A 222,927-nucleotide genomic window follows, 5' to 3' on the forward strand; every position below is an offset into this window, starting at 1 on the left:
GTCCGCTTCCTGGCAGGTTGATTCGAACGGGCAGAGTCCACTTCTGGCCGACCAGCGCCCGATGAATGAACGCGGGGGTTTCCTCCTGCGCAGCTCTCATGCAAAAGGCAAATCCCGACCCGGAGCGGACAATCGGATGTCTCGAAAGCAGACATCCGCCTCACTCGAACGCACGCTGTATCTGGTTGATCAGGGCTGCGAGTTCTGGTTTATCGCCCCACATGTCAAATTCCCGAGTCGCAATCAGTCCCATCGTAAGCGGTCCCTGTTTAGGCTCCGACTGCTCACCGGAAATTTGAGCGCGGCACTACGTCAGTTGGCGATGAATGCTCTGTACGTTCGGCCACGTCGCAGTCAGCATGGGTTCGATGGCCGACAATGCTTTGTCGATCTCAGGTAGCAGTTCGGTGCCCGTCATCACGATCCAAAAGCGAGCCTTACTTTTAGGGTTTTTCGCCTTTGACAGGGGCGGCCGGGCTGATGCCAGCAAAGGCGATGAACCGAATTGTCGACGATTCATGCGTCGATGTCGAACGGCCGGTTGTGGCCCGGTCACTGCCTCGCGCAAACGGCAACGAAGCCGAGCCGCCCGGCGGGCTGCGACTGGCAGAGCGCGACCCGTTCAATCACACACATGAGAAGCGCCTCAATGACCGGTGCCATGCAAACAACTGTCCGTCGCCTGCGGACCATTTGCGGCTTATCCGTCGATCGCCGGCACATGGTTTCGTGAGTACGAAGCGCCCGACGCGGAAACCGTCCCACGGTGCAATGCGAAGCGGGCACTGCGTTCGATCACGTCTGGTCGGGCGAGGTCATCCGGAGCTGAGCCGCGTCGGGCGTTGGCAAGAACTGCTGCGTCCAAAAGACACCCGAAGATCGGCGGGCTTTGGGCTCCTATGATTCGGCGGCGCTATTGTCTCTGTCGGCCGCGCGAAATTCGATGCTTTAGCGCAGCGCCTTGGGTGCTGACGCGGAGGCCGGGTGCTCCTGCGCAGGCGTGCTGCTTTCGGTCGGCTTTGACGCGCGATGCTCATTGGCGGGCGGATGCTCAACATGGCTCTGAATTAACGCTCGGTCTTCCGCATCACCCTGTTCGGCGAGCACGGGTACAGAGACCAGAAAGGCCGCCACTGAAGCCGTCAGTAGTCGCATGATTTCCTCCTATTCAACGGAAAACGTACGGCTCGGAGATCCCCGAGGAACACGCACTTCTCTATTGCGAGGTCCGAAAGCTAGCCGGCCTCCGGGCGGAAGCCAGGACCGCGGGCACCGGGACGTTGAACACGCCGTCGTACAGATACGGTGCCGCGCTTTCAGCAACCGACTGTTCGATCGACGCGAGCGCTTCGGGACGTTGCGACCTCAGAAGGGCAGCCACGCGTACGCCGCCGCGTAGCAGCGCATGAAAAGGCGTCTCAGGCGCGTGCAAGTGCCAGGTCTGGTCGAGCTCGATTACGCCGGGCGATTCAAAGCCGGCTGCCCGAAGTGCGCGCGCAAACTCGTCGTGCTCGCTGAAGCGGAAGAATGGCGGCGCCTCTGGCAAGTCGACATTCAGATCGCCGTGCTTCCGGATCGCGTCCAGCACCATGCCCAGCGCAATCGCTCGTTCGGGACACGCCCACACGGTGAGCCCTATTCGCCCACCGGGTCTCAGGACGCGGTAGGCCTCCGCCAGCGCCTGCTCCGGTCGAAGCAAATGATGCCATCCGAAGTTGCAGCCGACCGCATCAAAGGACTCGTCGGGGAACGCCAGGGCGTCGGCGTCATCGACCTTGAACTGCAACTTCGGGTGAAGCTCCTTCGCCAGCTCAACCATGCCCGGCGCAAAATCGACTCCCACGACGTCTGCGCCGAGCCTCGCTGCGGACGCGGCGAGGTAACCGGGCCCGCATGCGACGTCGAGCAGTCTGGTTCCAGCACGCACGTCAAGGGCGCTCAGTAGCGGCGGAAGCGACTGGCACGTGAGGTCCATATAGTAGGCGTGGTAAGACCGCGCAACGTCCTGCCAGCCCTTTCGCTCAAAGTTCTCAAAGGTTTCGAATTGACCGATGGCTCCGCTACGCATCATTTGCTCCCCAGACGGATCAGGCGCGTGGCGTCTAACACTCAAGAAATCACCCGCCAGCGGCTCGTCGGCAGGGACGGCATAACGCCTGGCGGTTAGCCGGTCAGTACTTGAACAATCCGCTGCGAGGCTTGTGAGAATCGGGCGTGGCAGCCAGACCGGATCCGCATTTGGAAGGCGGTCCACGCCGACAGCAGCCACGGGACGCAATACCAAAACGAAAAGACGGCCGCGCCAATCGCGGTGTCCGCCGACAACATTGCAATCGCGCGGCCGAGCGAGCCCAGAACAACCAGCACCGTGCGGCTGGGTATGAGGAACGCCTTCGGCGGGAACTTGGGTACTGGCGAATGGGTCGCTGACATCCTATGCTCCTTCAATCGACGGGATGGCAGGAGTCAGCGTAGCCGGGGAGGCGTCGCGTCACACGATGATTGGCCGAATGAAACGCGAAGATTTCGCGAAAACTGTCGCGAGGCCAGCGGGTGCCGCAAGCGCTGGGGCGGAGGTCTTGCACTATCCCGGTTTCGACATCGATATCGCGCGCGGCGAATTACGTGTCGCCGGTAGGCCTGCGCCCCTCAGACCCAAGACGTTCGCGCTGCTGCTGCATCTCGCCAGGAATCCCGGTCGGCTGCTCAGCAGAGGTGAACTGATCGAGGCCGTCTGGCGGGAGGTCATCGTTACAGACGATTCGCTTGTCCAGTGCGTCAGTGAGCTGCGCGCGGCGTTGGGCGGTGAGCACCATCACGTCGTGCGCACCGTCCCGCGCCGGGGCTATATGTTCGACGTCGCGGCGGTCGGAACGCCCAACGACGAGCGGCTGCCGTCGACCGATGCTCCGCGACAACTCGGCCTGACAGAGCTTGGCGCCCTCTCGCCCAGCAATTTGTCCGCAGATCTGCCACCACTGTTCGGGCGCGCGGAAGATGTCGCCGCGCTGGTACGCCTGCTCGAGGTCTCGCGAATGGTGAGCGTGGTCGGCTCGGCAGGCGTTGGCAAAACGACAGTCGCGCGGGCGGTCGCGCACCGCCTGCGCGACCAACCGTACGATGGCGTGTGGGTCGTCGAACTGGCATCGCTTGCCGACGGTCGGCTGCTCGTGCCGACGGTCGCGCGCACACTAGGCCACCAGGTGGCAAGAGATGGTGGCCCCGCGTCGCTGGTTCGGCTGATCAGCACGCAGCGACTGCTGCTCGTGCTTGACAACTGCGAACACCTGCTCGATCACGTGGCTGCGCTAGTGAAGCAGATCATGGCCGGCGCGCCGGGCGTGCACGTTCTGGTGACGAGCCAGGAACCGTTGCACACGGAGCACGAACAGGTGTTCCGACTGGACCCTCTGGGCGTTCCCACGAGTGACGACGCAGTGGCTGCGCTCGGCTTTGGCGCCGTTCAGATGTTCGTCGCGCGCGCGAAAGCCGCCGATCCAAAGTTCGACTTCGACGCTCACAACGCGAGAGACGTCATCGACACCTGCCGCCGACTCGACGGAATCCCTCTGGCAATCGAGTTTGCGGCGGCCCGCGTGTCGCTTCTCGGCGCGTTCGCGCTGCGGCAGCGACTTGATGAGCGCATGAAATTGCTGGCGGGCGGCATCCGAACGGCGCTGCCTCGACATCAGACGCTTCGGGCAGCCTTGCAGTGGAGCTATGGCTTGCTAACGCCGCCGGAGAAGTCGGTGTTCGACCGGCTCGGTGTTTTCATGGGAAGTTTCTCGCTTGAGGCCGCACAGCGCGTGGCGAGCGACGCAACCTTGGACGAGTGGGCCGTGTTCGAGCAGCTCGCTTCACTGGTGGACAAGTCTCTTGTCGTCGTCCAAGGAATGCGCATGCCACGCTATCACCTGCTGGAAAGCAATCGCTCCTTTGCATTGGAGCGATTGGCCGCCATCGAGTCGCTCGAGGCAACGCGCCGGCGCCACGCCGAAGCGATGACTGAGTGCCTGACCGGAAAAGACTATTTCGAAGAGCCCTTGGCCCGGACGCGCCGTATCGCGCCGGAGCTGGACAATGTACGCGCTGCCGCCGCGTGGGCAATTAGCCCGACTGGCGATCGCATGGTCGCAATCGATCTTGCCGCGGCGACGGACATGCTGTGGGATGCGCGCGGCTTTAATGACGAAGGCGCGCGGCTGTACCGCAACATCGAGCCATGGGTGGACCAGTTGGTGCCTCCAGTATCGGCGGCGCGTTTCTGGTTTGCAGTGGCTGACTTGCGCATGCGTACCGAGGCGAAGCGCCAGGCCGAAGCCGCATTGAAGGCGGCTGCTCTCTTTCGAAGCCTCAGCGACCGCTTCGGCACCTTCAGGTCGTTGACGGTCGCCGCGCATCAGTTCACCTTGCTGGCCAATCGCGAGGGCGCGAGACAAGCGCTGGACGAGGCAGCAACGTTGTTGGATGGGGCTTGGCCTGAATGGCTGGAAACGTCCCTCGCTTTTTGCAGAGTACTCTTCTCATACCTGGTCGAAGGAGACCATGCCACGGCGAAGAAGCTGGCCGATGCGGCCATTGTGGGCCACCGGCTTGGCGATTCCTTCTTTGGTGATCGTTGCGCGCTGATGCTTCCATCCTTCGATTTGGCCGCCGGCGACTTCACTTCTGCTTTACGTCGATGCGACGAGATCCTTGCCAGTTCGAGCGTCGCGGAGAGTGTCCAATTGCGGTCTCAGACCCTCGTCATACGCGGTGCGGCGCTCGTTAATCTTGGCGACCTCCGGGAGGCGGACGCGACCTTGCGCACCGCTTGTACGTTGTTGATGCATGCGATCGGTCCGAGCATCTATCCTTACTGCTATGCGGCGCATCTGCTCGCATTGCAGGGACGCCTCGCTGATGCGGCAAGGACCATCGGCTGGATCGAGGCGCGCATGCGCCAGGCGAACCGGGATGGCATCCCGCCGATCGCCCTGTCAAGTTACAAGGCGGCGCGCGACATTGTCGATTCAGCCCTCAGCAGCGACGAACGGGACGGGTACGCGGGCGAAGGGGCGCTGCTTAGTCTCCAACAGGTGACGCGCATTGCGTTTCCTGGCGAGTAGGGACGGGTTAAGCGGCGGCCTACGTAGACCCCGCCACTCCTCAGGCCGGTAGATCAACGATGCTTTCGTTCGACGCATCGTGTGCGTGCCATAGGCGGTGTCGTCGAGCCCGATCGATTTAATCCAACGATGAACGATCCTTGCGTACTGACGGGTTGAAAGATGGGGCGACGCATGAATCCGGCCCGAGAACAGGAAATCTGAAGCGGACAGCCGCGCTGCCTCGATCCAGCGTTCCACACTATCCCGCGTTTGCTCGGTGATCTCGAATTGCACCGGTCGCTGCGTTTTCTGTTGCATCACAGTCGCGCGAGGCGCTACGCGGGTGCCCAGGCAGACATCGCGCACCCGCAGTTTCGTCAGGTCGCACGCTCGCAGCTTGCTGTCGCTCGCCAGATTGAACATCGCAAGATCACGGGTTTTCGCCCCCAGTTGCAGGCGGATTCGGATGGCCCAGATTTCCTTAAGCTTCAGCGGCGACTTCTGTCCGGTTAGCTTGTCTTTGTTCCACGGCACGCGCGGCGCGCCGCTGTTGATAGTTGCATCCATGACGATTCTCCTTTCAAATGAAGGGAGAGTCAGTCTGCGCCAATCGCCGATGGGCGCTACGCGACCCCAAGCCGCCGTTCGCTGGCTTGGAGAACGGAGGACCCTTTTTGGCGTGGAAGTGTCGTTCGCGTAACCATCGCCAGCAGTCCCCCTTTGAGTTGTGGAACAGTGTCGTTGATGCTAGCGGCGATTGCTCTTGACCAGAATTTATGGGGTAGGTCGCACCTGAGCCTCGTGTTACATCTGGTAATTTCGCGAGTTATCTGATTGACCCTGCAATCACGCCTGAACTGTATGATCCAAGGTTGAAATCCTGAGCGAAGACATTCCCATGATGCACCGACGAGCAGGAATGTCGCCCGCTTGGCGTTTAACGCCGCCGTGCAAACTTCACCACTCTTAGGGACAATCTTTGAATCGTCTCAGCATTGTGCTCGTCGCGGGTCTGCTACGCACACTTTCCGCACTTCCTTACAAATTTGTCGCAAGGCTCGGGATGATTATCGGTACTGCGCTGTATGCACTTCCGAGCCGCCGAAAGCATATCGTCCAGATAAACTTGCGTCTTTGTTTCCCCGAGAAGACTGACCGCGAACATCGGAAGCTCGCAAGAGCACACTTCCGTCATGTTGTTCGCAGCTATCTCGAGCGAGGTATTCAGTGGTTTGGCAGTGCGCAGTCGATCCGGGATATCGTCCAGATCGAAAGCAAAATTGATCTCGATGACAATACAGCTCCACCTACCATCTTCATGGGTTTTCACTTTGTGGGCATTGAGGTCGGTTGCATGCTCTACTCGACGCACCTTCCCGTCGCCTCACTGTACACACGCATGTCAAGCACAGCCTTATGCGACCTGGCCAGGAAGCAACGCAGCAGGTTCGGCGCTGAGATGATCGAGCGCGCGTCAAGTGCCAGAAAGATTGTGGAATTGTTGCGTTCCGGCAAACCAGTCATGCTCGCCGCGGATATGGACCAGGGCGTTGATAGCTCTGTCTTTGTGCCTTTCTTCGGCGTTCCCGCCTGCACACTCACAGCAGTTTCGCGGCTCGCGAGATTGGGGCGTGCGCGGGTTGTTCCCTTCGTGACTGAAGTGCTCCCGAATTATCAAGGCTATAAGCTGACGATTTTCGAGCCGCTCGCGGACTTCCCGTCGGGGAGTGATGTGGTCGATGCGCGCCGGATGAATGCGTTCCTTGAGGAACAGGTCGTTAAATTTCCGGAGCAGTATTACTGGGTGCACCGACGTTTCAAGCATCGACCACCGGGTATGGAATCGGTATATTGAATGGTTCGCCCGCAGTGAGCGTTTGCCGATATCAACACGTTGCTTGTTTTCAAAGTTTGCGTAGCCAGGCCTTTTCCTGCTCGCAACGGCGGCTTTTGCGGTGGATCGGACACATGAACGTCTCAGCGAGGAAAGTGCCGAACGACGCCTGTTGGCCGGCCTCTGCCTCATGCGATGTGCAAACCCAGCCTACGCCTCGCAGGGCTGCGATCGGCGGCACGCCACCCGTTGCGGGCGTTCCGCGCACGACCGGCTCAGCGTCTCTTGCTGAACGTATACCGCTCGCCCCGAGGGTATCGGCGCTCTTTACGGTTTAACCCGATGATCCGTGAATTCATAGTCGGCCATGCAATCGGCCGAAGGGTCTCGCTCAATAGCCGAAACATGAACGGTATCGTTGTCTGTAAAAGTGTAGCTGTAGACGTCGGGTGTAGGAACGCCCTCAGTGATGAGTGAAATCTTGTCGCCCTTTGTTTCCCACTGGCCCCGCTCCTCATTCAAGAGCTGAGTCTTTTCAGGATTTTTATAGAACGCAATTTCGAACTTTCCGTCCGATGATCTTTTCATAGTCCACGCCATGTAGGAGCATTTTCCATGCTTGTCCCTCTGGCCCTGCCAGTTACCAACCAAGCGGTCATCGAGAGCCGAAGCGAGGTTGGATACAGAGAGAAGAACTGCGACGAGCAAGAAATTTCGAGCTATGAGCTTCATGGCGATTTTCAGTAATGGATAAGAGCTACAGCGCCTGAATTGAGCTGCGCTGCAAGCGGGTCGAATGACTGTCCCCGCCGATTCCGTTTTGCTCAGGATGCCGGGATTCTCGTGAAAGCCGACCGATTCGCGACCCCATCCGGAAACGCCAAGCGATTGCGACCTCGTCGCCCCGGATTTTCGCTTCTAACATTGCAGTTCTTCCCGGATACGTTAGACGCCCCAACCGTACCCGAACATAGGGCGATCACACCGGCTCTACGGCAACTGAGCGTGAAACTTGAGAGGGCGACTGACCGAGCGCTTTCGGAGTGTCTCCGCCGTGTGAATGTCCGGCCGACGCTTCTGGCGAACGACGCTTCCTGGCCGGTCACTGCATCGTGCACCCAGCAAACGCGCCAGGGATGCGCGACGCAGCCTCCCGCGCTACTCAGCCATCCGTCGAGACCGTGACAGTCTCCCACCCCCGGATCTCGTCTTCGAGCGCCGACAACTTGCCGCGCACCAGCTCGAGTGCGTCGCTGCCGAGCAAAAGGTGAACGGGCGGGCGGTCTGCCGCGATCGCCGCAAGCATCGCTCGTGCTGCTTTGCGCGGATCTCCCAGTTGCTTGCCGCTTTTCTCCTCGCGAGCTTCGCGAACGGGGTCGAAGACGTCGTCATAATCCGGGACCGACCGAGGCGTTCGCGTCATCGAGCGGCCGGCCCAATCGGTTCGGAAAGAGCCGGGCGCCACGGCTGTCACGGCGATACCCAAAGGCTTGACCTCCTTGGACAGCGCTTCGGAAATACCCTCAAGCGCGAACTTGCTTCCGCAGTAATAGGCGATTCCGGGCATCGTGATGAAGCCGCCCATCGACGTGATGTTCAGAATGTGCCCGCGTCGACGCGTACGCATAAAAGGCAATACCGCCTTCATCATCGCGACGGCGCCAAAAACATTCACATCGAACTGGCGACGCAGCTCCGACAGAGGCGATTCTTCCATGATGCCTTCGTGCCCGTAGCCAGCATTGTTGACCAGGACATCGATGGGACCCACGCTCGTCTCGATTTCCGACACGACGCCGTCGATGGCGTCAAAATCCGTCACGTCAAGAACCCGTGCGAACGCGCCGCGCGCGGAGAGCGACTCGAAATCGTGCTTGGCCTGCGAACTTCTCACCGTACCGACAACTTTGTGGCCGATCGCGAGCGCCTCTTGAGCGAGCGCTCGGCCGAACCCACTACTAACGCCAGTGATAAGCAGAGTTTTGCTGGATTGCATTGAAGCGCTCCGTCATGTTGACTAAAAGCTGCATGCTAATCTTGCGGCCAACGCACGAGAAGGCTGATTCCGCTAATTTTCTTGCACAAAACTATGAACGCAAAATCTGCCTCCACGCAGCGGCCCGGGCGCTCCCGTCAAAGCCAGGACCGCATAGTTGCCCTTTTGCGCGGGTTGGCGCCGGACGAAGGCTACAACTTGACGGCGCTGCCGAGCGTGCGCATCCTGCGTTCGAACCGGGCGTTGTCGCGCACGCCGGTTCTGTATGACCCCGGCATTGTGATCGTGTGTCAGGGTCGCAAGCGAGGTTACTTCGGTGATCGGCTCTATCTCTACGACGAGCATCACTACCTCGCTGTGTCCGTGCCGGTGCCATTCACGATGGAAACCGACGCAACGCCGGATCGCCCGTTGCTTGCGTTGTACCTGCATCTCGATTTCACCATGGCCGCCGAACTCGCGGCGCAGATCGATCGCGAGGGCGTGACGGAACGAATTCAGGCGCCTCAGAGCATGATGTCGACGCCGATGGACGACGCGATGCAGGCGTCTGTGCTGCGCTTGCTCGAAGCGATGCACCGGCCGCTTGAAGCCGCGGTATTGGGCCAAGGCCTGCTGCGCGAACTGTACTTCCGCGTGCTGACCGGAGCACAGGGACGTTCGATGAGAGAGGCGCTTGCGATGCGCGGGCAGTTCGGCCGAATCACTCGATCCCTCCGCCTCATTCACGCGGGCTATGCGCAGTCGCTCGACGTAACGCGGCTTGCTGACGAAGCAGGCATGAGCGTCCCGAGTTTCCACAGCCACTTCAAGGCGATCACGCAGCTGTCGCCCATGCAGTATCTCAAGTCGACGCGTCTGCATCAGGCTCGCCTGTTGATGGTGCGCCAAGGCCTGAGCGCGGAGGCCGCGAGTCACGCCGTGGGCTACTCGAGTCCTTCCCAGTTCAGCCGGGAGTTCAAACGCCTGTTCGGCTCGACGCCGGCGGCGGAGACTAAGCGCATGCGCGAAAACTTCGCCGTGCCGGCGTTCGCCGATGCAACGTATGTTTCGTCACACTGAGCTTCCCATAGGAACCGCGACGCGGCCGGCAGCCGTGCAGCGGATGTCGTCAACGCCTGGGTCGGGAAAATACGTTGACCAGATTCCCATCGGGATCGCGCAGCAAAAGCGAACGATTGCCCCACGGCATCAATGTCGTCGCCATCACGATGTTGGTCCCGGACGCATTCATCCGTTCGAACACCGCGTCGACGTCCTCCACTTCGAACTCCAGGATCGCCGATCGATTTGCAGCCGCCGTGGCAGCGCCGACATTGAACAGCTCGATAAGACGCTCAGACGAAATCGCAAGCGTCGCTCCTTCGAATCGCAATTCGGCAAATCCGTCGGCCGGACGTGCGGCCTCGATGCCGGAAAGCCTTTGATAGAACTCGATGAGCCCATCGAGATCCCGGGTAACGATACGAACCGATGCAAACTTCATTTGAACTCCTCGCCAGGAAAGGGAGCTCAGTCTAACGATCGATACTGTCAGTTTCTGGCAGTACGGTGCGGCTGGCGACGCCATTGAGCCTACGCCACTCACGAAGCAGTGTTGACCGCCTTTTGGGGTAGCGCTGTTCTAACGGGTCGACGTTCGAGATCCGATCCGAACGGAAATTTCGAAAAGCAGCGCGGAGCTCGCACCAACACATCAGCACCCGCGCCTGGTCGAAATAAACGAGGGCAAAGGGCCAAACTACACGCTGCGAGTGAATACCGCTGCCGTCCACGTAAGTGATATTCAGCTTTCGCTCTGCTCGGACTGCGGCACGTAGAAGGTCAGGCGAGACTGTGTGGGCAGGCCTCTTCAACGGCGCGCCAACCAGCAGCGAAGATTCCTCCAGCTCGCGACGCAGTTCCGCGGGCAGTACGGCGGCGATCTTCGCAAGCGTGCTCAGCGCTCCGGTCGATAGCGTCTCGTCGCAGCGATCAGCGACCCAGCGCATGCCAAGAACAAGGGCGTCGAGTTCCTCCGAGCGGAACATCATTGGCGGCAGCATGAAGCCCGGTTTCATCACGTAACCCATGCCCGGCGCCCCCTCGATCATGGCTCCTTGCGCCTGCAAACTGGCGATGTCCCGATACAGCGTGCGCAGGCTCACGCCGAGTTCCTCGGCCAGGGCTTGACCGCGCACGGGACGTCGATAACGACGCAGCACTTGCAGGAGATGAAGGAGACGCTCGGAGCGGGACATACGTGAATCCTGATATCGACACTGAAATGAATCGACGATTATCTTGCGCGCGCGCCTGCATAGGCGGCCAGATAGCCGGCAGGGCCGATATCCGCGACGAACGGCAACACGGATCGGCTCTATTTGAATCAGCTCTGCGGCGTTCGTGGCCGGTACGCCGCAGATCCCGTCGTCGTCATCCGTGCGCGCGTGAACCGCCTGCCATCGCAGGCGTTTGAGCGAAACGGCCGTCAACGCCCTCTGCGCGCCGTCCCGATGTCGAAGACCCGCTCGCGCCAACGCGCGAGCCACCGTCGCAGCATGCGATGACGCTCGACGTGCGGACTCGTGATCGACACTTCCGCGCACGCTTGGTCCTCGACGCTCAACCAGACACGCTCGCCGCGTTCCAGGCTGATCGATTCGCCGGGCTGCAGCCAGTAGTCGTAGGGAGAGCAGTGGCGCGTCAGCCATAGCCGCGCCTGGCCGTGCACACGCAATTCAGAGTCGGCGGCGATACGCCACGTCACGGTCGTCGCCGACTCCACCGCGAAGTGGACTACTACACGCGGCAGCGAAATCGCAGCGCGCGCGCCGCCTCGAGTCGAACAGGGATACAGGAACTGCTGGCTGGCTTCTTCCATCTTCTTCTCCGTCAGTGAAGCCGGCAGACGGAGGCGCCATCCAGGCAAGAAAAAAGCCCCATCCGTTTCCGGCGGGGCCTCGTGACTTTTGCGTTGCTGCTGGTCGCTAATGTCCACACGCCCCCGACGCTGCATGATTCCACGCATGCGTCGGGGGGTAAATCGCGGTGGCGAAAGAAAAGGGCGTTTGCATGCGGATGAGTATGTATTGGGCTCGCAGAGACCGTCAATAAGAAATTGAGATTTTTCGCAAACACTCGATTAAGGATTTCGCACCGAGCCGGCCATGCGGCCGTCGGCGCGCGGAGAGTTCCTCGCCTTGTCTGACTGCCGCGACAGCGGCTTTGTCCCAGTTCGCGTCGCTGCTCGAGCGAACAATTCTCACCGACTCGAGGTTGCCCGAAGACGAGCAACGCACTTCGACGGTCGTTTCACCGTGAACAGGGTCCATCCCAGACGATGTGTGGACGCACGCGTCGTCGGACCGCTTCTGCATAGTCGAACACTGTCGACACAACGGCCTGTTGCCCGGAAGTCCGCGGGGTCCTGAAGCTGTTCATCGCTCTCCGTCTCCAGTGACAGATAACGTGACATGATTGCCTGGAGATTGCTTTCGGATCGCAGCGGCTTTTTCCCCTCACGCCACAACCGATACCGAACGCAAAATCTACCGTGATAATGTGCAAAGACATCGCGGACCGAACAGGAATAGATCAAGATGATTTCGCACGTTTTTATTGGCGTTAATGACTTTGATCGAGCCTTTAAATTCTATTCGGTCATCATGAGCGAACTGGGACATCAGCTGAAGTTTTGCGACCCGGATCGACCGTGGGCGGGTTGGATGGCTGACGGTATGCCGCGTCCGCTCTTTCTTATTGGCAGGCCCTATGACGGCAACTCAGCGGAACGCGGAAACGGGCAAATGGTGGCGTTGCTTGCGCCGGATCGTCGTTCGGTCGACCAAGCATACGCGAGCGCGCTGGCACATTCCGGTTCTTGCGAAGGTCCTCCCGGCTTACGACGGCACTACCACCCGGACTATTACGGGGCGTACTTCCGGGACCCGGAGGGAAACAAGATTTGCGTTTGTTGTCATCTTCCCGTCACGCAGTAGTTTTTTTTCCCGCTCACCACAATATTCGCGCTCCTGAAACGTCTTCAGACGCATGGAACCGCCACCCACCTCGCAGCCGATGACCGACCGAGACAGCGACATCACCGCGACCGTGGTGCGTGAGCGCACGAGGCTCGTCAATTTTATCCGGCGTCGAATACGGGACCCGGACGACGCCGAGGACATCCTGCAGGATGTATTTCACGAATTTGTGCAGGCTTACCGGCTTCCCGCTCCGATCGAACAGGCGAGCGCGTGGCTTTTCCGGGCTGCGCGCAACCGCATCATCGATCGTTTTCGCAAGAAGAAAGAGCAACCGCTGACCGATGTGTTCGAGGCGGAAGACGACGCTAGCGATGACTATCGCCTCGATCTCGCGCTGCCGGCGCACGATGCAGGTCCCGAAGCTCTCTACGCGCGCGCTCTATTGCTCAAGGCCTTGCAGGATGCGCTCGATGAGTTGCCGCCGAATCAACGTGAGGTATTTATCGCGCACGAGCTGGAGGGGCGGCCCTTCAAAGACTTGGCGGCGCAAAGCGGTGTCACGCTCAATACGCTGCTTGCGCGCAAACGCTACGCGGTCTTGCATCTGCGCGCCCGACTGCAGACCATTTATGACGAACTGGATATTTAGAGGAGTCGACGGATGAATTTTCGAATCAGATGTGCGGGCAAAGCGCTGCTTGTCGTGGTCGCCATAGGCGTGCTCGGATGGGTGGTCATGACTCTATGGAATTGGGTGATTCCGGCGCTATTCGTTGGCGCCCGTGCGATCGACTTCGCCCACGCGTTAGGCCTGCTGGTTTTGAGCCGCATCCTGTTTGGCGGATTCCGCGGATTCCGCGGACATGGCGGCTGGCGCGAACGGCGTCACTGGCGCAAATGGGAAGCGATGACGCCCGAAGAACGGGAGCATTTCAAGACCGCATGGCAATCGGGCCGCGCACCACGCGCGGGAGACTGACCATGCGCGAGAAATCAATGGGCGACTGCAAACAGAAGCCGGGCGTGATTGTGCCAGTCGTCGACCTGAGACGTTGCGAAGGCAAGGGCGATTGCCTAGCGGTTTGCCCTGAGAATGTGTTTGAGATCCGGCGCATCGATGAAGTCGATTATCGCAGCCTCGATTTGATGCACCGCCTCAAGCTGCGCGTGCATGGAATGAAGGTCGCCTATACACCGAACGCGCACGCCTGCCGCTCATGCGGTCTTTGCGTGACGGCATGCCCTGAACACGCGATCAAGCTCGCCAGAACGGCATAGCGCTACACATTTTGGCTGATGGTTGAAGGGCAGCGTAGGCCGCTTAACGTTGCGGTCAGTCGTTGCATACGTCATCGGCATTCTCGATCTCGTCAAGGAGCGCACATGACATCAGCAACCACAGCTCTACTGCGGCGGCTTCATGAACAGAGCCAGACAGAAGTGATAGCCCGCGCACAGGCGCAATTCCGAGGATCGAGCGAGGAGTTTCTGATTCTCGCGGAGGAATACGAAACGGTCGCACCTCGACTGCGTGGACGGTTTCTCGAAACGCTCGGGCTATCGAGCGAAGACTTCCAATCCTCGCAAGATACTTCTCTATCGTTAGCCGTGTCAGCGGAAACGGGACGGTTTTTACGCAACATGGTGCTTTCGCACAAGCCGGCTCGAATCCTCGAGCTCGGCAGTTCCTGCGGTGTGTCCACGCTGTATTTCGCCGAGGCCCTTCGCACGTTAGGCAGTGGTGTGGTCGTAGCGACTGAATTCGATGCTGTTAAGTGCGCACAACTTCGGGCACACGTCGGAACGGCGGGTGTAGACGCTTATGTCGACCTGCGGGAGGGCGATGTCTTCCAGACCGTTTCCGAACTGGACGGCACGTTCGACATCGTGTTTATCGACGTATGGGCCAACCTCTATTTGGATCTGTTCAAGCAGATTGAACGCCTGCTACGCCCGGGATCTATCGTTCTCGCCGACAACATGTACACAGCCGAGGACGCCGTTCGGCCTTACAAGCACTATCTCGACGACGATCCGCGCTTTTCGACCACGACGCTGGACTTTGAATCGGGGATCGAATTTACGGTCGTCGTTTCTTAAGCTGATGAAGGGCTTTTCGCGCGCGTCGGCGCGGATGACGTTCGTCACCGCTATTGCGACGCGGCCCGTGCTGACGGTGAACGGAGGCTCGTGGATGAGCGCGGTCACCTTACATCATCGTTGCTTGGCGACCAGTTCGTTTGAGTTAGACTGCAATCTCTCTCTCTCGCCTGCTCGGCACTGTCTTCATTTCGCAGGCGAAGCTCCGCACGTAACAGACCATTCAGCATGGAAGATCACTATGGACGTCCCAGGTGCGCGACAGGGTCATCCCGGGTCACTCTATCGTGCGACGCTTCTGATGATCGTCGCGACATCACTTTGGGGGGTATCGTTCGTTGCACCTTTGATCCTAAGCGCATATTCGCCGATGCAGATCACGTTTGGGCGATTTTTCTTTTACGGAATCGTTTCGATCGCAGTTCTGCTTTCGACTTACAGCGCCAGGCCTCTCCGCATGCGTGCCTGGGTCCGCGCAGGGGCGTATGGCTTAGCCGGCAATATCCTTTTTTCGATTCTGGTCAGCTTCGGAATACAGGACACGGGTGCCGAGGTGTGCATTCCAATGATCGGCCTCTTGCCTATCTGCGTTTCGATTGCGGGTAACCGTCATCTACCGACTGCGACATGGCGCCGTCTTGTTGTGCCGTTTGCAATGATCACGGTAGGTCTCGGTGTTGTCGTGGTCGTCCAGAGCGGCCTTCTGGCGCATTCGTTGCGTTTTTCCTGGCCGGGCGTCGCTGCCATTGCGGTGACGGTGATCGTATGGACCTGGTACGCAATCTCGAACTCGCGGTTCCTGCGCGAGAATCCCGCCATTTCAAGTGGACACTGGTCCAGCGCGATCGGTGTCGCAACATTCATTCTGGCGGCTGCCATAGCCGGTTTCGAAGCGATCAAAACAGGAAATCTTATGCCCGCGGCGTCGGCGTCTCACCGACATGAACTTGTCCTGTTCGTTGCGGTCACGCTGGTTCTCGGTGTGGGCTCGTCCTGGCTTGCAACGATTCTCTTCAACAGGGCGTCGCATGCACTTCCTATGACGCTCGTCGGCCAGTTGATCGTGCTCGAGACAATTTTCGGTATCGCTTACGTGTGCCTTTATCAGCGTTCGCTGCCCCCATTGAGCCAAGCTTTTGGTATGGCGCTCTCGATTGCGGGGATCTGGCTTTCAGCGCGCGAGCTGCTCAAACGCTGATGGCCCAAACCCACCGCTCACACCAACAACCCCTTCTTCTCAATAAACTTCACCACGTCGTCAAGGCCCTCGAGCACCTTCAGATTACACATCACAAACGGCCGGTCGCCGCGCATCTTCTTCGCATCCGACGCCATCACATCGAGGTTCGCGCCCACCATCGGCGCAAGATCCGTCTTATTGATCACCAGCAGGTCCGACTTCGTGATCCCCGGCCCGCCCTTGCGCGGAATCTTCTCGCCCCCCGCGACGTCGATCACGTAGATCGTCAGGTCCGACAGCTCCGGACTGAATGTCGCCGCGAGGTTGTCGCCGCCCGATTCGATGAAGACGATGTCCGCGTTCGGAAAGCGCGTGAGCATGCGGTCGACCGCTTCGAGGTTGATCGACGCGTCCTCGCGGATCGCCGTGTGCGGGCACCCGCCCGTTTCGACGCCCATGATGCGCTCGGCCGGTAGTGCGCCCGCGACCGTCAGCAGCCGCTGATCCTCTTTCGTGTAGATGTCGTTCGTGATCGCGACGAGGTCGTACCGGTCGCGCATCGCCTTGCACAGCATTTCGAGCAGCGTGGTCTTGCCCGAGCCAACCGGGCCGCCGACGCCCACGCGCAGCGGCGGCAGCTTCTTGGTGCGGGCCGGGGTGGCGGAAGCGGAATGATGAAGTGCGTTCATGATGGATCGTGGAATCGTGCTACGAGCGGAAGAGCCGCGAATACTGCGACTCGTGGCGCGCCGACAGAATGCCGAGCTGCGGCGCGAACGTGTTGAGGTCATCACGCGAGGTCGCGAGCGCGCGCGTGACGGCCGCGTCGATCGGCTCGCGCAGCGCGACGATGATGCGCTGTCCCGCGAGCTGGCCGAGCGGCACCGCCTTTAACGCGGCGGCCGCCTGGTTCTCGACCCAGCTGAACGCGTAGGCGGCGAGCGCCGCATCGACTGCGGCATCGTGCGCATAGGCGGCGAAGGCGAACGCGCTCGGCTGCGCGAGCGGCGTGAGCGACGCGAGCGTCGCGCGTCTTGCCGCATCGCCCCATTCGAGCGACACACACAGCTGTCGCAGCGACCAGCCCATCTGCTCGGTTTCGCGGCGCAGTTCAGCGGACTCGCGACTGGCGAGAAATTCGGCGTTGGCGTTAGCGAGTTCCACGGCGTCATGCCTGCGCCAGCGTTCCATCTGCTGCGCGAGGAACGGCAATTCGCCGCGCGCGAGCACGTCGGTCAGGCCGCGGTCGATCCATCTGCGCGCGGACTCGGCGTCAGTGATCAAGCCCGCTTCGATCGCCGCTTCGAGACCCTGTGAATAGCTGAACGCGCCGATCGGCAGCGCCGGCGACGCGAGATGCAGCAGCGCGGTGAGTTCAGCGATGCGCATGACGATGCGGTGGATGTCCATGTCCGCACGATTCGTCGTGCACGTGGTCATGGTCGTGAGGATGCTCATGCCCATGATGCTCGCCAAACACCTGCTGCGCGATCGCATAGTCCTCGGCGAACGTCTCGTCGTGCCCATGCTTATGTCCGCCGCCGTACGCACCGGCTTCGGGCTGAAACGGCAGCGACACCTGCTCGACCGTCGCACCGATGCGCGCCAGCATGTCGGCCAGCACCGGATCGTATTCGAGCTTCAGATAATCGGCGCCCACTTCGACTGGCGTATGGCGATTGCCGAGGTGATACGCGGCGCGCGTCAACGTCAACGCATTCGGCGCTCGTACGTAAAGCACGGTTTCATGCGCCGCCACCACACGCACGAGCCCGCCATCGTCGGCAACGAGCACGTCGCCGTCGCGCAGCACGGTGCCGCGCGGCAGCAGCAATGCGACTTCCTCGCCGTTATCGAGCGTCGCGGCAAGACGGCTCTTGCGACGTTCATCGAACGCGAGTGTCAGGCTCGGCGCACGCTTGACGAGCACCGGCGCGATCTTCAGATGCGGCGCGAGAAGTTTGTTCAGTGTACGCATGATCAGAACAGGAAATAGCGTTGCGCCATCGGCAGCACGGTGGCTGGATCGCAGGTCAGCAACTGACCGTCGGCGATCACCTGATAGGTTTCCGGATCGACGCTGATGTTCGGGCGCCACGCGTTGTGAATCATGTCGGCCTTTGTCACGTTGCGGCAGTTCTTCACCGCGACGATGCGTTTATGCAAACCATAGCGTTCGGCGATGTTCGCATCGGCGGCGAGTTGCGAGACGAAGGTCAGCGACGTGCGGCTCAGCGCGCCGCCGCGCGTCGCGAACATCTCGCGATAGTGCACGGGCTGCGGCGTCGGAATCGATGCATTCGGGTCGCCCATCTGCGCCATCGCGATCATGCCGCCCTTCAGGATCAGCGACGGCTTGATGCCGAAGAACGCCGGTTCCCAGAACACGAGGTCGGCCCACTTGCCAGGCTCGATCGAACCGACTTCATGCGCGATGCCATGCGTGATCGCCGGATTGATCGTGTACTTCGCGACATAGCGTTTCGCGCGGAAATTGTCGTGCCGTGCGTTGTCCTCGGGCAGCGCGCCGCGTTGCACCTTCATCTTATGCGCGGTCTGCCACGTGCGGATGATCACTTCGCCGACGCGGCCCATCGCCTGCGAATCCGAAGAGAGCATCGACAGCGCGCCCAGGTCGTGCAGGATGTCCTCCGCGGCGATGGTCTCGCGGCGAATCCGCGATTCGGCGAACGCGATGTCTTCGGCAATCGACGGATCGAGGTGATGGCACACCATCAGCATGTCGAGATGCTCATCGAGCGTGTTGACCGTATAGGGCCGCGTCGGATTCGTCGACGACGGCAGCACGTTCGCCTCGCCGCACACCTTGATGATGTCCGGGGCGTGGCCGCCGCCCGCGCCCTCGGTGTGATACGTGTGGATCGTGCGGCCCTTGAACGCGGCGACGGTCGTTTCCACGAAGCCCGCTTCGTTCAGCGTATCCGTGTGGATCGCGACCTGCGTGTCGGTATCGTCGGCGACCGACAGGCAGTTGTCGATCGCCGCGGGCGTCGTGCCCCAGTCCTCGTGCAGCTTCAGGCCGATCGCGCCCGCGGCGATCTGTTCGGTGAGCGGTGCCGGCTGGCTCACGTTGCCCTTGCCGAGAAAGCCGAGGTTCATCGGATAACCGTCGGCCGCTTGCAGCATGCGTTCGAGATGCCACGGCCCCGGCGTGCAGGTGGTCGCATTCGTGCCGGTCGCGGGGCCGGTGCCGCCGCCGAGCATCGTCGTCACGCCGCTCGCGAGCGCTTCTTCGATCTGCTGCGGGCTGATGAAATGGATGTGCGTATCGATGCCGCCCGCGGTCACGATCAGCCCTTCGCCCGCGATCACTTCGGTGGCGGCGCCAATCGCGATCGTCACGTTCGGCTGGATGTCGGGATTGCCAGCCTTGCCGATCGCGGCGATGCGGCCATCCTTGATGCCGATGTCGGCCTTGACGATGCCCCAGTGATCGAGGATCACCGCGTTCGTCACGACGGTATCGACGACATCGGCATGCACGCGCTGCGACTGGCCCATGCCGTCGCGAATCACCTTGCCGCCACCGAACTTGACCTCTTCGCCGTAGGTCGTGAAGTCGCGCTCGATCTCGATCAGCAGTTCGGTGTCGGCGAGGCGCACGCGGTCGCCGGTGGTGGGGCCGAACATCTCCGCGTACGCGCGGCGGCCAATGCGTAATGTCATGGTGTGGGTCCGGAATGAGCGAGAGGCATGGCAAGGCAAAGCAGGGCGGTCGAAACGCCAGGGTGCAGGCAGCGCATCACAGTTTGCCCATCACCTTGCCGTTGAAGCCGTAGACGATGCGCTCGCCGGCCAGTGCGACGAGTTCGACCGTGCGCTCCTGACCGGGCTCGAAGCGTACCGCCGTGCCCGCCGCGATGTTCAGGCGAAAGCCGCGCGCCGCTTCGCGATCGAACGACAGCGCATCGTTCACTTCGTAGAAATGATAGTGCGAGCCGATCTGCACCGGACGGTCGCCGGTATTGGACACGACCACCGTGAGCGTCGCGCGGCCAGCGTTCAGTTCGTGCTCGCCGTCGTCGATGAGGAGTTCGCCGGGAATCATGAGGCCTGCCTTGACGGTGGGGAGTTCAGGGAATCGGATGATGGACGGTCACGAGCTTGGTGCCGTCCGGGAACGTCGCTTCGACCTGGATGTCGGGGATCATCTCGGGCACGCCTTCCATCACGTCGGCGCGCGTGAGCAGCGTGGTGCCGTAGTGCATCACCTCGGCCACGCTTTTGCCGTCGCGCGCGGCTTCCATCAGCGCGGCGGTGATGAAGGCGACCGCCTCCGGATAGTTTAGCTTGAGGCCGCGCGCGCGGCGCCGTTCGGCGAGCAGCGCGGCGGTGAAGATCAGCAGCTTGTCCTTCTCGCGAGGTGTCAGCTTCATCGGGTGGGGGTCTCGGCGTTGATGTGTCGTGGCGGCGCGCTCGTCGCGTCGCGCCATCAGCCGGTTACGGTATCAAGCCCGGCTAACGGCGCGCTTACAACTCCGTCTGCAACCGCGCTCGCGGCATTACAGATCGGCGGGCAGCGGTGCGCCGAACCACTTCTTCGACATCGCGGCGAGCGTGCCGTCGTGTTTGGCCTGCGCGATCGCGGCATCGACCTTCTGCTGCAGGCGCGGCTCGTTCTTGTTCATGCCGACGAAGCACGGCGAGTTCTTGATCACGAACTTCGGCTCCGGACGGCGCGGCGGATTCTTCGCAAGGATCGCGGCAGCGACGATATTGCCGGCCGCGATCAGCTGCACCTGGCCGGACAGGAACGCGGCGATCGTCGCGTTGTTGTCCTCGAAGCGTTTGATCGTCGCGTTCGGCGCCATTTGCGTGAGACCGATTTCCTCGAGCGCACCGCGCGTCGCGCCGACGGTCTTGCCGGTGAGATCGGCGGGACCGCTGACCTTGAGATCGGCAGGGCCGAACACACCCTGATAGTACGGCGCGTAGGCGCTCGAGAAGTCGATCACCTTCTCGCGCTCAGGCGTTTTGCCGAGCGACGAGATCACGAGGTCGACCTTGCCCGTTTGCAGATACGGAATGCGGTTCGCGCTGTTGACGGGGACGAGTTCGAGCTTCACGTTCATCGCTCGGGCGAGCAGCGCGGCCGTGTCGATATCGTAGCCCTGCGGTTTCATGTCGGCGCCGACCGAGCCGAACGGCGGATAGTCCTCGGGCACGGCGACCTTCAGCACGCCGGCCTTCGCGATGTTGTCGAGCGTGTCGGCGTGCGCGTCGCGCGCATGAAACGCGAGGTTGGCGACGATGGGCAGGGCGAGCAATGCGGTCAGCAAGGCGCGGCGCGCGGAGCGGGGGAGCGTGCGGATCATGGGGCGGGAGCGTGGGTGGTGGTCGTGTCGTTGGTGTCGGGTTGTCGCTGGCTTCATCGAGGCCGGCCGCGAGGTGGCGAATGCAATGCAAGCTGTGTGCCATCGCGCTGCGCTATGGCCGGCGGCGCGCTGAGCCCGGCTCGCGCACAGCGTTGGTGCGTGGGCCCGCGCCGGCTTGGTGCGCGAAGAGTGGATGAAGATAAAGAGGACGCGTTCTCAGGTCGACCAGATCCGCAACGGCACCGCCGCAACACCATGCACGACCGGCCGCAATTGCAGCCAGCAGCGCGTGAGCGCGTGCTGCAGCGATTCCATCGAGCGCGACACGGCGCGCACGAGCAGCACGCCGTTCGTCACGCACGAGGCGGCCGCTCGCAACGTATCGTCGAACGGCAGTTGCGCGCTCAGCGATTCGGCGAGCGCGTCGTCGCACGCGGCGCCTACCGCCCACAACGTGCCGTAGGCCGGAAAGCCGGCGAGACCTTGCGGCGCGTCGCGCAGCGGATCGTCGGCGGTGAGGCTCGCGCGTTCGAACCACAGCAGCTCGCCATTCGCGCCGACGATTCGCGACAGCGTGCGCAAGCTACCCGCCGACCAGCGTTCGCCGGCCGCCTGCCGTCCGAGCTGCGTCGCGTCCCAGCCGATCGCGCTCGCGCCGTCGGCGAGCGTCAGCGAAAAATCGAGTTGCGCGTTGGCGTGATCGAACACGATGTTGTTCTGCGGCAGCCAGTCGAGCTTCGCGTGCTCGCCGACCTGCAGCGCGATGCGCTGCCGCGCCGCGCGGCCGTTCGACTTGTACCACTTGGTTGCGCCCGGCGTGGTCAGCACCGCATGGCTGTGCGCGGCGAGCGTGATGTCGATGTCGAGCTGATCGCCACCCGCGACACCGCCGGGCGGATGCACGATCACCGCGTGGCAGATCGCCGGGCCTTCCGGGTAGAGCGGCCGCTGCACGCGCAGCGGCCCATCGTGCAGCCGGTGCGCGAGCGTCGTGCGAGCGTCGCCGCCGACGAAGCCGAGTTCGAGACGCGCGCGCCACGGCGTGGGCGCGTCGGCGAGCGTGGCGTGGTTTTCGTGAAGCGACATGCGGATGGGTGGGGGAATCGGCGTGCGGCGAGAATAGCACGCGTGTCGAAGCGCGGAACCCGCGGTAGGACTACGACGCGGTGCCTTCAGGCGAGGCCTCGGTCACCGCCAGCACCTTGATGCCCTCCCACTGCGGATGCAGCAGCCGTAGCAGCGCAAGAATCGCGCGGGGCGTGTTTTCCTCGACGGTCAACGAGTCGCTGCCTGTCTGGACTGCTTTCTTGCCATGCTGGCAGTACTGGTATTCGACGTGAACCGTCACCGACATGTTTTTTCTCCGTTGTGGAACGATGTTGTGCCGCTAACCCGGACCGTATCACGGCCGTGGCTAGCGCACGAGTGTCGGCGCGGCGTGATCGTCCGCACCCCGTTCCGCGCGATCGATGAATCCGCAATCAAGCAATAGCTGACAGAAGGCTTGCGGCGAACACGACGGCCCGGTCATGTCGGCCATTCTCGCGAGAACGTCGGGGAACGATGCGAGCACGCGCCAGCTGTCGTAGTACGCGTGCAGCTGCGGCGCGAGTTCGTTGCCGAGCTTCTCCCAGCGCACCGACAGCATGCCGACGGTACCGCCGCTATCGACCTCGAATAGCCCAAAAGTGACTGCCGACACGACGTTCATCACCCTGCAATACGAAGCGGGGTTGTTGTAGAACTCGCGTCTGAGCTGTTTTTCGTCGTCCATGGTGTCCACCTCATCCGACCGTTGCGGCGCTGCCTAGCCTGTGTAACGGTCGCGCGGCGGATAACTTGAGCGCGCTTACACGGCAATCAAGCCCCTTACCCCATCCGCGTCCATGTTCGCCCCGTCGCCGCCCGCGATGATTTCGCCCCGACTCATCACCCAGTAGCGGTCGGCGACCGCTTTGGCGAAGTCGTAGTACTGCTCGACAAGCAGCACCGTCATGCCCATGTCCTCGACGAGCTGCCGGAGCGTGCGACCGATGTCCTGAATGATCGATGGCTGGATGCCCTCGGTCGGCTCGTCGAGGATCAGCAGTTGGGGCTCGCTCATCAGCGCGCGGCCAATCGCGAGCTGTTGCTGCTGACCGCCGGACAGATCGCCGCCGCGCCGGTTGCGCATGTCCTTGAGCACCGGGAACAGCGCGTAGATGCGCTCGGGGACTTGCTTCGGCGCCTTTCTGCTGGCGGCGCCCACCAGCAGATTCTCTTCCACGCTCAGGCGCGGGAAAATATCGCGGCCCTGCGGCACATAGGCGAGCCCCTGAGCGACGCGCGCATGGGTCGACAGTTTCATCAGTTGCTCGCCGCGCCACGCGATGGCGCCGCTTTTGGCGGGCACGACGCCCATCAGGCAGCGCAGCAGCGTGGTCTTGCCGACGCCGTTGCGCCCGAGCAGCACCGTCAGCTTGCCGTCGGGCACGGTCAGCTTCACGTCGCGCAGAATATGGCTGCCGCCGTAGTACTGGTTCAGTCGGTCTACTTCCAGCATGGTTTGGTGGTCCTGTCGAGTTGACGCTGCGGTGCCGTCTTTAACTGCAATCAGCGGCCAAGATAAGACTCGATCACGGTCTCATCGCGCTTCACCTGGTCGAGCGTGCCGTGCGCGAGCACGCGTCCTTCGGCCATCACCGTCACCTTGCCCGTGTCGCCCGCGAGCGCCGCGACGAACTCCATGTCGTGCTCGACGACCATCATCGAGCAGGTGCCGCGCAGGTGATTGAGCAACTCGGCGAGCTGCATCGTTTCGTCGTCGGTCATGCCGGCCGCCGGTTCGTCGAGCAGCAGCAGCGCCGGTTGCTGCATCAGCAGCATGCCGATTTCGAGGCGCTGCTTCTGGCCGTGCGACAGCTCGCCGGCGAGCCGCCGCGCCTCGCTCTCCAGTCCGATCAGCACGAGCGTTTCCTCGATGCGCGCCTGTGCGTCGCGATCGAGCCGCGCCCGCAGCGACGCCCACCAGCGCTTATCGGTCTTCATCGCGAGTTCGAGGTTTTCCCACACCGGATGCTGCTCGAACACGGTCGGCTTCTGGAACTTGCGGCCGATCCCGGCGCGCGCGATCGCCGGTTCGTTCATGCGCGTGAGATCGATCGACTGGCCGAGAAACACCTTGCCGTGATCGGGTGCGGTCTTGCCGGTGATCACGTCCATCATCGTGGTCTTGCCCGCGCCGTTCGGGCCGATGATGCAGCGCAATTCGCCCGCGTCGATCGCGAGCGTCAGCGCGTTCAGTGCGCGAAAGCCGTCGAAGCTGACCGTCACGTCTTCGAGGTAGAGAATCGTGCCGTGCGACACGTCGATTTCGCCGGGCACGACCGCGTGCCCCATGCTCGCGACGCCGCTCAACGAGCGTTGCGCCGGTGCTTCGGGCAAATCCAGATCGGGAACCATCGGGTTTTCGTTCATCAGCGGTCCCTTTTGCGCGTCAGCAGATCGGCGAGACCCATGATGCCGTTCGGCAACAGCAGCGGCACCAGCACGAAGATCAGGCCGAGAAAGAACAGCCAGTATTCCGGAAAGTTCGCCGTGAAAAAGCTCTTCGCGCCGTTCACCGCGAACGCGCCGATGATCGGTCCGATCAGCGTGCCGCGTCCGCCGACCGCGACCCAGATCGCCATTTCGATCGAGTTGCCCGGCGACATCTCGCCCGGATTGATGATGCCGACCTGCGGCACGTACAACGCGCCCGCGATGCCGCACAGCATCGCCGACGCGGTCCAGACGAACAGCTTGTACGCGAGCGGGCTGTAGCCGACGAACATCAGCCGCGTTTCGCCGTCGCGCACGGCGGTCACGACGCGGCCGAGCTTCGACGTGACGATCGCGCGCGCGCCGATGAACGCGGCGATCAGCACCGCGAACGTGATCAGCAGCAAGGCGGCGCGCGTGCCCGGATGCGTGATCGGAAAGCCGGCGATGCGCTTGAAATCGGTGAAGCCGTTATTACCGCCGAAACCCGTTTCGTTGCGATAGAACAGCAACATCGCGGCGAAGGTCATCGCTTGCGTGATGATCGACAGATAGACGCCCTTCACGCGCGAGCGGAACGTGAAGAAGCCGAACACCCATGCGACCACGGCGGGCGCCAGCACGACCAGCAGCAGCGCGTAGCCGAGATGTTGCGTGCCATGCCAGTACCACGGCAACTGGTGCCAGTCGAGAAACACCATGAAGTCGGGCAGATCGCTGCCGTACTTGCCCTCGTGACCGATCGCGCGCATCAGGTACATGCCGATCGCGTAGCCGCCGAGTGCGAAGAACAGGGCATGACCCAGGCTCAGGATGCCGCAGTAGCCCCACACGAGATCGAGTGCGAGCGCCGCGATCGCGTAGCACATGAATTTGCCGGTCAGCGTCATCGCGTATGCGGACAGATGCAGTGCGCTCGTCTCCGGAATCACGAGCGCGGCGAACGGCACGCCGAGACCGAACGCGATGATCAATGCGATTAGCGCGAGCCACGCGCGACGCGACAGCAGCGCGGGCCGCGCTGGCAGGCCGAGCGCGAAGCCGGTGTGGGTGCTGGACTCGCGCGCGCCGCCCGCACCCGCGCCAGCGGCACCGGCGCGCGACGACGAAGCGGACGTTGGGTTTGCCGATGAAGTAGCCGATGCCATCTCACGCCTCCGCGCTACGGCCCTTCAAGGCGAACATGCCCTGCGGACGCTTCTGGATGAACAGCACGATCAGCACGAGCACCGCGATCTTCGCGAGCACCGCGCCCCAGAACGGCTCGATCGCCTTACTGACGAGGCCGAGGCCGAAGCCGCCGAGCACCGTGCCCGCAAGCTGGCCGACGCCGCCGAGCACGACCGCCATGAACGAATCGATGATGTAGCTCTGGCCGAGGTCGGGCCCGACATTGCCGATCTGCGACAGCGCGCAGCCGCCCAGTCCCGCGATGCCCGCGCCGAACGCGAATGCATACGAATCGACACGCGCGGTTTTCACGCCGACACACGCGGCCATGCGACGGTTCTGCGTGACCGCGCGCACGAACAGACCGAGGCGCGTGCGCGTGAGCACCGCCCACGCGATCGCGACGACGATCAGCGAGAACGCGAGAATCGCGAGCCGGTTGTACGGCAGGATCAGGTTCGGCAGCACGGTCACGCCGCCGCTCATCCACGACGGATTGACGACCTGGACGTTCTGCGCGCCGAACAGCATGCGGGTCGCCTGAATCAGGATCAGGCTCACGCCGAAGGTGGTCAGCAGCGTTTCGAGCGGGCGACCATACAGGTGCTTCAACACCAGCCGTTCGAGCACGATGCCGACCAGCGCGGCCGCGACGAACGCGGCGGGTATCGCGAGCAGCGGATACCAGTCGAACGCACTGGGCGCGAAGCGCTGAAAGAGGTTCTGCACGACATAGGTCGCGTACGCGCCGATCATCAGAAATTCGCCGTGCGCCATATTGATCACGCCGATCAGCCCGTACGTGATCGCGAGGCCGAGCGCGGCGAGCAGCAGCACGCTACCGAGCGACAGCCCCGCGAACAGCGTGCCCGCGATCTGGCTGCGGCGCTGGATCGCATCGAGCGTATCGATGCCGCTTTGCGCCGCCGCGCGCACGCGTTCGTCGGTTTCGGCAAACGTGCCGTCCGTTTTCTTCGCGACTAGCGGGCGCAGCAGCTCGTTCATGTCGAGGTCGTGGCGCGCGGCGACCAGTTGCACCGCTTCGAGACGCTTCGCCGCATCCGGGTCGTGCAAGGCGCTCATCGCCCACAGCGTGTCGAGACGTTTCTTCAGTGCGGGATCGGTTTCTTTCGCGCGCGCCGCGTCGACGAGCGGTTTGAGCGACGCATCCGGGTTTTGCAGCAGTGCATCGACGGCGGCTGCGCGGGTCGCCTGGTCGGGCGACGCGAGTTGCAGGCCCGACAACGCGCCCGCTACCTTCGAGCGCAACAGGTTGTTCAGCGTGAGCGGCTGTGCGTCGCTCGCGGCGACGGGCTGGCCGGTCACGGCATCGCGTGTGGTGTCGCCGTCCTGCAGCAGCACTTCGCCGGAGTCGGTGGCGAGCGCGCTGTCGTCGGCGAGTGCCTTGAGCACCGCAACCGACGCGGTATCGTGCGTGGCGATCAGCTTGTCGATCGCGGCGGACTTCGCGTCGAAGTCGTCGCCGGCGAGCGGCGCGACGTCGGTCTGGGTCAGCGCGAATGCCGAGCGCGGCGCGGCGGCGAGAAGGACCGCGAGCGGCAGCAGCAGCGCCGCGCCGAGTCGCCGTACGGAGGTCGGAAATGACAACGCCATGATGGCCTTTTGCACTGGGTTGAGTCGATGAGCCGGTTAAGCGCGCGACGGCGCCGCGTGAGCCGCCGCCGCGGCTTCAGCGAGAGGTCGACGCGCATTGGCGTGCGCCGGCCCACGCCGACACGTCATGCGACGCGCGAGCGCCGCAGGAACGCCGGAATCGAGCTGACCACATCGGGCTTGCCCGCATTGCCGGCGATGAACGGGCTCCACGGTTGCGCGCGAACCGGTCCCTTGGTGCGCCAGACGACGTTGAACTGGCCGTCCGCGCGCACCTCGCCGATCATCACCGGCTTGTGCAGATGGTGGTTGCCATCCATCTCCAGCGTGAAGCCCGACGGCGCGGCGAAGGTCTGCCCGACCATCGCGACGCGTACCTTGTCGACGTTGGTGCTTTTCGCTTTCTCGACTGCCTGCTTCCACATATGAATGCCGACGAAGGTCGCTTCCATCGGATCGTTGGTCACGCGTTTCGTGCCGCCCGGCAGGTTGTTGTCCTTGACCCACGCGGCCCATTGCTTCTTGAACTTCTCGTTGGCCGGGTTGCGCAGCGACATGAAGTAGTTCCAGGCGGCGAGATTGCCGACGAGCGGCTTCGTATCGATCCCGCGCAGTTCTTCCTCACCGACCGAGAACGCGACGACCGGCACATCCGACGCCTTCAGCCCCTGGTTGCCGAGCTCCTTGTAGAACGGCACGTTCGAATCGCCGTTCACGGTCGAGATCACCGCGGTCTTGCCGGCCTGCGAAAAGGTCTTGATATTCGCGACGATGGTCTGATAGTCGCTGTGGCCGAACGGCGTATAGACCTCCTGAATATCGGCTTCCTGCACGCCTTTCGACGTGAGGAACGCGCGCAGGATCTTGTTGGTCGTGCGCGGATACACGTAGTCCGTACCGAGCAGGAAGAAGCGCTTTGCACCGCCACCTTCGGCGCTCATCAGATATTCGGTCGCGGGAATCGCCTGCTGGTTCGGTGCGGCGCCCGTATAGAACACGTTGCGCGACATCTCCTCGCCTTCGTACTGCACCGGATAGAACAGCAGGCCGTTCAGCTCCTCGAACACCGGCAGCACCGACTTGCGCGACACCGAGGTCCAGCAGCCGAACACGACCGCGCACTTGTCCTGAGTCAGAAGCTGGCGCGCCTTCTCGGCGAAGAGCGGCCAGTTCGACGCGGGGTCGACGACGACCGGCTGGATCTGACGGCCCATCACGCCGCCGTTCTTGTTGATGTCGGCGATCGTCATCAACGCGGTGTCTTTCAGCGATGTTTCGGAGATCGCCATCGTGCCGGACAGCGAATGCAGGATCCCCACCTTGATCGGGCCGCTATCGGACTGCGCGTGCGCGAACGGCACGCGGCCCGCGAGCGCGAGCGCGCCGGACATGGAGCCGAACTTCAACAGACTGCGACGTTTCATGTGCTTTCCCCTTGCCATTGATGGTCACTGTTTATGAGCGTCGAATTCAGCCAGACGTGCTGTGCGCGCACGACTTGCCGCTCGTCTACTGCAAGGCACATGCCATGCGAACCCATCCGGCGCGATGCAGGTGCGATGCACGCTGCGGCGCGGCGGTCGGCGCAGGGGCGATGCGCTGTCCGATCGCCGCCGCGGCGCGAAACTGGTGCAGTCGCGCACGCCGCGCCTCGTTCGGGTGCGCGTCGCGCCGCGACGAAGCGTAGTTCGCCGCCAGCGAAGCGCTGTGAGCCGACGCGGTACAACGGCGGTGCATGGGCGGCCTCAGTGCGCCGCGTCTTTGTGCATGACGCGCGCTCTGCCTACACTGAAAGACCATCGATGCAGAACAAGGAGACCCCACATGAGCGAACGTGCCGCCGTCAACCCACCCGATATGTCCGCCTTCTGGATGCCCTTCACCGCGAACCGTCAGTTCAAAAGCGCGCCGCGGCTGCTGGCGAGCGCGAAGGGGATGTACTACACGACGCACGATGGCCGCCGCATACTCGACGGCACGGCGGGCCTGTGGTGCGTGAACGCCGGCCATTGCCGCGACGAGATCGTCGCGGCGGTGCAGGCGCAGGCCGCGGAAATGGATTTCGCGCCGACCTTCCAGATGGGACATCCGAAGGCCTTCGAGGCGGCGACGAAAATCGCGCGTCACACGCCGGGCGATCTGAAGCACATCTTCTTTGCGAACTCGGGTTCCGAAGCGGTCGATACCGCGTTGAAGATCGCGCTGGCCTATCACAGGGCGAAAGGCGAAGGCCAGCGCACACGGATGATCGGACGCGAGCGCGGTTATCACGGTGTCGGCTTCGGCGGGATCTCGGTCGGCGGTATCGCGCCGAATCGCAAGGCGTTTTCAGGCGGGCTGCTGCCCGCGGTCGATCATCTGCCGCATACGCTGAATCTGAAGGAGGCGGCGTTTTCGAAGGGGCAGCCCGCGTGGGGCGCGCATCTGGCCGACGAACTCGAGCGGCTCGTGACGCTGCACGATGCGTCGACGATTGCCGCGGTGATCGTCGAACCGGTGGCGGGCTCCACCGGCGTATTGATTGCGCCGCAAGGCTACCTGCAGCGTTTGCGGGAGCTTTGCGACAAGCACGGCATCCTGCTGATTTTCGACGAAGTGATTACCGGCTGGGGGCGGCTCGGCGCGCCGTTCGCCGCGCAGTACTTCGGCGTGACCCCCGATCTGCTGACGATGGCCAAGGGCACCAACAACGCCGCGGCGCCGATGGGCGCGGTCGCCGCGAGCGCGAAGATTCACGACACGATCGTGGGCGGCGCGCCGGGCGGCATCGAACTATTCCACGGCTATACGTATTCGGGGCATCCGATCGCGGCGGCCGCGGCGTGCGCAACCATCGATCTGTACGAACGCGAGCAGCTATTCGAACGGGCCGCGCGAATGGCGCCTATCTTTGAACGCGCGATTCACAAGCTGCGCGGCGAGCCGCATGTGATCGATGTGCGCAATCTGGGGCTTGTCGGCGGCGTGGAGTTGGCGTCGCGCGACGGCGCGCCGGGCGCGCGGGCCTACGATGTGTTCGTGCGTTGCTTCGAGAAGGGCGTGCTCACGCGCTATACCGGCGATATTCTCGCGTTCTCCCCGCCGTTGATCGTCGATGAGGCGCAGATCGACGAGATCTTTGGGACGGTGGCGGAGGTGTTGAGGGAGACGGCGTAGCGCGGAGGTGGGGGCGTGGGCACAAAAAAGCCGACTTGGGAGGGTCGGCTTTCCGTATGCCAGTGTCTTGAACCGTGCTCGCATCTGATGCTGAAGTTTGATCATGGCGCATAGTCGCGAATACTGTCCATCGCCGCTGTCATCACGCGAATGTCGTTAAGTGCGCTTGGTGCGCCGCCACCTGGCGTGCGCCGACTAGTCGTGTTGCCGTAGCCATGCCGACTCACACAGGACGGCTACTTCTGCACCGCATGAGGGATCAAGCGCGAATAGTGTCGCCTTTCCTGCGAGTATGTCCTGAGCGATCTTTTCTGCCTGCTCCTGAGATACAAGCGCCGGTTTGGAGTCGGTCCAGCTACGGATCCATCCGATAATGGTCCTCACGTCGCTGACAGAAAATGAATGCTTCGGCGACAGCAATACGCGTGAGACAACGTTTTGCTCTGCGAAGTCCAGCATCCGCAGGGAGATCACCCGCTTGAAAAGCAGAACCTCAATTTCACCGTTGACGCGCTTAAAGCCAAGCTCGAACTCGCGCTCATCGCGACGATGCTCAATCCGAAAGAGCTCTGCATCGTGGAAGCTGGGGAAATTCTGAATATCCCGCACGTTTGCGTAATTTGATTTTTCCATTTCATCTCCGTCGATTAGGGGAGCAACGAAAACGGTAGACCGGGACCGCGCCCGAGTTTGCCGCTGAGCGGATTGATCGCCCAGTTGTGGGCATGGGGTACGCCCTGACCGTGATCATGATCAAAGTCGAAGTCAACGACACGTTGTCCGTCATCTCCAAACATGCGCATTTGCCCGCTGCCAGGGTTCGTGTACCACGTACCGGGTTCGCCTGTATTGGGCGTTTTAGCGATATCAAAGGAGTCCCCACTGACGGCATCCCGCGTGTATTCGAACGGCTGTGCATTGCCAAGCAGCGTTGAGACCTCTCTATCGGCGGCCCGCGCACGGACCGCGGCGACAGGCGCATCGAGAACGCCTGCGCCGTCGCTGTCGCCGCCAGACGTGGCTGCGCGCGCGGCTATCAACCGGGTTTGCCGCGTGCCCGGATCATACTGCCCGGACAGCATGGGTCCGTCGTTCGTGAACTGGACTGCCCTCGCCGTGAACGTCCCTATTGGCGCGGTGTGCGATGACGGAAAGAAGTCAGCACGACGCCCTTTAATCGCAAGCAGCGTGCCCCTACGCACCTCGTCGAGAAGCGCACTGATAACCCACCAGCCATCTATCTCGGGGTTCCGGTCCCGCACATTATGAAACCACAGCCAGCCATGCTTGATGATGCGCTCGACCAGCTTCCGGTCCTTCCCCCAGTCGCGACAGTTCAGTCCGGCAATACCGAGAAATTCCCCCGTTTCTGCTTGGGCCTGCTCGAGGTCGGCGGCCTTGCGCAGGCACGCCTTGTAGTGCCACTCGTCGCAGATTACATAACAAGCACCCGGAGGCCTTTGGCAAAACATCTCCACGGAGTGCATCTCGAATACGGACAAGGACATAGGCGTGCCGACGATCTATTTGAAGTCGCTGCCCGGATCGGCAGCGACCAGATGATCACCGCGCGACAGGTTGTCCGTATATGGGCGACGGCCCAAAAAATTTCGGGCCGCTTTCGCTAGCGCGCGCAACGGTCGTGATGGGCTGAATGATCGCTCACAAAAACAAAACACCCCGCAAGCCGTCGATCTTGCGGGGTGTTCGTCACCACTTCTGGCGCAGCGCCAACGAAAAGCGGCGCAAGGACCGTCAGCCCTTGCGCCGCTTCAATGCGCTGCCTTTGCGGTGAATCTCAGTAAGTCGGAACCGACGGATCGACCTGACGCGACCAGGCGTCGATGCCGCCTTGCAGATTGAACACGTTGGCGTGTCCGCGCGATTCGAGGAACATCGCGACCTGCGCACTACGCGCGCCGTGATGGCAGATGCAGACGATCTGCGCGTCGTCATCGAGCTCTTCGCTGCGTGCCGGAATCTCGCGCATCGGAATCGACACGACGCCGGGCATCGACGCCGTTTGCAGTTCCCACGGCTCGCGCACGTCGAGCAGCACGGGCGCGGGACGCGAGGTATCGGCGAGCCATTCGGCGAGTGCGGGAGCGGTCAGGTTTTGCATCAGCGGGACATCCAGTTCAAAGGACGGCGGCTTACTCGGCCCGTCCGGATCAACAATACACCTCGAAGCGAGCGAAAACGCCGCTTAGAACCTGAACCGCGCCGGCTGCACGGCATTGGCGAGCGGCTCGACGTAGGTTTCGAACACGTCGGAGATGCGGTATTGCTTCTCGTCGATGCGCGTGATGATTTGCGCCTTCATTACCGGCGCGCTGCCGACGAACGCCGAGAGACGGCCGCCGACCTTCAGCTGTTCGAGCATTTCCTGCGGCAGCACCGGCAAACCGCCCGACACGCAGATTACGTCGTACGGCGCCGCGCCGCTCCAGCCGCGCGCGGCGTCACCGGTCGCGACTTCGACGTTCAGCACGCCGTTGGCGATCAGGTTGGCCTTCGCGAGTTCGGCCAGTTCCGGTTCGATGTCGACCGTCAGCACATGTTGCGCGCGATGCGCGAGCAGCGCCGCCATGTAACCCGAGCCCGCGCCGATTTCGAGCACGCTTTCGTGCTTCTTCAACGCCAGCTCCTGCAGCACGCGCGCCTCGACGCGCGGCGCCAGCATGTGCTGGCCGGCCGGCAGCGGCACTTCGAAGTCGACGAAAGCGAGGTCGTGGTAAGCGGCGGGGACGAAATTCTCACGTTTGACGATCGACAGCAGATTCAGCACGTCCTGGTCGAGCACTTCCCAGGGGCGGATCTGCTGTTCGATCATGTTGAAACGCGCTTGCTCGATGTTCATGGTGGATTCGGCGGTTTGGTTTGGCGAGCGGGCGACGGCTGCCGCTGACGTTTGTCCTGACCCGGCCCCGGCGGATTGCCGCGGCCGCGGCTTTGGAGCAAGGCGTTCACTTGCAAGCCGCGTCAGGGGAACTGCGGGATTGTACCAAATGGCTGACACGCCCCGGACGCTCGCGGGCAGGCGCGAGGCCGACGGCCCCCGTGTTAATCCCTAGCGATCCGTCCTTGCGATTCGCCTCGCCGTCGCCCAAAAATGTAATCGATTACATTCCCGCTGCGAGGCCGTGTGTCCCGAACGCCATCCCGCCCGTCGCCGGCCGTGTTGTCCCGCGCGGGCAGTCAACCTCGACGCCAATCGCAGACGCGGCCGCCGCGCGCGTCCGACGGGCCGTCGATCGCCGGCGTGGCCGAGCAGGCGGGCGTGTCGGTCGCGACGGTGTCGCGCGTGATGAACGGCCATGAGAATGTGCGGCCCGCCACGCGCGATAAAGTACTCGCCGCGATCGACGCGAGCGGCTACCGCGTGAACGAACTCGCGCGCAATCTGCGCACCGCCGAAAGCCGTCTGCTGTTGACGATGGTGCCGGACTTCGGCAATCCGTTTTACGCGGAGATCGTGCGCGGCATCGACAGCGTCGCGCGGCAGCACGGCTATTTCATGCTGCTATGCGACACCGGCGCGGACCCCGGGCGCGAGCGCAGCTACTTCGACATGCTGCGGCGCCGCCGCGCGGACGGCGCGATCTGCCTCGATCCGGCGACGATCCAGCAGGCGCTCGGCGAGGCGTCGCAGGCGCTGCCGTGGGTCGCGTGCTGCGAGTTCGATCCGCAGATGGGCGTGCCGTACGTCGGCATCGACAACTACCGCGCAGCGGGCGACGCCGTGCGCCATCTGCTCGCGCGCGGCCACCGGCGCATCGGTCTCATCAATTCCGACGTCGACTATCTGTATGCGCGCCAGCGTCAGCAAGGTTACGTCGACGCATTGAGCGACGCGGGCATCGCACCCGAACCGCGCTGGCGCATGAATCTGAACAGCCTCGATTACGAAGCGGGCGCGTCGGCCGCGGCCGGGTTGATGCGGCAGTCCGATGCGCCGAGCGCGATCTTCGCGGTGTCGGACACGCTCGCGATCGGCGTGATCCACGGCTTGCGCAGCGTCGGCAAGCGCGTGCCCGACGACGTCGCCGTGGCCGGCTTCGACGACATCTCGCTCGCCGCGCAGATCGATCCGCCGCTCACGACGATCGCGCAGCCGATGCGCGAGCTCGGCGAGACCGCCGCGCGTCTGCTGCTGCAGCGCCTCGCGAATCCGCAGGCCAACGTGCCGGGCGTGCTGCTGCCGCATCGTCTGGTGATCCGTGGGAGTGCGTGAGCCATGAGTCTCGCGATCCGCTTCGACGACATTCGCAAAGACTTCGGCCCGGTGCGCGTGTTGCATGGTGTCAGCTTCGAGCTGGCGCCCGGCCGCATCTACGGTCTGCTCGGCGAGAACGGCGCGGGCAAGTCGACGCTGATGAAAATCCTCGCCGGCTACGAAACCGCAACGTCGGGCAGCGTGCTGGTCGACGGCCACGTGCAGCGCTTCGCCGGTTCGCGCGATGCCGAGGCGCAGGGCATCGTGCTGATCCACCAGGAGTTCAACCTCGCCGAGCATCTGACGATCGCGCAGAACATGTACCTCGGTCACGAGAAGCGCCGCGGCTGGTTCGTCGACGATGCCGCGATGCGCAGCGATGCCGCGCGCTATCTCGCGCAGGTCGGGCTCGAACGCGCGCCGGACACGAGGGTGCGTGAGCTGATCGTCGCGGAAAAGCAGATGGTCGAGATCGCGAAGGCGCTGTCGCGCCGCGCCCGCCTGCTGATCATGGACGAGCCGACCGCGACGCTGACGCCCGCCGAAACCGACCGGCTGTTCGCGCTGATGCTCAAGCTCAAGGCCGATGGCGTGACGATCGTCTACATCTCGCACAAGCTCGACGAAGTGGAGCGCATCACGGACGAAGTGATCGTGATGCGCGACGGCCGTTTCGTCGCGCGCGGTGAAACCGCGGGCCTTGCGCGTCAGCAGATGGCCAATCTGATGGTGGGGCGCGACGTATCCGATATGTTCCCCGACAAGCAGACGGTGCCCGCCGACACGCCGATCGCGTTGCGCGTGCGTGGCCTCACGGTGCCCGACTGGGTCGACGATCTCAGCTTCGAGGTGCGCACGGGCGAAGTACTCGGCTTCGCGGGGCTCGTCGGCGCGGGCCGTACCGAGGCGTTCGAGGCGATCATCGGCTTGCGCAAACGCACCGGCGGCAGCATCGAAATCGCGGGCCGGCCGGTCGATCTGAAGAACCCGCGCGACGCGATGCGCCACGGCCTCACGTATCTGAGCGAGGACCGCAAGGGCAAAGGGCTGCACGTCGACCTGAGCCTGCAGGACAACGTCACGCTGATGACGCTCGCACGCTACGCGCATCCGCTGCTCGACATGAAAGCCGGTCGCGCGGCTTTGCAGAAGGCCGTGGGCGAATTCGGCATTCGCACCGGCGACCTGTCGAGCCGCGCGCGCATGCTGTCGGGCGGCAATCAGCAGAAGCTCGCGCTCGCGAAGTTTCTGCAGCCCGACCCGAACGTGATCGTGCTCGACGAGCCGACGCGCGGCGTCGACGTCGGCGCGAAACGCGACATCTACTTCCTGATTCATCGTCTCGCCGCGCAAGGCCGCGCGGTGATCGTCGTTTCATCCGAACTGGTCGAGCTGATCGGCTTGTGCCATCGCGTCGCCGTGATGCGCGCGGGACGCCTGCAAGCGACGCTGACGCTCGAGCATCTGACCGAAGAGGAGTTGATCGCTCATGCGACCGGCACCCACTGAAGCCGTCCAATCAGGCCGCGCGCTGCGCGTCGCGCAGCGGCTCTACACGCTCGGGCCGCTGGCCGGGCTGGTCGTGCTGTGCATCGTCGGCACGCTGCTCAATCGCGACTTCGCGACGCTCGGCAACCTGATGAACGTGCTCACCCGTACCTCGTTCATCGGCATCATCGCGGTCGGCATGACCTTCGTGATCATCTCGGGGGGCATCGATCTATCGGTCGGCTCGATGGCCGCGTTGATCGCGGGCATCATGATCTGGCTGATGAACGGGCTCGCCGCGGGTGCGGCCGGTCATGCGTTGCCGCCGCTCGTGATCGTGACGATCGGCATCGTCGCGGCGCTCGTGCTCGGCGCGCTGTTCGGCTGCGCGCACGGGCTGCTGATCACGAAAGGGCGCATCGAGCCGTTCATCGTCACGCTCGGCACGCTTGGGATTTTTCGCGCGGTGCTGACGTGGCTCGCCGATGGCGGCGCGCTGACGCTCAATGATTCGCTATCCGATCTCTACGGTCCCGTCTATTACGCGAGCCTGTTCGGCGTGCCGGTGCCGATCTGGGTGTTTCTGGTGGTCGCGGCGGGCGGCGCGCTGATCCTCAATCGCACCGCGTTCGGCCGGCACGTGCAGGCGATCGGCTCGAACGAACAGGTCGCGCGTTATGCGGCGATTCGCGTCGATACGGTGAAAATCGTCACGTATGTGCTGCTCGGGATTTGCGTGGGCGTGGCCACGGTGCTCTACGTGCCGCGCCTCGGCTCCGCCACGCCGACCACGGGCCTGTTGTGGGAGCTCGAAGCGATCGCGTCGGTGGTGGTCGGCGGTACCGCGCTCAAGGGCGGCGAGGGACGCTTGATCGGCACCGTGATCGGCGCGATCCTGCTGTCGGTGATCGCGAACATCCTGAACCTGACCAGCATCATCAGCGTGTACCTGAACGCGGCGGTGCAGGGCGTCGTGATTATTTTCGTCGCGTTCGTGCAGCGTGGGCGGCGCTAGCCGTGCGCCTCGAAGCGGCGCGGCCGCAGTGAAAAAAACGCGGGAACGAAACGCAGCAAAGCAGGCGTAGCAAAGCAGGCGCGGTAAACCAACGGCAGGTCCGAAAAATCGGGGCGAGCGAACGCCTCATGATTGGAGACACACACCATGAAGCAAGTCATTCGAGCGATCGGCGCCGGCGTGCTGGCGTTGGGGATCCTGGGCACGAGCGGCGCGGCGCGCGCCGACGACAAGGTCACGCTGGGCGTCGCGATTCCGACGGCCGATCACGGCTTCACCGGCGGCATCGTCTGGTGGGCCAACAAGGCGAAGGAGGATCTCGAGAAGGCGCATCCCGATCTGAAGGTGATCGTGAAGACCGCGGCCAACGCGCCCGAGCAGGCGAACCAGTTGCAGGATCTCGTGACGGTCAACAAGATCAACGCGCTCGTGATCTTCCCGTACGAATCGGCGACGCTGACACAGCCGGTCGAGCAGGTGAAGCGCAAGGGCGTGTACGTGACGGTGGTCGATCGTGGCCTGACGAACACGAGCGCGCAGGATGCCTACGTGGCCGGCGACAACACCGCGTTCGGCAAGATTCCGGCCGAGTATCTGGCGAAAGCGCTCGACGGCAAGGGCAACATCGTCGCGCTGCGCGGCATTCCGACCACGCTCGACAACGAGCGCTGGACCGCCTTCACCGGCGTGTTGAAAAACTATCCGGACATCAAGATTCTCGACGCGAAGTACGCGAACTGGAATCGCGACGACGCGTTCAAGGTGATGCAGGACTACCTGACGCGCTTCAAGCACATCGACGCCGTGTGGGCCGCCGACGATGACATGGCGGTCGGCGTACTGAAGGCGATCGATCAGGCCAAGCGCAACGACATCAAGATCGTGTTCGGCGGCGCGGGCTCGAAGGGCATGGTGAAGAACGTGATGGACGGCGCGCCGATGATCAAGGCCGACGTGTCGTACTCGCCGAAATTCATCTACGACGCGATCAAGCTGACGGCCGAAGCGCGACTGAAGGGCGACAAGCTGCCGGCCACGACGATCATTCCGTCGGTGCTGATCACGAAGGAAAACGCCCAGCAGTTCTACTTCCCCGACTCGCCGTTCTGAGCGGCGCTCCGGGCATCGTCTAGCGCGCGCGGGCGTGGTCCGCGTGCAACGTTCGAGGAACCGTACGATGAAAACCATCCAGGGGCCGGCGATTTTTCTCGCGCAGTTCATGGGCGACGACGTGCCGTTCGACAACCTCGCGCATCTCGCGGGCTGGGCCGCGGGTCTCGGCTTCAAGGGTATCCAGGTGCCGTGCGACCCGCGCCTGATCGATCTCGAGAAGGCGGCCGCGAGCGACGCGTATTGCGACGAACTGCGCGAGAGCGCCGACAACGCGGGCGTCGCGATCACCGAACTATCGACGCATCTGCAAGGGCAGCTGGTCGCCGTGCATCCGGCTTACGACGCGCTGTTCGACGGCTTCGCCGCGCCGCAGGTGCGCGGCAATCCGGCGGCGCGCACCGAATGGGCGATCGCGCAGATGAAGCTCGCGGCGCAGGCGTCGCGTCGCTTGGGCTTGAGCACGCACGTGTCGTTTTCGGGCGCGCTCGCGTGGCCGTATCTGTACCCGTGGCCGCAGCGGCCGGCCGGTCTCGTCGAACTCGCGTTCGATGAACTCGCGCGCCGCTGGAGGCCGATTCTCGATGCGTTCGACGCGGCCGGCGTGGACGTCTGCTACGAACTGCACCCGGGCGAAGACCTGCACGACGGCGTGACGTTCGAGCGTTTTCTCGCCGCGGTCGAACAGCATCCGCGCGCGAACATTTTGTACGACCCGAGCCACTTCGTGCTGCAACAGCTCGACTATCTGGCGTTCATCGATATCTATCACGAGCGCATCAAGGCGTTCCATGTGAAGGACGCGGAGTTTCGTCCGACCGGCAAGCAGGGCGTGTACGGCGGCTATAGCGGCTGGGTCGAACGCGCGGGGCGCTTTCGCTCGCTCGGCGATGGGCAGATCGACTTCGGCGCGATCTTCTCGAAGATGGCGCAGTTCGATTTTCCGGGCTGGGCCGTGCTCGAATGGGAATGCGCGTTGAAGCATCCGCACGACGGGGCCCGCGAAGGCGCCGAGTTCATTCGCCGGCACATCATCCGCGTGGCCGAGCATGCATTCGATGACTTCGCGGGCAGCGGCGTCGATAACGCGCAGCTAAAGAGCGTGCTGGGCATTTGACCGACGGCCGACGCAAAACAGGGAGCGCAAGCGATGCAGCGCAGAAGGCTCAGGCTGGGCATGGTCGGCGGCGGGCAGGGCGCGTTCATCGGCGCGGTGCATCGGATCGCGGCGCGGCTCGACGATCGGTTCGAACTGGTGGCGGGCGCGTTGTCGTCCGATCCCGGGCGCGCGCGGGCGAGCGCCGTCGAAGCGGGCATCGCGCGCAGCTACGCGGACTGGCGCGAGATGGCGCGCGCCGAGGCCGCGCGCGACGACGGCATCGACGCGGTCGCGATCGTCACGCCAAATCATCTGCATGCGCCGGTCGCGACGGCGTTTCTCGAAGCGGGCATCCACGTGATCTGCGACAAGCCGCTCGCGGTTTCGCTCTCTGAAGGCGAGGCGCTCGCGCAGCTCGCGCATTCAAAAAAGCGGCTGTTTGCGCTGACGCATACCTATTCGGGCTACCCGCTCGTGCGGCACGCGCGCGAGCTGGTCGAACATGGCGAGTTGGGCGAGATACGCGTCGTGCAGGTCGAGTACGCGCAGGACTGGCTCGCCGAGCCGGTCGAAACCGGCGGCGCGAACAGGCAGGCGGGCTGGCGTACCGATCCGGCGCTGGCTGGGCCGGCCGGGTGCCTAGGCGATATCGGCACGCACGCGTATCAGCTGGCCGCTTTTGTGACGGGGATGATGCCGCGGGCGCTGTGCGCGGAGTTGCACACGTTCGTGCCGGGACGTCGTATCGACGATCACGTGCAGGCGATGCTGCGTTATGCGAGCGGCGCGCGCGGCATGTTGTGGGCGAGCCAGGTGGCGAGCGGCGCGGAGAACGCGCTGCGCTTGCGGGTGTATGGCACGAAGGCGGGGCTCGCGTTCGATCAGGAGGAGCCGAACGCGTTGTGGTTCACGCCGTTGGGCGGTGCTGCCGAGCGCTTGACACGCGCTCGTGTGACAAGTCCGGTTGCCGCGCATGCGACGCGCGTGCCGGCCGGGCATCCGGAAGGCTATCTGGAAGCGTTCGCGCAGTTGTACAAGGATGCGGCATTGCAGATCGATGCGTTAAACGATGGTCGCGCGCCGCCACCGGAAAGCTTGTTGTTGACGACGGTCGATGATGGCGTCGACGGTTTGCGGTTTATCGACGCGGTGCTGAAAAGCAGTGCGGCCGATGGACGGTGGGTGGAGATCGCAAGGGCGTGAAGCGTTGAACTGAAGCGCAAGGCCGGCGAAGCTGCCCAAGCGTCAACCGCCCTTGCTTTTCTTGATCTGCGCCTCGAATGCGATATCGAACTTGCTGGCCTTGCGCGGCTTCTGCGGGCCATAGGCATCGACGAACTTGACGAAGTCGTCGAGTGTGAGCGGGTCGGACACTTTCTTGTCGACCCCGCCCGATTTGTCGACCAGATAGAACAGGCCGCCGGACAGGCTGATCGCGGCGAAGCGCGGGTTGCCGGTACGCGTTTTCAGGCGCTCGACGGCGTGAATGGCTCGGGTAGTGCGCATGATGAGACTGCGGGTGCTGATTGGGTAGAGCGCTACTTTAGCAGTTCAACTCCCGATGCAACGCCCGATACTCGTGCGCCAGCTTATGCCCCGGATCGAGATGAATGACAGGCGTTGCCAGCTGATGCGATTCGCGGATCTTCACCGACGATGACAAGCGCGACCCCAGCACCGGCAACCCCTCGCTAATGAGTTCGTCGACGAGCTTCTGCGGCAGGCTCGCGCGAGGCTGGAACTGGTTGATGACGATGCCTTCCACCGCCAGCGCGGCGTTGTGATCCTGCTGGATCTCCTTCACGTTTTCGAGCAGCGTATAGAGCGCGCGACGCGAAAAGTCATCGCAGTCGAACGGGATCAGACAACGCTCGACGGCGATCAGCGCCGAGCGCGTGTAGAAGTTCAAAGCGGGCGGCGTGTCGATGTAGATCGCGTCGTACATGTCGAGCTCGTTCAGCGCGTCGCGCAGCTTGTAGATCTTGTAGCGTGATTCGAGCTTGCCGTGCAGCGTGTCGAGGTCGGGATGGGCGGGCATCACGTCGAGATTCTCGAAGCGCGTCGGATGGATGAACGAGGTGGCTTCCACAGGCTTGAAGCTGAAGCCGAGCGCGGTTTCGAAGAAGCCGGCGACGGTGGGGTTGACTTCGCTCGCCTGCGGGCCGAGCAGGTATTGGGTCGAATTCGCCTGGGCGTCGAGGTCGATCACCAGCGTGCGCAACCCTTCGCTCGCGCTGATGGCCGCCAGGTTGCAGACGATGGTCGATTTGCCAACGCCGCCCTTCTGATTGAATACAACGCGCCGCATGGTCTCCCCTTGAACGGAAGCGGTGACGAAGCGCCCAGCATACCCGAGTCGGATGACGGCGCTGATTTCGACGGGGCGCGACGCCCCGATGCCAGCATTACTGGCTCAGATAAACGAACTTGCCATTCTTGACGGTGCCCATCACGCTCGCCCGCTGATCGAGGCCGACGTGGTCCTTCGGGCTCGTATCGACGACTCCGTTCGGCACCACCAGTTCATGCGCATGCTCGAGCTCGTCGCGCAACGCGACGCGAAACGCCGGGGTGCCCGGCTGCGCGGTCTTCAACGCACGCGCGACGGCGTCCTGCAGCCGCGGATACACGCCGGCCGCGTCGCCCGCGAACTGCGTGACGCTGCCGGGGCCGTACTTCGCCTCGTATGCGTCGACGAACGCGAGCGCCGCCTTCTTCGACGGATGATCGGCCGGCAGCGTGCGCGCGACGACGACCGGCTGCGTCGGAAACAGCGTGCCTTCCACGTCTTTACCGCCGAGCTTGATGAACTCCGGCGTCGCGATACCGTGCGTCTGATAGATCGGCCCCTTGTAGCCGCGCTCGATCAGCGTGCGCTGCGGCAGCACCGTCGGCGTGCCCGCGCCGGCGATCAGGATCGCGTCAGGCTTTGCAGCCATCAGCTTCAGGATCTGGCCGGTCACGCTCGCGTCGGTGCGGTTGTAACGCTCGGTCGCGACCAGCTGGATATGGCGCAGCGCCGCGAACTTGCTGAACTCGTGGAGCCAGCTTTCGCCGTAGCCATCCGCGAAACCGATGAAGCCGACCGTCTTCACGTTGTGGTTCGACATATAGCGCGTCATCACATCGGCCATCGCGCTATCGGTCTGCGCCATCTTGTAGGCCCAGATCTTCTTGCCTTCCTGTGGCTCGACCACGCTTGCCGAGCCGATCAGCGTGATCATCGGCGTCTGGCTGTCGGCGACCGGGTCGAGCGCGGCCATCGCGGCCGGCGTGATGTTCGGGCCCACGATCACGTCGACGTGATCCTCGTTGATCAGCTTGCGGATGTTGCGCACGGCGTTGCCGGGGTCGGACGCGTCGTCGACGAAGATGTAGTCGGCTTTCTGGCCGGCGATCGTCTGCGGCCACATCAGCATCGCGTTTTTGCTCGTGATGCCGATCACGGCGGCCGGTCCGGTGCTCGACAGATCGATGCCGACTTTCAGGTCGGCGTGCGCGGCGCCGGCGACGAGCAGCGCCGCGGCTGCGAGGCCGTGCAGGGTGTTGCGTACTTTATTGTTGTGCAACTTCATCGGAAGGTCTCCGTAGCGAGAGAGCGGTATGGAAGCGGTTCAAAGCTCATAGGTTTCGTGTTCGCCCTTGAGCGCCTGCTCGATCAGCTTGCGGTTCAGGCTCGGCGACAGCAGTTCGACGAGCGTGTACACGTAGCTGCGCAGATACGCGCCCTGTTTCAGCGCGACGCGCGTCACGTTGCTGCCGAACAGATGGCCGACCGGCATCGCGCGCAAATGGCGGTCGCGCTCGGCGTTGAACGCGATGTCGGCCATGATGCCGACGCCGAGGCCCAGCTCGACATAGGTCTTGATCACGTCGGCGTCGATCGCCTCGAGCACGATGTCGGGATGCAGACCGCGCAGGCGGAACGCCTCGTTGATCTTGGTGCGGCCGGCGAACGCGTTGTCGTAGGTGATCAGCGGGTACTGGGTCAGGTCGTCGATCGACAGCAGCTTGCGCTCGAGCAGCGGATGGTCCGGCTGCATCACCGCGACGTGGTGCCACTGGAAGCAGGGCAGCGACACCAGATCTTTGTAATTGGAAATCGCCTCGGTCGCGATCGCGAGGTCGGCCTGATCGTGCAGCACCATTTCGGCGACCTGAGTGGGGCTGCCTTGCAGAATCGAAAGGTGCACCTTCGGGAAGCGCTTCTTGAACTCGGCGATCGCCGCGGGCAGCGAGTAGCGCGCCTGCGTGTGGGTCGCGGCGATCGTCAGGTTGCCTTGGTCCTGCGCCGCGTAGTCCTTGCCGACCCGCCTCAGGCTTTCCACTTCCTGGAGGATTTTTTCGACCGATTGCAATATGATGCGGCCCGGCTCGGTCAGCGAGCGCACGCGCTTGCCGTGGCGGGTAAAGATTTCGACGCCGAGTTCATCCTCGAGCTCGATGATCGCCTTGGAGACCCCCGGCTGACTCGTAAACAGTGCCTTGGCAGCTTCGGTGAGGTTGAAGTTCTGCCGCACAGCCTCGCGGACGAAGCGGAATTGGTGCAGATTCATATATAACCTCGCCGCATATAGAAAGAATTTTTTAGTCGTTTGCAATATAAGGCGAGTTTATTACGATCTGTCCATCTTTTTCAATATGGATATCTGTATTTGTTATAAGCAAATGAGCGATGGGTCTAAACGCTCGCTTGCGACAGCTGACAAAGCAGGTATTCAAGCCGCGGCCGAGCCGGACGGTCGCGTGTCACGCAAGTTTCGAAAAAAATTGGGGCCCCCTAATGTACCAATACGATCAGTACGACCAGACCATCGTCGATGAACGGGTCGCGCAGTACGCCGATCAGGTTCGCCGCCGCTTGTCGGGCGAATTGAGCGAAGAGGAATTCCGTCCGCTGCGTCTGCAGAACGGCCTGTACTATCAGCGCCACGCGTACATGCACCGCATCGCGATCCCGTACGGCAATCTGCGCAGCGACCAGATGCGCGTGCTCGCGCAGATCGCGCGTGAACACGACCGCGGCTACGGCCATTTCTCGACGCGTTCGAACATCCAGTACAACTGGATCAAGCTCGAAGAAACGCCGGAGATTCTGCGCAAGCTCGCGTCGGTGCAGATGCACGGCATTCAGACCTCGGGCAACTGCATCCGCAACATCACCGCGGATCAATTCGCCGGCGTCGCGCCCGACGAAGTGGTCGACCCGCGTCCGTGGGCCGAAATCCTGCGTCAATGGTCGACGTTCCACCCGGAATTCGCGTGGTTGCCGCGCAAGTTCAAGATCGCCGTGTCGGGTTCGAAGGAAGACCGCGCGGCCGTGCAGATCCACGACATGGGCGTGTATCTGCGCAACAACGAACAGGGCGAACTGGTGGCCGATATCCTCGCCGGTGGCGGCCTGGGCCGTACGCCGATCGTCGGCGCGGTGATCCGCCGCGATCTGCCGTGGCAGCACCTGCTGACCTACAGCGAAGCCGTATTGCGTGTGTACAACCGCTACGGCCGTCGCGACAACATGTACAAGGCGCGTATCAAGATTCTGGTGAAGGCGCTGTCGCCAGAGAAGTTCGCCGCGCAGGTCGAAGAAGAGTGGCAGCACCTGAAGGACGGTCCGTCGACGCTCACGCAGGCCGAAGTCGATCGCGTGACGCAATACTTCGCGCCGCCCGCTTACGACAAGCTGCCGGACACCGACACGTCGTTCGAAAAGCATCTGCTCGAAAACCGCGCGTTCGCGCGCTGGGTCGAGCGTAACGTGCGTCCGCACAAGGTGGCGGGCTACGCGTCGGTCACGCTGTCGCTGAAGCCGACCACGGTCGCGCCGGGCGACGCCACCGACGTGCAGATGGAAGCGGTCGCCGACTGGGCCGACGAGTACTCGTTCGGCAAGATTCGCGTGTCGCACGAACAGAACCTGATTCTCGCCGACGTGAAGAAGCGCGACCTGTTCGCGCTGTGGGAAAAAGCCAAGGCGCAAGGTTTCGCGACGCCGAACATCGGCTTGTTGACCGACATCATCGCGTGCCCGGGCGGGGACTTCTGCTCGCTCGCGAATGCCAAGTCGATTCCGATCGCGCTCGCGATCCAGGAACGCTTCAGCGATCTCGACTACGTGTACGACCTCGGCGACGTGTCGCTGAACATCTCGGGCTGCATCAACGCGTGCGGTCACCATCACGTCGGCAACATCGGCATTCTGGGCGTCGACAAGGACGGCTCGGAGTGGTACCAGGTGACGCTCGGCGGCGAGCAGGGCACGGGTGCGACAGGCGCTCACCTTGGCCGCGTGATCGGCCCGTCGTTCTCGGCCGAGGAAATGCCCGACGTGATGACGAAGGTGATCGATACGTTCGTGGAAAACCGCCAGGAAGGCGAACGTTTCATCGATACCTACACCCGCATCGGCATCGCGCCGTTCAAGGAGCGCGTGTACGCCGCGCGTCAACCGGCCCACGCGTAACCGCGAAAGGATACTGAACAGATGGCTTCTATCATCAAGAACCGCGCGATCGTCAACGACGACTGGAGTGTCGTGCGTCCCGCGGAAGATGGCGCTTTGCCCGCGGTAAGCGAACTGCCGGCCGGCAAGGTCATCGTGCCGCTGGCACTGTGGCAGGCCGAGCGCGATGCGCTCGTCGCCGCGCGTCGAGCCGCCGACATCGGCGTGTGGCTCGCGCCCGATAACGAACCGGCGGATATCGTCAGCGACTTCGACAAGCTCGCGCTGATCGCCGTGGACTTCCCGGTGTTCCGCGACGGCCGCGGCTACAGCATCGGCCGTCTGCTGCGCGAGCGCTATGGCTACACGGGCGAACTGCGGGCGATCGGCGACGTGCTGCGCGACCAGATCACGTTCATGTTCCGCTGCGGCTTCGACGCGTATGCATTGCGCGCCGACAAGGACATCAACGACGCGTTGAAAGCGTTCGACGACTTCAGCGTGCAATACCAGGGCGCCGTGGACACGTCGCCGCTGTTTCGCCGCCGCGCCGCGCAGGCTGGCGCCGCCAAGGTCCCAGCATGAGCACCGCACAATCATTGAGCCCGGAGCTCGCAGCGAAGGTCGAGCGCCTCGACGCGCTGCTCGACTCGATTGCAACGCGTCACGCGAATGTGAAGCTCGCGAGCAGCCTCGCGGCCGAAGACATGCTGCTCACGCACGCGATCCTGTCGCGCGGCGTGAAGATCGGCATCTTCTCGCTGAATACGGGGCGTCTGCATGCGGAAACGCTCGGCATGCTCGATCGCGTGAAAGAGCGCTACGGCTACGACATCGAGCAGTTTCATCCGCAGGCGGCCGCGGTCGGGCAGTATGTGAGCGAGCATGGCCTGAACGCGTTCTACGAAAGCATCGAGCTGCGTAAGCGCTGCTGCGAGATCCGCAAGGTCGAGCCGCTCAATCGCGCGCTCGCCGACGTCAGCGCCTGGGTGACCGGGCAGCGTCGCGACCAGTCGGTTACGCGTGCCGAGCTGCACGAGGAAGAGCACGACGGCGCGCGCAACATCGCCAAGTTCAACCCGCTCGCGGACTGGAGCGAAGCCGAAGTCTGGGATTACCTCAAGACCTTCGACGTGCCGGTCAATCCGCTGCATGCGCGCGGTTATCCGAGCATCGGCTGCGAGCCGTGTACGCGCGCGATCCGCCCCGGCGAAGACAGCCGGGCGGGGCGCTGGTGGTGGGAGTCGCGCGATACCAAGGAATGCGGCTTGCATATCACGGCGATTACCCCGATCGCGGTCGAGCGCAACGAAAACGCGTCGGCCTGAGCGCCACGCACCGAGCTTGCGGTCGACCGCCGCCGCTACCGATCTGAATACTTCCGTCCGTGCGAGAAGCGCTTGCCGGGCGAATCAACGAAGGACCCGCTATGAGCACCACGCTCGATTCCACTGTCAACGCTCCGCTTGCCAATACGGTCAACCGGATCGATCACCTCGATTGGCTCGAAGCCGAGTCGATTCACATCCTGCGCGAACTGGTCGCCGAATGCAGCAAGCCGGCGCTGCTGTTTTCCGGCGGCAAGGATTCGGTCGTGGTGCTCGCGCTCGCGCTGAAGGCGTTCGGCCTCGGCGCAAACCGCAAGACGCAGCTGCCGTTCCCGCTCGTGCATATCGACACGGGCCATAACTACGGCGAAGTGATCGACTTCCGCGATCGTCGTGCGCAAGAGATCGGCGCCGAACTGGTGGTCGGCCACGTTGAAGATTCGATCAAGCGCGGCACCGTGCGTCTGCGTCGCGAAACGGATTCGCGCAACGCCGCGCAAGCGGTCACGCTGCTCGAGACGATCGAGCAATACGGCTATACCGCGATGATCGGCGGCGCGCGCCGCGACGAAGAAAAGGCCCGCGCGAAAGAACGCATCTTCTCGTTTCGCGACGAATTCGGCCAGTGGGACCCGAAGGCCCAGCGCCCGGAACTGTGGAGCCTCTACAACGCGCGTCTGCACAACGGCGAACACATGCGCGTGTTCCCGATCTCGAACTGGACCGAGCTCGACGTGTGGCAGTACATCGCGCGCGAGCAACTCGAACTGCCGTCGATCTACTACGCGCACCAGCGCGAGATCGTGCGCCGCAACGGCCTGCTCGTGCCGGTCACGCCGCTCACGCCGATGCGCGAAGGCGAGACGAGCGAACAGGCGCTCGTGCGTTTCCGCACGGTCGGCGACATCAGCTGCACCTGCCCGGTCGAAAGCGACGCGGACGACCTCGAGAAGATCATCGCCGAAACGGCCGTCACCGAAATCACGGAACGCGGCGCGACCCGGATGGACGATCAGGTGTCGGAAGCGGCGATGGAGCAGCGCAAGAAGCAGGGTTATTTCTAAGCACACGACGAAGGTAAAGCAACCATGAGCAGTGTTCATCAACCAGAAGACCTCGGCGTGCTGCGTTTCATCACCGCGGGCAGCGTCGACGACGGCAAGAGCACGCTGATCGGCCGCCTGCTGTACGACAGCAAGGCCGTATTGAGCGACCAGCTCTCGGCGCTGTCGCGCGCGAAGAACAAGCGCACCGTCGGCGACGAAATCGATCTGTCGCTGCTGACCGACGGCCTCGAAGCAGAGCGCGAGCAGGGCATCACGATCGACGTCGCGTACCGGTACTTCGCGACTGCCAAGCGTAAGTTCATCATCGCCGATACGCCTGGCCATGAGCAGTACACGCGCAACATGGTGACGGGTGCGTCGACCGCGCACGCCGCGATCATCCTCGTCGACGCGACGCGCGTGACGTTCGAACACGGCGTCGCGCAACTGCTGCCGCAAACCAAGCGTCATAGCGCGATCGTCAAGCTGCTCGGTCTGCAACACGTGATCGTCGCGATCAACAAGATGGACCTCGTCGACTACAGCGAAGCGCGCTTCAACGAGATCCGCGACGCGTACGTCGAGCTCGCGCGTCACCTCGGTCTGCAGGACGTGCGCTTCGTGCCGGTGTCGGCCCTGAAGGGCGACAACATCGTCACCGCGAGCGAGCGCATGCCGTGGTACGCGGGCGAGCCGCTGCTCGACCTGCTCGAAGCGCTGCCGGTCGAAACCGCGAGCGGCGAGGCGCTGCGCTTCCCGGTGCAGTGGGTCGCGCGTCAGGACGGCAGCCAGGCGGATGATTTCCGCGGCTACATGGGCCGAGTCGAATCGGGCGAAGTGAAGCTCGGCGACACGATCGTCGTGCTGCCGGCCAATCGCGAAGCGACCGTGGCCGAGATCATCGCGCCGGTGGTCGGCGGCACCGCGCAGGTGGACCGCGCGTTCGCCGGTCAGACGGTAACGATCCGTCTCGCGCAAGACGTCGACGTGTCGCGCGGCGACACCTTCGTGCTGCGCGAAACGGCGCCGGAGCCGGCGAAGAAGCTCGAGGCGGACCTGTGCTGGTTCGACGACACGCCGCTGTCGACGCAGCGCAAGTATCTGCTCAAGCAGACCACCAGCACGGTGTTCGCCAAGATCGGCGCGATCAGGGAAGTGCTCGACGTGCATACGCTGTCGCAGGCGACCGATCGCAAGGAACTGGCGATGAACGACATCGGCCGTGTCGCACTCACTCTGCAGAAGCCCCTCGTATGCGACGCGTATGACTCGCATCAGGGCACCGGTGCGTTCGTGCTGATCGACGAGGCGACGAACCACACGGTCGCGGCTGGCATGATCCGCGCGTTTTCCGCCTGAGCACGGCGTAAGCGTCGCTCCAACGAACAGGTTGATGCTCATGGGTAAGGTTTATCTGATCGGCGCGGGACCCGGTGCCGCGGACCTGATTACGGTGCGCGGCGCGCGGCTGCTCGGTGCCGCCGACGTCGTGCTGCACGACGCGCTGGTCGAGCCGGCAATGCTCGACTACGCGCCCGCGCGCGCGAAGCGCATTGCGGTCGGCAAGCGCTGCGGCCAGCTATCGACGGCCCAGCAGTTCATCAACAAGCAGATCGTCGATGCGGCTTTGGAGCACGACGTGGTCGTGCGTTTGAAGGGCGGCGATCCGATGTTGTTCGGCCGCGCCGACGAAGAGATGCGCGCGCTCGAAGCCGCGGGCATCGAGTATGAGGTCGTGCCGGGCATCACCGCCGCGCTGGCGAGCGCCGCAACGCTGAAGCGTTCGCTGACGCTGCGCGGCGTGTCGCGCAGCGTCGCGCTCGCGACGTTCAGCCGTGCGGCCGGTTCCGATGAGATCCGCGAGCAGGTCAACGCCGATTCGCTAGTGTTCTACATGGGGCGCGACAGCGGCGTCGAAATCGCGCAGCAACTGATCGATGCCGGCAAGCCCGCGACGACGCCCGTCGCGATCGTCGAGGCGTGCAGCACGCCGCGCGAACGCATGCTGACGCTGACACTGGAAGATCTTGCGGCCGGCGAAGCGCAGCGCTGGGTCGATGCGTCGCAGCCGAGTCTGTTGATGATCGGCGACGCATTCGCGCAGCGGCAGAGCGACGCGAAGTGCTCGTCGAATGGGATGCGGGTCGCGGCGTGACGTTTCCCGGCAGGGCCGGCTTGCCAGCGGCCAATGAGCCAACCGGAACGAAAACAATCAGATCTGCCGCAAGCAATACTGCGCGAGCGCATCCAGCACCGAATCATCTTCACCGACCGCCACCGCGCAGCGAATCTCGATACCGGGATTCGCGGCGCGGCATTGATCGACGATCGTGGGCAAGTCCTCGCGGACATGTCCGCCTTGCCCGAAGAACACCGGCACCACGGTAATCGCATCGCAACCTTGCGTGACGAGTTGGGCGACGGCCGCCGGCAGATTGGGATCCATCAGTTCGAGAAAGGCGAGCGTCACCGCCTGAGCTTCGCCCGTCGCCGCGCGTGCGGCGCGCAGCTTGTTAGCGAGCCGCTCGAACGGCTCGCGCCAGCGCGCATCGCGCGCGCCGTGACCAAACAGAATCAGTCCATGCATAGCCATCGCGTCAGCTCCTGACGATGCCTTTCAACGCACTGGCGTTAGTGCCGGTCGACCCACTTCAACCCGACGAGTCCCAGCACCAGGTAGACGAGCCCCGGCGTCGCGGCGGTCAACGGCGCGGGCCACGTGTTGAGTGTGCCGATATGCGAGAACAGCGTATTGAACAGTTGGAAGCTCATGCCGAGCATGATGCCGCCGAACACCTTCATGCCGACCACACCCGCGCGCGTATGCAGATACGCGAACGGCAGCGACAGCACCAGCATCACGAACACCGCGAACGGATACAGCAGCTTGCGCCACAGCGCGATTTCATAGCGCTGCGTGTCCTGATGGTTTTCGGTCAGATGCTGGATATAGCGGAACAGATTGAACATCGACATCCGGTCCGGCGACACCAGCAGCACCGAGAGGATTTGCGGTGTCAGTTCGGAGCGCAGCGAATACTCGGGCAGCGTGACCTGCTTCGCGCGATAGACCGGATTGAGCGCATCGGCCGGCGTGCCGGGAGCCGGGGCGACGTCGAGCAGTTGCGTGTCGGTCACGCCGGTCAGCAGCCAGTGGCCCGGCGGCTGATAATGGCCGCTTTGCGCGATGCGCACGTTCGACAGGCGGAACTTCGAATCGAACTCGTAGATGCGCACGTTGCTGATCGTCGCGTCGGGCTTCAGCTCGCCGACGTTGACGAAGCGCGTGACCTGCTCGCCGTCGGCGCGCTCGGTCAGCGTGTCCTTGACCCATACGCCCGACTGGAAGTTGCTCGACACCGACGAGCCGAGCGCCTCGAGCCGCACGCGCTCGGACAGCTGATCCGTGTACGGGCCCACCACTTCGCCGATCAGATAGGTGAGGATGACGAGCGGAATACCGATCTTCAGCAGCGAGCGCAGCGCCCGGTTGGTGGCGAGGCCCGACACGCGAAAGATCGTGTATTCGGAGTTCGCCGCCATCTGCGCGAACACGTAAATCGCGCTGATCAGCGCCGCGACCGGAATGATTTCATAGAAACGCGACGGCGTTTGCAGCGCGACACGCAGCACCGCGTACTGAAACTTGTAGTTGCCGTGGCCGACCGAGTTCAGTTCATTGATCAGGTCGAAGAAAAAGAACAGACCTGAAAATGCAAACAGGATGAATACGAACGTGAGATAGATCTGACGCGCGAAATACCTTTCATATATGCGCATCGGTCAGGCTCCCTGCGAACGGCTGAACATGGCGCGCGTGAACAGCGGCCGGTTGCGCACGCGCAGCCAGAAGATGAACGCGACGATCCCAAGCACGATCACGTGCAGGATCACGAGTCCGACGCCGAACGACATCTTGCCCTGCTCGATCCATGCCTGCACGACGTTCAGCAGATTCGAATACGTGAGGTAGATCAACACGGCCATCACGAGGTTGATGGTGCGGCTGCGCCGCGGGTTCTGGTGCGCGAGCGGAATCGCCAGCAGCATCAGGTTGATCGCGATCAACGGAAGACCCGCGCGCCATGCGAACTCGGCGAGGTTCTCTTTAGTGGGATTGCGCAGCAGCGTGAGCGTCGGCAAGCCTGTGGTGGTCGGCGTATTGACCACCGGCTGGCTCTGGATCTTCACGCCGTAGCGCTCGAACTCCATGATGCGGAAATCGGGGTGGCCCGGCTCGCCGTCGTAGCGGCGGCCGTTTTCCAGCACGACGAAACGGTCGCCGTTCTTGTGCGTCTCGATGTGGCCGTTCTTCGACACCACCACGTTGACCTTGCCGCCCTCGGTGCTCGTCACGAACACGTTCTCGACATGCCCCTGGTCGGGCGACATCTTCTCGATAAAGAATACGCGATGCGTGGTCGGCGATTCGCGGAACTGCCCCGGCGCGAGCAGCGAGACTTCGTCGCGCTGCTGGAAGCGCGCGCGGATCAGCTTGCTCTGCTGGTTCGACCACGGCCAGCCGACGAATACGAAGAACATGATCAGAATGATGATCGGCGTGGCGAAAATACCGATCGGCTTGATGAATCGCGTGAGACTCACGCCCGAGGACAGCCACACGACCATCTCGGAGTCTTTATACCAGCGTGTGAGCACGAACAGGATCGACACGAACAGCGTCGCGACGAGCATGATGGCCAGATAGCCGATCACGGTGAGACCGATCAGGACCAGCACGTCGCGCGGGTCGATTTCACCCGAGGCCGCGAAGCCGACGATGCGGATCATCATCGTCGTCAGCACGAGCGTGAGGAGAACCATGAACACGGCGCCAGCCGTGTACGCGAGTTCGCGCTGGAGGGAGCGTTCAAAGATCATTATTGATGACGAGAGGGGGCGCTCACGGCGACGCGCGGGTTCGTTCCCGTCACGCCTCCGGTGCAGCCGCCGCGGGAAAAATAGCGGATAATTGCGGCTTTCATCCTAAGCCCAGACTTTATCCGAGGACAAGCGCGATGGACTTTAGCATAAAAGCCTGTGATTGGACCAAAGGCTCGACGAACGGTTTCCTGACCGGGAAATCCGATTGCATCGTGATTGGCGTGTTCGAGTCGCAGACGCTGTCGGGCGCCGCGCTGGAGATCGACGCGGCCACCAAGGGCCTGCTCACGCGCATCATCAAGGCGGGCGACATGGACGGCAAGGCCGGTACCACGCTGTTTCTGCACGAAGTCCAAGGCATCGGCGCGTCGCGCGTGCTGCTCGTCGGCCTCGGCAAGCAGGACGCTTTCAGCCAGAAAGCCTACGGCGAGGCGCTCCGCGCCGCGTGGCGGGCGCTGCTCGGCACGAAGATCGTGCAGGTCACCTTCACGCTCGCGCAACTGCCGGTGCTCGAGCGCGGCTCCGACTGGTGCGTGCGCGCCGCCATCCTCGCGCTGCGCGAGCTGACCTACCGCTTCACGCAGATGAAGGGCAAGGCGGACAACACGCCACGTGCGTTGAAGCGCGTCGTGTTCAGCATCAACACCGGCGACGAGAAGGCCGCCAAGCTCGCCGCGAAGCAGGGCGCGGCGCTCGCGAACGGCATGGACCTGACGCGCGACCTCGGCAACCTGCCGAGCAACGTCTGCACGCCGACCTATCTCGCGAACACCGCGAAGAAGCTCGCGAAAGACTGGAAGCTGAAAGTCGAAGTGCTCGGCGAAAAGCAGTGTGAAGCGCTGAAGATGGGCTCGTTCCTGTCGGTCACCGCGGGCGCGGTCGAGCCGGCGCAGTTCATCGTGCTGCAGTATCAGGGCGGCGCCGCGAAGGCCGCGCCGGTCGTGCTGGTCGGCAAGGGCGTCACGTTCGACACGGGCGGCATCTCGCTGAAGCCGGGCGAGGGCATGGACGAGATGAAGTACGACATGTGCGGCGCGGGCTCGGTGCTCGGCACGCTGCGCGCGGTCGCCGAGATGGGCCTGAAGATCAACGTGGTCGGCATCATCCCGGCCGTCGAGAACATGCCGTCGGGCACGGCCACCAAGCCGGGCGACATCGTCACGAGCATGAAGGGCATCACGATCGAGGTGCTGAACACCGACGCCGAGGGCCGCCTGATTCTGTGCGACGCGCTCACCTACGCGGAGCGCTTCAAGCCGGCCGCGGTCATCGACATCGCGACGCTGACGGGCGCCTGCATCATCGCGCTCGGCCATCACAACAGCGGCCTGTTCTCGAAGAACGACGCGCTCGCGGGCGAGCTGCTCGACGCGTCGCGTGAAGCGGCCGACCCGGCATGGCGTCTGCCGCTCGACGACGAGTACCAGGATCAGCTGAAGTCGAACTTCGCGGACGTCGCGAACATCGGCGGCCGGCCGGCGGGCAGCGTGACGGCCGCATGCTTCCTGTCGCGTTTCACGGATTCGTACCCGTGGGCGCACCTCGACATCGCGGGTACCGCGTGGAAGAGCGGCGCGGCCAAGGGTGCGACGGGCCGTCCCGTGCCGTTGCTCGCGCAGTTCCTGATCGACCGTGCCGGGCAATGACGCGATGCGGTAAGCGCGCGCACGGCGCGCGGCAAGTGGGGCGGCAAGCAGGGCGGCAAGCGGGGCGGAGCGGCCAATGACGAGAATCGACTTTCACTCGAACGTCGGCGATTCGCTGCTGTACGCGTGCCGCCTCGCGCGCAAAGCATATCTGGCCGGCCAGCCGCTGGTCGTGCTGGCCGAGCCCGCGCGCCTGCGCGCCTTCGACGAAATGCTCTGGACCTTCTCACCCCTCGACTTCGTGCCGCACTGCATGGCAGGCACGCCGCTTGCCGCCGACACGCCCGTCGTGCTGGCCACGAATCTCGACGACGTGCCGCATCATCAGGTGCTGCTCAATCTGGGCGCAACGGTGCCGGCGCAGTTCGCGCGCTTCGAAAGATTGCTCGAAGTGGTCGGTAACGCACACGAGGAACTCGCCGCGGGCCGCGAGCGCTATCGCTTCTATCGCGATCGCGGCTATGCTTTGAACAACTACAAGCAGGGCGGCTAGTTCTGGCGCGTCATCGCCGCACAGAACTCCGCACGCGGACCGCCTGCTTTCGCTTCGACTCAAACACGGAGAGCGCACGTGTCCGATCCCCACGACAATCCGATTCCGGTCCTGAACGAGATCCTCGTGCCGGGCCGCACGCGCGAGACGCGCGAAACGTCGGCCGATGCCGCCGCGCCTGCACCGCAGCCCGGCGCCGAGCCCGCAACCCCATCCGCCGCGCAACCGGCGGCGCGCGAGCCTGGTTCGCGCACGGAGCCCGCGTTCGCGCCGCCGCCCGCGCATCAAGCCGAACCCATGCTGGCGCCCGAACCCGTACTCGCGCCCCAGCCGGTGCCCACACCCGAGCAGCTGAGTTCGCCGGAGCCCGTGTTCGCGCCGCAGCCGCTGCCGAGTGGAGAAGCCGCGCATGCGGCTGAGCATGTGCCGCTCGCGCAGACCGAGCTTCATGAGCCGCACGTGGCCGATCACACGCACCCGAGAAAACACGCACGGCCGCATCACGGCATTCATGGGCGACATGCGCATGATGATTTGCATGAGGGCGTGGTGGAGCTGTCGCCCGGCGCGTTCGATCGTACGGAGCCCTTCATACCGCTCGAAGCCGGCGCGACGGTGCCGCCGGATATCGGCCGGGAAGGCGCGCACGAGGTCGCGCCCGTTCGACCCGCACTCGACGCCGACGCGATCGCCGCCCGTCTGCACGCACGCTTCCAAGGTTTTCTGACGGGCGACGGGCGCGGCATCATCGAGGCGCGCTGCCGCGATGCGGTGCAGCAGCACGCGAGTCTGCTCGCGGGTCAGATTACGCGCGAAGTCGCGCAGACGCTCGAAGCCGAAATGACCGCCTGGGTCCGCGAAGCGGTGGAAGAAGAAATTGCGCGGCGCTCGCATTGACGCCGCGGTGACACGAGCGGTTCTTATTTGAGCGTCAGTACCCAGGCCGCCAGCGTGGCCGCCTGGTCAGGCGTCAGTTGCGTATTCGCGGGCATCGGCACGGTTCCCCATACGCCGGCGCCGCCATCGAGAATCTTGCGCTTCAGATAGGTCGCGGCGCCGTCGCGTCCCGCATAGCGGGCCGCGACGTCGTGCAGCGCTGGGCCCATGACTGGGCGCGTGACCGAGTGGCAGCTCATGCAGTTCTTCTGCTGGGCGAGCGCGAGGCCGGCGGCTTCGGCACAGGCTGCGGGACTGGCGGCGCTCAATGCGGCGGCAAGCGCAACAGCGGCTGCGACGGCTGCGTACGACATCGATTTCATTATGGTCTCCGCCAGTGCAGATGCCCGGCTCGTGGTGCACGCATTATAGGAGCAAAGGGGCGCCCGGCTTTTCGCGCGCCCCTCGCGTTTTTGCGCCGCGTGTCGGCGGGTTCGTCGTTGTTGGCGCGGGCTACGGCGGCTACCTACGGTGATCAGCCCGTCACCGCCCCCCGGTTCGCCGGCTGCGCCAGCGCGAAATACTTCGCCATCACTCCGCGCGTGTAGCGCGGCTTCGGCGCGTGCCATGCGGCGCGACGGCGCTGCAGCTCGGCGTCGTCGACGTTCAGTTGCAGCAGCAGCTGGTGCGCGTCGATCGTGATCGAATCGCCTTCCTGCACGAGAGCGATCGTACCGCCGACGAACGCTTCCGGTGCGACGTGCCCGACCACCATTCCCCAGGTGCCGCCCGAGAAGCGGCCGTCGGTGATGAGACCGACCGATTCGCCGAGCCCCTTGCCGATGATCGCCGAGGTCGGCGCCAGCATTTCCGGCATACCGGGGCCGCCCTTCGGGCCAAGATAGCGCAGCACGATGACGTCGCCGGCGACGACCCGATCGGCGAGGATCGCCTCCAGCGCGCTTTGCTCGTCGTCGAATACGCGCGCGGGACCCGTGATGACCGGGTTCTTCAATCCCGTAATCTTGGCGACCGCGCCGTCGGGGGCGAGATTGCCTTTCAGGATCGCGAGGTGGCCTTCGGCGTACAGTGCCTTCTCGATCGGGAAGATCACCTGCTGATCGCTGCGCGGTTTGCCGGGCACGTCCTTCAGTTCCTCGGCTATCGTTTTGCCGGTGATGGTCATGCAGTCGCCGTGCAGAAGCCCGGCGTCGAGCAGGATTTTCAGCACCTGCGGGATGCCGCCCGCCTTGTGCAGATCGGTGGCGACGTACTGGCCCGACGGTTTCAGGTTGCAGATCACCGGCACTTTCTTGCGCATGCGCTCGAAGTCCTCGATGGTCCACTCGACTTCGGCCGCGTGCGCGATCGCCAGATAGTGCAGCACCGCGTTGGTCGAGCCACCGGTCGCCATGATCAACGCGACCGCGTTTTCGATGGACTGCTTCGTGATGATGTCGCGCGGCTTCAAATCCCGCTTGACCGCTTCGACGAGCACGCGTGCCGATTCGGCGGCCGAGTCGACCTTCTCCTGATCGGGGTTCGCCATCGTCGACGAATACAGCAGCGACATGCCGAGCGCCTCGAACGACGAGCTCATCGTGTTGGCCGTGTACATGCCGCCGCACGAACCGGTCGACGGACATGCGTTCTTTTCGATGCCCTCGAAATCCTCCTGCGACATGCGGCCTGCCGTGAATTCGCCGACCGCCTCGAACGACGACACGATCGTCAGATCGGTGCCTTTCCAGTTACCCGGACGGATCGTGCCGCCGTACACGTAGATCCCCGGCACGTTCATGCGCGCGAGGCCGATCATGCCGCCCGGCATGTTCTTGTCGCAGCCGCCGATCACGACCACGCCGTCCATCCATTGCCCCTGCACGCAGGTCTCGATGCAGTCGGCGATCACCTCGCGCGATACGAGCGAGTACTTCATGCCCTCGGTCCCCATCGACATGCCGTCCGAGATCGTCGGCGTGCCGAAGGTCTGCGGGTTCGCGTCGGCGCGCCTGATCGCGGTGACGGCCGCGTCGGCCAGACGCTGCAGGCCGGCGTTGCACGGCGTGATCGTCGAGTGGCCGTTGGCGACGCCGATCATCGGTTTGTCGAAATCCTCCTTCTGGTAGCCGAGCGCGTAGTACATCGAGCGATTCGGCGAACGCGCGATGCCTTGCGTGATGTTCTTCGAACGACGGTTATAGGCCATGGGAAGCTCCAGGTCTGGCTGTTCCGATGAATGCGCGGGGTGGTGTTCGCGCGCGCGTCCGTTCAGTGTAGTTCCGCCGGACCATACAAACCGGCGGTTTTGCGTGAGTCGCGCGGCGTGTATTATTCGCGGCTATCTAGGTCGTAAAATGAATTAATCATGCTGCCGACGATTCCCGACCTGCGCCAGTTGCGCTATTTCGTCACCGTCGCCGAGGAAAAGCACTTCGGGCGCGCCGCCGCGCGGCTGTCGATGACGCAGCCGCCGCTGTCGCAGGCGATCCGCGCGCTCGAGGAGACGCTCGGCGTCGAGCTGTTCGCGCGCACCAAGCGCTCGGTCGAGTTGACGGCGGTCGGTGCCGATCTGCTGCCCGAGGTGCAGCGGCTGCTCGCGGGCGCGGAAGGGCTCAGGCCGCTCGCGCAGAGCCTCGCACGTGGCGAGGCGGGCGTGCTGTCGCTCGCGTTCGTGTCGACCGCCGATTACGGCCTGCTGCCGCTGCTGCTGCGCGATTTCGGCGCGCGGCATCCGCGCGTGCGGCTCGAGCTGACCGAGGCAACCAGCGACGTGCAGGTCGAGGAACTGGTCGCCGGGCGTATCGACGCCGGTTTGGTGATCGCGCCGCTGCCGTCGCGGCATGCGGCGCGGCTATCGTGGCTGCCGATCGCGCGCGAGCCGCTCGTGATCGCGATGTCGACGGAGATGGCGCAGCGGGTGCAGGGCGGCATGAACGCCAACGGCAATGAAGACGCCGCCGCCGAATGGCTCGACACGCCCGTCAGCCTGCGCGATCTCGCCGACGCGCCGCTCGTGATCTTCCCAAGGCGTCTCGCGCCAGGCTTTTATGACATCATTATGGATTGCTACGGCGTCGCGGGGCTTGCACCGCGGATCGGCCAGGAGGCGATCCAGATGCAGACCATCGTGAGTCTCGTGTCGGCCGGCATGGGCGTCGCACTGGTGCCGCAATCGTTGCGTAACCTGCGCCGCACTGGCGTCGTATACCGGCCGCTGTCCGAGTCGGTGCCCGCGATCGAGACGGGCCTCGTCTGGCGCACCGACGAGGTCAGTCCGGTGCTGGCGGGCTTCATCGATATCGTGCGCGCGCATGCGGCGAGCGTGGCGCCTCGCGCGTAATCCGCTGTAAGAACTGCTTCCGAACCTGACCTGCCCATAACTACACGATGCTCATTCACCCCAATTTCGACCCCGTCGCCATTCATCTGGGGCCGCTCGCCGTGCGCTGGTACGGCTTGATGTACCTCGTCGCGTTCGTCGCGGCGATCGTCGTCGCCCGGCTGCGTCTGCGTCTGCCGTACGTCGCCGCGCAAGGCTGGACCGCCAAGGATATCGACGACATGCTGTTCTACGGCGTGTTGGGCACGATCCTCGGCGGCCGGCTCGGCTATGTGCTGTTCTACAAGGCGAGCTTTTATTTCGCGCATCCACTCGACATCTTCAAGGTGTGGGAAGGCGGCATGTCGTTTCACGGCGGCTTTCTCGGCGTGACGATCGCGATGATGCTGTTCGCGTATCAGCGCAAGCGCTCGTGGCTGCAAGTCACCGACTTCGTCGCGCCGATGGTGCCCACGGGCCTCGCGGCGGGGCGCCTCGGCAACTTCATCAACGGCGAGCTGTGGGGCCGCGTGACCGAGCCGTCCGCGCCGTGGGCAATGCTGTTTCCCGGCGCCGCGCCCGACGACGCCGCGTGGCTCGCCGCGCATCCGCAACTGGCCGCGCAGTGGCATCTGAACGAAGTGTTCGCGCAATATCACCTGCTGCCGCGGCATCCGTCGGAACTGTACGAGATCGCGCTCGAAGGGGTGGCGCTGTTCTTCGTGCTGATCTTCTTCTCGCGCAAGCCCAAGCCGCTCGGCGCCATCTCCGCGATGTTCCTGATCGGCTACGGCCTCGCCCGCTTCACGGTCGAATTCGCGCGCGAGCCGGACGATTTCCTCGGCTTGCTCGCAATGGGGCTGTCGATGGGTCAATGGCTGTCGCTGCCGATGATCCTCGCGGGCATTGGCCTGATGGTGTGGGCGTATCGCCGCGGGCGGCGCGAACCGGCCCAGGCGGTTGGCGCGAACTGAGCCGCGCTCAACTAGCGTAGCAAGCGCTGCATGAAAAAACGCCACGGCATCGACAGATGCCGTGGCGTTTGCATTTGAGCTTGCGTTCGCGCTTGCGCGTCACTTCATCTGCACCGACCCCGAGACGTTGACGCTTACAGTCGAGGTGCCGCCTTCGAGCGACAGCGGCGAGGTCTTCGCGTCGGCGCCCATTGCGCGCGCGCTCATCATCATCATCGGACGCGGCATCACGCCGCTGTGGTTCACGTTGACCTCGCGGATCGAATAGCCGCTAAAGCCGAACGCTTGCGAGGACGACGCGGCCTGCTCGCGAAACGATTTGATCGCCTCGCCGGTGAGCCGCTGCTCGGCCGCGCGCTGCGCTTCTGGCGACAGCGAGAAACGCACGTTGCCCACCTGCATGATCGATGCCATCTGCCCCGCGAGCTTCGATGCCGCGGCGAAGTCGCGCGATTCGAGCACGACTTCGGTACGGCCGCGCCACGTCGAGATGCGTCCGTCGCGGTCCGTCGACGGAAAGATCGAAAACGCGCCCGAGCGCGCGGTCACGCCGCTCACGCCGCGCGCTTTTTGCAATGCCGCGTCGGCGCGTTGGTTCAGCGTCGATGTCAACGACGAGGGCTCGCTCGCTTCCTGCTCGTAGAACAGCGTGATTTCGACTTCGTCCTGCGGGATTTCCGCGCTCGCCTGCGCATTCAGCGACAGCACACCCGACGGCTGCTGCATCATGCTCTGCGCGCGCGCGGGCGCCGGGTTCAGTGCCAGTGCCACAGGCGCGCCAACGGCGAGCGCGAGTGCGAGGGCGCGTGCGGTTTTTTTCGTCATAGCCGGACTCCTGATTTGAACTGGTTGTGCACGTTCGACGCGAGTACCGCGTGGCGGCGCGACGGTGGCGCGCGGTTTGACGGATGCGCTGGCGATGGGCGTTCGGGGGCCGTCGAGCGGTCGGGCTGAGCCCGCGCTTTCGTCGAGCGATTAGGCACGCTTTAGCGGGGCTTGGTTCCCCAATTAGTGTTTCGCCGCCGGACTGTCATGATGACCCGCGCGACATCGCGAGCGTTGGCGCGCTGCGAGCTCGCCTTTAAACGAGCTGTTTAGTGATGAAGCGCCATTCGGCATCGGTGACCGGCGTGATGGACAGACGGTTGCCTTTGGCGAGCACGCGCATGTCTTGCAATTCGGCATGTTCACGCAGCGCGGCAAGTGGAATCAGCGCGATCTTCTTCTTGAACACGACGTCGACGAGCATCCAGCGCGGCGTTTCCGGCGACGATTTGGCGTCGTAGTACGGACTCTTCTTATCGAACTGGGTCGGGTCCGGATACGCGGTCGACGAAACTTCCGCGATGCCCGCGATGCCGGGCTCCGCACAGCTCGAATGATAGAAAAGCACGCCGTCGCCGACCTGCATCACGTCGCGCATGAAGTTGCGCGCCTGATAGTTGCGCACGCCGGTCCACGGCAAGGTGCGACGCGGTGCGTTGGCGAGGTCGTCGATGCTTGCTTCGTCCGGTTCGGACTTCATTAGCCAATAGCGCATGAATCGGAGTCAACGTGTCAGATTGAACGACGCGCATCAACAGCAGGCGCGTGCGAAAAAGCCCCTGAAAAAGGCGCTCAAACGAAAAAACGACGACCAAAGAAAAACGGCATCGAACCGAAGTCCGACGCCGTTCCAGATAAGGTCCCCGCCTTAGCCGCTAGGCCGGCATCCTGAACCGAGGGTTCAGAATTGGTCGCAGTTAGCAACACTTCGGGTACATCAGACAGAGTGACGCGCACGCCCGTGCTACAAATTTCCGCAACCGTGCACATGGCATTGGTTCAAGGAATGTATGACCTTGGCGAACCAGGCAGGGAAGCTAAACCGATGAAGCTACAACACATACTTTTGAACTCGCGACCGGTTCCAAACCGGCCCGCTACTCAACCCGCTACTGCTTACTGCAAGCTGTACTGCTCGATCACAGTACCTAGCTGTTCGTTCATTTGCTTCATTGTACGCCGGATTTCTTCAGCAGGAAATGCTTCTCCGTGCCGCACGCTGCTTTGCAGCTTAAGCAGTTCCGATGCCAGCGACAGCGCAGCCATCACGGCGATCCGATCGGTGCCGCGCACGTTGCTGCTACCGCGGATTTTCTTCATCTCCGCGTCGACGCGCGCGACCGCCTCGAGCAGCGCGCCCTCCGTTTCCGGCGAACAGGCGAGACGATAGGGTACTTCGAGAATCGATACCTCGATCTGCTTGGTGGTCATGCGCTTTCTCCGTGTCGGCTCACGTCGCTTTCCGCTTCCTCATGTTCGGGCTGAGCGGGCTCGAGCAGATCGAGCTGGTTATCGGGTTCGCTGCTCGCGCGGGCGCGCGGCAATTTTTCGAGGATCGCATTAAGGCGCACCTGAGCGTCGTCGATCTTGGCGGACAGCGCGTCGCGTTCGGCCTGGAGTGCGTCGCGCTCCTCGCGCAAATGCGCGAGCTCAGCATGCGTGGCTTGTACCTCGGCACGGGTTTGCGCGAGCTGTTCTTCGAGCGCGAGCCGCGCTTCGTTGTGGCGCTGGCTGATCGCAATCAGCTTGCCGATGTTTTGGGAGAGTGATTCGAGTTCGGTGAGCATGTGCTGCGTCCTCTAAAGACATCGCATTTTAGCGCGGAATATTACAGGCTCCGACAATTGTCTCGTTTCGAGACGTAACAGCATCGCTTCGTGCACGTTCGTTACGTGTCGTGTCGTCGAACATAAGATAAACAACCGGCAATCCATCGGACAATAACCTGCATTGAACAGAACCGATTGCGCGCCGATTGACCTTTCTTGACGCCCTGCGAGGCCGCTCCTAAACTTCCGCACTCTGGTGCCCGCGCGCGCTTTTCGGCGCGCGCAGTTAAACGGGAAGCAGGGCGCGCGCGGTGCCAAACCGGATGCGCGAACCTGCGCTGCCCCCGCAACGGTAAGCGACCGCATGTGAATGCTCATGCAGGTCGGTCCTGATCGCAAGCTTGGAAGTTCAACGTGCGAGTGTGCCACTGCGCGTCACGCGTGGGAAGGCGGGATCGATGTGTCGTAGCCCGGATACCGGCCAGAAAAGAGAGACGTCCCCGCCAAAACGCTAAACAGGGGACGCCTCGTGACGCGTCGGCCCGCGGGGAAGCAGGCCACGCACGCTAGCCACAGGAACGTCATCCCATGCTGTCCCCCATCGCCCGCGCGACGCTCTTCGCGTTCGCGAGCCTGCCGCTCGTCGTGCATGCACAAGGCACCGAGTCTGCGTCTTCATCGTCCGCTACGGACGCAACCGCTGCGAACGCCGCAAACGTTGCCAACGCCGCCAATGTCCCTTCAGTCGATGCCTCGGACACCGCGCTCTCGCCGATCGTCGTGACTGCGCAACGCGGAGCGCAAGCGCTGACCGATGCGATCCCGCAGACCACGCAGTTCGATCAGCAGGACATTGCCGACACGAGCGCGACCGATCTGCCCGGCCTGCTGCAACTCGCGCCCGGCGCGCAAATCTCGCGTACGGGTGGCCCCGGTTCGACCACGAGCCTCTTTCTGCGCGGTGCGTCATCGACGCAATCGCTGCTGCTGATCGACGGCGTGCGCGTCGACTCGGTGAGCCTCGGCTCCGCCCAGCTCGCGCAGATTCCGCTCGATCAGGTCGATCACGTCGAAGTGGTGAACGGCAACGTGTCGGCGTTGTACGGCTCGGGCGCGATCGGCGGCGTCGTGCAGGTGTTCACGAAAGACGGCGGCGATCATCCGCCGCGATTCCATTTCTCGGTCGGCTACGGCAGCTATCACACGCAAACGCAAACGGCCGGCGTGAACGGCGCGCTCGATCAGGACGGCCGCACGACCTTCAGCATCTCGCTGGCGCGCACGAAGGACGACGGATTTTCGTCGCTCGATCCGCTCGAGGCGCCGAACGCGAATCCGAACGCGAACGGCAACCTGAACGAGAGCATCACCGCGTCGCTGCGTCACAAGTTCAACGACAAGTGGGATGCGGGCGTCAGATACTTCCAGTCGAACAACAACAACAGTTACGACAATGCGTACGGCGAGCCTACCGATCTGAACAACCTCTACAGCAAGGTGCGTCAGGTGTCGGTGTTCGCGAACGGCAAGCTGACCAGCTGGTGGACTACCCACGTCACGCTCGCCGAGGGCGACGACCGCAGCGTATCGAACAGCAATGGCATCTACAACGGCCGCTTCGATACTGATAATCGCCAGTACACGTGGCAGAACGATTTCGCGCTCGCCGCGAATCAGAAGCTGCAAGTCGGCTACGAGCATCTCGACCAGACGCTCGACTCCGACACGTTCGCCGCGCCCGAGCGTCACGTCGATTCGGTCTTCGCGGGCTACAGCGCGCGCTTCGGCCGCAACCAGGTTCAGGCCAACGTGCGGCGCGACCAGTACTCCGATTTCGGCGGGGCGAACAGTTACTATCTCGGCTACGGTTTCGACATCACGTCGCACTGGAAGGCAACCGCAAGCTATTCGGATGCGTTCCGCGCGCCCAGCTTCGACGATCTGTACTATCCGATCAGCGGTAATCCGTCGATCCAGCCCGAGCGCAGTCATTCGGTGGAAGCCGGTTTGCAGTACGCGACCGATGCGCTGGGCGTGATGCGCTTGAACGCCTTCCAGACGCGTTACACGAATCTGATCGACTACGTGCAGACGATCCCCGGCATCTATCTCGCCGAGAACGTCGGGCATGCGAAGGTGCAGGGACTCGAAGGATCGTGGAGCGGTCATGTCGGCAGGACCGACGTGCGTGCATCGGTGACGCTGCAGAATCCGGTCGATCTCGACAACCGCACCGACCTCGTGCGGCGCGCGCGACGGTTCGGGTCGTTCGCGGTGAATCGCAGCATCGGTGGATGGCGCGTTGGCGGCGAGTGGATCGTCAGCGGTCCGCGCACGGACAGCACCGGCAACCTCGGCGGTTATGGCATCGTGAATCTGTCGGCGCGCTACAACATCACGAAAGCGTGGTACGTCAGCGCGCAAATCGACAATCTGTTGAACAAGGACTATGAAACGGCCTACTCGTACAACTCGCCGCGACGCGGTGCGTATCTCACGCTCGGCTGGCAGCAGCATTGACGCGCGCGCCGGATCGGCCGCATGCGTGAGCGCACGCGCATGAGTCGCGGGTCCGGTTCGCTGTCCGCCGCGATGGCGACGCCGCGCCCGATGAACGCGAAGCGCGCCGCCGCGATCTGGTTCGGGCTCGCGCTCGCCGCCCTCGTGGTGCTCGGCGCGTCGCTCGTGCTCGGCAGCGTGCCGCTCGCGCCGGCGCGCGTGCTGGCGGCGCTCGCGCCTGCACACACGTTCGGCGCGGGCAGCGACGAGCTCGCCGGCGAAATCGTGCGCACGTTGCGTTTGCCGCGCGCGCTCGCGGGTTTCGCGTGCGGCGGGTTGCTCGCGCTCGCCGGCGCACTGCTGCAGGTGCTGCTGCGCAATCCGCTGGCCGAGCCATACGTGCTCGGCGTGTCGGGCGGCGCGGCGACGTTCGCGCTCGTCGCGATGATCGCGGGCGGCGCATGGTGGATCGTCGACGCGAGCGCGTTCGCGGGCGCGTTCATGTCGATCCTGCTGGTGCTGGGCCTCGCGCGTCGCGAGCTGTGGCGCGGCGAGCCGCAGGACACGTCGCCGCGTTTGCTGCTGACCGGCGCGGTGATCGCGGCCGGGTGGGGCGCGCTGATTATGCTGCTGCTCAATCTCGCGCCCGACAGCCGTCTGCGCGGCATGCTGTTCTGGCTCACCGGCGACCTCAACGGCGGCGCGCTGCCGTGGACCGCGCTGATTGCGCTGGCGCTCGTGTTGCTCGCGATCGTCCCGGCCGCGCCGCGTCTGAACGTGCTGCTGCGCGGCGACGCGGCCGCACAGGCGTTGGGCGTCGCGGTGATGCCGCTGCGTTTGCGGGTGTACCTGGTCGCGTCGCTGGCGGCCGCCGCGGCGGTGACGACCGCGGGCACGATCGGCTTCGTCGGTCTGGTCGTGCCGCACATGCTGCGGCTCGCGTTCGGCAACGATCAGCGCATGCTGCTGCCGGCGGCGGCGCTCGGCGGCGGCGTCGCGGTGATGGGCGCGGATCTGATCGCGCGTACCGTGATCGCGCCCGCGCAATTGCCGGTCGGCGTGATCACGTCGCTGGTCGGCGTGCCGGTGTTCCTGTGGATGCTGCTCAAACGCCGCCGATGATGCGAGCCGAACCCAGCCCCAGCTCTGGCATGCTCAGCACGCGGCGCCTGACGCTGCGCGCCGGCGCGCGCACCTTGCTCGACGCGTTCACGCACACGTTCCATGCGGGCGAAGTCTGGTGCATCGCCGGGCCGAACGGCGCGGGCAAGACGACCTTGCTGTCGACGCTAGCGGGCCTGTTGCATCCGGCGGCGGGCCACGTCGAACTCGATGGCGTGCGCATGGCCGACTGGCCGCCGCTACCGCTCGCCCGGCGCCGCGCGCTGATGCCGCAAAGCGCGGCCGATGCGTTCAACGCAAGCGTGCTCGACATTGTGCTGCTGAACCGCTTCCCGCATCTGGGCGGCTGGGGCTGGGAGCGCGATGAGGATCGTGCGGCCGCGCAGGCGGCGCTCGAACGGCTCGGTCTCGCGGACTTCGCCGCGCGCGACGTGCTGTCGCTATCGGGCGGCGAGCGTCAGCGCGTTGCTCTCGCGGCGGTGCTATGCCAGGACGCGCCGCTGTTGCTGCTCGACGAACCGTTGTCGCATCTCGACCTGCATCATCAGATCGACTGTCTCGAAGCGCTCGTCGCATGGACGCGCGAACCGCGCCGTAGTGTGCTGTTCTCTTGCCACGACCTGAACCTCGCGCGCCGCTTCGCGACGCATGCGTTGCTGCTCGACGGCGCGGGCGGTGCGTACGCGGGTCCCGTTCGCGACGTGCTGACGCCCGCGTTGACGAGCCGCGCGTTCGGCTATCCGCTGATTCTGATTCGCGACGGCGAACACGAGGCGCTGATTCCCGCGCCGCGCGGGCGTCACGAATCGCTTACCGGTCATGACGCCCAGTCAGGCTGATTTTCTACTCCTATTGCTCTTCGACCGCACCTATGACTCGCATCCCACTCCCGGCCGGTTTGCCCGAAGTCGCCCCGCTCGATCAAACGCTGCGCGCCGAGCTGCAACGGATCATCGATACCCGCACCAAACCGCCCGGCAGCCTCGGCCGGCTCGAAACGCTGGCGCGCCAGATGGGCGTGATCCAGCGCAGTACGCGTCCCACCGTGCAGCGTGCCGCGATGATCGTTTTCGCGGGTGATCACGGTATCGCCGCCGAAGGCGTGAGCCCGTATCCGCAAGCGGTGACCGCGCAGATGGTTGCAAACTTCATCGCGGGCGGCGCGGCGATCAACGCGCTCAGTCGTGTCGCGGGTCTCGAACTCGAAGTGGTCAACGCGGGCCTCGCGACGCCGCTGCCCTCGACGCACGGACTCGTCGACATTCCGGTCGGCCCCGGCACGCGCAACTTCGCACACGAAGCCGCGATGACGCACGCCGAAGCGCTCGCCGCGATGCGGGCGGGCGCCGCGCGCGTGCGTCATCACGCGGCGCTAGGCACGAACGTGATCGGCTTCGGCGAGATGGGCATCGCGAACACCTCGGCGGCCGCGTGTCTGATGAGCCGCCTGTGCGGCGTGCCGATCGACGACTGCGTTGGCCGCGGCACCGGTCTCGACAACGCCGGCCTCGCGAACAAGCGCAACGTGCTCGCGGCGGCGCTTGCGCGCCATGCCGACGCACGCGCGCCGCTCGACGTGCTCGCGACCTTCGGCGGCTTCGAGATCGCGATGATGGCGGGCGCGTATCTGGCGGCCGCCGAGGCGCGCATGACGATCCTCGTCGACGGCTTCATCGCGACCTCCGCGCTGCTGGTCGCCGATGCGTTTTCGCCCGACGTGCGCGACTACTGCGTGTTCGCGCATGCGTCGAACGAGGCCGGGCATCGGCGCATGCTCTCCCATTTCGGCGCGCAGCCGTTGCTATCGCTCGACATGCGGCTCGGCGAGGGCACGGGCGCCGCGCTCGCGGTGCCGTTGCTGCGCGCGGCGGTGGCCTTCGTCAACGAGATGGCCAGCTTCGATTCGGCGGGCGTCGCGGATCGCGAACCGTGAAGCGCGTGAGCACCCGCTGCCCGACGACGCGAAGCTCGGTCCGCACCGCTGTGAACCTGCACTCGCCACGTCCATGAACCCCCTCGCGGAACTGCGCTATTTCTTCACGGCGCTCGCTTACTTCACGCGCGTGCCCGTACCGCGCTGGGTCGGCTTCGAGCCGCATTATCTGAATGCGGCGGCGCGCTATTTTCCGCTGGTCGGCGTGTTGGTCGGCGGCTTCAGCGCACTTGTGTATCTGGCCGCGCTGCGCGTGTTTCCGGCGAGTGTCGCGGTACTGCTGTCGATGGCGGCGTCGCTCGTCGCGACGGGCGCGTTTCACGAGGACGGTCTCGCCGATTGCGTCGATGCGTTCGGTGGCGCCTATTCGCGAGAAGATGCACTGCGCATCATGCATGACTCGCGCATCGGTGCTTTCGGTGCCATCGCGCTCGTGGTCGCTCTGGCGATCAAGTGGCAAACGCTCGCGGCGTTGCCACCGCTGCGCGCCGCAAGCTTGATGCTTGCGGCGCATGGCGCGAGCCGCGCGTGCGCGATTAGTTACCTGGCCACGCTCGACTACGTGCGCACGGCAGGCAAGGCCAAGCCGGTCGCGCAGCGTCTGAGCGGGCCGGCGCTGCTGTGCGCCGCGCTGTTTGGGCTGCCGTGGCTGCTGTGGCCGAACGGCCCCGGCGCGCCCGACTGGCGCTTCGCCGCGCTCACGTGTGTCGTGCTATTGGCGCTGCGCTTCGCGATGGGCCGTTATTTCGCCAGTCGTATTGGCGGCTATACCGGCGATTGCCTCGGCTTCGCGCAGCAGATCTTCGAAATCAGCATCTATCTGGTGGGACTTGCATGGATATCGTCCTGATTCGACATCCCGCTGTCGCGCTCGAGGCGGGTGTCTGTTACGGTCATAGCGACGTCGCGTTGGCGGAAAACGCCGAGGTGACCTCCAATGCGTTGTCGGTGAAGCTCGCGAACTTGCAGGTGCCGGCGCCGCGCGTGCTGATCACGAGTCCGCTCACGCGCTGCGCCGCGCTCGCGGCCGAGATCGCGAACGACTTCGGCTGCGTGGTCAGCCACGACGAGCGTCTGAAGGAAATGGATTTCGGCGCGTGGGAAGCGCAGCGCTGGGAGACGATCGATCGCGCGCTGCTCGACGAGTGGGCCGCCAATTTCGAACATGCGCGCGCGCATGGCGGCGAGAGCGTCGCGCAATTCGTCGCGCGTGTGCGGGCGTGGTTCGATGCATTCGCGCAGACGCGCGAGCTGTCGCCCGCGTATGTGGTCACGCACGCGGGCGTGATGCGTGCGATCGCGTCTTGGGTGCTGGAAGTGCCGCTCGCCCGTTGCCTGCAGTGGTCGCTCGATATGACCGGAATCGTCTGGTTGCGACGTAACGACGAGACGCGACAGTGGTCGCTCGTGCGGTGGAACGCGTGACCCGCGTGGTCGTACGGAGAACTGATCGGTTTTAGGCGCAAGTCGCGGCGCGTCATGGCGCGGCGGGCTTTCTGCGTGAGCGCGCGAGTTCGAGGTCCTCGCATAGTAGCCGCGCGCCTTGCGCGATGCGCGGTGCAGGGCGGTTGATCAGATCGCCGTCGATCGCGAACAGGTTGTGGTTCGCGACGGCCGCGAGACCCGGCCACGCGCGCCATGTGTCCAGTTGCGGCAGCGTCGCGTCGGGCCGCGTCGCGCCCGGTGCTGCCGTAACAATCGCCTCCGGGTTCGCCGCGAGCACCGCTTCGGTCGACACGGTCGGCACGAGCGGCTGCAGGTCCGCGAACACGTTGCGGCCGCCGCACAGCGCGATCACGTCGCTGATCATGTGCTCGCCATTGAGCGTCATCAGCGGCCGGTCCCATACCTGGTAGAACACGCTGACGGCCGGGCGGTTCGCGTACCGCGCGCGCAGACGGGCGATGTCGTCGCGATAGGCGGCGGCCGCCGCGTCCGCGCTCGGCGATGTGCCGAGCAGGCGGCCGAGCTTCGTCAGCGACACGGCGACGTCGTCGAGATGGCGCGGCTCGCTGAAAAAGAGCGGCACGTGTAGCTCGCGCAAGCGATCGAGCTGACGCTGCGCATTGCCGTGCCGCCACACGACGATCAGGTCCGGCTTCAGCGCGACGATGCGTTCGAGGTCGAGCGCCTTGTTGTCGCCGACGCGCGGGAGTTGCTTCGCTGCGGGCGGATAGTCGCTGTATGACACCGCGCCGACCATTTTCGGGCCGCCGCCCGCGGCGTACAGCAATTCGGTCACGTGCGGGGCGAGGCTGATCACGCGCTGCGCGGGCGCGGCGAGCGTGACGGTCGCGCCGCTGTCGTCGGTGACGGTGATCGCGGCGTGCGCGCCTAACGCGGTCAGCGCGAGCGCCGCAGCGCCGCAGCAACGAATCAGGCGGCGCGCGGGTGCGGCAAAAGGGATGGAGCGAATAGAGCGGGTCATCGGGCGAGGACGGGTCGCGAAGCGTTGAGCGGGTGGGCTTTGGTGAACAGCGTGCTAACCCGTGCGCGCGACATCGATCGCGTGCACCGCCTGTTGCAACTGTTGTTCGAAGCGAGTCCATTCGGCGTCGTCTCCCGGCAGCCCGAAGCGCACGCTGGCCGATCTCACCCCGGGCGATGGCGGGAAAAAACGCGTCCACACGCCGCGCCGCGCGAGCGCTTCATGCAACGCGGCGGCGCGCGCATCGTCGGTCCATGCGAAAAGCGGCGTGCCGCGCGTCGCGAAACCGTGCGCTTGCAAGAGTCCGGCAAGCCGTGTGCTCTCGCCGCTGAGCCGCTCACGCATCCGGGATTGCCACGCGGCGTCGGCGAACGCGGCGCTCACTGCGTGACGCGCCGGACCGCTGACCGTCCACGCGCCCAACCGGTCGCGCAGCACGGCGAGCAATGCGGGCGCGCCCAGCACGAACCCGGCGCGCACCCCCGCGAGCCCGAAGAACTTGCCGGGCGAGCGCAACACGACGAGCCCGTCCAGATGCGTATGCGCCGCCAGCGACGCGGCTTGCGCGCCCGGCAACGTGTCGGCGTACGCTTCGTCGACGAGTAAGGTGCCGCCGCGCTCGCGTAGCTGTGCGTGCCAGTGCAGCAGCCTCGCGGCATCGATACGCGTGGCGGTCGGATTGTCGGGACTGACGATTGCGACGTGCGTGAGCGTGGCGGGCAGCGCGTCGCTTTGCGCGTCGAGCGGCGCGATCTGATGTCCCGCGCGCGCGAACGCGGGCGCGTACTCGCCATAGGTCAGCGGCGCGATGCCGACCGTCGCGCGCGGCAGCAACGCGGGCAGCGTGCGAATCGCCGCCTGGCTGCCGGCCACCGGTAGCACGTGCGCGGCATCGGGCGCGCCGTAGTAACGCGCGGCGCGCTCGGCGAAGCCGTCGCCTTCGTCGGGCAAACGGCGCCATGCGTCGGCGGGGAGCGGCGGCACCGGATAGCCGTGCGGATTGATGCCGGTCGACAGATCGAGCCACTGCGCGTACGGAATGCCGTAGCGCGTCGCCGCTTCGTGCAGGTTGCCGCCGTGCGCGATCGGGCCGCTTGCGGCGGGTTGGCACTGCTGGGTCCGGTCTGTCATGCGCTTGGCCCATCCCGGCGCGCGTCATTCCACTCAGCCATGAAAGGGCACGCTCAACAACGCCAGCACGATCAGCACGGCCAGCCAGAGAATCACCGTGCGTTCGACCAGCATCAACGCGGCGCCCACATGACGCGCCTCGGCGGGATGCCCGAAGCCCAGCGTCGGCCGCAGCTCGAGCGCGCCGTGATACACGGCCGGCCCGCCGATCAGCACGTTCAGGCTGCCGGCGCCGGACGCCATCACCGGGCCCGCGTTCGGGCTCTCCCAGCGTGGCGCCTGTTCGCGCCAGCAGCGCCAGGCGGTCAGCGTGTCGCCGAGCAGCGCGTAGCTCGTGGCGGTCAGGCGCGCGGGAATCCAGTTCAGCACGTCGTCGATGCGCGCGGCGGCCCAGCCGAAGCGCAGATAGCGCGGGGTGCGATAACCCCACATCGCGTCGAGCGTATTGGCGAGGCGAAAGCCGAGCGCGCCTGGGCCGCCCGCGAGCGCGAACCAGAACAGCGCGCCGAAGATCGCGTCGTTGCCGTTTTCGAGCGCCGACTCGACCGCGGCGCGCGCGAGCGCCGCTTCGTCGGCCTGCGCGGTGTCGCGCGAGACGATCCGCGCGGTCAATTCACGTGCCGTGGCGAGATCGCGCTGCCCAAGCGCCCGCGCGATCGGCGCGATGTGATCGCGCAGGCTGCGCGCGCCGAGCGCGAACCACAGCAGCGCCACATGCAACGCGCAGGCCGCGAACAAGGGCAGCACGACGACGAGCCACCACGCGATCAGCACCGGCGGCAGAACGGCGAGCGCCCATGCGAGCAGGCCCTTGAGCCGCAGACGCCGGTCATGATTGAAGCGCGCTTCGAGGCGCGCGGCCCAGTTGCCGAAGCCGATGAGCGGATGCCTCCGGCTCGGCTCGCCGAGCCAGCGATCGACGGCGACGCCCGCGACCGCGAGCGTCGCGACCAGCGGCATCGTCAGCGGCGGCATCACGCGTGGCTCGCGCTTTTCAGCGCGAGCGGCAGACCCGCGACCATCAGCGTGGCTGCGCTGCTCAGCGCGGCGATGCGCTGATTGAGGCGCCCGAGTTCGTCGACGTAACGACGCGTGGCTTCGCCGAGCGGCACGACGCCGAGACCGATCTCGTTGCTGACGACGATGATCTTGCCGCGCGCGCCGGCGAGCGCCGCTTCGAGCGCGGCGGCCTGCAAGTAGTAGTGCGACAGCGGCGGCATGGCGCCGTCGGCGGGACACAGCAGATTGGCGAGCCACAGCGTCAGGCAGTCGATCAGCAGACACTGGCCGGGCGCGTCATGTTGCGCGAGCGCGCCCGCGAGGTCGTGGTCCGCTTCGACGAGACCCCAATGCGCGGGCCGCCGCTCGCGATGATGCGCGATGCGCGCGTTGAATTCCGCGTCGTCGCTGACGCGGGCGGTGGCGATGTAGGTAACGGGGAGGGCGCTGTCGCTGGCGAGCCGCTCGGCGTGCGCGCTCTTGCCCGAGCGGGCGCCGCCGAGGACGAAGGTGAGGTCGCGGAGAGTCATCATGTGATTGTACCGGCGCGATGGGATAATGCCGCTCGATTGCCGCGCAGTGCGCCGCGCCCGCGATGCGCCGCATCGCAACGCCACCGTCCACATTCCACCTGCATCCCCGTGACCCGAACGCCCACTCCCCCCGACCTCCTGCCGGTGCCGCGCGGCACGCTGATGATCCAGGGCACCACGTCCGACGCGGGCAAGAGCACGCTGGTCGCGGGACTGTGCCGCCTCGCGCGGCGCGCGGGCGCGCGGGTTGCGCCGTTCAAGCCGCAGAACATGGCGCTGAACAGCGCGGTGACGGTCGACGGCGGCGAGATCGGCCGCGCGCAGGCATTGCAGGCGCTCGCCGCGGGCATCGACGCGCACACCGATCTGAACCCGGTGCTGCTGAAGCCGACCAGCGATCGCGGCGCTCAGGTGATCATCCACGGCAAGGCGCGCATGAATCTCGACGCGCGCGCGTATCACGACTACAAGCCGGTCGCGTTCGAGGCGGTGCTGGAGTCCTATGCGCGGCTGCGCGCGTCGTACGACACGATTTTCGTCGAAGGCGCGGGCAGTCCGGCCGAGATCAATCTGCGCGAGCGCGACATCGCGAACATGGGTTTCGCGGAGGCGGTCGATTGCCCGGTCGTGCTGGTCGCCGACATCGATCGCGGCGGCGTGTTCGCGCATCTGACCGGCACGCTCGCGTGTCTGTCCGACAGCGAGCAGGCGCGCGTGCGCGGCTTCATCATCAACCGTTTTCGCGGCGACCTCGGCCTGCTAAAGCCCGGGCTCGACTGGCTCGAGGCGAAGACCGGCAAGCCGGTGCTCGGCGTCGTGCCGTATCTGCATGGCCTGACGCTCGACGCCGAGGACATGCTGCCGCCCGAGCTGCGCGCGGCGGCGAGCGGTGATTCGCGCCGTCTGCTGCGCGTGGTCGTGCCGGTGCTGCCGCACATCAGCAATCACACCGATTTCGACGCGTTGCGCGCGCATCCGCAGGTCGATTTTCACTACGTGCGCGCCGGCACGCCGCCGCCGTCCGCCGATCTGATCGTCCTGCCGGGTTCAAAGAACGTGCCGGACGACCTCGCGTTTCTGCGCGCGCAGGGCTGGGGCGACGTGCTCGGGCGGCATCTGCGCTACGGCGGCCGCGTGATCGGGATTTGCGGCGGCATGCAGATGCTCGGCCGGGAGATCGCCGATCCGCATGGCGTCGAAGGCGCGCCGGGCACCTTCGCGGGCTTCGGCTGGCTCGACTATGCGACGGTGCTCACGCGCGACAAGACGCTGAGAAACGTGAGCGGGCGCCTTGCGCTGCCGGGCGCGCCGCACGTCGCCGGCTACGAGATTCATATGGGCGAGACGCGCGGCCCGGCACTGGACACGCCGGCGCTGCGTCTCGACGGTGCCGCCCCAGCCGAAGCCGGCGTGGACTTGGGGCACCCCGATGGCGCGTTGTCCGCCGACGGCCAGATTCTCGCGACCTACGTGCACGGCCTGTTCGATACGCCGGCCGCCTGCGCGGCACTGCTCGCGTGGGCGGGCTTGAGCGATGCCGAGGCGATCGACTATCCGGCGCTGCGCGAGGCGTCGCTGGAGCGGCTGGCCGATACGCTAGCCGGGCACGTCGATATAGACAGGCTGTTCGCGGCGATGGGGTGACGCTTTGCGTCGGACTTACGCCTCGGATCGAGCGCGATCGCCACGCGGGCGGAGCGCTTAGTACAACACCATCTGCGTGCAACGAAACAGTGCGATGGTTTTGCCATCCGGATCGGTGACCGTCGCGTCCCAGACCTGCGTGCTGCGCCCAAGATGCACGCCCTTGGCGACCGCGCGGATCGTGCCTTGCGTCGCGGTGCCGAAAAAGTTGCTCTTCAGCTCGATCGTCGTGAAGTTGCGCGCGTTCTCGGGCAGATGCGCGATGCACGCATAGCCGCAGGCCGTGTCGGCGAGGCCGATCACGGTGGCGGCGTGCAGGAAGCCGTTAGGCGCGAGCAGCGCCTCGCGCACGGTCAGCTCGGCGAGCAGCGTGCCCTGGTCCACGCTCAGCACCCGCAGGCCCAGCAGGTCCGGCAGCTTGCCCTTTTGGCGCTCCTGCAGGCGTTCGACGGTATATTCCGGGCGCAGTTTGCTCATCAGATTCAGGTCCTTCGAAAAAAACGGCGGGTTGGGGGTGGACGATTCGCGATGCGGGGGCTTCGGCCGCGCTGGATTTGTCGATATTATCAACGGCTGAACCGGTGGGCGTACCTGGAAACCGAACTTCGGACGGCAGCGATGGTGGAGCCCGCCGGCGCCGGTCCCAGCGGATCGGCGGGAACGGAGCAATAGCGCGGCAAACCGGCTGGCAGTGTCCAGCCTTCTTTCCGGGAGATTTCATGTCGGTGATCGTAGTGGCGAATCCGAAGGGCGGCGTGGGCAAGAGCACGCTATCGACCAATCTGGCCGGCTATTTCGCCGCGGAGGGCGAATGGGTCGCGCTGGCCGACCTCGACAAGCAGCACTCCGCGCAAGCATGGCTCGATCTGCGACCCGCCACGCTGCCGGTCATCGAGACCTGGCAAGTCAATCCCGACACGCCGGCCAAGCCGCCGAAGGGCCTCGAGCACGCGGTCGTCGACACGCCGGCCGGCCTGCACGGCAATCGTCTGAGCGTCGCGCTCGATCTCGCCGACAAGGTAATCGTGCCGTTGCAGCCGTCGATGTTCGATATTCTCGCGACCCAGGAATTTCTCGAGCGGCTCGCGAAGGAAAAGGCGGTCAGGAAGGGCGCGATCGAGATCGGCGTGGTCGGCATGCGCGTCGATGCGCGCACGCGCTCGGCCGAGCAGCTGCATCGCTTCGTCGAAGGACTGAAGCTGCCGGTACTCGGCTTTCTGCGCGACACGCAGAACTATGTGCAGCTCGCGGCGCACGGCCTGACGCTGTGGGACGTCGCGAAAAGCCGGGTGGAGAAGGATCTGGAGCAGTGGCAGCCGATCGTCGAGTGGACGAACGGCGCGGGCAAGAAGGGCTGAACCGGCAGCAGGCTGCCCGCCGCGTCAGTCAGGCCGCAAAGCGCGCCGCGCTCAGCGCCAGGCCTGCGTGGGCACGTGGTCGCGGCTGCCCTTGATCTTGTTGTTTTCATCGACGAATACGAGCTCCGGCTTCCAGCCCGCCTTCAGATCCGCCTCGTCGACCACCGCGAACGCCGCGATGATGACCAGATCGCCGAGCTGCGCGCGACGCGCGGCCGAGCCGTTCAGCGAAATCATGCCGCTGCCGCGCTCGCCCTTGATCGCATAGGTCGAGAAGCGCTCGCCGTTGTTGATGTTCCAGATGTCGATGCGCTCGTTTTCGACGATGTTCGCCGCTTCGAGCAGGTCTTCGTCGATTGCGCACGACCCCTCGTAGTGGAGTTCGCAGTGCGTGACCGCGACGCGGTGAATCTTCGACTTCAGCATATTGCGTTGCATGATCAATCCCAATCCGGTGTGACTGCGGTGCGCCGACGGATGCGGCGTCAGATTTCGAGGTTGTCGATGAGCCGGGTCGTGCCGAGCTTCGCGGCGGCCAGCACGACGAGCGGTGCGTTGGCGTCCTGCGTGCCCGGGGCGATCAGGTTCGAGCGCTTGCGGACCGCGATGTAATCGGGTTTCCAGCCGCGCGCCGCCAGCGTCGCCTTGGCCGCCTGTTCGAGCTTCGCGAAGTCGCGCTCGCCCGCGAGCACCGCGTCGCGCACGCGATTCAATTCGGCCGCCAGCATCGGCGCCTCGGCGCGCTCGGCGGCCGACAGAAACCGGTTGCGCGAGCTGAGCGCGAGGCCGTCGGTGTCGCGCACGGTTTCGGCGGCGATGATGTCGGTCGGCAGCGCGAACTGGTGGCACATCTGGCGCACGATCATCAGCTGCTGGTAATCCTTCTTGCCGAACACCGCGACGCGCGGCTGCACGCACGACATCAGCTTCATCACCACGGTACAGACGCCGTGGAAAAAGCCGGGGCGGAATTCGCCCTCCAGGATGTCGCCGAGATCGTGCGGCGGATGCACGCGGTACTCCTGCGGCTCCGGATACATGTCCCGTTCGGTCGGCGCGAACAGCACGTAGACCCCTTCCTTCTGCAGCTTGTCGATGTCGGCTTCGAGCGTGCGCGGATATTTGTCGAAATCCTCGTTCGGGCCGAACTGCAGGCGGTTGACGAAGATGCTCGCCACGACCGGATCGCCGTGCTGGCGCGCGAGGCGCATCAGCGACAGATGGCCCTCGTGCAGGTTGCCCATCGTCGGCACAAAGGCCGTGCGATTCTGGCCGCGCAACTGGTCGCGCAATTCATGGATCGAGCTGATGACTTTCATGATCGGACAGGGATAGGCTCGCGCGGCGCGCGATCCGGTTGGCGCAAGACCGGGCGGAATCGCGCGGGCCATCGCCTCACCGGCAATGACGGGTTCGGAGCGCGGATTGTAGTGGATTTGGGCAGCGGACGCACCGAAGCACGGCCGCGGCGAGGAGCCGTGCGCCGCGCGCTCGCTCAGGCCGGCAGGTACGCCAGCCGTACGTAGATCGGCGCGAACGGCTCCGCCTGGGTGATTTCGACGAGCGATTCGCGGCACAGCTCGAGCACGGCGATGAAGTTCACGATGACGACCGGCACGCCGCGGCTCGTGTCGAACAGATCGGAAAACTCGATGAAGCGCGCGTTTTGCAACTGCCGCAGGATCAGGCTCATGTGCTCGCGCACCGACAGCTCCTCGCGCGAAATCTTGTGATGCTGGACCAGCTTCGCGCGCTTGATCACGTCGGCCCAGGCGGCGCGCAGGTCTTCGCTGTTCACGTCCGGGAAACGCGGCGCGACGCTCTGCTCGATGTAGACCTCGGCGCGCAGGAAATCGCGTCCGAGCTGCGGCAACTGGTCGATGCGTTGCGCGGCGAGCTTCATCTGCTCGTATTCGAGCAGGCGGCGCACCAGTTCGGCGCGCGGGTCTTCCGCTTCCTCGCCGGTGTCGGCCTTCTTGACCGGCAGCAGCATGCGTGACTTGATCTCGATCAGCATCGCGGCCATCAGCAGATACTCGGAAGCGAGTTCGAGATTGGTCTCGCGCAGTTGCTCGACATAGCCGAGATATTGCACGGTGACATCCGCCATCGGGATGTCGAGCACGTTGAAGTTCTGCTTGCGGATCAGGTACAGCAACAGGTCGAGCGGCCCCTCGAAGGTCTCGAGGAACACCTCCAGCGCGTCCGGGGGGATGTACAGGTCGTTGGGCAGCTTGAACAGCGGCTCGCCGTACAGACGCGCGAACGCGACGCCGTCGACCGTGTCGGGCGTCGAGTCGGTGGCGGGCGTGGAGAGTGCGGCGTCGGCCGGTGCCGGCGCGGGACCGTGAAGTGGGCCGTGAAGCGGACCGTGAAGCGGACCGTGTACGTCGTCAGCGTGACTCATCGTCGGCGTGACTGGGGCGCTCAGAAGTTCTGGTAGTACGAGTAAGGCGTCTGCTCGACGCGCGAAGCTTTCTGCTCGGCGCGCTCTTCCAGGTCGATCGGCTGTTTGTCCCACAGCAGTGCGCGGCCTTTGCGTTGCTCGGTCTCCAGATTGGGCTTCTGTTGCTTGAGCTGGTTCAGGAACTGGGTGATGTCCGATTGATACATGGCTCGACGTCCGTGGTGGGTAGGGTGGCGGCTCTTAGGTTGGCCGCTGCGGGCGCCGCAAGGAGGGCGCCGTCGTCTGCGATTTTACCGCATGCGCCGCGCGCGGTCGCAATACGCCGCGGGCAGTTCTTTTGAGACGAGACGCGGAGCGCCGGCCGAGGCGTCAGAGAGGCCCGTCAGGGTCGCGTTGTGGTCAAATAGCATGCCTCGATCGCGCAGCGCGGCCGGGGCGCGAAAAGAGCATTCACTCATTGAGGCCGGAGGTCCTGTTTGGCGGGAGGAACGATCGACAAGCCGTGCGCGTGGTGCGGCGAGACCGGCCAGGCGCGCGAGCGCTCGCGTGAGCGCGACGTGCTCGCGCGGCGCTGGCTGCGCGTGTCGCTCGCCTTCGTCGGCATTGGACTCCTGATGCTGCTGGCCGCGGGCGAGGCGCGCGCGGCGCGGACGGCGCCGAGCTACAAGGTCGAGGTGGTCGCCGAGCCGCGCTCGCTGCGCCGGCTGCTCGAGCAGCACCTCGATATCTCGCGTTTCGCGAAGCGGCCCGACGTCACCGACGACCAGTTCTCGTTCCTGATCACCGCGACGCCGCAACAGGTGCGCGATCTCGCCGCGACGCAGGGCTACTTCTCGCCGCTCGTCAGCACCGACGTGCGCACCGTCGACAACATGCGGCAAGTCACCGTGCGCGTCGAGGCGGGCCCGCAGACCAAAGTCACGTCGGTCGATCTGTCGTTTCGCGGCGCGGTGCTGACCGAAGACCCGTCGCGCGAAAACGCGACGCGCTTCGCGTTCTCGCTGCACGAGGGCCAGCCATTCTCGCAGGGCGACTGGGACGACGCGAAGAACGCGTCGCTGCGCGAGTTGCAATCGCGCCGCTACCTCGCCGCGAAGATCTACCATTCCGAGGCACTGATCGATCCGCGCACGCACACGGCGAAGCTGTCGGTGATCTATGACAGCGGGCCGACCTTCACGATGGGCGAACTCGACGTGCAGGGCACGAAGCGCTATCCGGAGCGCATCGTGCGTAACGTCAATCCGATCTCGCCGGGCGACGTCTACGACACGCGCACCGTCGCCGAGCTGCAGCGACAACTGCAGAACACGCCGTACTTCGCGAGCGTCGCGATCGACCTCGACAACGACCCGAGCAAGCCGCTCAACACGCCGGTGCACGTGAAGGTGTCGGAGTTTCCGTACCACAGCTTCCGTGGCGGCGTCGGCTATTCGACCGACAACGGCCCGCTCGTGCAGGGCGGCTACACGTATCTGAACACGTTCGGCGCGGCGTGGCCGTTCACCGTCGAGGGACGCGCCGACCAGATTCAGCAATACGGGCAGATCCAGCTGTCGATGCCGCCGGGCCGGCGCGGGTGGACCAATAGCGTGCTCGCGTCGTACACCACTACCGACGTCTCCGACACGCGCATCTACAGCATCCGCGGCGGCGTGCAGCGCTCGCGCACCTCACAGTTCCTCGACTACAGCTACTCGCTGCTGTTCTACGACGATAAGCTCGACCAGAACGCGGCGCCGCCGACTCGCGCGCACGCGTTGGTGCCGGCATGGTCGTGGACGCGGCGCGACACCGACGACCCGCTGTTCCCGCGCCGCGGCAACCTGGTCCACGTCGAGGCGGGCTTCGCGGTCAAGGGGCTGCTCGCCGACCAGACGTTCATCCGCGGTTACGCGCGCGGCCAGCAGTATTTCCCGATCGGCGCAAACGACCTCGTGGTGATCCGCGCGGAGCTCGGCGGCGTCTTCACGAGCGGCAGCTCGAGCGGCGTTCCGGCGTCGCTGCTGTTCCGCGCGGGCGGCTCGAACTCGGTGCGCGGCTACGGCTTCCAGAGCATCGGCAACGACGTCGCCGGCTCGATCCTGCCGACCAAGTACCTGGTGACGAGCGCGGCCGAATACCAGCACTGGTTCTCGCACAATTGGGGCGCGGCCGCCTTCTTCGACATCGGCACCGCGACCGATACCTGGGGCGAAAAAGTCTTCTACCCAGGCGTCGGCGTCGGCGCGCGCTGGCGCAGCCCGGTCGGCCCCGTCAATCTCGATCTGGCCTATGGCATTCGCAACCACAGCGTGCGGCCGTATATCACGCTCGGCATCGCGTTCTGACGTTTCGACGACCACCCGCCACTTCATTCGCCACCTTTTTCGCCACTGCCTTCACGCATGACCACCGACGTTACCGATCCGCCCTCCGCGCAGCCGCCCGGCGCCACGCCGCCAGGCCGGCCGGATGGCCAACAGCCGCCTGACACGCCGCCGCCGAAGCGGCGCTGGGGCCGGCGGCTGCTGAAAACGGTCGCGGGCACGGTGGCCACGCTGGTGCTACTCGCCGCGCTGGCGCTCGGTCTGCTGTACGGCGCGCTGACGACCGAGCGCGGCACCGCCTACGCATGGCACGCGGCCGTGAAGCTGCTCGGCGGACGGCTCGCCGGCACGCTCGACGGCGGCACGCTCGCGCGCGGCGTGCAACTGCGCGACCTGCGCTGGCGCAGCCTCGACGGCAGCGGCACCGACATCGCGATCGACCGCGTCGCCGGCAGCTGGAGGCTCGCGCGCGAGCCGTGGCGGTTCACGATCGACTACCTGCACGTCGGCACGATCGAGGCGCGCATCGGCGCGTCGTCGTCGAGCAGCAGCGAGCCGCTGAACCTGCCGCAGGATTTGCAATTGCCGATGCAATTGGAGATCCGCGACGTGCAGGTCGAGCGGCTGCTGCTGCACCAGGGTGCGTCGACGACGGAACTGTCGCGCTTCGCGTTTCATGGACGCAGCGACGGGCGTCATCACGAGGCGGCGATCGATCGGCTCGAAACGCCGTTCGGGGCGTTGACGGCAGCGGCGAAGCTCGATGGCGTGCGGCCGTTTCCGCTCACGGGCGAGGTCGGTTATTCGGGCAAGGTCAACGATGAAGCGGTGCAGGTGGCCGGCCACCTGAGCGGCACGCTCGAGCAGCTGGTCGCCGAGCTCGATGCGAGCGGCATGAAACTCGCCGGCCACGCGCGCGTCGAGGCGGCCCCATTCGCCGCAGTACCGCTGCAACGTGCGACGCTGAGCTTCGATCATGTGAATCCGCAGGCTTTCGCGCCGGGTGCGCCGCTGGCGGATCTGGCGGTGCGCGCGGAAGTGCAGCCGGTGGAGCCGGGCGCGGCGGCTGCGCCCGGTGCGGCCAGTGCGGCCGGACCCTCCGCCGCCAGCCATCCGCATCACGGCTTCGGCGGCCATCACGCGCCGGCCACACCGGCAGCCGGTTTCGCCGTCGCCGGCCACATCTCGGTCGTCAACGCGAAACCCGGCGCAATCGACCAGAAACTGCTGCCGCTGATCGACGCGAACGCCGACGTGCGCCTCGACGCCCACGCGCAAAGCATCTCGAACCTGAACGTGCGGCTCGTGCGCAACGCGACCGTCACCGGCGGCGGCGCGCTGAGCGGCCGTCACGGTGAGCTCGACCTGAACATCGCGCGGCTCGACCTGAACGCGTTACAGGCGAGCGTGCGGCCGACGCAACTGTCCGGCCCGATCGCTATCCGCCTGAACGACGACATCCAGACCCTGACGCTCGATCTCGCCGACCCCGCCGCTGCGCTGCGTGCCCAGGGCAAGATCACGTTCGACCCGGCGCGCATCAGCTTCAACGACGTGCGTATCACGTCCGGGCGCGGGCGCATCGATCTGTCCGGCGCGCTGAAGCACGATGCGAGCTCGACCTACAACCTGAAGGCGCAACTGAGCGATTTCGATCCGCTGTCGCTGACGTCGCAGATGCCGGCGCGCGTGCCGGTCAGGACACCCGGTGCGCCCGCCGCCAGCGGCGTGCAGCGCGAGCGGCACGCGCAGGCCGCGGCGCTCGTGGGTAGCACCGCGGGCGCGCACAGCGCGGCGCCCGGCGACCAGGCCGCGGCCGTCGCGAAGAACACCGCGAAGGCCGCGGTGCAGACCGAAGTGCTCGAGCGCAGGGCGCCGCCGCCCGCGCATCGCGCGACCCCTGCGCCACGCACAGCCGCCCATGCAGCCCCGCCCGCGCGCAGGATCGAGGCGCGCGTGAACGCCACGCTCACCGCGGCCGGCGTGCTCGCGCCGGTCTTCACGACGCGCGCCGAATTCAAACTCGGTCCGAGCGTCTACGACAACCTGCCGCTCACGGGCGGCGGCACGATCCAATTGGCCGGCTCGCGAATCCTGCCGAGCCGCGCGAACCTTTCCGTGGCGGGCAACCAGGTGAATCTGCAAGGCAGCTTCGGCGCGGCCGGCGACCGGTTGCGCTTTGGCATCGACGCGCCGCAGCTCGATCGGCTCGGCTTCGGTCTCGCGGGCGCGCTCGCCGCCGACGGCGACCTTACCGGCTCGTTCGCGCATCCGAACGTCACGCTGAATTACAAGGCCGACGGCGTCGTGTTCGCGAGCAACCGCATCGGTCACGCGGAAGGACGCGCCGAGTTGCGCGACGGCGCGAACGGCGCGCTCGCGTTCACGACCGACGCGCGCAACGTCAGCGCGGGCGGTGTCGACCTCGCCACGCTGACCGCCCGCCTGTCCGGCACGCGTGCGAACCACACGCTCCAGGCCGCCGCGACCGGCAAGCTGCAGGAGCGCCCGCTCGACCTGACGCTCGCCGCCAACGGCAAGCTGACCGACACGCGCGACGGCACGCGCTGGGACGGCACCGTCACGCGTCTGCAAAATCGCGGCACGCCGGCGCTCAATCTCGAATCGCCGCTCGCGCTCAGCGCCGGGCCGGGGCACCTGACGCTCGGCGCGACACGCCTCACGATCGAGGGCTCGGTGCTGAGCCTGAAGTCGTTCGCGTTCGATCACGGCCGCATCCAGTCGGCCGGCAGCCTGACCGATGTGTCGCTCGCGCGCTTGCAGGAACTGCGTCAAGAGATCACCGGCGAGCCGCCTGCCGCGCGCACCGACCTCGTGTTCGACGGCGACTGGGACTTTTCGCTCGGCGCGACGGCGAGCGGCCACGTCGAAGTGCGCCGGCGCAGCGGCGACGTGACGGTCGAGATCGGCCGCGGACTCGCGTCGATGGGGATTGGCGACGTTCGCGCGCGCGCCGAATTCACCGGCGGCAACCGGCTCAACGCGACCGTGCATGCGCAGGCGAGCCGCGTCGGAGTGATCGATGCCGACGCGCACACCCCGCTCGTGACGCGCGACGGCATGCTCACCGTCGACCCGCAAAGCGCGCTGTCGGGCAACCTGAACGCGAACGTGCCGTCGCTGCGCACGACGGGCGGCCTGCTCGGGCCGGGCTATCTGCTCGACGGCCGTCTCGCGCTGAAGCTCGCGCTCGGCGGCACGGTCGCGAAACCGAACGTGACCGGCGCGCTGACCGGCGACGGCCTCTCGGCGACGGTCGTGAGTCAGGGCGTGCAACTGAAGGACGGCGTCGTGCGCATCGCGCTGTCGCAGAACATGGTGGACTTCCAGCAGGTCGAGTTCCACGGCGCGAGCGGCACGCTGCGCGCGACCGGCCGCGTGCGCCTCGACGGTTCGGAGCCCGATCTGAGCGCGAGCATCGTCGCGGACAAGCTCGACGTGTTCGCGTCGCCGGACCGCCATCTGTCGCTGTCGGGCAGCGCGAACATCGGGAACGGCGGGGTGGGGCGCGGACCCGTGATCGACGGCAAGTTCGTGGTCGACAGCGCGCTGTTCGATCTACCCGAGCAGGCCGGGCCGAGCCTCGGCGACGACGTCGTGATCATCCGCCCGGACGGTACGCGCTCGGGCGGCCAGCCGCGTCCGACCGAAGGGGAGGAGCGGCCGGCGAGCCCGTTCGCGCCGCGCGCCAACATCGAGATCGACCTGGGCAAGAACTTCCGCTTCCGCGGTCAGGGCGCCGATCTCGGCCTGGCGGGAACGATCACCGCGATGAGCGCGCCGAACACGCCGCTGCGCGCGGTCGGCAACGTGCGCGTCACGCCGGGTTCGACCTATACCGCGTTCGGCCGCAAGCTCGCGATCGAGAACGGCTTCTTCACATTCAACGGTCCCGTCACGAATCCGGGCATCAATATTCTCGCGATGCGCCGCAATCAGCAGGTCGAGGCGGGTGTGCAGGTGACGGGCACGCTGCAGGCGCCGGTCGCGCGGCTCGTGTCGGAGCCGAGCGTGCCGGACAACGAAAAACTGTCGTGGCTGCTGTTCGGCCACGGCACCGACCAGGGCAATAACCTCGGCCAGCAAAGCACGATGACGACTGCGCTCGCGCTGCTCGGCAGCGCGACCGGCAAGCGGATCGCGGAGACCGTCGGGCTCGACGAGTTTTCGATCGGCCGCAGCGACGTCGGCCTGACCGATCCGCAAGTCGTGATGGTGTCGAAGGCGATCAACGAGTGGCTCGTGATTGGCTACGAGCAGGGGCTGCAATCGGCGAGCAACGCGATCAAGGCAACGATCAATCTGACGCGGTACTGGTCGCTGGTCGTGTATGGCGGCACGTTCTATGGCGCCGACGTGCTGTACACGCGGCGTTTTGATCGGATCACGTGGTGACGCGGGCGGCGTTAAAAAAACGGCACGCTTCGAAGCGTGCCGTTTAGGCCATGCTGGCTCTTGCCGCGCGGTGAGGCACGCGCGGGCGCCTCACGTCAGCGTCATTTCACGCGCATGCCGGGCTTCGCGCCGCTATGCGGCTCGAGCACGTAGAGGCCCGGTTCTGCCGTTTCGTCCGCCGCCGATGCGGCCAGCACCATGCCCTCGGACATACCGAACTTCATTTTGCGCGGCGCGAGGTTCGCGACCATCACCGTCAGCTTCCCGATCAGCTGCTCCGGTTGGTACGCCGACTTGATGCCAGAGAACACGTTGCGGGTCTTTTCTTCGCCGACGTCGAGCGTCAGTTGCAGCAGCTTGTCCGAGCCTTCCACGACCTTGCAGTCGACGATCTTCGCGATGCGCAGATCGACCTTCGCGAAGTCGTCGATCGAGATGATGGCGGGCTCTTCTTCCTTCGCGGCCGGGGCCTTGGCGGTTTTCTTCGAGGTGGCCTGCGCGTCGGCCGGCGCCGCTTCCGGCGTGGCCTGCAGCGAGTCGCGGTTGGCCGCGAGCAGCGCCTCGATCTGCTTCGGATCGACGCGCGTCATCAGATGCTTGTACGCGTTGATCGGGCGCGCCGAGCTGAGCGGCACCGCGGCGTCGGCCCACACGAGCGGCGCGATGCCGAGGAAGGCCTCGACCGCTTCGGCGAGCTTCGGCAGCACCGGCTTCAGTGCCAGCGACAGCAGACGGAACGCCTCGATGCTGACGCTGCACGTCTCGTGCAGCGCGACCGCGTTGGCCGGGTCTTTCGCCTGATCCCAGGGCTTCGCGGTATCGACGTAGGCGTTGACCGAGTCGGCGAGCTCCATGGTCTGACGCAGCGCGCGGCTGTACTCGCGCGCCTCGTAGTGCGCGGCGATGTGCGGAAGCGCCGCGCGCAGCGTGCCGAGCAGCGGATGATGCATCGCGCTGTCCTGCACGCGGCCGTCGAAGCGCTTGCTCAGGAAGCCGGCCGCGCGGCTCGCGATGTTCACATACTTGCCGACCAGATCGCTGTTCACGCGCGCCTGGAAGTCGTCGAGGTTCAGGTCGAGGTCCTCCATCGTGCTGTTCAGCTTGGCCGCGAAGTAGTAGCGCAGCCATTCCGGGTTCAGGCCGGTGTCGATCACGCTTTGCGCGGTGATGAAGGTGCCGCGCGACTTCGACATCTTCGCGCCGTCGACCGTCAAAAAGCCGTGCGCGAACACGTTGGTCGGCGTGCGATGGCCCGAGAACTCGAGCATCGCGGGCCAGAACAGCGTGTGGAAATACAGGATGTCCTTGCCGATGAAGTGATATTGCTCGGCCGTCGAGCCCTTGCGGACCCACGCGTCGAAGTCGAGGCCGCGTTTTTCGGCGAGGTTCTTGAAGCTCGCGTAGTAGCCGACCGGCGCGTCGAGCCACACGTAGAAATACTTGCCGGGCGCGCCGGGAATCTCGAAGCCGAAGTACGGCGCGTCGCGTGAGATGTCCCAGTCGGCGAGTTTGGCTTCGCCGGCGTCGCCCAGCCACTCGCGCATCTTGTTGGTCGCTTCCGGCTGCGCGAGGCCGCCGACCCAGGCGCGCAGAAAGTTCTCGCAGCGCGGATCGGACAGGCGGAAGAAGTAGTGCGTCGAAGTCTTGCGGATCGGCGTTGCGCCCGAGACGACCGAATACGGATTGACGAGCTCGGTGGGCTGGTAGGTCGAGCCGCAGACTTCGCAGCTGTCGCCGTATTGGTCTTTCGCGCCGCATTTCGGGCACTCGCCCTTGATGAAGCGGTCCGGCAGGAACATTTCCTTGACCGGGTCGTACGCCTGTTCGATCTCGCGCGCGTCGATCAGCCCCGCTTCCTTCAACGCGAGGTAGACGTCTTCGCTGAGCACGCGGTTTTCATCGGAATCGGTCGAGTAGTAGTTGTCGAACGAAATGCCGAAGCTGTCGAAGTCGCGCTTGTGTTCCTGCCACACGCGATCGATCAGCTGTTTCGGCGTCAGACCTTCCTTTTCCGCGCGCAGCATGACCGGCGTGCCGTGGGTGTCGTCGGCGCCGACGTAGTAGACCTCATGACCGTGCATGCGCAGCGCCCGGACCCAGATGTCCGTCTGGATATATTCGACCAGATGGCCGATATGAATCTGGCCGTTCGCATACGGAAGGGCCGACGTGACGAGAATCTGACGGCGGCCGGAGGGCGCGCCTGCTGGGAGATCGGTGGCGGGTGCTGACATAAGGATCGAGGGTGCCTGCGATGGGACGAAACGGTGATTTTAGCAGGGCGCACGCCGCACACGGGCGGGCGTGGCGGGCTGGACGAGAGGGGCAGAACGGGGTGGCGCTGCGGTGGCGAACAGCCAGGAGCGACGTTTTGCGAAGCCGAGTGTAAAACCGCGCGGGCAAAAAAAACCGGGGTCGTTAAACCCCGGAGCAACAACGACAAGAGGAGAATGGTGACGTGACGGCTTCGCCAGCCACGTACCGTAAAGACAGACCGCGGATTTTCCGCGGAGTTCGAAATTTTTTTCGATCGGTCGATAAACCGGTCGGGCGGCTCGTCTCGGGCGTTGCGCTTATTGCGTCGCGTGCTGCGCGGTGGCGCGCAGATAGATTTCGACCCGACGGTTGGCCGCGCGGCCGGCTTCGGTGTTGTTGTCGGCGATCGGCTGGCTCGGGCCCATGCCGGTGGCCGACAGGCGCTGCGGCGCGATGCCGCGTTGCGCCAGATAGCCGGTCACGCTCTGCGCGCGATTGACCGACAGCGTCTGGTTGTATTGCAGCGAGCCGGTGTTGTCCGTATGGCCGACGACCGACGCAACCACTTCCGGATTCTGCTGCAGCGTCTGCGCGAGCTGATCGAGCACCGGTGCGAACGACGGCTTGACCGCATAACTGCTGGTGTCGAACGTGACCGAACTCGGGATGTTCAGCTTGAGCGAACCGTCCGGCTGCTCGGTGATCTGCGTGCCGGTGCCCTTGGTTGCGCCCGACATGCGGTTGCGAATGTTTTCCCAGTTGTAGCCGGTGACACCGCCGACCGCCGCGCCGGCAGCCGCGCCGATTGCCGCGCCCTTGCCACCGCCGAAGATCGCGCCGAGCGCCGCGCCGGTGCCGGCGCCCACGCCGGTGCCGACCGCGGTGTTGGTGCCCTGTTGGGTCGCGCAGCCTGCCAGCAGCGAGCCGGCGACGGCGAATACGGCCATGCGTGTCATGATTTTTCCGTTCATCTTCGTTTCCTTTTGAGTGCGAATAAACCAGCGGGCAGCGATCAGCCTATGCAGCGAACATGACGGCAAATGCAACGACCCGCCAGAAAGTTCGGTGACGACTTCTGCGCCTTGCTCCGCGCGGTCCGACAGCGAAGAAGGGTCTTCGGGCACCGTCTGCCGTCAGACACTACAATAATGCCTGAACCGCAGCGATGCGACCCCGCGGTGCCCCGCGTGCCCCGAAGGGTGCCCGGCAAGTCCGGTTTTCGCAATCCTGCATAACAATTTCTTGCAAATTCCGCTGCGTGGCCGATCGGTCTATCCCGCCACGCCGCACCTGTTCCCCACGGAGTGTCAATGAGCATTGATCGGGCTTTGGTCGACGCCGCCCTCGCGGCCGTCGCTGACCCTAACACCGGCGCGCCGTACGCGGCCGCGAAGGGCATCCGCAACGTGGTCGTGGAGGGCGACGCGGTTAGCCTTCAGGTGACGCTCGGCTACCCAGCGAAAAGCCAGTTCGACGCGATCCGCCAGCAGTTCGCCGACGCGCTGCGCGCGGTGCCCGGCGTCGCGAACGTGCGCGTCGAGCTTTCCCAGCAGATCGCCGCGCACACCGTGCAGCGCGGCGTGAAGCTGCTGCCCGGCGTCAAGAACATCGTCGCGGTGGCCTCGGGCAAGGGCGGCGTCGGCAAGAGCACGACCGCGGTGAATCTCGCGCTCGCGCTCGCGAGCGAAGGCGCGTCGGTCGGCATTCTCGACGCCGACATCTACGGCCCGTCGCTGCCGACCATGCTCGGCATCGAGGGCCGCCCCGAATCGCCCGACGAAAAGTCGATGAACCCGATGACCGGCCACGGCGTGCAGGCCAACTCGATAGGTTTCCTGATCGAGGCGGACAACCCGATGGTGTGGCGCGGCCCGATGGCGACCTCGGCGCTCGAGCAGCTGCTGCGCCAGACCAACTGGCACGAACTCGATTACCTGATCGTCGACATGCCGCCCGGCACCGGCGACATCCAGCTGACGCTCGCGCAACGCGTGCCGGTTACGGGCGCCGTGATCGTCACGACGCCGCAGGACATCGCGCTGCTCGACGCGAAAAAGGGCCTCAAGATGTTCGAGAAGGTCGGCATCCCGATCCTCGGCATCGTCGAGAACATGGGCCTGCACATCTGCTCGAACTGCGGCCACGAGGAGCACATCTTCGGCGCCGGCGGCGGCGAGCGCATGGGCAAGGAGTATGGCGTCGATGTGCTCGGCAGCCTGCCGCTCGACATCACGATCCGCGAGCAGGCCGACTCGGGCAAACCGACCGTCGTCGCCGACCCGAACGGGCGCATCGCGCAGATCTATCGCTCGATCGCGCGCAAGCTCGCGGTGCATATCGCCGAGCGCGCGCGCGACATGAGCTCGAAGTTTCCGAACATCGTCGTGCAGAACACCTGAGCGGCCGCTCGGGCAAGGGATTAGGGGCGATCTCGATCCCTATTTTCAGGAGCTCTCGCGGTATCATGTCGACTTCACAAGTTCGGCTCAGCGGCCGCAGGGGCGGCCGCAGGCCGACAAGAGGATCGCATGGGAAAACGAATCGACGGGCACGCGCTGCATGCGTTCATCGTCCTGACTGCCAGCTGTGCGCTGTTGAGCGGCTGTGGCGTATTCCTGAGACCACAGGAAAAGCGCGCCGACGCGCAATTGCTGTCCACCGTGGGCAATCAGGCGCACGGGCTCGTGACCTTTATCGAGCATTCGGACGGCGTCCAGGTCACCTACAATCTCACGGGCTTGCCGCCCAATAGCGACCACGCGCTGCAGGTCCACGAGCGCGGCGATTGCAACGCCGCCGACGGCTCCAGCGCCGGACCGGTGTTTTCGCCGGCGGCGGAGCGGCTCAAGGCCGGCGCGCGCGTCGAGGGCGATCTCGGCAACATCCATGCGGACGCGAATGGCGTGGCCACCGGCTTCATCGTCGCGCCGGACGTGTCGCTCGACGGCATTCGCTCGGTGCTGCAGCGCGCGGTGCTGCTGCACCACGACGCGACCGATCCGTACGCGTACCCTCTGCATGGCGCGGGCGTGGCGATCGCCTGCGGCGTGATTCGTCAGCAGTGAACGGCGAGCGCGCTTTCGCCGCTCTGCCACCGCCCGGTGACGCGCCGCGCAACGGCGCCGCGCCAGTTCGTGGACACCCCCTTGCCGGGCGCGTCTGGCGCCATCGCCGGCAGCATCTCCGTGATCGCGTAAAATAAGCGGCCTTCGCCGGCTGGGCGCCGAAGCGCCGGCCGGCCGTTTTCATCTATCTTTCGTCACCCCCGATATTCACGTCGAGCAGCGTTCACCTATGACCATCAAATCTGACAAGTGGATCCGGCGCATGGTCGAGTCGCACAAGATGATCCAGCCGTTCGCGCCCGATCAGGTTCGCGTCTCCGAAGACGGCCGGAAGATTGTCAGCTACGGCACGTCGAGCTACGGCTACGACATCCGCTGCGCCGACGAATTCAAGATCTTCACCAACATCAACTCGACGATCGTCGATCCGAAGAACTTCGACGAAAAGTCGTTTGTCGATTTCAAGGGCGACGTCTGCATCATCCCGCCGAATTCGTTCGCGCTCGCACGCACGGTCGAGTACTTCCGCATTCCGCGCAGCGTGCTGACCGTGTGTCTCGGCAAATCGACGTACGCGCGCTGCGGGATCATCGTCAACGTGACGCCGTTCGAGCCGGAATGGGAAGGGCACGTCACGCTCGAGTTCTCGAATACGACACCTTTGCCTGCCAAAATCTACGCGAACGAAGGCGTCGCCCAGGTGCTGTTTTTCGAAAGCGACGAGATTTGTGAGACGTCGTACGCGGACCGCGGCGGCAAATATCAAGGTCAACACGGCGTCACGCTGCCGAAAACCTGACGTCGGCAGCGTCTTGACCCTCGTTACTCGGGTGACCGCTGCGCTTTCCACGTGACGCAGCGGTCGTTTTCTTTTTGGAGAATCGCCCATGAAGTTTCGTTTTCCCGTCGTCATCATCGACGAAGATTTCCGCTCCGAGAACATCTCGGGTTCCGGCATCCGGGCTTTGGCCGAAGCCATCGAGAAAGAAGGCGCGGAAGTGCTCGGGTTGACGAGCTACGGCGATCTGACCTCGTTCGCGCAGCAGTCGAGCCGCGCGTCGTGCTTCATCCTGTCGATCGACGACGACGAACTGCTGCCGTACGTCGATAACGTGGTCGTCGAAGGCGAGACGCCCGAACTCGCGGCCGCGATCGTCGCGCTGCGCGCGTTCGTGACCGAAGTGCGCCGCCGCAACGCCGACATCCCGATCTTCCTGTACGGCGAAACGCGCACCTCGCGCCACCTGCCCAACGACATCCTGCGCGAACTGCACGGCTTCATCCACATGTTCGAGGACACGCCCGAGTTCGTCGCGCGCCATATCATCCGCGAGGCGAAGGTGTATCTGGATTCGCTCGCGCCGCCGTTCTTCAAGGAGCTGGTGCAGTACGCGGAAGAGGGTTCGTACTCGTGGCACTGCCCGGGCCACTCGGGCGGCGTCGCATTCCTGAAGAGCCCGCTCGGCCAGATGTTCCACCAGTTCTTCGGCGAGAACATGCTGCGCGCCGACGTCTGCAACGCGGTCGACGAACTCGGCCAACTGCTCGACCACACCGGTCCGGTCGCGGCCTCGGAGCGCAACGCCGCGCGCATCTTTAGCGCCGACCACGTGTTCTTCGTGACCAACGGCACCTCCACGTCGAACAAGATCGTCTGGCACGGCACGGTCGCGCCCGGCGACATCGTGCTGGTCGACCGCAACTGCCACAAGTCGATCCTGCACGCGATCACGATGACCGGCGCGATTCCGGTGTTCCTGACGCCGACGCGCAACAACTTCGGCATCATCGGCCCGATTCCGCGTAGCGAGTTCGAACCGGAGAACATCCGCAAGAAGATCGAGGCGAACCCGTTCGCGCGCGAAGCGCTGGCGAAGAACCCGAACCTGAAGCCGCGCATCCTGACGATCACGCAAAGCACCTACGACGGCGTGATCTACAACGTCGAGATGATCAAGGAAATGTTGGGCGAATGGCTCGACACGCTGCACTTCGACGAAGCGTGGCTGCCGCACGCGGAATTCCACGAGTTCTACCAGGACATGCACGCGATCGGCGCGGGCCGTCCGCGCATCGGCGCGATGGTGTACGCGACGCACTCCACGCACAAGCTGCTCGCCGGCATCTCGCAGGCTTCACAGATCGTCGTGCAGGATTCGAAGAACAGCCGCTTCGACAAGCATCGCTTCAACGAGGCGTATCTGATGCATACGTCGACGAGCCCGCAGTACGCGATCATCGCGTCGTGCGACGTGGCCGCGGCGATGATGGAAGCGCCGGGCGGTACCGCGCTCGTCGAGGAGTCGATCGCTGAAGCACTCGACTTCCGCCGCGCGATGACCAAGGTCGACACCGAATACGGCGACGACTGGTTCTTCAAGGTGTGGGGCCCGGACCAGTTCGCCGAGGAAGGCATCGGCTCGCGCGACGACTGGATGCTGCGCCCCAACGACGCGTGGCACGGCTTCGGCCCGCTCGCCGAAGGCTTCAACATGCTCGACCCGATCAAGGCGACGATCGTCACGCCGGGTCTCGACATGGACGGCGGCTTCGGCGAAACCGGCATTCCGGCCGCGATCGTCACGAAGTACCTGGCCGAGCACGGCATCATCGTCGAGAAGACGGGTCTGTACTCGTTTTTCATCATGTTCACGATCGGCATCACGAAGGGCCGCTGGAACTCGATGGTGACCGAGCTGCAGCAGTTCAAGGACGACTACGACAACAACCAGCCGCTGTGGCGCGTGTTGCCCGAGTTCGTCGCGCATCATCCGATGTACGAGCGCGTCGGCCTGCGCGATCTGTGCCAGCAGATCCACAGCGTGTATCGCGCGAACGACATCGCGCGTCTGACGACCGAGATGTACCTGTCGAGCATGGAACCGGCGATGAAGCCGTCCGACGCGTTCGCGAAGCTCGCGCACCGCGAGATCGACCGGGTACCGATCGACGAACTCGAAGGCCGCGTCACGTCGATCCTGTTGACGCCGTATCCGCCGGGTATTCCGCTGCTGATTCCGGGCGAGCGTTTTAACCGGACCATCGTCAACTATCTGCGTTTCGCGCGCGAGTTCAACGAGCGTTTCCCGGGCTTCCATACGGATATCCATGGGCTGGTCGGCGAAATGGTCAATGGACGCATCGAATACTTCGTCGACTGCGTGCGCATTTGACGATGGCGCGGGTGAAGCTCCTGCCGGGCCTGCCAGTTATCGGGCGCTGGCCGCGCGGGGCCGGCGCGCTGCTCTTCGCGCTGGCGGCCGGCACCGTGGCGTTCGGCGGCATCGCGAGTCCGGCCGCGCATGCCGAGGTGGCCGCCGCCGATCCGATCGACGCGTCGATGCGCGCATGTCTCGCACGCGCCGACATGTCGACGACGATGGGGCAGGTGCAGTGCATGGACAATGCGCGCATCGGCTGGAAGACCGCGGTCGATAACGCGTATCAGCAGTTGCTCGCGAAGCTGCCGCCCGCGCGGCGCAGGCGGTGGGAAAAGAGCCAGTCGAGCTGGCTCGCGTCGCGCGATGCCGAGAAGCAGTTGCTCGCCGCGGTGTTCGCCACGACCCAGGGTTCGACGTACGTGCTTTCCGAAGCGGACATGCAACTGCAGCCGGTGCGCGACCGCGCGCTCGCGCTGCGCGGCGCGCTTGCCGATGCGAGCGGACCGATGCCGCGCCGGCCGCGCGCGTGCAACGCCGATGCGCGTTGCGAACACGCGATGTTCGACCTGAACCGCTATTACCGTGTACTCGAATCGAAGATGCCGGCGCAATCGCGCCCGACGCTCGCGCGCGCGCAACGCGCATGGCGCGCGTATCTGACCGCGTCGACGCCGCTGGTCGACGAGCACGGACGTATCGACATCATCGGCGCGCGCGTCGCGACGATCAAGCGGCTTTCCGAAACGGCCGGTAACCACTGACGGCCATCGACCGGCGCGAATCCCGGCGCATTCAATCCCATCGATAGCTGTCTTCGCGCGGGCGTGGCGGGGCGAGCTCCGGCTCCCCGCGCAGATCGCGCATTGCATCCTCGATCACCGCGGACATCGTGTTGAGCGCGAGGTCGTTGTCGTCGGTACCGAACGGTTCTTCGAGCTGCGACGCGATCGCTTCGTGCGCCATGAACGTGTACGCGACGAACACTGCGAACACCGGCGTGAAAATGCCGATGCTGTCGACGAGCCCGAACGGCAGCGACGCGCAGAAGAAGTACACGGTGCGGTGGATCATCACCGAATAAGCGAACGGCAGCGGCGTCGAGGCGATGCGCTCGCAGCCGCCGATCACATCCGACAGTCCGTTCAGATTGCGGTCGAACGCGAGCACCGTCATCGGATCGAGCGCGCCCGCGCGGGCCGCGCGCTGCACCCATTCGCCGAGGCACAGCATCAGCGTGGCCGGCTTGTAGCGCGACGCCATCACGCGTTCGAACAGCGCGCCGGGCAAGCGCGCGGCCAGATCGTCGCGCGCATCGGTCCTGCGCAACTGATGGCGCAGCGCATGCGGCAGCGCGTTCAGTATCGCCAGAAACGTGGCGGCATCTTCTTTCGGCAACTCGCGCGACGGCAAGGTCAGCGCCTGGCGCGTCAGCGAGCGCGATTCATTGAGCAACTGCCCCCACAGCTTGCGCGCTTCCCACCAGCGGTCGTAGCTCGCGTTGTTGCGAAAGCCGAGGAATACCGCAAGCGCAATGCCGACCAGCGAGAACGGCGCGGTCGTGTTCAGGTTCAGGCTGACGGGCAGCAGATGATCGTGTGCGGCGAGCGCAATGATCGAGATGAAGAAGATCAGCAAGAGCCGCGGCAGCAACTGCGGCAGCACCGAGCCGCGCCACGCGAGCAGCATGCGAAACCAGTGGAGGTGCGGGCGAACGATCATGGCAAAGCGGCTCGAGCTTAAGCGATAGAGCGCCTATTATCGATCGCTTTTCGCGTCCCGAAACAGAAAAACCCGTGGCGAGCGCATCGAAGACGATGCGCTCGCCGCGGGTTCGTTCACCGCAAGTGGACCGGGACGGCCGCTCACTCAGCCTCAGTCGCGCGCCGACGAAGCCGCGCCGTGGCTGAGCCAGTCGAGTACGGCGGTCGCGTCGTCGTCAGCGCCGTCGCGCGCTTTTTCGACCGTCTCGGCGACGTCGTCGCTCGGCACCGCGCGGCGAATCGCCACCCCGACCGCGAGGATGTCGATCATCACGAGGTGCAGGATGCGCGAGATCATCGACAGCTGCGACTCGCGAATCTCGATGTGATCGGTTTCCAGCGCGACGGTCGCGCGCTTCGCGAGCGGTGTATTGCTCGACGTGATCGCGATCACCTGCGCGCCGGCCTGCATCGCGACGTCGAGCACGCGCAGCAGCTCGGGCGCGCGCCCCGACTTCGACACCGCGACGATCACGTCGCCCTTGCCGAGCAGTGCGGCCGAGGCCGCCTGCATGTACAGATCGCCGTACGCGATGGTCGGAATGCCGAAGCGGAAGAACTTGTAATGCGCGTCCTGCGCGACGATGTTCGAATTGCCGAGCCCGTAGAACTCGATGCGCCGCGCGCCGTTCAGCAGGTCGATGGCGCGCTCCACGTGCTCGAAGTTCAGATGCTCGCGCAACTGCAAGATCGCGGACACGGTGTTGTCGAGCACCTTCGCGCCGAAGTCGGTCGCGGTGTCGCCGAGATGCACCTGGCTGTGGCTCACCGGAATCGTGCCGGTCAAACCGGTCGCGAGCTTCAGCTTGAAATCCGACAACCCCTGGCAGCCGAGCGAGCGGCAGAAGCGGATCACGGTCGGCTGACTGACGTCGGCCTTGCGCGCGATGTCGACGATCGGATCGTTGATGATCGAACGCGGATGGTTCAGCGCGAGATCGGCAACGCGGCGCTCGGCCGGCGTCAGCGCGTCGCGCATCTGGCGAATCCGCTCGAACACCGCCGAGGAGCTGCCGCCCGCGCGGTTCGACAACTGCTCCGCGAGAATCGCCGATACGCCGAGAAACGCCGGATATTCGGCGGTGATCACATAGGTCGGCACGTTCTGCAGATACGCCTCGAAGCGGCCCTTCGCCTCGAAGCGCTTGCGGAACGACGAGCGTGCGAAGAACTCGCCGAGACGTGGCACGACGCCGCCGCCGATGTAGATGCCGCCGAGCGCGCCGAGCGTCACCGCGATATTGCCGGCGAAGGTGCCGAGAATGCCGCAGAACACGTCGACCGATTCGGCCGCGAGCGGCTCGCCATCGAGCGCGCGCTTGACGACGTCGGCCGTGTCGACGCTGGCCGCCACGCGCTTCTTGTCGCGGCCCGCGAGCGCGCGATAGATGACCTCGATGCCCGGACCCGCGGCCACCCGTTCGAACGACACGTGCGACCACTTCTTGCGCGCGTACTGCAGCACGATATCTTCACGCTCGTCGGCGGGCGCGAACGTGGCGTGGCCGCCTTCGCTGCCGAGCGCGATCCAGCGGTCGTCGGCGGGGATCAGACCCGACACGCCCATGCCGGTGCCGGGGCCGAGCAGGCCGATCACGCTGTTCGGCCGGCGCTGGCCGCCGCCCACCTGCACGCGCTGCGCGTCGGTGAGGCCGGGCAACGCCATCGCGAGCGCGGTGAAGTCGTTGACGACGAGCAGCGTGTCGAAGCCAAGCGCGCGGCGCGTCGCTTCGATCGAAAAGCTCCAGTCGTGATTGGTCATGCTCACCTGGTCGCCGTCGACCGGGTTCGCAATGGCGATCGCCGCATGATTGACGCGGCCGATCTTCGTGTCCTTCAGATACGTGTTGATGACGTCGGCGACACTCGGGTAGTCGGCGCAAGGATAGACCTGCACCGAGCCGATTTCGCCGGGGCCGGTCTCGAGCGCGAAGCGCGCATTGGTGCCGCCGATGTCGGCCAGCAGCCTCGGTCCGTCGGCGTGCTGGCCCGCGCCCGGTACCGCTTTAGTTTGCACACCAGTAGACATCGAGTCTCACTCCCTTGTCGTTTGCCAGCTGCGAGATGGCATTTTTTTGTAGCACAGCGGACGCGGCGTTGAGCACGTCCAGCTTGCGCGGTCCTGCGATCAGCAGAAACAGATGCTTCACGTCCTTCAGCGCGGACAGCGACCAGCTCACGCGCGCGTGCGGCGCCGCGCCCGGATGCACGGCGACGAAACGCTCGGTTGTGGCGATCGCGTGATCCCATTCGGGCGCGTCGGCGAAGATCGACGCGGTGTGGCCGTCTTCGCCCATGCCCAGCACCGCGACGTCGGGCACCGCGGCAAAGCGCGCATCCGCGTTTAGCGCGGCGACGTGCGCGTGCAGATCCTGCGTCGTGTCGACGAGTGGCCAGAAGCTCGCGTGTTGCGCGGCGTTCTGCAGCAAGGTGGCGCGCGCGAGCTGTGCGTTGCTCGCGCTGTCCGTCTCCGGCACCCAGCGGTCGTCGACCAGCGTGATCGCGATACGGGGCCAGTCGAAGGCTTGCGTCGACAACGTTTGGAGGAACGGACGCGGACTGCTGCCGCCGGACACGGCCAGCATGGCCGGGCGCGCGAGCGGGGTTGACGTGCCGGTGCCGGCCGCCTGTGCGGCAAGCGACGCATGTAGCGCGTCGCCCACCGCTTTCGCCAGCGCGTCGGATTGCGCGCGCTGGTCGTCGAAAGCGTGAAGCTCGATCACTTCTCCTCCGTGCTGCTTTCTTGTTAGGTCTGTGGAATCGCCCTGACTGCTCTCGCGCGATGCCTGCAATTCATCAAACTCAATTCTCTTCCTCGAGCCAGCAGGTGCCGTGCTGGGCGAGCATCGCGCTCGCCGCGGCCGGTCCCCACGTGCCTGCCGCGTACGGCTTGGGCAGCTTGGTCGACGCCTTCCATTCGTTCAGGATGGGTTCGACCCAGCGCCATGCGGCTTCCTGTTCGTCGCGCCGCACGAACAGCGCGAGGCGGCCGTTGATCACGTCGAGCAGCAGCCGCTGATAGGCCTCCATCTGGGCTTCGCGGAAGAACCGGTCGAACGCGAGATCGAGGTACACGCTCGCGAGGTTCATGCCCTCGCCGGGCTGCTTCGCGAGACAGTACAGGCGAATCGTCTCGTTCGGCTGCAGACGGATCACGAGACGATTCGCGCCCGCACGCAGCGCCGATGCGCCGAGCGCCGAATGCGGCACCGCACGGAAATTAACGACGATCTCGGCGACGCGATCGGCGAGCCGCTTGCCCGTGCGAAGGAAAAACGGCACGCCGGCCCAGCGCCAGTTCTCGATCTCGACCTTCAGCGCGACGAACGTCTCGGTCGAGCTGTCCGGCTTCACGCCGTGCTCGGTCGCGTAAGCCGGCACTGCGTTGCCACGGATCACGCCCGAATGATACTGGCCGCGCACCGCGACCTTGCCGATTTCGTGCGGATCGATCGGTTTAAGCGCGCGCAGCACGCGCAGTTTTTCGTCGCGCACCGAGTCGGAATCCATCGAGTGGGGCGGCTCCATCGCAACGATCGCCAGCAGCTGCAACAGGTGGTTCTGCACCATGTCGCGCAGCGCGCCGGTATTGTCGTAGAAATCGCCACGCGCTTCGACGCCGAGTTCCTCGGCGATTGTGATCTGGATGCTCTCGACCCACTCGCGACGCCACAGCGGCTCGAACAGCGCATTGCCGAAGCGCAGCGCGAGCAGGTTCTGCACCGGCTCCTTGCCGAGATAATGGTCGATCCGGTAGATCTGTTCTTCCGCGAAGATTTCGCCGACTGCATCATTGATTGCGTTCGACGACTTCAGATCGTAGCCGAGCGGCTTCTCGAGCACGATGCGCGCGTTGTGGTTCAGACCCACCGCGGCGAGCGCATGGCAGATCGGCACAAACAGCGACGGGCCGGTCGCCAGATAGAACACCCGAATGCCGGGCATATCCTGGATGGCGTCGCGCAGTTGCGCGAAATCTTCCGGATTGCCGAGATCGATCTTCACCAACTCGATGCGCGCGAGGAAGCTCGTCCATGCGGCTTCGTCGACGCCGTTCTTCGACGCATGCGGCTTGACGTGCTCGTCCACCCATTGCAGGTACTCGCCACGATCGGCCACGTGCCGCGCTACCGCGACGATCTTGCCGCTGTCGGCGAGCATGCCGCCCGCGCGGTGCGCCTCGAACAGTGCGGGCAGGATCTTGCGCATCGACAGATCGCCGGTTCCGCCGAAGAGAACGAAGGTGAAGCTTGAGTCGGTTTGCATGAGTCTCCGCCGCTATCCTGAAGGCCGCCGCGCTGACAGACACTGCATGCGCAGCGGCCTGGAAGGACGACCGTAGTCCAATAAAATATTTTTTGACACTGAATTGTAGTTTAACTACAATCCAAATCAAGAGGTAGCGTTAATTCGATGAAAAAAGCGTGCGCTGTAGAGGCGGAATGCACGTCTTTGCGAATCGGCGGGCGTCCCCGGGCATGCTACGGACAATGGGACAACGCCTTCCGGTGCGTATCAAGCACCTCGAGTCTGCAGCGCGATGCGGGCAGGCAAAAATCAAAAGAGGAGACAGTCAGTTGCATCCCGAACCACTCACCTCTTGAGCGTCTAGCGGCCGGACATCGGTCCGCCGGCACATGCCCTCGCGCATGCGCCCGACCATGCACGATCGCCCAGTGTTTTGCCTGTTTGAACCAACCACAGCACCCTGGCGACATCAGGGGCCATTCGTTTTTTTGTTCAGGTGTCTGGAGGAGATAAGCAATGAAATTTCGCGCGATCATGGGCGCTCTGTGCGCTGCGGGTCTGATGTGTGGCGTGTCGGCCGTGCAGGCTGCCGAGTCGATCGAAGTGCTGCACTGGTGGACTTCGGGCGGCGAATCCAAGGCCGTCGGCGTCCTCAAGGACGACATGACGAAGCAGGGTTACACGTGGAAGGACTTCGCGGTCGCGGGCGGCGCTGGCGCGGCGGCCATGACGGCATTGAAAACGCAGGTGATCTCGGGCAACGCGCCGAGCGCCGCTCAGATCAAGGGTCCGCTGATCCAGGACTGGGCTTCGCAGGGCGTGCTGGTGCCGATCGATTCGGTTGCGGGCGACTGGAAAAAGAATCTGCCGCCGGAAATCGACAAGATCATGCACGCGGACGGCCACTATGTCGCCGCGCCTTTCTCGGTGCACCGCGTGAACTGGCTGTACATCAACAAGGCAGCGCTCGACAAGGCAGGCGGCAAGGTGCCGACCACGTGGCCTGAGTTCTTCGCGGTGGCCGACAAGATGAAGGCCGCGGGCATCCAGCCGATCGCGATGGGCGGCCAGCCGTGGCAAGACCTGACGCTGTGGGAAGACGTTGTGCTGTCGCAGGGCGCGGACTTCTACAAGAAGGCGCTCGTCGACCTCGACGAGAAGACGCTGACCTCGGAAAAGATGGTTGGCGTGTTCGACACGGTCCGCAAGATCCAGGGCTACTTCGACGCGGGCCGCACGGGCCGCGACTGGAACCTGGCAACGGCCATGGTCATCAACGGCAAGGCCGGCATGCAGTTCATGGGCGACTGGGCGAAGGGCGAGTTCACCAACGCCGGCAAGAAGTCGGGCACCGACTACATCTGCGCCGTGGTGCCGAACACGGACAAGGCCTATACGTTCAACGTAGACTCGTTCGTGTTCTTCCAGCAGAAGGGCCAGAAGGCCGCGACCCCGGGCCAGCTCGCGCTCGCAAAGACGATCATGTCGCCGCAGTTCCAGGAACAGTTCAGCCTCTACAAGGGCTCGATCCCGGTGCGTCTCGGCGTGCCGATGGACAAGTTCGACGACTGCGCGAAGAAGTCGTACGCGGATGAGCAGGTCGCGATCAAGGCTGGCGGTTATGTGCCGTCGCTCGCTCACGGCATGGCTCAGCCGGATGCCGCGGCAGGCGCGATCTCCGACGTCGTCACGAAGTTCATGAACTCGCAGGAAGATTCGAAGACCGCGGTTCAGGCACTCGCGAAGGCAGCGAAGACCAAGTAAGCGTAAGTACGAAGCGTTGCGCCCGGCGGCTGGCATCTGAAGCACCGGGCGCACCTTCGGGCCGTGTCGGGTCGGACCTCCGGCGCCACGCGGCTCACCCTGGTTTCATCGAGTCACACCCAGGCCGTCACGGTCCCGCGCCATGCACGCACGGTAAGCCGGACGGTACAGTTTCAGCAGGAGTCGAGTAGTGACTGCTTCCATCAGCGGGAACGGGAAAACGGCCACCGTCGCCCGCCGCACGTCGCCCATGGCGGCCCTTGCCGATCGCTATATTCCGAAGCTGGTGCTCGCACCCAGCGTCGTCATCAGCCTGATCTTCGTGTATGGCTTTATCGCAATCACCGGCTATCTGTCGCTGTCTACGTCGCGGCTGATGCCTCGTTGGGAGTTCGCGGGCCTCGAGCGCTATCGCGAGCTGTTCCAGAACGACGTGTTCTGGACCTCGGCCGCGAACCTCGGCTGGTTTGGCATTCCGTTCATCGGTATCTGCATCGGGCTGGGTCTGCTGCTCGCGATCCTGCTCGATCAGCAGATCCGCAACGAAGGCGCGCTGCGCGCCGTGTTCCTGTATCCGATGGCGCTGTCGTTCATCGTGACCGGCACCGCGTGGCAATGGATTCTGACGCCGAGCATCGGCATCGAGAAGGTGTTTCACGACTGGGGCTGGACGAGCTTCTCGTTCAACTGGCTGGGCGATCCGGACAAGGCGATCTTCTGTATCGTGATCGCGGCGGTCTGGCAGTCCACCGGCTTCGTGATGGCGCTGTTTCTCGCCGGTTTGCGCGGCGTCGACAGCGAAATCTTCAAGGCCGCGCAGATGGACGGCGCGAACCTGCCGACCATCTACCGCAAGATCGTGATTCCGAGCATGCGGCCGGTGTTCTTCTCCGTACTGCTGATTCTTTGCCATATCACCATCAAGACGTTCGACCTGGTCGTCGCGCTGACCGCCGGCGGTCCGGGCACGTCGTCGTCGCTGCCGGCCATCTTCATGTACACGTTTTCGTTCAATCGCGGGCAGCTCGGCGTCGGCGCGGCATCGTCGATCATGATGCTCGCCACCGTGGTGGCCGTGCTCGTGCCGCTGATGTATATGGAATCGAGGAGCACCCGCAATGCAGCCTAAGATGACGATTAGCCGTGCCGTCATTTACGCGGCCCTGGTTCTGTTCGCCCTGTACTTCCTGTTCCCGCTGTACGTGATGCTGTCGACGTCGTTCAAGGACATCGACCAGCTGCGCACCGGCAACCTGCTGACGCCGCCGACCAGCTGGAGTGTCGCGCCGTGGATCAAGGCGTGGAGCGGTGCGTGTACCGGGGTGCGTTGCGACGGCATGCAGCCGTTCTTCATGAACTCGGTGCGCATGGTGATTCCGGCCGTGCTGATTTCGTCGATCATCGGCGCGTTCAACGGCTATGTGCTCACGCACTGGCGTTTTCGCGGCGCCGATCCGATCTTCACGATGCTGCTTGTCGGCTGCTTCATTCCGTTCCAGGCGATCCTGCTGCCGATGGCGCGCTTCGAAGGCTTCATCGGCCTGTCGAACACGGTGAGCGGCCTGGTGCTGGTGCACGTAATCTACGGTATCGCGTTCACGACGATGTTCTTCCGCAACTTCTACGTGAGCGTGCCGGCTGAACTCGTGAAGGCCGCGCGTATCGACGGCGCGGGTTTCTTCACGATCTTCACGAAGATCCTGCTGCCGGTGTCGCTGCCGATCTTCATGGTGTGCCTGATCTGGCAATTCACACAGATCTGGAACGACTTCCTGTTCGGTATCGTGTTCTCCGGCGTCGATTCGATGCCGATCACGGTGGCGCTGAACAACCTCGTGAACACCTCGACCGGCGTGAAGGAATACAACGTGGACATGGCCGGCGCGATCATCGCCGCGCTGCCGACTTTGCTCGTCTACATCATCGCCGGACGTTACTTCGTGCGCGGCCTGACCGCGGGCGCGGTGAAGGGCTAAATCATCGTAGAGCGACGGCGTTTCACCGAACGCGTGCCGCCGTCTCCTGACAAGACGTTTTCAAGCAGTACCAGAGACTAGAGGATTCACAGCATGGCAAGCCTTTCCATCCGTGACGTGTACAAGACCTACCCGAACGGGGTGCCGGTTCTGAAGGGTGTCAACATCGACATCGAAGACGGCCAGTTCCTGATTCTGGTCGGCGGCTCAGGCTGCGGCAAGTCGACGCTGCTCAACATGATTGCCGGTCTCGAAACCGTGACCAAGGGCGAGATTCAGATCGACGGCAAGACGGTCAACAACCTGTCGCCGAAAGATCGCGACATCGCGATGGTGTTCCAGTCGTACGCGCTCTATCCGTCGATGACGGTGCGCGAGAACATCTCGTTCGGCCTGAATATCCGCAAGGTGCCGAAGCCGGAGCAGACGCAGATCGTCGAGCGCGTGTCGAACACGCTGCAGATCAAGCATCTGCTCGATCGCAAGCCGGGCCAGCTGTCGGGCGGCCAGCGTCAGCGCGTCGCGATGGGCCGCGCTCTCGCGCGCGATCCGGTGATGTTCCTGTTCGACGAACCGCTGTCGAACCTCGACGCGAAGCTGCGTATCGAGATGCGTTCGGAAATCAAGCTGCTGCATCAGCGCCTCGGCACCACGATCGTCTACGTGACGCACGACCAGATCGAGGCGATGACGCTCGGCGACCGCATCGCGGTGATGAAGGACGGCATCGTCCAGCAGTTCGGCGCACCGCAGGACATCTACGACTCGCCGTCGAACCTGTTCGTCGCGGGTTTCATCGGTGCGCCGCCGATGAATTTCATCGAAGGCAAGCTGGTCGAGCAGGGCTCGGGCGTCGGCATCGAACTCGATACGGGCGTTGCGCGCAAGGCGCTGGTGCTGCCGTTCGATTCGGCGAAGGTGCGCTCGCACGTGGGCAACAACGTGATCCTCGGCCTGCGCCCGGAGCGCATCACCGACGCACGCGGCGCGCATGGCGACGACTCGAAGCTGCAGCCGGTCGAAGTGAAGGTCGACGTGATCGAGCCGACGGGTCCGGACACGCTGGTGTTCGCGCAGGTCAACGGCAAGCGTATCGTGAGCCGCGTACACCCGGCGTCGAACCCGCAACCGGACATGAACGCGACGCTGCTGTTCGATGCGTCGAAGGCGGTGCTGTTCGATCCGGCGAATGAAGAGCGGATTGCCTAAGCGCTGAATCCGTCGTTGCAGAAAAGCCCCATGCGTTGAATTGCGCATGGGGCTTTGGTTTTTTGCAGCCGCTAAGCCGCCTCGGGCGAGCGCAAGTCCGGATTACCGCGCGCAAGCTCGTCGACCCAATCGATGAACGCGCGCAACCGTGAGCTCAGATTGTGGCGGTGCGCATACAGAATCGACAACGGCGTGCGAGGGCTCGTGTAGTGACCGAGAATCTCCGTGAGCGCGCCTTGCTCGATCAGCTCGGCGACCATGAAGCGCGACGGCTGAATGATGCCGTGGCCCAGCACGCCCGCGCTGATGTACACGGAGCCGTCGTTGACGGCGAGCGTGCTTTGCATCGCGACGCGCTCGATTTCGCCGTCGACTTCATATTCGAACGGAAAGGTCCTGCCGCTGCGTGCGGACACGTAGTTGACGGCGCGATGCTCGGCGAGCTCCGCCAGTGTGGTCGGCGTGCCGAACTTGCGCAGATACGCCGGTGACGCACACGTGACGATGCGCGCAAGCCCGATGCGCTTCGCCACGAGGCTCGATTCTTCGAGCGTGCCCATGCGGATCACGCAATCGACACCGTCCTGGATCAGATCGATGTTGCGATCCGCGAGACCGAGGCGCACGTCGATCGCGGGATATTGCGCGTAGAAGTCGTCGAGCGCGGGCAGCAGCAGCGAGCGCGCGAGCGTGCCGGACGTGTCGACGCGGATCGTGCCGGCCGGATTCTCGCGCTTGTTCGATAGCGACGATTCGGCATCGGCGACGTCGGCGAGGATGCGCATGCAGCGCTCGTAGAACGACGCGCCGTCTTCGGTCACGCTGACCTGGCGCGTCGAGCGGTTCAGGAGACGCACGCCGACGTGTTCCTCGAGCGCCTGGATCGTACGACTGACCTTCGCGCGCGGCAGATCGAGCGATTCCGAAACCTTGGTGAAGCTGTTCGCTTCGACCACGCGCGTGAAGATCTCCATCGCTTCGAAACGGTCCATGGGGTGCCTTGTGAGTGGTGAGCCGACAGAACGGCGGGTCCGGCTTGCGACAAAACACGAAGTCTACAGTCAGCAAAACGGGTTGTCTGCCGGCGCCTCGTTCCCGCGAACCCGCTACCGCCGCTCGTTGCTCAGTCCCGGTCCGGCGCGCCCAGCGGAAACAGCGGCCGATACGGCCGCGCCTCGTCGACCGCGCGTGCGAACGAGGGCCGTGCGAGCAGCCGCTGCCGGTACGCGCGCACGTGCGCGAACGCGGGGTCGATCGGATGGGTCCAGTCGGCGTAGAAGAGCGACGGGGCGGCGCCGCAGTCGGCGAGGCTGAAGCTGTCGCCGGCGGCCCATTCGCGCTCGGCCATGTGCCGGTCGAGCCATGCGTACGCAGTGTCTAGCATCGCGCGCGCATCGGCGACGCCGCGCGCGTCGCGCTCGGTCTCGGCGCGCAGACTGTCGAAGACGATCTTCTGCTGCGGCGTCGACATGTAGTTGTCGAAGAAGCGGTCCATCGCGCGTACGTCGAGCGCGGCGCGCGGATCGGCCGGCAACAGCGCCACGGGCCCCGGATAATGCAGGCCCAGGTATTCGATGATGATGCTCGCCTCGATCACCGTGCGCCCGCCGTCGACCAGCACCGGGAAGCGCTTGATCGGCCACAGCGCGGCGAATTCGGCCATGATCCGCGGGTCGTCGTGCGCGAGCACGCGCATCTCGAACGGCGTGCCGTTTTCGTATAACGCGGTCAGGGCCTTCTGGCAGTAGGACGAGAACGGATGGGCATAAAGCTGGAGGGGCATCGCGATCACCTTTGACGGTTGCACAGCACGAGCACACGGTGACGATGTTGGCCACCGCGCGACGGCCAGGCTGGCCGTTTACCCCACGACGAACGACGGCCGAGAAAATCGACGTCAGACGTTCGCCTTCGCCCCTTGCGGCGGCAACGATCCCGGCTGCAACAGCACGACCACCGCGCCGGCGCCGCCGTCATGCGGGCGCGCCTGACAGAACGCGATCACCTCGGACTTCTGCACGAGCCACGCGCGCACCTTGCCCTTGAGCACCGGCTCCTTGCCGATCGACCCCAAGCCCTTGCCGTGAATTACGCGCAGGCAGCGCAGGCCGCGCTTGACCGATTCGCGGATGAATTCCGCGAGCGCCTCGCGCGCTTCGTCGCGCCGCATGCCGTGCAGGTCGATCTGCGACTGCACGATCCAGTCGCCGCGCCGCAGCTTGCGCACGACGTCGCGGCTCACGCCGGGGCGGCAATACGATAGCGTTTCGTCGGTTTCGAGCAGCACTTCGGGATCGAACTCGTCGGAGATCGCTTCGTGCAGCACCGCTTCCTCGTCGAGCAATGTCTGCACCGGCAGCGGCGGAGGGGGATTGCGCGTGAGCGTCGCGCGCGGCGCAATGGCGAGCGGCGCGACTTCGCCGATCTCGCGGCGGAACAGATCGGCATCGGCGGCCGCTTCGCGCTGCGCTGCTCGCGCCGCCGCCTGTTCGCGCTCGCGCCGCTCGGCGTCGCCCTTCAACGCTTCACGCAACGCGCCGAGTCCGGCGAGCCCCGACGCGCGATCGAGCTTCGGCGCGACCGCGGGCACCGCCGCTGCGGGCGCGGAACGCGTGGCGGCTCGAGGGCGTCTCGGTTCGTTCGGATGGGGCTGATTCTTCGGCATATCGGCAATACAGGCGGAAAGATCGATCGGTGATGCGCAGCCAGGGGTAAAAAAGACGAAGGCCGCCGGCATTGCAGCCGCGGCCTTCGTGAGCCAATCACGGCTGCGCTGCGCGCCACCGTCATTTTACTGTCGCGCCCGTTCTCGCGAGTTCACGTCGCCGTGCGGCAACGCGCAGCCGATCAGCGTTCCGCTTCCGCGCTCATCGCGTGCTCGCCCGCCATCTCGTTGATGGTCTCGAAATAGCGCTGCGCGTCGAGCGCGGCCATACAGCCGGTGCCCGCGCTCGTGATCGCCTGGCGATAGATGTGATCCTGCACGTCGCCGGCGGCGAACACGCCCGGCACGCTCGTCGCGGTCGCAAAACCGTTCAGGCCGCCCTTCGTGATGATGTAGCCGTTCTTCATCTCGAGCTGGCCTTCGAAGATGTCGGTGTTCGGCTTGTGGCCGATCGCGACGAACACGCCCTGCAGCGCGATGTCGGTGGTCTCGTCAGTCTGCGTGTGCTTGATGCGCAGGCCGGTCACGCCGGAGTTGTCGCCGGTCACTTCATCGAGCACATGGTTCCATTTGATTTCGACGACGCCTTCCTTCTGCTTCGCGAGCAGACGGTCGATCAGGATCGGCTCGGCGCGGAACTTGTCACGGCGATGGATCACGGTCACCTTCTTCGCGATGCCGGCGAGGTACAGCGCCTCTTCGACGGCCGTATTGCCGCCGCCGATCACGGCGACGTGCTGCTGACGATAGAAGAAGCCGTCGCAGGTCGCGCAGGCCGACACGCCCTTGCCCATGAACGCCTCTTCCGACGGCAGGCCGAGATACTGTGCCGATGCGCCCGTCGAGATGATCAGCGAGTCGCAGGTGTATTCGCCCGAATCGCCGATCAGGCGAATCGGCTTCTCGTCCAGCTTCGCCGTGTGGATGTGGTCGAAGATGATTTCGGTGTTGAAGCGCTCGGCGTGCTCGAGGAAGCGCGCCATCAGTTCCGGGCCTTGCACGCCGTTGGCGTCGGCGGGCCAGTTTTCGACGTCGGTCGTGGTCATCAGCTGGCCGCCTTGCGCAAGGCCGGTGACGAGCACCGGCGCGAGGTTGGCGCGCGCCGCGTAAACCGCCGCCGTGTAGCCGGCGGGACCGGAACCGAGAATCAGAACCTTGGCGTGTTTCGTTGCAGTTGCGGGCATGATCGAATCCTTGTACGGCGCGCGGCTCGCCGCTGCGTAGCCGTGCGTTTTGAACTGAAACTGTAGATGGGTATCAGCCCCACATTATAAAGGGCGGGGCACACGGCTGCGCCATCAAGCTTTCCGATCGTCCCGATAGCGTGGCGGGAACGCGCACGGCGCGGGCATGCGGCGCAATTTGACGAAATCAGGGCGCCTCGCGCATGCAGCGGTGGCCAAGCGGCCAAGTTACCGTCATTTACAGCCTCGCGCGGGACACAGCGTTTACAATAGCCCGGATCGAAGTTTCCGGTAGCCGGGATCGGGCCCGAAGCCGCGCGCGGCGAGGCTCGGGCCGCGTTCCCGGCGGCAGTTTCAGCCTGAACCGGCTACCCCAGGCAACAGGATCAATGGCAAAAGCTCCCTACACCGCGAGCGCGCAGGCATTGCCGCACCGCATGTCGCGTCTCTTCACCGAAATCCGCTGGATTCTCCAGGTCGCGCTCGGCGTGTTCCTGCTGATGTCGCTCGTCAGCTACAGCAGGCACGATCCGAGTTGGACCCACGCCGCGCAGGTCGACCATATCTCGAACTGGGCGGGCCGCGTCGGCGCGTGGACCTCCGACATTTTGCTGCTGCTGTTCGGTCTGTCCGCCTACTGGTGGATCGTGCTGCTCGGCCGCCACATCTCGGCGAACTACAAGCGCATCACCCGCAATGAAGAGCCGCACGGCGACGACGCGCCGCGTGGCGTAAGCTGGCTCGCGGACGCGTTCGCGTTCATGCTCGTGCTGCTCTCGTGCAACGGCCTCGAGGCGCTGCGCATGTGGTCGTTGAAAGTGCAGTTGCCGCGCGCGCCCGGCGGCGTGATCGGCGAGGCTGTCGCGCGCGGCATCTCGCATGCGCTCGGTTTCACCGGCGGCACGCTCGCGCTGCTGCTCGGTCTCGCGATTGGGCTGTCGCTGTACTTCCGCTTTTCGTGGCTGTCGGTCGCGGAGAAGGCCGGCGAATCGATCATTTCCGCCGTGACCTTCGCGAAGCTGCGCCGCGAGGCCGGGCGCGATCGCAAGCTCGGCGAAGCAGCCGCCGTGAAGCGCGAAGGCAAGGTCGAGAAGGGCCGTGTGCGCATCGAGGAGCACGAGCCGGTGATGATCGTGCCGCCCCTCGCCACGCCGGCGAAGTCGGAGCGCGTCGAAAAGGAGCGCCAGGTGCCGCTCTTCACGGATCTGCCGGGCGACTCCACGCTGCCGCCCATCTCGCTGCTCGATTCCGCGCCGGCCGCGCAGGAAACCATCTCTGCCGACACGCTCGAATTCACGTCGCGCCTGATCGAGAAGAAGCTGAAGGACTTCGGTGTCGAAGTGAGCGTGGTCGCCGCGTATCCGGGTCCCGTCGTCACGCGCTACGAAATCGAGCCGGCCACTGGCGTGAAGGGCAGCCAGATCGTCAGTCTCGCGAAGGACCTCGCGCGCTCGCTGTCGCTCGTGTCGATCCGCGTCGTCGAAACGATTCCGGGCAAGAACTACATGGCGTTGGAACTGCCGAACCAGCGCCGTCAGACCGTGAGCCTCTCCGAAATTCTCGGCTCGGCCGTGTATGCCGATGCCGCGTCGCCGCTCACGATGGGTCTGGGCAAGGACATCGGCGGCAAGCCGGTGTGCGCGGACCTCGCGAAGATGCCGCACCTGCTCGTCGCCGGCACCACCGGTTCGGGCAAGTCGGTCGGTATCAACGCGATGATCCTGTCGCTGCTGTACAAGGCAAGCGCCGAGCAGGTCCGCATGATCCTGATCGATCCGAAGATGCTCGAGATGAGCGTCTACGAAGGCATTCCGCATCTGCTCTGTCCGGTCGTCACCGACATGCGTCAGGCGGGTCACGCGCTGAACTGGGCGGTCGCCGAAATGGAGCGCCGCTACAAGCTGATGAGCAAGGTCGGCGTGCGTAACCTCGCCGGCTACAACAACAAGATCGACGAAGCGGCCAAGCGCGAGGAGAAGTTGCCGAATCCGTTCAGCCTGACGCCGGACGATCCGGAGCCGCTGACGCGTTTGCCGAACATCGTGGTCGTCATCGACGAACTGGCCGACCTGATGATGGTCGTCGGCAAGAAGGTCGAAGAGCTGATCGCGCGGATCGCGCAGAAGGCGCGCGCGGCCGGCATTCACCTGATTCTCGCGACGCAGCGTCCGTCGGTCGACGTGATCACCGGCCTGATCAAGGCCAACGTGCCGACGCGCATGGCGTTCCAGGTGTCGTCGAAGATCGACTCGCGCACGATTCTCGACCAGCAGGGCGCCGAGTCGCTGCTCGGCATGGGCGACATGCTGTATCTGCCGCCGGGCAGCGGTTTGCCGGTGCGCGTGCACGGCGCGTTCGTGTCGGATGACGAAGTGCACCGCGTGGTCGACAAGCTCAAGGAGCAGGGCGAGCCGAATTACATCGAGGGCATTCTCGAAGGCGGCGTGAGCGGCGAGGGCGACGAAGGCTCGGCGGGAACCGCGTCCACCGAAGGCGAGTCGGACCCGTTATACGACCAGGCGGTCGACGTCGTGCTGAAGAATCGCCGCGCGTCGATTTCGCTGGTGCAGCGGCACCTGCGCATCGGCTACAACCGGGCGGCGCGTCTGCTCGAACAGATGGAGAATTCGGGCGTCGTGTCGGCGATGTCGTCGAACGGCAATCGCGAGATTCTGGCGCCGGCGCGCGAGGCGGAATAGCCGTAGCCGTTGCGTACCGAATTCAATCAAGGGAGAAAAACTATGCAAGCAATCGCGCGGCAGGATGCCCGAGAGCATCAAGCGGGCCGCCTCGGTCAGCTCGCGCGCAAGATCGCGCGCACCGCTGGCAGTGTCGCGATCGGTGCGTCGCTGCTCGTCGCTTCGCATGCGTTCGCGAGCGGCACAGAGCAACTGAAGGCATTCGTCTCGCAGGTCCATTCGGCGCGCGGCACCTTCGTGCAGCAGGAAGTGCGCGCGCCGAGCAAGGCGCAGGGCGCGAGCGGCGCGCTGTCCACCGCGAACCCGGGCAAGCCGAGCACGTCGAGCGGCACGTTCATGTTCGCGCGGCCCGGCAAGTTCGTCTGGCAATATGAGAAGCCTTATTCGCAATTGCTGCAGGCGGATGGCGACAAGCTTTACGTCTACGACAAGGATCTGAACCAGGTCACGGTGCGCGCGCTCGGCAATGCGCTTGGCGCGAGCCCGGCGGCAATCCTGTTCGGCAGCAACGATCTGGACAAGAACTTCACACTGCGCGACGCGGGCGTGAAGGCCGGCATCGACTGGCTCGAACTGACGCCGAAGGCGAAGGACACGCAGTTCCAGCGTGTAGGCATCGGCTTCAAGGACGGCAATCTCGAAGCGATGGAACTGCACGACGTGTTCGGCAACGTGACGCTGCTGACGTTCTCGAACATTCAGAAAAATCCGCAACTGCCGTCAGATGCATTCAAGTTCACGGTGCCAAAGGGCGCGGATGTAATCAACGGATAAATCGCGTGGCCGGCGCTGACCTGCGGCACCTTCAAAAAAGCCCACAAAGCCGCGCTTGTCCAGCGCGGCTTTGTCATTTTGCGCGGCGCGAGGTGAACACGAAAATCGTCGCACCGGCAGATGTAAGGATTTAGTGCGAGACTGGAAAGACCGACGTCGCGCATGGGCATTCCCAATATTTGGTGCGCGTGTCTAATTATTTTTTGCTGCGACGCAACAAAATAGCGCCTAAACTGATCGAAGCTGATTGTCGCTTCGAATGTCTGGAAAGGTGAGGCATGTCATGAGATTGTCTTCTTCGCACGATTTGCGCTTGTCGCCGTCCCTGCATGTGTTCCAACAGGAGGGCGGATGGCATTGGGGGATTACGATTCCACGGTCGGCCGGGAGTGGTTTCAAGGTCGTTGCATATAGCGAAAAAACCTTTATCGATGAGGCCGAAGCGCATCGGGAAGGCAATCGCGCGCTTGCACGCTTCGCCGATGTGCCAGCCGTTGCGCTTGAACGGCAATAACGGCTTGGGATGTGGCATAACCATCCGTTATTTGAGTCGTGAATACCCGCAACGGTTACCGGCCGCTCTGAACCGAGATATCGCTTTTACTGTGACTTTCGCGGAATATGAAATCGCTCACGCGTTAAGCGTGAAACCGGACGGCGTGAACTGAGATCGAGTCACGTCGGCGCAAAGCGGCAAAAAATAGGCTGCCGCCAGTGCGACGCCATCAGGCTGACGCGCTCAGGCGTACGCGGTCTTGCGGGCCGATACCAACACGTAGTAGCACACCGCGCCGATCGCGAGCGACGGCAGCGTCGCACCGAGATTCGGCAGCCAATGATTGACCACCTGGTACGAGGCGATGCCGATCGCCCACGCGACGAACGCGCTCAGGTGCCAGCCACCCGAGAAACCGTAACGGCCGCGCACATCGGCGAGCACCGCGGCGTCGATGCGACGCTTGCGCACGATGAAGTGATCCATCAGCACGACGCCGAATAGCGGCGCGAACACCGAGCCGATCAACAGCAGGAAGTTCTGGTACTTCGCCATCGGCACGAGCAGCGCGATCAGCGTGCACAGCGCGCCGAACGCGGCCGACAGCAACGGCACGCTCGCGCGCGTCCAGAACGTGCCGGTCGACACCGCGGCCGAATGAATGTCGGCGAACGCATTGTCGATTTCGTCGATCAGGATCAGCAACAGCGCGAAGCCGCCGCCCGCTTGCGCGAGCGCGCCGGTCAGCAGCGCATCGCCGCCACCGGCCGCGAGGCCATAGACCGCGCCGAGCGCATAGAACCAGATGTTCGCGATGCCGTAGCCGTACAGCGTGCCGCGGAACGTCTCGCCGGCGCGTCGGCCGAAGCGCGTGTAGTCGGCGATCAGTGGCAGCCACGACAGCGGCATCGCGACCACGAGATCGACCGCGCCGCCGAACGACATGTCGCCGGTGGCGGGACGACGCATCAGGTCCGCGAGATGGTGGCGCGCGAGCAGGTTCCACGTGAGCCACGCGGCGCCCGCGAGCAGCAGCCAGATCCCCCACTTGCGCAGAAAGCGCCGCACGAACGACAGCGGACCGCTGATCGCGAGCAGCGTCGCTAGCAGGCCGAAGATCACGGTCCAGACGAGCGGCATCGACAGGCCGAACGCCTGTTTCGCGAGCGCGTCGGCGGAGTCGCGCATCACGATCACCTCGAACGAGCCCCAGCCGACCAGTTGCACCATGTTCAACACGGCCGGCACCGATGCGCCGCGCACGCCGAGCGTCGGACGCAGCGACGACATGGCCGCGAGCCCGGTGTCGGTGCCGATCACGCCAGCGAGCGCGAGCAGCACGACGCCGATCACGCTGCCGAGCACGATCGCGATGAGCGCATGCGGCAGCGACAGCCCCGGCACCAGCAGAGCGCCCGCCTGGGCGACGAGCAGGCCGATGCCGAGCGAGAACCACAGCGCGAACGCATCGCCGGTACGGAACGCGCGGCGCGCGTCGGGCACCGGCGTGAGCGGCGCGTAGGTGGAGCCGGCGTCGCCGGTGACAGAATCTTGAGCCATCTGATCTGGGTTCCTTCTGGTGGTGCCGTGGAGCTTCATTACTGTGAATTGTTGCGCTGCCGGTGCGTCGTGTGCAGCCAGCGCGCGGGGTCGGCCATCGCGCGGCCGCCGTCACTGTCATAATGCAAGACGTTGCCCGCGTTCGTGCCTGTGCTTGCGGCCGTGCGCGGGCTTTTGCGCTTGTCCCGCGAAGCGCCGCTTGCAGCGGCGCGCGAGCGGAACGCCGAGATTATCCCCAAAACGTCATGTTTGAAGAAACCCGTGCCAATGTTCCGCTCGCCGAACGCCTGCGGCCACGCAATATCGACGACGTGATCGGCCAGACGCATCTGCTCGGTCCGAACAAGCCGCTCAGGGTCGCGTTCGAATCGGGCGAGGCCCATTCGATGATCCTGTGGGGCCCGCCCGGCGTCGGCAAGACCACGCTCGCGCGGCTGATGGCCGATGCGTTCCACGCGCAGTTCATCGCGTTGTCCGCTGTGCTCTCGGGCGTGAAGGATATCCGCGAGGCGGTCGAGACCGCGCAGATCCATCGCGCGAACGGCCATCAGACGCTGGTGTTCGTCGACGAAGTGCATCGCTTCAACAAGAGCCAGCAAGACGCGTTCTTGCCGCACGTCGAGTCGGGCCTGTTCGTGTTCGTCGGCGCGACGACCGAGAATCCGTCGTTCGAGGTCAATAGCGCGTTGCTCTCACGCGCCGCGGTCTACGTGCTGAAGAGCCTGACTGACGACGAACAGCGCGAGCTGCTGGAGCGCGCGCAGAAGGAGCTCGGCGGCCTGACGTTCACCGACGAAGCGCGCGCCGCGCTGATCGGCTCCGCCGACGGCGACGGCCGCAAGCTACTGAACAACCTCGAGATCGTCGCGCGCGCGGCCGCTCAGCAGAAGACCACTGAAATCGACGGCGCGTTACTAGGCAGCGCGCTCGCGGAAAATCTGCGCCGCTTCGACAAGGGCGGCGACGCATTCTACGACCAGATCAGCGCGCTGCATAAATCGGTGCGCGGCAGCAATCCGGACGGCGCGCTGTACTGGTTGTGCCGCATGCTCGACGGCGGCGCGGACCCGCGCTACCTCGCGCGCCGCATCGTGCGTATGGCGTGGGAAGACATCGGCCTCGCCGACCCGCGCGCCGCGCGCATCACGCTCGACGCCGCGGAAACCTACGAGCGTCTGGGCTCGCCCGAAGGCGAACTCGCGCTCGCGCAGGCGATCATCTATCTGGCGGTCGCGCCCAAATCGAACGCCGGGTACACCGCATACAACGAGGCGCGGCGCTTCGTCGGCAAGGACCAGTCGCGCGCGGTGCCGGTGCATCTGCGCAACGCGCCGACGAAGCTGATGAAGGAACTCGGCTACGGCCATGATTACCGTTACGCGCACGACGAACCCGACGCGTACGCGGCCGGCGAGACCTATCTGCCGGACGGCGTGCGCGAGCCGCATTGGTACGAGCCGACGCCACGTGGTCTCGAAGGCAAAATCGGCGAAAAGCTCGAGCGCCTTGCGCAGCTCGATGCACGATGGCGCGCCGAGAACAAACCGAAGAAGGCTTGAGGCGTTTCGGCTTGGCCGGTGCGCTAAAATCGCGTTTTCATACAACGAAGATCCGTCCCATCCCATGCTCGACATCCAGTTGCTGCGCAAAGACCTCGACGGCGTCGCGAAACGCCTCGCCGACCGCGGCTATACCCTCGACGTCGCGGCTTTTACCGCGCTCGAAGCGGAACGCCGCGATACCCAGACCCGTACCGAAGAACTGCAGGCGCGCCGCAACAGCCTGTCCAAGCAGATCGGCGCGATGAAAGGGCGCGGCGAAGACACGTCGGCGGTGATGGCGGAAGTCGGCGGCATTGGCGACGAGATGAAGGCGTCGGCGGGCAAGCTCGAAGAGATCCAGCAGCGTCTGTCGGATCTGCTGCTCGGCGTGCCGAACCTCGCGCACGAAAGCGTGCCGGTCGGCAACGACGAAGCCGGCAATGTCGAAGTGCGTCGCTGGGGCACGCCGCGCCAGTTCGACTTCCAGGTCAAGGACCACGTCGACGTCGGCACGCCGCTCGGCCTCGACTTCGAGACCGGCGCGAAGCTGTCGGGCGCGCGTTTCACGGTGCTGCGCGGCCAGATTGCGCGGCTGCATCGCGCGCTCGCTCAGTTCATGATCGACACGCACACGCAGCAGCATGGCTATACCGAGATGTACACGCCATACATCGTCAATCCGGACATCCTGTACGGCACCGGCCAGCTGCCGAAATTCGCGGACGACATGTTCCGCGTCGAGAAGGGCGGCGGTGAAAACACGGTCACGCAGTACCTGATCTCGACCTCGGAAATTTCGCTGACGAACACGGTGCGGGACAGCATCGTCGAAGCGGACGCGCTGCCGATCAAGCTGACCGCGCATTCCCCGTGCTTCCGTTCGGAAGCGGGCTCATATGGTCGCGACACGCGCGGCATGATCCGCCAGCATCAGTTCGACAAGGTCGAGATGGTCCAGATCGTTGCGCCGGACGCGTCGTACGATGCGCTCGAGCAGATGGTCGGCCATGCCGAGGCGATCCTGCAGAAGCTCGAACTGCCGTATCGGGTGATCACACTGTGCACCGGCGACATGGGCTTCTCCGCCGCGAAGACCTACGACCTTGAAGTGTGGCTGCCCGCTCAGAACACGTATCGCGAGATTTCGAGCTGCTCGAATACGGAGTCGTTCCAGGCGCGACGCATGCATGCGCGTTTCCGCAACGCGCAGGGCAAGCCGGAGCTCGTGCATACGCTGAACGGCTCGGGTCTCGCGGTGGGCCGCACGCTCGTCGCGGTGCTCGAGAACTTCCAGAACGCGGATGGCTCGGTGACGGTGCCCGCCGCACTGCGGCCTTACCTCGGCGGCGTGGAGCGGCTCGAGATGCCGGCGACCTGAGCGTCGCTGACATGCGCGTAGGCGCGATATCGTCGCGTGTCTGACGGTGCCGCGGCGGGCGTCCAGTTTCCGCGAAAAATTCGGGAAGTTTTTTGGAAGAGGGGCTTGGAAAACTAATTCGAGCTGTTCTATAATCTTGTTCTCCCAAGCAACGACCCGCTTGGATCCGACGAAGCAGCAGCAAGTTGGGATACCCCGGAAAGGTGGCAGAGTGGTCGAATGCGCTGGACTCGAAATCCAGTGTACCTTTAGGGGTACCGTGAGTTCGAATCTCACCCTTTCCGCCAAATTCTGAAAGCCCCTTGATTTCACCGAAATCAAGGGGCTTTTGCTTTGCGTTATCCAAATCTCTTTGCCAAAGCAATTCGAATTTATTCGGGCATCATTTCTATTGGCGAAATTTACTGTTTCATTATTCGATCACGAGCCATTTGTTTCACGCAGGCGTTTCCATTCGCCTTTCCATACAAATACCTTAGGCGCCGCTTACTGCACTGTCCCCGCATTCACAGCCGGGACATATTCGGGCTTGGCTCGCGCGCGCTATTAGGGGTCGAAGTGCGCAATTTCTTGGGCGACCCGCCCCGTAATTGTCTTCTGAAAGTGCGAATCTTCGCGGACCCCACGGATCTCGGCAAAATCTGCCCTTTTTTACAAAAAAATACGATTTTTGGCTGGGCTCGGTCATTCGTTCAGGGTACGATTTACGCCGTCTGCAGCTTTTACGGGAAGAATTTTCCTTTAATCGACAGCTGCGGCAGCAATCGGTAAAACGTTCGCGGAGCAAACAGCCGCGATCCGACACGCACCCGGCCCTGTCAATCTGGACCACCGCGAGAAGCGCCTTCGCGAGCATCGGTTCAATCGGACATCACAAACGTGCGTTCAAGGCACCTCGGGACAGTTGTTTTTAAGGACTGCAAATCTTTTTGCATCGCGTCCTTATTATCGTCCGTCCGAATCGCAGAGAAATCCTTTTTGGTCTTTTTATCGGGAATTTTCCCGACATTTGGAATTAGTCCGCATGATAAAACGACGTCAATTCATTGGGGGCCTGACGGCCCTGAGCGCAAGTTATCTTTTGACCGCATGTGGCGGGGGCAGTAGCTCCTCGAACGCGAGCGGCAAGGCTGCCGCTGCGACCGGTGCTTCCGGCGCTGCCGCAGCATCCGGTGCCTCCGGCACCACGGGCAATACAACGCCGGTCGCGAAGGCGAGCGTATCGAACATGTCGGCCGACGGCACTTCACTGCCTGCTTCGCCGTACATCATTGATCAGTTCGGCGCGAAGTGGACGCTCTCCAACGGCGTCATCTATCGCAACGGCGCGACGTTCGGCACCACGTACAACGTGTCGCTCGTGTTGTTCTACGGCGGCAAGATCTGGCATTGCGGCACGGGGGGCAACTTCTACGTCACTGCGGACGTCCCTAACCTATGGCTGAATTGCAACGATCCGCGCAACGTGATTGCACCGCCGACCGGCATGTTCTATGGCATGAACGGCCACTTCGACTACACGTACACGCCCCAGCAGATCGTCTCTATTCTGAAGGGCATGGGCTGCACGAGCTATCGCGTCGGCGTCACCAGCGGTTCGAACCAGTTGAACGCGGCGATCGGGCTCGCACAGGCTTTCCAGGCGGCGGGCATGACGTTGGTCGTGCTGATCAACCAGGGCGTCTACGACTCCAACGGCAACCTGTTCGCTGGCGAGAACGCCGCTTACAGCCAGGGTTACGCGGTAGCCCAGTCGGTCGCGAACGCACTGAAGCCGTATGGCGTGACCATTTACGAATGCGGCAACGAACTGACGCGCCAGAACGCCACCGTGCTCGACTTCAACGTCGCGGGCACGAAGGCAGCGGACTTCAACAACGCGAACTGGCCGGTAATGCGCGGCGTGATGCGCGGGATGATCGACGGCGTGAAAGCGGTTCAGTCGAACGCGAAGTGCGGCATCAATTTCTGCGTGAACGATGTCGGCGCGGCGGACGCGCTGTGGGACGGTAATCAGCCGGATGGCAGCGGCGGTCACCCGACCGTGCGCTGGGACATCACCACGTGGCACAACTACGAGGTGTATGGCGATGTGTTCTCCCTCGGTGCGGACGGCGCGCAACCAGGCTTCGATCTGCCGATCTATTGCAACGCCCGGTATGGCGTGCCGTTCATCATCACCGAGTGGAACACCGGACCAGAGAAAAACGAGTCCTATCGTGGGAACTACATCACGACGAAGCTCGGCGAGTTCTATCAGAACCGCAAGACGCACAATATCCAGGGGGTCATGTATTACGTGCTCGACAGCGGGGACCAGACCTTCGGCATCATGATGAACGGCACGCCGTTGAATCCGTCGTACAGTGCGTTCCAAAGCTTCACGGCCGCCCATCCGGACAACTAGGCCGCGGATGCCGACGTAAGCCGTTCCATCCGTCCGTAGTCGATGCTGCCGGTGTCGAGAGCGGCACATCGCCGAGCCTGACGGCGGCGCCCAATCCTTCTCTCAGCGTATCGAGTCGAGGGGGCGGGCGCCGCATCCCGCCCGAAACCTTTCGATCACTTCCCTCAATGCCCGCGCCCGGTCCGCGATCAGCGCGCGGATCTCGCGCACCGCCCCGGCCGAGCCCCATTTCGACGCCTGAAATTTAGTTTGGAAAGCTGAACGATTGACGTACTCGGCGCGATGACCCTTCGAATTCCTTAGCCGTAAGTCCCTGCGAGCGTGCAGGCCCGCCAGCCTGCCGCGCAAAAACGCGTCACCGAAATTCGCGCGCGCGCGACAGCAAGCCCGACAGCGCCACCTACCGTGCACCGCTTCAGCCGGTTTCCGCGGGGTCGATGGGCGATCCTCTGTACAATTGCCCGAAATCGCCCAATCGAACGGCGGTTGCGGGCCGCCGGGCCTTCAGGCGCGGCGGGTCATCTCGCGCTTGACCCCGCGACTTACATCGACCGACTTCATGGCCATTACCTACAAGACCTCCGACGATATCGCGAAGCTGCGCATTGCGGGCCGCCTCGCGGCCAATGTGCTGGCAATGATCGGCGAGCACGTCAAGGCAGGCGTCTCCACCGACGACCTCGACGCGTTGTGCAACGACTACATCGTCCACACGCAGAAAGCGATTCCGGCCAACGTCGGCTATCTGGGCTTTCCCAAGACCGTCTGCACGTCGGTCAACCATGTCGTATGTCACGGCATCCCGAATCGAAGCGAGATCCTGAAGGACGGCGACATCATCAACATCGATGTCGCGATCATCAAGGACGGCTATTTCGGCGACACGAGCCGCATGTACTGCGTCGGCCAGCCGAGCACGGTCGCACGTGCGCTGATCGACACGACCTACGAGGCGATGGTGGCCGGAATCCGCGAGGTGAAGCCGGGCGCGACGCTCGGCGACGTCGGCCACGCGATCCAGAAGGTGGCGCAGCGCGAGGGCTTCTCGATCGTGCGCGACTACTGCGGGCACGGCATCGGCAAGGTCTATCACGAGGACCCGCAGGTGCTGCACTACGGCCAGCCGGGGCAGGGCGTGCGCCTGAAGCCGGGCATGGTCTTCACGATCGAGCCGATGATCAACGCGGGCCGCGCCGGCACGTCGGTGCAGCGCGACGGCTGGACCGTGATCACGAAGGACCGCTCGCTGTCGGCGCAATGGGAGCACATGGTCGCCGTGACCGACGACGGCTATGAACTGCTGACGCCGTGGCCGGACGGCGCCGGCGCCTACGAGGCGCCTTGAGCGATACCGCATATTGCGGGCAAGAATAAATTGACTCGCCGGCCGGTTCGGTTAAAGCTATGCGTTAGGGTTTCCAGGGGTTTTCGTCTGCATGAGTCCGTCATTGACCGTTCGCCGCATCACCGCTGATCAGGGCGCCGTTTTTCGCGAACTCCGCACCGCCTCGCTGCGGGAGGCGCCGTATGCCTTCGGCGCGACGCTCGAGGACGCGTTGTCGGCCGATGCCGCCAGTTTCGACACAACCGCGGCGGATCACGCGGTTTCGCAGTCCGTCGGCACGTTCCTCCTTTACACCGAAGGCCATCCTGCCGGGCTGATCGAGGCGCATTTCGACGACACCGCGGCGCGCCGCGCGTTCGTCTGCGAATTATGGGTGGCGCCCGCCGTGCGTCATCTGCGCGGCGGCGAGTTGCTCGTCGATACCGCGAGCAGCTGGCTCGCGAATGCGGGCGCCACGGAAGTCTACGCATGGGTCGCCGACGCGAACCGCAATGCGATGCGCTTTTACGAGGCGCTCGGCTTTGGCCCGACCGGCGAGCACCGGCGCGTCGAGCGCGCGCCCGAACAGGTCGAAAGTCTGCTGGTGCGGTACGTGCCAACCACCTCACAGGTGTTCGCGCAGTGATCGCGCAAGCGGCGCGTCGCGCGCGCCGCTCCTCTTCGCCGTCCCCTTCATCGCGGTCTTTTTCCCGCTTGTATTTCATTCGCACCGTCGCGCGTCGATCGCATCGACGAAACGCATTGCGCCCGCGCGCGCGAGCACCGATTCTCCCGGGAAAAATAGTGGCCGCGCGCGTGTACGCCTGTAAAATACGCAAAATTTTTTGCCGAACGCTATGTCGCCCAAGAAATCGCCCTTTTTCGAACTGCGCAGCGGCTCCGTCGACACGCTCATGTTCGTGGTCAAGACGACCGACCTCGATGCGATGCGTGCCGAGCTGACGCGACGCTTCGAGGCGACCCCCGAATTCTTCGCTAACGACGTCGTCGCGATCGACCTGCGGCGTCTCGCCGGCAACGAGCGCGTGCCGCTCGCCGACATCGCGCAACTGCTCGACAGTGTGCGCATGCGTCCGGTCGGTGTGGTGGCGAATGCGGAGCAGGGATGGGCGACGGAGTCGGGATTGCCGCTGCTCGAAGCGCGTGACCGCCGCGGTACGCCGGCGAAGCAGGCCGATGACGACAGCACGGCGACGGCGGCAAGCGCGCCACTGGCCACCGAGGCAAGCGCGGGCACAAGCGAGGCGACGAGCACGGCGGTCGCCGCGGCCGCCGTCGAACCCACGCCCGCCGCCGAGCCGGTGCGCCTCGCCACGTCGCCGCAAACAATGGTCGTCGACAAGCCGCTGCGCTCCGGCCAGCGTATCTACGCAAAAGGCGATCTGGTCGTGCTCGGTCTCGTCAGCTATGGCGCCGAGGTGATCGCGGAAGGCAACATCCATATTTACGCGCCGCTGCGCGGCCGGGCATTGGCCGGCGTGCAGGGCAATCACGACGCGCGCATCTTCTGCACCTGTCTCGAACCGGAACTGATCTCGATCGCGGGTATCTATCGAACGACCGAGAACCCTCTGCCGGCCGACGTGCTCGGCAAGCCGGTGCAGATCTGGCTCGACGAAGAAAAACTGATGATCGAACCGCTGCGGCTCACGTAAAGCGCCGGGAACCGCGCGCTGCCCCGAATGATTGCGGCACGTGGCATTTCACGGCGACGCGGGCCGTGCATCAATTGACGCATTTGACGAACACAAGGTAAGGGTAATGGCAAAAATCATTGTGGTGACTTCGGGCAAGGGTGGCGTGGGCAAGACGACCACGAGCGCGAGCTTTGCGTCGGCCCTCGCACTGCGCGGCAGCAAGACCGCCGTGATCGACTTCGACGTCGGTCTGCGTAACCTCGACCTCATCATGGGCTGCGAGCGCCGCGTCGTGTACGACCTGATCAACGTGATCCAGGGCGAAGCGAATCTGAATCAGGCGCTGATCAAAGACAAGAAATGCGAGAACCTGTTCATCCTGCCGGCCTCGCAGACGCGCGATAAAGACGCGCTGACGATGGAAGGCGTCGAGAAGGTCATCAACGATCTGATCGCGATGGACTTCACATACATCGTGTGCGATTCGCCGGCCGGTATCGAGTCGGGCGCGCTGCTTGCGATGCACTTCGCCGACGAAGCGCTGATCGTGACGAACCCGGAAGTGTCGTCGGTGCGCGACTCCGATCGCATTCTCGGCATCCTGTCGTCGAAGACCAAGCGCGCGATCGAGGGCAAGGAGCCGATCAAGGAGCATCTGCTGATTACCCGCTACAACCCGAAGCGCGTCAGCGAAGGCGAGATGCTGTCGCTGACCGACATCCAGGAAATTCTGCGCATCGATCTGATCGGCGTGATTCCGGAATCGGAAGCGGTGCTGCACGCGTCGAACCAGGGTCTGCCGGCCGTGCACCTGGACGGCACCGATGTCGCCGAAGCCTATAAGGACGTCGTATCGCGTTTCCTCGGCGAGCAGAAATCGCTTCGCTTTGTCGATTACCAGAAGCCCGGGCTGCTGCAGCGCCTCTTCGGCACCAAGTAAGGGGAGCGCACGTCATGTCGATTCTTTCGTTTTTGCTGGGCGAGAAAAAGAAGTCCGCGTCGGTAGCGAAGGAACGCCTGCAGTTGATCATCGCGCACGAGCGCGCCGGCGGCCATGCGCCCGCCGATTATCTGCCTGCGTTGCAACGCGAACTGGTGGCCGTGATCTCGAAGTACGTGAAGATTTCCGATGACGACATACGCGTGAGTCTCGAGCGTCAGGACGATCTCGAGGTGCTCGAAGTCAAGATCGAAATACCTCAGGCCTGAGCTTCGGATGGACCGCTCCTACTCTGCCGAGCATGGCCCGAACTATCGCTGGGAGCCGGTACATCGGGCTTGACGTCGGCGTGACACAGGCGCCGACGGCCGCGCGCCTGTGACTTGCGAGTCGTCTACCGACGCGGCGACTCGGAGGTATCCGTCGCGGTACCGTCTGCGCTATCGTCGGCGGGCGGTTCGTCGGCGACGTTTGCCGCTTCCACTTCCGGCGCCTCGACCTCGGGCACTTCCGGCACCGGCGCGGGCGCGGGCTGCGGCAGCGGCGCCAGGTAGCGCCCGGCGAGCGACTCATAGAGCGGCGGCGCGAACAGACGCGACACGCGGCTCGCGATCAACGCGGTGGCCATCAGCGAAATCACCAGCGCGTGGCCGTCGATCATCTCCATCACGATCACGAACGACGTGATCGGCGACTGCGTGACCGCGGCCAGATAGCCGACCATCGCGAGCGCGATCAGCATCGGCAACTGCATCGAACCGAACACCATGTGCAGCAAATTGCCGAAGCCTGCGCCGATCGACAGCGACGGCGCGAAGATACCACCCGGAATGCCGGGCAGGTACGAGCCGACCATCGCGATCATCTTCAGGAACGGATAGAACACCGACAACTGCTCGTGTCCCTCGAGCAGGCCGCGGGCTTCCGTATAGCCGCTGCCGAACGTCGTGCCACCCGAGATCACGCCGACCACCGCGATCGCGAAGCCGCACAGCGCGGCGAACGCGACCGGCCGCTCGCCATGCAACTGACGCAGCGGCGCCGGAATCCAAAGCGCGGTATTGAGCAGCAGCCAGCCGAATATGCCGCCCGCGATGCCGGTGACGATCGCCGTGATCAGCACCGCGACGGCGAGCACGTCTGGGAAATGCGCGCCGATCTGGATCGTGCCGAAATACGTGTAGTTGCCGTTCAGGCCAAGCGCGACCACACCAGCGATGATGATCGCCGTGATCAGCACGCCGCTCGTGCGAGCCTCGAAGCTGCGCGTCAATTCTTCGATCGCGAACACGACACCCGCAAGCGGTGTATTGAACGCCGCCGACAAACCCGCCGCCGCGCCTGCCAATGCGAGCTGCCGTTCGATCTGCGCATTGGAGCGCGGATAAAACCGCCGCAAATTGAACATCAGCGCGGCGCCGACCTGCACGGTCGGTCCTTCCCGGCCGATCGTGAAGCCGCCGAGAATCGCGAGAAACGAGACGCCGATCTTGCCGAGCAGAATCCGCAGGGACAGCAGCCGGGTGCCATACCCGCGCTGCCTGGTGTGCAGCGTCGCGATCACCTGCGGGATGCCGCTGCCCTCGGAGCCGCGAAAGAACTTGCGCGTGAGCCAGACCGCGAGCGCGGCGATCGCTGGTGTGATCAGGAGCGGCGCCCACGCATACCGATGCCGGACGCCGAGAAACGCGTCATAGCCCCAATCGATCAGACGCGCATAGAGCACCGCGATTAGACCGACGGCGATCGCACCGAGCCAGAAAATGCCATATTGCCGCCACAGGCGTTTCGCGCGACGTATGACGGCGGCAGAACCGGAAAGGAAGGGCTGGGACATGAATTGGATTCGTGCAAAGGGCTAAGTATAAAACGTGCGGGGCCGACCAGAAGACGTGAAACGTTTTTGAAATATTGAAGTGCGTGGATTGTCTGGCACCTATCCTTGCTGTAACGCGCCGTATTCAGAACCAGACCATGCGCGATGCCGATTTGGCGGGGAGCGGTAAAAACGTCAGCTAGAATAGTTTCAACTTCGAACAACGAATTAACCTCAATGAAGCGAATCCTTATCGTCAAGGTCACTTCACTAGGCGATATCGTGCAGGCGCTGCCAGTCGTTGCCGATATCAAACGCGCGTTTCCTGGCGTAAAGGTGGATTGGGCGGCGGACGAAGCATTTGCGGAAGTCGTGCGTTGGAGCGAAGGCGTCGATCGCGTGTTGTGCGCGCCGCTGCGCCGCTTCAAGAAGGCGCGCCGCTGGAATGACCTGAAGGCGATCTGGGCATCGATCGCCGAGCTGCGCGCGCATCGCTACGACTACGTCATCGATATCCACGGCGTCTACAAGAGCGCGATCATCGCTTTCCTTGCGCGCTCGTCGCGGCGCATCGGCTATCAGTCGCAGGATCTGGGCGAGCGGGGCGCCGCGTTCGCGTACACCGGGCGTTTCGGCCCGCGTCCGCAAGGCAGCGCGTGGCACGGTATGCGTATCAGCGCCAGTGAGGCGCTCGGCTACGAAGTGGAAGGTCCGCCCATCCACGACCTGAAGCTACCCGAACCGGTCACGCAGCCGTTTGCGACGCACGACGGGCCTGTCGCGGCGCTCTTTCACGCCACCTCGAAAGCCGACAAAAAATGGCCGCTTACGCACTGGGTGGCGGTGGGGCGCGAGTTGAGCGAGCGCGGTTTTCGTGTGCTGCTGCCGTGGGGTTCGGACGGTGAGCGTGCCGAAGCCGGGCAAATCGCCGCGCAGGTGCCGGGCGCGACCGTGCTTGCGCAAATGAGCGTGACCGAAATCGCGCAGATGATCGACGCGTGCGCGCTGGTGGTCGGTACGGATACGGGCTTCGTGCACCTCGCGCATGCACTGCAAAAGCGCACGGTGATGATTTTCGTCGCGACCTCGCCAACGCATTGCGGCGTCGAGGCGCCGCATCGCTCGACCTCGGTCGGCGACGGCCACTCGGTGCCGACCATCGGTGCGGCGCTCGAAGCGATCGACTACGTGCAAGCGGTAGAGCCGGTGCTTGCGATGCAGCAAGGAGCAGCCGCCGCCTGACTGAGTTCGCGCGATCGCGCAATCGTTTGCACCAAAGAAAAGAGGCGCGACGGCGCAGTTGGCCCTTGCGGGCGGCGACTGCATCGTCGCACCTCAAAGAACGCCCGTGTCGGGGAACAGCGGGCGAAGAGGAATCGATTACATGTCTGTTAAAACTGTCGCTTTTCGTTGGACGCCAAAGCGTCCGATGTGGGCACCCGAAGGCGGCCGGCCGGCATGCCGTAGTGCGCCGAGGCGTGCCCGGCGCGCCCTGAACCGCTTGACTGCGGCGACGCTGGCGCGGCCAGCAAGGCTTCTATCGCGATAGTGCGCTCAACGGAGTATAGGCGGTGTTTTCCGCCATGGCGGCGCGATCGGCGGCAGCGGGGGCGTGTCGATCATACGCGTCGATGCGGTGCATCGATCCTGTAACAGCCCAGTGATCTTCCCTTACAAATGGCAACGTTCGCCGCGGCGCGCATCGTGTCCAATCGGGTCATTCGGGGTTTGCGCTCGAATCAATCTGACTCGATGGAGAACAACATGAAACGCTTGATCCTGACTCTCGTGGCCGGCACGCTGCTCGCATCGGCACTCGGCGGCTGCGTGATCGCGCCGGCGCCGGGCTACTACTACGGCGGCGGCTACTACCATCATGGCTACTACTACCGCTAAGCCGCGCCCCGACCCGTGCGCCGGTCTCAGGCGACGAGCATTTCGAATGCGACCACCGCGGCAATAGCCGCGGCGTTCGCGGCCAGCGCCTCGACGATGAGGCCTTTCCACGTCGCCGGACGAAAACGCAGCGCGAGCAGCAGCGATCCAAGCAACGCCAGCGCGATGATCGTGACGATATCGGCATTGTGTAGATGGATGTTCATGCCAGTCTCCCTGCTTTTTTCGGGTTATGTCAGGGAGTATAGGCAAGTCAAAAAGAGGCGCAAGGCGGGGGATATACCCGGGCAAGCGCGCATCGACGGAGGCCATTTTCCGTCGATGCCTTGTCATCACTTCATCAGGCTTTCATCGCGCGTTTCGCGCATGCACATCACGCCGACCAGGCTCACGGCCGCCGCGACCGACACATACGCGCCGACCCACGGCAACCCGCCGTGTGCGGCGAGCACCTGCGCGATGTACGGCGCGACCGACGCACCGAGAATCCCGCCGAGGTTGTACGCGACGCCGGCGCCGGTATAGCGCACGTTGGTCGGAAACAGCTCCGGCAGCAGTGCGCCCATCGGCGCGAACGTCACGCCCATCAGGAACAGCTGGATCACGAGGAACAGCAGCACGAGCAACGGCTCGCCGCTGCCGAGCAGGGGCGCCATCGTGAAGCCCGACAGGATCGCCGCGATGATGCCGACGATCAGCACCGGCTTGCGCCCGAAGCGATCGCTCGCGCGGGCCGACAGCGGCGTCGCGAGCGCCATGAACACGACGGCGATGCACAGCAGGCCAAGGAAGGTTTGCCGCGGAATATGCAGCGACCCGACACCGTACGACAGCGAGAAGGTCGTCGCGTTGTAGAACAGCGTATAGCAGACCACCATCGCGAGCGCGCCGAGCACGGTCGGCACCCAGTGCTGCGAGAACAGCGTCGCGATGGGCACGCGCACGCGTTCCTTGCGCTCGATCGCCGCCTCGAACGCGGGCGTCTCGGCGATTTTCAACCGCACGTACAAGCCGAGCGCGACCAGCACCGAGCTGACGATGAACGGCACGCGCCAGCCCCAGCTGCGAAACTGCTCGTCGGAGAGCGACAGCGCGAGCGCGAAGAACAGGCCGTTGGAGGCGAGAAAGCCGATCGACGGGCCAAGTTGCGGGAACATGCCGAACCAGCCGCGTTTGCCGGCCGGCGCGTTCTCGGTGGCGAGCAGCGCGGCGCCGCCCCATTCGCCGCCGAGGCCGATGCCCTGGCCGAAACGCAGCACGCACAGCAGGATCGGCGCGAGGCTGCCGATCGCGTCGTAGCCCGGCACGAAGCCGATCAGCGTGGTCGACAGGCCCATCACGAGCAGCGAGGCAACCAGCGTCGATTTGCGGCCGATGCGGTCGCCGAAGTGGCCGAACAGGAACGAGCCGATCGGTCGCGCGACGAACGCGATGCCGAACGTGACGAACGCCGACAGCGCCTGCGCGGTGGCCGAGCCGTGCGGGAAGAATACTGGCCCGATCACGAGCGCCGCGGCGGTCGCGTAGACGTAGAAATCGTAGAACTCGATCGCGGTGCCGATGAAGCTCGCGAAGATGATCCGCGCGCTACTGTTTTGCCCGCTGACGGGCTGAGCCGCGGAAATCGGCGAAGTGGACATACAGGGTCTCCATTTGTCGTGATGCCGCGGGGCGCTGTGCGGTGCTTCGCAGGCAGGCGGCATCCTCATTGAGGTATAGATAAGGTTTGGGCGCGGCGCGCGGGTGTCGCCGCGGCACCGCAGTCGGCTCGTGCGCCGCGCCGGCGGGTGTGCGGACGGCGTGAGCCATGCCGGAAGGCTCCGGCGCGGGGAATCGGAAAATTATAGCGAGCGCGCTCGTGACGCAGCAATGGCGGCGTCAGCCGCAAACCGCGTTCAGTCGAAGGTTTCCGCCTGCGGCGAGGCGAGTTCGCGCAACTGGAACTTACCGTTGTCGTTGAATAGCCAGTCTTCGAACAGCTCTAGCTGGCCGCGGCCGTTCAGCAGCTTGCCGGGCGGTTGCGGCAGCGGCGCCGAGCGGCGCAGCGTCGCGAGCGCGGTGCTTTCGGCTTCGTCGTCGCCGTTGGTGCGATACACCGACGACTCGACGATGTGTCCATTACGATCGACCGTGAACGACACCACCACAAGCGAGCGCAGCATCGGCTGAGGTCTGCCTTGCAACACATACGAAGGATTGCGCTCGACGATCCGTCGTGCGACCGCGTCGCGGTATTGATCGAGCGTCGCGCTGTTGATCGCGGCCACCGGCGTGTTGACGGTCTCGTGCGGCGTCAGCGGCGTGAATGTGCAACCGGCCACGGCGGCCGCACCGAGCGCGGCAAGCAATCGCCGATGCATGGGCGCTGCCGTGAAGAAGTGCGGGACCAAACCGCGAGGAACAAGAGAGGCAGAAGTACGAGTGAACATCGTCGACGAACCGCGATGAGAGCCTGATTCAATGGTAGTCAAAAACGGCCGGGATTCAATTGGCGTTCGCCCATGCAAGGGTCACACGCGACAACAAAAAAGGCGAACCCGCCAAACGGGTCCGCCTTCTCGATGCCGGTTCAACCCGCAGCGCCGCAAGCCCAGGCTCACAGCGCTGCTCAACCATCGATCACTTCAACGCCGCACGCGCCGCCTTCACCGCGGCCAGCACCTGCTCGGGCGCGGTGCCGCCAGGATGATTGCGGCTGGCCACCGAGCCCTCGAGCGTCAGATACGAGAATACGTCGTCGCCGATCAGATGCGCGACGTTCGGCAGTTCGCTGCGCATTTCGTCGAGCGTCAGGTCGGCCAGATCGCAGCCGCGATCGGCGCACACGCGCACCGCGAGCGCGACTGCTTCGTGCGCGTCGCGGAACGGCAGGCCGCGCTTGACGAGATAGTCGGCGAGGTCCGTTGCGGTCGAGAAGCCTTGCAGCGCGGCCTCGCGCATCGCCTGCGGCTTGACCGTGATGCCGGCGACCATTTCAGCGAAGATGCGCAGCGTGTCGGCGACCGTATCGACGGTGTCGAACAGCGGCTCCTTGTCTTCCTGATTGTCCTTGTTGTACGCGAGCGGCTGACCTTTCATCAGCGTGAGCAGCGCCATCAGATGGCCGTTCACGCGGCCGGTCTTGCCGCGCGCGAGTTCGGGCACGTCCGGGTTCTTCTTCTGCGGCATGATCGACGAGCCGGTGCAGAAACGGTCGGCCAGATCGATGAAGCCGACCCGCGGGCTCATCCACAGCACGAGTTCTTCGGAGAAGCGCGACACGTGTGTCATGACGAGCGCGGACGCGGCCGTGAATTCGATCGCGAAGTCGCGATCGGAGACGGCGTCGAGCGAGTTCGCGCAGATGCCGTCGAAGCCGAGCGCCTGCGCCACCGCGTGACGGTCGATCGGATAGCTGGTGCCGGCGAGCGCGGCCGCGCCGAGCGGCAGACGGTTCACGCGCTTGCGGCAGTCGACCATACGCTCGGCGTCGCGCGAGAACATTTCGACGTACGCGAGCAGGTGATGGCCGAACGTGACCGGCTGTGCGACCTGCAGGTGCGTGAAGCCCGGCATGATGGTCGCGGCGTTGTTCTCCGCGATGTCCAGCAGCGCCACGCGCAACCCGGTGAGCAGTTCGCCGATGCGGTCGATCTCGCCGCGCAGCCAGAGGCGGATGTCGGTCGCGACCTGGTCGTTGCGCGAGCGGCCGGTATGCAGGCGCTTGCCGGCGTCGCCGACCAGCGCGGTCAGGCGCGCTTCGATGTTCAGGTGCACGTCTTCGAGATCGAGCTGCCATTCGAATTCGCCGCGCTCGATTTCACCCTTGATCTGCGCCATGCCGCGCTGGATCGCGGCGAGGTCGTCGGCGGAAATGATCTTCTGCGCGGCGAGCATCGACGCGTGCGCGAGCGACCCCTCGATGTCGACGAACGCCAGACGCTTGTCGAAGAAAACCGACGACGTGTAGCGTTTGACGAGCTCCGACATCGGCTCCGAGAAGCGAGCCGACCAGGCTTCGCCTTTTTTGTGCAGTTGGGACGTCATGGTGTTGGGCGGTAAAAACGAGCGGTGAAGAGGCTGGCGGCGCGAGTGCACGAGCCGTGCAAAAGCGCCGCCGCAGCGAAGAAAGACGGAGATTTTAACACCCGGCGTGGACGGTCAAGACCCCGCGGGCGGTCTCGCAGCCGTTACGCGTCTATTCGCGCACCAGCACGACCAGCTTCAGATCTTCGCGATGCGCGGGCTTGAACGTGATCTGGTCATAGACGATGCGCCCGTCGCGCGGATGGTTGAACTCGCGTCTGCCGCCCTCGCGGCCGCCGACGTCCTGCGAGGCCCAGTAGCGCGCGAACTCGTCGCTCGCGGCCGACAGCGAATCGATCAGCCCGCGCGTCGGCGCATCGTTCAGATGGCGGATCGAGTCGGCGCGGAATTCGGCGGCGAGCCGCCGGGCGCGCGTTTCCCAATCGACGATCAACGCGCGCGCGGCCGGCTCGGTGAAGGTGTAGCGCAGCAGGTTGCGCTCGTGCGCGCCGTCGAGCCAGCCGACGAACAGATTGGCCGCGCGCTCGTTCCACGCGAGCGCGTTCCACTGCCGGTCGAGCACGTAGGCCGGCGTATTGACGAGCTGCACGGTCTGCAGCAGCGACGCGGGCGCATCGGCGGCGGCGGGGTCGGGCTCGGCCGGATCGCGTTGCGCGGCCAGCTCGAACAGATACGCGCGCTCGGCGCGCGACAGCTGCAACGCGACCGCGATGCGCGCGAGCGCATCGGCGGAAGCGGACACTGGCCGACCCTGCTCGATCCACGTGTACCAGGTCGGGCTCACGCCGCACAGCTGCGCGACTTCCTCGCGCCGCAGACCGGGCGTGCGGCGGCGCGGTCCCGGCGGCAGACCGACCGCCTGCGGCGACAGCCGCTCGCGATGGGCGCGGATGAAGTCGCCGAGCGCGCGGGCCGGCGTGGCGTCGAGCGGTGGCGGGTGATCGGCGGATGACGGCGTGGTCATGCTATCGGCGGCGCGTGGAGGGGGTAATAGAGATACCAGAATAATTGCTTAGTTTGTACTGGTACATGGCGGGCTCCATTGTAGCGGCTGCAACCGCGCCATGAAAAAAGCCGGGCGTGGCCTGCGTTGGCCACACCCGGCTTCGGTCCGCTTGAGCGCCAGCCTCAACCCGTATTGCGCAATCCCGCCGCGATCCCGTTGATGCACAGGTGAATGCCGCGCCGCACGCGCGCATTGGTGTCGCCCGCGCGATAGCGTTTGAGCAGTTCGACCTGCAGATGATTGAGCGGATCGAGGTAGGGGAAGCGGTTCTTGATCGAACGCGCGAGCAGCGGATTTTCGGCGAGCCGCTCGCTGCTGCCCGTGATCTCCGACAACACGCGCGACGTGCATTCCCATTCCGCGACGATGCGCTCGAACACGTGCTTGCGCAGCTTTTTGTCGGTCACGAGCGCGGCGTAACGCGACGCGACCGCGAGGTCGGTCTTCGCGATGACCATGTCCATGTTCGACATCAGATTCGAAAAGAACGGCCAGCTCTTGTGCATCTTCTTCAGCAGCGCGAGACGGCGCGCGCGTTCGGCGTCGGACGGCGCGTTGTCGAGATACTCGGCGACCGCGCTGCCGAAGCCGTACCAGCCCGTCAACAGCAGCCGGCATTGACCCCACGAAAAGCCCCAGGGAATCGCGCGCAGATCCTCGATCTTGCGCTGCTTCGGATCTTGCAGCTTGCGCGACGCGGGGCGGCTGCCGATGTTCAGCTCGGCGATCTCCGCGATCGGTGTGGACTCGAAGAAGTACTCCTTGAAGCCCGGCGTTTCATAGACGAGCGCGCGATACGTGGCCATCGCCGCGTCGGACAGCTGCTGCATCGTTTGCTCGAACACGGGCAGCTCCGCCAACGTGTGATCGTGCGGCAGCAGCGACGCTTCGAGCGTCGCGGCCACGACGGTTTCCAGATTGCGCCGGCCGATTTCCGGATTCGCGAACTTGCTCGCGATCACTTCGCCCTGCTCGGTCAACCGGATCTGGCCGTCGACGGTGCCGGGCGGCTGCGACAGGATCGCCTGATAGGTCGGGCCGCCGCCGCGGCCCACGGTGCCGCCGCGTCCATGGAACAGACGCAGTGTCACGCCGCGTTCGTTGAACAGCGACACCAGCGCGAGCTCCGCGCGATACAGCTCCCAGTTCGAGGTCAGGAAACCGCCGTCCTTGTTGCTGTCCGAGTAGCCGAGCATGACTTCCTGTTCGTTGCCCTGATGTTCGATCAGCGCGCCGATGCCCGGCAGCGCGATCAGATCGCGCATGATGTGCGGCGCGTTGCGCAGATCGGGAATCGTCTCGAACAGCGGGATCACCATCAGGCCCGCGCGCGCGGGGTCGTGCTCGTCGCCGAGACGTCCGCGCAACAGGCCGGCTTCTTTCTGCAGCAGCATCACCTCGACCAGGTCGCTGACGGTCTCCGTGTGCGAAATGATGTAGTTGCGCACCGCGCGCGCGCCGAATTTCTCGCGCGTGATGCGTGCCTCCTCGAGCACCGCGAGCTCGCTGTTCACCAGCTCCGAGTACTCGCCGAAGGGCACGCGCAGTGGGCGCGGCTGCGCGAGCTCGGCGAGCAGCACGTTCAGCTTGTCCGCTTCGGACAGCGCCGCGTAGTCGGTCTCCACGCCGGCGCGCTTGAGCAACTCGGCGATCACCGCTTCGTGGATGTCGGAGCTTTGTCGCAGGTCGATGCTCGCGAGATGGAAGCCGAACACTTCTGCGGCGCGCGCGAGCGGCGCGAGACGTGGCGCGGCGAGCGGCCCGCCATGGTGCTCGGCGAGCGAATCCATCAGCACATGCAGGTCGCGCACGAACTCGGCGGCGTCGTCGTAAGGAATCGCGCGGATCGGCGCCGCGCCGCGGCCGGCGCTGCGCAGCGGCACGGTGCCTTCGCCCAGGCGCACGCGCGCGCTCGCGGCGAGCCGCGTGTAGATGCCGATCAGCGCGCGACGGTACGGCTCGTCGGTGCGATGCGGCGAGTGGTCGGGCGAGATGGCCGCGAGCTCATTGAGCGCATCGCTCGCCCCGGCGAGCAGGTTCGACACCGACAGTTCCGCGCCGAGCTTGTGCACCTGCTCCAGGTAGTGCTCGAAGATCACCGCGGCCTGACGCGTGATCGCGTTTTCGAGCGTTTCGGCGGTGACGTTCGGATTGCCGTCGCGATCGCCGCCGATCCAGCTGCCCATCTGGAAGAACGGCGGCAGGCGCGCTTCGAGGCCATGTTCCTTCAGTGCCTCCTCGATGTCGGCGTACAGCGCCGGCAGTTCTTCGAGGAAGGTGCTGCGGTAGTAGGACAGCGCGTTTTCGATCTCGTCGGCGACCGTCAGACGCGAGTCGCGCAGCATCCGCGTTTGCCACAGTGACGTGACGCGCGCGCGCAGCATCGCTTCGTTGTGCGCGCGCTCGCGGTTCGTCAGCGGCTGGTCGCGCTCGGCGAGCAGACGCGCGATGTCGTGTTGTGCGTCGAGAATGCTCTTGCGCTGCACTTCGGTCGGGTGCGCGGTCAGCACCGGCATGATCAGCGCGTCGTCGAAAAACCGCTGCAGCACCGGCGTCGCGGCGGCGCCGGCCGCGACGAGCCGCTCCAGCGCATGGGCGATCGTGCCCGGCTGCGAGGCCGAGCCCGCGAGCGCGTGAATCCGGTGACGGCGGTTGCGGTGACGGTCCTCGGCGATGTTCGCGAGATGCGAAAAGTAGCTGAACGCGCGCACGACGCTGACGGTCTGCTCGGGCGTCAGCGTGCGCAGCTTCTTGTCGAGCGTCTGCGCGGCGGCGCTGTCGTCCTCGCGACGAAAACGCACGGCGGTCTGCCGGATCGTCTCGACGACGTCGAACACCGCGTCGCCTTCCTGCTCGCGCAGCACGTCGCCGAGCAGACGTCCGAGATAGCGGATGTCCTGGAACAGCGGGTGGTCCTTGTCTTCGCGCGTGCGGCCGCCGCTCTTCACGGCGGGTGCGGCCTGCGGCACGGCTTGCCGCTTTGGCGTTTTTGCGGCGAGCGGGGGCGTCGCGTCGCTCTTTGCCTTTGCCTTGGCCGGCTTGCGCGCGGTGGCCGATGTCGCGGCTCGTTCGGCCTTGCTGGTTTTCGTCGATTTTTTCGGCTTGTCCTGCTTGACGGGCACTGAGGATTGCGCGGCCTTCGGGGCCTTGGTTGCCTGCGCGGCCAGGGTGCCGCGCTTCGCACGCTGGTCGGCGCGCGTGTCGTCCGGTTGAGCGACGCTCGACGATATACCGTGCGCGGCGGCGGGGCCAGGGGTGGGCGAGGCAGTGTTGCGGCGCTCAGGGCGCGCCGATCCGGAAGACGTCACGATGGGTTTCCTCAGGGAAGCCGGTTCTGTTGATTGATGAACTGCGACTGCGGAACTGCAACCAGCAAGTGGAACGTGAACTGCGTGCAACAGGGACTGCGGGACGGACTGCGAGACGGACTACGAGTGCGACTGCAAAAGAGACTTGAAGCGGGGACTTGAAACGGTGGCTGCAAACGGCGATTTCTCGGGCCTCGGCGCGCTGCGCGAAGGCCGTCTGCCGGGTCGATACCGCCGCTGCACGGCGCTTCGCTATGCCTTGGAACCCAAGGGCCCGAACGAGGGCGCGTGCTAACATGGATCGTTATCCCACCCCGAAATCAAGCAGCAAGCTAATGAACACCGAGACGTTTTCCACGCCACCCCACACGCTTGTGATTGCGTCGCGAGAAAGCCGCCTGGCCATGTGGCAGGCCGAGCATGTGCGATGTGCGCTGCACAAATTATATCCATCTTGTGACGTAAAAATCCTCGGAATGACGACGCGTGGCGATCAGATTCTCGATCGCACGCTGTCGAAGGTCGGTGGTAAAGGGCTGTTCGTCAAAGAGCTCGAAGCCGCGCTCGCCGATGGACGCGCCGACCTCGCGGTGCATTCGCTGAAAGACGTGCCGATGGAACTTCCGGCGGGCTTCGCGCTGTCGACCATCATGGAGCGCGAGGATCCGCGCGACGCGCTCGTGTCCAACCAGTACGATTCGCTCGCCGCGCTGCCGGCCGGTGCCGTGGTCGGCACCTCGAGCCTGCGGCGTGAAGCGATGCTGCGCATGCGCTATCCGCATCTCAATGTGCGGCCGTTGCGCGGCAATCTCGATACGCGGCTCGCCAAGCTCGATCGCGGCGAGTACGCGGCGATCATTCTGGCCGCGGCAGGTCTGAAGCGCCTGGGTCTCGCCGATCGCATCCGCGCGCTGCTCGATCCCGAAGACAGTTTGCCCGCGGCGGGCCAAGGCGCGCTCGGCATCGAGATTCGCGCCGACCGCGCGGAGCTCGCCGCATGGCTCGCGCCGCTGCATCATCCGCACACGGCGGCGGCCGTCGAAGCTGAGCGCATGGTGTCGCGCGCGCTCGGCGGAAGCTGCGAGGTGCCGCTCGCCGCCTACGCGAGCTGGGGCGATGGCGCGCTGCATCTGCGCGGCATCGTCGCGACGCCGGACGGGCAGCGCGTGCTGAGCGCGCAGGCGTCGGCGCCCGCGCCCACGATCGAACGCGCGCTCGCGCTCGGCGAGGAAGTGGCGCACTCGCTCGCGCAGCAGGGCGCGCTCGACATCGTCCGCGCGCTGAGTACGGCGAGCGGTCCCGCCGCCGCGCCAGGCGCGGCAGCCAGCGAGTGATGGCCGCCATTACACCGCAAAAGGCAGCTTTCACGGTCGTGATCACGCGGCCGGCCGGCCAGGCGAGCGAACTCGTCGAACAGCTCGACGCAGCCGGCCTCGCGTCGCTCGATTTCCCGCTGATCGACATCGCGCCCGTCGTCGACGACGCGCCGTTGTGCGATGCGCTCGCATCGCTCGAACGCTACGCGCTGGTCGTGTTCGTGTCGCCGAATGCGGTCGATCACGCGTTCGCGCGTCGCCACGATATCTGGCCGCACGCGTTGCCGATCGGCGTGGTCGGCCCGGGCAGCGTGCATGCGCTCGCGCGCCACGGCGTCAGCGCGCCCGCGCATCGCGTGATCAGTCCCGTGGCGGGCGCCGACGACGAATCGGCGAGCTTCGACTCCGAAGGCCTGTTCGCCGCGATCGATGCGCAACTCGGCGCCGCGAACCTGCAAGGCAAGCGCGTACTGATCGTGCGCGGCGATGGCGGCCGCGAATGGCTCAGCGAGCGCTTGCGTGAAGCGGGCGCGGAAGTCGACGCGGTGGCCGCCTACCGGCGCATCGTGCCTGAGCCGTCGATCGCCGCATGGGCGCGCGTGCACGAACTGCTCGCGGGCGCGCCGCACGCATGGCTTCTGACCAGCTCCGAAGGCGTACGCAATCTGTACGAGCTCGCGCACGAGCATCTGACCGCGGGCGAGATCGCGCAACTCAAACACGCGCCGCTCGTCACGCCGCATCCCCGCATCGCGCAGACCGCGCGGGCATTGGGTTTTGATAGGATTACGGTGTCCGGCGCGGGCGACGAGCGCATAGTCCGAGCCCTCGTTGCCGCAGCTGCCGTGCCTCCCGTCGTCCAACCGGTATCGTCCAACCCGGCTCAACCACGCATGACTGAAACGAACGCATCCACGAACGCCTCACCCCAGCCGCCGGCCAGCGCCGCCTTGCCGCCGAACCAACCCTTCACGCCGTATGAGGCGCAAAAGCGCCGCAGCACGAGCGGACCGCTGCTGTGGTTTGTCATCGTGGTGATCGCGTGCGCGGCAGGCGTGGGCGGCTTCGCGATGAACCGCAAGCTGGTGCGCACCGAGCAGGAACTCGCGCAACGTCAGCAGGCCAACGACACGCAGAGCAACGAGCTGCGCATCAAGATCGACCAGGCGCTCGCCACCGTGCATCAATCGAACTCGCAGGTCGCGCAGCTCGAAGGCAAGCTCGCCGATGCGCAGGCCGCGCAGCAGGCGCTGCAACAGCAGTACGCGGATCTCGCGCGCAATCGCGACGACTGGACGCTCGCCGAAGTCGGGCAGATGCTGTCCGCCGCGAGCCAGCAGTTGCAGCTGACCGGCAACACGCAGCTCGCGCTGTTCGCGCTGCAGAGCGCCGATACGCGCCTCGCCGCATCGGACAGCCCGCAGGCGATCGCGGTGCGCAAGGCGATCGCGCAGGACATCGACAAGCTGAAGGCCGCGCCGTCCACCGATCTCACCGGCCTCGCGATCAAGCTCGACGACGCGATCGATCACGTCGACGCTCTGCCGCTGTCGGGCGAAGCGCCGGTCCCGCATGCCACGCCGCATGCGGCCACGTGGGCCGACACCGCGAAGGTGGCCGCGGCCACCGGCAAGCCGCGCTGGCAAGTGTGGATCGACGAGGTCATGCGCGGCATCGGCGAGCAGCTGACGAGCCTCGTGCAGGTGCGCCGAATCGATAACGCCGATGCAATGCTGGTCACGCCGGATCAAGGCTACTTCGTGCGCGAGAACCTGAAACTGCGTCTGCTGTCGGCGCGCCTCGCGCTGCTGTCGCGCAACCAGACAACGCTGAAGTCCGACCTGCGGGCGGCGCAGTCGGCGTTGACGCGCTACTTCGACGCGTCGTCGAAAGACACGCAGACGGTCAGCGATCTGATCAAACAGGTGGACGCCGGTTCGGCCGCGGTCGAACTGCCGAACCTCGATACGAGCCTGCAGGCCGTCAATCAATACCGGAACCGGGGTTAATCATGGCGATCCGGGGACTTCTATGGCTCGCGGCGCTGTTCGCCGTCGCGGTCGCGCTCGCGGTCGGCGGGCGCTTCGACACCGGGCAGGTGCTGCTGATTTATCCGCCGTACCGCGTCGACATGTCGCTGAATCTGTTCGTCGTCACGCTGGTGGTGTTGTTCATCCTGCTCTACGCGCTGTTGCGCATCGTTCGCAATATCTGGCGCATGCCGCAGCGCGTCGCCGCGTACCGGGCGCGCGCGCGTGTCGCGAAAGCGCACGCGGCGTTGCGCGACGCGATCGGCAATCTGTACGCGGGGCGTTTCTCGCGCGCGGAAAAGGCCGCCAAAGACGCGCTCGCGAACGGCGACAACAAGGGCGCGGCCGGTTTGATCGCGGCGAGCGCCGCGCATCGCATGCATGAGTACGCGCGGCGCGACGAATGGCTCGCGCAGATCGACGAAGCCGACTGGCAGGACGCGCGCCTGATGGCCACCGCCGACATGCGCGCCGACGGCCGCGACGCCGACGGCGCGCTCAATGCGCTGACCGAGATGCAATCGCAGGGCGCGCGGCGCATCCACGCGCAGCAGATCATGCTGCGCGCGCAGCAGCAGCTGAAGAACTGGGGCGAAGTGCTGAAGCTCGTGAAGACGCTGGAGAAGCGCGAGGCGATCCATCCGGCGGTCGCGGTGCGGCTGCGTCAACTGGCGGCGGAGAATCTGCTGCGCGATCGTCGCCACAACGCGGACGCGTTGCTCGAATTATGGAATTCGCTGTCGGCGACCGAGCGTCATTCGCCGCGCCTCGCCGACACCGCGGCCGAACTGCTGGTCGCGCTGAACCGTCCGCACGAAGCGCGCAAGATCGTCGAGGAAGCGCTCGCGCAGAACTGGGATGCGCGCCTGCTGCGCCGCTACCCGGACACGGCCGGCGGCGATGCGCTGCCGCTGATCCAGAAGGCCGAGGCATGGCAAAAGGATCGGCCGGAAGATGCGGACCTGATGTTCGCGTTGGGGCGCCTGTGCCTGCATCAGCAGTTGTGGGGCAAGGCACAGTCGTTCCTCGAGCGCGCGCTGAAGCTTGCCGACAACGAGACGCTGAAGATCCGCTCGCATCGCGCGCTCGCGCGTCTGCACGAGCAGCTGGGAGACACCGACAAGGCGAGTCAGCATTATCGCGAGAGCGCGTTGGCGATGAACGTGACGTGAGTTCGGCGTTTGCGGCCGCGCGCTGAGCCGCGAAAGCTTTTGAAACCGTTACCCGATGGCCGCAGCTTCGCGCTGCGGCCATTTGTTTTTGTGGCGGCCGGCGCCCGGCAACCGACGGATGCGCGTCTGTCCTTCTACAGCGGCAAGCCTCGCCTACCATGAAGCGCGAAGCCGTCTTCGTATGACGGGTCGGTGCAGGTGTCTGCGGGTGGTCGCGCGCGGACGATATGTTCCACTGGCTCGAGCTCGCGCGCGCCGGCACGAATCGGCGGGACTGCGCTTTGCTCACCACCTCACTGGATGCGCAACATGGGAGGTGTTCAAGTGGCCAGCGATGCTATGACGGTGCATACCGAAACGGGCAGCGGCGACGTCGAGCGCAAGGGCGTCGTCGTCATTACAGGGGCAAGCGCCGGCGTGGGGCGCGCGAGCGCGTCCGAATTCGCGCGGCAGGGCTATGACGTTGGGCTGATCGCGCGCGAGCCTCGACGGCTCGCACGTGCCGCCGAGGAGATCGCCGCAACCTATGGGGTGCGCGCACTAGCCCTTGCGGCCGATGTCGCCGATGCCGACGCGATCGAGCGCGCCGCGCAGCGCGTGAACCGCGAGTTGGGCGGCATCGACGTCTGGGTCAACGTCGCGATGGCGACCGCCTTTGCGCCGGTGTCCGCGCTCAGCGCGCGCGATGTCGAACGAGGCACGCAGGTAACCTACCTGGGGCAGGTCAACGGCATGCTGGCGGCGCTCGGCGTGATGCGTCCGCGAGGGCAGGGGACGATCGTCAATGTCGGCTCGGCGCTCGGGTACAGGTCGGTGCCGTTGCAGTCAGTCTATTGCGGCGCGAAGTTCGCGGTGCGCGGCTTCACCGATTCATTGCGTTCCGAGTTGCTGCACGATGGCGTCGATATCCATCTGACGATGGTCGATCTTCCCGCGATCAATACGCCGCAATTCGACTGGGCGCTCAATCGCACGGGGCGTAGGGCGCGGCCGGTGGCGCCGGTTTTTCAGCCGGAAGTGGCGGCGCGGGCGATTTATTTTGCGGCCACCCATCGGCGGCGACAGGTGTGGGTCGGGTGGTCGACAGTGAAGGCGATTCTCGCGAACCGGATCGCGCCGACGCTGCTCGATCGCTATCTCGCGCGTGCGGGTTACGACGGTCAATTGACCGATGAACCGTTGCCCGCCGATGCGCCCGCGAATCTCTACGAGCCAGTGCCCGGTAACTACGGTGCGCATGGTCGCTTCGATGATGAAGCGCGTACGTACAGCTGGGAGATGTTTACCGATCGGCATCGCGATGCGGTGTATGGCGCGGCCGTGCTGGCGCTGGCCGGGGGTGTCGCGTGGCTGGCGAAGCGCAAGCGGCGGTGATGCGCAGTTGGTCGGCGGGTCCGCTGTCGCCGACGAGACGACTGGACTATTCTACAAATGACAGTACCGCCCACAATCCGTGGCGCGGCGTCTCGACGCGGACGTTCCGAAATGGAAGCGCAAAGGCCAGTTTCTCCGAAGGAACAGACTGCTGTGATCAGCGCGCGCCGCTGGATGCGCTGGCTGCCGGGGCTGACGGTGCTCAAGGCGTACCGTTTGAGCTGGCTGCCGAGCGATCTGACGGCGGGACTGGTATTGACCACGATGCTGGTGCCCGTCGGGATCGCCTACGCGGAGGCATCCGGCGTCCCTGGCGTGTACGGCCTCTACGCGACGATCGTCCCACTGTTGGCGTATGCGCTGTTCGGCCCGAGCCGGATTCTCGTGCTCGGCCCCGACTCGGCGCTCGCGGCTCCGATTCTCGCGGTCGTCGTGCAAATCGCGGCCGGCGACCCTTCGCGCGCGATTGCGGTGGCCAGCATGATGGCGATCGTGTCCGGCCTGTTCTGTATCGTGCTGGGTTTGCTGCGGCTGGGATTCATCACCGAATTGCTGTCGAAGCCGATCCGCTACGGCTACATGAACGGCATTGCGCTCGCCGTTCTGATCAGCCAGTTGCCTAGACTGTTCGCGATCCGGATCGAAGAGCGCGGGCCGTTGCGGGATATCGTGAGCCTCGCGCTGGGCGTCGCCGCTGGCCAGGCCAACTGGTACAGCTTCGCGGTGGGCGCGGCAAGCCTTGCACTGATCCTGTTTCTGAAGCGCTTCGAAAAGCTGCCGGGCATCCTGATCGCCGTGATCGTTGCGACGTTGTGCGTGACCGTCTTGCACCTCGATAGCGTCGGCGTGAAGGTGCTCGGCAAGATTCCTCAAGGCCTGCCGACCTTTGCGCTACCCTGGGTCAGCGATGCCGATCTGGTCAAGATACTGCTCGGCGGCTGCGCGGTCGCGTTGATTGCGTTCGCGGATACCAGCGTGCTATCGCGGACTTTCGCGGCACGTTTTCGCAGCCGCGTCGACCCCAATCAGGAGATGGTCGGGCTCGGCGTGGCCAATCTGGCGGCCGGCCTGTTCCACGGCTTCCCGATCAGCAGCAGTTCGTCGCGCACGCCGGTCGCCGAGGCCGCGGGCGCGAAGACGCAGCTGACGGGCGTCGTCGGCGCGCTTGCGGTCGCGGCGCTGCTGATGGCCGCGCCCAATCTGATGCGCTACCTGCCCAACAGCGCGCTCGCCGCGGTCGTCATTGCGGCGGCGCTCGGTCTCTTCGAGATCACGGACCTGAAGCGGATCTTCCGCATCCAGCAATGGGAGTTCTGGCTGTCGATGGCCTGCTTTGCCGGCGTCGCCGTGTTCGGTGCGATTCCGGGCATCTGCTTCGCGGTGGTGATCGCGGTCATCGAATTTCTGTGGGACGGCTGGCGACCGCACTATGCGGTGCTCGGTCGCGTCGAGGGTTTGCGCGGCTATCACGACGTGCAGCGCTATCCGCATGCCGAACGTATCGCTGGGCTCGTGCTGTTTCGCTGGGATGCGCCGCTGTTCTTTGCGAACGCCGAGCAGTTTCAGCAGCGCCTGCTCGAAGCCGTCGCGGAATCGCCGTCAGCGGTCCGGCGCGTGGTGGTGGCGGCCGAACCGGTGACGAGCGTGGACGTCACCTCCGCCGATATGTTGCGGGATCTGACGCGCACGCTCGACGAACGCGGGATTGGGCTGCACTTTGCGGAGGTGAAGGATCCGGTTCGCGACAAGCTTAGGCGCTTCGAGTTGACCGATCTGCTTGGCGATGCGTGCTTTCATCCGACGGTGAATAGTGCGGTTGATGGGTATGTCGAGACGGTCGGGAAGGGATAGGGTTTGAGTTTGGCACGACCTCGCCTGCTTCACGACGGGCTCTCTTCACGGTGTTGCCGTTTCAACGCGGAATAGCCGCGTTTGAGGAGGACGTCCATCAGGACCGGCGTTTTGGATTCGTCCGGCGCGGGATTCTTTGGGTCGGGGTCGCCGAAAGCAAATTCGACATCCACCGGAAATCGGCTCGTCGGCAGATTCGAAGCACGATAGCGATAGCTATGCAGCCGAATCTGTGGTGGCGTCGCTCCCATGTCGTTGCCGGGCCACCGCTCGCCGTTGCCATCGACCCAGTAACCGATATCGACCTTGAGGAGGTCTTCCAGCGTCGAGCGGCTGATGTCAGTCAATAGTGGACTGAAACGGATTGTGAACTTCAGCATGACTTGCTTGACCTTCGTGCGGTCGGCGGAGGGGTCGAGCGGATCGGGTATCACAACTACGATGATTTGCGTCCGCGGGAAAGCCGGATTCACGAAGGAATACTCCGTAACTCCTACCACGCCGCGCTGAGGCCGCGCCGCAAGAATGCGGCCGAATATCGTATGTGCGGGATCGAAGGGCTGGTCGTCCCGCAGGATCGCCATTGCCGTGGTCAATATCCTGAAGGCCATGTCGCGCTGGGCATCGGTCACAGTGGGTTTCATCTCAGTTCCTGGCCCCGACGGTCCTGAGGGCGTCGATGTACTGAGCTGTGCATGTACCGGGATTGCGAACAAGAGGATCACCAGGATTGCGCCAGTAGGCCTGAACCACTTCCGCGCAGGCGTAGGCATCTTCTTCATGAAGTTGGCTCCTATAGCCGGCTTCGGATTGCGGGCTCTATTCACGGTGTTGCCGTTTCAACGCGGAATAGTCACGATTGAGGAGGACGTCCATGAGGACCGGCATTTTGGATTCGCCCGGAGCTGGATTCTGTGGGTCAGGGTCGCCGAAAGCAAATTCGACATCCACCGGAAATCGGCTCGTCGGCAGATTCGAAGCACGATAGCGATAGCTATGCAGCCGAATCTGTGGTGGCGTCGCTCCCATGTCGTTGCCGGGCCACCGCTCGCCGTTGCCGTCGACCCAGTAACCGATATCGACCTGGAGGAGATCTTCCAGCGTCGAGCGGCTGATGTCTGTCAATAGCGGACTGAAACGGATTGTGAAGTCCAGCATGACCTGCTTGACCTTCGTGCGGTCGGCTGAGGGGTCGAGCGGATCGGGTATCACAACTACGATGATTCGAGTGTCGGGCAACACCGGATTCTCGAAGGAATACTCCGTAACACCTACTGCGCCGCGCTCAGGCTGCGCCGACAGAACGCGGCCGAATATCGTACGCGCGGGATCGAACGGTTGGTCGTCCCGCAGCATCGCCATTGCCGTGGTCAATATCCTGAAGGCCATGTCGCGCTGGGCATCGGTCACAGTCGGTTCCATCTCAACTCCTGGTCCCGACGATCCTGAGGGCGTCGATGTATTGAGCTGTGCATGTACCGGGATTGCGAACGAGAGGATCACCAGGATTGCGCCAGTAGGCCTGAACCACTTCCGCGCAAGCGTAGGCATCTTCTTCATGAAGTTGGCTCCGATAGCCGGTTTCGAATTGCGCCATCTTTTGTGCTGTTTCAGCAGAGACATTAAGCAGCTCACATACCTTCCTTTCGGCAAGCGGAAGATCTCGCCTGACGTACTCCCAGCCCGGCTTGTCCTGCATGTAGGAAATTAGCCAGTAGTAGTGGAATACAAGCATCCTGTGCAGACCGATGTGAACGCGATGATCGTCGGGCAGCGTCGTGTTTCCAGCCGCTGCATAGGGTTTTTTTAGAGTCGTCGACCGATACACCAATTGAATATTCGGCAGGTCCCTGTAGTCGTCCGGAAAGTGCTGAAGCAAAGAGAACATCCAGAAGTACTGCTGGCAGTGGCGAGACTCGTGATACAGCGTGTCGGCAAATGCCCTGAGACGGTTATCCAGCGAGGACGGCCGGTCCCTGAGCTCGATGATGCGCGCGATTTCGCTCTCGTTGACGGCGATAAGCCAGTACTTCCCAAGGAATGCGGCGCTGACATCCTGTCGTAGGTTGTACTCCGTTGCCCGCCGTGGATTGACAATCACGAGCTTTGGCATGGCACCGCCATTTTCCGAGTTGGCGGCATCCGGTCGTGGCAATCCGAAGGGCCCGGCACTAAGCGCCTCTTCCAAGTTCGGCCCGACCGCCTTTTCGATCATCTCTCTTGAACCGAGGGTCAGCGGCCACGTCACCCCGGCCCAATCGATTCCCTGCAACGCAGTCTTAATCGCAGCCGTATAAGCCTTGGTCACCGCATATTCGACGTCCTTGCGCATCGACATGCCAGCGGGCGCGTCGGCCTCGGTTGCACCGTGGACGAAGTGATAAAAGCGCAGCCCGAAGTTCATCGGATCGCACGAGACGAATTCGGGCGCCTTGTCTTCCGTCGTCGCGCTCGGATCGGGAGAGGCCACGGCCTTTCCCGCGACCTTGGCGCTGCGCTTCTCGGCGTTGGGTACAGCGCCCGCAAACGGCTCGTTCGCCTCCCTGATCACCGCGCCTTTGCTCACCGCAATCACCTTGTCCGGCTCACTCGCGGCAAACAGTTCGACCGTCGCAAACGCAAGCATATTGCTGGTGACGAGACTCATCTCTCCAAGCGCATTGGTCACACCCTGAATCCGCTGACCATCGTCGAGTGTGATGCGGTACGGCTGATTCGGCAGTGCGAAGCCCGAATCGTGTTCGATCAGAACATGATGCGCCGCCAGCTTGCCGGGATGGCCTGGCGTGACCGGCACATTGACCGGGCGAACTGCTGGCCCGTCGGTCCGATGACTACGCGCATGAACCCGATGCTCGCCAGCCGTATAGACCTTGTACCCCTCCGAATTGATGACCACTTTCGTGTTACCCGCATGGAACACGATTTCCTTGCTGGCCATCAGGTTGATCGAATCGGTCCTACTGATGATGCTGACGACTCGTTGCGCGATGATCTCGACGTCATCGCTTTGCGCGTCGATCTGCACCTTGCCCGACGTAGCCTTCAGTCTGATGCCAAGATGTTGCGCGAACACCCGCACGCCGTTGACCGCCGACGCCAGCAGCGATTTCACCGCTGCGATGCTGACATGTCCGCCCGCGGTGAGCGCCACGTGATCGACACTCGCCACATGCGTGCTTTGCGCTGCGTTGAGACTGACCCCCGCCGCGCTGGCCAGCACCATGTCGGGCTGGGCCAGTTGCGCAAAGGGCTGCTCCGCGCTCGCCGCACCGCCGCGTATCGCGTCGTTCTGCAGTTTGATGGTCCGCGATACGTCGCTTTGGCTGGTCTGCTGTTCCTGCGCGTCGTATCGTCGAGCGAGACCCGCGAGGTTCTCATGGATGCCGCAGGCCTGTGTGAGGCGCGCCATGGTCTCGCCGATGTCCTTTGCTGGCGCAGTGGAGCCGTGACGCGCGTCGGTGGTGATCAGCATGCCCCTGTTGGCGCGCGCGACACCCCATGCGTCAGTGGCCAACTCCCAGCCTTCACCGCGCGCTTGCTGTCGGCCGACCTCGCGCACGACGCGCGTGTTGTAACCCAGCACGAGGCGCGACTGCGCGTGATCGCTGGCGAGCTGCGCCTGAAGCTGCTCCGGCGTGTCGTCCAGAACGACGTGATTGGTCTGGCCGGCGCGGCCCTCCTTGAGCTCCTTGCTTAGGACGCCGGAGAGTGCCTGGTTATCCGGTAGCTTCCACGGCGGCTGATTCCGGTCATTGACCATCCGGCCCGATACGTACGGCTTATCCGGGTCCCCTTCGTGGTAGCTGACCGAGACCTCCTGACCGACGCGCGGCGAATAAATCGCGCCGAAGCCATTGCCCTGCCACGGTGACGACACGCGCACCCAGCAACTGGCGCCTGCGTGTTTCGGGCCAAGTCGGTCCCAGACGAAACGCACCTTCACGCGCGCGTATCCGTCGACCCATATCGGCCGATCCTCGGCCGCCACCACGATTGCCGTTTCCGTGGCGCAGCGAGGCTTCTTCTTCGGGCGGTTTCTGAAGAACGAATTGGCGGGTTGAAGCACGAAGTCGGTCATGCACTGGCGCAGCGCATCGCTCGGGCCGTCGCCCGGCGACTGCGTGTTCTGCGGCGCATTGCGAATGTCGAGCGTGGTCGACACGACCAGGTACTCGGCATTGACTTCCCGCTGTGGATGGTCGTTTAGCCAGAATGTTTTTCCGGTTGTCAGGCCGCGCAGATTGCCTTGCCCCTTCAGGCGCAGACGACGGCTGCGCATTGCATCGACGCGCACGCTCGCGAGGTGTTCGGCTTCACTGCGGAAGTCGTTTCGCTTGCCTGACAATCCCGCCGCTCCAGCGAGCGGCTGCGAGTAGTCGCCCCAGCGGTGTTGCTCGAGGTTGTCGTAGGACGAGTCGCTATAGCTGTTGTACTCGCCCTCGAAGCGCTCGCCGGGACGCGTGTAGTCGTAGTCGATCAGACTGACCTTGCCTGTCGTGAGCCGGCTTGAGACCTTGATCTTGTGAATGTGCTCTTCGTCGACTTGCCTGTCAGTGCGCGGGTGATAGCGCAGTGAAGCGTACGCGTTGTCGTGCTGTTTGTGCGAGCCCGGAGAATCGCACAGTACCAGCGTCATACCGTCGAACAGGTAGTAGATTCCCCATTCTCTCCAGATGCGAGTCAGGAACGCGAAGTCGGATTCCCACATCTGCCGCACGTAGTCCCGCTTGGGGTAGCCGTTGCACAGGCCCGGCGCGCCGAGTTCCATCAAGACCGGAAAGTGATACCGCTCCTTGAGGATACTGTCAGTGATGTCCACCACGCTCGCGTCGTGAAAGATCCTGCTTTCGCAGGTTTTCGTGGCCAGCCATAGCCAGGGACGGACTATGAATCGGTAATGAGCGCGCCGGCCGTCGGTGCCTGTCTGAGTGATGCCGGTTATGAGGCCCGAAATCGTGCGGCTGCCCGCGCCCGCGGCTGCGCCCGCGTGTGCTGCGTTGCCGGTTTCCAACATCTGCCGGCCGAATAATCCGTTCCCGTCGAAAGCGATCGAAACATCGATGACCTTGCCAATCAGGCTATCGAGTGCGACGAGTTCCTGTGCTTGCCACAATCCGAGCGTCGGACTGTCGATCGTCGCGACATCGAGCGTGTATCGATAGAGCTTGCCCAGGGTTTCGGTGGCGCGCAGCCGTAGTGGAGCCAACAATGGCTCGTCACCCCATGTGGGTAGCGCGTCGCCGGAAAGACCTAAAGTGCGGTTCGGTGCGGTTTTGAACATGCGTGCACGAATGCGAATGTGTGGCGGCAATCAGGAAGCGATCAGGACGCAATCAGAATCGCGCCACAGCCCGTGCGGTCGCCGGCATAGCTGACGCGCTTGCCGCGATGCGTCCGCTGGCCGGTCGCGATGATCGGATAGACACCGCCACACCTCGGACATTGGACGCCGTGTCCATCGAGGGCAACCGGGACGCCCATATGCATGAGGTCGGGCGCGGCCTCGATGACCGTGCCGTCGTGGGTCGTCTTGTCTGCGAGTCGCGTCATTGGCTGGCCGTTGCAGTTCTCCATCGCTTTTCCCTTGTGATGTGCGAACGACAGTATCGGGAGTGGCGTGGTCTAAGGCTTTCGGAATTGGACGAATTTTTAGCCTGGACAGGATAATTGTTTGATCTTCTAGGCGAACAGGGCCTCTGGGCATGTCGCGCTTGCTGACCGGGCTGGCGTTATCCGCGGCGGAGCGTTATTCCGTCGTTTTTGCGGAAGACACGGGAGGAAGGGGATCTTTCGTGAAGATCTCTACTATCGGATCAACGGGCTTGCGGTTCGGCTTGATGGAGATCCGGTCGGAGCATTTGCCGGATGATTTTCTGAATCGCGAAGCGATTGTTCGGCCAGTGGTTGATTCGTTTCTCTACGGTTTGCACGCCTTCGGCTGACAGTCTTAGCGTTCCAGCAATGGCCCCGACCTCAGCCGGACTGCCCCCACCACTTTGCCGATGACCTCTCCGCGCGGGACGAATCGGATCAAGGTCCGAGTCGCAACGATGCCGTCAGTCTTGGTGCGAATTGCGATAGCAGATCCGAGCGGGTCGTCTGCGCTCGGATCGACGATTTCCGCGATCACAGCGCCGCGTGAGACTTGTGCGCCAAGCGGTACCTTATAGGTGACAATCCCGCCTCGCGGAGCGACAAGAAGATCGGTCGCGTCCAGGCTTGTGGCTTTGCATCGTGGCTCCGGAAGCGGTCCCGGATCACCGGCAACGACTCGTCGACGTTGCAGGAATTTGAGCAGTGCGTCCGCGTCGGCCGACGCGAACTCGTCGCAGACATCAGCTTGTCCGCGCAGTTCCAATGTCACTGATTGGCAGCCAATTGGAATGGGAAAGAGGTGTCCCAGCTCGTTCCGAACAAGCTCCCACGTGCCCGTGAAGAGGTCGGTCGAAGTACCTGCGCTTTCTAACCCGTCTTCCAGGAACACGGCTTCGCACGCAGTCTGCGCGCAAAGATCAGCGACATGCGGCCACGTCGATTCGTAGGTGTACGCGTGGATGATCGCGTCACGGTCGCAATGCACGTCGATGACAACGTCAGCATCGAAGGCAAGTTGGAACGCCGTCTTTTTTATCTTCTGAACTTCGCTCTCATCGGGGAGGCGGTCCGCATGCCGTCCAAGGATACGACGAAGCAGTCGTAGGTTTTCGGCTTCGTCGTCACCGAGTCTGTGCCGTGCTTCCGCTGCGACGCTCTCTGCGACTGAAGGCCAGTGCCGATTGAAGTTGCCTTCTCCGCCAAGATCATTCCTGCCGACAAGTACGCCGTTAATCCAGGTGGCCGCGCCGAGGGGGTTCACGAACGGAACGAGCACGACTTCCCCAAGGATTTCGCCACGCGAATCTGCGTCGTCAAGACGTCTCACCAGATGTGCAACCGTCAGCATGCCCGGGATCTCCTCGGCATGTAGACCCGCCTGAATATAGATCTTCGGCCGGGCGCCGCGAGTCCCATATCGATGCACTGTGATCTGACGAGAGGTTCCAGGGAAACCAGCATCGAGGTTGATCCGTTGTATTTCTTTCGTCATCGCCGGCCTTTCAGTGATTACGCGGAATCGGTGTGGCAACGCACACAACGCAAATACTAAACCTCGTTCGAATGACTGAAACTAGCCGCCCTCGGAAGTTGCAGGCGGCCGAGTATCGGTCGCACGCCACAATTCAACGCTCGAGAGCAGGATCGATCTCGTTACGTGTGAGCCCGAATCCCGCCATGCGGGCGCGGTGGTTTGGCGAGCCCAGATAGATGCGAAGTTGCCGGTTCACCGCGTCGAGCAGATCGCTGTTTCTCTTGTTAAACGAGAAAGCGCCGAGCGGAAGATTCTGCTGTTTGCCATTCGCTCGGGGTTCATGTTCGACCGCCTCTAGCACCGAGCCGCCGTTACGGTCCGCAAGTATGCGATTCCCAAGGCGGTGCTCGCATACGCATCGATCGCTCCCGAGCGAACCGCTTCGATAGCATCGGCCTGATGCTCGAAGATGACTATCTGGTCGTCGCCTACGCCTGACGCTCTCGCCGAGTCGTGTTGCACCTGGCCGGCAATGACACCAAGGCGCGCGTCGCGGCGTCCGGCGAGCGACGCATAGCTGCCGAGCGCTTTCGGATTGCCGGCCCGAACCAGGAAGCCATCTCCGATCGCCCATACGGGCAAGCTGAACGCCACCAGATGGGCGCGTTCGGGCGTAACGAAGAGCGGAACGTTCATATCCCAGCGGCCGGCTTCGACGCCGGCCAGCAGTTCGCTGAACGTCGTCAGCCGATGCTCGATCCGGGTGACACCGATCGCCCGCAGGACGGCATCGGCCAGATCAATGTCAGCACCGGTAGCAGCCCGATCCGCTTGCGTCCAACCGAACGGAGGTTCTTCGATGTACGCGATCGTTACCTTCATTGCCGTGCCTCGCAAATGGGAGCTGTCATCGATCCGGATGGCGTTGCACGCTCACGTCGCTGCCGGCTGCATCACGGTTGCGTCCGCAAACGCTGTGCGACCCGCACCGAGCGATTTCGCCCGGTACATGGCGCAATCAGCGGCGCGTATCAATGTTCGGGCATCAAGACCACCGCCTTCGGTGCGTTCCGCCAGCATGCACACTCCGATGCTGGCGGAAACCGCGACCGGATGTCCGCCAACGGTGCGCACGTCGCTCAGGATGGCATGAATACCGTCGGCAATTTTTCGCGCGCCTTCTCTACCGTGTACGTGGTGGGCGAGGACTACGAATTCATCGCCGCCCAATCGAGCGGGCGTGTCGCCGCGGCGCATCCGGCCTGCCAGCGCTGTGGCGAAACTCCGTAGCAATTCGTCCCCCACTGCGTGCCCGTGGGTATCGTTCACTTCTTTGAAACCGTCGAGGTCGATCAGAAACAACGCAGTGTGATCCGCCGCGGCGCCTCGAGCGACCCGCGTCCGGGCAATCGCCTGCTCGAGCCGGACGCGATTGTTCAGCCCCGTCAGCGGGTCGGTCGCACCTTGTTTTTCGAGTCGGTATACGAGCACCGCCAGGTACAGCGACGTCGCCGCGACGCTAAACGTCACGCCGAGGCCGGCCGTGATGTTGGTCCGCCACCACGGTTGCCAATGCATCAGGCCGACGAGGCCGGCAACCGCCACCGCACACGACAGTCCGAGCATTCGTCGGCCGTAACGGCAGCCGGCGCCGACCAGGAACCAGAAAACGACCCACAGCAGTGGAAGCGCGGCCTGACCACCTACCGCCAGGGCCGTCGTCACCGTTGCCTGATCGACGAGCGTGGTGAGGGTTAATCGGAGGTGTGAGCGCGCTGGCGCCATCGTCGCAGTGACGTACGTGACGATTCCGAACATCACATAAAAAGCGACCGTCGCCAGCGTCGCATAGGCGCTCTTCGAGTGATAAATGGAGGTGGCAGCCAGATATGCGAGAAGAACGAGTGCTCCCAGTGATATACGCAGTATCGCCTGTTCCTTCTCGGGGTTCTGCGGAAACGCGCCAAACACCGCCTGGCCGGGCCAAGCTTGAGAATCCGCCTCGCCCATGCCAACTGCCCTCGCAAGAATCCTGGTTTTGCCCTTTTTCACATCTATTCGCTCTGCGCCAATCGCAACGCCGAAAACCGCTACGAGCTTGGCCCATGCGACTCAACGACTATCGGCACTGCCGCGCTCATTCCTGAACCGCGGCAAGCAGGCCAACGGGATTCGAATTCGCGCGTTTCTTCACTTGATTTCACTCGGCAATCCAGGGATGCTTTTCAAAGTCCCAAAGACCGTCATCGCCAGTTCCCACTCATTGATGCGTGGCATCAAATTGTCGACGATCTTCGGCCCGCTGTCGACTGGCTGAATTCGCAGCCGACAGCGGCGGCCGCCGGGCGGCGACGATCGCCTCGGGCAAGCGTGATGAATCGTGTTAGCGGGTCTGCCCGTCAATCTGTCGTCGCAGGCGCTTTTCCTGCTCTTGAAGTTCAGGCGTAAAGGCCTCGCCGAAGTCCGCAGCTTCGAACAAAGGCCGGATCTCGATCTCCGAATCACTCACCATTGGATTCGGACAACGCTTCACCCATTCGATCGCTTCGTCCATCGATTGAACCTGCCAGAGCCAGTATCCCGCGATCAATTCCTTGACTTCGGCAAATGGACCGTCAACGACGGTTCGGTCTTTCCCTGAAAACCTCACCCGCGCGCCTGCCGAACTCGGTTTGAGCCCGTCGCCGCCTTGCATGATCCCAGCCTTCACGAGTTCCTCGTTGTATTTGCCCATCGCCGCGATGAGTTCCATGCTCGGCATTTGCCCGGCTTCGGACTCCGGCGTTGCCTTGATGATGACCATTACACGCATTCGGTTTCTCCTTTGAAGAGCTATCGTTCGGAGGCAAAGGCGCCTCGCGTGACCACGACGAATGATCGCGGGGCAAATCGACAGGCGCAAGTCGGGCGTTGTGTGGGGCCCAAAGTCCAATCACCCGAACCAGCGCGACCATGCCGTACGTACCCGGCGCGCGCGGTCCTCGAACAGGTACGACGCAGCGAGCGCAAACAGTCCTGACATCACTCCGGTCGCAATGTGTTCGAGAGCATGAACGCGATAGTGGCCAATGTGAGAGTAGGCGTCGCCGATCACGGTCAGACAGCCGACGAGCAGTGCGTTGCCGTAGCGATTCCCGTACCACTTCGCCGCTGGCGTGAAGGTGAGCAGCACGGCCAGCACACCGGTGAGCAGGCCGGTTTTGAATGCGATCGTCCAATGAGTAAGGCTCATGATGTTGCCCCAGCTTCCCGGCATACAGGTCATGCACGCGCTAGTCGGCTGCCAGAAACGCTGGATAAACAGTTTGAAGCGACGTTTGAATGCGCTTCCCATGACATACTCCGCGATCAGAAGGCGCGCTTTTATTTCGCTCTTATTTCGCTTTTATTTGTTAACCATTGACGCCGGCACGCTGATAGCCAGCAATCCGCCGAGTACCATAAACGCCGCCAACATGTACATTCCCGAATCATTAGCCGCCGTAACCTGCTTCAACCATCCCACGGCATAAGGACTAAGGAAACCCGCAAGATTGCCGATCGAATTGATCATCGCAATGCCGGCGGCGGCGCCGGTGCCCGCCAGAATCGCCGTCGGCAAACTCCAAAACAACGGCAGGGTAGTAAGAATCCCCATGGTAGCCAGCGTCAACCCCGCCATGGCAAGCACGGTGTTATGCGTCCAAACGACGGAAAGCACGAGCCCAACAGCCCCGGCAAACGCCGGCAAGGCTATATGCCACCTGCGCTCGCGCGACCGATCCGCACTTCGCGCAACACACACCATCGCCACGACAGCCGCCGCAAACGGCACCGCCGACAGCAAGCCGATCACAAACGTGTCGGTGACGCCGGTAGATTTGATAATCGTCGGCAACCAGAAGCTCACCCCATAAAGCCCCATCACAAACGAGAAATAGGTGAGGCTCAACATCAACACCCGCCCGCTAGTGAGCACTTGCCGAATCGGCATATCGTGCTTGGTCGCTTCTTCGGCCGACACCTGACTCTCGAGCAACTGCTGCTCTTCGCGCGTGAGCCACTTCGCCTTCGAAATCCGATCATCGAGCATCACGAACACGATGATCCCAACGAGCACCGACGGCACCCCTTCGAGCAGAAACAGCCACTGCCACCCATGCCACCCATTCACGCCGTGAAAGTTCTTCAGGATGTAACCCGAGACAGGCCCACCAATCACACCTGACAACGCGATCGCCGTCATAAACCAGGTCGTCATCCGCCCGCGCCGATGCGCCGGATACCAGTAGGTGAGATACAAAATGATGCCAGGAAAGAACCCCGCCTCGGCAAGACCGAGCAGAAAGCGCATCACGTAGAACATCGTCGGTGTGGTGACGAACATCGTCAGCATCGAGATCACGCCCCACGAAATCATGATCCGCGCGATCCACACGCGCGCGCCGACCTTGTGCAGGATCACGTTGCTCGGCACTTCGAAGATGAAATAGCCGATAAAGAAAATCCCCGCGCCGAAGCCGTACACCGCATCGCTCAAGCCGAGGTCGGTGCTCATCCCCAACTTCGCGAAGCCGACGTTGACGCGGTCCAGATACGCGACGATGTAGCAGAGCATCAGAAGCGGCGCGAGCCGCCACGTGACCTTGCGGTAGGTCGCTTGTTCGAACGTCGAAGGGGGCGCGCCAGCGCCGGGATGGTGGAGCGGATCTGCGGGACTAGCCATGACTGTGTCTCCTCGTTTTTATGGAATTGAAGTGCCGCCGCCGATCGATTCTAGCCGCGCCAGGCCTTTTGCACGATGAATCGATATTGGGGGAAAACACTGACTGCGCACGCATCGCGTGCGCGGCGCATCACTCACCGCTATACGCAGCGTCCCCCATCCACTTCGAGGCACACGCCGGTAATGAACTCCGCCTCATCCGAGGCCAGATACAGCGCCGCATTCGCAATATCCTGCGGCGTCGAAAACCGCCCGAGCGGAATCCCCGCCAGAAACTTCTGCCGATTGTGCGGCGTGTCCTCGACGCCCATGAATTCGGACAGCAGCGCGGTCTCACCGATCACCGGATTCACGCAGTTCACCCGTATCCGCTCCGGCCCGAGTTCGACCGCGAGCGACTTGCTCGCGATGATCACCGCGCCTTTGCTGCCGTTGTACCAGACGAGCCCCGGCCGCGGCCGCACGCCCGCCGTCGACGCGATGTTGATGAAGCTGCCGCCGCCTTGCTCGCGGAAATACGGCACGAACGCCTGCACACTCCAGTAGATGCTCTTCACGTTTACCGCATAGACGCGGTCGAACTCGGCCTCGGTCACGTCGAGCACCGGCTTGTTGCGATGCGTGGTGCCCGCGTTGTTGACGACGATCTGCACGCTGCCGAAATCTTCGAGGGCGGCCTCGCGCAACGTTCCCCAGTCGTCGCGTTGCGCGACGTCGCCGGGCACCGCGATCGCCTTGCCACCCGCCATCGCGATCTCGCTCGCCACGCGTTCGGCGGCCGGACCATTGAGATCGTTCACCACGACGTTCGCGCCTTCGCGCGCAAAGGTCTTTGCGATGCCCTCGCCGAAACCCGAACCGCCGCCCGTGACGATGGCCGTTTTACCTGTCAAGCGCATGATGTCTCCTGTTGCTTGTGATGGATAGAGCGATGCGTTCGCCGGATCCGCTAGCCGTGCCGGATCGCAATCGTCTTCAGCACCGTAAAGCCATACAGCGCCTCGAAGCCTTTCTCGCGACCATGCCCCGAATGCTTGACGCCGCCGAACGGCAACTCGACGCCGCCGCCCGCGCCATAGTTGTTGATGAACACCTGGCCCGAGCGCAGGCGTCGCGCGAGCCGCATCTGGCGCGCGCCATCGCGTGTCCAGATGCCGGCGACGAGCCCGAACTGCGTGCCGTTCGCGAGCGCGCGCGCTTCGTCTTCGTCGCGGAACGACATCGCGGCGAGCACCGGACCGAATACTTCGTCGCGCGCGAGCCGGTGAGTCGCGGGCACGTCGCGCAGCAAGCTCGGCGCCTGATAAAAGCCGCTTTCAGGCGCTTCGGGAATCACTTCGCCGTGCGCGGCCATGGCGATGCCGTCATGCTGCGCATCGGACAGAAAGTCCCATACGCGCTGCTGCTGTTTCGCGCTGATCAGCGGTCCGCAGTCGAGATCGGCAGTCGATGGCCCGACGCGCAGCCCCTGAAACGCGCTGCTGAGCCTGTCGAGCAGCGGCTCGTAAATGGCCTGGTCGATCAGCACGCGGCTACCCGCCGAGCAGGTTTGCCCGGCGTTTTGCACGATCGCGGCAATCAGCACCGGCAGCGCGGCGTCGAGATCGGCGTCGGCGAACACGATTTGCGGCGACTTGCCGCCGAGTTCGAGCGTGACCGGCACGTGGTTCTCGGCCGCCATCTGCGTGACGAGCTTGCCGGTTTCGGGCGAACCCGTGAACGAGATGTGATCGATGCCCGGATGACGCGCCAGCGCGGCGCCCGCTTCGTGCCCATAGCCGGTCACGATATTGAGCGCGCCAGCCGGCAGGCCGGCTTCGGCGGCGAGCTCGGCGACACGCAGCACCGACAGGCACGCGTCCTCGGCCGGTTTGACGACGCACGCGTTGCCGGCCGCGAGCGCCGCGCCGACGCTGCGCCCGACAATCTGCATCGGATAGTTCCACGGCACGATGTGGCCGGTCACGCCGTGCGGCTCGCGGATCGTCAGCACCGTATAGCCGGCGTGGTAGGGCAAGGTCTCGCCGTGAAGCTTGTCGGCCGCGCCGGCGTAGAACTCGAAATAACGGGTGAGGGCGGCGGCGTCGGCGCGCGCCTGTCTGAGCGGCTTACCGGTGTCGCGCGCTTCGAGCTGCGCGAGCTCTTCCTGGCGCGCGGCCACCAGCAGCGAAAGCCGGTACAGCACGCGGCCGCGCTCGGCGGCGCTCAGGGCGCCCCATGCGCCGTCGAACGCGCTGCGCGCCGCGTGCACGGCGGTGTCGATGTCGGCCTCGGTGCCGCGTGCGATGCGCGTGAACGGCTGGCCGTCCGACGGATCGAGCACGGCGATCGTGTCGCCGCCGGAAGCGGCGCACCACTCGCCGCCGATGAAATGCCGGGCTTCTTCCATGCATGCTCCTTGAAGATGACGCGCGGCCGGCGTGCGGCGGCGCGGGTTCGAGGGGAGACACCAAACGGTAGAGACGGGAAGCGAGAGTCGCCAGACGATTATCGCGCCGATCCAACCGCGGATGCCACCTGCCGATTGGCTATAATGGCGCATTCCGCGCGGTCCGGTGCGTGGCCCCGTCGTTCGGGGCGAAAGGCCTTTCGGGGTTCGCCGCGTTCGCGGTTCGCACCCAGTTCACGTCCGCATCCGCCGTCCGCGCGCCGTTCGCCGGCTTCCGATTTCCATCCCCTTCAGAGAGCGCTCATGAGCTTCAATCACGTTCCCGCAGGCAAAGACCTTCCGCACGATTTCAACGTCATCATCGAAATCCCGGCGCAAAGCGACCCGGTGAAGTACGAAGCCGATAAGGACCTGGGCCTGCTCGTCGTCGACCGTTTCATCGGCACCGGCATGCGCTATCCGGCCAACTACGGCTTCATTCCGCAGACGCTGTCGGGCGACGGCGACCCGGTCGACGTGCTGGTGATCACGCCGTTCCCGCTGGTGGCAGGCTCGGTCGTGCGCGCCCGCGCGCTCGGCATGCTGCAAATGACCGATGAATCGGGCGTCGACGCGAAGCTGATCGCCGTGCCGCACGACAAGATCTGCCCGATGACCGCGGACCTGAAGTCGGTCGGCGACGTGCCGGCGTACCTGAAGGACCAGATCAAGCACTTCTTCGAGCAATACAAGGCGCTTGAAAAGGGCAAGTGGGTCAAGGTCGAAGGCTGGGCGGACGTTGATGCCGCCCACAAGGAAATCAGCGAAGGCGTGGCGAACTACAAGAAGTAAGCCGCGCCGCGGTTCCCCCGCTCGCTGCATGCCGTGCGAAAGCCGCGCGAGTCCGCAAGGACCGCGCGGTTTTTCTTATGCGGTTGCGCGGCGTTCGACTACCGTGCGACAAGCGCCCACCATTTCCGTCTCGCACGCTTCGTCTGGCGTGCATAACCTGAACGCATTACGACGATGTACGGAACGCATTTTTATATTTAGGTGTAAACCCGTATCATTTGCCGCACGACCTCGCGCTCACGGCTCACTGCTCCATCGCGCGCGCGTTTCCATCACTTCTAGAAAGCACTGTCCGGATGCTCAACCGCAGCAAGTCCCACTCGACATCGCAGCGCCGGTCGACCCGGCTGCACTCGGTCGTCACCGCGATCTACCGCAAGCGACCGGTCTGGATGGTGTCGTTCGCGGCGAGCGAGGCGAGTCTGTCGGAGGGCTTGCGAGCGGCCTGCGCGTCCACCGCGATGCTGGCGCTCGGCAACCTGCTGCACGATCCGGTATTCGCGTGGGCGGCGATCGGCGCGTTCTGGACCTGCCTCGCCGATGCGGCCGGCTCGAACCGCGCGCGCTTCATGTCGATGATGAGCTTTGCGCTGCTGTCGACGCTGTGCGGCGGCATCACCGCTTTCGCATCCTCGGCCGGCAACGCGCTGGCAGCGCTCGCGGTGCTCGCGTTCGCGACGCTCGGCGCGTTCGGCCGCATCTGGGGCGCGGCCACGTCGCAGGTGACGATCCTCGCGGCGACCGCCTGCGTCGTGATGGTCGATCGGCCGATGCACGACGCTCGCGCGGGTGCCGCGTTTCTCGGCGTCTATCTGGTCGGCTGCCTGTTCGCGACCGCGCTGAGCCTGACCGTGTGGCGCATTCATCCGTTCGGCGCGAGCCGCGCGTCGTTGCGCGCGGTGTATCTGCGGCTCGCCGATGTCGCCTTCGATAGCGCGCGTCTCGTTGGCGAACGCGCCGCGCCGCGCGAATGGACCACGCATGCCGCGCGCTTTCGCGCCGACGCGCGCGCGTCGCTCGAACGTTCACGCGATGCGCTCGCGAGCGTGCCCGCTTCGAAAGCGGGCGGTGCGGCCGTCTACGACACACTGCTTGGCTTGTTGACCGACGGCGAAGCGTTGTTCGCCTATCTGATCGCGGTATCGGGTGCGGGCGAGAAAGTGCCCGACGATCCGCGCCGCACGCAACGCGCGGCGCGCTTGCTGAGTGCGATCGGCACAGTGCTCAGCGACATCGGCAGCGCGACCGGCGATGCGCGCTGGGAACGTCTCGCCGCTGCGCAGGCACGTCTGCGGCGTCTCGCGCAGCGGCTCGAAAGCGCGTTGCTCGAACCGGTGAAGCTGTTATCCGGTTTCGAGCTCGTCGATTTCGCACCGCGCGAGGTGCACGTCGAGCCGTGGCGCGCGTGTGTCGCGCGTTACACCGCGCGCGCGTGGTCGACGCTGAAGGCGAACCTGTCGTGGCAGTCGGTCGGCTTGCGCCATGCGGCGCGTGTCGGCGTGACGACGACGGCGGGCTTCGTCGTGATTCGCGCGCTCGGTCTGCCGTTCGGCTACTGGGCGACGATGGCGACGCTGCTGATCCTGCAGCCGTCGATTGCGGCGACGTGGCCGCGCAGCATCGAGCGCGCGGCGGGCAGCATCGTCGGCGGCGTGCTTGCGGCGGCGATCGGCTATGCGATTCATTCGCCGCTCGGCATCTCGCTCGCGGTGTTCCCGCTCGTGATGGCGACGATGGCGCTGCGCCCCGTCAGCTACAGCCTGTTCGTGCTGTTCCTGACGCCGGCTTTCGTGCTGGTCGCCGACTTCGCGACCCCGGGCGCCAACGAGTTGGCGTTCGCGCTGACGCGGCTCGGCAACAACGTACTCGGCTGCGTGCTCGCGCTGCTCGCGACGTTCGTTCTATGGCCGACGCGCGAGAAGCTCGACGTGCGCGTTTATCTCGGCGACGCGGTGCGCGCGAATCTCGCGTACCTGCGCGCGTCGCTCGACGCGCCGCGGCACAGCGGCAAGGAGATCGAGCAATTGCGCCGCGCCGCGGGTCTGACCAGCAACAATGCGGAAGAAGCGATAGGCCGGGTGCGGCTCGAAAAGCTCGAGGACTCGATGGCCGATACCGTCGCGCTGACGGTGCTGAGCCTGCTGCGGCGGATGGCCGGCACCGCGACGCAGTTGCGCCTCACCGCGAACCGTCGCGACATGCATGGCGAACTCGACGAATGGGTCGTGGCGATGAGCGCGGCAATCGAGGCCGCGTTGAACCGCACGTTACGGCCGGTGTGGCTCGACTTGCCCGCGCGCGAGCAGTTGACGTCGCTCGAAGCGGACGCGGTTGGCGAGCTGGCGCGGGTGCATCGGCTGTTGACGGAGAGGATGCGCGAGGCGAGGGGATAGCCCAACTCAGCCGGAATTGTCGCCGTCTTGCGCGTCGGTATTCACCGCCACCACCGGCAACACCGACTGCAGCGTGAACACGCCGGCCGCCAGCGCGCGCTTATCCGCCGCCGTGAGCCGCTTGACCCAATACTCGGCGCTCGACGCGCTCGACCGGTCCGCCAGCTCGAACGACGCCAGCACGCGCACCGGCTTGCGCGAGCGCGTGTAACGCGCGCCCGTGCCGCTCACGTGCTTGTCGAAGCGAGCAGCGACATCGGTCGCGATGCCGGTATAGACGCTGCCGTCCGAGCATTCGAGCAGATAGAGAAACCACGCCATAGCCGCGCTGCTAGCCTTTGAACGGATTGTGTTCGCGCAGCTCGTCCACGTATGCGTGGATGCTGTTCTTTTCGTTGTCGAGGAAATGGCCGACCGCGTCGGCGAACGCCGGATGCGCGAGCCAATGCGTCGAGCGCGTGACCGTCGGCAGAAAGCCGCGCGCCATCTTGTGCTCGCCCTGCGCGCCGCCTTCGAACGCGCCGAGCTTGGCTTCGATGCAGAATTCGAGCGGCTGATAGTACGCGGTTTCGAAGTGCAGACACGGCACGTGTTCGAGCGCGCCCCAGTAGCGGCCATACAGCGTGCCGCCGGTCTTATCGTCGCGCTGATAGACGACGAGCGAGCTGGCGATCGGCTTACCCTCGTATTCGGCGATCACGAGCAGCAGATTCTCGGGCATCGACGCGCCGATCATCCGGAAGAAATCGAGGTTCAGATACGGACTCGAAAAATGCTCGCGATAGGTTTGCCGATAGCACTTGCTGAAGAAGCGCCAGTCGGCGTCCTTGATGTCTTCGCCGTGGATCCTTCGCATCGTGATGCCCGCGTCGCGCACCTTGCGACGTTCGGCGCGGATGTTCTTGCGTTTCTTCTGTTCGAGCGTCGACAGAAAGTCTTCGAAGTCGCGATAGCCGTCGTTGAGCCAGTGAAACTGCACGCCTTCGCGTTGCATCATGCCGATCCCGGTGAGCGCGTCCGCTTCGGGTTGCGTCGGAAACAGCACATGCAGCGACGACACTTCGGCCTGCTCGGCGAACGCCATCAACGTGGCCGCGAGATGGCGCAACGCGTGCTCATCGGTCGACAGCAGCCGGTTGCCCTGCACCGGCGTGAACGGCACCGCGCACAGCAGCTTCGGGTAATAGGGCAGGCCGTTGCGCTTGTACGCGTCGGCCCAGGCCCAGTCGAACACGTACTCGCCGTACGAGTGGCCTTTGAGGTAGACGGGCGCTGCCGCCGCGAGCTTGCCCGTGCGCGCGTCGGTCAGCGTGACGAATTGCGGCGCCCATCCCGTGTCGGGGACCGCGCATTGCGTCGCGCTCAGCGCGCTCAGAAACTCGTGCCGCAAAAACGGCGTGGGCTGAGGCTGAGCGGCGAGAAGGGCGTTCCATTCGGCGGCGTCCACCTCGGAGGGCGATGCCAGAATGCCCGTGCGATAATCGATGCGTTGCTGGTTCAATCTGAGTGACTGTTTGCAATGACCGGCGTGGCGCGGTGAAGCTGAAGCGGCCACGTCGTTCGTTGAGTTCGTTTATCCGGTCTGTCCAATTCCGTCGAGCCATCTAGCCGCGGTACCGCGAGCCGCGAAGGCTTGCCTGTCGATCCTGCCATGAAGACCCGAATCGCTCTTGCTCAAATCAATGTCACCGTCGGCGACTTCGCCGGCAACGTCGCGAAGATCGTCGCCGCCGCGCGCGCCGCGCACAGCGATGGTGCGAAGCTGCTGGTCGCGCCTGAACTCGCGCTGTCGGGCTATCCGCCCGAAGACCTGCTGCTGCGCCCCGCGTTCTACACCGCGAGCGCGGCCGCGTTGGCCGATCTCGCCGCGCAGTTAAAGCCGTTCACGGGCCTGCATGTGATCGTCGGTCATCCGCTGCGCGACGGGTCGGACAACCTCGCGCACAAGCCGGCGAACGGCCATGGTAATGCAAACGCGCCGATCGAGCGCGGCGTGCCGCCGGTCGATACGTTCAACGCGGCGTCGCTGATCGTCGACGGCGAAGTGAAGGGCACCTACCGCAAGCAGGATCTGCCGAATGCCGAGGTGTTCGACGAGAAGCGCTACTTCGCCTCCGACCCGCAGCCATTCGTGTTCGAACTCGACGGCGTGAAGTACGGTGTCGTGATCTGCGAGGACGCGTGGCATGCGTCGGCCGCGCAAATGGCAAAGGCCGCGGGCGCCCAAGTGCTGCTGATTCCGAACGGCTCGCCCTATCACCTCAACAAGGAAGCGGTACGCTTCGACATCCTGCGCGCGCGCATTCGCGAGACCGGTATTCCAATGGTCTACGTGAACATGGTCGGCGGGCAGGACGAGCTGGTGTTCGACGGCGGTTCGTTCGTGCTCGACGCTCACGGCGAACTCGTCGCGAAGCTCGCGCAGTTCGAGGAAGCCACGGCCATCGTCGAATTCGACAACGGCACGCCGCTGCCGGCCGCGCGCGCACCGGAGCAATCACTCGAAGCGCAGGTGTACGCGGCGCTCGTGACGGGGGTGCGCGACTACATCGGCAAGAACGGTTTTCCAGGCGCGCTGATCGGTCTCTCGGGCGGCGTCGATTCGGCGCTTGTGCTGGCCGTCGCGTGCGATGCGCTCGGCGCCGACAAGGTCCGCGCGGTGATGATGCCGTCGCGCTACACGGCCGACATCTCGACCACCGACGCTGCCGAGATGGCGCGCCGCGTCGGCGTGCGTTACGACGAGATCGCGATTGCGCCGATGTTCGACGCGTTCCGGGGCTCGCTCGCCGATGAGTTCGCGGGCCGTGCCGAAGATGCGACTGAGGAGAACATTCAGGCGCGCATTCGCGGCACATTGCTGATGGCGCTGTCGAACAAGTTCGGCTCGATCGTGCTGACCACCGGTAACAAGAGCGAGATGGCGGTCGGCTACTGCACGCTGTACGGTGACATGGCCGGCGGCTTCGCGGTGATCAAGGACATCGCCAAGACGCTCGTGTACCGGCTGTGCCGCTATCGCAACGCGGCCACCACGTTTGCGACGCGCGAGGTGATTCCCGAGCGCATTCTGACGCGCGCGCCGTCGGCGGAGCTGCGCGAGAACCAGACCGACCAGGACAGCCTGCCCGAATACGAAGTACTCGACGCGATCATGCGCATGTACATGGAAGAGGACCGTTCGCTCGCGGAGATCATCGCGGCGGGCTATCGGGTCGATGACGTGAAGCGCGTCACGCGTCTGATCAAGATCAACGAGTACAAGCGCCGCCAGGCGCCGATCGGGATTCGCGTCACGCATCGCGCGTTCGGCCGCGACTGGCGTTATCCGATCACGTCGCGCTATACCGAGCCGGTGGAGTGAAAGACGACGCGCACGCGGATGCCGCAATGCATCCGGCGCGGCGTAGAATAAAAATCATCCTTTTTCTTTCCACTCTTCCCATCAAGAGACGAGGTTCGCCATGAAGCGCATCACCGCAGTCATCAAACCGTTCAAACTCGACGAAGTGCGCGAGGCGCTCGCGGAAGTCGGCCTCACAGGCCTGACCGTTACCGAGGTCAAGGGCTTTGGCCGCCAGAAAGGGCATACCGAGCTCTACCGTGGTGCAGAGTACGTGGTCGACTTTCTGCCGAAAGTGAAGATCGAAGTCGTGGTGGCGGACAACCAGTGCGATCAGGTGATCGACGCGATCATCGGCGCGGCGCGGACCGGCAAGATCGGTGACGGCAAGATCTTCGTCTCGGACGTCGAGCGCGTGATCCGTATCCGTACCGGCGAAGAGAACGAAGCAGCGGTATGAGCCGGCGCAATCACGCACCGGCCCGGTGCGCGCAACGGCAAAAACCGTGCGCCGAATAAAAAACGGTGCAATACCCTTGCGGATACTGCACCGATACGCGCCTCTCGCAGCAGCGTGAAAAAGATTCTCTCGAAGAAACTCGTGATACACCCCGAGGAATGACCCTCGGGGCGCACTGTTCGATTAGAACGAGTGCTGGATACCTGCGTACACGCCGGTTTGCTGGCGGCCTTGCAACGGGTTGTCCGTTGCAGCGGCGAAGCCCGCATTGTTCGCGTTCAGACCGAAGTTAGCATTCCGGCTGTTGCGCACCGTCGCAGCCTGCAGGTCGAGCAGCGTGCGCTTCGACAGGTTGTACGAACCGCCAACCGTGTAGATCGTCGCATTGCCCGCGCCGTTGTTGCCGTTCACGTGGTAGACCGCCGCGATCAGAGCTGCAGCCGGCGTTGCCTGCCACGTCACACCGCCCCATTCGTGATTGAGCGTGGTCGGCTGACCGGGCAGAACGCCCGTTGCACCTGCCGAACGCACTGCCTGGTAAGCGGCCTGAATCTTGAACTGGCCGAGGAACACATTCAACAGAGCCGAGTACTCGCGCGATGCAGCGAATACGCCGTTGGCCGTGTTAGCCGTATTGATGCCGTTGTTGGCGACCGGGCCACCCCACAACTGACCGTTCGCCGGGTTGCGGATTTCGTCGTACAGACCGCGGACCTGGAAGAGCGACGTCGTGTAGGTGATCTGCGCGCCGGCTTCGCGACCTTGTCCGGTGGAGCCATTGCCGTTCCAGCTCGTCGCATTCGACAGCGCGTACTGACCGTAGAAGTCAAAGCCTGCGATCTTCGGCGACTGGTACGCGAAGTTGTTGCTCGACTGCGGCCAGTTGCGGCCGCGCACCAGCGATGCCGACGACCAGTTGGACTGACCGAACGGGTCGAAGTCCCACACGCCGTTCGAGATGAAGAGCATGCGGCCCATCGTGAACGTACCGTACTGGCTGTTCGACAAGCCGACCGTTGCCCAGCGATTGAAGAGACCGCCGCCGCCAGGACCTGCGCCCGTCATCGTGTTGAACGAGCCTTCCAACTGGAACAGCACCTTGTTGCCGCCGCCGATGTCCTCGACGCCCTTCATGCCCCACAGGCTGGTACCCCAGTCACCGCTTTCCGCCTTGAAGCGGTTCGAGCTGCTGTTGGCCGCGCCGTTGGCGTTAGCGCCGGTCGGCACGCCCGACATGTACTCGAGACCTGCATCTAAACGGCCATACAGCGTGACGCTGCTCTGAGCGTGTGCAACAACGCCGGCCGACATCAGCGCAGCAGCGAGCAAAGCTTTCTTCATCTTCTCCTCCATACCCTGTCAAAAAAGAAACCCAGTACTGCGAGTGGTGTTCGGACGCGATTAGCCCCGAACAGAAAGCGGTACCAGGGGAGCGTGGCGAGCGGATAGGGATTCTCCTGCCATGGCGTGTAGCGTCGAGCTATCTTTGCGCCATGCCGATCCCTCGCCGACCGGTTCTCCTCTGTGTTTTGAAGTGAAACTACTTTTAATCAACTTAGTTTTGCTACTTTGGTTACTAATTTATCAAAAATAGCTTTGACTGACAGAAGAAATTAGTACCGCCCACAAGCGGTGTCGCCAAATTGCAATACGAATGTGTGCCCGGACCCGGAGCAGCCCCTCGCGAAATCGCTGAAAGCCTTATGTGGCAAGGTAATCGCGGCTCGCGAGGGGTCGCATTAAGGATTGCCACTATTGACGAGTCAAAAGCGGCGCGTTAGGGCGGAAAAACGGCTTGGCTGACCCGTTTTGTGGGATTTTCGGCGGTTTTCGGTGACCGAATGGCCGGGAAGGAGGAGGCGGCGAAAACGCAAAAGGCGCTCGTAAGCGCCTTGTAAAACTACATCGACTACATTGAAATGCCGGCCGCGTCATAAGCGGCGGGTAATTTTATTACTTGAGACTGCCCGACAGGAATTGCTTCAGACGTTCGCTTTTCGTGTTGCCGAACACTTCGTCGGGACGACCTTCTTCTTCGACGCGGCCCTGGTGCAGGAACATCACGTGGTTCGACACGTTACGCGCGAAGCCCATTTCGTGCGTGACGACGATCATCGTGCGGCCTTCCTCGGCGAGCTTCTGCATTACCTTCAGCACTTCGCCGACGAGTTCGGGGTCGAGCGCGGACGTCGGTTCGTCGAACAGCATCACGTCGGGATGCATCGCCAACGCCCGCGCAATCGCCACGCGCTGCTGCTGGCCGCCCGACAGATGGGACGGATACTGCTTTTCGAGACGCGGCGCAAGGCCGACCTTCTCCAGATATTCGCGCGCGCGATCCTCGGCTTCCTTTCGTTTCAGACCCAGCACATGCACTGGCGCCTCGATGATGTTCTCGAGCACATTCATGTGCGACCACAGGTTGAAGTGCTGGAACACCATCGAAAGCTTCGTGCGCACGCGCTGCAACTGTTTCGGGTCCGACACGCGCAACGCGCCGTCCTTCGCGCTCTGCGTGCGCACTTCCTCGCCGTCGACGAAAATGCGCCCCGCGTTCGGCTGTTCCAGGAAGTTGATGCAGCGGAGCATCGTGCTCTTGCCCGAACCGGATGAGCCGATCACGCTGATCACGTCGCCGGCATTGGCTTTCAGCGACACGCCCTTGAGGACTTCGTTGTCGCCGTACTTTTTGTGAAGCTCGTCGACGAAGAGCTTCTGCTTCTTGGGGTTCATCAGGATCCTTAACGAGCTTGCTTGTATAGGGTCTGCTTACATATGGAACGCACGTGCAAACCCATTCCTGGATTTCATTGCAGGGGAATGCCCGCTATCGGCCGCATGGCGGCGTCGCGCGTCGCTCACGTGGCGCGGCCACGCAGCGCTCCTTACTCCTTGCCCTGCGGCCGATAGCGGGCATTCGCACGTGCGTTCCATATGTAAGCAGACCCTATGGACGCGCAGTTACTTGCCTTGCGGCCGCAGATAGGCGAGCCAGCGACGCTCGGCGCGGCGGAACAGCCACACGAGCGCGAAAGAAATGCAGAGGTACAGCAGTGCGGCGATGCCGAACGCGTTGAAAGACTGATACGTCGCGGAGTTCACGTCGCGCGCGATCTTCAGGATGTCCGGCACCGTGGCCGTGAACGCGACGGTGGTCGCGTGCAGCATCAGGATCACTTCGTTGCTGTAGTAGGGCAGCGCGCGGCGCAGCGCCGACGGCAGAATGACGCGGCGGTACAGCGTAAACGACGACATGCCGTACGCGCGCGCCGCTTCGATCTCGCCGTAGGGCGTCGCCTTGATCGCGCCCGCGAAGATTTCGGTGGTGTACGCGCAGGTGTTCAGCGTGAACGCGAGCAGCGTGCAATGCATGCCGTCGCGGAAGAACGCGTTGGTCAGCTCGTTGTTGCGGATGATCTCGAGGCTGTAGAGACCCGTGTAGCACAGCAGCAATTGCACGTAGAGCGGGGTGCCGCGGAAGATATACGTGTACAGCCATACCAGGCCCGCGAGCCATTTCTTCTTCGACACGCGCGCGACCGCGAGCGGCACCGACAGACAGAAGCCCAAGCCGATCGAGACGACCAGCAGCCACAACGTGATCGCGACACCGGTGAAGCGATAGCCGTCGGTGAACAGATAGTTGCGCCAATATTGCTGAATGATCTCGATCATAGATCCGCCTTTCGCACGCCGGTCGAGTAACGCTTTTCGAGGTACATCAGCACGAAGTTCGACACTGTGGTGATGACGAGATAGATCGCTCCCGCGAGCAGCGTGAAGAAGAAGAACCGCAACGTGCCCTTGCCGGCGTCCTGCGAGGCCTTGACGACGTCCGCCAGACCGATGATCGACACGAGCGCGGTCGCCTTGACCATCACCTGCCAGTTGTTGCCGATGCCAGGCAGCGCGAAGCGCATCATCTGCGGGAACATCACGCGCGAGAACACCTGCCAGCTCGTCATGCCGTAGGCCGCGCCCGCTTCGAGCTGGCCGCGCGGCACAGCGAGAAACGCGCCGCGGAACGTCTCGGTGAAGTACGCGCCGTAGATGAAGCCGAGCACCGCGACGCCGGCCACGAACGGGTCGATGTCGATCTGCTCCCAGCCGAGCGCGTCGGTCAGGTTGTTCAGCCAGATCTGGATGCTATAGAACAGCAGCAACATCAGCACAAGATCGGGCACGCCGCGCACGAGCGTCGTGTACACGGTGCCGATGCCGTTCGACAGGCGGTTCTTCGACAATTTCGCCGCCGCGCCGAGCAGCCCGAGCACGAAAGCGAGCACGAGCGAGAGCACCGCCAGCTTGACGGTTTGCCAGGTGCCGCTGACGAGCAGCGGGCCGTAGCCTTGAAGGAACATAGATAGTCCTTGACGATGCGCTTCTCGCGCATCGCGAAAGACGCGGCCAGCGTCGCGCCGCGTCGCAGACGAGCGCTTGGCTCGCCGCGATCCTCGGCGCACAGCGTGCCGCTGTGCAATACATGCCGCAGAAACGTTGAAGCTTCTGCCGCGCGCTTTTGGGACTTTCGTCTCGGATTGTTTTGAATCTACTGCCGGCTGTCTGCCACCTTCGTTGCCACTTCGACTGCCAGGGACCGACGCTCGCTATTCTAGGCGGTCAAAATTGCCGTGCCGCTGCGATTGTTGCCAGCGCCCCGGTCGTCCTTTCGCGGATGGTTTGTCCGGCGCGGCGCGCTGGTCCGGCGACGCTTGCCGGCGCGGCCCGCACGTCCCGCGGGAGGTCCCCGTGGCTTGAAAAGCGCGGTATTTTACCCGAACAGCGCCAAGGTGCCAGTGCGGGACGGCAGCGCGCGATTGCATGCATCGATGGAACGCTCCGGTGCGGCCGCGCACGATTGTTAAGTGGGCGCGCAGCCCCTACATTTGCGCCATCGCTCTGATTGATTACTTACCGGGAGATTTTCCATGATCGAGATTCGCCGCTCCGCGGAACGCGGACATGCCAACCACGGCTGGCTCGACTCGTATCACAGCTTCTCGTTCGCCGACTACCGCGACCCGCAGCACGTGCACTTCGGGCCGCTGCGCGTGATCAACGAAGACCGCATCGCCGGCGGCCAGGGTTTCGGCGCGCATGGGCATCGCGACATGGAGATCGTCACGTATGTGCTCGAAGGCGCGCTCGCGCATCGCGACAGCATGGGCAACGGCTCGACGATCCGTCCCGGCGACGTGCAGCGCATGAGCGCGGGCACCGGCGTGCAGCATAGCGAGTTCAACGCGTCGAGCGACGAACTCGCGCATCTGCTGCAGATCTGGATCATTCCGCGCCGCGCGGGCGATCAGCCCGGCTATGAGGAAAAGCACTTCGACGCCGACAGCAAGCGCGGTCGCCTGCGCGTGATCGCGTCGCCCGACGGCCGCGACGACTCGGTGACGATTCATGCGGATGCGTCGATCTACGCGGGACTGTTCGACGGCGCCGAACACGCGACGTTCGCGTTGCCGGCGGGGCGCCTCGCCTATGTGCACGTTGCACGTGGCACGTTGAGCGTGAACGGCACGGTGCTCGAGGCAGGCGATGCCGCCAAGCTCGGCGATGTAGACACCGTGACGCTGGAACAGGGCGACGACGCGGAGGTGCTGCTGTTCGATCTCGGTCAGTTGAATGGCTGATTCAAGCGGTTGATTCGCGCCGCCCGCGAATCGAGCAGCGAGCAGGGCCAAACAGCAACGCCACGGAAAACCTCTTCCGTGGCGTTTTTCTATTAGCGAAGCGCGCTTCCTGGCGCGCCTCGCGGATGCATCGCGCCGCTTACTGTTTGACGGCCTGCGCCGACGCCGCGTCCTTGTGCTGCTCCCAGCGCTCGCGCATCTTCTCGTGACGCTGTTCCATCCGCGCGAAGCGCTGCTTCAGCGCCGTGCTGACGGTGGTCTTCTGCTGGTCGTTCAGGCCGTTGTAGAACTTCAGCCACGCGTCGGTGGTTTGCTGACGCAGTTGCGCGTCCTTCTGCTCGATCTGCTGATGTGTCGCGGCCATCGCGTTCAGATCGAGGATCGGCTGCTGCTGCGCGGCCTTGAACTGGTCGTGAGCCTGCTTGCGGTTGGCGCGCATCGCTTCGCGGTTCTGCTTCATCGTGTCGAGCGCGTTTTGCCACAACTTTTCCTGATCCGCGTTCAGCTTCAGCTGATCGTGGAGTTGGGTCAGTTCCTGCATGAAGTGGCCATGCCAGCCGCCGGGGCCTCCGTGCGCGTGCTCGGCGGGTTGAGCGGCATAAGCGGCGCCCGCGCCGACGGCGAGAGCGGTGGCAGCAACGGCGAGAACGCGCGAGATCTTTTTGGTGGACATATAAGGCTCCTTGTAATGGAATAGCCGACGATGCAACCGGTCGTGGGACTGCCTGCACTCGGTAAGCCACAGCGTAGAGAACCGCCAGCGCCGCTGTGTTACGCGCCCGAACGCGGCTATTACCGGCAATTACGCGCAGCTTTCGCGGTAACAACCGGTAACCCTTCAGACGGTTCGGAAAACGAAATCTCTTTTAGCGGGGCGTTAAACTTCAATCCATGGCTACTCAAATTCTGGTCGTCGACGACGACGTCGAACTGCGCGATCTGTTGCGCGACTATCTCGCCCGTCAGGGCATCGAAGTTTCGGTGCTGCACGACGCGGGCTCGCTCGAGCGGCGCCTCGAGCGCGAGCGCCCCGACCTCATCGTGCTGGACCTGATGATGCCCGGCGTGGACGGCCTCACCGCGTTGCGCAAGCTGCGCGCGTCGGGCGACGATATCCCCGTCATCATGCTGACCGCGCGTGCGGACGACGTCGACCGTATCGTCGGGCTCGAACTGGGCGCGGACGACTACCTCGGCAAGCCGTTCAATCCGCGCGAACTGCTCGCGCGCGTGCAGGCGGTGCTGCGGCGGCGCCGCACGCTGCCGTCGGCGGCCGCGCCCGAGCAGCGCGAGCCGTTCAGCTTCGGGCGCTTCACGCTCGATTTCCAGTCGCGCACGTTGCATCAGGAAGACAGGCCGCTCACGCTGTCGGGCAGCGAGTTCGCGCTGCTGAAGATCTTCGTCAATCACCCCATGCGCACGCTCACGCGCGAGCGCCTGCTGGAACTGCTGCACGGTCCCGAGTACGACGGCACCGACCGCGGCATCGACGTGCAGGTGTGGCGCCTGCGCCGCATTCTCGAAACCGATCCATCCACGCCGCGCTTTATTCAGACCGTGCGCGGCCGCGGTTACGTGTTCGTGCCGGACGGCGAGCAGCATGCGTCGGCCCATTGACTCGCTGTTCGGGCGGCTCGCGCTGCTCGTCGTCGCGGTGCTGATGCTGTCGCATTTCGCGTGGTATGCGCTGATGCGGCTCGAACGTTCGCAACTGCAAGCGCGCTACGCGGTCGAGGAAGCAGCCTTTCTCGTCGACGCGGTGCGTCAGCACGTTGCTCGCACACCGGACCAACCGTTACCGTCACGCGTGAAGCTGGTCGACCCGGCGAGCCCCGACGTGCCGGCGGCGTCCAGCGCGCATATGCCGCCGCCGCTCGAGCGTTTCGTCGAGGACGTGCGCGACCGTATGCCGGCCGACACCCAGGTGCGCGTCGGTCCGCCCGGCGCGCCGCCCACGCTATGGGTGCGCGCCCCGACCGACCGGAACTGGATCGTTGTGCCGGTGCAGCCGCTGCGCAAGCCGCGCTCGCTCGACCGCACGGTCTTGTGGCTCGTCATTATTTTCTCGTTCGCGGTGATGGCGGCGCTGTTCGCCGCGTGGGCGCTGCAGCGGCCGCTGCGCTTGCTCGCGCAGGCGGTCGCGCGCTTCGGCCGTGGGCTGCCGGTGCCGCCGGTGCCCGAGCGCGGGCCGCGCGAGTTGCGGCAACTCACGCACGGCTTCAATCAGATGGTGCAGGAAGTCGCGCGTACCGAGAACGATCGCGCGGTGATGCTGGCCGGTGTCGCGCACGACCTGAAGACACCGCTTGCGCGTCTGCGGCTGCGCGCCGAGATGATGGACGACGCGAAGACGCGCGACGGCGTCGTGCGCGACGTCGATTCGATGACGCATATCGTCGAGCAGTTCCTGCTGTTCGCACACGACGGGGCGGACCGCAGCGAGCCGGTGGCAGTCGATGCGCAGTGCGAGCGCGTCGTGCGCAGCTATCGGGCGGTGACCACCGGGGCGCCGACCGTGCAGACGGAACTGAACGCCGGGCCGTCGTTTCTGCTGCCCGCAGCCACGCTCGACCGGATCCTCTCGAACCTGCTCGACAACGCGCATGCGTATGGCGCACCGCCGGTGGTCGTCGCGACCGCGCGCACGTCGCAGGGATTTACGCTATCGATTAGCGACAACGGCAAGGGCATCGCCGCCCAGGATCTGATCAACGCGAGCCGGCCATTCGTGCGCCTCGACCCCGCGCGTGGCGGCAACGGCCATAGCGGGCTGGGCCTCGCGATCGTCGAGCGGCTCGTGCGGCGCGCGGGCGGTGAATGGGAAATCGGCAATCACGGTGGCCGCGGTTTGCGGGTGTTGATGAGCTTTCCGTTCGAAGTGCTGCCGCGCGTCGCGGCGGTCTCGGAAAACGCGTGGTAGGAGCAGGTCCTGGCGGGCGATGCGGGCGTGGGGCGCCGGCATCGTGAGCGGGGAGCGGTCAATCGGAAAACAGCGTATTGAGCGCGTTGGCCGTGTCGCTATCGACGGTATTCCAGGTCACCGTTTCCGCTTCGAAAATGTAGTGCGTCGTATATTTGCCGAGGCGCGCGAGTATTTCCTCCTGAATCAGTTCCGGCGCGACCTTCAGTTTCAGATACCACGCGGTCGACGACAAACGCGTCTGGAATGCGCCGTATTCGGCGAGCAGATGGTCGAATGCATCAGCGTCCTGATCGCGACAGACGATCACCAGGTTTCCCTTCATGCGAATCTCCGTTAATGCGGTAGCGACGATCCAATATCAGGATCGATGATACCCGCTGGCTATTTCGGTGACGTCAAGGTATTACCAGGCATTCACCGCCGTGCGCGTGGGCGGCGCGGTATCGTCGGGCGGCAACGCTTCGGTGCGGTCGCGCCCGCCGGTCTTCGCCGCGTACAGCGCGGTATCGGCGCGGCTCATCAGACGCTCGGGCAGATCGTCGGGCGACAACTCGGTGATGCCGATGCTCACGCTCAACTCCACCGACGCCGGCAGCTTCGGCGAGGGCACCGCTTTCAAGCGCAGCCGCAAACGCTCGACGACCTCGCGCCCGCTCGTGAGATCGGTGGCCGGCAGCAGCAGGCCGAACTCTTCGCCGCCGAGCCGGCCGATTGCGTCGGAGCCACGCAGCTCGGCGCGGCACGTATCGACGAAATGTTCGAGCGCACGGTCGCCGGCGGCGTGGCCGAAGCAGTCGTTGATCTGCTTGAAGTGGTCGAGGTCGGCGATCGCCATGCATAGCGGCTCGCGGCCCGCATGCGCGCGGTCGATCTCATGGCGCAGCAGGTCGAGGAAATAGCGCCGCGACAGCGCGCCGGTCAGCGCGTCGTGCCGTGCCTCCGCCGACAGCAGCGTATTGGCCGACTGCAACTGCTCGGCGAGATCGCGTGTCGCGCGATGGTGGCGCCGCTCGCGCACATAGGACACGGTGATCACCCACGCGAGCGCGACGGTGCCGGCCAGCGTGAGGAACACCAGCAGATGGTCGCGCTTGTGATTGCGCAGCAGCTCCGGCCATGCGGCGAGCGGATCGACCAGATGCGCGGAGAGCCCCGAGTTCAGACCGCCGCGGTTCTGATAGAGCGCTGGGGCCGGCTGTTCGCTCATGCCGAACAGCTGCGCGGCGACCGACGCCGGCACCCACGGCGCCTGCTCACGCACTTGCGTGTCTTCGCGGATCAGCATGTCGGGGAATGTCTCGCGCCGGTAGATGATGCGCCGCTCGGCGGGGCCCATCTGTGTGACGGGGGAGTTCGGCAACGCGTGGCCTTCGAGCGCACTGTTGTGCGCCATGATGATGACGCCGTTGTCGTCGGAGACGAAAGTGCCCGCGTGCGCGACCCAGTGGCGCAACCGCGCGATGCCGACCTTGGCGACCACCGCGCCGACCAGCAGCCCGTCCGCGTACACCGGCGCGGCGATGAAGATGCCCGGCTCGCCGCTCGCGCGACCGACGCCGTAGGCTTCGGAGAATGCGCCGAGCAGCGTGTTGGTCAGATAGCCGCGCGCGCGCATGTCCACACCGACGAACGATTGCTGCACGCCGTCGGCGGCCGACATCGTACCGCTCGACGCGACGCAGATGCCGTTCGCGTTGACGATCCAGACCTGGTCGAGCCCGGAGAAGCCCTGCGCTTCGTGCAGGAACTTGCTGACCGCGGCCATCTTCGGGTCCTTCAGCAACGCGGCGCGCATGGCGGGTTCCGCCGCTTCGCTGTTCGCGGCATAATTCTGCGATTGCACCAGGGCCCGCTGGACCACATCCATTTCGGCCATGGTCGCTGGGATGGCGCGGGACATCGCGAGGTCGCTGGCAATCACTTCCGCCATGTTGTCGACGATCGACGTGGACATTTGCCGCTGCGCGCGCAACGCCGCATCCAGCTCTTGCTGTACCATCCGGTCCGCGACCATGCCAGCCACGAACCAGCAGACGAGTACGATCAGCACGAAGCTGACCGGCCCGGCCACCTGGCGCAAGGTTGTCCCGTTCATCGACCCTCTGATCCGTCTGGCTGTGACATGCAACTTGCTCGTTCGTGGCAGCGCGCTCGCAACGCTGGGTTGTTACCTGCGTCGGCTGCGGTGTCGTCCCGTCGCGAGCGACGTGCGCGTTGCCGCCGCCAAGGCCCGGGATGAACCGCTGATAAACAGGTACGTCGTTTCCCGATTTTAACCGTCGCGGGGCACGATGCCACCGTTATTGCTGGGATGCGGCCTGCCTATGCCGCGCCGATCAGATTCTTAACGGCAGCCGCGCCGCATTCTTGATAGCTGCGGAGCCCGAGGGGCCGCTCGAGCGACGCTGCCCGATGCGACGCGCCGATGTGGCTTGCGCGCCACGCCGCGAGAGGGCCTCACGATGCGGTATCGCAATTTGCGGCGAAAGGTTGTGCCTGAAACATGGGATGGTGTAGTGTCGTGCCGTCCAAAACGAGGAAAGCCCGCCGGCCCTCGGGCGGCGCCCGCGGCGACAGGAATCCGGCGTGATGGTTGGGGTCGTAGGCGACGCGTCCACGAACCTGTCCATTGCCGGCTCACGTGTCTCCAACGCTAACGATTTACCACGCACGCGCGTTTTGCCATGCCTGATTTCCGCTTTCCGGACCGATCCATAGACCGCCGCGGAGCAGCCGCGGCCTCCTTCGAGCGTTCGACTGTCTGTTTCAAGGGGGAGGGCGTCTGATGGATTTCAGCTTCAACCTGAAGCGCACCGCCAATGCATCGGCATGGCGTGTGTTGCCCAACCGCTGGGACTTCGTCGCGTTCCCGCTGATCATCTGCCTGATCGCGATGGCGTCGATCGGCTTTCACGAGACGCTCGCGCCGATGTCGACGCTCAAGACGCAGGCGATCTCGCTCGATCCGGCCAACCTCCCCGAATACGCGATGCGCACCACGCTGCGCATGCTCGCGGCGATGGTCGCATCGCTGATCTTCACGCTGATCTACGGCACGCTCGCCGCCAAGAGCCGCCGCGCCGGTCTCGTGCTGGTGCCGATCCTCGACATCCTGCAGTCGGTGCCGGTGCTCGGCTACATCTCGTTTACGGTCACGTTCTTCCTCGCGATGTTCCCGGGCCGCGTGCTCGGCGCCGAGCTCGCCGCGATCTTCGCGATCTTCACGAGCCAGGCGTGGAACATGACGTTCAGCTTCTATCAGTCGCTGCGCACCGTGCCGCGCGATCTCGACGAAGTGTCGCGCGGCTTTCATCTGACTTCATGGCAGCGCTTCTGGAAGCTCGAAGTGCCGTTCTCGATGCCGGGCTTGATCTGGAACATGATGATGTCGATGTCGGGCGGCTGGTTCTTCGTGGTCGCCTCCGAAGCGATCACGGTCGGCAACAACACGATCACGCTGCCGGGCATCGGCGCCTACCTGGCGCACGCGATCAGCGACAAGAACCTGCACGCGATCGGCTGGGTCATCCTCGCGATGACGGTCGTGATTCTCGCCTACGACCAGTTGCTGTTTCGCCCGCTCGTCGCGTGGGCCGACAAGTTCCGCATGGAGTTTACGAGCTCGGGCGATGCGCCCGAATCGTGGCTGCTCGACCTGATTCGCCGCACGCGGCTGATTCACCGGCTGCTCGTGCCGCTCGGCTGGATGTTCGCGCGCGCGGCCCGCGTGCGCTTCCAACTGCCGGCGTTCAGCGCGCCGCGCTTTCACATTCCGCAGCGCGAGAAGAACTCCCGGATCGGCGACATCGTTTGGGCGGCGATCGTACTGCTGGCCACGGTGTACGTGGTGTACCGCGTGTTCATGTATGTGCGCACCGGTGTGTCGCTCGACGAGGTCGGCCACGTGCTCGTGCTCGGCCTGATCACGCTGTTGCGTGTGATCGTGCTGATCGCGATCGCTTCGGTGATCTGGGTGCCGGTCGGCGTGCTGATCGGCCTGCGCCCGGCGCTGGCTGAAAAGGTCCAGCCGCTCGCGCAGTTCCTCGCCGCATTCCCGGCGAACCTGCTGTTCCCGGTGTTCGTGATAGCGATCGTGCGTTTTCACCTGAATCCCGACATCTGGCTGTCACCGCTGATCGTGCTCGGCACGCAGTGGTATATCCTGTTCAACGTGATTGCCGGTGCAAGCTCGTATCCGAACGACTACCGCGAGGCGGCCAAGAATTTCCACATTCGCGGCTGGCAGTGGTGGCGTCAGGCGATGCTGCCGGGCATTTTTCCGTACTACGTGACCGGCGCGATCACCGCGTCGGGCGGCGCGTGGAACGCTAGCATCGTTGCCGAGTTCGTGCAGTGGGGCGACACAAGGGTCGCTGCGCATGGCCTGGGCGCCTATATCGCGCAGACCACCGCGGCGGGCGACTATCCGAAAATCATCGTGGGCATCGCCGTGATGTCCCTGTTCGTGACCCTGTTCAACCGACTGCTGTGGCGTCCGATGTACGCCTACGCCGAAGGCAAGCTCCGTCTAGATTGAGAAATGAAGGCTTAACGCGATGCAAAATCCTAAAGCTGCTATGACCGCCGCGCCGATCCAGACGCCGCCGAAGCCCCCGCGCCTCGGCGAGGAAATCCTGCGCGTCAAGGACGTGTGCCGCGGCTTCAACAAGACGCAGGGCGAACTGCTCGTCCTCGACGACGCGAACCTGTCGCTGCGCGAAGGCGAGATCGTCGGTCTGCTCGGCCGATCGGGCTCGGGCAAGTCGACGCTGTTGCGCATCATCGCCGGTCTGATCGAGCCGACCGATGGCGAAGTCACGTACATGGGCAAGCCGCTCGAAGGCCCGGCGAAGGGCGTCGCGATGGTGTTTCAGACCTTCGCGCTGTTTCCGTGGCTGACCGTGCTGCAGAACGTGGAGGCCGGTCTCGAAGCGCAAGGCGTCGGCGCGTCGGAGCGGCGCACGCGCGCGCTCGCCGCGATCGACCTGATCGGTCTCGACGGCTTCGAAAACGCGTATCCGCGCGAGCTGTCGGGCGGCATGCGCCAGCGCGTCGGCTTTGCGCGCGCGCTCGTCGTCGATCCGACGCTGCTGCTGATGGACGAGCCGTTCTCCGCGCTCGACGTGCTGACCGCCGAAACGCTGCGCACCGACCTGCTCGATCTGTGGACGCAAGGCCGCATGCCGATCAAGGCGGTGCTGATCGTCACGCACAACATCGAGGAAGCGGTGTTCATGTGCGACCGCATTCTGGTGCTGTCGTCGAACCCGGGCCGCGTGATCGCCGAGATCAAGGTGCCGTTCAAGCATCCGCGCAATCGTCTGGACCCGGCGTTCCGCCGCCTCGTGGACGACATTTACGCAAAGATGACCGCGCGTCAGACCGACGAAAAGACCAGGAAAGGGCTGGAGCTCGGCAGCTGGCTGCCGCACGTGTCGACCAACTTGATGGCTGGTCTGATCGAGACGCTCGCCTCCGCGCCGTATCATGGTCGCGCGGACATGCCGGAAATCGCGCGCTCGCTGCATCTGGAGGTCGACGATCTGTTCCCGATCGCCGAAGTGCTGCAGCACTTAGGTTTCGCGGACGTACGCGAGGGCGACATTTTCCTGACCCCGCCGGCGCGGGTGTTCTCCGAGTTCGGCACGCAGGAACGGAAGATGATGTTCGCCGAGCATCTGCTGCGGCACGTGCCGCTCGCCGCGCGAATCAAGAAGGTGTTGAACGAACGGCCGGGACACCGCGCGCCGCGCGTGCGCTTCGAGCAGGAACTCGAGGACTTCCTGTCAGACAGCGCCGCGGAAGAGACGCTTGACGCGGTCATCAACTGGGGCCGTTACGGCGAGATCTTTTCGTATAACGATCAGACCGAAATCTTCAGTCTGGAAGACGTGGAGTCTTAAAGCTTCGTTTTTCGCCAGACACTGCGGTTCAGACAAAAAGCGGCGAGAAACCTCGCCGCTTTTTTATTGCAGATTGCCCCAGCGCGCGACCGCCGGCTCGGCCGTCGCCCACTTCCAGCCCTTGTCCTGCTGGCACGCGCTCGCCGTGAACCACCTCTCCGGCGCGTTGGGGCCGTCGCCGTCCTGGACCGAGAACACGAAATCCTTGCACAGCGCGAGCGCCGAGCTGACCGCACGAGTCACGCGCACCTGGCCATGCCCGTTCTCGATCGGCAACATATGTTTGACCGACCACGGTTTCGTTTCGCCGACCGGCATCGTGCCGACCAGCGCCGCCATCAGATCCTGCTGATCCTTGTGCATGCTGCGCATATAGCGCGCGACCGCTTCGTCGGTCGCGGCCTGCACGGCCACGCCGACGCCGAGCGCGACGGCCGGATTGCTGGTCACGATGCCCGACGCGACACCCGCCGCCGCGCCGCTCGCGGCGCCGATCGACGAGCAGCCGCTCGCTAGCAGGCTCGCACCGACGCATAGCGCGCCGGCGGCGATGAGCCGCAGCAGATCTCTCATCGGAACGCTAGGCGAGCGCATTTTCATTGCAGCGCACCCCAGCGCTCGGTGGCGGGTTCGGCCGATGCCCAACGCCAGTCCTTGCCATCGCGGCAAACCGATGCGATGTAAAACGCGCTGCTCGCAGGCTTGTCACGCGTCGCGGTCTGATCGACCGAAAAGACGATTTCCTTGCAGTCGAGCGCGCCGGTGCTGATCAGACGGCTGACGGTCACGCGGCCGTGTTCGTCGTCTTCGATCGGGAAAGAGTGCGTGATGCTCCACGGGGCGACGGCGCCGACCTCGAGCGGACCGGCTGCCTGCGCGATGCTGTTCTGCGTATTGGTGTGGACCACGCGCTCGGAATACTGGACGCCTGCGCGCGCGGCGGCGACCGCGCCGAGGCCGATGCCGGTCGCCACCGCCGCGTTGCTGGTGACCTTGGTGGCGACCGCGGCACCCGCGATACCGGCGCCCGCGACCGCGCCTTCCGTGTACAACGAACTACAGCCGCTCAATGCCGACGAAACCGCCAGCGCCAGCGCCATCAGCGCCGTTACGTGGGGGCGTTTGCCTGCGGCAACGGACTTCGCGTTGCCAGCCCACACCATGTTCTTTTGCATTTCTCCCGTCCCTGCCCGTACAGGTGCCCGCGTTCACGCATCGCGCGTGTAAACGAAGGACACGTCGTTTATTACGCTGCCGCATTGTGCAGGATGCATTTTGTAATTGGCAGCGAAAAAATGCAAAGAATTGCAAAACATCGTGCGCTGCGATGCTTTTTGTTGCATGGGTAGGACGACCTTACCTGGCTGTGCCAAGTAATTTGAGACATGAAAAATTTGCCGTCGGCGTGGGACTTGGGAGCAGGTGGATGCGGTGCCGTGAAACGGCGCGAAAAGACCACGACGGACAGCGCAACAGCGGGCCGCCGTCGGCGAACGCGCCGTGTTGCGCCGTGCCGATTACTCGGCTTCGTCTTCCGCGCTTTCGTCGCCGTATGCGCTGAGCCGGTTGTACAGCGTTTTGAGGCTCACGCCGAGCGCTTTCGCCGCGCGCCGCTTGTCGCCGCCGCAGTACTTGAGCGTGCCGAGAATGATCTGCTTTTGCGCGTCGGCGAGCGGCGTGCCGATCCACACGCTCATCGCATCGCCTTGCGTGACCGCTTTCTTGACTCGCGACGCAAGATGCGGATGCGGCAATTCAACGGTCTTCTCGGCAAGAATGAATGCGCGGTACACCGCGTTTTTCAGCTCGCGCACGTTGCCGGGCCACGACCATGAACGCACCGTCTCGATCGAGCGTTTGCTGAAGCTCTTGTTCGTGCCTTCCTGCTGATTCAATTGCGCGAGGAAGTGTTGCGCGAGCAGTTCGCGATCGTTTTCGCGCTCGCGCAGCGGCGGGGCGCGCAGCGGAAACACCGCGAGCCGGTACATCAGATCCTCGCGCAAGCCGTTTTCCTTGACAGCCACCGCTGGATCGCGATTGGTCGCGGCGATCACCCGCACGTTGCCGCTGATCAGTTCGTTGCCGCCGACGCGATAGAAGGTGCCCGTTTCGAGCGCTCGCAGAAGCTTGACCTGGCGCACCGGTGCCATTTCGGTGATTTCGTCGAGAAACAGCGTGCCGCCGTTCGCATGTTCGAAGTAGCCGACGCGGCCTTGGACCGCGCCGGTAAAGCTGCCCTTTTCATGGCCGAACAGTTCGGCTTCGATGAGCTCATCGGGAATCGCGCCGCAGTTCACGGCAACGAACGCGCCGTCCTTGCGACCGCTGCGCTCGTGGATGGTACGGGCGATCAGTTCCTTGCCGGTGCCCGATTCGCCGATGATCAGCGCGGTCGCGTCGGTATCGGCGACGCGTTCGATCTGCTCGTACAGATCGAGCATCACCGGCGATGAGCCGTACAGCAGCCCGTACGATTTCAGTCCCGCGACGCCGTCCGCGACGCGCTGCTTCGCTTGTGGCGAAGCATGACCGCCGGCGGACACGGCGAGCGAGTCCAGATCGATTGACGCCATAAAAGCGGGTCCTGTGCAAATGAAGTTCATGTTGCGGCGCGCAGGCCTTGAAAGCGATAGACCGTACAGCCACTATCTCATAAAAGACGATTTAACCACTTCGACGCTGATTCCGGCAATCGAACTGGCAATCGCTGAGATAACCGTGCGGGTAATCGGTCGAAAGTGCTTGAAGTTGGCCTTGTTCAGCGCGCTAAAGCGGTAAAGATACCGGGCACATGCTTTGCAACGTTGAGCGTTCGATCGAGTCGTGCGCGGTTTTGACCGGCCACGTCGCATTGCCAACCGGCCAGGCAAACCGCCAACCGCATCGCGAGCCGAAGCGCGAACGGTCGCACCGGTCGACGGGTCCATTGCGCGACATTGAAACGAACGCCGACTCAGACGAGGAACGGATGATGACTGACACCACGCGACAACTTGCACTCGGCGGACAGAAGATCGTCGAGGATCTCCGGGTACTGCTGAGGGACTCGGAGGAAATGCTGCGGCTCGCCGGCAATGTGCCCGGCGAAGGCGTCGTTGCGTTGCGGGACCGGCTGGGCACACATGTGGAAACGCTGCAATCGGCACTCGGCGACGCGCAACGCAACGTGCATCGCCGGTATCGCGAGGCGGCGATCGGCACCGAGCACTATGTGCGCCATAACCCGTGGCGTTCACTCGCGCTTGCGGCGGGCACCGGCTTTCTGCTCGGCGTGCTGGTCGCCCGCTAGACGCCGCGCATCGCGCGACGCTCGCATCGGCTCGCAAAAAGGCGCGGCTCACGCTCGACACCGCCTGCGCTCATCCGCATAACGATCCAAGGAGTTCATGATGGCACGACCCACGATTGGCATTTTCGGCGCATTGATGGCACTCGGCGGCTTCCTCGCGGTTCGCTACGTGCAGCACAAGCGCACGGGCCCAATGTCCCCGGCGCGCGATCTGAGCCGCTGGGAAAACGAGGGTGGCGCGGTGGCGGCGCCGGCGGCCTTGTCGACGGACCTGGCGCCCGCCGGGCACAGCGCCAACGGCTCGGGGCAGGTCAACGGCGAGCACCGCGCATGGCCGTTTCCGCGCGGCTGACGCGAAACGCTGGCATGCAAAACCGGCCGCGGCTGCAGGCGCCGCCGCAGCCAGATTGGCGGTCAACGCCTGGAAGGAGATTGTTAAATCAATCCCATAAAGCCGTATAATAGGTAAATACACAACAATGGCGCGCAGATCGGCGCAGATTCCCGCGTCATTGTTGCGGTTTCTCATCAAATGGTCGGCTGGAGTGGGGCGCGCGACGATTCCGCGCCACGCGGCCGACCCGTTTAGCGGCATGCGCATTGGCATGTTCCGCCTATTCTCTGACCCACGCTTGTAAGCTTTCGAAACGCGATGCCACATGTACTGATTGTCGATGACGACGCAGGTACCCGCGAGGCGCTTTCCGCCGTCATCGGGGAAGACGGACTGACCACGGCCACCGCGGGCGATCTACGCGAAGCGCGTATTCAACTGATCCGGCAGATGCCGGACGTTGTATTCACCGATCTGAAGCTGCCCGACGGCAGCGGGGTCGATCTGTTCGAAGATCTCGATCCGCGCTCCGGCGTCGAAGTGATCGTGATCACCGGCCACGCGACGGTCGAGTCGGCGGTCAGCGCGCTGAAAATGGGTGCGGCCGACTACCTCGTGAAACCGATCAACATGCAGCGCGTGAAGGCGATCCTGTCGCGCCTGCCGCGCGCCGGCGACCTAAAGGCCGAGATCGGCACGCTGCGCGGCGAATTGCGTCGGATGGGCCGCTTCGGTCTGATGTTGGGCAATTCGCCGGCGATGCAGGAGGTCTACGACCAGATCAGCCGCGTCGCGCCTACCGCGGCCTCGGTGATGCTCGTCGGCGAATCGGGCACCGGCAAGGAAGTTGCCGCGCAGACGCTGCACGAGCTGAGCCTGCGCCGCAAGCACGCGTTCCTCGCGGTCAACTGCGGCGCGATCTCGCCGAATCTCATCGAATCGGAAATGTTCGGTCACGAACGCGGTTCGTTCACCGGCGCGGACCGGCAGCACAAGGGCTATTTCGAGCGCGCGAACGGCGGCACGCTGTTCCTCGACGAAATCACCGAGATGCCGATCGAGCTGCAGGTGAAGCTGCTGCGCGTGCTCGAAACCGGCATGTTCATGCGCGTCGGCACGACCAAGGAGATCGAAACCGACGTGCGCCTCATCGCGGCCACCAATCGCGATCCCGAGCAGGCGGTGCTCGAAGGCAAGCTGCGGCTCGACCTTTACCACCGGCTGAACGTGTTTCCGATCAGCCTGCCGCCGCTGCGTGATCGCGGCAAGGACGTCGAGCTGCTCGCGCAATCGTTCCTCGATGAGCTCAACGAGCGTCACGGCACGAAGAAGCATTTCCCGGTCGCGATGAAGGACATGCTGCTGTCGTATCCGTGGCCGGGCAATGTGCGCGAGCTGAAGAACTACGTGCAGCGTGCGCACATCATGTCGAGCGCCGATTCGGATAGCACGGCCACGGTGCCGTTGCAGATCACGCTGTCGAAGCCCGCGGCCGGCACCGCGATCACGATCCCGTTCGGCACCTCGCTCGCCGAAGCCGACCGTCAACTGATTCTCGCGACGCTCGAGCAATGCGGCGGCGTGAAGACGCGCGCCGCGGAGATCCTCGGCATCAGTCTGAAGACGCTATACAACCGGCTCGTCGAGTACGGCAACGATGCGCGCGAAGACGGCGATCCGGCCGACGAATCGCGCGCGCTCGGCGGCGCGGACGCCTGACCCGGGCTCGTTCGCCCGTCGGCTGCGTGATCAGTAAGCGCCCGCCTGAGCTTGCGGGCGGGCGCCCAACGGCACAGGCCTTGCTGCGCCCTGATGGAACGCAAAACGAGGTCACCGACATGCCGCATTTCGCAGCCGTTCGCGCGCAGTCCCAGCCGATGCGGGCTCACCGGCCCGAGCCGATCGAGCCGCCCACTACGCCTCCTACCGCGCCCCCGGACCCGGGCGAGCCCGACACGGTTCCCGGCCCGACACCCGACCCGATCGAACCCGACGAACCGGTCACGCCGCCCATCGGTGATCCACCGCCGCAGCCGACGCAAACGCCTCAGGCTGGCGACCTTCGACACCGACCGCTGCGATGCTGACGCGCCGCTCGATGCCGGCGCACCGTTTCCGCAGCGGACCCCACCCGCAGCCGTAGCGCCGAGGCCCCGCGCCCCATGGGGCGCAGGCGACAGCTGTACTTGTTACAAAGCCGGCGCATGTTTTACCGGCGGTTTACGATTTCGCCCCCTAGACTGTAGGGATGCCGGCAACAGGCGGCAGGCTTCCACCGGAGGCACGATCATGAGACATCCCGCATTGCGACGCTCCGCGCGGCACGCCAAGCGTGCGCCGGGGCCGCCTGCCGTAAAGACGGAGCCGGCAGAGTCGCCTGACCCGGCCGCGCAGAATCGGATCGCGCCGGATGCGCCGCCAGACGGTGAACACAACCAGGGCGGAGTGCGTCAGGAAGGCCTCGACTACCAGCGCGATCTGGGTTCCGAGCAGGACGCCTGAGGCCGAATCGACCGGCGGCGCGCCGCGTGAGCAAAGCGATGCCGGTAAGAAGACCCTCTGCTTTATATAAAACAGAAAAATCTTCTTCGTGATCCCCGTTGATCGCGTGGTTAAGTTCGTGGATCACATTTTCATACAATTTTAATCTTCAATATCCCACCTATCGGCACGGCACTTGCGTGCACCGCTTTGGCACATTTCCGCATACAACGAAACAATGGAGCACTAATGAGCAGATTGATCGTGGTATCGAATCGTGTCGCACCGATCCAGGAAGCGCGTCCGGCGGCAGGCGGGCTCGCGATCGGCGTGCTGGACGCGCTGAAAGAAACCGGCGGCGTCTGGTTCGGCTGGAGCGGCGAAACCATCAGCGAGCCATCTGTGCCGGTGATCGAGAAGCAGGGCAACGTCACCTACGCGACGGTGGGCCTCACCAAGCGGGACTACGACGAGTACTACCGCGGTTTTTCGAACACCACGTTGTGGCCGACCTTCCACTATCGCAATGACCTGTCTCGCTACGACCGTGGCGACTACGCGGGCTATCAGCGCGTGAACGCGACGCTCGCGAAGCAGCTGAAAGAACTGCTCAGGCCTAGCGACATCATCTGGGTGCACGACTACCATCTGCTGCCGTTCGCGCGGTGCCTGCGCGAACTGGGCGTGAAGAATCCGATCGGCTTTTTCCTGCATATTCCGTTTCCGGTGCCGGAAGTGTTGCGCACGATTCCGCCGCATGAGGAACTCGTCAAGGCGATGTGCAGCTACGACGTGATCGGCTTTCAAACCGAGGCGGATCGTCAATCGTTCGTCGACTATATCGAGCGCGGTCAGCACGGCACGTCGAGCGAAGACGGCATGGTGCACGCGTACAACCGCTTCCTGAAGGTCGGCGCGTACCCGATCGGCATCTATCCCGATGCCATCGCGAAGGCCGCCGAGCAGTTCACCGATCGCAAGGCGGTGCGCAGCCTGCGCGACGGCATGCGCGGGCGCAAGCTGATCATGAGCGTCGACCGGCTCGACTATTCGAAGGGGCTGGTCGAACGCTTCCAGGCCTTCGAGCGGCTGTTGCTGAACGCGCCCGGCTGGCATGGCCGCGTGTCGCTCGTGCAGATCGCGCCGCCGACGCGCGCCGACGTGCAGACCTATCAGCGCATCCGGCAGACGCTCGAAGGCGAGGCGGGCCGCATCAACGGCCGCTTCGCGCAGCTCGACTGGACGCCGATCCAGTATCTGAATCGCAAGTACGAGCGCAATCTGCTGATGGCGCTGTTCCGCCAGTCGCAGGTCGGCTACGTGACGCCGCTACGCGACGGCATGAATCTGGTGGCCAAGGAGTACGTCGCGTCGCAGGATCCGGCCGATCCGGGCGTGCTGGTGCTGTCGCAATTCGCGGGCGCGGCCGAGCAGCTGCCGGGCGCGCTCGTCGTCAATCCGTTCGATCTGTCGCAGATGGCCGAAGCGCTCGAGCGCGCATTGTCGATGCCGCTCGCAGAACGCCAGGCGCGTCATGCGGACATGATGGAGCCGATGCGCGAGAACAACCTGTCGGTGTGGCGCGATACCTTCCTCGACGATCTGCGTCACGTCGCGACCGCGTCTTCGGTGACGGCCAAAGCGGTAAAGCTCGCTGACGTGACGGCATCGTCCTGAGCGGGGCGCGTGTGCGCCGGTCACGTCGCGAACGCAGTGGCAGGGAAATCTGAGCAAAAGGGCGTGCATCGCGTTGTGCGATGCACGCCCTTTTTCGTGTCCGGATTTCGGGGTAGCGGGCGCAAGCCTTAGGCCGGCTGCGCCGCCTTCTGCATGACCCGCATCGTGCTCACGACGGCCGCGAGCGCCGAGAACCCCGCGGCCACGTACAGCGCGATGATCGTTCCGTTGTGCGGCGCAACGCCGAAGATCAGCGCGACCAGCGCCGCGCCGAGCGTTTGCCCGCTCAGGCGCGCGGTGCCGAGCATGCCGCTCGCGCCGCCGCTGCGTTCGCGCGGCGCGGACGACAGCATCGTGCGATTGTTCGGCGATTGGAAGATGCCGAAGCCGGCGCCGCACAGCGCCATGCGCCACGAGATCTGCAACGAGTCGGGGTGCGGCCCGAGCGTCGCGAGCAGCAGCAGGCCGACCGTCATCGCGGCGAGCCCGACGCCGCCGAGCCAGCCGGCCGATATTCGGTCCGACAGCACACCGGAAATGGGTGCCGCGATGATGATGACCGCAGGCCACGGCGTCATCAAAAGACCCGTTTCGACTTGCGACATGCCGAGCGTTTCCTGCAGCAGGAACGGCAGCGACACGAACGCGAGCATCTGCGCGCAGAACGAACAGACCGACGTGCCGATCGACAGTGCGAACACCGGTATACGCAGCAGATCGATCGGCAGCAGCGGGGCGGGCCGCGTCAGTTGCCGGCGCACGAAGAAGTAGCCGATCACGAGTGCGCCGAGTGCCTCGAGCGTCACGTAGCCGAAGCGCTGGCCGTGGCCGAGGCCATCGACCGCGAAAATCAGCAGACCGAACACGAACGCGTTCATCACCGCGCTCAGATAGTCATACGGCGATTCGTGGCCGGGGTTCATCGGCAGCGCCTTGAAGCCGCCGACGATCGCCGCTATCCCGATCGGCACGTTGATCGCGAACAGCCAGGGCCAGGTCGCGACCGCCAGCACGCCCGAGGCGACCGTCGGTCCGACCGCCGACGACACCGCCACCACCATCGCGTTGATCGCGACGCCGCGGCCGAGCTGCGCCGGCGGATAGATCATGCGCACGATCGCGGTGTTCACGCTCATGATGCCGGCGGCGCCGAAGCCTTGGACCACGCGCGCGAGCGCGAGCGTCGCGAGCGAGTTCGACAGCGCGCAGCCGAACGAAGCGACCGTGAACAGAATCAGGCCCGACAGATAAATGCGCCGGTAGCCGATGCGGTCGCCCAGCGACGCGAGCGGCAGCAGCGAGATCGTGATCGCGAGCTGATACGCGTTGACGACCCAGATCGACGCGGCGGCGCTCGCCTGGAGGTTGCGCGCGATGGTCGGCAGCGCGACGTTGGCGATCGCGCTGTCGAGCACCGCGAGCGTCAGCGAGAGCGCGATGACGAGCATCGCCCAATAGCGTTGCGGAACCGGCAGGCCTAGGTCCTTGCTTTCGAAGCGGGAAACGGAGGCCGTCGGGCCCTCCGGGCGCGGAGAGGGTGCATGCATCGATTGTTTGATTTGTCGGAGAGGGTGGCGCGCCTGTGCTCGGCTTACGCTGGCCGCTGCGAGCGTATCGTCGGCGCGGCGCCGGCGTTGCGGGGGCGCCGCCGCCGCGCCGCGCGCGAGCGTGCGTGCTTATTTGAGTTCGTAAAGCCCCGTGTGGGTCGTCGAATCGATTTCATTCAGGTGCGTCATGAAGCGCGCGACCGCGTTGGTGGTCTCCGCGCTGACCGGCAGATGCGGCACCTTCAGCGCATGCAGCCGGAAGATATAACGATGCGTGCGATCGCCGCGCGGCGGCGCGGCGCCGCCGAAGCCGACCGTCCCGTAGTCGTTGCGCACCTGCGTCGCGCCCTGCGGCAGCAGCGAGCCGTCGGCCTTGCCGGCGTTGCGCGGCAGCGAACGCGCGTCGGCCGGAATGTTCACGACGACCCAATGCCAGAAGCCGCTGCCGGTCGGCGCGTCGGGGTCGTGAACGGTGAGCGCGAAGCTTTGCGTATCCGCGGGCGGCGCTTCCCATTGCAGCGATGGCGAGATGTTTTCGCCGTCGACGCCGAATGCCTTGTCGTCGTACTCGTGGGCTTTCGGCATGAAGCCGTTGGTGGGAAAGTCGTCGGACCAGAGACGGAAGTCAGCCATGATGTGCCTCCCTTGTTGATTGGTTCTGGGATCGTCGGAGTGCGCGATGTCGCGGCGGGCGACGCGCATCTCGAGGCCTGCCGAAATGCGTGGGGACGTGCCGTGAAAGCGTCGTGAAAGTGCCGGGAAAGCACCCGGCAAACGCCGCCGACGCGTGCCTGGAAGGCATCTCGACAGCGCTCCGGGCGAGCTTTTCGAGTGTATCACCAGCGGCCGCGAGACTCGTGCGAGCCGGGCAGCTCGCGCGTGGTTTTCAGCCGCGTTCCTCGAACTCTGGGGCGTCGCTTCTGATCCACGCGACAAGCCGCTCGATCACGCCCGCGATATCGCGATTCGCGCCACGCAAAGCGCATTCCCACACGACCGCCACGCGCCAGCCGCTAGCGAGCAGCGCGCCCCGCACCTTCTCGTCGTTGCTGCGATTGCGGCCGATCTTGTCGTGCCAGAACTCGGGCCGGGTCTGCGGCCATTTGAACAGATGACAGTCGTGCCCATGCCAGAAGCAGCCATGCACGAGCACCACCGCGCGATAACGCGGCAGCACGATGTCGGGACGACCGGGCAGATCGCGCGCGTCGAGCCGGAAGCGCAGACCCTGCCGATGCAGCAGGCTGCGAATCAGAACCTCGGGCCTTGTGTTGCGGCCGCGGATGCCGGACATCATCCGGCTGCGGGTCGCGCTGTCGACGATATCGACCATCGTCAGCGGGTCAACGAGTCGCTCGGCCGTTCACGCGTAGAGCGGCAGGGAGTGTTTGGAAGCATCGCGGGTCGGGTGGGCGAGCAGGGTTTGCACATGCGGCAGCATGATACGCGCCACTGCACACATCACCGGTGTCACGACGGTTGCCGCGAAAGCCGACAACGACGATGCGTTCGCGATGCCGCGGCGTGACATGCTGACCATCGACAACAGATGCGATGAGGCGGGCTGGCGCGATCAGACCGATTTCAACTTCTTCACCGGGCGAGCGGGCTTGAACGGCGCGCTCGGGGCGGGCGCGAAGCGTTCCCATTCGGGCAGCGGCGTCGAAGCGAACCGATCGAGCTGCAGCAGCAGACTGTCGATCTTGCGCAATTGCGCGGAAGAGAGCTGGCCGCTGTCGACGAGCGTGGTCAGCCGTTTGCGCCAATAGGCGGCAGGCAGGATCGGGCCGCCGAAATCGCCACGCAGCGATACGTGCATGGCGCGCGTGATGTGCGCAATGTCGTGGTCGATCAACGCAGCCTGCGATGATCCTGAAATCGTACTCTCGGTGCGGTCCATGGCCCCTCCCTGAACGCATTGACGGCGCTGCGCAGCAAAACTTTAGGCGTTTCGATAAAAATTTCGCCTGTTCTCGCGACAGCGCTCATCGGTTCCCGGACTGCGCGCGCGCCACGCTGCCGGGAACAGCCGTTGCTTCGTCCCGGATACCGGCGGAATACCGCGCCGGCATTTCTGTCGACTACGCATTGGGAGCCGAACATGAACAAGGATCAAGTGAAGGGCGTTGGCGAGCAGGTCAAGGGCAAGGTCAACGAGACCGTCGGCAAGGCCACCAACGACCCCGCGAAGGAACTCAAGGGCGACGTGCAGCAAGGCGCCGGCAAGGTGCAGAAGAGCTATGGCGACGCGAAGGAAGACGCGAAGGACGATGCAAAGCGCGGTCATCATTGAACCCGTTTGGGTGCAGATGGCCGCACCGGCCCGGGCGTCGCGACTGTCGCGGCGCCTTTGCTTTTTGGGCGGCGCCGGTCGGGCACAGCGCCTCCGCTTTCATAACCCGGGTCGCGGCTGACGTTCACGCAGTGGCCGGCTTGGGAGTAACCCGTGATCGCGATGATGGGCATTCCGCCCGCGCTGCGAGCCCTTTAGACTTGGCGCAAGGTCACCAGGAGGTCGCGCCAATGACACCCGAAAAAATCCTTTCGATGTTCGAACGGCAGTACCTGGAAGGCAAGGCGCCGGCCGATCTCGAAGCGACTTGCGCGAACTTCGCGACGTGGCTCGCGACCGCGTGGGAACTGCTGGACGGCACCGAGAAGGCGCTGCTGCTGACGGTCGGGGCGGCGCTGTGGCGCGAAGGCTTCAACGTGCGCGCCGGCACGGCGACGAAGGACCTGTGGTGAACCGCCGATCACGAACGGCGGCGGTGCGGCAGCGTTTGTAAGCTCGTCGCGCGGCCGCGCACGCGTTGTGCCGAGTCGGTTTATATTGGGCGGTCTCGCAATTTCCGTCCCATAGGGCGACTCGAACCCATGACCGATCTATCCGCTTTTGCGATCACGAAGAAATGGCCGGCCGAGCATCCGGACCGGATTCAGCTCTATTCGCTGCCGACGCCCAATGGCGTAAAAATCTCGATCATGCTCGAGGAAACCGGCTTGCCGTATGAGCCGCATCTGGTGCGCTTCGATACCAACGATCAGATGACGCCGGCGTTTCTGTCGCTGAACCCGAACAACAAGATTCCGGCGATTCTCGATCCGAACGGTCCCGACGGCAAACCGCTGCCGCTGTTCGAATCAGGCGCGATCCTGATTTATCTCGCCGACAAAAGCGCTCAGTTGATCCCGCAGGACGCCGCGGGCCGCTACGAGACGATCCAGTGGGTGATGTTCCAGATGGGCGGCATCGGTCCGATGTTCGGCCAGCTCGGCTTCTTCCACAAATTCGCCGGCAAGGACTATGAGGACAAGCGTCCGCGCGATCGCTACGTCGCCGAATCGAGGCGGCTGCTCCGCGTGCTGGAGCAGCGGCTAGAAGGACGCGCATGGGTGATGGGCGATCGCTATTCGATCGCCGATATAGCGATCTTCCCATGGGTGCGCAATCTGGTCGGCTTTTACGAGGCCGGAGAGCTGGTCGGCATTCAGGACTTCCCGAACGTGAGGCGCGTGCTGGCCGCGTTCGTCGAGCGTCCGGCGGTGGTGCGCGGCCTGAATATTCCGCAGCGGCCGGCTTGATGGCCTGAGCGTTCGACGCATCTGCTCGCGATGCCGATGGTGGTCGGCCTCGCGCAGATCATCGATGGGCGGCATCGGCGGCCAGGCGATCTGGTTGGCGTGGTGATCATGGACGCGTCGACGGTGGTGACCCTCGCGTCGTATCGATGGATCGAGCGTCCGGCGAGTCGGGCCGTGGCCACGTGGATTGCCGGGGTGTCGTGGGGCAGTGCGGTAGCGGGAGCGAAGCGGTAAGCGCGCACCGGCGGATTGGCACGTCCTTGAAACCGATACCGCTCAACGCGTATAACCTTTGAGGCAGGGTCGGTTTTTTTACCGCCTTTTCGGGCGAGTTGCGCGCGACAGCGCTGCTATGCGACCGGATAAAAAGGTGAAGCAATGAGCGTCGTTACATTGTTCGCATGGACCGTTCCGGCGTATTTCAAAGGGTCCGTCGTCGATCATACGTGGGTGACGACTTACGACAGCCGGGCGAAGATTTACCCCGCGCTGGCCGATGTGTTGATCGCGGGAGAACACTATTGGTACAGCTGGGGTGGTTTCCACGCCAGAGGCGGCACGACGGTCAGTGCGGATGGCTTTTTGGCTTCCGCCGGGGCGGATCTGCTTTATGCTAGTTGCTTATGTCAGCCGGACGTGGACTCGAACCTCGATCCGGCCGCTCGTGGAACGCTATTCAGCTATGGTCGCGATGGCGTATGCCATCAGCTGTCGAATCAGATTCTTTGGGCGACCGGCAGCGGTCGAGCAACCCCTGCCACGGTCCGCATGGCCAGGGGTTACTGGCTAAGCAACGCGATCTTCGGAACATACGGCAAGCAGCATGCTGCATGGGCGAGCAAAAAGATTCAGTGCTCAACCGCAAGCGGGGGTAACGCCATGGAGCCAGGACATTCGCAATCCGATGTCGACGATTTTCAGCAGCATCTTCAGGCGACCCTGAAGGGTCCGGACGCGGATGCAAAGATCAAGTCGTTGATGAATCATCGACGCGCGTTGATGGTGCGGGTCGAACGTTTGCAAGATGCGCCGCCCGGCGGCGATGCACCATCGGCTTCGACACTGAACGACGCCTATTCGTCTTTTCTCCACGACGCTGCTGACATTCTGGGTCCCGACGACTTCGAGCGAGTTTTCGGCGAACGCCCAAAGGATGAGATGAACGTCGTCGATCCATCGGTATACGCGCAAAGTGTGCATCGGCCGAGGCCAAAATAATTGAGCAGTAGAACTTGCGCGCGTTTCGAAGACGAAATCGGCCTATGGGGGAGTGCGCCTATCTATGGCTACAACCGCATCGCGAGCGGCACGCCGATTTCGGCAGTCAATGTCGGCGCCTATACGTCCTAAGGCAACCCAACGACAACCATCCATGCGCAGTTTGTCGGGCTATTGGCACCCGCCACTACGGACGCAGTCGCCTTCCTTCGCGCCAGCCATGCAGGCGGTAATGCAGGACAGGATCTTCTCCTACCTTGGCAACATCAGGATTTGCAAGAAGATACTGCGCCGGATCGAAGTCGGGCGGTATAACTGCCCGCTGAGCTCCGCAATTGTTGTACATCGACTCTATGAAGCTCTTCGGAATCTCAAAACCGTTGTAGTAGTGCCTGACGGGTTCCCCTGTGAGCATATCCGTCATTTTCGAGAAATAGATCGAGCCATAGAAGGGATCGGACCTGAACGGGCGATAATAGGCGCAACCCTCAAAGTAATAATGAGTCACTTGTGAATCGAAAACCGCAAAGCCATTCTCATTGAGGTCCCTGGCTATGCGGCGGGTTTCTTCGTCAATCGCCGGATCCGAAAAAATTCTTTCGAAGAATGGACTTTCCACGAATGGAACGCCGGGCAACAGGTTCTTGAAATGGATCGACATTTTTCGGGCCTTTGCGGTGACTGAAGGACCGCGTTTGCGATCGCTTCAATAGCCTGCTACTAGGTTGTGAATCATCAATCATCCATATTAGGCGATGGGTTGGATACTGCCCGCGCTCGGCGCATCATGCCCAGTCTCAGCAAAACTTCGGCGACGCATCGGCGTTCGCGGTAGCTTCGGTCATGCTCGCCTGAGCGCTTAGACGAAGCGACCTTCGGCGCGGCCACACACTTCGTAGTGATGTGTGCCTGAAGCAAACTGGCCAGCTTGAACCGCGTTCGCCACGTCCTCGTACTTGGCGAGATAGGCCTTCTCGAATTCGGCGCGGTTGAATGCCGCCTCAGGAACTTCCTGGATCGGCCTATCGATCCAGTAGCCGCATGAGTTGGCTTCCCTCAGCTTGCAGTCGAGCGACCTGGCATCTGCTTCCGAGAAATAATGGAAGACGAGGGACTTGCGCGTACGAGTCGGGTCAGCAATCGCGCTGCCACCATGCAGCAGATTCGCGTGCCAAATCAACACGTCGCCCTTCCTCGCGAAGAATGTCGTTTTTTTGAGGCCGTGTCTTTCGACTTCGCTGTCCATGTAGGAATGCCACCTCGGCATTTCTTCGGGGACAAAATGACGGTTGCCATTGCTGAAGATCAACTGCTCGATCTTGTGGCTGCCCGGGTAGTACTCGAGCTGCCCAGCGTCGACGTGCGCGTCCTCAAGCGCCACCCAGATAGCGATCAGGTGATCGTCCGTCTTCGGTGTCATGTAGATCGCATCCACGTGCGGGGGTTGCTGGCTCCCCTTTTCAAAGTACAAGCTATTGCATAGAGCCGGGGCGTGCCCGAGCAGGTCTTTCAAGACAGCGGCAATACGCTCGGAAAGGGCAAGCTCACGAACGCTTTCCATGTCTAGGTAAAGATCATTGATCTTCATGCGCAGGGTTTCGATTTCGCGCGGCGAGAGCAGCCCCAACAGACTGCGTTCGCCGGTGTCCAGAAGGTCGACGGTCACGTTCATGGGCCGCTGCAGTTTGCGCTGCTCGATGGACTGGACAACGTCGTCCACCTGGGCGGCCGAATAAAACGCAGGCAGAATCGCGTAACCGAGTTGATCGAAAGATTGTTTGATTTCAGTCATTTGGGACCCTGTATGCGCAGCTGACGACGCAATCGATCGGCATAGCGCGCGAAAGTTGGGAAATTGAACGCCGTATTGTAGCTGGGCGGCAGTCCGGGTATTTCGGTCGGCCGCCGAAAAGATGATCGTCCTTTCCGGATAAACGCGACTCGCTGATGCGTTTTCCTATGGCTATGAAGATAGCCCCGACGGGCTAGTAGTCAAGTAGCACCCGTGAGCTGCGGAATCTCCACCGGCTTCAATGCTGTACTGGAAGACCGCGCGCGAACACTGCAGGGTGCGTCTGGCGGTGTCCCGGACACGGCGGGTCTGGACCGCCCGGAGGAATCGCCCTACCGATACCCAGGAAATCCGGTTCGTACTGGGCAACCGCGAGCAATGGTGACAGCAAAAAGCCCCGCAGCGCAACGCATACGGGGCTTTTCTGGGCAATCTTGGGACTGGCTGGGAAGCTATCTGGTCCCCCTGACAGGAATCGAACCTGTATCTAGCGCTTAGGAGGCACTTGTTCTATCCATTGAACTACAGGGAGAGGACCGAGCCGGGCAAACCGGCGAGGACTCGGCGAGTCCAGATCGACCAGCGAGCGCAGAGTATATCAAACCGGCGCGGGCAAAAGGAGAGCGGGGGCATCGCCTGCCGGGCCGCGCAACCGCGCCCATCGCCCAAGGGTCATCTCACCGTTTAAAACTCCACCACCGCGAACTCCGCCTTGTCCACGTCGCACAGCGGGCAGCGCCAGTCTGCCGGGATGTCCGCGAAGCGCGTGCCCGGCGCGATGCCATCTTCGGGCAGGCCGTCTTCCTCGTTGTAGATCCAGCCGCAAATCAGGCAGACCCAGCTCTTATATTCCGTCACTTCGATTACTTCGCTCACGACACACTCTCTCGTTGATGCAATGCCGGCTTACCTGCCCCTTTTTGGGGCATGCGACGACCCGCAATATTACCGGAATTCGTCAGTTGCCCCGGAGGGGCATCGCGCCTGCGTTTCTGCCGGCACATCTGCGACCGGTCCCGCGCCCGGTACAATGAGCAGTTCCGACTCATCGCTGTCTTCTCCCATTCCCCCATGTCGCTTTACACCATTACCGGGGCCCAGTTGGCATTCGGTCACGTCGCGCTGCTCGACCACGCGGATTTCTCGCTCGAAGCCGGCGAACGCGTCGGGCTGATCGGGCGCAACGGCGCGGGCAAGTCGTCGCTGCTGAAGATCGTCGCCGAACTGGCCAGGCCCGACGACGGCCTCGTCACGCGCCAGCAGCATCTGAGCACGGTCTACGTGCCGCAGGAGCCCGAGTTCAACGCCGACGACACCGTGTTCGACGCGGTCGCCGCCGGTCTCACCGAGGCGCGCGCGCTGCTCGACGAATTCGACGCTGTCGTGCATCAGCTCGCCGACACGCCCGAGGGCGCCGAGCACGACGCGCTGCTCGCGCGCATGAACACGCTGCAATCGTCGCTGGATGCCGCGGACGCATGGAACTGGAGCACCCGCGTCGCGACCACGCTGCAGCAGGTCGGCCTGAACGGCGAAGCGCGCGTCGGCTCGCTGTCGGGCGGCATGCAGAAGCGCGCGGCGCTCGCGCGCGCGCTGGTCGTGCAGCCCGACGGGCTGCTACTCGACGAGCCGACCAACCATCTCGACTTCGACGGCATCCGCTGGCTCGAAGATCTGCTGGTGTCGCTGCGCGCGGGGCTGCTGTTCATCACGCACGATCGCGCGTTCCTCGACCGCGTCGCGACGCGCATCGTCGAGCTCGATCGCGGGCGGCTGCTGTCGTATCCGGGCAATTTCTCCGCATACCAGACGCGCAAGGCGCAGCAACTCGAAGTCGAGCGCATCGAGAACGAGAAGTTCGACAAGCTGCTCGCGCAGGAAGAAGTGTGGATCCGCAAGGGCGTCGAGGCACGCCGCACGCGCAGCGTCGGGCGCATCGCGCGGCTCGTGCAGATGCGCAATGATCGCGCCGAGCGCCGCAACGTGCAGGGCAACGTGAAGCTCGACGTCGGTCAGGGCGAGAAGTCCGGCAAGATCGTCGCGGAACTGACGGACGTGACGAAGCGCTACGGCGCGCGCGCGGTGGTGGACCGCTTCACGGCCACGGTGATGCGCGGCGACAAGATCGGCTTCATCGGTCCGAACGGCGCGGGCAAGACCACGCTGCTCAAGCTGATCCTCGGCGAACTCGCGCCGGACGAGGGCAACGTGCGCATCGGCACGAATCTGCAGGTCGCGTATTTCGATCAGATGCGCGCGGCGCTCGACCTTGAAAAGAGTCTGGCGGACACGATCAGCCCGGGCAGCGAGTGGGTTGAAGTCAACGGCCAGAAGAAGCATGTGATGAGCTATCTCGGCGACTTTCTGTTCGCGCCGGAGCGCGCGCGTTCTCCGGTCAAGTCGCTGTCCGGCGGCGAGCGCAACCGGCTGTTGCTCGCGCGTCTGTTCGCACGCCCGGCCAACGTGCTGGTGCTCGACGAACCGACCAACGACCTCGACATTCCGACGCTCGAACTGCTCGAGGAACTGCTGATCGATTACGACGGCACGGTGCTGCTCGTCAGCCATGACCGCGCGTTTCTCGACAACGTGGTGACGTCGGTGATCGCATCCGAAGGCGGCGGCAAGTGGCGCGAATACGTCGGCGGCTTCACGGACTGGCAGACGCAACGCGATCGCTCGAAGCAACTGGCGCTCGATGCGCAGAAAGAGGCGGGCAAGGAAGCGCCGAAAGAAGCGGCGCCGAAGGAAAGCGCCGCGGGCCGCAATGCGCAGCGCGCCGTGAAGCTGTCGTTCAAGGAGCAGCGCGAACTCGAGGCGCTACCGCAAAAGATTGCGGAGCTCGAGGCCGAACAGAAGGCGATCGGCGCGCAGCTCGAAGATGGCTCCGTGTTCGCGAAGGATGCGCGCGAGGGCGCGCGTCTCACGGAGCGCTATGCCGAGATCGACGAAGAGCTGATGCTCGCGCTCGAGCGTTGGGACGAGCTGGAAAACCGCGTCAGGTAACGCGGGACCCTTCATCTTCCGCCGCATGTCCCCCAGCGCCCGCCGCGCCTTGTCCGGTCGGCCAGTTCAGCGCGACGTCAATTGCCGGCGTGATCGAAATCAGTACAATACCCCGCGAACAGGCTTCCCCGGCGGGCTGGGCGTCCACGTCCGGCTTGCTGGCGTGCCGGCAGCAGCCGCGCGACAAACAGCTTGCCCGCAGCGCGGGCACCCCACCTAACCCCATTGTTTCGTTTCGCTTTTTTTGAAAACTCAACGCAATGTCCACGGCCCTGTCCACAGGACCCGTGCACGACGATGAACCGACGCACCGAGTCAATCATGTCTACGAAAAAGCCAAACGCCGCGTATAGCGAAGCGTCGATCAAGGTGTTGAAGGGTCTGGAGCCGGTCAAGCAACGACCCGGCATGTACACCCGCACCGAGAATCCGCTGCACATCATCCAGGAAGTCATCGACAACGCATCGGACGAAGCGCTCGGCGGCTACGGCCGACAAATCACGGTCACGCTGCACGCGGACCATTCGGTCTCGGTCGAGGACGACGGCCGCGGCATTCCGTTCGGCCTGCATCCCGAAGAGGGCGTGCCGGTCGTCGAAATCGTTTTCACGCGCCTGCATGCGGGCGGCAAGTTCGATAAGGCCGCCGGCGGTGCGTATACGTTCTCGGGCGGCCTGCACGGCGTCGGCGTGTCGGTGACGAACGCGCTGTCCACGCGACTCGACGTGACCGTGTGGCGCGACGGCAAGGTCGCCGAATTGAGCTTCGCGCACGGCGACGTCGCGAAACCGCTCGAAGTGCGCGCCGCCGCCAGGGGCGACAAGAAATCCGGCACCCGCGTGACCGCATGGGCCGATCCGAAATACTTCGATTCGCCGAACCTGCCGCTCGGCGAACTGCAGCGTTTGTTGCGCTCGAAGGCGGTGCTGCTGCCGGGCGTCGAAGTCACGCTCGTCAACGAAAAAACCGGCGAGCAGCAAAGCTGGAAATACGAAGACGGCCTGCGCGGCTATCTGCTCGAAGGCATGAACGGCAGCGACCTGCTGATTCCGCTGTTCGAAGGCGAGCGCTACGCGGAAAGCTCGCGTTCGAGCGAAGAGACGTTCGCCGAAGGCGAGGGCGCGACATGGGTCGTCGCGTGGAGCGAGGAAGGGCCGCTCACGCGCGAGTCGTACGTGAACCTGATTCCGACGCCCGCGGGCGGCACGCATGAGTCGGGCTTGCGCGACGGTCTTTACCAGGCGGTCAAGAGCTTCGTGGAGTTGCACAACCTGCAGCCCAAAGGCGTGAAGCTGCTCGCCGAAGACGTGTTCGCGCGGGTGTCGTTCGTGCTGTCGGCGAAAGTGCTCGATCCGCAGTTTCAAGGCCAGATCAAGGAGCGCCTGAACAGCCGCGATGCGGTGAAGCTCGTGTCGTCGTTCGCGCGGCCGGCGCTCGAACTCTGGTTGAACCAGCATGTCGAGCACGGCAAGAAACTCGCGGACCTCGTGATCAAGCAAGCGCAGGCGCGCACGCGCGCGGGGCAGAAGGTCGAGAAGCGCAAGAGCTCGGGTGTCGCGGTGCTGCCCGGCAAGCTGACCGATTGCGAATCGACGGAAATCGGCCGCAACGAGCTGTTCCTCGTCGAGGGCGACTCGGCCGGCGGCTCCGCGAAGATGGGCCGCGACAAGGAATTTCAGGCCATCCTGCCGTTGCGCGGCAAGGTGCTGAACACGTGGGAAACCGAGCGGGATCGCCTGTTCGCGAACAACGAAGTGCACGATATTTCGGTGGCGATCGGCGTCGATCCGCACAATCCGGACGACAAGATCGATCTGTCGAATCTGCGCTACGGCAAGATCTGCATTCTGTCGGATGCGGACGTCGACGGCTCGCACATTCAGGTGCTGCTGCTCACGCTGTTCTTCAAGCACTTTCCGCAGCTGATCGAGCGCGGCCATGTGTGCGTCGCGCGGCCGCCGCTGTTTCGCGTCGATGCGCCCGCGCGCGGCAAGAAGCCCGCGCAGAAGCTCTATGCGCTCGACGAAGGCGAGCTCGAGGCGATTCTCGACAAGCTGCGCAAGGACGGCGTGCGCGACAACCAGTGGTCGATCAGCCGCTTCAAGGGTCTCGGCGAAATGAGCGCCGAGCAACTGTGGGACACGACGATGAATCCCGACACGCGCCGCCTGCAACCGGTTGCGCTCGGCGAACTCGACTACGACGCGACCGTCGCGCGCATGACGATGCTGATGGGCAAGGGCGAAGCGGCGTCGCGCCGCAGCTGGCTCGAAGAGAAGGGTAACGAAGTGGAAGCGGACATTTGAGCGCCGCGCGCGCCACCGCGGCATACGACACTTCAAGCCAAACACGGACACGGAATCTAGATGGACGACGATAACACTCTCGACCTTTTCAACCAGCCGCCGTCGGACAGCGACGTGCTGACCCTCGGCAACTACGCGGAGCGCGCGTACCTCGAGTATGCGGTCAGCGTGGTCAAGGGCCGCGCGCTCCCCGATGTTTGCGACGGCCAGAAGCCGGTGCAGCGCCGCATCCTGTTCGCGATGAACGAGATGGGCCTCGGCGACAACGCGAAGCCGGTCAAATCGGCGCGCGTGGTCGGCGACGTGCTCGGTAAGTACCACCCGCATGGCGACCAGTCCGCGTACGACGCACTCGTGCGTCTCGCGCAGGACTTCTCGATGCGCTATCCGCTGATCGACGGCCAGGGCAACTTCGGCTCGCGCGATGGCGACGGCGCGGCGGCGATGCGTTACACCGAAGCGCGCCTGACGCCCATCGCGAAGCTGCTGCTCGCCGAAATCGACCAGGGCACGGTCGACTTCATGCCGAACTACGACGGCTCGTTCGAAGAGCCGAAGGTGCTGCCGGCGCGTCTGCCGTTCGTTCTGCTCAACGGCGCATCGGGCATCGCCGTCGGCCTCGCGACGGAAATCCCGTCGCATAACCTGCGCGAAGTCGCGGGCGCGGCGGTCGCGCTGATCCGCAATCCGAAGCTCTCGCATGCGGAGCTGATGCAGCATGTGCCGGGTCCGGACTTCCCCGGCGGCGGCCAGATCATTTCGAGCGAGGCGGAAATCGCCGCCGCGTACGAAACCGGCCGCGGCAGCCTGAAGGTCCGCGCGCGCTGGAAGATCGAAGATCTCGCACGTGGCCAGTGGCAACTCGTCATCACCGAGCTGCCGCCGAATACGGCCGCGCAAAAGGTACTCGAGGAAATCGAAGAACAGACCAACCCGAAGATCAAGCTCGGCAAAAAGGCACTGACGCCCGAGCAGTTGCAGACCAGGCAGACGCTGCTCGCGCTCGTCGACGCGGTGCGCGACGAATCGGGCAAGGACGCGCCGGTGCGTCTCGTGTTCGAGCCGAAGTCGAGCCGCATCGATCAGACCGAGTTCGTCAACACGCTGCTTGCGCACACGAGCCTCGAATCGAACGCGCCGCTGAACATGGTGATGGTCGGCGGCGATGGCCGGCCGCGTCAGAAGGGCTTGAGCGAAATCCTGCACGAGTGGATCGCATTCCGTTTCGCGACGGTGACGCGCCGCACGCGGCATCGTCTGTCGAAGGTCGACGACCGGATTCATATTCTCGAAGGCCGGATGATCGTCTTCCTGAATATCGACGAAGTGATCCGCATCATTCGCGAATCGGACGAGCCGAAGGTCGCGCTGATGGCCGCGTTCGGCCTGACGGACCGCCAGGCCGAGGACATCCTCGAAATCCGGCTGCGTCAGTTGGCGCGCCTCGAGAAGATCAAGATCGAGAAGGAGCTGGCCGAGCTGCGCGACGAGAAGGCCAGGCTCGAAGAACTGCTCGGCAGCGAATCGGCGATGAAGCGGCTGCTGATCAAGGAAATCGAAGCCGACGCGAAACAGTATGGCGATGAGCGCCGCACGCTGATCCAGCAGGAAAAGCGCGCGACGTTCGAAGCGCGCGTGGTCGACGAGCCGGTCACGGTCGTGGTGTCGCAGAAAGGCTGGGTGCGCGCGCTGAAGGGCCACGGGCTCGACCCCGCGGGCTTCAGCTTCAAGGCCGGCGACGGCCTGTATGCGGCGTTCCTGTGCCGCACGCCCGACACGCTGATCGCGTGGGGCAGCAACGGGCGCGTCTATTCGGTCGCGGTGGCTCTGTTGCCGGGCGGACGCGGCGACGGCGTGCCGGTCACGTCGCTGATCGAGCTGGAATCGGGCAGCCATCTGATGCACTACTACGCCGCGCCGGCGGAACAGGCGCTGCTGCTCGCGTCGAGCAATGGCTTTGGCTTTATCGCGAGAGTCGGCGACATGGTGAGCCGCGTGAAGGCCGGCAAGTCGTTCATGACGATCGATGCCGGTGCGGTGCCGCTCGCGCCGATGCCGATGCTGCCGGATGCGGCGCAGGTCGCGTGTCTGTCGTCGGGCGGCCGTCTGCTCGTATTCGGCCTCGACGAGATGAAGACGCTGTCGGGCGGCGGCCGCGGCGTCACGCTGATGGCGCTCGACGACAACGAGGCGCTCGTGCAGGCGCTCGCGATCAACAAGGCCGGCGTGATGCTGATCGGCACGCGCCGTGGCGGCCGCGTCGACGAAGAGAAGCTGGCCGGTGCCGAGCTTGCGGCGCATGTCGGCAAACGCGCGCGCAAGGGACGCTCGCCCGCCAGCAAGCTGAAGCTCGACGGCATGCGTCCGGTGCTGCCTGCCTAGAATTGACGTCGATACCCGGAACTGCGTGCATCACACACGGTCGAACGCGCTCAGTTGCTGCTGAGCCGGAGCAAGTGTCCTAAATGGTGTGACGTCGTCGGGAGAGGAAAACTACATGAACAAAGCTATCGAAGTCGCGCTTTTTCTGCATCTGCTCGGGGTAGCGGTGTGGGTCGGCGGTATGGTGTTCGCGCATTTCTGCCTGCGTCCGGCGCTCGGCGATCTGTCGCCGCAGCTTCGCCTGCCGCTGTGGGAGTCGGTGTTCGGCCGCTTCTTCAACTGGGTCGGGGTGTCGGTGCTCGTGATCCTGATCAGCGGCGGCTTTCTGCTGATGCAATTCGGCGGCGGCCATGCCACCTGGCCTCTGCATGCGATGGCCGGCCTCGGCATCGTGATGATGCTGATCTTCGGCCATATCCGCTTCGCGGTGTACCCGCGCATTCGCCGCGCCGTGCAGGCTCAGAAGTGGCCCGATGGCGCGCAGGCGGTCGGTACGGTCCGCCGTCTCGTGCTGATCAATCTCGTGCTGGGCGTCGTGACGATCGGCGTCGCGGTGCTCTCACGCGGGTTCTGATGTCCTGATACCGCTGTTCGCCAGCGGGGCGCGTACGGCGCGATGCGGCGGGGCCCGCGCGGCGTCACATCGCGGCCCCGTACGCGATCCACAAACCGCACGCCACCGCCACCGTTGCGTACACGGCATACACCGGCACCTTCAGCTTCGCGAAGCACATCGCAGAGAACGCCGCGGTCAGCAGATAGATCGGCTCCAGCGGAACATGCGCGGCGATGCGCAGCACCGCGACCGCCAGAAACGCGGTCGTGACCGCGCGCAGAATCCTCATGCCGTGCTCGAAGCGCGGGTTCGCCTTCAACTGATGCAGATGCCGCTGCGCGAGCACGACGAGGCAACCCGACGGCACGAATAGCGCGAGCGTCGCGATCAGCGCACCCAGCCAGCCATCGACGAGATAACCGAAGAACGGCACCACGTTCAGCAACGGTCCGGGAGACAACGGCGACAGCGAAAACGCGAGCGTGAAGTCATTATCGGATACGCCGACCGCCGGCGTCACGAATAGCGTCTTCAGCACCGGCAACGCCGAGAAGCCGCCGCCGAACAGCGTCATGCCGGCGCCCGCGAGGCGCGGCCATAGCAGCGCGAATTCATAGCGATGCGGCAGTGGCAGCGCAAACAGCACGAGCAGCACGCCGAGCGCGGCCAGCAGCCGATAGTCGCCGCGCTCGAGCGACACCGCGAGTCGCGCGTCGCGCTCGGGACTCGCGAACCAGCCGATGCCGAACGCCGCGCCGAGCATGACGACGTACGCCGCGGCGCTGTGCGCGTACAGTAGCGCGATGCTGCCGAGCATCGCCGCGGCCCCTTCGAGCTTGCCGCGCACGAGCGCGCGCGTCTGCTTGTACCAGGTGAGCGCGATCAGCGTCGCGAGCACGACGCTGAAGTGATGCAGCAGTGTTTGCGACGCTGCCGTATGCACGATGCGCGTGCGGTAGAAGATCGCGAACAGCGTCATCAACGTGAAGAATGGCAGCACGCTCGCCACACCGGCGACCCATGCGCCCGCGCGTCCGCGCAGCGCGTGCCCGAGTTGCACCGCGACGTTGCAGCCGACGGGTCCCGGCACCATCCACGCGAGCGCGATCAGATCCGAGAACGCCACGCGCGAGAGCCGCCCCTTGCGTTCGACGTAGTGATGCTCGAGCTGCGCCATCAACGCGAGGCCGCCCCACGACAGCGCCGACAGGCCGCACACGACCCGGAACAGCGTCCATAGCGGCTCTCGTTGCCCGCGGCGGGCAGCCTCATCGCTCGTCATGGTCTGCATCGGCGCTGCGGAGACCCGCCGTGCGGGCGCCCGCCCTTTAGTTGCTGGTGCTGGATACGCTGCTTGTGCGATCGGCTTCGTGCGCGGCGCGGCGGCCGCTCAGGCTGGTCGTGCCGCATACGCCGAAGCGCTCGAGTAGGGCCGCAATCGCCTCCGCCGGCACCGGACGCGAGAACAGGAAGCCCTGTGCCTCGATGTTGCCGAGCGCGGCCAGCCACGCGATCTGCTCTTCGGTCTCCGTGCCTTCGACCACCACCGTGAGCCCGAGCGAGCGCGCGAGGTTGACGATCGCGGTGACCATTACGCAGACGCTGCGATCGCCCGGGATCGCCTGCACGAACGAACGGTCCACCTTCAGCGTATCCACTGCGAAGCGATTCAGATAGGACAGCGACGAATAGCCGGTGCCGAAGTCGTCGAGCGCGATGCGTACACCGAGACGCTTCAACGCGAAGATTTTTTCGGAGACGACTTCCGGAAATTCCATCATCGTCGTTTCGGTGATTTCGAGCTCGAGGCGGCGCGCGGAAATGCCGGTTTCCTCGATCGCGCGTGAGATCGTTTCGAACAGGTCGCCGCGCCAGAACTGCACCGCCGAAATATTCACCGCGAGCGACAGCGTGTCGTAGCCCTGCTGCTGCCATTGCGCGAGCTGACGGCATGCGGTCTTGATCACGAAGTCGCCGATCGGCACGATCAGGCCGGTCGACTCGGCCACCGGGATGAATTCGTTGGCCGAGATCAGTCCGTGCTGCGGATGGTTCCAGCGCACGAGCGCTTCGAAGCCGGTGATGCAGCGACGCGCCAGATCGATCTTCGGTTGATAGGCGAGGAACAGTTGCCCTTCGGCGAGCGCGACGCGCAGCTGCTGCTCCCACTTCATCAGATGGTCCGCGCGATGCGACAGCTGCGGCGAATAAAACTGGTAGCAGTTCTTGCCGGCGTCCTTCGCGCTGTACATCGCGAGATCGGCTTTCTTCAGCAGGTCGATCTCGTTTTCGTTGGCGACCGAGTACAGCGCGATGCCGATGCTCGCATGCAGCACGAACGAGCTGCCGCGCACCTCGAACGGCTTCGAGAACGCTTGGCTGGCGGCTTCGGCGAGCGCGACCGCGCGCTTCTCGACATCGTCGCCCTTGATCACGACGACGAACTCGTCGCCGCCGATGCGGCTCAGCGTACCGTCGTCACCGACCGCGGTGGCCAGACGCGAGGCCGTCATCTGCAGCACGATGTCGCCGGCGTTGTGGCCGAGCGTGTCGTTGACGGTCTTGAAGTTGTCGAGGTCGATAAAAAGAATCGCAAGCCGGCCGAGATTGAACGGCAGCGCGACGTCCTGGCGCAGCGCCTGCAGCGTCGCATAGCGATTGCGCAGCCCGGTCAACAGATCGTATTCGACGAGCTGCGTCATCTCGCGCTCGCGGCCGAGCAGCTTGCCGATCAAGCCGGTCGCGACCGCGAAGAAGCTGAGCATCGCGAGCGAGATGAAGCCCGCCATCAACAGATAGACGTTGCGCGTGTGGTTGTAGTCGGCGAATTCTTCGGCCTGCGAAAGACCGACGAGCACGCCGAGCGGATAGCCGTCGATGTGCCGGTACGACACGATGCGCGTGACGTTGTCGATCGAATCGACGTAGGTGCCCGACACGTGCTCCGAGGTCGGATACGTGCCGCTCGCGGTGAACGTGCTGCTCGTCCTGTTGGCGTTGCCGGTGCGGCGCGCGAGCACGGTGCCGCTGTCCGAAATGACCGCGATCACGCCTTCGCGGCCGATCGCCGCGTTGTTGTAGAAGTCCGACGTGAAATAGCTCGGGTCTTCGGAGACCACGACGACGCCCGCGAACGAGCCGTTCGGATGATTGAGACGCCGTGTCATCTGCAGCGTCCAGTGACCCGACACGCGGCCGAGCACCGGCTTGCTGATGTACAGCTGATCGTCGTTCTCGTGCTCGTGGACCCTGAAGTGCTCGCGGTCCGAGAGGTCGATGTGAGCGGGATTGAGTTCGGCCGTATTGGCGATCAGTCTGCCGTGCTCATCGATCAGCGACACCTGCACGAGCGTTTCGCTTTGCACGACGCCTTTTTCGACCGTGCTCGCGAGATCGAAATGATTGGGCGTCTTCTCGAACTCATACTTGACGAAGCGCGTGATCTGATCGACCTGGTGAATCGCCTTGATGGTGTGCTGCTCGAGCGCCGCGGAGAGTATGGCGGACGACGCCATCGCTTCGCGGTACGTCGCGTCCCTTTCTACCGACAGCCGCGCGAAGATCACGGTCCAGAGCAGGATCAGTACGACGATGCCGAGTGCGGGAATGACGAGCAACGCGCGCCGGCGCGTGACCATTGGATCGCGTCGCAGCCTGGCTTCGCGCGGCTCGGAGAAGCGGGACGTCATCGTGCGTGCCTTGGCTGGGCGCGGGGCGCTTGCAAACGCACGGGCATCGACTGCGCGAAATAGATGGATGGCTGCATGGTGACCAAGGTACCAAAGCTGCTGCGCAGAGGAAGAGGGCGTGGCGCCGCGCCGGACCGTCCACAGGTCATCGAATAGAGTTCGCTATATACGTCTCGATATTACTGAATGGCACTCGATTAAGGAAGCTTCCCGGCATGGGGTATACGCTGTCGCGCCGGTGCCTTTGTCCAGCTGTTCATGTGCGCTGCATCGCCGGTCTGGTGGCGCGATCGATCGGTGGTGTGTCGAAGGTTTCATCGACACGCGGCCGACATGAATTCGGAGAACCAGGTATGGCGACGCAATCGTCTGCGGCGTTTTGTGGAGTGAAGCGGCGACATGCGGCGTCTCGCCGTGGCATGCGCGCGAAGCCGCAGTTCGTTGCAGTTCGCCGCAGCTCGCTTAAGCAAGCCGGCACGTGCCGTCGACGATCGTCACCGAAGGCCCGCCGATCCAGATCTTGCCGCGCGCATCGTCGTAGTGGACCGACACGTCGCCCGCGCGGCCGAGCGCGGTGCCTTGACGCGCGGTGTAGCGCGCGCCGGGGCGACGTTGTTGCAGGTTCAGCAGACCCGCGAGCGCGGCATTGGCGCTACCCGTCACCGGGTCTTCGCCGATGCCGAAGCCGCCGCCCGCCATCAGGCAACGGACTTCGAAGGTCGCGGGGCCGTAGGCGTCGTGCGGCCCGTAAACAGCGATGCCGTGTGTGTCGACCGACTGCACGAGCTCGGCGAGTGCCGCTGTATCGGGTTCTAGGGCGAGGCAGGCGCGCGCCGATTCGACCCGCACGACGAGCCACGGTGCGCCGTTGTCGACCGCGCACGGCGGCGCGGTGAAATCGATCGCCTGACTACGTAAAGCCGTAGCCAGCGCTTCGTAACGATGCTCGGCAAGCGGCGTCACCCGCGCGGGCGGCGCGGCAAACGCCCATGCGCCGTGCATGGGGTCGGCGCCGTCGAGCGCTTCGAGTTCGACGAGACCCACGCCGCATTGCTGGATCAGCTTGCCGGCCTGCTTCGGCTGGTAGCCGCTGTCGCGCAGAGCGTGCGCGGTGCCCAGCGTCGGATGACCCGCGAACGGCAACTCGCCGCCCGGCGTGAAGATGCGCACGCGATAGTCGGCGGCCGCATCGGTCGGCTTCAGCAGAAAGGTGGTTTCGGACAGGTTGGTCCAGCGCGCGATGGCCTGCATCTGCGCGATATCGAGCGCGTCGGCATCGAACACGACGGCAAGCGGATTGCCCTTGAACGGTGTCGACGTAAACACGTCGACCTGTTTGAAGCGAACGGTGTGAGCGGACATCGACAGGCCCCGGCGCAATGGACGTTAAGGGAGTTCGCGGATTCTATCTGCCTGCGCGCCGGCGATCCACCGTCGCCGTAAAACAAAAACGCGCCGCCGGTGCGTGACACCGGACGGCGCGTTTCAATCGCAATGCGGCGTAAATAATTGACACATGTCACGCGACACCGCATGCAGTGTCACATCGCGTCGACGCTATTGGACCTCGGCAATCAGTTCGATCTCGACGCACGCGCCGAGCGGGATCTGTGCGACGCCGAACGCCGAGCGCGCGTGCTTGCCGCGCTCGCCGAACACGTCGGCGATCAGCTCGGACGCGCCGTTCGTCACCAGATGCTGCTCGGTGAATTCGAGCGTCGAGTTGACGAGGCTCATCAGCTTGACGATGCGCGTCACGCGGTTCAGGTCGCCGACGTGCGCATGCAGGGTGGCGAGCAGATCGATCGCGATCGAGCGGGCCGCGGCCTTGCCTTCGTCGGTAGTGAGCGTCGCGCCGAGCTTGCCGGCCCACACCTTGCCGTCCTTCTTCGCGATGTGACCCGACAGGTACACCGTGTTGCCGCTTTGCGCGCTCATCACATAGGCTGCTGCCGGCGCACCCGCCGCCGGCAGTTCGATGCCGAGTTCCTTGAGCTTGTCGTACACATTCGATTGAGCCATGTCGTGTCCTCGTTTCGGTGAGATTGCATGAATGCGGGCGGGGCGAAGTCCGCACGCAGCGCGCGTGCACACTTCGCCCCGATGGCCGTGCGGCTAACGCCGTTTAGATTTTCGCGCGCACGATTGCGGCCAGACGCGCCACGCCTTCGTCGATTTTAGCCGGTGGCACCGTGACGAACGACAGGCGCAGCGTGTTGTGCTGCGCGTCGCTCGCGAAGAACGGAGCGCCCGGTACGAACGCGACGTTTTGCGCGACCGCTTCCTCCAGCAGCTTCATGGTGTCGATCCCCGCCGGCAGATTGACCCAGATGAACATGCCGCCTTCCGGGCGGTTCCAGCTTACGGCTTCGGGCATATAGCGTTCGAGCGCGGCCAGCATCGCGTCGCACTGGTTGCGATACAGCTCGCGGATCGTCGGCACGTGCGTGTCGAGGAAACCGTCCTTGACCACTTCGTGCACGATGCGCTGCGTGAAGCTCGGCGTGTGCAGGTCGGTGGCCTGCTTGGCCTGCACGAGTTTGAAGATCAGTTCTTCGGGCGCGATGATGAAGCCGACCCTCAGACCCGGCGCAAGCACCTTCGAGAACGAGCCCAGGTGGACGATGTGATCGGGCGCCATCGACAGCATGGTCGGCAGCGGTTCGCCCGCGTAGTCGAGTGCGCCGTAGGGGTCGTCCTCGATCACCGGAAACGGCGCGGTCTTCGCGAACTCGGCGAGCGCGCGGCGGCGTTCGACCGGCAGACGGCGGCCCGTTGGATTCTGGAAGTTCGGCTGCGCGTACAAGAGACGCGCGCCTTGCGTCAGTTCCGGTGTCAGGCCTTCGGGGATCAAGCCCTGCTCGTCGGTCGGGACCTGAGCGTAATGCGGCTCGTACATCGAGAACGATTGCAGCGCGCCGAGGTAGGTCGGCGTTTCGACCAGCACCGGGCTATCCACGCAGATGAGCACCTTGCCGAGCAGGTCGAGCGCCTGTTGCGAACCGGTGGTGATCAGCACTTGCGACGCACGGATCTGCGCGCCGTTGATCGAGTGGCGTTGCGCGACCCATTCGCGCAGCGGCAGATAGCCTTCGGTCGCGCTGTACTGCAGCGCGGCGGCGGGCGTGTCGCGCAGAATGCGGTCGGACGCCTCGCGCATGCGCTCGGCCGGGAAGGTGGCCGGCGAGGGCAAGCCGCCGGCGAAGGAGATGACTTCGGGCCGTTCCGTGACCTTGAGAATCTCGCGGATCGCGGAGCTCGTAAGCTTGCGCGCGCGTTCGGATAATTGCCACGTCGGGGCTTTCAGGTCGCTTTGGTCCATGATCTCCTCTGCTGGTATTTCTGGAACCGGTCAAAACTTCGATTATCGCGCGACTCGGCAACCGTCGCCGCTGCATCACGCGCTGCTTATCCGAGGGTTCGCAGTCCCTCGGGTGTTTCAAATTCGGCGACGAGCGCCGCGGCACCGTCGGTCGCCCTTACGTCGAGCAGATGCGCGGCGCCGAGCCAGCGCAGTTGTTCGCCGATCAACTCCGGCCGTGGATGCGCGGCTTTCAATGCCTTCAGCGCGAGTTGCGTCGGCGCGAGCAACTGCGACGGATGACGCGTCGAGTCCCACTGGATCAGCGATGGCAGCACGCCGTCGCCAGCGCCTTGCCAGGCGGGGAACGACCCGTCGTCGGGCACTGTCAGGCCCCACGTGAAATCGCCGCGCGTCATCGGCACGACCGGTGCGATGCGCTGCGGATACTGCGCCTGCCACGTCGCGAGATGCCTCGGCCGCTCGACGCGCGCGACCCAATGCGACAGATACGGCCCGTTTTCGAGTCGCGCCTGGGTCGCGGGGTCGTCGAGCGCGAACAAGCGCGGGCGCGGTGCGGTGCCGTCGATGGTGTCGGCCGCGGCACGCGGATCGATCGCGATGACTTCCAGATAGACGCCACCCCACAGGCCGAGCAGGCGGTTATGGGTGCGCATGAGCGGATGCGCGCCGCCGCCAGATGGTGCGACGCCGAGCGTATCGGCGACGTACTGGACGCCTTCGTCCAGCGTGCGCGCGGAGACTACCAGATGATCGAGGCTGAGCGATTGGGATGTCAGGGCTGTCATGGCGGATCGATGGAAAACGCTGCTCTGCGCAAAAGCCGCTGCGGGCACGTGTAACGGCTGCGCTGCCGCGGCGGTAAAGCATAACCGTTTGCCGTACCGGCGGGCCATGCGGATGGTTTTGCGTTGCGTCATCACGCTTCGCCGGATTCAAATGTAACGGCCGTGACCTGCACAGTAACGGTACAATCGGCTCGATACTGTTCGATACAGTTGGAGCCCCTCATGTCCGTCCCCCTTGCTCAGATTCCCGCCCCGCACAACACCGCGTCGCTGACGCTGGTCGAACAGCTGGTCCAATGGGCGCGACGCCGCATCGAGGAGCGCGTGTTCCGCCCCGGCATGCGGATGCCGTCGATCCGTAAGCTTGCGCTCGACAAGGGCGTGTCGCGCTTCACGGTGGTCGAGGCCTACGAGCGGCTCGTCGCCCAGGGGTTTCTCGAGTCGCGGCGCGGCTCCGGCTTTTACGTGCGCGAGCGCCAGGGCGGCGCGGCGACGCTCTCCGAGCTGCGCCCGCGCGCCGAGGCGCTGCCCGCGCCGGCCAATATCGACGTGGTCTGGCTGCTGCGCAATATGCTGCACACGGGCGCGCGGCCCGAGCGCAGCCCCGGGCTCGGCTATCTGCCGGCGCGCTGGCTCGACGGCGACCTGATCACCAACGCGCTGCGCACGCTCGGCCGGCAAAGCGGCATGCAGATGCTCGGCATCGGCACCGCGCAAGGTTTCCTGCCGCTGCGCCAGCAGTTGCAGACGCGGCTCGAGGAACTGGAGATCGGCGCGTCGCCCGAGCAGATCGTGATGGTGTCGGGCATCACGCAGGCGATCGACCTCATTTCGCGCATCTACGTGAAGCCGGGCGATGCGGTGATCGTCGGCGATCCGGCGTGGTTTCAAATGTTCGGCTGCTTCGCGTCGCAGGGCGCGCGGCTCGTCGGCATGCCGTACACGCCGGAGGGCCCCGATCTCGACACGCTCGAAGCGCTGGTCCAGCAATGGCGGCCCAAAATGCTGGTGGTCAACTCGGTGCTGCAGAACCCGACCGGCACGTCGCTCACGGCAGCGCAGGCGTTTCGCATCCTGCGGCTTGCCGAGGCGTACGACTTCATCGTCGTCGAGGACGATATCTACGGCGACCTGTGCCCGCCCGGCTACCCGGGCACGCGGCTCGCGAGCCTCGATCAGTTGAAGCGCGTGATCTACCTGGGCAGCTTCTCGAAGACACTGGCGCCGAACCTGCGCGTTGGTTTCATCGCGTGCGCGCCGGAAGTCGCGATGGTGCTCAGCAATCAGAAGATGCTGGTCGGCATGACGAGCCCCGAGTTGAACGAGCGCGTGATCTACAAGATTCTGACCGAGGGCCACTACCGGCGGCACGTCGAGCGCATCCGGGCGCGGCTCGACGGCGTGCGCGAGAAGGCCGTGCGGATGATCGAGAAGACTGGCATGAAGCTGTTCCTGACGCCGACGGCCGGCATGTTCCTGTGGGCCGACACCGGCGTCGACGCGGGCGCGCTCGCCGCGGCCGGGCACGAAGCCGGTTATCTGCTGACGCCGGGCGGCCTGTTTTCGCCGCAGCAGTCGCCGAGCACGTGGATGCGCTTCAATATCGCCAATTGCGGCGATCCCGAGCTGCCGGCGTTTCTCAGCCGGTATCTCGACGGCGTCGCGCGCCGCGCCTCTTGAAACCGCCCGGGTCGTCCCCATTTGCGCGAACGATCCGGCGGCCCGGCGATCCGGCACGGCAGGCCTCAAGCGCGGTTTGACTCCGCTTCGGCCGCCGCCCATCCCCCCTTCGCAACAGAGAGGAAGTCCGACCATGGCACAAGAAACCATGAGCTTTCAGGCAGAAGTGAAGCAGCTTCTGCAACTGATGATCCATTCGCTGTACAGCAACAAGGAAATCTTTCTGCGCGAGCTGATTTCGAACGCGTCCGACGCGGCCGACAAGCTGCGCTTCGAGGCGATCGAAAACAGCGCGCTGTACGAGAACGATCCGAACCTGCGAATTCGCGTGTCATATGACAAGGCCGCGCGCACCGTCACGATCGACGATAACGGCATCGGCATGAGCCGCGACGAAACGATCGGGCACCTTGGCACGATCGCGCGTTCGGGCACCAAGGAGTTCTTCGGCAAGCTGTCGGGCGACCAGCAGAAGGACGCGGCGTTGATCGGCCAGTTTGGCGTCGGCTTCTACTCGGGCTTCATCGTCGCGGACAAGATCACCGTGGAGACACGCCGCGCCGGTTTGCCGGCCTCGGAAGGCGTGCGCTGGGAAAGCGCGGGCGAGGGCGATTTCGCGGTCGAGACGATCGAGCGCGCCGCGCGCGGCACGACCATCACGCTGCATCTGCGTGCCGATGAAGACGAGCTGCTGTCGTCGTATCGGCTGAAGTCGATCATCCAGAAGTACTCGGATCACGTCGCGCTGCCGATCCTGATGGAGAAGGAAGAGTGGGACGCGGAAAAGAGCGAGATGGTCACGAAGGACGAGGACGAGACCGTCAATCAGGCGAGCGCGCTGTGGACCCGTTCGAAGAACGACATCACCGACGATCAATACAAGCAGTTCTACCAGCACATCTCGCACGACCATCAGGATCCGCTGACGTGGACGCATAACCGCGTCGAAGGCCGCAGCGAATACACGCAGCTGCTGTACGTGCCCGCGCACGCACCGTTCGATCTGTGGAACCGCGAGCAGCGCGGCGGACTGAAGCTGTATGTGAAGCGCGTGTTCATCATGGACGACGCCGAGCAACTGCTGCCCACGTATCTGCGTTTCGTAAAGGGCGTCGTCGATTCGGCCGATCTGCCGCTCAACGTGTCGCGCGAAATCTTGCAGGAAAGCCGCGACGTGAAGGCGATCCGCGAAGGCGTGACGAAGCGCGCGCTGTCGATGCTCGAGGAACTCGCGAACTCGGATAACGACGCCGACAAGGAAAAGTACGCGGGCTTCTGGAAAGAATTCGGCCAGGTGCTGAAGGAAGGCGTCGGCGAGGATTTCGCCAATCGCGAGCGCATCGCGAAGCTGCTGCGGTTTGCGACGACCCATACCGGAACGGCTGAGCAGACCGTGTCGCTGGCCGACTACGTCGCTCGCATGAAGCCCGAGCAGACGAAGATCTACTACGTGACCGCCGATACGTGGCAGGCCGCGTCGAACAGCCCGCATCTCGAAGTGTTCCGCAAGAAGGGCGTGGAAGTGCTGCTGCTGACCGATCGCGTCGATGAATGGATGCTGTCGTTCCTCAACGAATTCGACGGCAAGCCGCTGCAAAGCGTGGCGCGCGGCGACCTCGATCTCGGTGCGCTGAACGACGAGGAAAAACAGGCGCAGGAGAAGATCGGCGAAGCGTTCAAGCCGCTCGTCGACAAGATGAAGGAAGCGCTGAAGGACAAGGCGAAGGACGTGCGTCTGACATTCCGCCTGACCGACTCGCCCTCGTGCCTCGTCGCCGACGACGGCGAAATGAGCGGCTACCTGCAGCGCATGCTGAAGGCCGCGGGCCAGCAGGCGCCGGAGTTTCATCCGATTCTCGAAGTGAATCCCGAGCACGCGCTCGTGAAAGGTCTGCATGCCGATAGCGCGAATTTCGACGACTGGTGCCATCTGTTGTTCGATCAGGCGCTGCTCGCCGAAGGCGGCGCGCTGGAAGATCCGGCGAGCTTCGTGAAGCGGACCAATGCGTTGTTGTTGTCGCGCGCGGGTTGAATTGACGCTTCGTGGTTGAAAAATGCGCTGCTTCGGCAGCGCATTTTTTTTGCCTTCGGCTTCGCGTCGGCTCCGAGGCTCAGGGTGCGCGCACGATTGCCGTCGGACCACGCCGCTATAATCCGACACCATGCCTATCCGTTTCGATCCCGCCGGCGGCCCTTGGCGCGTCGCGCCTTTGCCTAGTTTCAGCGCCGCCGAGAAAGACTGGCTGACCCGTGGCGGTTCACTGACCGCGCATCTGCGCGCGCTCGGCGCGGTCGCGGTGCGCGTGACGCGCGAAACCGTCGCGCTGCCGTGGCCCGACGAAGCCGCCGCGCTCGGACTCGCGCCGCGCGCGCCGGTGTGGGTGCGCGAAGTGGTGCTGTCGGTCGATGGCGTGCCGTTCGTCGCCGCGCATAGCGTGACGCCGCGCGCCGCGAGCGTCGGCATCTGGCAGGCGACGCGGCGGCTGCGCACGCGGCCGCTCGCCGAGTTGCTGTATAGCGATAGCAGTGTCGCGCGCTCGTCGCTGGTGAGCCGCAGGGTGGCGACGCGGCATCGGTTGTATCGGCTGGCCGCGCGTGCAATCGGCGGCGGCGCCCGGCATGCGCCGCATGCGCTGGTCGCGCGACGCTCGGTGTTCGAGCGGCATGGTGCGCCGTTGATGGTGACGGAGTGCATGTTGCCGGCATTGTGGGAGCATCTGCGTGCGTTGGACGCGGCCGCTCGTGCGCGATTCGCCGGGTCCGGCGCGGCGCATGTCGCGCTAGCGCGGATCCGCGAGCACGGCCGTGCGCTCGATCACACCGCGTCGCGCGCGCATGCGGCGGCGCGCACGTCGGACGATCGGAGCCGCTGATGTTGCGCGGCTTTCCCCCGGTCGTCGCGTCCGACACGCACACGCTGATACTCGGCAGTTTTCCCGGCGAAGCGTCGCTGGCAGCGGCGCAGTATTACGCGCATCCGCGCAACCAGTTCTGGCGCCTGCTCGGCGCGGTGCTTGGCGAGCCGGAACTATACGGGCTCGCGTATGAGGCGCGGCTCGAACGCGTGCTGACGCACGGCATCGGCATCTGGGACGTGCTCGCCGCCTGCCATCGCGAAGGCAGTCTCGATTCGGCGATTCGCCACGCGAACCCGAACGATTTCGATGCGCTGCGCGAGCATGCGCCGCTGCTGAAAAAGGTGTGCTTCAACGGCAAGACGGCAGGGCGGTTTGCAACAGTGATCGGGGCTGCCGGGTATGAAACGCTCGTGCTGCCGTCTTCGAGTCCGGCGAATGCAATGCTTTCTTTCGATCAGAAGCTGGCCTTTTGGCAGGGAATCCGCGGCTGACTGCGGCGAATCCCCGTTCCAGGTCCTGTCGTGCCTCGATAGACTCGCTTGAATCTAACGTGGCCGGTGCGGCGCAGTCCGACCGTCGTTCGGTTCAGCCGCGCCGTGCATGCACCTATTTTTGCAATTCGGGCGCCTTTGCCAATACGGATTGCAGTTTGGACACCGCATCGGCCGTGGCAAGCTGTCCGGCAAGGCCGAAATTGCGCTTGAATTCACTAAACTCCGCGTGGCCGGTACCCGTCACGTCCGCGGTGGTCACGGTCTGACCGCTCGGGTCCGCCACGGTGCAGGCGAGCGCGACCGAGAAATCCGTGGGGGGCCACGTGAAGGGGCTAGGGGACGACGACGTGGTCTTGATCTTCGGCGTGATCACGTAGTCAAGATGCTTGGCCTGAATCGTTGCTGCGTCCGGCGCGCTCTTGAGCTTGGTCACGTTTTTAAACACATGGCCGAGACCGATGTATATCGGTAATTCAAGGTCGTGGTATGGGTGATAGCTGACCTTGTCGCCGCCCCCGCCGGGCGTGATCACTTCGCTCGACAACTGATCATCCGTGATGACAAGACCCACCGTCTTGTCGAGTGGCGATCTCGACAGGGCCGGAATCGTGTTCGCGTCGCCGGTCAGCGAAATTTCGTGCGCACAGCCCGACAATGCTGCGACCACGCTTGCCGCTGCGATCATTCGAATCAATGCCATTGTGCTTGGTCTCTCGTAGTGTGGTTGGTAACGTTATTGAATTGCCGCAATGAACGCCGGATCGGCGTATAGCTCGCCGAGCAATTTCTGCACGGCGAGCGGATATTCTTCGCGTGCTTTCGGCACGGCAATCATTGCCGCGAACGCCGAATCCCATTGCGTGTGCGCCGATTTGACCTGGTCGTAACGCACCGTGCCGGCGCGCATCACGATGAAGCGCGCCGACAGTCGCGCGGCGCCGGTTGCCAGACCGACGTCGACGTCGTTTTCCAATAGCGTTGCGTTGATCTCGACGTCGCTTTGCGCGGAGAGCTTGCCGGCCAACAGCAATTCCTTGGTCATCGCGTCGGCGAGATAGGCGCCGAACGAGTCCCCGACCGGTGACTTCATCAGGTTTGCGCGCAAGGGAACGGGATACCGATTTTTAATATCCGCGTGGGATTCGAATGCGCCGATTTTCGCGTGCGCGGTAGGGGCGCTCTTGAGCGACTGGATGTTGTCGACAGCGGGGGAATACGGCGGAGCGATGATCGAACAAGCGGTCAATAGCACGATCGGAATGATCAGGCCGACTGTACGGACAACGGTGCGCATATTTGAACTACCTCTGGTTGTTGACGTCCGCCCACAGTGAGGCCTGGAAAGCCGTGCCGCCCGGTGAGCGATCGTGGGTGTGAGCGTGCGATTTTGTCTGTTGGAGCTCGATTCGGCCTCCGTACCGGAATATCGGCATGGCACTGCGAATCTTGAATCGTGCGAAAACGGCGCACTGGGTCCACGGTGGGCAGCTCAGCCGAGGCAGTTCCGGCTCGATGTCAAATGAGCCGGAATACGCCGCTTTGATTCGCCGTCAAAGCGCGAGCCCAAGAAAGCGCGTGCCCTCGACGGGATTTTCGTAGTAGGGCGCGATGTCGACGAACCCCGATCGCTCGTAAATGCGCTGGGCGAAACCGGTTTGCGGAACCGAGTCGAGCACCAGCGTCGAGAAGCCCAAGGTCTTTGCCTTGCGGATCACCGACGTGACCAGCGCTTCTCCCAGAGACATCCCTCTGAATGCTTCGCGAACATAGAGCCGTTTGACTTCCGCGGTCTCGGCGGTATGACGAAGCAGGCCCACGCAACCGGCGAGCTCGCCGCCGGCGTCGGCGACGAAGAACATGCCGGATGGCAAGGTATAAACGCGTTCGAACGCGTCCATTTCGGCGTCGAATCCACGGTACGACAGATCCATATCCAGCCAGCGGACATACTCGCGAATCACGGCGACGAGGTTGTGGGTATCGGCGGGCAAAACCGCTTCGCGGACGATCGGCGGCGTTTGCCTGGCGGCTCTCAGATCCATACGTCGTTTTCGGCCGTTCTTTCGTTGGTCGTATCGCCGGTGTTGACGACGCCGCGCGGTTCGATCAGCAGCAGCTTGACTTCGGACTCGGCAAACGGCTTGTGCTCGACTCCCTTCGGCACCACAGCCAGTTCTCCCGGCGACAGGTCGATCGAGCGGTCACGGAAGTCGATGCGCAAGCGGCCTTCGAGGACGATGAACGTCTCGTCGGTGTCGGCATGCTGGTGCCAGAGGAAATCGCCGACTATCTTCACGACCTTGAACTGATAGTCGTTCATTTCCGCAACGACGCGCGGCTGCCAGTGACCGTCGATCTGGCGGATCTTGTCGAGCAGATTGATGGTTCTATATTGGCCCCGTTGCTCGGGTGCCAGCTGGGAATCGGTGTGCATGGTCGCTCCGTTGGTGTGGTCCTGGAACACAGAGCATAGGCCGGCCGCTGGCGAGTGTCTTGAACGATCGTGCAAGCTCGCGCTAGCGGGTGCGCCGATCGCTGATCATCGCGAGCCAGCGTGCCGGAGGGATGCCGTATGCGTGGCGAAAATGTCGGGTCATGTGGCTCTGGTCCGCGAAGCCGGCGGCCGCCGCGGTGTCCGCGAGGCAAACGCCGCGCAGCATCATCGCGCGCGCCGCTTCGAGCCGGCGCATCACCAGGTAGTGATAGGGACTGGTGCCGTAAAAGGTCCTGAAATCTCGAGACAGGTTCCAGCGATCCTGTCCGCTGACGGCGGCGAGTTCATCGAGCGTGACGGCGCGGGTGCACGACGCATGCAGATATTCCCGCGCGCGCTGCGCCGCGGCGAAATCGGCGGATTTGCGCGTCGATCGCGCGCCCGACGCATGATTCAGCGCGAGCGCGAGACCGGCGAGGGCGTCGTCGCGTTCGAGCGGCTCCGCGTCGCCGCGCATCTGGCGCAGCGCGCTTTTCGTCGCCTCGAACAGGCGCGGATCGTTCGTGACACCGCCTTCGATGAACGGCAGTGCCTGGCCACCGAGCACTTGCTGGATGGCGGCGGGCTGCACGTAAATCATCTGATAACGAAAGCCGTCGTCCGTGCCGGCCTGACCGTCGTGCGCTTCGTCGGGATGCAGCACCATGGTCTGTCCGGGCAGGCTGGTGCGCAAGCCGCGCTGGTAATGGAAGCACTGGACGCCGGCGAGCGTCAGGCCGATCGCGTAGGTGTCGTGCCGATGCATGGAGTATGCGTTGCCGTGGAAAAACGCTTCGATGCGTTCCACTCCGCCGATGGGTTCCGAACGGGAAATCCAGTCGGATTGGAGCTGGCCGATGTCGCCGTCCATACACTCTCCAGTTCGGTTTGTCCGATCCGCGGGAATATCGCGGTCGGTTCATTGTACCGATGTGACGCGTTTACACGCATGGCATGCGCGATAGTGCGACCGACGTCAGTGTCTCGTCGCGGGTCGTTGGTGCCGGCCGCTCCATTAACCGTGGCACGAGCTTTGACTTTTTCCCCAGCCCAAAAATGAGGCAGAATCGATCGTGCTACGCGCTGCGCGACGCACATCGTTTGCGTCTCAACGTTGCGCCGCGGCCAGATCGACGTTTATGCATCCAGCCCAGCCCGCACCACGCGCGCGACATGCCTTTCAACTGCCCGCCCGGAGCCCAGCAATGACGACCCAGCGACCGACCATCATCTACACCCTCACCGACGAGGCCCCGCTGCTCGCGACCGCCGCGTTCCTGCCAATCATCCGGAGCTTCACGGCGCCGGCCGGCATCGAGGTGCAGACCAGCGACATTTCGGTCGCGGGCCGCATCCTCGGCGAGTTCCCCGAGTGTCTGACCGAAGCGCAACGGGTGCCCGACAACCTCGCGGAACTCGGTCGCCTGACGTCGTTGCCCGACACCAACATCATCAAGCTGCCCAACATCAGCGCATCGGTGCCGCAACTGACGAGCGCGATCAGGGAACTGCAGGCGAAAGGCTACAAGGTGCCCGACTATCCGGAAGATCCAAAGACGGACGAACAGAAGGCGATCCGTCAACGCTACTCGAAGTGTCTCGGCAGCGCGGTGAACCCGGTGCTACGCGAAGGCAATTCGGACCGTCGCGCGCCGGCCGCGGTGAAGAACTACGCGCGCAAGCATCCGCACAGCATGGCCGAATGGAGCATGGCGTCGCGCACGCACGTCGCGCACATGCGGCACGGCGACTTCTATCACGGTGAAAAATCGATGACGCTCGACCGCGCGCGCGACGTGAAGATGGAACTCGTCACGAAGCACGGCAAGACGATCGTGCTGAAGCCGAAGGTCGCGCTGCAGGACGGCGAGATCATCGACAGCATGTTCATGAGCAGGAAGGCGCTGCTCGCGTTCTATGAAGAGCAGATGGAAGACGCGCGCAAAACCGGCATGATGCTGTCGCTGCACGTGAAGGCGACGATGATGAAGGTGTCGCACCCAATCGTCTTCGGCCACGCGGTGAAGGTGTTCTACAAGAACGCGTTCGCGAAGCACGGCAAGCTGTTCGACGAACTCGGCGTGAACGTCAACAACGGACTCGCCAATCTTTACGAGAAGCTCGAGACGCTGCCGGAATCGCAGCGCGAGGAAGTCATCCGCGACCTGCACGCGTGCCACGAACATCGTCCGGAATTGGCGATGGTCGATTCGGCGAAGGGCATCTCGAACCTGCATGCGCCGAACGACGTGATCGTCGACGCGTCGATGCCGGCGATGATCCGCCTCGGCGGCAAGATGTATGGCGCCGACGGTCGTCCGAAAGATACCAAGGCGGTGATCCCCGAGAGCACCTTCGCGCGTATCTACCAGGAGATGATCAACTTCTGCAAGACCAACGGCGCGTTCGATCCGGTCACGATGGGCACCGTGCCGAACGTCGGCCTGATGGCGCAGAAGGCGGAAGAATACGGCTCGCACGACAAGACCTTCGAAGTGCCCGAGGACGGCGAGGCGCGCATCGTCGATCTCGCGAGCGGCGAGGTGCTGCTCACGCAGAACGTCGAGCAGGGCGACATCTGGCGCATGTGCGAGGTGAAGGACGCGGCGATCCGCGATTGGGTCAAACTCGCGGTCACGCGCGTGCGCAATTCCGGCACGCCCGCGGTGTTCTGGCTCGATCCGTATCGTCCGCACGAAGCGGAGCTGATCAGGAAGGTCGAGACCTACCTGAAGGATTACGACACCACGGGTCTCGACATCCAGATCATGTCGCAGGTACGCGCGATGCGTTACACGCTCGAGCGCGTGGTGCGCGGGCTCGATACGATCTCGGTCACCGGCAACATCCTGCGCGATTATCTGACCGACCTGTTCCCGATCATGGAGCTTGGCACCAGCGCGAAGATGCTGTCGATCGTGCCGTTGATGGCGGGCGGCGGCATGTACGAGACCGGCGCGGGCGGTTCGGCGCCGAAGCACGTCAAGCAGCTCGTCGAAGAGAACCATCTGCGCTGGGACTCGCTGGGCGAATTTCTCGCGCTCGCGGCGTCGCTCGAAGAACTGGGCATCAAGACCGGCAACGACAAAGCGAAGATCCTCGCGAAGACGCTCGACACCGCGACCGGCAAGCTGCTCGACAACAACCGCAGCCCGAGCCCGAAGACCGGCGAGCTCGACAATCGCGGCAGCCAGTTCTATCTGGCGATGTACTGGGCACAGGAGCTGGCCGCGCAAACGGACGATGCGGCGCTCGCCGCGCAGTTCGCGCCGCTCGCGACGCAACTGACCGCCAACGAGCAGGTGATTGTCGCGGAGCTGGCCTCGGTGCAGGGCGCGCCCGCGGACATCGGCGGCTATTACATGCCGGACGCCGACAAGCTCGATGAGGTGATGCGGCCGAGCCGCACCTTCAACGAGGCGCTGAAGGCGGTTCACGTCGCGTAACGCAAAGCGAAGCGAACTGAAGCGAAGGCGAGCCGCCGGCGGCCGGCTCGTCGTGGGCAAAGCCCGCGAATGCTGCCAACGAATGCTGCCAACCAACGCGTTCAGTACTGCACGACGATCGCGACCCGCCGATTCGCCGCTCGCGCGGCGGCATCATCGCCCGCGATCAGCGGGAAATTGTCCGCCCGCCCGATCGCGGCCAGCCGATGCGGTTCG

Annotated in this window: 211 protein-coding genes, 2 tRNA genes, 1 other RNA gene, 1 pseudogene and 1 riboswitch (1 of these 216 running past the window's edge); of the genes and pseudogenes, 97 read left to right on the top strand and 118 right to left on the bottom strand. The window is 64.3% G+C overall.

The genetic code is table 11. From position 1 onward, the window contains the following. Positions 1–948: 948 nt before the first annotated feature. From BJG93_RS03185 to BJG93_RS03195, 3 genes are all read right to left on the bottom strand, one after another. The gene (locus BJG93_RS03185; protein ID WP_154671806.1) at positions 949–1,155 is read right to left on the bottom strand and encodes a hypothetical protein; all 207 of its coding nucleotides are present in this window, start codon (positions 1,153–1,155) and stop codon (positions 949–951) included. Between the two features lie 61 nt (positions 1,156–1,216). Continuing rightward, positions 1,217–2,071 carry a methyltransferase domain-containing protein gene (locus BJG93_RS03190; RefSeq protein WP_063828924.1) on the bottom strand — a complete coding sequence of 285 codons (855 nt, stop codon included), beginning with the start codon at positions 2,069–2,071 and terminating at the stop codon, positions 1,217–1,219. Between the two features lie 92 nt (positions 2,072–2,163). Further along, the gene (locus tag BJG93_RS03195; protein WP_027196910.1) at positions 2,164–2,433 is read right to left on the bottom strand and encodes a hypothetical protein; all 270 of its coding nucleotides are present in this window, start codon (positions 2,431–2,433) and stop codon (positions 2,164–2,166) included. A gap of 77 nt (positions 2,434–2,510) precedes the next feature. On the opposite strand from BJG93_RS03195, the gene BJG93_RS03200 reads away from it, so the two are divergent. Continuing rightward, on the top strand, positions 2,511–5,108 hold the full coding sequence (locus BJG93_RS03200) for an ATP-binding protein (protein WP_027196911.1): 2,598 nt from the start codon (positions 2,511–2,513) through the stop codon (positions 5,106–5,108). Here BJG93_RS03200 and BJG93_RS03205 read toward each other — a convergent pair. After that, a complete protein-coding gene (locus BJG93_RS03205; RefSeq protein ID WP_082194607.1) occupies positions 5,013–5,657 on the bottom strand; it encodes a tyrosine-type recombinase/integrase in 645 nt (214 codons plus the stop codon). The two genes, BJG93_RS03200 and BJG93_RS03205, sit on opposite strands and share 96 nt — an antisense overlap. A gap of 412 nt (positions 5,658–6,069) precedes the next feature. Between BJG93_RS03205 and BJG93_RS03210 the strand changes: the two genes are divergently transcribed. Further along, the gene (locus BJG93_RS03210; RefSeq protein WP_027196912.1) at positions 6,070–6,945 is read left to right on the top strand and encodes a lipid A biosynthesis lauroyl acyltransferase; all 876 of its coding nucleotides are present in this window, start codon (positions 6,070–6,072) and stop codon (positions 6,943–6,945) included. A 306-nt stretch (positions 6,946–7,251) separates the two neighbouring features. Here BJG93_RS03210 and BJG93_RS03215 read toward each other — a convergent pair whose 3' ends face one another. Then, positions 7,252–7,656, bottom strand: a complete 405-nt coding sequence (locus BJG93_RS03215; protein ID WP_027196913.1) for a lipocalin-like domain-containing protein — start codon at positions 7,654–7,656, stop codon at positions 7,252–7,254. A gap of 430 nt (positions 7,657–8,086) precedes the next feature. Then, positions 8,087–8,920 carry an oxidoreductase gene (locus BJG93_RS03220; RefSeq protein WP_027196914.1) on the bottom strand — a complete coding sequence of 278 codons (834 nt, stop codon included), beginning with the start codon at positions 8,918–8,920 and terminating at the stop codon, positions 8,087–8,089. Between the two features lie 93 nt (positions 8,921–9,013). Here BJG93_RS03220 and BJG93_RS03225 point away from each other — a divergent pair, with 93 nt between their 5' ends. Further along, positions 9,014–9,982 carry an AraC family transcriptional regulator gene (locus tag BJG93_RS03225; RefSeq protein ID WP_051374370.1) on the top strand — a complete coding sequence of 323 codons (969 nt, stop codon included), beginning with the start codon at positions 9,014–9,016 and terminating at the stop codon, positions 9,980–9,982. 49 nt (positions 9,983–10,031) lie between these two features. Here the strand turns inward: BJG93_RS03225 and BJG93_RS03230 are convergent, their stop codons facing one another. From BJG93_RS03230 to BJG93_RS03245, 4 genes are all read right to left on the bottom strand, one after another. Then, positions 10,032–10,406 carry a VOC family protein gene (locus tag BJG93_RS03230; protein ID WP_027196916.1) on the bottom strand — a complete coding sequence of 125 codons (375 nt, stop codon included), beginning with the start codon at positions 10,404–10,406 and terminating at the stop codon, positions 10,032–10,034. Between the two features lie 31 nt (positions 10,407–10,437). Next, positions 10,438–11,160: a helix-turn-helix transcriptional regulator gene (locus BJG93_RS03235; protein WP_027196917.1), complete on the bottom strand. Its 723-nt coding sequence runs from the start codon at positions 11,158–11,160 to the stop codon at positions 10,438–10,440. Between the two features lie 230 nt (positions 11,161–11,390). Next, positions 11,391–11,783, bottom strand: a complete 393-nt coding sequence (locus BJG93_RS03240; RefSeq protein ID WP_027196918.1) for a DUF2917 domain-containing protein — start codon at positions 11,781–11,783, stop codon at positions 11,391–11,393. Between the two features lie 226 nt (positions 11,784–12,009). Continuing rightward, positions 12,010–12,279: an energy transducer TonB gene (locus BJG93_RS03245; RefSeq protein ID WP_322786948.1), complete on the bottom strand. Its 270-nt coding sequence runs from the start codon at positions 12,277–12,279 to the stop codon at positions 12,010–12,012. A 222-nt stretch (positions 12,280–12,501) separates the two neighbouring features. Here BJG93_RS03245 and BJG93_RS03250 point away from each other — a divergent pair, with 222 nt between their 5' ends. The 6 genes from BJG93_RS03250 (at position 12,502) to BJG93_RS03275 (ending at position 16,183) form a co-directional block, all read left to right on the top strand. Further along, the gene (locus tag BJG93_RS03250; RefSeq protein ID WP_082194608.1) at positions 12,502–12,900 is read left to right on the top strand and encodes a VOC family protein; all 399 of its coding nucleotides are present in this window, start codon (positions 12,502–12,504) and stop codon (positions 12,898–12,900) included. Between the two features lie 52 nt (positions 12,901–12,952). Further along, a complete protein-coding gene (locus tag BJG93_RS03255) occupies positions 12,953–13,534 on the top strand; it encodes an RNA polymerase sigma factor (protein ID WP_027196919.1) in 582 nt (193 codons plus the stop codon). Positions 13,535–13,546: 12 nt separating this feature from the next. Then, the gene (locus tag BJG93_RS03260; RefSeq protein WP_027196920.1) at positions 13,547–13,864 is read left to right on the top strand and encodes a hypothetical protein; all 318 of its coding nucleotides are present in this window, start codon (positions 13,547–13,549) and stop codon (positions 13,862–13,864) included. 2 nt (positions 13,865–13,866) lie between these two features. Further along, a complete protein-coding gene (locus BJG93_RS03265; RefSeq protein WP_027196921.1) occupies positions 13,867–14,163 on the top strand; it encodes a 4Fe-4S dicluster domain-containing protein in 297 nt (98 codons plus the stop codon). 105 nt (positions 14,164–14,268) lie between these two features. Beyond that, the gene (locus BJG93_RS03270) at positions 14,269–14,985 is read left to right on the top strand and encodes an O-methyltransferase (RefSeq protein ID WP_027196922.1); all 717 of its coding nucleotides are present in this window, start codon (positions 14,269–14,271) and stop codon (positions 14,983–14,985) included. A gap of 301 nt (positions 14,986–15,286) precedes the next feature. Then, a complete protein-coding gene (locus tag BJG93_RS03275) occupies positions 15,287–16,183 on the top strand; it encodes a DMT family transporter (protein ID WP_162162790.1) in 897 nt (298 codons plus the stop codon). Between the two features lie 17 nt (positions 16,184–16,200). Here BJG93_RS03275 and ureG read toward each other — a convergent pair whose 3' ends face one another. The 15 genes from ureG to urtA all read right to left on the bottom strand — a co-directional run bounded on the left by ureG (position 16,201) and on the right by urtA (position 29,228). Further along, complete coding sequence (gene ureG, locus BJG93_RS03280; RefSeq protein WP_027196924.1) at positions 16,201–16,854, bottom strand: urease accessory protein UreG; 654 nt, start codon at positions 16,852–16,854, stop codon at positions 16,201–16,203. Between the two features lie 19 nt (positions 16,855–16,873). After that, positions 16,874–17,554, bottom strand: a complete 681-nt coding sequence (locus BJG93_RS03285; RefSeq protein ID WP_027196925.1) for an urease accessory protein UreF — start codon at positions 17,552–17,554, stop codon at positions 16,874–16,876. Beyond that, a complete protein-coding gene (gene ureE / locus BJG93_RS03290) occupies positions 17,541–18,143 on the bottom strand; it encodes an urease accessory protein UreE (RefSeq protein ID WP_027196926.1) in 603 nt (200 codons plus the stop codon). The genes BJG93_RS03285 and ureE overlap by 14 nt, the downstream gene beginning before the upstream one ends. A gap of 2 nt (positions 18,144–18,145) precedes the next feature. Beyond that, a complete protein-coding gene (gene ureC, locus BJG93_RS03295; RefSeq protein WP_027196927.1) occupies positions 18,146–19,852 on the bottom strand; it encodes an urease subunit alpha in 1,707 nt (568 codons plus the stop codon). Between the two features lie 76 nt (positions 19,853–19,928). Further along, positions 19,929–20,234 carry an urease subunit beta gene (locus tag BJG93_RS03300; protein ID WP_027196928.1) on the bottom strand — a complete coding sequence of 102 codons (306 nt, stop codon included), beginning with the start codon at positions 20,232–20,234 and terminating at the stop codon, positions 19,929–19,931. 25 nt (positions 20,235–20,259) lie between these two features. Then, positions 20,260–20,562 (bottom strand): urease subunit gamma, encoded by a 303-nt coding sequence (gene ureA, locus BJG93_RS03305; RefSeq protein ID WP_008923043.1) that lies wholly within the window; start codon positions 20,560–20,562, stop codon positions 20,260–20,262. A 126-nt stretch (positions 20,563–20,688) separates the two neighbouring features. After that, positions 20,689–21,501, bottom strand: a complete 813-nt coding sequence (locus BJG93_RS03310) for a transporter substrate-binding domain-containing protein (protein ID WP_027196929.1) — start codon at positions 21,499–21,501, stop codon at positions 20,689–20,691. A 216-nt stretch (positions 21,502–21,717) separates the two neighbouring features. Beyond that, on the bottom strand, positions 21,718–22,587 hold the full coding sequence (locus BJG93_RS03315) for an urease accessory protein UreD (protein ID WP_027196930.1): 870 nt from the start codon (positions 22,585–22,587) through the stop codon (positions 21,718–21,720). 70 nt (positions 22,588–22,657) lie between these two features. Continuing rightward, a complete protein-coding gene (locus BJG93_RS03320) occupies positions 22,658–22,855 on the bottom strand; it encodes a hypothetical protein (RefSeq protein WP_027196931.1) in 198 nt (65 codons plus the stop codon). Between the two features lie 60 nt (positions 22,856–22,915). Beyond that, positions 22,916–23,275 (bottom strand): hypothetical protein, encoded by a 360-nt coding sequence (locus BJG93_RS03325; RefSeq protein ID WP_231337430.1) that lies wholly within the window; start codon positions 23,273–23,275, stop codon positions 22,916–22,918. 75 nt (positions 23,276–23,350) lie between these two features. Beyond that, complete coding sequence (gene urtE / locus BJG93_RS03330) at positions 23,351–24,043, bottom strand: urea ABC transporter ATP-binding subunit UrtE (protein WP_027196933.1); 693 nt, start codon at positions 24,041–24,043, stop codon at positions 23,351–23,353. A gap of 50 nt (positions 24,044–24,093) precedes the next feature. Next, positions 24,094–24,957, bottom strand: a complete 864-nt coding sequence (gene urtD, locus BJG93_RS03335; protein ID WP_027196934.1) for an urea ABC transporter ATP-binding protein UrtD — start codon at positions 24,955–24,957, stop codon at positions 24,094–24,096. Then, entirely contained in the window at positions 24,957–26,168 is a 1,212-nt protein-coding gene (urtC, locus tag BJG93_RS03340; RefSeq protein WP_027196935.1) for an urea ABC transporter permease subunit UrtC, read from the bottom strand. Before urtC ends, urtD begins: the two co-directional genes overlap by 1 nt. A 1-nt stretch (position 26,169) precedes the next feature. Further along, on the bottom strand, positions 26,170–27,804 hold the full coding sequence (gene urtB, locus BJG93_RS03345) for an urea ABC transporter permease subunit UrtB (protein ID WP_051374371.1): 1,635 nt from the start codon (positions 27,802–27,804) through the stop codon (positions 26,170–26,172). Between the two features lie 125 nt (positions 27,805–27,929). Beyond that, positions 27,930–29,228: an urea ABC transporter substrate-binding protein gene (urtA, locus tag BJG93_RS03350; protein ID WP_027196937.1), complete on the bottom strand. Its 1,299-nt coding sequence runs from the start codon at positions 29,226–29,228 to the stop codon at positions 27,930–27,932. 400 nt (positions 29,229–29,628) lie between these two features. Here urtA and BJG93_RS03355 point away from each other — a divergent pair, with 400 nt between their 5' ends. Continuing rightward, positions 29,629–30,960 (top strand): aspartate aminotransferase family protein, encoded by a 1,332-nt coding sequence (locus BJG93_RS03355; protein ID WP_027196939.1) that lies wholly within the window; start codon positions 29,629–29,631, stop codon positions 30,958–30,960. Positions 30,961–31,155: 195 nt separating this feature from the next. Here BJG93_RS03355 and BJG93_RS03360 read toward each other — a convergent pair whose 3' ends face one another. Together BJG93_RS03360 and BJG93_RS03365 are read right to left on the bottom strand one after the other, a co-directional pair. Continuing rightward, the gene (locus tag BJG93_RS03360; protein WP_027196940.1) at positions 31,156–31,593 is read right to left on the bottom strand and encodes a hypothetical protein; all 438 of its coding nucleotides are present in this window, start codon (positions 31,591–31,593) and stop codon (positions 31,156–31,158) included. Between the two features lie 14 nt (positions 31,594–31,607). After that, entirely contained in the window at positions 31,608–32,468 is an 861-nt protein-coding gene (locus tag BJG93_RS03365) for a hypothetical protein (protein ID WP_082194610.1), read from the bottom strand. 146 nt (positions 32,469–32,614) lie between these two features. Between BJG93_RS03365 and BJG93_RS03370 the strand changes: the two genes are divergently transcribed. Continuing rightward, entirely contained in the window at positions 32,615–32,755 is a 141-nt protein-coding gene (locus BJG93_RS03370; RefSeq protein WP_154671807.1) for a hypothetical protein, read from the top strand. A gap of 3 nt (positions 32,756–32,758) precedes the next feature. Here BJG93_RS03370 and BJG93_RS03375 read toward each other — a convergent pair whose 3' ends face one another. Both BJG93_RS03375 and BJG93_RS03380 read right to left on the bottom strand, forming a co-directional pair. Beyond that, on the bottom strand, positions 32,759–33,082 hold the full coding sequence (locus BJG93_RS03375; protein ID WP_027196941.1) for a rhodanese-like domain-containing protein: 324 nt from the start codon (positions 33,080–33,082) through the stop codon (positions 32,759–32,761). An 84-nt stretch (positions 33,083–33,166) separates the two neighbouring features. Continuing rightward, positions 33,167–33,820, bottom strand: a complete 654-nt coding sequence (locus tag BJG93_RS03380; RefSeq protein ID WP_027196942.1) for a protein-L-isoaspartate O-methyltransferase family protein — start codon at positions 33,818–33,820, stop codon at positions 33,167–33,169. Between the two features lie 285 nt (positions 33,821–34,105). On the opposite strand from BJG93_RS03380, the gene BJG93_RS03385 reads away from it, so the two are divergent. From BJG93_RS03385 to BJG93_RS03410, 6 genes are all read left to right on the top strand, one after another. Beyond that, complete coding sequence (locus BJG93_RS03385) at positions 34,106–35,194, top strand: LacI family DNA-binding transcriptional regulator (RefSeq protein WP_027196943.1); 1,089 nt, start codon at positions 34,106–34,108, stop codon at positions 35,192–35,194. 3 nt (positions 35,195–35,197) lie between these two features. Next, positions 35,198–36,685 (top strand): sugar ABC transporter ATP-binding protein, encoded by a 1,488-nt coding sequence (locus BJG93_RS03390; RefSeq protein ID WP_027196944.1) that lies wholly within the window; start codon positions 35,198–35,200, stop codon positions 36,683–36,685. After that, positions 36,666–37,679 carry an ABC transporter permease gene (locus tag BJG93_RS03395; protein ID WP_027196945.1) on the top strand — a complete coding sequence of 338 codons (1,014 nt, stop codon included), beginning with the start codon at positions 36,666–36,668 and terminating at the stop codon, positions 37,677–37,679. The genes BJG93_RS03390 and BJG93_RS03395 overlap by 20 nt, the downstream gene beginning before the upstream one ends. A 147-nt stretch (positions 37,680–37,826) precedes the next feature. Continuing rightward, complete coding sequence (locus BJG93_RS03400; protein ID WP_027196946.1) at positions 37,827–38,789, top strand: substrate-binding domain-containing protein; 963 nt, start codon at positions 37,827–37,829, stop codon at positions 38,787–38,789. A 67-nt stretch (positions 38,790–38,856) separates the two neighbouring features. Further along, positions 38,857–39,906 (top strand): sugar phosphate isomerase/epimerase family protein, encoded by a 1,050-nt coding sequence (locus tag BJG93_RS03405; RefSeq protein WP_027196947.1) that lies wholly within the window; start codon positions 38,857–38,859, stop codon positions 39,904–39,906. Between the two features lie 33 nt (positions 39,907–39,939). Further along, on the top strand, positions 39,940–41,091 hold the full coding sequence (locus tag BJG93_RS03410; protein ID WP_027196948.1) for a Gfo/Idh/MocA family protein: 1,152 nt from the start codon (positions 39,940–39,942) through the stop codon (positions 41,089–41,091). A 42-nt stretch (positions 41,092–41,133) separates the two neighbouring features. Here BJG93_RS03410 and BJG93_RS03415 read toward each other — a convergent pair whose 3' ends face one another. From BJG93_RS03415 to BJG93_RS03430, 4 genes are all read right to left on the bottom strand, one after another. After that, on the bottom strand, positions 41,134–41,394 hold the full coding sequence (locus BJG93_RS03415) for a hypothetical protein (protein WP_027196949.1): 261 nt from the start codon (positions 41,392–41,394) through the stop codon (positions 41,134–41,136). A 37-nt stretch (positions 41,395–41,431) separates the two neighbouring features. Beyond that, positions 41,432–42,196 (bottom strand): ParA family protein, encoded by a 765-nt coding sequence (locus tag BJG93_RS03420; protein WP_027196950.1) that lies wholly within the window; start codon positions 42,194–42,196, stop codon positions 41,432–41,434. 97 nt (positions 42,197–42,293) lie between these two features. Next, entirely contained in the window at positions 42,294–43,463 is a 1,170-nt protein-coding gene (locus BJG93_RS03425; RefSeq protein WP_027196951.1) for an ABC transporter substrate-binding protein, read from the bottom strand. Positions 43,464–43,502: 39 nt separating this feature from the next. Next, a complete protein-coding gene (locus BJG93_RS03430) occupies positions 43,503–44,444 on the bottom strand; it encodes a CysB family HTH-type transcriptional regulator (protein ID WP_027196952.1) in 942 nt (313 codons plus the stop codon). Positions 44,445–44,671: 227 nt separating this feature from the next. On the opposite strand from BJG93_RS03430, the gene BJG93_RS03435 reads away from it, so the two are divergent. The 6 genes from BJG93_RS03435 (at position 44,672) to cobA (ending at position 50,859) form a co-directional block, all read left to right on the top strand. After that, a complete protein-coding gene (locus BJG93_RS03435; protein ID WP_027196953.1) occupies positions 44,672–46,351 on the top strand; it encodes a nitrite/sulfite reductase in 1,680 nt (559 codons plus the stop codon). Between the two features lie 21 nt (positions 46,352–46,372). After that, the gene (locus tag BJG93_RS03440; protein WP_027196954.1) at positions 46,373–46,915 is read left to right on the top strand and encodes a DUF934 domain-containing protein; all 543 of its coding nucleotides are present in this window, start codon (positions 46,373–46,375) and stop codon (positions 46,913–46,915) included. Then, on the top strand, positions 46,912–47,658 hold the full coding sequence (locus BJG93_RS03445; protein WP_027196955.1) for a phosphoadenylyl-sulfate reductase: 747 nt from the start codon (positions 46,912–46,914) through the stop codon (positions 47,656–47,658). Before BJG93_RS03440 ends, BJG93_RS03445 begins: the two co-directional genes overlap by 4 nt. Positions 47,659–47,759: 101 nt before the next feature. Then, entirely contained in the window at positions 47,760–48,722 is a 963-nt protein-coding gene (gene cysD / locus BJG93_RS03450; protein ID WP_027196956.1) for a sulfate adenylyltransferase subunit CysD, read from the top strand. 24 nt (positions 48,723–48,746) lie between these two features. After that, the gene (locus tag BJG93_RS03455; RefSeq protein WP_027196957.1) at positions 48,747–50,063 is read left to right on the top strand and encodes a sulfate adenylyltransferase subunit 1; all 1,317 of its coding nucleotides are present in this window, start codon (positions 48,747–48,749) and stop codon (positions 50,061–50,063) included. 40 nt (positions 50,064–50,103) lie between these two features. After that, positions 50,104–50,859, top strand: a complete 756-nt coding sequence (gene cobA / locus BJG93_RS03460) for a uroporphyrinogen-III C-methyltransferase (protein WP_027196958.1) — start codon at positions 50,104–50,106, stop codon at positions 50,857–50,859. A 57-nt stretch (positions 50,860–50,916) separates the two neighbouring features. Here cobA and BJG93_RS03465 read toward each other — a convergent pair whose 3' ends face one another. Genes BJG93_RS03465 through lptF form a run of 3 tightly spaced genes read right to left on the bottom strand, consistent with a single transcriptional unit; the run spans position 50,917 to position 53,585 of the window. Beyond that, positions 50,917–51,297: a sirohydrochlorin chelatase gene (locus tag BJG93_RS03465; protein WP_027196959.1), complete on the bottom strand. Its 381-nt coding sequence runs from the start codon at positions 51,295–51,297 to the stop codon at positions 50,917–50,919. Between the two features lie 38 nt (positions 51,298–51,335). Further along, positions 51,336–52,484, bottom strand: coding sequence for an LPS export ABC transporter permease LptG (lptG, locus tag BJG93_RS03470; RefSeq protein ID WP_027196960.1), 1,149 nt, complete (start codon positions 52,482–52,484; stop codon positions 51,336–51,338). Positions 52,485–52,487: 3 nt separating this feature from the next. Next, positions 52,488–53,585 carry an LPS export ABC transporter permease LptF gene (gene lptF, locus BJG93_RS03475; protein WP_027196961.1) on the bottom strand — a complete coding sequence of 366 codons (1,098 nt, stop codon included), beginning with the start codon at positions 53,583–53,585 and terminating at the stop codon, positions 52,488–52,490. Between the two features lie 137 nt (positions 53,586–53,722). On the opposite strand from lptF, the gene BJG93_RS03480 reads away from it, so the two are divergent. From BJG93_RS03480 to BJG93_RS03490, 3 genes are all read left to right on the top strand, one after another. After that, a complete protein-coding gene (locus tag BJG93_RS03480) occupies positions 53,723–55,234 on the top strand; it encodes a leucyl aminopeptidase (protein ID WP_027196962.1) in 1,512 nt (503 codons plus the stop codon). 76 nt (positions 55,235–55,310) lie between these two features. Continuing rightward, entirely contained in the window at positions 55,311–55,727 is a 417-nt protein-coding gene (locus BJG93_RS03485) for a DNA polymerase III subunit chi (protein WP_027196963.1), read from the top strand. A gap of 78 nt (positions 55,728–55,805) precedes the next feature. Next, on the top strand, positions 55,806–56,624 hold the full coding sequence (locus BJG93_RS03490) for a DUF2486 family protein (protein WP_027196964.1): 819 nt from the start codon (positions 55,806–55,808) through the stop codon (positions 56,622–56,624). A 23-nt stretch (positions 56,625–56,647) separates the two neighbouring features. On the opposite strand, the gene BJG93_RS03495 is transcribed toward BJG93_RS03490, so the two are convergent. Both BJG93_RS03495 and ilvD read right to left on the bottom strand, forming a co-directional pair. Next, positions 56,648–56,986 carry a c-type cytochrome gene (locus BJG93_RS03495; RefSeq protein WP_027196965.1) on the bottom strand — a complete coding sequence of 113 codons (339 nt, stop codon included), beginning with the start codon at positions 56,984–56,986 and terminating at the stop codon, positions 56,648–56,650. Positions 56,987–57,138: 152 nt separating this feature from the next. Beyond that, positions 57,139–58,812 (bottom strand): dihydroxy-acid dehydratase, encoded by a 1,674-nt coding sequence (gene ilvD, locus BJG93_RS03500; RefSeq protein ID WP_027196966.1) that lies wholly within the window; start codon positions 58,810–58,812, stop codon positions 57,139–57,141. 159 nt (positions 58,813–58,971) lie between these two features. On the opposite strand from ilvD, the gene BJG93_RS03505 reads away from it, so the two are divergent. Together BJG93_RS03505 and lgt are read left to right on the top strand one after the other, a co-directional pair. Further along, entirely contained in the window at positions 58,972–59,946 is a 975-nt protein-coding gene (locus BJG93_RS03505) for a LysR family transcriptional regulator (RefSeq protein ID WP_027196967.1), read from the top strand. A gap of 47 nt (positions 59,947–59,993) precedes the next feature. Continuing rightward, complete coding sequence (lgt, locus tag BJG93_RS03510; RefSeq protein WP_027196968.1) at positions 59,994–60,899, top strand: prolipoprotein diacylglyceryl transferase; 906 nt, start codon at positions 59,994–59,996, stop codon at positions 60,897–60,899. Positions 60,900–60,998: 99 nt separating this feature from the next. Here the strand turns inward: lgt and BJG93_RS03515 are convergent, their stop codons facing one another. The 5 genes from BJG93_RS03515 to BJG93_RS03535 form a co-directional block, all read right to left on the bottom strand. Then, the gene (locus tag BJG93_RS03515; protein WP_027196969.1) at positions 60,999–61,724 is read right to left on the bottom strand and encodes an SIMPL domain-containing protein; all 726 of its coding nucleotides are present in this window, start codon (positions 61,722–61,724) and stop codon (positions 60,999–61,001) included. 256 nt (positions 61,725–61,980) lie between these two features. Beyond that, entirely contained in the window at positions 61,981–62,439 is a 459-nt protein-coding gene (locus BJG93_RS03520; RefSeq protein WP_027196970.1) for an EVE domain-containing protein, read from the bottom strand. Between the two features lie 141 nt (positions 62,440–62,580). After that, a non-coding RNA gene (gene ssrS / locus BJG93_RS03525) (6S RNA) lies at positions 62,581–62,762 on the bottom strand. Between the two features lie 78 nt (positions 62,763–62,840). After that, a complete protein-coding gene (locus tag BJG93_RS03530) occupies positions 62,841–63,155 on the bottom strand; it encodes a cell division protein ZapA (protein WP_027196971.1) in 315 nt (104 codons plus the stop codon). Then, positions 63,152–63,511: an ATPase gene (locus BJG93_RS03535; RefSeq protein WP_027196972.1), complete on the bottom strand. Its 360-nt coding sequence runs from the start codon at positions 63,509–63,511 to the stop codon at positions 63,152–63,154. The genes BJG93_RS03530 and BJG93_RS03535 overlap by 4 nt, the downstream gene beginning before the upstream one ends. A gap of 219 nt (positions 63,512–63,730) precedes the next feature. Then, positions 63,731–63,993, top strand: a riboswitch (cobalamin riboswitch). Positions 63,994–64,081: 88 nt separating this feature from the next. Between BJG93_RS03535 and BJG93_RS03540 the strand changes: the two genes are divergently transcribed. From BJG93_RS03540 to cobC, 6 genes are all read left to right on the top strand, one after another. Then, a complete protein-coding gene (locus BJG93_RS03540) occupies positions 64,082–66,013 on the top strand; it encodes a TonB-dependent receptor domain-containing protein (protein WP_027196973.1) in 1,932 nt (643 codons plus the stop codon). Between the two features lie 39 nt (positions 66,014–66,052). After that, on the top strand, positions 66,053–67,114 hold the full coding sequence (locus BJG93_RS03545; RefSeq protein WP_027196974.1) for a FecCD family ABC transporter permease: 1,062 nt from the start codon (positions 66,053–66,055) through the stop codon (positions 67,112–67,114). Then, a complete protein-coding gene (locus tag BJG93_RS03550) occupies positions 67,111–67,953 on the top strand; it encodes an ABC transporter ATP-binding protein (RefSeq protein WP_027196975.1) in 843 nt (280 codons plus the stop codon). Before BJG93_RS03545 ends, BJG93_RS03550 begins: the two co-directional genes overlap by 4 nt. A gap of 32 nt (positions 67,954–67,985) precedes the next feature. Next, complete coding sequence (gene cobT / locus BJG93_RS03555) at positions 67,986–69,047, top strand: nicotinate-nucleotide--dimethylbenzimidazole phosphoribosyltransferase (RefSeq protein WP_027196976.1); 1,062 nt, start codon at positions 67,986–67,988, stop codon at positions 69,045–69,047. A gap of 73 nt (positions 69,048–69,120) precedes the next feature. After that, entirely contained in the window at positions 69,121–69,897 is a 777-nt protein-coding gene (locus tag BJG93_RS03560; protein WP_027196977.1) for an adenosylcobinamide-GDP ribazoletransferase, read from the top strand. After that, positions 69,882–70,472, top strand: a complete 591-nt coding sequence (gene cobC, locus BJG93_RS03565) for an alpha-ribazole phosphatase (RefSeq protein WP_027196978.1) — start codon at positions 69,882–69,884, stop codon at positions 70,470–70,472. Before BJG93_RS03560 ends, cobC begins: the two co-directional genes overlap by 16 nt. A gap of 52 nt (positions 70,473–70,524) precedes the next feature. Here the strand turns inward: cobC and BJG93_RS03570 are convergent, their stop codons facing one another. From BJG93_RS03570 to cobU, 4 genes are read right to left on the bottom strand one after another with little or no spacing between them, the layout of a single operon-like run. After that, the gene (locus BJG93_RS03570; protein ID WP_027196979.1) at positions 70,525–71,475 is read right to left on the bottom strand and encodes a cobalamin-binding protein; all 951 of its coding nucleotides are present in this window, start codon (positions 71,473–71,475) and stop codon (positions 70,525–70,527) included. A gap of 54 nt (positions 71,476–71,529) precedes the next feature. Next, a complete protein-coding gene (gene cobD, locus BJG93_RS03575) occupies positions 71,530–72,606 on the bottom strand; it encodes a threonine-phosphate decarboxylase CobD (RefSeq protein WP_027196980.1) in 1,077 nt (358 codons plus the stop codon). A 33-nt stretch (positions 72,607–72,639) separates the two neighbouring features. Then, positions 72,640–73,581, bottom strand: a complete 942-nt coding sequence (gene cbiB, locus BJG93_RS03580; RefSeq protein WP_027196981.1) for an adenosylcobinamide-phosphate synthase CbiB — start codon at positions 73,579–73,581, stop codon at positions 72,640–72,642. Continuing rightward, positions 73,581–74,135 (bottom strand): bifunctional adenosylcobinamide kinase/adenosylcobinamide-phosphate guanylyltransferase, encoded by a 555-nt coding sequence (gene cobU, locus BJG93_RS03585; protein ID WP_027196982.1) that lies wholly within the window; start codon positions 74,133–74,135, stop codon positions 73,581–73,583. Before cobU ends, cbiB begins: the two co-directional genes overlap by 1 nt. A gap of 165 nt (positions 74,136–74,300) precedes the next feature. On the opposite strand from cobU, the gene BJG93_RS03590 reads away from it, so the two are divergent. Beyond that, positions 74,301–75,782, top strand: a complete 1,482-nt coding sequence (locus BJG93_RS03590; protein ID WP_231337457.1) for a cobyric acid synthase — start codon at positions 74,301–74,303, stop codon at positions 75,780–75,782. 57 nt (positions 75,783–75,839) lie between these two features. On the opposite strand, the gene BJG93_RS03595 is transcribed toward BJG93_RS03590, so the two are convergent. Beyond that, on the bottom strand, positions 75,840–76,259 hold the full coding sequence (locus tag BJG93_RS03595; protein WP_027196984.1) for a PaaI family thioesterase: 420 nt from the start codon (positions 76,257–76,259) through the stop codon (positions 75,840–75,842). Positions 76,260–76,501: 242 nt separating this feature from the next. On the opposite strand from BJG93_RS03595, the gene BJG93_RS03600 reads away from it, so the two are divergent. After that, positions 76,502–77,140, top strand: coding sequence for a ParA family protein (locus BJG93_RS03600; RefSeq protein ID WP_027196985.1), 639 nt, complete (start codon positions 76,502–76,504; stop codon positions 77,138–77,140). 51 nt (positions 77,141–77,191) lie between these two features. Here the strand turns inward: BJG93_RS03600 and panD are convergent, their stop codons facing one another. The 4 genes from panD to BJG93_RS03620 all read right to left on the bottom strand — a co-directional run bounded on the left by panD (position 77,192) and on the right by BJG93_RS03620 (position 79,753). Further along, a complete protein-coding gene (panD, locus tag BJG93_RS03605) occupies positions 77,192–77,578 on the bottom strand; it encodes an aspartate 1-decarboxylase (RefSeq protein ID WP_027196986.1) in 387 nt (128 codons plus the stop codon). Between the two features lie 47 nt (positions 77,579–77,625). After that, complete coding sequence (gene panC / locus BJG93_RS03610) at positions 77,626–78,459, bottom strand: pantoate--beta-alanine ligase (RefSeq protein ID WP_027196987.1); 834 nt, start codon at positions 78,457–78,459, stop codon at positions 77,626–77,628. A 176-nt stretch (positions 78,460–78,635) separates the two neighbouring features. Next, positions 78,636–79,547 carry a segregation and condensation protein A gene (locus BJG93_RS03615; protein ID WP_027196988.1) on the bottom strand — a complete coding sequence of 304 codons (912 nt, stop codon included), beginning with the start codon at positions 79,545–79,547 and terminating at the stop codon, positions 78,636–78,638. A 20-nt stretch (positions 79,548–79,567) separates the two neighbouring features. Next, positions 79,568–79,753, bottom strand: a complete 186-nt coding sequence (locus BJG93_RS03620; RefSeq protein WP_027196989.1) for a DUF3460 family protein — start codon at positions 79,751–79,753, stop codon at positions 79,568–79,570. A gap of 270 nt (positions 79,754–80,023) precedes the next feature. On the opposite strand from BJG93_RS03620, the gene BJG93_RS03625 reads away from it, so the two are divergent. Continuing rightward, on the top strand, positions 80,024–81,877 hold the full coding sequence (locus BJG93_RS03625) for an autotransporter assembly complex protein TamA (protein WP_027196990.1): 1,854 nt from the start codon (positions 80,024–80,026) through the stop codon (positions 81,875–81,877). A 57-nt stretch (positions 81,878–81,934) separates the two neighbouring features. Continuing rightward, positions 81,935–86,272 carry a translocation/assembly module TamB domain-containing protein gene (locus BJG93_RS03630; RefSeq protein WP_071336555.1) on the top strand — a complete coding sequence of 1,446 codons (4,338 nt, stop codon included), beginning with the start codon at positions 81,935–81,937 and terminating at the stop codon, positions 86,270–86,272. Positions 86,273–86,373: 101 nt separating this feature from the next. Here BJG93_RS03630 and metG read toward each other — a convergent pair whose 3' ends face one another. Further along, positions 86,374–88,506, bottom strand: coding sequence for a methionine--tRNA ligase (gene metG, locus BJG93_RS03635; RefSeq protein WP_027196991.1), 2,133 nt, complete (start codon positions 88,504–88,506; stop codon positions 86,374–86,376). Positions 88,507–88,845: 339 nt separating this feature from the next. Beyond that, the gene (locus tag BJG93_RS03640; RefSeq protein WP_027196992.1) at positions 88,846–89,499 is read right to left on the bottom strand and encodes an OmpA family protein; all 654 of its coding nucleotides are present in this window, start codon (positions 89,497–89,499) and stop codon (positions 88,846–88,848) included. A 339-nt stretch (positions 89,500–89,838) separates the two neighbouring features. On the opposite strand from BJG93_RS03640, the gene apbC reads away from it, so the two are divergent. The 5 genes from apbC to BJG93_RS03665 all read left to right on the top strand — a co-directional run bounded on the left by apbC (position 89,839) and on the right by BJG93_RS03665 (position 95,515). Continuing rightward, complete coding sequence (apbC, locus tag BJG93_RS03645) at positions 89,839–90,927, top strand: iron-sulfur cluster carrier protein ApbC (protein WP_027196993.1); 1,089 nt, start codon at positions 89,839–89,841, stop codon at positions 90,925–90,927. Between the two features lie 129 nt (positions 90,928–91,056). Continuing rightward, complete coding sequence (locus BJG93_RS03650; RefSeq protein WP_027196994.1) at positions 91,057–91,593, top strand: superoxide dismutase family protein; 537 nt, start codon at positions 91,057–91,059, stop codon at positions 91,591–91,593. A 229-nt stretch (positions 91,594–91,822) separates the two neighbouring features. Further along, positions 91,823–92,392, top strand: coding sequence for a dCTP deaminase (gene dcd, locus BJG93_RS03655; protein ID WP_027196995.1), 570 nt, complete (start codon positions 91,823–91,825; stop codon positions 92,390–92,392). Between the two features lie 88 nt (positions 92,393–92,480). Continuing rightward, on the top strand, positions 92,481–94,766 hold the full coding sequence (locus BJG93_RS03660) for an arginine/lysine/ornithine decarboxylase (protein ID WP_027196996.1): 2,286 nt from the start codon (positions 92,481–92,483) through the stop codon (positions 94,764–94,766). A 2-nt stretch (positions 94,767–94,768) separates the two neighbouring features. Further along, positions 94,769–95,515: a lysozyme inhibitor LprI family protein gene (locus BJG93_RS03665; protein WP_027196997.1), complete on the top strand. Its 747-nt coding sequence runs from the start codon at positions 94,769–94,771 to the stop codon at positions 95,513–95,515. 31 nt (positions 95,516–95,546) lie between these two features. Here BJG93_RS03665 and BJG93_RS03670 read toward each other — a convergent pair whose 3' ends face one another. From BJG93_RS03670 to zwf, 4 genes are all read right to left on the bottom strand, one after another. Then, positions 95,547–96,473 (bottom strand): bestrophin family protein, encoded by a 927-nt coding sequence (locus BJG93_RS03670; protein WP_027196998.1) that lies wholly within the window; start codon positions 96,471–96,473, stop codon positions 95,547–95,549. A gap of 153 nt (positions 96,474–96,626) precedes the next feature. Continuing rightward, a complete protein-coding gene (locus BJG93_RS03675; protein WP_027196999.1) occupies positions 96,627–98,543 on the bottom strand; it encodes a bifunctional transcriptional regulator/glucokinase in 1,917 nt (638 codons plus the stop codon). Continuing rightward, positions 98,521–99,237, bottom strand: coding sequence for a 6-phosphogluconolactonase (gene pgl, locus BJG93_RS03680; protein WP_027197000.1), 717 nt, complete (start codon positions 99,235–99,237; stop codon positions 98,521–98,523). The genes BJG93_RS03675 and pgl overlap by 23 nt, the downstream gene beginning before the upstream one ends. Before the next feature lie 79 nt (positions 99,238–99,316). Continuing rightward, positions 99,317–100,780, bottom strand: coding sequence for a glucose-6-phosphate dehydrogenase (zwf, locus tag BJG93_RS03685; protein WP_027197001.1), 1,464 nt, complete (start codon positions 100,778–100,780; stop codon positions 99,317–99,319). 498 nt (positions 100,781–101,278) lie between these two features. Here zwf and BJG93_RS03690 point away from each other — a divergent pair, with 498 nt between their 5' ends. The 4 genes from BJG93_RS03690 (at position 101,279) to BJG93_RS03705 (ending at position 105,711) form a co-directional block, all read left to right on the top strand. Then, the gene (locus BJG93_RS03690) at positions 101,279–102,526 is read left to right on the top strand and encodes an ABC transporter substrate-binding protein (RefSeq protein WP_027197002.1); all 1,248 of its coding nucleotides are present in this window, start codon (positions 101,279–101,281) and stop codon (positions 102,524–102,526) included. Positions 102,527–102,716: 190 nt separating this feature from the next. Continuing rightward, the gene (locus tag BJG93_RS03695) at positions 102,717–103,655 is read left to right on the top strand and encodes a carbohydrate ABC transporter permease (RefSeq protein WP_027197003.1); all 939 of its coding nucleotides are present in this window, start codon (positions 102,717–102,719) and stop codon (positions 103,653–103,655) included. Continuing rightward, the gene (locus BJG93_RS03700; protein WP_027197004.1) at positions 103,645–104,502 is read left to right on the top strand and encodes a carbohydrate ABC transporter permease; all 858 of its coding nucleotides are present in this window, start codon (positions 103,645–103,647) and stop codon (positions 104,500–104,502) included. The genes BJG93_RS03695 and BJG93_RS03700 overlap by 11 nt, the downstream gene beginning before the upstream one ends. A 93-nt stretch (positions 104,503–104,595) precedes the next feature. Next, on the top strand, positions 104,596–105,711 hold the full coding sequence (locus tag BJG93_RS03705; protein ID WP_027197005.1) for an ABC transporter ATP-binding protein: 1,116 nt from the start codon (positions 104,596–104,598) through the stop codon (positions 105,709–105,711). A 71-nt stretch (positions 105,712–105,782) separates the two neighbouring features. On the opposite strand, the gene BJG93_RS03710 is transcribed toward BJG93_RS03705, so the two are convergent. The 4 genes from BJG93_RS03710 to trxB all read right to left on the bottom strand — a co-directional run bounded on the left by BJG93_RS03710 (position 105,783) and on the right by trxB (position 109,560). After that, the gene (locus BJG93_RS03710; RefSeq protein ID WP_027197006.1) at positions 105,783–106,703 is read right to left on the bottom strand and encodes a LysR family transcriptional regulator; all 921 of its coding nucleotides are present in this window, start codon (positions 106,701–106,703) and stop codon (positions 105,783–105,785) included. 131 nt (positions 106,704–106,834) lie between these two features. Then, a complete protein-coding gene (locus tag BJG93_RS03715) occupies positions 106,835–107,494 on the bottom strand; it encodes a glutathione S-transferase family protein (protein WP_027197007.1) in 660 nt (219 codons plus the stop codon). A 114-nt stretch (positions 107,495–107,608) separates the two neighbouring features. Further along, the gene (locus BJG93_RS03720) at positions 107,609–108,376 is read right to left on the bottom strand and encodes a Smr/MutS family protein (RefSeq protein ID WP_027197008.1); all 768 of its coding nucleotides are present in this window, start codon (positions 108,374–108,376) and stop codon (positions 107,609–107,611) included. A 182-nt stretch (positions 108,377–108,558) separates the two neighbouring features. Beyond that, positions 108,559–109,560 carry a thioredoxin-disulfide reductase gene (trxB, locus tag BJG93_RS03725; protein ID WP_027197009.1) on the bottom strand — a complete coding sequence of 334 codons (1,002 nt, stop codon included), beginning with the start codon at positions 109,558–109,560 and terminating at the stop codon, positions 108,559–108,561. A 389-nt stretch (positions 109,561–109,949) separates the two neighbouring features. Here trxB and BJG93_RS03730 point away from each other — a divergent pair, with 389 nt between their 5' ends. Both BJG93_RS03730 and lolA read left to right on the top strand, forming a co-directional pair. After that, positions 109,950–112,259, top strand: a complete 2,310-nt coding sequence (locus BJG93_RS03730) for a DNA translocase FtsK (protein WP_027197010.1) — start codon at positions 109,950–109,952, stop codon at positions 112,257–112,259. Positions 112,260–112,301: 42 nt separating this feature from the next. Further along, entirely contained in the window at positions 112,302–113,033 is a 732-nt protein-coding gene (gene lolA, locus BJG93_RS03735; protein WP_027197011.1) for an outer membrane lipoprotein chaperone LolA, read from the top strand. A gap of 196 nt (positions 113,034–113,229) precedes the next feature. Here lolA and BJG93_RS36350 read toward each other — a convergent pair whose 3' ends face one another. From BJG93_RS36350 to BJG93_RS03750, 3 genes are all read right to left on the bottom strand, one after another. Next, on the bottom strand, positions 113,230–113,565 hold the full coding sequence (locus BJG93_RS36350; RefSeq protein ID WP_154671809.1) for a hypothetical protein: 336 nt from the start codon (positions 113,563–113,565) through the stop codon (positions 113,230–113,232). A 207-nt stretch (positions 113,566–113,772) separates the two neighbouring features. Further along, positions 113,773–115,089, bottom strand: a complete 1,317-nt coding sequence (gene cytX, locus BJG93_RS03745) for a putative hydroxymethylpyrimidine transporter CytX (RefSeq protein WP_027197012.1) — start codon at positions 115,087–115,089, stop codon at positions 113,773–113,775. 38 nt (positions 115,090–115,127) lie between these two features. Next, positions 115,128–115,418 (bottom strand): hypothetical protein, encoded by a 291-nt coding sequence (locus tag BJG93_RS03750; protein WP_162162788.1) that lies wholly within the window; start codon positions 115,416–115,418, stop codon positions 115,128–115,130. Between BJG93_RS03750 and BJG93_RS03755 the strand changes: the two genes are divergently transcribed. The 9 genes from BJG93_RS03755 to minE all read left to right on the top strand — a co-directional run bounded on the left by BJG93_RS03755 (position 115,335) and on the right by minE (position 124,606). After that, positions 115,335–116,648, top strand: coding sequence for a replication-associated recombination protein A (locus BJG93_RS03755; RefSeq protein ID WP_027197014.1), 1,314 nt, complete (start codon positions 115,335–115,337; stop codon positions 116,646–116,648). The two genes, BJG93_RS03750 and BJG93_RS03755, sit on opposite strands and share 84 nt — an antisense overlap. Before the next feature lie 64 nt (positions 116,649–116,712). Continuing rightward, positions 116,713–118,008 carry a serine--tRNA ligase gene (gene serS, locus BJG93_RS03760; protein WP_027197015.1) on the top strand — a complete coding sequence of 432 codons (1,296 nt, stop codon included), beginning with the start codon at positions 116,713–116,715 and terminating at the stop codon, positions 118,006–118,008. A gap of 197 nt (positions 118,009–118,205) precedes the next feature. After that, positions 118,206–118,295, top strand: a tRNA-Ser gene (locus tag BJG93_RS03765). A gap of 737 nt (positions 118,296–119,032) precedes the next feature. Beyond that, complete coding sequence (locus BJG93_RS03770) at positions 119,033–120,415, top strand: hypothetical protein (protein ID WP_027197016.1); 1,383 nt, start codon at positions 119,033–119,035, stop codon at positions 120,413–120,415. A gap of 559 nt (positions 120,416–120,974) precedes the next feature. After that, positions 120,975–121,760, top strand: a complete 786-nt coding sequence (map, locus tag BJG93_RS03775) for a type I methionyl aminopeptidase (protein WP_027197017.1) — start codon at positions 120,975–120,977, stop codon at positions 121,758–121,760. Between the two features lie 91 nt (positions 121,761–121,851). Beyond that, positions 121,852–122,385, top strand: a complete 534-nt coding sequence (locus tag BJG93_RS03780) for a GNAT family N-acetyltransferase (RefSeq protein WP_027197018.1) — start codon at positions 121,852–121,854, stop codon at positions 122,383–122,385. Positions 122,386–122,596: 211 nt separating this feature from the next. Further along, positions 122,597–123,415 (top strand): septum site-determining protein MinC, encoded by an 819-nt coding sequence (minC, locus tag BJG93_RS03785; protein WP_027197019.1) that lies wholly within the window; start codon positions 122,597–122,599, stop codon positions 123,413–123,415. Positions 123,416–123,521: 106 nt separating this feature from the next. Beyond that, positions 123,522–124,337: a septum site-determining protein MinD gene (minD, locus tag BJG93_RS03790; RefSeq protein WP_027197020.1), complete on the top strand. Its 816-nt coding sequence runs from the start codon at positions 123,522–123,524 to the stop codon at positions 124,335–124,337. Positions 124,338–124,351: 14 nt separating this feature from the next. Continuing rightward, entirely contained in the window at positions 124,352–124,606 is a 255-nt protein-coding gene (minE, locus tag BJG93_RS03795; protein WP_008922443.1) for a cell division topological specificity factor MinE, read from the top strand. Between the two features lie 125 nt (positions 124,607–124,731). On the opposite strand, the gene BJG93_RS03800 is transcribed toward minE, so the two are convergent. Next, positions 124,732–126,174, bottom strand: a complete 1,443-nt coding sequence (locus BJG93_RS03800) for a chloride channel protein (RefSeq protein WP_027197021.1) — start codon at positions 126,172–126,174, stop codon at positions 124,732–124,734. Positions 126,175–126,390: 216 nt separating this feature from the next. Between BJG93_RS03800 and waaC the strand changes: the two genes are divergently transcribed. Together waaC and BJG93_RS36010 are read left to right on the top strand one after the other, a co-directional pair. Next, entirely contained in the window at positions 126,391–127,395 is a 1,005-nt protein-coding gene (gene waaC / locus BJG93_RS03805) for a lipopolysaccharide heptosyltransferase I (RefSeq protein ID WP_027197022.1), read from the top strand. Between the two features lie 522 nt (positions 127,396–127,917). Next, on the top strand, positions 127,918–128,049 hold the full coding sequence (locus tag BJG93_RS36010; RefSeq protein ID WP_269217455.1) for a hypothetical protein: 132 nt from the start codon (positions 127,918–127,920) through the stop codon (positions 128,047–128,049). A 26-nt stretch (positions 128,050–128,075) separates the two neighbouring features. Here BJG93_RS36010 and BJG93_RS03810 read toward each other — a convergent pair whose 3' ends face one another. The 6 genes from BJG93_RS03810 to ppc all read right to left on the bottom strand — a co-directional run bounded on the left by BJG93_RS03810 (position 128,076) and on the right by ppc (position 136,389). Then, complete coding sequence (locus tag BJG93_RS03810) at positions 128,076–128,255, bottom strand: hypothetical protein (protein ID WP_027197023.1); 180 nt, start codon at positions 128,253–128,255, stop codon at positions 128,076–128,078. A gap of 126 nt (positions 128,256–128,381) precedes the next feature. After that, on the bottom strand, positions 128,382–129,689 hold the full coding sequence (locus tag BJG93_RS03815) for an MFS transporter (RefSeq protein ID WP_027197024.1): 1,308 nt from the start codon (positions 129,687–129,689) through the stop codon (positions 128,382–128,384). A gap of 255 nt (positions 129,690–129,944) precedes the next feature. Beyond that, on the bottom strand, positions 129,945–130,409 hold the full coding sequence (locus BJG93_RS03820) for an energy transducer TonB family protein (RefSeq protein WP_231337431.1): 465 nt from the start codon (positions 130,407–130,409) through the stop codon (positions 129,945–129,947). A 259-nt stretch (positions 130,410–130,668) separates the two neighbouring features. Beyond that, positions 130,669–132,075, bottom strand: a complete 1,407-nt coding sequence (argH, locus tag BJG93_RS03825; RefSeq protein WP_027197026.1) for an argininosuccinate lyase — start codon at positions 132,073–132,075, stop codon at positions 130,669–130,671. Between the two features lie 151 nt (positions 132,076–132,226). Then, the gene (locus BJG93_RS03830) at positions 132,227–133,039 is read right to left on the bottom strand and encodes a helix-turn-helix transcriptional regulator (RefSeq protein WP_027197027.1); all 813 of its coding nucleotides are present in this window, start codon (positions 133,037–133,039) and stop codon (positions 132,227–132,229) included. 164 nt (positions 133,040–133,203) lie between these two features. After that, positions 133,204–136,389 carry a phosphoenolpyruvate carboxylase gene (gene ppc / locus BJG93_RS03835; protein ID WP_027197028.1) on the bottom strand — a complete coding sequence of 1,062 codons (3,186 nt, stop codon included), beginning with the start codon at positions 136,387–136,389 and terminating at the stop codon, positions 133,204–133,206. Positions 136,390–136,724: 335 nt separating this feature from the next. Here ppc and hemC point away from each other — a divergent pair, with 335 nt between their 5' ends. The 5 genes from hemC (at position 136,725) to BJG93_RS03860 (ending at position 144,132) form a co-directional block, all read left to right on the top strand. Continuing rightward, a complete protein-coding gene (hemC, locus tag BJG93_RS03840; protein WP_071336554.1) occupies positions 136,725–137,723 on the top strand; it encodes a hydroxymethylbilane synthase in 999 nt (332 codons plus the stop codon). Continuing rightward, positions 137,723–139,714, top strand: a complete 1,992-nt coding sequence (gene hemDX / locus BJG93_RS03845; protein ID WP_027197029.1) for a fused uroporphyrinogen-III synthase HemD/membrane protein HemX — start codon at positions 137,723–137,725, stop codon at positions 139,712–139,714. Before hemC ends, hemDX begins: the two co-directional genes overlap by 1 nt. A gap of 2 nt (positions 139,715–139,716) precedes the next feature. Beyond that, complete coding sequence (locus BJG93_RS03850) at positions 139,717–140,907, top strand: heme biosynthesis protein HemY (RefSeq protein ID WP_027197030.1); 1,191 nt, start codon at positions 139,717–139,719, stop codon at positions 140,905–140,907. A 339-nt stretch (positions 140,908–141,246) separates the two neighbouring features. Then, complete coding sequence (locus tag BJG93_RS03855) at positions 141,247–142,281, top strand: SDR family oxidoreductase (protein WP_051374373.1); 1,035 nt, start codon at positions 141,247–141,249, stop codon at positions 142,279–142,281. A 111-nt stretch (positions 142,282–142,392) separates the two neighbouring features. Continuing rightward, positions 142,393–144,132 carry a SulP family inorganic anion transporter gene (locus tag BJG93_RS03860; RefSeq protein WP_027197032.1) on the top strand — a complete coding sequence of 580 codons (1,740 nt, stop codon included), beginning with the start codon at positions 142,393–142,395 and terminating at the stop codon, positions 144,130–144,132. A 29-nt stretch (positions 144,133–144,161) separates the two neighbouring features. Here the strand turns inward: BJG93_RS03860 and BJG93_RS03865 are convergent, their stop codons facing one another. From BJG93_RS03865 to BJG93_RS03880, 4 genes are all read right to left on the bottom strand, one after another. After that, positions 144,162–144,776 carry a hypothetical protein gene (locus tag BJG93_RS03865; RefSeq protein ID WP_071336553.1) on the bottom strand — a complete coding sequence of 205 codons (615 nt, stop codon included), beginning with the start codon at positions 144,774–144,776 and terminating at the stop codon, positions 144,162–144,164. 175 nt (positions 144,777–144,951) lie between these two features. Beyond that, positions 144,952–145,554 (bottom strand): hypothetical protein, encoded by a 603-nt coding sequence (locus tag BJG93_RS03870; protein ID WP_071336552.1) that lies wholly within the window; start codon positions 145,552–145,554, stop codon positions 144,952–144,954. A gap of 1 nt (position 145,555) precedes the next feature. Then, the gene (locus BJG93_RS03875) at positions 145,556–149,416 is read right to left on the bottom strand and encodes a type VI secretion system Vgr family protein (protein WP_027197034.1); all 3,861 of its coding nucleotides are present in this window, start codon (positions 149,414–149,416) and stop codon (positions 145,556–145,558) included. Positions 149,417–149,457: 41 nt separating this feature from the next. Then, the gene (locus tag BJG93_RS03880; protein WP_322786949.1) at positions 149,458–149,685 is read right to left on the bottom strand and encodes a PAAR domain-containing protein; all 228 of its coding nucleotides are present in this window, start codon (positions 149,683–149,685) and stop codon (positions 149,458–149,460) included. Positions 149,686–149,837: 152 nt separating this feature from the next. Here BJG93_RS03880 and BJG93_RS03885 point away from each other — a divergent pair, with 152 nt between their 5' ends. Then, positions 149,838–150,077: a hypothetical protein gene (locus BJG93_RS03885; protein ID WP_027197036.1), complete on the top strand. Its 240-nt coding sequence runs from the start codon at positions 149,838–149,840 to the stop codon at positions 150,075–150,077. A 5-nt stretch (positions 150,078–150,082) separates the two neighbouring features. Here BJG93_RS03885 and BJG93_RS03890 read toward each other — a convergent pair whose 3' ends face one another. The 3 genes and pseudogenes from BJG93_RS03890 to BJG93_RS03900 form a co-directional block, all read right to left on the bottom strand. Continuing rightward, entirely contained in the window at positions 150,083–151,222 is a 1,140-nt protein-coding gene (locus tag BJG93_RS03890) for a succinylglutamate desuccinylase/aspartoacylase family protein (RefSeq protein ID WP_027197037.1), read from the bottom strand. Positions 151,223–151,355: 133 nt separating this feature from the next. Next, a pseudogene (locus tag BJG93_RS03895) lies at positions 151,356–152,086 on the bottom strand (transporter substrate-binding domain-containing protein). 51 nt (positions 152,087–152,137) lie between these two features. Next, positions 152,138–153,256, bottom strand: a complete 1,119-nt coding sequence (locus tag BJG93_RS03900) for a GGDEF domain-containing protein (RefSeq protein WP_322786950.1) — start codon at positions 153,254–153,256, stop codon at positions 152,138–152,140. Positions 153,257–153,302: 46 nt separating this feature from the next. Between BJG93_RS03900 and BJG93_RS03905 the strand changes: the two genes are divergently transcribed. Then, positions 153,303–153,521 (top strand): hypothetical protein, encoded by a 219-nt coding sequence (locus BJG93_RS03905; RefSeq protein WP_154671810.1) that lies wholly within the window; start codon positions 153,303–153,305, stop codon positions 153,519–153,521. A 66-nt stretch (positions 153,522–153,587) separates the two neighbouring features. On the opposite strand, the gene BJG93_RS03910 is transcribed toward BJG93_RS03905, so the two are convergent. From BJG93_RS03910 to BJG93_RS03930, 5 genes are all read right to left on the bottom strand, one after another. After that, positions 153,588–154,016: a YciI family protein gene (locus BJG93_RS03910; protein ID WP_027197039.1), complete on the bottom strand. Its 429-nt coding sequence runs from the start codon at positions 154,014–154,016 to the stop codon at positions 153,588–153,590. A 120-nt stretch (positions 154,017–154,136) separates the two neighbouring features. Further along, on the bottom strand, positions 154,137–154,538 hold the full coding sequence (locus BJG93_RS03915; protein ID WP_027197040.1) for a hypothetical protein: 402 nt from the start codon (positions 154,536–154,538) through the stop codon (positions 154,137–154,139). 51 nt (positions 154,539–154,589) lie between these two features. Then, positions 154,590–155,909 (bottom strand): MFS transporter, encoded by a 1,320-nt coding sequence (locus BJG93_RS03920; protein ID WP_027197041.1) that lies wholly within the window; start codon positions 155,907–155,909, stop codon positions 154,590–154,592. 140 nt (positions 155,910–156,049) lie between these two features. Continuing rightward, positions 156,050–156,808, bottom strand: a complete 759-nt coding sequence (locus BJG93_RS03925) for an SDR family oxidoreductase (RefSeq protein ID WP_027197042.1) — start codon at positions 156,806–156,808, stop codon at positions 156,050–156,052. A 50-nt stretch (positions 156,809–156,858) separates the two neighbouring features. Beyond that, the gene (locus BJG93_RS03930) at positions 156,859–158,298 is read right to left on the bottom strand and encodes an aldehyde dehydrogenase family protein (RefSeq protein WP_027197043.1); all 1,440 of its coding nucleotides are present in this window, start codon (positions 158,296–158,298) and stop codon (positions 156,859–156,861) included. Positions 158,299–158,601: 303 nt separating this feature from the next. Between BJG93_RS03930 and ppa the strand changes: the two genes are divergently transcribed. Together ppa and BJG93_RS03940 are read left to right on the top strand one after the other, a co-directional pair. Next, the gene (gene ppa / locus BJG93_RS03935; RefSeq protein ID WP_027197044.1) at positions 158,602–159,129 is read left to right on the top strand and encodes an inorganic diphosphatase; all 528 of its coding nucleotides are present in this window, start codon (positions 158,602–158,604) and stop codon (positions 159,127–159,129) included. 296 nt (positions 159,130–159,425) lie between these two features. Continuing rightward, positions 159,426–161,522, top strand: coding sequence for an FUSC family protein (locus tag BJG93_RS03940; protein WP_027197045.1), 2,097 nt, complete (start codon positions 159,426–159,428; stop codon positions 161,520–161,522). Between the two features lie 6 nt (positions 161,523–161,528). On the opposite strand, the gene BJG93_RS03945 is transcribed toward BJG93_RS03940, so the two are convergent. Then, complete coding sequence (locus tag BJG93_RS03945) at positions 161,529–161,843, bottom strand: GIY-YIG nuclease family protein (protein ID WP_027197046.1); 315 nt, start codon at positions 161,841–161,843, stop codon at positions 161,529–161,531. A 10-nt stretch (positions 161,844–161,853) separates the two neighbouring features. Beyond that, the gene (locus BJG93_RS03950; protein ID WP_027197047.1) at positions 161,854–163,023 is read right to left on the bottom strand and encodes a GNAT family N-acetyltransferase; all 1,170 of its coding nucleotides are present in this window, start codon (positions 163,021–163,023) and stop codon (positions 161,854–161,856) included. Positions 163,024–163,173: 150 nt separating this feature from the next. Between BJG93_RS03950 and BJG93_RS03955 the strand changes: the two genes are divergently transcribed. Both BJG93_RS03955 and glnK read left to right on the top strand, forming a co-directional pair. After that, the gene (locus tag BJG93_RS03955; protein WP_027197048.1) at positions 163,174–164,886 is read left to right on the top strand and encodes an NAD+ synthase; all 1,713 of its coding nucleotides are present in this window, start codon (positions 163,174–163,176) and stop codon (positions 164,884–164,886) included. Positions 164,887–164,986: 100 nt separating this feature from the next. Continuing rightward, positions 164,987–165,325: a P-II family nitrogen regulator gene (glnK, locus tag BJG93_RS03960; protein ID WP_018419771.1), complete on the top strand. Its 339-nt coding sequence runs from the start codon at positions 164,987–164,989 to the stop codon at positions 165,323–165,325. A gap of 183 nt (positions 165,326–165,508) precedes the next feature. Here glnK and BJG93_RS03965 read toward each other — a convergent pair whose 3' ends face one another. The 4 genes from BJG93_RS03965 to BJG93_RS03980 form a co-directional block, all read right to left on the bottom strand. Next, positions 165,509–166,666, bottom strand: a complete 1,158-nt coding sequence (locus BJG93_RS03965; protein WP_027197049.1) for a porin — start codon at positions 166,664–166,666, stop codon at positions 165,509–165,511. 612 nt (positions 166,667–167,278) lie between these two features. Continuing rightward, entirely contained in the window at positions 167,279–168,058 is a 780-nt protein-coding gene (locus BJG93_RS03970) for an ABC transporter ATP-binding protein (RefSeq protein WP_027197050.1), read from the bottom strand. 228 nt (positions 168,059–168,286) lie between these two features. Next, the gene (locus BJG93_RS03975) at positions 168,287–169,000 is read right to left on the bottom strand and encodes an ABC transporter permease (protein ID WP_018419774.1); all 714 of its coding nucleotides are present in this window, start codon (positions 168,998–169,000) and stop codon (positions 168,287–168,289) included. Then, entirely contained in the window at positions 168,997–169,686 is a 690-nt protein-coding gene (locus tag BJG93_RS03980; protein ID WP_027197051.1) for an ABC transporter permease, read from the bottom strand. The genes BJG93_RS03975 and BJG93_RS03980 overlap by 4 nt, the downstream gene beginning before the upstream one ends. Before the next feature lie 567 nt (positions 169,687–170,253). Between BJG93_RS03980 and BJG93_RS03985 the strand changes: the two genes are divergently transcribed. Further along, positions 170,254–170,964 carry a pirin family protein gene (locus BJG93_RS03985; RefSeq protein ID WP_027197052.1) on the top strand — a complete coding sequence of 237 codons (711 nt, stop codon included), beginning with the start codon at positions 170,254–170,256 and terminating at the stop codon, positions 170,962–170,964. 139 nt (positions 170,965–171,103) lie between these two features. Here the strand turns inward: BJG93_RS03985 and BJG93_RS03990 are convergent, their stop codons facing one another. Next, positions 171,104–171,637: a periplasmic heavy metal sensor gene (locus tag BJG93_RS03990; protein WP_027197053.1), complete on the bottom strand. Its 534-nt coding sequence runs from the start codon at positions 171,635–171,637 to the stop codon at positions 171,104–171,106. A gap of 218 nt (positions 171,638–171,855) precedes the next feature. Here BJG93_RS03990 and BJG93_RS03995 point away from each other — a divergent pair, with 218 nt between their 5' ends. Together BJG93_RS03995 and BJG93_RS04000 are read left to right on the top strand one after the other, a co-directional pair. Then, positions 171,856–172,581, top strand: coding sequence for a response regulator (locus BJG93_RS03995; protein WP_027197054.1), 726 nt, complete (start codon positions 171,856–171,858; stop codon positions 172,579–172,581). Then, the gene (locus BJG93_RS04000) at positions 172,565–173,884 is read left to right on the top strand and encodes an ATP-binding protein (protein ID WP_027197055.1); all 1,320 of its coding nucleotides are present in this window, start codon (positions 172,565–172,567) and stop codon (positions 173,882–173,884) included. The genes BJG93_RS03995 and BJG93_RS04000 overlap by 17 nt, the downstream gene beginning before the upstream one ends. A gap of 58 nt (positions 173,885–173,942) precedes the next feature. Here the strand turns inward: BJG93_RS04000 and BJG93_RS04005 are convergent, their stop codons facing one another. After that, on the bottom strand, positions 173,943–174,209 hold the full coding sequence (locus BJG93_RS04005; RefSeq protein ID WP_027197056.1) for a hypothetical protein: 267 nt from the start codon (positions 174,207–174,209) through the stop codon (positions 173,943–173,945). 81 nt (positions 174,210–174,290) lie between these two features. Next, positions 174,291–175,982, bottom strand: coding sequence for a sensor domain-containing diguanylate cyclase (locus tag BJG93_RS04010; RefSeq protein WP_027197057.1), 1,692 nt, complete (start codon positions 175,980–175,982; stop codon positions 174,291–174,293). Positions 175,983–176,672: 690 nt separating this feature from the next. Between BJG93_RS04010 and BJG93_RS04015 the strand changes: the two genes are divergently transcribed. Both BJG93_RS04015 and BJG93_RS04020 read left to right on the top strand, forming a co-directional pair. Next, positions 176,673–178,424, top strand: a complete 1,752-nt coding sequence (locus tag BJG93_RS04015) for an ABC transporter permease (RefSeq protein ID WP_027197058.1) — start codon at positions 176,673–176,675, stop codon at positions 178,422–178,424. 19 nt (positions 178,425–178,443) lie between these two features. After that, positions 178,444–179,790, top strand: coding sequence for an ABC transporter ATP-binding protein (locus tag BJG93_RS04020; protein ID WP_027197059.1), 1,347 nt, complete (start codon positions 178,444–178,446; stop codon positions 179,788–179,790). 63 nt (positions 179,791–179,853) lie between these two features. Here BJG93_RS04020 and BJG93_RS04025 read toward each other — a convergent pair whose 3' ends face one another. From BJG93_RS04025 to BJG93_RS04035, 3 genes are all read right to left on the bottom strand, one after another. After that, complete coding sequence (locus BJG93_RS04025) at positions 179,854–180,390, bottom strand: hypothetical protein (RefSeq protein WP_051374374.1); 537 nt, start codon at positions 180,388–180,390, stop codon at positions 179,854–179,856. Beyond that, complete coding sequence (locus BJG93_RS04030) at positions 180,387–180,965, bottom strand: hypothetical protein (RefSeq protein ID WP_027197061.1); 579 nt, start codon at positions 180,963–180,965, stop codon at positions 180,387–180,389. Before BJG93_RS04030 ends, BJG93_RS04025 begins: the two co-directional genes overlap by 4 nt. 342 nt (positions 180,966–181,307) lie before the next feature. Continuing rightward, positions 181,308–182,363, bottom strand: a complete 1,056-nt coding sequence (locus BJG93_RS04035; RefSeq protein WP_027197062.1) for a sigma-54 interaction domain-containing protein — start codon at positions 182,361–182,363, stop codon at positions 181,308–181,310. A gap of 398 nt (positions 182,364–182,761) precedes the next feature. Between BJG93_RS04035 and BJG93_RS04040 the strand changes: the two genes are divergently transcribed. From BJG93_RS04040 to otsA, 6 genes are all read left to right on the top strand, one after another. Then, the gene (locus BJG93_RS04040; protein WP_027197064.1) at positions 182,762–183,079 is read left to right on the top strand and encodes a DUF883 family protein; all 318 of its coding nucleotides are present in this window, start codon (positions 182,762–182,764) and stop codon (positions 183,077–183,079) included. A gap of 100 nt (positions 183,080–183,179) precedes the next feature. After that, positions 183,180–183,431 carry a hypothetical protein gene (locus tag BJG93_RS04045; protein WP_027197065.1) on the top strand — a complete coding sequence of 84 codons (252 nt, stop codon included), beginning with the start codon at positions 183,180–183,182 and terminating at the stop codon, positions 183,429–183,431. A gap of 300 nt (positions 183,432–183,731) precedes the next feature. Beyond that, complete coding sequence (locus BJG93_RS04050) at positions 183,732–185,132, top strand: sigma-54-dependent transcriptional regulator (RefSeq protein ID WP_027197066.1); 1,401 nt, start codon at positions 183,732–183,734, stop codon at positions 185,130–185,132. A gap of 119 nt (positions 185,133–185,251) precedes the next feature. Continuing rightward, positions 185,252–185,500 carry a hypothetical protein gene (locus BJG93_RS04055; protein ID WP_082194612.1) on the top strand — a complete coding sequence of 83 codons (249 nt, stop codon included), beginning with the start codon at positions 185,252–185,254 and terminating at the stop codon, positions 185,498–185,500. A gap of 202 nt (positions 185,501–185,702) precedes the next feature. Next, the gene (locus tag BJG93_RS04060; protein ID WP_027197067.1) at positions 185,703–185,915 is read left to right on the top strand and encodes a hypothetical protein; all 213 of its coding nucleotides are present in this window, start codon (positions 185,703–185,705) and stop codon (positions 185,913–185,915) included. A 228-nt stretch (positions 185,916–186,143) separates the two neighbouring features. Next, positions 186,144–187,571 (top strand): alpha,alpha-trehalose-phosphate synthase (UDP-forming), encoded by a 1,428-nt coding sequence (otsA, locus tag BJG93_RS04065; RefSeq protein ID WP_027197068.1) that lies wholly within the window; start codon positions 186,144–186,146, stop codon positions 187,569–187,571. A gap of 128 nt (positions 187,572–187,699) precedes the next feature. Here the strand turns inward: otsA and BJG93_RS04070 are convergent, their stop codons facing one another. The 5 genes from BJG93_RS04070 to BJG93_RS04090 all read right to left on the bottom strand — a co-directional run bounded on the left by BJG93_RS04070 (position 187,700) and on the right by BJG93_RS04090 (position 191,018). Continuing rightward, positions 187,700–189,118, bottom strand: a complete 1,419-nt coding sequence (locus BJG93_RS04070; RefSeq protein ID WP_082194613.1) for an MFS transporter — start codon at positions 189,116–189,118, stop codon at positions 187,700–187,702. Between the two features lie 129 nt (positions 189,119–189,247). After that, on the bottom strand, positions 189,248–189,751 hold the full coding sequence (locus BJG93_RS04075) for a YbhB/YbcL family Raf kinase inhibitor-like protein (protein ID WP_027197070.1): 504 nt from the start codon (positions 189,749–189,751) through the stop codon (positions 189,248–189,250). A 253-nt stretch (positions 189,752–190,004) separates the two neighbouring features. Then, positions 190,005–190,451 (bottom strand): very short patch repair endonuclease, encoded by a 447-nt coding sequence (locus BJG93_RS04080; protein ID WP_027197071.1) that lies wholly within the window; start codon positions 190,449–190,451, stop codon positions 190,005–190,007. A 30-nt stretch (positions 190,452–190,481) separates the two neighbouring features. Beyond that, positions 190,482–190,649: a hypothetical protein gene (locus tag BJG93_RS04085; RefSeq protein ID WP_154671811.1), complete on the bottom strand. Its 168-nt coding sequence runs from the start codon at positions 190,647–190,649 to the stop codon at positions 190,482–190,484. Between the two features lie 42 nt (positions 190,650–190,691). Then, complete coding sequence (locus tag BJG93_RS04090) at positions 190,692–191,018, bottom strand: hypothetical protein (protein ID WP_027197072.1); 327 nt, start codon at positions 191,016–191,018, stop codon at positions 190,692–190,694. A 201-nt stretch (positions 191,019–191,219) separates the two neighbouring features. Here BJG93_RS04090 and BJG93_RS04095 point away from each other — a divergent pair, with 201 nt between their 5' ends. The 6 genes from BJG93_RS04095 (at position 191,220) to BJG93_RS36015 (ending at position 194,050) form a co-directional block, all read left to right on the top strand. Beyond that, complete coding sequence (locus tag BJG93_RS04095) at positions 191,220–191,411, top strand: CsbD family protein (RefSeq protein WP_027197073.1); 192 nt, start codon at positions 191,220–191,222, stop codon at positions 191,409–191,411. Positions 191,412–191,641: 230 nt separating this feature from the next. After that, a complete protein-coding gene (locus BJG93_RS04100; RefSeq protein WP_027197074.1) occupies positions 191,642–191,863 on the top strand; it encodes a hypothetical protein in 222 nt (73 codons plus the stop codon). Positions 191,864–191,992: 129 nt separating this feature from the next. Next, positions 191,993–192,700 carry a glutathione binding-like protein gene (locus BJG93_RS04105; RefSeq protein ID WP_027197075.1) on the top strand — a complete coding sequence of 236 codons (708 nt, stop codon included), beginning with the start codon at positions 191,993–191,995 and terminating at the stop codon, positions 192,698–192,700. A gap of 30 nt (positions 192,701–192,730) precedes the next feature. Beyond that, a complete protein-coding gene (locus BJG93_RS04110) occupies positions 192,731–192,934 on the top strand; it encodes a hypothetical protein (protein ID WP_071336551.1) in 204 nt (67 codons plus the stop codon). Positions 192,935–193,078: 144 nt separating this feature from the next. Beyond that, positions 193,079–193,918, top strand: coding sequence for a hypothetical protein (locus BJG93_RS04115; protein ID WP_027197077.1), 840 nt, complete (start codon positions 193,079–193,081; stop codon positions 193,916–193,918). Then, positions 193,919–194,050, top strand: coding sequence for a hypothetical protein (locus BJG93_RS36015; RefSeq protein ID WP_269217456.1), 132 nt, complete (start codon positions 193,919–193,921; stop codon positions 194,048–194,050). A 55-nt stretch (positions 194,051–194,105) separates the two neighbouring features. Here the strand turns inward: BJG93_RS36015 and BJG93_RS04120 are convergent, their stop codons facing one another. The 4 genes from BJG93_RS04120 to BJG93_RS04135 form a co-directional block, all read right to left on the bottom strand. Further along, the gene (locus BJG93_RS04120) at positions 194,106–194,579 is read right to left on the bottom strand and encodes a hypothetical protein (RefSeq protein ID WP_027197078.1); all 474 of its coding nucleotides are present in this window, start codon (positions 194,577–194,579) and stop codon (positions 194,106–194,108) included. A 198-nt stretch (positions 194,580–194,777) separates the two neighbouring features. Beyond that, positions 194,778–195,710, bottom strand: a complete 933-nt coding sequence (locus BJG93_RS04125) for a phytanoyl-CoA dioxygenase family protein (protein WP_051374376.1) — start codon at positions 195,708–195,710, stop codon at positions 194,778–194,780. A 457-nt stretch (positions 195,711–196,167) separates the two neighbouring features. Next, positions 196,168–196,242: transfer RNA gene (locus BJG93_RS04130), tRNA-Arg, on the bottom strand. A gap of 152 nt (positions 196,243–196,394) precedes the next feature. Then, the gene (locus BJG93_RS04135) at positions 196,395–196,586 is read right to left on the bottom strand and encodes a rubredoxin (RefSeq protein WP_027197079.1); all 192 of its coding nucleotides are present in this window, start codon (positions 196,584–196,586) and stop codon (positions 196,395–196,397) included. Positions 196,587–196,781: 195 nt separating this feature from the next. On the opposite strand from BJG93_RS04135, the gene BJG93_RS04140 reads away from it, so the two are divergent. Beyond that, entirely contained in the window at positions 196,782–198,716 is a 1,935-nt protein-coding gene (locus BJG93_RS04140) for an ATP-binding cassette domain-containing protein (protein WP_027197080.1), read from the top strand. On the opposite strand, the gene BJG93_RS04145 is transcribed toward BJG93_RS04140, so the two are convergent. Then, positions 198,709–198,984 (bottom strand): hypothetical protein, encoded by a 276-nt coding sequence (locus BJG93_RS04145; protein ID WP_154671812.1) that lies wholly within the window; start codon positions 198,982–198,984, stop codon positions 198,709–198,711. The two genes, BJG93_RS04140 and BJG93_RS04145, sit on opposite strands and share 8 nt — an antisense overlap. Positions 198,985–199,037: 53 nt before the next feature. Between BJG93_RS04145 and BJG93_RS04150 the strand changes: the two genes are divergently transcribed. The 3 genes from BJG93_RS04150 to BJG93_RS04160 all read left to right on the top strand — a co-directional run bounded on the left by BJG93_RS04150 (position 199,038) and on the right by BJG93_RS04160 (position 203,979). After that, positions 199,038–201,023 (top strand): DNA topoisomerase IV subunit B, encoded by a 1,986-nt coding sequence (locus tag BJG93_RS04150; RefSeq protein WP_027197081.1) that lies wholly within the window; start codon positions 199,038–199,040, stop codon positions 201,021–201,023. Positions 201,024–201,083: 60 nt separating this feature from the next. After that, positions 201,084–203,405: a DNA topoisomerase IV subunit A gene (parC, locus tag BJG93_RS04155; protein ID WP_027197082.1), complete on the top strand. Its 2,322-nt coding sequence runs from the start codon at positions 201,084–201,086 to the stop codon at positions 203,403–203,405. A 115-nt stretch (positions 203,406–203,520) separates the two neighbouring features. After that, positions 203,521–203,979 (top strand): CopD family protein, encoded by a 459-nt coding sequence (locus tag BJG93_RS04160; RefSeq protein ID WP_027197083.1) that lies wholly within the window; start codon positions 203,521–203,523, stop codon positions 203,977–203,979. 64 nt (positions 203,980–204,043) lie between these two features. Here the strand turns inward: BJG93_RS04160 and BJG93_RS04165 are convergent, their stop codons facing one another. The 6 genes from BJG93_RS04165 to BJG93_RS04190 form a co-directional block, all read right to left on the bottom strand. Further along, positions 204,044–205,252, bottom strand: a complete 1,209-nt coding sequence (locus tag BJG93_RS04165) for a chromate transporter (RefSeq protein ID WP_027197084.1) — start codon at positions 205,250–205,252, stop codon at positions 204,044–204,046. 37 nt (positions 205,253–205,289) lie between these two features. After that, positions 205,290–207,650 (bottom strand): bifunctional diguanylate cyclase/phosphodiesterase, encoded by a 2,361-nt coding sequence (locus tag BJG93_RS04170; RefSeq protein ID WP_027197085.1) that lies wholly within the window; start codon positions 207,648–207,650, stop codon positions 205,290–205,292. A 462-nt stretch (positions 207,651–208,112) separates the two neighbouring features. After that, positions 208,113–209,012, bottom strand: coding sequence for a PhzF family phenazine biosynthesis protein (locus BJG93_RS04175; RefSeq protein ID WP_027197086.1), 900 nt, complete (start codon positions 209,010–209,012; stop codon positions 208,113–208,115). Positions 209,013–209,207: 195 nt separating this feature from the next. Next, a complete protein-coding gene (locus BJG93_RS04180; protein WP_027197087.1) occupies positions 209,208–209,672 on the bottom strand; it encodes a RidA family protein in 465 nt (154 codons plus the stop codon). Positions 209,673–209,775: 103 nt separating this feature from the next. After that, positions 209,776–210,972 (bottom strand): aminotransferase-like domain-containing protein, encoded by a 1,197-nt coding sequence (locus BJG93_RS04185; RefSeq protein ID WP_027197088.1) that lies wholly within the window; start codon positions 210,970–210,972, stop codon positions 209,776–209,778. Positions 210,973–211,058: 86 nt separating this feature from the next. After that, positions 211,059–211,760 (bottom strand): VOC family protein, encoded by a 702-nt coding sequence (locus BJG93_RS04190; protein WP_407675288.1) that lies wholly within the window; start codon positions 211,758–211,760, stop codon positions 211,059–211,061. Between the two features lie 222 nt (positions 211,761–211,982). Here BJG93_RS04190 and BJG93_RS04195 point away from each other — a divergent pair, with 222 nt between their 5' ends. The 4 genes from BJG93_RS04195 to BJG93_RS04210 all read left to right on the top strand — a co-directional run bounded on the left by BJG93_RS04195 (position 211,983) and on the right by BJG93_RS04210 (position 216,789). Next, the gene (locus tag BJG93_RS04195; RefSeq protein ID WP_027197090.1) at positions 211,983–213,440 is read left to right on the top strand and encodes an aminotransferase-like domain-containing protein; all 1,458 of its coding nucleotides are present in this window, start codon (positions 211,983–211,985) and stop codon (positions 213,438–213,440) included. A 133-nt stretch (positions 213,441–213,573) separates the two neighbouring features. Beyond that, a complete protein-coding gene (gene htpG, locus BJG93_RS04200; RefSeq protein ID WP_027197091.1) occupies positions 213,574–215,472 on the top strand; it encodes a molecular chaperone HtpG in 1,899 nt (632 codons plus the stop codon). A 130-nt stretch (positions 215,473–215,602) separates the two neighbouring features. After that, positions 215,603–216,313: a chorismate--pyruvate lyase family protein gene (locus BJG93_RS04205; RefSeq protein ID WP_071336550.1), complete on the top strand. Its 711-nt coding sequence runs from the start codon at positions 215,603–215,605 to the stop codon at positions 216,311–216,313. Next, positions 216,313–216,789: a DNA-deoxyinosine glycosylase gene (locus tag BJG93_RS04210; protein ID WP_027197092.1), complete on the top strand. Its 477-nt coding sequence runs from the start codon at positions 216,313–216,315 to the stop codon at positions 216,787–216,789. Before BJG93_RS04205 ends, BJG93_RS04210 begins: the two co-directional genes overlap by 1 nt. Positions 216,790–216,904: 115 nt before the next feature. Here BJG93_RS04210 and BJG93_RS04215 read toward each other — a convergent pair whose 3' ends face one another. The 5 genes from BJG93_RS04215 to BJG93_RS04235 form a co-directional block, all read right to left on the bottom strand. Next, positions 216,905–217,477: a hypothetical protein gene (locus BJG93_RS04215; RefSeq protein ID WP_231337432.1), complete on the bottom strand. Its 573-nt coding sequence runs from the start codon at positions 217,475–217,477 to the stop codon at positions 216,905–216,907. Positions 217,478–217,525: 48 nt separating this feature from the next. Next, positions 217,526–218,086: a hypothetical protein gene (locus BJG93_RS04220; RefSeq protein ID WP_034479217.1), complete on the bottom strand. Its 561-nt coding sequence runs from the start codon at positions 218,084–218,086 to the stop codon at positions 217,526–217,528. Positions 218,087–218,342: 256 nt separating this feature from the next. Further along, entirely contained in the window at positions 218,343–218,834 is a 492-nt protein-coding gene (locus tag BJG93_RS04225; RefSeq protein ID WP_027197095.1) for a GNAT family N-acetyltransferase, read from the bottom strand. After that, complete coding sequence (locus BJG93_RS04230; RefSeq protein ID WP_027197096.1) at positions 218,825–219,226, bottom strand: cupin domain-containing protein; 402 nt, start codon at positions 219,224–219,226, stop codon at positions 218,825–218,827. Before BJG93_RS04230 ends, BJG93_RS04225 begins: the two co-directional genes overlap by 10 nt. Positions 219,227–219,308: 82 nt before the next feature. Next, on the bottom strand, positions 219,309–220,136 hold the full coding sequence (locus BJG93_RS04235) for an AraC family transcriptional regulator (RefSeq protein WP_027197097.1): 828 nt from the start codon (positions 220,134–220,136) through the stop codon (positions 219,309–219,311). Between the two features lie 334 nt (positions 220,137–220,470). Here BJG93_RS04235 and BJG93_RS04240 point away from each other — a divergent pair, with 334 nt between their 5' ends. Then, positions 220,471–222,711, top strand: a complete 2,241-nt coding sequence (locus BJG93_RS04240; RefSeq protein ID WP_027197098.1) for an NADP-dependent isocitrate dehydrogenase — start codon at positions 220,471–220,473, stop codon at positions 222,709–222,711. Between the two features lie 101 nt (positions 222,712–222,812). On the opposite strand, the gene BJG93_RS04245 is transcribed toward BJG93_RS04240, so the two are convergent. Then, a protein-coding gene (locus BJG93_RS04245; protein ID WP_027197099.1) for an OmpA/MotB family protein crosses the window boundary here: on the bottom strand, positions 222,813–222,927 show its 3' portion. Its footprint extends 572 nt past the window's final position; the window shows 115 of its 687 coding nt (coding positions 573–687); the start codon falls outside the window, past its right edge; the stop codon is at positions 222,813–222,815.

It is taken from the genome of Paraburkholderia sprentiae WSM5005 (assembly GCF_001865575.2).
Classification (GTDB): domain Bacteria; phylum Pseudomonadota; class Gammaproteobacteria; order Burkholderiales; family Burkholderiaceae; genus Paraburkholderia; species Paraburkholderia sprentiae.

What these genes read in the sequence shown, in the direction of transcription:
- BJG93_RS03185 (WP_154671806.1), bottom strand. Translation starts at nt 1,155, where the DNA reads ATGCGACTACTGACGGCTTCAGTGGCGGCCTTTCTGGTCTCTGTACCC.
- BJG93_RS03190 (WP_063828924.1), bottom strand. Translation starts at nt 2,071, where the DNA reads ATGATGCGTAGCGGAGCCATCGGTCAATTCGAAACCTTTGAGAACTTT.
- BJG93_RS03195 (WP_027196910.1), bottom strand. Translation starts at nt 2,433, where the DNA reads ATGTCAGCGACCCATTCGCCAGTACCCAAGTTCCCGCCGAAGGCGTTC.
- BJG93_RS03200 (WP_027196911.1), top strand. Translation starts at nt 2,511, where the DNA reads ATGAAACGCGAAGATTTCGCGAAAACTGTCGCGAGGCCAGCGGGTGCC.
- BJG93_RS03205 (WP_082194607.1), bottom strand. Translation starts at nt 5,657, where the DNA reads ATGGATGCAACTATCAACAGCGGCGCGCCGCGCGTGCCGTGGAACAAA.
- BJG93_RS03215 (WP_027196913.1), bottom strand. Translation starts at nt 7,656, where the DNA reads ATGAAGCTCATAGCTCGAAATTTCTTGCTCGTCGCAGTTCTTCTCTCT.
- BJG93_RS03220 (WP_027196914.1), bottom strand. Translation starts at nt 8,920, where the DNA reads ATGCAATCCAGCAAAACTCTGCTTATCACTGGCGTTAGTAGTGGGTTC.
- BJG93_RS03225 (WP_051374370.1), top strand. Translation starts at nt 9,014, where the DNA reads ATGAACGCAAAATCTGCCTCCACGCAGCGGCCCGGGCGCTCCCGTCAA.
- BJG93_RS03230 (WP_027196916.1), bottom strand. Translation starts at nt 10,406, where the DNA reads ATGAAGTTTGCATCGGTTCGTATCGTTACCCGGGATCTCGATGGGCTC.
- BJG93_RS03235 (WP_027196917.1), bottom strand. Translation starts at nt 11,160, where the DNA reads ATGTCCCGCTCCGAGCGTCTCCTTCATCTCCTGCAAGTGCTGCGTCGT.
- BJG93_RS03240 (WP_027196918.1), bottom strand. Translation starts at nt 11,783, where the DNA reads ATGGAAGAAGCCAGCCAGCAGTTCCTGTATCCCTGTTCGACTCGAGGC.
- BJG93_RS03245 (WP_322786948.1), bottom strand. Translation starts at nt 12,279, where the DNA reads ATGCAGAAGCGGTCCGACGACGCGTGCGTCCACACATCGTCTGGGATG.
- BJG93_RS03250 (WP_082194608.1), top strand. Translation starts at nt 12,502, where the DNA reads ATGATTTCGCACGTTTTTATTGGCGTTAATGACTTTGATCGAGCCTTT.
- BJG93_RS03255 (WP_027196919.1), top strand. Translation starts at nt 12,953, where the DNA reads ATGGAACCGCCACCCACCTCGCAGCCGATGACCGACCGAGACAGCGAC.
- BJG93_RS03260 (WP_027196920.1), top strand. Translation starts at nt 13,547, where the DNA reads ATGAATTTTCGAATCAGATGTGCGGGCAAAGCGCTGCTTGTCGTGGTC.
- BJG93_RS03265 (WP_027196921.1), top strand. Translation starts at nt 13,867, where the DNA reads ATGCGCGAGAAATCAATGGGCGACTGCAAACAGAAGCCGGGCGTGATT.
- BJG93_RS03270 (WP_027196922.1), top strand. Translation starts at nt 14,269, where the DNA reads ATGACATCAGCAACCACAGCTCTACTGCGGCGGCTTCATGAACAGAGC.
- BJG93_RS03275 (WP_162162790.1), top strand. Translation starts at nt 15,287, where the DNA reads ATGATCGTCGCGACATCACTTTGGGGGGTATCGTTCGTTGCACCTTTG.
- ureG (WP_027196924.1), bottom strand. Translation starts at nt 16,854, where the DNA reads ATGAACGCACTTCATCATTCCGCTTCCGCCACCCCGGCCCGCACCAAG.
- BJG93_RS03285 (WP_027196925.1), bottom strand. Translation starts at nt 17,554, where the DNA reads ATGCGCATCGCTGAACTCACCGCGCTGCTGCATCTCGCGTCGCCGGCG.
- ureE (WP_027196926.1), bottom strand. Translation starts at nt 18,143, where the DNA reads ATGCGTACACTGAACAAACTTCTCGCGCCGCATCTGAAGATCGCGCCG.
- ureC (WP_027196927.1), bottom strand. Translation starts at nt 19,852, where the DNA reads ATGACATTACGCATTGGCCGCCGCGCGTACGCGGAGATGTTCGGCCCC.
- BJG93_RS03300 (WP_027196928.1), bottom strand. Translation starts at nt 20,234, where the DNA reads ATGATTCCCGGCGAACTCCTCATCGACGACGGCGAGCACGAACTGAAC.
- ureA (WP_008923043.1), bottom strand. Translation starts at nt 20,562, where the DNA reads ATGAAGCTGACACCTCGCGAGAAGGACAAGCTGCTGATCTTCACCGCC.
- BJG93_RS03310 (WP_027196929.1), bottom strand. Translation starts at nt 21,501, where the DNA reads ATGATCCGCACGCTCCCCCGCTCCGCGCGCCGCGCCTTGCTGACCGCA.
- BJG93_RS03315 (WP_027196930.1), bottom strand. Translation starts at nt 22,587, where the DNA reads ATGTCGCTTCACGAAAACCACGCCACGCTCGCCGACGCGCCCACGCCG.
- BJG93_RS03320 (WP_027196931.1), bottom strand. Translation starts at nt 22,855, where the DNA reads ATGTCGGTGACGGTTCACGTCGAATACCAGTACTGCCAGCATGGCAAG.
- BJG93_RS03325 (WP_231337430.1), bottom strand. Translation starts at nt 23,275, where the DNA reads ATGGACGACGAAAAACAGCTCAGACGCGAGTTCTACAACAACCCCGCT.
- urtE (WP_027196933.1), bottom strand. Translation starts at nt 24,043, where the DNA reads ATGCTGGAAGTAGACCGACTGAACCAGTACTACGGCGGCAGCCATATT.
- urtD (WP_027196934.1), bottom strand. Translation starts at nt 24,957, where the DNA reads ATGAACGAAAACCCGATGGTTCCCGATCTGGATTTGCCCGAAGCACCG.
- urtC (WP_027196935.1), bottom strand. Translation starts at nt 26,168, where the DNA reads ATGGCATCGGCTACTTCATCGGCAAACCCAACGTCCGCTTCGTCGTCG.
- urtB (WP_051374371.1), bottom strand. Translation starts at nt 27,804, where the DNA reads ATGGCGTTGTCATTTCCGACCTCCGTACGGCGACTCGGCGCGGCGCTG.
- urtA (WP_027196937.1), bottom strand. Translation starts at nt 29,228, where the DNA reads ATGAAACGTCGCAGTCTGTTGAAGTTCGGCTCCATGTCCGGCGCGCTC.
- BJG93_RS03355 (WP_027196939.1), top strand. Translation starts at nt 29,629, where the DNA reads ATGAGCGAACGTGCCGCCGTCAACCCACCCGATATGTCCGCCTTCTGG.
- BJG93_RS03360 (WP_027196940.1), bottom strand. Translation starts at nt 31,593, where the DNA reads ATGGAAAAATCAAATTACGCAAACGTGCGGGATATTCAGAATTTCCCC.
- BJG93_RS03365 (WP_082194610.1), bottom strand. Translation starts at nt 32,468, where the DNA reads ATGTCCTTGTCCGTATTCGAGATGCACTCCGTGGAGATGTTTTGCCAA.
- BJG93_RS03370 (WP_154671807.1), top strand. Translation starts at nt 32,615, where the DNA reads ATGATCGCTCACAAAAACAAAACACCCCGCAAGCCGTCGATCTTGCGG.
- BJG93_RS03375 (WP_027196941.1), bottom strand. Translation starts at nt 33,082, where the DNA reads ATGCAAAACCTGACCGCTCCCGCACTCGCCGAATGGCTCGCCGATACC.
- BJG93_RS03380 (WP_027196942.1), bottom strand. Translation starts at nt 33,820, where the DNA reads ATGAACATCGAGCAAGCGCGTTTCAACATGATCGAACAGCAGATCCGC.
- BJG93_RS03390 (WP_027196944.1), top strand. Translation starts at nt 35,198, where the DNA reads ATGAGTCTCGCGATCCGCTTCGACGACATTCGCAAAGACTTCGGCCCG.
- BJG93_RS03395 (WP_027196945.1), top strand. Translation starts at nt 36,666, where the DNA reads ATGCGACCGGCACCCACTGAAGCCGTCCAATCAGGCCGCGCGCTGCGC.
- BJG93_RS03400 (WP_027196946.1), top strand. Translation starts at nt 37,827, where the DNA reads ATGAAGCAAGTCATTCGAGCGATCGGCGCCGGCGTGCTGGCGTTGGGG.
- BJG93_RS03405 (WP_027196947.1), top strand. Translation starts at nt 38,857, where the DNA reads ATGAAAACCATCCAGGGGCCGGCGATTTTTCTCGCGCAGTTCATGGGC.
- BJG93_RS03410 (WP_027196948.1), top strand. Translation starts at nt 39,940, where the DNA reads ATGCAGCGCAGAAGGCTCAGGCTGGGCATGGTCGGCGGCGGGCAGGGC.
- BJG93_RS03415 (WP_027196949.1), bottom strand. Translation starts at nt 41,394, where the DNA reads ATGCGCACTACCCGAGCCATTCACGCCGTCGAGCGCCTGAAAACGCGT.
- BJG93_RS03420 (WP_027196950.1), bottom strand. Translation starts at nt 42,196, where the DNA reads ATGCGGCGCGTTGTATTCAATCAGAAGGGCGGCGTTGGCAAATCGACC.
- BJG93_RS03425 (WP_027196951.1), bottom strand. Translation starts at nt 43,463, where the DNA reads ATGAAGTTGCACAACAATAAAGTACGCAACACCCTGCACGGCCTCGCA.
- BJG93_RS03430 (WP_027196952.1), bottom strand. Translation starts at nt 44,444, where the DNA reads ATGAATCTGCACCAATTCCGCTTCGTCCGCGAGGCTGTGCGGCAGAAC.
- BJG93_RS03435 (WP_027196953.1), top strand. Translation starts at nt 44,672, where the DNA reads ATGTACCAATACGATCAGTACGACCAGACCATCGTCGATGAACGGGTC.
- BJG93_RS03440 (WP_027196954.1), top strand. Translation starts at nt 46,373, where the DNA reads ATGGCTTCTATCATCAAGAACCGCGCGATCGTCAACGACGACTGGAGT.
- BJG93_RS03445 (WP_027196955.1), top strand. Translation starts at nt 46,912, where the DNA reads ATGAGCACCGCACAATCATTGAGCCCGGAGCTCGCAGCGAAGGTCGAG.
- cysD (WP_027196956.1), top strand. Translation starts at nt 47,760, where the DNA reads ATGAGCACCACGCTCGATTCCACTGTCAACGCTCCGCTTGCCAATACG.
- BJG93_RS03455 (WP_027196957.1), top strand. Translation starts at nt 48,747, where the DNA reads ATGAGCAGTGTTCATCAACCAGAAGACCTCGGCGTGCTGCGTTTCATC.
- cobA (WP_027196958.1), top strand. Translation starts at nt 50,104, where the DNA reads ATGGGTAAGGTTTATCTGATCGGCGCGGGACCCGGTGCCGCGGACCTG.
- BJG93_RS03465 (WP_027196959.1), bottom strand. Translation starts at nt 51,297, where the DNA reads ATGGCTATGCATGGACTGATTCTGTTTGGTCACGGCGCGCGCGATGCG.
- lptG (WP_027196960.1), bottom strand. Translation starts at nt 52,484, where the DNA reads ATGCGCATATATGAAAGGTATTTCGCGCGTCAGATCTATCTCACGTTC.
- lptF (WP_027196961.1), bottom strand. Translation starts at nt 53,585, where the DNA reads ATGATCTTTGAACGCTCCCTCCAGCGCGAACTCGCGTACACGGCTGGC.
- BJG93_RS03480 (WP_027196962.1), top strand. Translation starts at nt 53,723, where the DNA reads ATGGACTTTAGCATAAAAGCCTGTGATTGGACCAAAGGCTCGACGAAC.
- BJG93_RS03485 (WP_027196963.1), top strand. Translation starts at nt 55,311, where the DNA reads ATGACGAGAATCGACTTTCACTCGAACGTCGGCGATTCGCTGCTGTAC.
- BJG93_RS03495 (WP_027196965.1), bottom strand. Translation starts at nt 56,986, where the DNA reads ATGAAATCGATGTCGTACGCAGCCGTCGCAGCCGCTGTTGCGCTTGCC.
- ilvD (WP_027196966.1), bottom strand. Translation starts at nt 58,812, where the DNA reads ATGGCCTATAACCGTCGTTCGAAGAACATCACGCAAGGCATCGCGCGT.
- BJG93_RS03505 (WP_027196967.1), top strand. Translation starts at nt 58,972, where the DNA reads ATGCTGCCGACGATTCCCGACCTGCGCCAGTTGCGCTATTTCGTCACC.
- lgt (WP_027196968.1), top strand. Translation starts at nt 59,994, where the DNA reads ATGCTCATTCACCCCAATTTCGACCCCGTCGCCATTCATCTGGGGCCG.
- BJG93_RS03515 (WP_027196969.1), bottom strand. Translation starts at nt 61,724, where the DNA reads ATGACGAAAAAAACCGCACGCGCCCTCGCACTCGCGCTCGCCGTTGGC.
- BJG93_RS03520 (WP_027196970.1), bottom strand. Translation starts at nt 62,439, where the DNA reads ATGCGCTATTGGCTAATGAAGTCCGAACCGGACGAAGCAAGCATCGAC.
- BJG93_RS03530 (WP_027196971.1), bottom strand. Translation starts at nt 63,155, where the DNA reads ATGACCACCAAGCAGATCGAGGTATCGATTCTCGAAGTACCCTATCGT.
- BJG93_RS03535 (WP_027196972.1), bottom strand. Translation starts at nt 63,511, where the DNA reads ATGCTCACCGAACTCGAATCACTCTCCCAAAACATCGGCAAGCTGATT.
- BJG93_RS03540 (WP_027196973.1), top strand. Translation starts at nt 64,082, where the DNA reads ATGCTGTCCCCCATCGCCCGCGCGACGCTCTTCGCGTTCGCGAGCCTG.
- BJG93_RS03545 (WP_027196974.1), top strand. Translation starts at nt 66,053, where the DNA reads ATGAGTCGCGGGTCCGGTTCGCTGTCCGCCGCGATGGCGACGCCGCGC.
- BJG93_RS03550 (WP_027196975.1), top strand. Translation starts at nt 67,111, where the DNA reads ATGATGCGAGCCGAACCCAGCCCCAGCTCTGGCATGCTCAGCACGCGG.
- cobT (WP_027196976.1), top strand. Translation starts at nt 67,986, where the DNA reads ATGACTCGCATCCCACTCCCGGCCGGTTTGCCCGAAGTCGCCCCGCTC.
- BJG93_RS03560 (WP_027196977.1), top strand. Translation starts at nt 69,121, where the DNA reads ATGAACCCCCTCGCGGAACTGCGCTATTTCTTCACGGCGCTCGCTTAC.
- cobC (WP_027196978.1), top strand. Translation starts at nt 69,882, where the DNA reads ATGGATATCGTCCTGATTCGACATCCCGCTGTCGCGCTCGAGGCGGGT.
- BJG93_RS03570 (WP_027196979.1), bottom strand. Translation starts at nt 71,475, where the DNA reads ATGACCCGCTCTATTCGCTCCATCCCTTTTGCCGCACCCGCGCGCCGC.
- cobD (WP_027196980.1), bottom strand. Translation starts at nt 72,606, where the DNA reads ATGACAGACCGGACCCAGCAGTGCCAACCCGCCGCAAGCGGCCCGATC.
- cbiB (WP_027196981.1), bottom strand. Translation starts at nt 73,581, where the DNA reads ATGCCGCCGCTGACGATGCCGCTGGTCGCGACGCTCGCGGTCGCGGGC.
- cobU (WP_027196982.1), bottom strand. Translation starts at nt 74,135, where the DNA reads ATGACTCTCCGCGACCTCACCTTCGTCCTCGGCGGCGCCCGCTCGGGC.
- BJG93_RS03590 (WP_231337457.1), top strand. Translation starts at nt 74,301, where the DNA reads ATGATCCAGGGCACCACGTCCGACGCGGGCAAGAGCACGCTGGTCGCG.
- BJG93_RS03595 (WP_027196984.1), bottom strand. Translation starts at nt 76,259, where the DNA reads ATGAGCAAACTGCGCCCGGAATATACCGTCGAACGCCTGCAGGAGCGC.
- BJG93_RS03600 (WP_027196985.1), top strand. Translation starts at nt 76,502, where the DNA reads ATGTCGGTGATCGTAGTGGCGAATCCGAAGGGCGGCGTGGGCAAGAGC.
- panD (WP_027196986.1), bottom strand. Translation starts at nt 77,578, where the DNA reads ATGCAACGCAATATGCTGAAGTCGAAGATTCACCGCGTCGCGGTCACG.
- panC (WP_027196987.1), bottom strand. Translation starts at nt 78,459, where the DNA reads ATGAAAGTCATCAGCTCGATCCATGAATTGCGCGACCAGTTGCGCGGC.
- BJG93_RS03615 (WP_027196988.1), bottom strand. Translation starts at nt 79,547, where the DNA reads ATGAGTCACGCTGACGACGTACACGGTCCGCTTCACGGTCCGCTTCAC.
- BJG93_RS03620 (WP_027196989.1), bottom strand. Translation starts at nt 79,753, where the DNA reads ATGTATCAATCGGACATCACCCAGTTCCTGAACCAGCTCAAGCAACAG.
- BJG93_RS03630 (WP_071336555.1), top strand. Translation starts at nt 81,935, where the DNA reads ATGACCACCGACGTTACCGATCCGCCCTCCGCGCAGCCGCCCGGCGCC.
- metG (WP_027196991.1), bottom strand. Translation starts at nt 88,506, where the DNA reads ATGTCAGCACCCGCCACCGATCTCCCAGCAGGCGCGCCCTCCGGCCGC.
- BJG93_RS03640 (WP_027196992.1), bottom strand. Translation starts at nt 89,499, where the DNA reads ATGAACGGAAAAATCATGACACGCATGGCCGTATTCGCCGTCGCCGGC.
- apbC (WP_027196993.1), top strand. Translation starts at nt 89,839, where the DNA reads ATGAGCATTGATCGGGCTTTGGTCGACGCCGCCCTCGCGGCCGTCGCT.
- BJG93_RS03650 (WP_027196994.1), top strand. Translation starts at nt 91,057, where the DNA reads ATGGGAAAACGAATCGACGGGCACGCGCTGCATGCGTTCATCGTCCTG.
- dcd (WP_027196995.1), top strand. Translation starts at nt 91,823, where the DNA reads ATGACCATCAAATCTGACAAGTGGATCCGGCGCATGGTCGAGTCGCAC.
- BJG93_RS03660 (WP_027196996.1), top strand. Translation starts at nt 92,481, where the DNA reads ATGAAGTTTCGTTTTCCCGTCGTCATCATCGACGAAGATTTCCGCTCC.
- BJG93_RS03665 (WP_027196997.1), top strand. Translation starts at nt 94,769, where the DNA reads ATGGCGCGGGTGAAGCTCCTGCCGGGCCTGCCAGTTATCGGGCGCTGG.
- BJG93_RS03670 (WP_027196998.1), bottom strand. Translation starts at nt 96,473, where the DNA reads ATGATCGTTCGCCCGCACCTCCACTGGTTTCGCATGCTGCTCGCGTGG.
- BJG93_RS03675 (WP_027196999.1), bottom strand. Translation starts at nt 98,543, where the DNA reads ATGTCTACTGGTGTGCAAACTAAAGCGGTACCGGGCGCGGGCCAGCAC.
- zwf (WP_027197001.1), bottom strand. Translation starts at nt 100,780, where the DNA reads ATGCAAACCGACTCAAGCTTCACCTTCGTTCTCTTCGGCGGAACCGGC.
- BJG93_RS03690 (WP_027197002.1), top strand. Translation starts at nt 101,279, where the DNA reads ATGAAATTTCGCGCGATCATGGGCGCTCTGTGCGCTGCGGGTCTGATG.
- BJG93_RS03700 (WP_027197004.1), top strand. Translation starts at nt 103,645, where the DNA reads ATGCAGCCTAAGATGACGATTAGCCGTGCCGTCATTTACGCGGCCCTG.
- BJG93_RS03705 (WP_027197005.1), top strand. Translation starts at nt 104,596, where the DNA reads ATGGCAAGCCTTTCCATCCGTGACGTGTACAAGACCTACCCGAACGGG.
- BJG93_RS03710 (WP_027197006.1), bottom strand. Translation starts at nt 106,703, where the DNA reads ATGGACCGTTTCGAAGCGATGGAGATCTTCACGCGCGTGGTCGAAGCG.
- BJG93_RS03715 (WP_027197007.1), bottom strand. Translation starts at nt 107,494, where the DNA reads ATGCCCCTCCAGCTTTATGCCCATCCGTTCTCGTCCTACTGCCAGAAG.
- BJG93_RS03720 (WP_027197008.1), bottom strand. Translation starts at nt 108,376, where the DNA reads ATGCCGAAGAATCAGCCCCATCCGAACGAACCGAGACGCCCTCGAGCC.
- trxB (WP_027197009.1), bottom strand. Translation starts at nt 109,560, where the DNA reads ATGCCCGCAACTGCAACGAAACACGCCAAGGTTCTGATTCTCGGTTCC.
- BJG93_RS03730 (WP_027197010.1), top strand. Translation starts at nt 109,950, where the DNA reads ATGGCAAAAGCTCCCTACACCGCGAGCGCGCAGGCATTGCCGCACCGC.
- lolA (WP_027197011.1), top strand. Translation starts at nt 112,302, where the DNA reads ATGCAAGCAATCGCGCGGCAGGATGCCCGAGAGCATCAAGCGGGCCGC.
- BJG93_RS36350 (WP_154671809.1), bottom strand. Translation starts at nt 113,565, where the DNA reads ATGCCACATCCCAAGCCGTTATTGCCGTTCAAGCGCAACGGCTGGCAC.
- cytX (WP_027197012.1), bottom strand. Translation starts at nt 115,089, where the DNA reads ATGGCTCAAGATTCTGTCACCGGCGACGCCGGCTCCACCTACGCGCCG.
- BJG93_RS03755 (WP_027197014.1), top strand. Translation starts at nt 115,335, where the DNA reads ATGTTTGAAGAAACCCGTGCCAATGTTCCGCTCGCCGAACGCCTGCGG.
- BJG93_RS03750 (WP_162162788.1), bottom strand. Translation starts at nt 115,418, where the DNA reads ATGCGTCTGGCCGATCACGTCGTCGATATTGCGTGGCCGCAGGCGTTC.
- serS (WP_027197015.1), top strand. Translation starts at nt 116,713, where the DNA reads ATGCTCGACATCCAGTTGCTGCGCAAAGACCTCGACGGCGTCGCGAAA.
- BJG93_RS03770 (WP_027197016.1), top strand. Translation starts at nt 119,033, where the DNA reads ATGATAAAACGACGTCAATTCATTGGGGGCCTGACGGCCCTGAGCGCA.
- map (WP_027197017.1), top strand. Translation starts at nt 120,975, where the DNA reads ATGGCCATTACCTACAAGACCTCCGACGATATCGCGAAGCTGCGCATT.
- BJG93_RS03780 (WP_027197018.1), top strand. Translation starts at nt 121,852, where the DNA reads ATGAGTCCGTCATTGACCGTTCGCCGCATCACCGCTGATCAGGGCGCC.
- minC (WP_027197019.1), top strand. Translation starts at nt 122,597, where the DNA reads ATGTCGCCCAAGAAATCGCCCTTTTTCGAACTGCGCAGCGGCTCCGTC.
- minD (WP_027197020.1), top strand. Translation starts at nt 123,522, where the DNA reads ATGGCAAAAATCATTGTGGTGACTTCGGGCAAGGGTGGCGTGGGCAAG.
- minE (WP_008922443.1), top strand. Translation starts at nt 124,352, where the DNA reads ATGTCGATTCTTTCGTTTTTGCTGGGCGAGAAAAAGAAGTCCGCGTCG.
- BJG93_RS03800 (WP_027197021.1), bottom strand. Translation starts at nt 126,174, where the DNA reads ATGTCCCAGCCCTTCCTTTCCGGTTCTGCCGCCGTCATACGTCGCGCG.
- waaC (WP_027197022.1), top strand. Translation starts at nt 126,391, where the DNA reads ATGAAGCGAATCCTTATCGTCAAGGTCACTTCACTAGGCGATATCGTG.
- BJG93_RS36010 (WP_269217455.1), top strand. Translation starts at nt 127,918, where the DNA reads ATGAAACGCTTGATCCTGACTCTCGTGGCCGGCACGCTGCTCGCATCG.
- BJG93_RS03810 (WP_027197023.1), bottom strand. Translation starts at nt 128,255, where the DNA reads ATGAACATCCATCTACACAATGCCGATATCGTCACGATCATCGCGCTG.
- BJG93_RS03815 (WP_027197024.1), bottom strand. Translation starts at nt 129,689, where the DNA reads ATGTCCACTTCGCCGATTTCCGCGGCTCAGCCCGTCAGCGGGCAAAAC.
- BJG93_RS03820 (WP_231337431.1), bottom strand. Translation starts at nt 130,409, where the DNA reads ATGCATCGGCGATTGCTTGCCGCGCTCGGTGCGGCCGCCGTGGCCGGT.
- argH (WP_027197026.1), bottom strand. Translation starts at nt 132,075, where the DNA reads ATGACGTCCCAACTGCACAAAAAAGGCGAAGCCTGGTCGGCTCGCTTC.
- BJG93_RS03830 (WP_027197027.1), bottom strand. Translation starts at nt 133,039, where the DNA reads ATGACCACGCCGTCATCCGCCGATCACCCGCCACCGCTCGACGCCACG.
- hemC (WP_071336554.1), top strand. Translation starts at nt 136,725, where the DNA reads ATGAACACCGAGACGTTTTCCACGCCACCCCACACGCTTGTGATTGCG.
- hemDX (WP_027197029.1), top strand. Translation starts at nt 137,723, where the DNA reads ATGGCCGCCATTACACCGCAAAAGGCAGCTTTCACGGTCGTGATCACG.
- BJG93_RS03850 (WP_027197030.1), top strand. Translation starts at nt 139,717, where the DNA reads ATGGCGATCCGGGGACTTCTATGGCTCGCGGCGCTGTTCGCCGTCGCG.
- BJG93_RS03855 (WP_051374373.1), top strand. Translation starts at nt 141,247, where the DNA reads ATGACGGTGCATACCGAAACGGGCAGCGGCGACGTCGAGCGCAAGGGC.
- BJG93_RS03860 (WP_027197032.1), top strand. Translation starts at nt 142,393, where the DNA reads ATGGAAGCGCAAAGGCCAGTTTCTCCGAAGGAACAGACTGCTGTGATC.
- BJG93_RS03865 (WP_071336553.1), bottom strand. Translation starts at nt 144,776, where the DNA reads ATGAAACCCACTGTGACCGATGCCCAGCGCGACATGGCCTTCAGGATA.
- BJG93_RS03870 (WP_071336552.1), bottom strand. Translation starts at nt 145,554, where the DNA reads ATGGAACCGACTGTGACCGATGCCCAGCGCGACATGGCCTTCAGGATA.
- BJG93_RS03875 (WP_027197034.1), bottom strand. Translation starts at nt 149,416, where the DNA reads ATGTTCAAAACCGCACCGAACCGCACTTTAGGTCTTTCCGGCGACGCG.
- BJG93_RS03880 (WP_322786949.1), bottom strand. Translation starts at nt 149,685, where the DNA reads ATGACGCGACTCGCAGACAAGACGACCCACGACGGCACGGTCATCGAG.
- BJG93_RS03885 (WP_027197036.1), top strand. Translation starts at nt 149,838, where the DNA reads ATGTCGCGCTTGCTGACCGGGCTGGCGTTATCCGCGGCGGAGCGTTAT.
- BJG93_RS03890 (WP_027197037.1), bottom strand. Translation starts at nt 151,222, where the DNA reads ATGACGAAAGAAATACAACGGATCAACCTCGATGCTGGTTTCCCTGGA.
- BJG93_RS03910 (WP_027197039.1), bottom strand. Translation starts at nt 154,016, where the DNA reads ATGCGTGTAATGGTCATCATCAAGGCAACGCCGGAGTCCGAAGCCGGG.
- BJG93_RS03915 (WP_027197040.1), bottom strand. Translation starts at nt 154,538, where the DNA reads ATGGGAAGCGCATTCAAACGTCGCTTCAAACTGTTTATCCAGCGTTTC.
- BJG93_RS03920 (WP_027197041.1), bottom strand. Translation starts at nt 155,909, where the DNA reads ATGGCTAGTCCCGCAGATCCGCTCCACCATCCCGGCGCTGGCGCGCCC.
- BJG93_RS03925 (WP_027197042.1), bottom strand. Translation starts at nt 156,808, where the DNA reads ATGCGCTTGACAGGTAAAACGGCCATCGTCACGGGCGGCGGTTCGGGT.
- BJG93_RS03930 (WP_027197043.1), bottom strand. Translation starts at nt 158,298, where the DNA reads ATGGAAGAAGCCCGGCATTTCATCGGCGGCGAGTGGTGCGCCGCTTCC.
- ppa (WP_027197044.1), top strand. Translation starts at nt 158,602, where the DNA reads ATGAGCTTCAATCACGTTCCCGCAGGCAAAGACCTTCCGCACGATTTC.
- BJG93_RS03940 (WP_027197045.1), top strand. Translation starts at nt 159,426, where the DNA reads ATGCTCAACCGCAGCAAGTCCCACTCGACATCGCAGCGCCGGTCGACC.
- BJG93_RS03945 (WP_027197046.1), bottom strand. Translation starts at nt 161,843, where the DNA reads ATGGCGTGGTTTCTCTATCTGCTCGAATGCTCGGACGGCAGCGTCTAT.
- BJG93_RS03955 (WP_027197048.1), top strand. Translation starts at nt 163,174, where the DNA reads ATGAAGACCCGAATCGCTCTTGCTCAAATCAATGTCACCGTCGGCGAC.
- glnK (WP_018419771.1), top strand. Translation starts at nt 164,987, where the DNA reads ATGAAGCGCATCACCGCAGTCATCAAACCGTTCAAACTCGACGAAGTG.
- BJG93_RS03965 (WP_027197049.1), bottom strand. Translation starts at nt 166,666, where the DNA reads ATGAAGAAAGCTTTGCTCGCTGCTGCGCTGATGTCGGCCGGCGTTGTT.
- BJG93_RS03970 (WP_027197050.1), bottom strand. Translation starts at nt 168,058, where the DNA reads ATGAACCCCAAGAAGCAGAAGCTCTTCGTCGACGAGCTTCACAAAAAG.
- BJG93_RS03975 (WP_018419774.1), bottom strand. Translation starts at nt 169,000, where the DNA reads ATGATCGAGATCATTCAGCAATATTGGCGCAACTATCTGTTCACCGAC.
- BJG93_RS03980 (WP_027197051.1), bottom strand. Translation starts at nt 169,686, where the DNA reads ATGTTCCTTCAAGGCTACGGCCCGCTGCTCGTCAGCGGCACCTGGCAA.
- BJG93_RS03985 (WP_027197052.1), top strand. Translation starts at nt 170,254, where the DNA reads ATGATCGAGATTCGCCGCTCCGCGGAACGCGGACATGCCAACCACGGC.
- BJG93_RS03990 (WP_027197053.1), bottom strand. Translation starts at nt 171,637, where the DNA reads ATGTCCACCAAAAAGATCTCGCGCGTTCTCGCCGTTGCTGCCACCGCT.
- BJG93_RS03995 (WP_027197054.1), top strand. Translation starts at nt 171,856, where the DNA reads ATGGCTACTCAAATTCTGGTCGTCGACGACGACGTCGAACTGCGCGAT.
- BJG93_RS04000 (WP_027197055.1), top strand. Translation starts at nt 172,565, where the DNA reads ATGCGTCGGCCCATTGACTCGCTGTTCGGGCGGCTCGCGCTGCTCGTC.
- BJG93_RS04005 (WP_027197056.1), bottom strand. Translation starts at nt 174,209, where the DNA reads ATGAAGGGAAACCTGGTGATCGTCTGTCGCGATCAGGACGCTGATGCA.
- BJG93_RS04010 (WP_027197057.1), bottom strand. Translation starts at nt 175,982, where the DNA reads ATGAACGGGACAACCTTGCGCCAGGTGGCCGGGCCGGTCAGCTTCGTG.
- BJG93_RS04015 (WP_027197058.1), top strand. Translation starts at nt 176,673, where the DNA reads ATGGATTTCAGCTTCAACCTGAAGCGCACCGCCAATGCATCGGCATGG.
- BJG93_RS04020 (WP_027197059.1), top strand. Translation starts at nt 178,444, where the DNA reads ATGCAAAATCCTAAAGCTGCTATGACCGCCGCGCCGATCCAGACGCCG.
- BJG93_RS04025 (WP_051374374.1), bottom strand. Translation starts at nt 180,390, where the DNA reads ATGAAAATGCGCTCGCCTAGCGTTCCGATGAGAGATCTGCTGCGGCTC.
- BJG93_RS04030 (WP_027197061.1), bottom strand. Translation starts at nt 180,965, where the DNA reads ATGCAAAAGAACATGGTGTGGGCTGGCAACGCGAAGTCCGTTGCCGCA.
- BJG93_RS04035 (WP_027197062.1), bottom strand. Translation starts at nt 182,363, where the DNA reads ATGGCGTCAATCGATCTGGACTCGCTCGCCGTGTCCGCCGGCGGTCAT.
- BJG93_RS04040 (WP_027197064.1), top strand. Translation starts at nt 182,762, where the DNA reads ATGACTGACACCACGCGACAACTTGCACTCGGCGGACAGAAGATCGTC.
- BJG93_RS04045 (WP_027197065.1), top strand. Translation starts at nt 183,180, where the DNA reads ATGGCACGACCCACGATTGGCATTTTCGGCGCATTGATGGCACTCGGC.
- BJG93_RS04050 (WP_027197066.1), top strand. Translation starts at nt 183,732, where the DNA reads ATGCCACATGTACTGATTGTCGATGACGACGCAGGTACCCGCGAGGCG.
- BJG93_RS04055 (WP_082194612.1), top strand. Translation starts at nt 185,252, where the DNA reads ATGCCGCATTTCGCAGCCGTTCGCGCGCAGTCCCAGCCGATGCGGGCT.
- BJG93_RS04060 (WP_027197067.1), top strand. Translation starts at nt 185,703, where the DNA reads ATGAGACATCCCGCATTGCGACGCTCCGCGCGGCACGCCAAGCGTGCG.
- otsA (WP_027197068.1), top strand. Translation starts at nt 186,144, where the DNA reads ATGAGCAGATTGATCGTGGTATCGAATCGTGTCGCACCGATCCAGGAA.
- BJG93_RS04070 (WP_082194613.1), bottom strand. Translation starts at nt 189,118, where the DNA reads ATGCATGCACCCTCTCCGCGCCCGGAGGGCCCGACGGCCTCCGTTTCC.
- BJG93_RS04075 (WP_027197070.1), bottom strand. Translation starts at nt 189,751, where the DNA reads ATGGCTGACTTCCGTCTCTGGTCCGACGACTTTCCCACCAACGGCTTC.
- BJG93_RS04080 (WP_027197071.1), bottom strand. Translation starts at nt 190,451, where the DNA reads ATGGTCGATATCGTCGACAGCGCGACCCGCAGCCGGATGATGTCCGGC.
- BJG93_RS04085 (WP_154671811.1), bottom strand. Translation starts at nt 190,649, where the DNA reads ATGTCACGCCGCGGCATCGCGAACGCATCGTCGTTGTCGGCTTTCGCG.
- BJG93_RS04090 (WP_027197072.1), bottom strand. Translation starts at nt 191,018, where the DNA reads ATGGACCGCACCGAGAGTACGATTTCAGGATCATCGCAGGCTGCGTTG.
- BJG93_RS04095 (WP_027197073.1), top strand. Translation starts at nt 191,220, where the DNA reads ATGAACAAGGATCAAGTGAAGGGCGTTGGCGAGCAGGTCAAGGGCAAG.
- BJG93_RS04100 (WP_027197074.1), top strand. Translation starts at nt 191,642, where the DNA reads ATGACACCCGAAAAAATCCTTTCGATGTTCGAACGGCAGTACCTGGAA.
- BJG93_RS04105 (WP_027197075.1), top strand. Translation starts at nt 191,993, where the DNA reads ATGACCGATCTATCCGCTTTTGCGATCACGAAGAAATGGCCGGCCGAG.
- BJG93_RS04110 (WP_071336551.1), top strand. Translation starts at nt 192,731, where the DNA reads ATGCCGATGGTGGTCGGCCTCGCGCAGATCATCGATGGGCGGCATCGG.
- BJG93_RS04115 (WP_027197077.1), top strand. Translation starts at nt 193,079, where the DNA reads ATGAGCGTCGTTACATTGTTCGCATGGACCGTTCCGGCGTATTTCAAA.
- BJG93_RS04120 (WP_027197078.1), bottom strand. Translation starts at nt 194,579, where the DNA reads ATGTCGATCCATTTCAAGAACCTGTTGCCCGGCGTTCCATTCGTGGAA.
- BJG93_RS04125 (WP_051374376.1), bottom strand. Translation starts at nt 195,710, where the DNA reads ATGACTGAAATCAAACAATCTTTCGATCAACTCGGTTACGCGATTCTG.
- BJG93_RS04140 (WP_027197080.1), top strand. Translation starts at nt 196,782, where the DNA reads ATGTCGCTTTACACCATTACCGGGGCCCAGTTGGCATTCGGTCACGTC.
- BJG93_RS04150 (WP_027197081.1), top strand. Translation starts at nt 199,038, where the DNA reads ATGTCTACGAAAAAGCCAAACGCCGCGTATAGCGAAGCGTCGATCAAG.
- parC (WP_027197082.1), top strand. Translation starts at nt 201,084, where the DNA reads ATGGACGACGATAACACTCTCGACCTTTTCAACCAGCCGCCGTCGGAC.
- BJG93_RS04160 (WP_027197083.1), top strand. Translation starts at nt 203,521, where the DNA reads ATGAACAAAGCTATCGAAGTCGCGCTTTTTCTGCATCTGCTCGGGGTA.
- BJG93_RS04165 (WP_027197084.1), bottom strand. Translation starts at nt 205,252, where the DNA reads ATGCAGACCATGACGAGCGATGAGGCTGCCCGCCGCGGGCAACGAGAG.
- BJG93_RS04170 (WP_027197085.1), bottom strand. Translation starts at nt 207,650, where the DNA reads ATGACGTCCCGCTTCTCCGAGCCGCGCGAAGCCAGGCTGCGACGCGAT.
- BJG93_RS04175 (WP_027197086.1), bottom strand. Translation starts at nt 209,012, where the DNA reads ATGTCCGCTCACACCGTTCGCTTCAAACAGGTCGACGTGTTTACGTCG.
- BJG93_RS04180 (WP_027197087.1), bottom strand. Translation starts at nt 209,672, where the DNA reads ATGGCTCAATCGAATGTGTACGACAAGCTCAAGGAACTCGGCATCGAA.
- BJG93_RS04185 (WP_027197088.1), bottom strand. Translation starts at nt 210,972, where the DNA reads ATGGACCAAAGCGACCTGAAAGCCCCGACGTGGCAATTATCCGAACGC.
- BJG93_RS04190 (WP_407675288.1), bottom strand. Translation starts at nt 211,760, where the DNA reads ATGACAGCCCTGACATCCCAATCGCTCAGCCTCGATCATCTGGTAGTC.
- BJG93_RS04195 (WP_027197090.1), top strand. Translation starts at nt 211,983, where the DNA reads ATGTCCGTCCCCCTTGCTCAGATTCCCGCCCCGCACAACACCGCGTCG.
- htpG (WP_027197091.1), top strand. Translation starts at nt 213,574, where the DNA reads ATGGCACAAGAAACCATGAGCTTTCAGGCAGAAGTGAAGCAGCTTCTG.
- BJG93_RS04205 (WP_071336550.1), top strand. Translation starts at nt 215,603, where the DNA reads ATGCCTATCCGTTTCGATCCCGCCGGCGGCCCTTGGCGCGTCGCGCCT.
- BJG93_RS04210 (WP_027197092.1), top strand. Translation starts at nt 216,313, where the DNA reads ATGTTGCGCGGCTTTCCCCCGGTCGTCGCGTCCGACACGCACACGCTG.
- BJG93_RS04215 (WP_231337432.1), bottom strand. Translation starts at nt 217,477, where the DNA reads ATGATCGCAGCGGCAAGCGTGGTCGCAGCATTGTCGGGCTGTGCGCAC.
- BJG93_RS04220 (WP_034479217.1), bottom strand. Translation starts at nt 218,086, where the DNA reads ATGCGCACCGTTGTCCGTACAGTCGGCCTGATCATTCCGATCGTGCTA.
- BJG93_RS04225 (WP_027197095.1), bottom strand. Translation starts at nt 218,834, where the DNA reads ATGGATCTGAGAGCCGCCAGGCAAACGCCGCCGATCGTCCGCGAAGCG.
- BJG93_RS04230 (WP_027197096.1), bottom strand. Translation starts at nt 219,226, where the DNA reads ATGCACACCGATTCCCAGCTGGCACCCGAGCAACGGGGCCAATATAGA.
- BJG93_RS04235 (WP_027197097.1), bottom strand. Translation starts at nt 220,136, where the DNA reads ATGGACGGCGACATCGGCCAGCTCCAATCCGACTGGATTTCCCGTTCG.
- BJG93_RS04240 (WP_027197098.1), top strand. Translation starts at nt 220,471, where the DNA reads ATGACGACCCAGCGACCGACCATCATCTACACCCTCACCGACGAGGCC.